Annotated in this window: 185 protein-coding genes, 1 rRNA gene, 3 pseudogenes and 1 riboswitch (1 of these 190 running past the window's edge); of the genes and pseudogenes, 94 read left to right on the plus strand and 95 right to left on the minus strand. The window is 65.1% G+C overall.

What is annotated here, in order from left to right; translation table 11 throughout:
• The 5 genes from AB4Y35_RS26015 to AB4Y35_RS26035 all read right to left on the minus strand — a co-directional run.
• On the minus strand, positions 1 to 1,430 hold the 5' portion of the coding sequence (locus AB4Y35_RS26015; protein ID WP_368706586.1) for an Hsp70 family protein. The gene continues 1,366 nt to the left of window position 1, outside the view; 1,430 of the gene's 2,796 nt are visible here — the first part of the coding sequence; the start codon lies at positions 1,428 to 1,430; its stop codon lies beyond the left edge, outside the window.
• Between the two features lie 5 nt (positions 1,431 to 1,435).
• Positions 1,436 to 3,280: an Hsp70 family protein gene (locus AB4Y35_RS26020; RefSeq protein WP_368706587.1), complete on the minus strand. Its 1,845-nt coding sequence runs from the start codon at positions 3,278 to 3,280 to the stop codon at positions 1,436 to 1,438.
• Positions 3,277 to 3,861: a DUF2760 domain-containing protein gene (locus AB4Y35_RS26025; RefSeq protein WP_368706588.1), complete on the minus strand. Its 585-nt coding sequence runs from the start codon at positions 3,859 to 3,861 to the stop codon at positions 3,277 to 3,279. Before AB4Y35_RS26025 ends, AB4Y35_RS26020 begins: the two co-directional genes overlap by 4 nt.
• Positions 3,862 to 4,252: 391 nt before the next feature.
• On the minus strand, positions 4,253 to 4,762 hold the full coding sequence (locus tag AB4Y35_RS26030; RefSeq protein ID WP_368706589.1) for a DUF1269 domain-containing protein: 510 nt from the start codon (positions 4,760 to 4,762) through the stop codon (positions 4,253 to 4,255).
• A gap of 149 nt (positions 4,763 to 4,911) precedes the next feature.
• Complete coding sequence (locus tag AB4Y35_RS26035) at positions 4,912 to 6,831, minus strand: potassium transporter Kup (protein WP_368706590.1); 1,920 nt, start codon at positions 6,829 to 6,831, stop codon at positions 4,912 to 4,914.
• A 262-nt stretch (positions 6,832 to 7,093) separates the two neighbouring features.
• Here AB4Y35_RS26035 and AB4Y35_RS26040 point away from each other — a divergent pair, with 262 nt between their 5' ends.
• Together AB4Y35_RS26040 and AB4Y35_RS26045 are read left to right on the plus strand one after the other, a co-directional pair.
• Complete coding sequence (locus AB4Y35_RS26040; protein WP_368706591.1) at positions 7,094 to 8,203, plus strand: purine nucleoside permease; 1,110 nt, start codon at positions 7,094 to 7,096, stop codon at positions 8,201 to 8,203.
• A gap of 376 nt (positions 8,204 to 8,579) precedes the next feature.
• On the plus strand, positions 8,580 to 9,884 hold the full coding sequence (locus tag AB4Y35_RS26045; protein ID WP_368706592.1) for an NAD(P)/FAD-dependent oxidoreductase: 1,305 nt from the start codon (positions 8,580 to 8,582) through the stop codon (positions 9,882 to 9,884).
• Positions 9,885 to 10,043: 159 nt separating this feature from the next.
• On the opposite strand, the gene AB4Y35_RS26050 is transcribed toward AB4Y35_RS26045, so the two are convergent.
• On the minus strand, positions 10,044 to 10,664 hold the full coding sequence (locus AB4Y35_RS26050) for a LysR family substrate-binding domain-containing protein (protein WP_368706593.1): 621 nt from the start codon (positions 10,662 to 10,664) through the stop codon (positions 10,044 to 10,046).
• Between AB4Y35_RS26050 and AB4Y35_RS26055 the strand changes: the two genes are divergently transcribed.
• From AB4Y35_RS26055 to AB4Y35_RS26070, 4 genes and pseudogenes are all read left to right on the plus strand, one after another.
• Positions 10,617 to 11,645, plus strand: a complete 1,029-nt coding sequence (locus tag AB4Y35_RS26055) for a UbiD family decarboxylase domain-containing protein (protein ID WP_368706594.1) — start codon at positions 10,617 to 10,619, stop codon at positions 11,643 to 11,645. The two genes, AB4Y35_RS26050 and AB4Y35_RS26055, sit on opposite strands and share 48 nt — an antisense overlap.
• Positions 11,638 to 12,222, plus strand: a pseudogene (locus tag AB4Y35_RS26060) (UbiX family flavin prenyltransferase). The gene AB4Y35_RS26055 and the pseudogene AB4Y35_RS26060 overlap by 8 nt, the downstream one beginning before the upstream one ends.
• 121 nt (positions 12,223 to 12,343) lie before the next feature.
• Complete coding sequence (locus AB4Y35_RS26065) at positions 12,344 to 13,516, plus strand: diguanylate cyclase (RefSeq protein ID WP_368706595.1); 1,173 nt, start codon at positions 12,344 to 12,346, stop codon at positions 13,514 to 13,516.
• A gap of 126 nt (positions 13,517 to 13,642) precedes the next feature.
• Positions 13,643 to 14,674, plus strand: coding sequence for an SGNH/GDSL hydrolase family protein (locus AB4Y35_RS26070; RefSeq protein WP_368706596.1), 1,032 nt, complete (start codon positions 13,643 to 13,645; stop codon positions 14,672 to 14,674).
• Between the two features lie 53 nt (positions 14,675 to 14,727).
• Here the strand turns inward: AB4Y35_RS26070 and AB4Y35_RS26075 are convergent, their stop codons facing one another.
• On the minus strand, positions 14,728 to 15,918 hold the full coding sequence (locus tag AB4Y35_RS26075) for a citrate synthase family protein (protein ID WP_368706597.1): 1,191 nt from the start codon (positions 15,916 to 15,918) through the stop codon (positions 14,728 to 14,730).
• A 173-nt stretch (positions 15,919 to 16,091) separates the two neighbouring features.
• On the opposite strand from AB4Y35_RS26075, the gene AB4Y35_RS26080 reads away from it, so the two are divergent.
• On the plus strand, positions 16,092 to 17,456 hold the full coding sequence (locus AB4Y35_RS26080) for an MFS transporter (RefSeq protein ID WP_368706598.1): 1,365 nt from the start codon (positions 16,092 to 16,094) through the stop codon (positions 17,454 to 17,456).
• Positions 17,457 to 17,503: 47 nt separating this feature from the next.
• The gene (locus tag AB4Y35_RS26085; RefSeq protein ID WP_368706599.1) at positions 17,504 to 18,472 is read left to right on the plus strand and encodes a 2-hydroxyacid dehydrogenase; all 969 of its coding nucleotides are present in this window, start codon (positions 17,504 to 17,506) and stop codon (positions 18,470 to 18,472) included.
• Positions 18,473 to 18,489: 17 nt separating this feature from the next.
• On the opposite strand, the gene AB4Y35_RS26090 is transcribed toward AB4Y35_RS26085, so the two are convergent.
• The 4 genes from AB4Y35_RS26090 to araD form a co-directional block, all read right to left on the minus strand.
• Positions 18,490 to 19,560: a LacI family DNA-binding transcriptional regulator gene (locus AB4Y35_RS26090; RefSeq protein WP_368706600.1), complete on the minus strand. Its 1,071-nt coding sequence runs from the start codon at positions 19,558 to 19,560 to the stop codon at positions 18,490 to 18,492.
• Positions 19,561 to 19,615: 55 nt separating this feature from the next.
• Positions 19,616 to 20,947, minus strand: a complete 1,332-nt coding sequence (locus AB4Y35_RS26095) for an MFS transporter (RefSeq protein WP_368706601.1) — start codon at positions 20,945 to 20,947, stop codon at positions 19,616 to 19,618.
• 66 nt (positions 20,948 to 21,013) lie between these two features.
• A complete protein-coding gene (locus tag AB4Y35_RS26100) occupies positions 21,014 to 21,763 on the minus strand; it encodes a ribonuclease activity regulator RraA (protein ID WP_368706602.1) in 750 nt (249 codons plus the stop codon).
• A gap of 27 nt (positions 21,764 to 21,790) precedes the next feature.
• Positions 21,791 to 23,551, minus strand: coding sequence for an L-arabinonate dehydratase (gene araD, locus AB4Y35_RS26105; protein ID WP_368706603.1), 1,761 nt, complete (start codon positions 23,549 to 23,551; stop codon positions 21,791 to 21,793).
• Between the two features lie 250 nt (positions 23,552 to 23,801).
• Here araD and AB4Y35_RS26110 point away from each other — a divergent pair, with 250 nt between their 5' ends.
• Complete coding sequence (locus AB4Y35_RS26110; RefSeq protein WP_368706604.1) at positions 23,802 to 24,464, plus strand: gamma-glutamylcyclotransferase; 663 nt, start codon at positions 23,802 to 23,804, stop codon at positions 24,462 to 24,464.
• Here AB4Y35_RS26110 and AB4Y35_RS26115 read toward each other — a convergent pair.
• Complete coding sequence (locus AB4Y35_RS26115; protein ID WP_368706605.1) at positions 24,461 to 25,111, minus strand: LysE family translocator; 651 nt, start codon at positions 25,109 to 25,111, stop codon at positions 24,461 to 24,463. The two genes, AB4Y35_RS26110 and AB4Y35_RS26115, sit on opposite strands and share 4 nt — an antisense overlap.
• A 114-nt stretch (positions 25,112 to 25,225) precedes the next feature.
• Here AB4Y35_RS26115 and AB4Y35_RS26120 point away from each other — a divergent pair, with 114 nt between their 5' ends.
• Positions 25,226 to 25,693, plus strand: coding sequence for an Lrp/AsnC family transcriptional regulator (locus tag AB4Y35_RS26120; RefSeq protein ID WP_368694308.1), 468 nt, complete (start codon positions 25,226 to 25,228; stop codon positions 25,691 to 25,693).
• 18 nt (positions 25,694 to 25,711) lie between these two features.
• Here AB4Y35_RS26120 and AB4Y35_RS26125 read toward each other — a convergent pair whose 3' ends face one another.
• Positions 25,712 to 27,013 carry an aspartate aminotransferase family protein gene (locus AB4Y35_RS26125; RefSeq protein WP_368706606.1) on the minus strand — a complete coding sequence of 434 codons (1,302 nt, stop codon included), beginning with the start codon at positions 27,011 to 27,013 and terminating at the stop codon, positions 25,712 to 25,714.
• 77 nt (positions 27,014 to 27,090) lie between these two features.
• On the opposite strand from AB4Y35_RS26125, the gene AB4Y35_RS26130 reads away from it, so the two are divergent.
• Entirely contained in the window at positions 27,091 to 27,999 is a 909-nt protein-coding gene (locus tag AB4Y35_RS26130; RefSeq protein WP_368706607.1) for a LysR family transcriptional regulator, read from the plus strand.
• A gap of 104 nt (positions 28,000 to 28,103) precedes the next feature.
• Here the strand turns inward: AB4Y35_RS26130 and AB4Y35_RS26135 are convergent, their stop codons facing one another.
• From AB4Y35_RS26135 to AB4Y35_RS26170, 8 genes are all read right to left on the minus strand, one after another.
• A complete protein-coding gene (locus AB4Y35_RS26135) occupies positions 28,104 to 29,999 on the minus strand; it encodes an FAD-binding monooxygenase (RefSeq protein ID WP_368706608.1) in 1,896 nt (631 codons plus the stop codon).
• Positions 30,000 to 30,108: 109 nt separating this feature from the next.
• Positions 30,109 to 31,200: a porin gene (locus tag AB4Y35_RS26140; RefSeq protein WP_368706609.1), complete on the minus strand. Its 1,092-nt coding sequence runs from the start codon at positions 31,198 to 31,200 to the stop codon at positions 30,109 to 30,111.
• An 82-nt stretch (positions 31,201 to 31,282) separates the two neighbouring features.
• Positions 31,283 to 32,302 (minus strand): 4-hydroxy-2-oxovalerate aldolase, encoded by a 1,020-nt coding sequence (dmpG, locus tag AB4Y35_RS26145; protein ID WP_368706610.1) that lies wholly within the window; start codon positions 32,300 to 32,302, stop codon positions 31,283 to 31,285.
• A 4-nt stretch (positions 32,303 to 32,306) separates the two neighbouring features.
• Positions 32,307 to 33,254: an acetaldehyde dehydrogenase (acetylating) gene (locus AB4Y35_RS26150; RefSeq protein WP_368706611.1), complete on the minus strand. Its 948-nt coding sequence runs from the start codon at positions 33,252 to 33,254 to the stop codon at positions 32,307 to 32,309.
• 13 nt (positions 33,255 to 33,267) lie between these two features.
• Positions 33,268 to 34,056, minus strand: a complete 789-nt coding sequence (mhpD, locus tag AB4Y35_RS26155) for a 2-keto-4-pentenoate hydratase (RefSeq protein ID WP_368706612.1) — start codon at positions 34,054 to 34,056, stop codon at positions 33,268 to 33,270.
• Between the two features lie 117 nt (positions 34,057 to 34,173).
• Entirely contained in the window at positions 34,174 to 35,712 is a 1,539-nt protein-coding gene (locus AB4Y35_RS26160; protein WP_368706613.1) for a bifunctional 3-(3-hydroxy-phenyl)propionate/3-hydroxycinnamic acid hydroxylase, read from the minus strand.
• Positions 35,713 to 35,858: 146 nt separating this feature from the next.
• On the minus strand, positions 35,859 to 36,713 hold the full coding sequence (bphD, locus tag AB4Y35_RS26165) for a 2-hydroxy-6-oxo-6-phenylhexa-2,4-dienoate hydrolase (RefSeq protein ID WP_342922694.1): 855 nt from the start codon (positions 36,711 to 36,713) through the stop codon (positions 35,859 to 35,861).
• Between the two features lie 54 nt (positions 36,714 to 36,767).
• Positions 36,768 to 37,691, minus strand: coding sequence for a VOC family protein (locus tag AB4Y35_RS26170; protein ID WP_368706614.1), 924 nt, complete (start codon positions 37,689 to 37,691; stop codon positions 36,768 to 36,770).
• A gap of 233 nt (positions 37,692 to 37,924) precedes the next feature.
• On the opposite strand from AB4Y35_RS26170, the gene AB4Y35_RS26175 reads away from it, so the two are divergent.
• Together AB4Y35_RS26175 and AB4Y35_RS26180 are read left to right on the plus strand one after the other, a co-directional pair.
• Entirely contained in the window at positions 37,925 to 38,668 is a 744-nt protein-coding gene (locus tag AB4Y35_RS26175) for a TetR/AcrR family transcriptional regulator (protein ID WP_368706615.1), read from the plus strand.
• Between the two features lie 233 nt (positions 38,669 to 38,901).
• Positions 38,902 to 39,276: a hypothetical protein gene (locus tag AB4Y35_RS26180; RefSeq protein ID WP_368694301.1), complete on the plus strand. Its 375-nt coding sequence runs from the start codon at positions 38,902 to 38,904 to the stop codon at positions 39,274 to 39,276.
• Positions 39,277 to 39,288: 12 nt separating this feature from the next.
• On the opposite strand, the gene AB4Y35_RS26185 is transcribed toward AB4Y35_RS26180, so the two are convergent.
• The 3 genes from AB4Y35_RS26185 to AB4Y35_RS26195 form a co-directional block, all read right to left on the minus strand.
• Positions 39,289 to 39,633, minus strand: coding sequence for a hypothetical protein (locus AB4Y35_RS26185; protein WP_368706616.1), 345 nt, complete (start codon positions 39,631 to 39,633; stop codon positions 39,289 to 39,291).
• 159 nt (positions 39,634 to 39,792) lie between these two features.
• The gene (locus AB4Y35_RS26190) at positions 39,793 to 41,103 is read right to left on the minus strand and encodes an MFS transporter (RefSeq protein WP_368706617.1); all 1,311 of its coding nucleotides are present in this window, start codon (positions 41,101 to 41,103) and stop codon (positions 39,793 to 39,795) included.
• A 37-nt stretch (positions 41,104 to 41,140) separates the two neighbouring features.
• Positions 41,141 to 42,187: an ABC transporter substrate-binding protein gene (locus AB4Y35_RS26195; RefSeq protein ID WP_368706762.1), complete on the minus strand. Its 1,047-nt coding sequence runs from the start codon at positions 42,185 to 42,187 to the stop codon at positions 41,141 to 41,143.
• Between the two features lie 159 nt (positions 42,188 to 42,346).
• Here AB4Y35_RS26195 and AB4Y35_RS26200 point away from each other — a divergent pair, with 159 nt between their 5' ends.
• Both AB4Y35_RS26200 and AB4Y35_RS26205 read left to right on the plus strand, forming a co-directional pair.
• Positions 42,347 to 43,012, plus strand: a complete 666-nt coding sequence (locus AB4Y35_RS26200; RefSeq protein ID WP_368706618.1) for a response regulator transcription factor — start codon at positions 42,347 to 42,349, stop codon at positions 43,010 to 43,012.
• On the plus strand, positions 42,999 to 44,426 hold the full coding sequence (locus AB4Y35_RS26205; RefSeq protein WP_368706619.1) for a sensor histidine kinase: 1,428 nt from the start codon (positions 42,999 to 43,001) through the stop codon (positions 44,424 to 44,426). The genes AB4Y35_RS26200 and AB4Y35_RS26205 overlap by 14 nt, the downstream gene beginning before the upstream one ends.
• Positions 44,427 to 44,532: 106 nt before the next feature.
• Here the strand turns inward: AB4Y35_RS26205 and AB4Y35_RS26210 are convergent, their stop codons facing one another.
• The 5 genes from AB4Y35_RS26210 to AB4Y35_RS26230 all read right to left on the minus strand — a co-directional run bounded on the left by AB4Y35_RS26210 (position 44,533) and on the right by AB4Y35_RS26230 (position 50,232).
• Entirely contained in the window at positions 44,533 to 45,723 is a 1,191-nt protein-coding gene (locus tag AB4Y35_RS26210; protein ID WP_368706620.1) for a sugar transporter, read from the minus strand.
• Positions 45,724 to 45,842: 119 nt separating this feature from the next.
• A complete protein-coding gene (locus tag AB4Y35_RS26215) occupies positions 45,843 to 47,159 on the minus strand; it encodes an MFS transporter (protein ID WP_368694298.1) in 1,317 nt (438 codons plus the stop codon).
• Between the two features lie 110 nt (positions 47,160 to 47,269).
• Entirely contained in the window at positions 47,270 to 47,908 is a 639-nt protein-coding gene (gene leuD / locus AB4Y35_RS26220) for a 3-isopropylmalate dehydratase small subunit (RefSeq protein WP_368706621.1), read from the minus strand.
• A complete protein-coding gene (gene leuC, locus AB4Y35_RS26225; RefSeq protein WP_368706622.1) occupies positions 47,901 to 49,319 on the minus strand; it encodes a 3-isopropylmalate dehydratase large subunit in 1,419 nt (472 codons plus the stop codon). Before leuC ends, leuD begins: the two co-directional genes overlap by 8 nt.
• Positions 49,320 to 49,353: 34 nt before the next feature.
• Positions 49,354 to 50,232, minus strand: coding sequence for an alpha/beta fold hydrolase (locus AB4Y35_RS26230; protein ID WP_368706623.1), 879 nt, complete (start codon positions 50,230 to 50,232; stop codon positions 49,354 to 49,356).
• A gap of 117 nt (positions 50,233 to 50,349) precedes the next feature.
• On the opposite strand from AB4Y35_RS26230, the gene AB4Y35_RS26235 reads away from it, so the two are divergent.
• Entirely contained in the window at positions 50,350 to 51,258 is a 909-nt protein-coding gene (locus AB4Y35_RS26235; RefSeq protein WP_368706624.1) for a LysR family transcriptional regulator, read from the plus strand.
• A 277-nt stretch (positions 51,259 to 51,535) separates the two neighbouring features.
• A complete protein-coding gene (locus AB4Y35_RS26240; RefSeq protein ID WP_368706625.1) occupies positions 51,536 to 52,360 on the plus strand; it encodes an alpha/beta fold hydrolase in 825 nt (274 codons plus the stop codon).
• Between the two features lie 24 nt (positions 52,361 to 52,384).
• On the opposite strand, the gene AB4Y35_RS26245 is transcribed toward AB4Y35_RS26240, so the two are convergent.
• The 3 genes from AB4Y35_RS26245 to AB4Y35_RS26255 form a co-directional block, all read right to left on the minus strand.
• A complete protein-coding gene (locus AB4Y35_RS26245) occupies positions 52,385 to 52,633 on the minus strand; it encodes a hypothetical protein (protein WP_368706626.1) in 249 nt (82 codons plus the stop codon).
• Between the two features lie 61 nt (positions 52,634 to 52,694).
• On the minus strand, positions 52,695 to 53,111 hold the full coding sequence (locus AB4Y35_RS26250) for a MarR family winged helix-turn-helix transcriptional regulator (protein ID WP_368688842.1): 417 nt from the start codon (positions 53,109 to 53,111) through the stop codon (positions 52,695 to 52,697).
• A 135-nt stretch (positions 53,112 to 53,246) separates the two neighbouring features.
• Positions 53,247 to 53,402 carry a hypothetical protein gene (locus AB4Y35_RS26255; protein WP_368706627.1) on the minus strand — a complete coding sequence of 52 codons (156 nt, stop codon included), beginning with the start codon at positions 53,400 to 53,402 and terminating at the stop codon, positions 53,247 to 53,249.
• A 142-nt stretch (positions 53,403 to 53,544) separates the two neighbouring features.
• Between AB4Y35_RS26255 and AB4Y35_RS26260 the strand changes: the two genes are divergently transcribed.
• Positions 53,545 to 55,788 (plus strand): NADP-dependent isocitrate dehydrogenase, encoded by a 2,244-nt coding sequence (locus AB4Y35_RS26260; RefSeq protein WP_368706628.1) that lies wholly within the window; start codon positions 53,545 to 53,547, stop codon positions 55,786 to 55,788.
• A 140-nt stretch (positions 55,789 to 55,928) separates the two neighbouring features.
• On the opposite strand, the gene ilvD is transcribed toward AB4Y35_RS26260, so the two are convergent.
• Positions 55,929 to 57,788 (minus strand): dihydroxy-acid dehydratase, encoded by a 1,860-nt coding sequence (gene ilvD / locus AB4Y35_RS26265; protein WP_368706629.1) that lies wholly within the window; start codon positions 57,786 to 57,788, stop codon positions 55,929 to 55,931.
• A 646-nt stretch (positions 57,789 to 58,434) separates the two neighbouring features.
• Between ilvD and AB4Y35_RS26270 the strand changes: the two genes are divergently transcribed.
• Positions 58,435 to 59,823: an alkaline phosphatase family protein gene (locus tag AB4Y35_RS26270; protein ID WP_368706630.1), complete on the plus strand. Its 1,389-nt coding sequence runs from the start codon at positions 58,435 to 58,437 to the stop codon at positions 59,821 to 59,823.
• A gap of 25 nt (positions 59,824 to 59,848) precedes the next feature.
• On the opposite strand, the gene cynR is transcribed toward AB4Y35_RS26270, so the two are convergent.
• Positions 59,849 to 60,745 (minus strand): transcriptional regulator CynR, encoded by an 897-nt coding sequence (cynR, locus tag AB4Y35_RS26275; RefSeq protein WP_368688838.1) that lies wholly within the window; start codon positions 60,743 to 60,745, stop codon positions 59,849 to 59,851.
• 181 nt (positions 60,746 to 60,926) lie between these two features.
• On the opposite strand from cynR, the gene AB4Y35_RS26280 reads away from it, so the two are divergent.
• Positions 60,927 to 61,226 carry a hypothetical protein gene (locus AB4Y35_RS26280; RefSeq protein ID WP_368706631.1) on the plus strand — a complete coding sequence of 100 codons (300 nt, stop codon included), beginning with the start codon at positions 60,927 to 60,929 and terminating at the stop codon, positions 61,224 to 61,226.
• Here the strand turns inward: AB4Y35_RS26280 and AB4Y35_RS26285 are convergent.
• The 3 genes from AB4Y35_RS26285 to nirB all read right to left on the minus strand — a co-directional run bounded on the left by AB4Y35_RS26285 (position 61,180) and on the right by nirB (position 68,453).
• On the minus strand, positions 61,180 to 65,376 hold the full coding sequence (locus AB4Y35_RS26285) for a molybdopterin-dependent oxidoreductase (RefSeq protein ID WP_368706632.1): 4,197 nt from the start codon (positions 65,374 to 65,376) through the stop codon (positions 61,180 to 61,182). The two genes, AB4Y35_RS26280 and AB4Y35_RS26285, sit on opposite strands and share 47 nt — an antisense overlap.
• A 108-nt stretch (positions 65,377 to 65,484) precedes the next feature.
• Entirely contained in the window at positions 65,485 to 65,832 is a 348-nt protein-coding gene (gene nirD / locus AB4Y35_RS26290) for a nitrite reductase small subunit NirD (RefSeq protein ID WP_368688835.1), read from the minus strand.
• A 29-nt stretch (positions 65,833 to 65,861) separates the two neighbouring features.
• Positions 65,862 to 68,453, minus strand: coding sequence for a nitrite reductase large subunit NirB (gene nirB / locus AB4Y35_RS26295; RefSeq protein WP_368706763.1), 2,592 nt, complete (start codon positions 68,451 to 68,453; stop codon positions 65,862 to 65,864).
• A gap of 726 nt (positions 68,454 to 69,179) precedes the next feature.
• Here nirB and cobA point away from each other — a divergent pair.
• Positions 69,180 to 69,974: a uroporphyrinogen-III C-methyltransferase gene (gene cobA, locus AB4Y35_RS26300; protein ID WP_368706764.1), complete on the plus strand. Its 795-nt coding sequence runs from the start codon at positions 69,180 to 69,182 to the stop codon at positions 69,972 to 69,974.
• Between the two features lie 56 nt (positions 69,975 to 70,030).
• Here cobA and AB4Y35_RS26305 read toward each other — a convergent pair whose 3' ends face one another.
• On the minus strand, positions 70,031 to 71,425 hold the full coding sequence (locus AB4Y35_RS26305; RefSeq protein WP_368706633.1) for an MFS transporter: 1,395 nt from the start codon (positions 71,423 to 71,425) through the stop codon (positions 70,031 to 70,033).
• Positions 71,426 to 71,448: 23 nt separating this feature from the next.
• Positions 71,449 to 72,183, minus strand: coding sequence for a type IV pili methyl-accepting chemotaxis transducer N-terminal domain-containing protein (locus AB4Y35_RS26310; RefSeq protein WP_368706634.1), 735 nt, complete (start codon positions 72,181 to 72,183; stop codon positions 71,449 to 71,451).
• Between the two features lie 496 nt (positions 72,184 to 72,679).
• On the opposite strand from AB4Y35_RS26310, the gene AB4Y35_RS26315 reads away from it, so the two are divergent.
• From AB4Y35_RS26315 to AB4Y35_RS26350, 8 genes are all read left to right on the plus strand, one after another.
• Entirely contained in the window at positions 72,680 to 73,039 is a 360-nt protein-coding gene (locus tag AB4Y35_RS26315) for a hypothetical protein (RefSeq protein WP_368706635.1), read from the plus strand.
• 342 nt (positions 73,040 to 73,381) lie between these two features.
• Positions 73,382 to 74,488: an AI-2E family transporter gene (locus AB4Y35_RS26320; protein WP_368706636.1), complete on the plus strand. Its 1,107-nt coding sequence runs from the start codon at positions 73,382 to 73,384 to the stop codon at positions 74,486 to 74,488.
• 64 nt (positions 74,489 to 74,552) lie between these two features.
• Complete coding sequence (locus tag AB4Y35_RS26325) at positions 74,553 to 76,082, plus strand: TolC family protein (RefSeq protein ID WP_368706765.1); 1,530 nt, start codon at positions 74,553 to 74,555, stop codon at positions 76,080 to 76,082.
• Positions 76,079 to 77,197, plus strand: a complete 1,119-nt coding sequence (locus AB4Y35_RS26330) for an HlyD family secretion protein (RefSeq protein ID WP_368706637.1) — start codon at positions 76,079 to 76,081, stop codon at positions 77,195 to 77,197. The genes AB4Y35_RS26325 and AB4Y35_RS26330 overlap by 4 nt, the downstream gene beginning before the upstream one ends.
• Positions 77,198 to 77,206: 9 nt before the next feature.
• Positions 77,207 to 78,247: a DUF2955 domain-containing protein gene (locus tag AB4Y35_RS26335; protein WP_368688829.1), complete on the plus strand. Its 1,041-nt coding sequence runs from the start codon at positions 77,207 to 77,209 to the stop codon at positions 78,245 to 78,247.
• Positions 78,244 to 78,624 (plus strand): potassium channel family protein, encoded by a 381-nt coding sequence (locus AB4Y35_RS26340; protein WP_368706638.1) that lies wholly within the window; start codon positions 78,244 to 78,246, stop codon positions 78,622 to 78,624. Before AB4Y35_RS26335 ends, AB4Y35_RS26340 begins: the two co-directional genes overlap by 4 nt.
• Before the next feature lie 133 nt (positions 78,625 to 78,757).
• Positions 78,758 to 79,690 (plus strand): hypothetical protein, encoded by a 933-nt coding sequence (locus AB4Y35_RS26345; protein WP_368706766.1) that lies wholly within the window; start codon positions 78,758 to 78,760, stop codon positions 79,688 to 79,690.
• A 36-nt stretch (positions 79,691 to 79,726) separates the two neighbouring features.
• Complete coding sequence (locus AB4Y35_RS26350; protein ID WP_368688827.1) at positions 79,727 to 80,116, plus strand: hypothetical protein; 390 nt, start codon at positions 79,727 to 79,729, stop codon at positions 80,114 to 80,116.
• Positions 80,117 to 80,167: 51 nt separating this feature from the next.
• Here the strand turns inward: AB4Y35_RS26350 and AB4Y35_RS26355 are convergent, their stop codons facing one another.
• Positions 80,168 to 80,944, minus strand: a complete 777-nt coding sequence (locus tag AB4Y35_RS26355; protein ID WP_368706639.1) for an NAD(P)H-dependent oxidoreductase — start codon at positions 80,942 to 80,944, stop codon at positions 80,168 to 80,170.
• 84 nt (positions 80,945 to 81,028) lie between these two features.
• Between AB4Y35_RS26355 and AB4Y35_RS26360 the strand changes: the two genes are divergently transcribed.
• Positions 81,029 to 81,925, plus strand: a complete 897-nt coding sequence (locus AB4Y35_RS26360; RefSeq protein WP_368706640.1) for a LysR family transcriptional regulator — start codon at positions 81,029 to 81,031, stop codon at positions 81,923 to 81,925.
• 631 nt (positions 81,926 to 82,556) lie between these two features.
• Here AB4Y35_RS26360 and AB4Y35_RS26365 read toward each other — a convergent pair.
• Together AB4Y35_RS26365 and AB4Y35_RS26370 are read right to left on the minus strand one after the other, a co-directional pair.
• On the minus strand, positions 82,557 to 84,494 hold the full coding sequence (locus AB4Y35_RS26365) for an MHYT domain-containing protein (RefSeq protein WP_368706641.1): 1,938 nt from the start codon (positions 84,492 to 84,494) through the stop codon (positions 82,557 to 82,559).
• 380 nt (positions 84,495 to 84,874) lie between these two features.
• On the minus strand, positions 84,875 to 85,030 hold the full coding sequence (locus AB4Y35_RS26370; protein WP_368706642.1) for a hypothetical protein: 156 nt from the start codon (positions 85,028 to 85,030) through the stop codon (positions 84,875 to 84,877).
• 320 nt (positions 85,031 to 85,350) lie between these two features.
• Between AB4Y35_RS26370 and AB4Y35_RS26375 the strand changes: the two genes are divergently transcribed.
• The 4 genes from AB4Y35_RS26375 to rpsU all read left to right on the plus strand — a co-directional run bounded on the left by AB4Y35_RS26375 (position 85,351) and on the right by rpsU (position 87,155).
• Entirely contained in the window at positions 85,351 to 85,554 is a 204-nt protein-coding gene (locus AB4Y35_RS26375) for a cold-shock protein (protein ID WP_368688823.1), read from the plus strand.
• 278 nt (positions 85,555 to 85,832) lie between these two features.
• Positions 85,833 to 86,057: a hypothetical protein gene (locus AB4Y35_RS26380; RefSeq protein ID WP_342922739.1), complete on the plus strand. Its 225-nt coding sequence runs from the start codon at positions 85,833 to 85,835 to the stop codon at positions 86,055 to 86,057.
• A gap of 513 nt (positions 86,058 to 86,570) precedes the next feature.
• A complete protein-coding gene (infA, locus tag AB4Y35_RS26385) occupies positions 86,571 to 86,837 on the plus strand; it encodes a translation initiation factor IF-1 (protein WP_342922662.1) in 267 nt (88 codons plus the stop codon).
• Between the two features lie 105 nt (positions 86,838 to 86,942).
• Positions 86,943 to 87,155, plus strand: coding sequence for a 30S ribosomal protein S21 (rpsU, locus tag AB4Y35_RS26390; RefSeq protein WP_158761989.1), 213 nt, complete (start codon positions 86,943 to 86,945; stop codon positions 87,153 to 87,155).
• A 93-nt stretch (positions 87,156 to 87,248) separates the two neighbouring features.
• Here rpsU and AB4Y35_RS26395 read toward each other — a convergent pair whose 3' ends face one another.
• Positions 87,249 to 87,665 carry a response regulator gene (locus AB4Y35_RS26395; RefSeq protein WP_368706643.1) on the minus strand — a complete coding sequence of 139 codons (417 nt, stop codon included), beginning with the start codon at positions 87,663 to 87,665 and terminating at the stop codon, positions 87,249 to 87,251.
• Between the two features lie 236 nt (positions 87,666 to 87,901).
• Entirely contained in the window at positions 87,902 to 88,321 is a 420-nt protein-coding gene (locus tag AB4Y35_RS26400) for a winged helix-turn-helix transcriptional regulator (protein WP_368694284.1), read from the minus strand.
• Positions 88,322 to 88,488: 167 nt separating this feature from the next.
• Here AB4Y35_RS26400 and AB4Y35_RS26405 point away from each other — a divergent pair, with 167 nt between their 5' ends.
• The 3 genes from AB4Y35_RS26405 (at position 88,489) to AB4Y35_RS26415 (ending at position 90,671) form a co-directional block, all read left to right on the plus strand.
• Positions 88,489 to 89,361 carry an NmrA family NAD(P)-binding protein gene (locus AB4Y35_RS26405; RefSeq protein ID WP_368706644.1) on the plus strand — a complete coding sequence of 291 codons (873 nt, stop codon included), beginning with the start codon at positions 88,489 to 88,491 and terminating at the stop codon, positions 89,359 to 89,361.
• A 79-nt stretch (positions 89,362 to 89,440) separates the two neighbouring features.
• Complete coding sequence (locus tag AB4Y35_RS26410; RefSeq protein ID WP_368706645.1) at positions 89,441 to 89,812, plus strand: DoxX family protein; 372 nt, start codon at positions 89,441 to 89,443, stop codon at positions 89,810 to 89,812.
• Positions 89,813 to 90,083: 271 nt separating this feature from the next.
• Positions 90,084 to 90,671, plus strand: a complete 588-nt coding sequence (locus AB4Y35_RS26415; protein WP_368706646.1) for a YSC84-related protein — start codon at positions 90,084 to 90,086, stop codon at positions 90,669 to 90,671.
• A 383-nt stretch (positions 90,672 to 91,054) separates the two neighbouring features.
• Here the strand turns inward: AB4Y35_RS26415 and AB4Y35_RS26420 are convergent, their stop codons facing one another.
• Positions 91,055 to 91,498: a hypothetical protein gene (locus tag AB4Y35_RS26420; RefSeq protein WP_368706647.1), complete on the minus strand. Its 444-nt coding sequence runs from the start codon at positions 91,496 to 91,498 to the stop codon at positions 91,055 to 91,057.
• Positions 91,499 to 91,701: 203 nt separating this feature from the next.
• A complete protein-coding gene (locus AB4Y35_RS26425) occupies positions 91,702 to 92,607 on the minus strand; it encodes a LysR family transcriptional regulator (RefSeq protein WP_368706648.1) in 906 nt (301 codons plus the stop codon).
• 106 nt (positions 92,608 to 92,713) lie between these two features.
• On the opposite strand from AB4Y35_RS26425, the gene AB4Y35_RS26430 reads away from it, so the two are divergent.
• Genes AB4Y35_RS26430 through aroE form a run of 5 tightly spaced genes read left to right on the plus strand, consistent with a single transcriptional unit; the run spans position 92,714 to position 96,568 of the window.
• Entirely contained in the window at positions 92,714 to 93,664 is a 951-nt protein-coding gene (locus AB4Y35_RS26430) for a ketopantoate reductase family protein (protein WP_368706649.1), read from the plus strand.
• Entirely contained in the window at positions 93,661 to 94,053 is a 393-nt protein-coding gene (locus AB4Y35_RS26435; RefSeq protein WP_368706650.1) for a VOC family protein, read from the plus strand. The genes AB4Y35_RS26430 and AB4Y35_RS26435 overlap by 4 nt, the downstream gene beginning before the upstream one ends.
• A gap of 2 nt (positions 94,054 to 94,055) precedes the next feature.
• Positions 94,056 to 94,514 (plus strand): MaoC family dehydratase, encoded by a 459-nt coding sequence (locus tag AB4Y35_RS26440; protein ID WP_368706651.1) that lies wholly within the window; start codon positions 94,056 to 94,058, stop codon positions 94,512 to 94,514.
• Positions 94,514 to 95,725, plus strand: a complete 1,212-nt coding sequence (locus AB4Y35_RS26445) for a CaiB/BaiF CoA transferase family protein (protein ID WP_368706652.1) — start codon at positions 94,514 to 94,516, stop codon at positions 95,723 to 95,725. Before AB4Y35_RS26440 ends, AB4Y35_RS26445 begins: the two co-directional genes overlap by 1 nt.
• A 6-nt stretch (positions 95,726 to 95,731) precedes the next feature.
• Complete coding sequence (gene aroE / locus AB4Y35_RS26450) at positions 95,732 to 96,568, plus strand: shikimate dehydrogenase (RefSeq protein ID WP_368706653.1); 837 nt, start codon at positions 95,732 to 95,734, stop codon at positions 96,566 to 96,568.
• 82 nt (positions 96,569 to 96,650) lie between these two features.
• On the opposite strand, the gene AB4Y35_RS26455 is transcribed toward aroE, so the two are convergent.
• Positions 96,651 to 97,799, minus strand: a complete 1,149-nt coding sequence (locus AB4Y35_RS26455; RefSeq protein WP_368706654.1) for a GlxA family transcriptional regulator — start codon at positions 97,797 to 97,799, stop codon at positions 96,651 to 96,653.
• Here AB4Y35_RS26455 and AB4Y35_RS26460 point away from each other — a divergent pair.
• Together AB4Y35_RS26460 and AB4Y35_RS26465 are read left to right on the plus strand one after the other, a co-directional pair.
• Entirely contained in the window at positions 97,789 to 98,898 is a 1,110-nt protein-coding gene (locus AB4Y35_RS26460; RefSeq protein WP_368706655.1) for a cis-3-hydroxy-L-proline dehydratase, read from the plus strand. The genes AB4Y35_RS26455 and AB4Y35_RS26460 overlap by 11 nt on opposite strands.
• Before the next feature lie 135 nt (positions 98,899 to 99,033).
• Positions 99,034 to 99,969: an ornithine cyclodeaminase family protein gene (locus tag AB4Y35_RS26465; protein WP_368706656.1), complete on the plus strand. Its 936-nt coding sequence runs from the start codon at positions 99,034 to 99,036 to the stop codon at positions 99,967 to 99,969.
• Between the two features lie 262 nt (positions 99,970 to 100,231).
• On the opposite strand, the gene AB4Y35_RS26470 is transcribed toward AB4Y35_RS26465, so the two are convergent.
• The 8 genes from AB4Y35_RS26470 to AB4Y35_RS26505 form a co-directional block, all read right to left on the minus strand.
• The gene (locus tag AB4Y35_RS26470; protein ID WP_368706657.1) at positions 100,232 to 101,197 is read right to left on the minus strand and encodes an HAF repeat-containing protein; all 966 of its coding nucleotides are present in this window, start codon (positions 101,195 to 101,197) and stop codon (positions 100,232 to 100,234) included.
• A gap of 919 nt (positions 101,198 to 102,116) precedes the next feature.
• Positions 102,117 to 103,355 carry an acyl-CoA dehydrogenase family protein gene (locus AB4Y35_RS26475; RefSeq protein ID WP_368706658.1) on the minus strand — a complete coding sequence of 413 codons (1,239 nt, stop codon included), beginning with the start codon at positions 103,353 to 103,355 and terminating at the stop codon, positions 102,117 to 102,119.
• 69 nt (positions 103,356 to 103,424) lie between these two features.
• Positions 103,425 to 104,189, minus strand: coding sequence for an SDR family oxidoreductase (locus AB4Y35_RS26480; RefSeq protein ID WP_368706659.1), 765 nt, complete (start codon positions 104,187 to 104,189; stop codon positions 103,425 to 103,427).
• A 46-nt stretch (positions 104,190 to 104,235) separates the two neighbouring features.
• On the minus strand, positions 104,236 to 105,255 hold the full coding sequence (locus AB4Y35_RS26485; protein ID WP_368706660.1) for a phosphotransferase: 1,020 nt from the start codon (positions 105,253 to 105,255) through the stop codon (positions 104,236 to 104,238).
• Between the two features lie 22 nt (positions 105,256 to 105,277).
• A complete protein-coding gene (locus AB4Y35_RS26490; RefSeq protein ID WP_368706661.1) occupies positions 105,278 to 105,952 on the minus strand; it encodes a histidine phosphatase family protein in 675 nt (224 codons plus the stop codon).
• A gap of 95 nt (positions 105,953 to 106,047) precedes the next feature.
• Complete coding sequence (locus AB4Y35_RS26495) at positions 106,048 to 106,947, minus strand: LysR family transcriptional regulator (protein WP_368706662.1); 900 nt, start codon at positions 106,945 to 106,947, stop codon at positions 106,048 to 106,050.
• Between the two features lie 64 nt (positions 106,948 to 107,011).
• Positions 107,012 to 107,779, minus strand: coding sequence for a class II aldolase/adducin family protein (locus AB4Y35_RS26500; protein WP_368706663.1), 768 nt, complete (start codon positions 107,777 to 107,779; stop codon positions 107,012 to 107,014).
• A gap of 132 nt (positions 107,780 to 107,911) precedes the next feature.
• Positions 107,912 to 108,829 carry a LysR family transcriptional regulator gene (locus AB4Y35_RS26505; protein WP_368706664.1) on the minus strand — a complete coding sequence of 306 codons (918 nt, stop codon included), beginning with the start codon at positions 108,827 to 108,829 and terminating at the stop codon, positions 107,912 to 107,914.
• A gap of 115 nt (positions 108,830 to 108,944) precedes the next feature.
• Between AB4Y35_RS26505 and AB4Y35_RS26510 the strand changes: the two genes are divergently transcribed.
• Entirely contained in the window at positions 108,945 to 109,796 is an 852-nt protein-coding gene (locus AB4Y35_RS26510) for an alpha/beta fold hydrolase (protein ID WP_368706665.1), read from the plus strand.
• Here the strand turns inward: AB4Y35_RS26510 and AB4Y35_RS26515 are convergent.
• From AB4Y35_RS26515 to AB4Y35_RS26525, 3 genes are all read right to left on the minus strand, one after another.
• Complete coding sequence (locus AB4Y35_RS26515; RefSeq protein WP_368688808.1) at positions 109,750 to 110,091, minus strand: carboxymuconolactone decarboxylase family protein; 342 nt, start codon at positions 110,089 to 110,091, stop codon at positions 109,750 to 109,752. The two genes, AB4Y35_RS26510 and AB4Y35_RS26515, sit on opposite strands and share 47 nt — an antisense overlap.
• Entirely contained in the window at positions 110,075 to 110,518 is a 444-nt protein-coding gene (locus AB4Y35_RS26520; protein ID WP_368706666.1) for a MerR family transcriptional regulator, read from the minus strand. Before AB4Y35_RS26520 ends, AB4Y35_RS26515 begins: the two co-directional genes overlap by 17 nt.
• Before the next feature lie 560 nt (positions 110,519 to 111,078).
• Entirely contained in the window at positions 111,079 to 112,089 is a 1,011-nt protein-coding gene (locus AB4Y35_RS26525) for a hypothetical protein (protein WP_368706667.1), read from the minus strand.
• 563 nt (positions 112,090 to 112,652) lie between these two features.
• Between AB4Y35_RS26525 and AB4Y35_RS26530 the strand changes: the two genes are divergently transcribed.
• From AB4Y35_RS26530 to AB4Y35_RS26545, 4 genes and pseudogenes are all read left to right on the plus strand, one after another.
• On the plus strand, positions 112,653 to 114,332 hold the full coding sequence (locus AB4Y35_RS26530) for an ABC-F family ATP-binding cassette domain-containing protein (protein ID WP_368706668.1): 1,680 nt from the start codon (positions 112,653 to 112,655) through the stop codon (positions 114,330 to 114,332).
• A gap of 170 nt (positions 114,333 to 114,502) precedes the next feature.
• Positions 114,503 to 114,682, plus strand: a pseudogene (locus AB4Y35_RS26535) (cysteine hydrolase); the annotation flags it as partial.
• 115 nt (positions 114,683 to 114,797) lie between these two features.
• Positions 114,798 to 115,169, plus strand: coding sequence for a translation initiation factor Sui1 (locus tag AB4Y35_RS26540; protein ID WP_368706669.1), 372 nt, complete (start codon positions 114,798 to 114,800; stop codon positions 115,167 to 115,169).
• A gap of 281 nt (positions 115,170 to 115,450) precedes the next feature.
• On the plus strand, positions 115,451 to 116,095 hold the full coding sequence (locus AB4Y35_RS26545; RefSeq protein ID WP_368706670.1) for a hypothetical protein: 645 nt from the start codon (positions 115,451 to 115,453) through the stop codon (positions 116,093 to 116,095).
• Positions 116,096 to 116,224: 129 nt separating this feature from the next.
• On the opposite strand, the gene AB4Y35_RS26550 is transcribed toward AB4Y35_RS26545, so the two are convergent.
• From AB4Y35_RS26550 to AB4Y35_RS26560, 3 genes are all read right to left on the minus strand, one after another.
• Positions 116,225 to 116,539, minus strand: coding sequence for a helicase (locus tag AB4Y35_RS26550; protein ID WP_368706671.1), 315 nt, complete (start codon positions 116,537 to 116,539; stop codon positions 116,225 to 116,227).
• A 319-nt stretch (positions 116,540 to 116,858) separates the two neighbouring features.
• Positions 116,859 to 118,358 (minus strand): SulP family inorganic anion transporter, encoded by a 1,500-nt coding sequence (locus tag AB4Y35_RS26555; protein ID WP_368706672.1) that lies wholly within the window; start codon positions 118,356 to 118,358, stop codon positions 116,859 to 116,861.
• Positions 118,359 to 118,602: 244 nt separating this feature from the next.
• On the minus strand, positions 118,603 to 119,493 hold the full coding sequence (locus AB4Y35_RS26560; RefSeq protein WP_368706673.1) for a LysR substrate-binding domain-containing protein: 891 nt from the start codon (positions 119,491 to 119,493) through the stop codon (positions 118,603 to 118,605).
• 152 nt (positions 119,494 to 119,645) lie between these two features.
• On the opposite strand from AB4Y35_RS26560, the gene AB4Y35_RS26565 reads away from it, so the two are divergent.
• Positions 119,646 to 121,244 carry an MFS transporter gene (locus AB4Y35_RS26565; RefSeq protein ID WP_368706767.1) on the plus strand — a complete coding sequence of 533 codons (1,599 nt, stop codon included), beginning with the start codon at positions 119,646 to 119,648 and terminating at the stop codon, positions 121,242 to 121,244.
• A gap of 38 nt (positions 121,245 to 121,282) precedes the next feature.
• Positions 121,283 to 122,176, plus strand: a complete 894-nt coding sequence (locus AB4Y35_RS26570; RefSeq protein ID WP_368706674.1) for a LysR family transcriptional regulator — start codon at positions 121,283 to 121,285, stop codon at positions 122,174 to 122,176.
• Positions 122,177 to 122,197: 21 nt separating this feature from the next.
• Here the strand turns inward: AB4Y35_RS26570 and AB4Y35_RS26575 are convergent, their stop codons facing one another.
• Together AB4Y35_RS26575 and AB4Y35_RS26580 are read right to left on the minus strand one after the other, a co-directional pair.
• Positions 122,198 to 123,205, minus strand: coding sequence for an aldo/keto reductase (locus AB4Y35_RS26575; protein WP_368706675.1), 1,008 nt, complete (start codon positions 123,203 to 123,205; stop codon positions 122,198 to 122,200).
• 106 nt (positions 123,206 to 123,311) lie between these two features.
• Positions 123,312 to 124,253, minus strand: coding sequence for a LysR substrate-binding domain-containing protein (locus tag AB4Y35_RS26580; RefSeq protein ID WP_368706676.1), 942 nt, complete (start codon positions 124,251 to 124,253; stop codon positions 123,312 to 123,314).
• 157 nt (positions 124,254 to 124,410) lie between these two features.
• Here AB4Y35_RS26580 and gtdA point away from each other — a divergent pair, with 157 nt between their 5' ends.
• From gtdA to AB4Y35_RS26600, 4 genes are all read left to right on the plus strand, one after another.
• Positions 124,411 to 125,460, plus strand: coding sequence for a gentisate 1,2-dioxygenase (gtdA, locus tag AB4Y35_RS26585; protein ID WP_368706768.1), 1,050 nt, complete (start codon positions 124,411 to 124,413; stop codon positions 125,458 to 125,460).
• A gap of 95 nt (positions 125,461 to 125,555) precedes the next feature.
• On the plus strand, positions 125,556 to 126,254 hold the full coding sequence (locus AB4Y35_RS26590) for a fumarylacetoacetate hydrolase family protein (protein ID WP_254341871.1): 699 nt from the start codon (positions 125,556 to 125,558) through the stop codon (positions 126,252 to 126,254).
• 29 nt (positions 126,255 to 126,283) lie between these two features.
• Entirely contained in the window at positions 126,284 to 126,934 is a 651-nt protein-coding gene (gene maiA, locus AB4Y35_RS26595; RefSeq protein WP_368706677.1) for a maleylacetoacetate isomerase, read from the plus strand.
• Between the two features lie 43 nt (positions 126,935 to 126,977).
• Positions 126,978 to 128,186 (plus strand): 3-hydroxybenzoate 6-monooxygenase, encoded by a 1,209-nt coding sequence (locus AB4Y35_RS26600; protein ID WP_368706678.1) that lies wholly within the window; start codon positions 126,978 to 126,980, stop codon positions 128,184 to 128,186.
• Between the two features lie 230 nt (positions 128,187 to 128,416).
• Here AB4Y35_RS26600 and AB4Y35_RS26605 read toward each other — a convergent pair whose 3' ends face one another.
• From AB4Y35_RS26605 to AB4Y35_RS26650, 10 genes are all read right to left on the minus strand, one after another.
• A complete protein-coding gene (locus tag AB4Y35_RS26605; protein ID WP_368706679.1) occupies positions 128,417 to 129,118 on the minus strand; it encodes an ABC transporter ATP-binding protein in 702 nt (233 codons plus the stop codon).
• A complete protein-coding gene (locus AB4Y35_RS26610; RefSeq protein ID WP_368706680.1) occupies positions 129,111 to 129,851 on the minus strand; it encodes an ABC transporter ATP-binding protein in 741 nt (246 codons plus the stop codon). The genes AB4Y35_RS26605 and AB4Y35_RS26610 overlap by 8 nt, the downstream gene beginning before the upstream one ends.
• Positions 129,838 to 130,827 carry a branched-chain amino acid ABC transporter permease gene (locus AB4Y35_RS26615; protein ID WP_368706681.1) on the minus strand — a complete coding sequence of 330 codons (990 nt, stop codon included), beginning with the start codon at positions 130,825 to 130,827 and terminating at the stop codon, positions 129,838 to 129,840. The genes AB4Y35_RS26610 and AB4Y35_RS26615 overlap by 14 nt, the downstream gene beginning before the upstream one ends.
• Positions 130,828 to 130,832: 5 nt before the next feature.
• Complete coding sequence (locus tag AB4Y35_RS26620) at positions 130,833 to 131,705, minus strand: branched-chain amino acid ABC transporter permease (RefSeq protein ID WP_368706682.1); 873 nt, start codon at positions 131,703 to 131,705, stop codon at positions 130,833 to 130,835.
• Between the two features lie 28 nt (positions 131,706 to 131,733).
• Positions 131,734 to 132,945, minus strand: a complete 1,212-nt coding sequence (locus AB4Y35_RS26625; protein ID WP_368706683.1) for an ABC transporter substrate-binding protein — start codon at positions 132,943 to 132,945, stop codon at positions 131,734 to 131,736.
• A gap of 85 nt (positions 132,946 to 133,030) precedes the next feature.
• Positions 133,031 to 134,260 carry an ABC transporter substrate-binding protein gene (locus tag AB4Y35_RS26630; RefSeq protein ID WP_368706684.1) on the minus strand — a complete coding sequence of 410 codons (1,230 nt, stop codon included), beginning with the start codon at positions 134,258 to 134,260 and terminating at the stop codon, positions 133,031 to 133,033.
• Positions 134,261 to 134,571: 311 nt separating this feature from the next.
• Positions 134,572 to 136,005: a DNA-binding protein gene (locus AB4Y35_RS26635; RefSeq protein ID WP_368706685.1), complete on the minus strand. Its 1,434-nt coding sequence runs from the start codon at positions 136,003 to 136,005 to the stop codon at positions 134,572 to 134,574.
• Between the two features lie 271 nt (positions 136,006 to 136,276).
• Positions 136,277 to 137,113: an IclR family transcriptional regulator gene (locus AB4Y35_RS26640; RefSeq protein WP_368706686.1), complete on the minus strand. Its 837-nt coding sequence runs from the start codon at positions 137,111 to 137,113 to the stop codon at positions 136,277 to 136,279.
• A 96-nt stretch (positions 137,114 to 137,209) separates the two neighbouring features.
• The gene (locus AB4Y35_RS26645) at positions 137,210 to 138,550 is read right to left on the minus strand and encodes a CaiB/BaiF CoA transferase family protein (RefSeq protein WP_368706687.1); all 1,341 of its coding nucleotides are present in this window, start codon (positions 138,548 to 138,550) and stop codon (positions 137,210 to 137,212) included.
• Between the two features lie 61 nt (positions 138,551 to 138,611).
• Positions 138,612 to 139,919 (minus strand): MFS transporter, encoded by a 1,308-nt coding sequence (locus AB4Y35_RS26650; RefSeq protein ID WP_368706688.1) that lies wholly within the window; start codon positions 139,917 to 139,919, stop codon positions 138,612 to 138,614.
• Between the two features lie 310 nt (positions 139,920 to 140,229).
• Here AB4Y35_RS26650 and AB4Y35_RS26655 point away from each other — a divergent pair, with 310 nt between their 5' ends.
• Genes AB4Y35_RS26655 through AB4Y35_RS26665 form a run of 3 tightly spaced genes read left to right on the plus strand, consistent with a single transcriptional unit; the run spans position 140,230 to position 142,969 of the window.
• Positions 140,230 to 140,700, plus strand: a complete 471-nt coding sequence (locus AB4Y35_RS26655) for a MaoC family dehydratase (protein WP_233888092.1) — start codon at positions 140,230 to 140,232, stop codon at positions 140,698 to 140,700.
• A gap of 60 nt (positions 140,701 to 140,760) precedes the next feature.
• Positions 140,761 to 141,927: an acyl-CoA dehydrogenase family protein gene (locus AB4Y35_RS26660; RefSeq protein WP_368706689.1), complete on the plus strand. Its 1,167-nt coding sequence runs from the start codon at positions 140,761 to 140,763 to the stop codon at positions 141,925 to 141,927.
• A gap of 13 nt (positions 141,928 to 141,940) precedes the next feature.
• On the plus strand, positions 141,941 to 142,969 hold the full coding sequence (locus AB4Y35_RS26665; RefSeq protein WP_368706690.1) for an acyl-CoA dehydrogenase family protein: 1,029 nt from the start codon (positions 141,941 to 141,943) through the stop codon (positions 142,967 to 142,969).
• A gap of 18 nt (positions 142,970 to 142,987) precedes the next feature.
• Here the strand turns inward: AB4Y35_RS26665 and AB4Y35_RS26670 are convergent, their stop codons facing one another.
• Genes AB4Y35_RS26670 through AB4Y35_RS26680 form a run of 3 tightly spaced genes read right to left on the minus strand, consistent with a single transcriptional unit; the run spans position 142,988 to position 146,635 of the window.
• Positions 142,988 to 144,229, minus strand: coding sequence for a Zn-dependent hydrolase (locus tag AB4Y35_RS26670; protein ID WP_368706691.1), 1,242 nt, complete (start codon positions 144,227 to 144,229; stop codon positions 142,988 to 142,990).
• Positions 144,226 to 145,401, minus strand: coding sequence for a M20 aminoacylase family protein (locus AB4Y35_RS26675; RefSeq protein ID WP_368706692.1), 1,176 nt, complete (start codon positions 145,399 to 145,401; stop codon positions 144,226 to 144,228). Before AB4Y35_RS26675 ends, AB4Y35_RS26670 begins: the two co-directional genes overlap by 4 nt.
• Before the next feature lie 19 nt (positions 145,402 to 145,420).
• Positions 145,421 to 146,635 carry a diaminopropionate ammonia-lyase gene (locus AB4Y35_RS26680; RefSeq protein WP_368706693.1) on the minus strand — a complete coding sequence of 405 codons (1,215 nt, stop codon included), beginning with the start codon at positions 146,633 to 146,635 and terminating at the stop codon, positions 145,421 to 145,423.
• A 115-nt stretch (positions 146,636 to 146,750) separates the two neighbouring features.
• Here AB4Y35_RS26680 and AB4Y35_RS26685 point away from each other — a divergent pair, with 115 nt between their 5' ends.
• A complete protein-coding gene (locus AB4Y35_RS26685; RefSeq protein ID WP_368706694.1) occupies positions 146,751 to 147,230 on the plus strand; it encodes an Lrp/AsnC family transcriptional regulator in 480 nt (159 codons plus the stop codon).
• 59 nt (positions 147,231 to 147,289) lie between these two features.
• A complete protein-coding gene (locus AB4Y35_RS26690) occupies positions 147,290 to 148,051 on the plus strand; it encodes an aldolase (protein WP_368706695.1) in 762 nt (253 codons plus the stop codon).
• Between the two features lie 13 nt (positions 148,052 to 148,064).
• Here the strand turns inward: AB4Y35_RS26690 and AB4Y35_RS26695 are convergent, their stop codons facing one another.
• Genes AB4Y35_RS26695 through AB4Y35_RS26705 form a run of 3 tightly spaced genes read right to left on the minus strand, consistent with a single transcriptional unit; the run spans position 148,065 to position 150,849 of the window.
• On the minus strand, positions 148,065 to 148,829 hold the full coding sequence (locus AB4Y35_RS26695; RefSeq protein WP_368706696.1) for a crotonase/enoyl-CoA hydratase family protein: 765 nt from the start codon (positions 148,827 to 148,829) through the stop codon (positions 148,065 to 148,067).
• A 12-nt stretch (positions 148,830 to 148,841) separates the two neighbouring features.
• Entirely contained in the window at positions 148,842 to 149,621 is a 780-nt protein-coding gene (locus AB4Y35_RS26700) for an SDR family NAD(P)-dependent oxidoreductase (RefSeq protein WP_368688777.1), read from the minus strand.
• A gap of 34 nt (positions 149,622 to 149,655) precedes the next feature.
• On the minus strand, positions 149,656 to 150,849 hold the full coding sequence (locus AB4Y35_RS26705) for an acetyl-CoA C-acyltransferase (RefSeq protein ID WP_368706697.1): 1,194 nt from the start codon (positions 150,847 to 150,849) through the stop codon (positions 149,656 to 149,658).
• A 342-nt stretch (positions 150,850 to 151,191) separates the two neighbouring features.
• On the opposite strand from AB4Y35_RS26705, the gene AB4Y35_RS26710 reads away from it, so the two are divergent.
• From AB4Y35_RS26710 to AB4Y35_RS26725, 4 genes are read left to right on the plus strand one after another with little or no spacing between them, the layout of a single operon-like run.
• A complete protein-coding gene (locus tag AB4Y35_RS26710; RefSeq protein WP_368688775.1) occupies positions 151,192 to 152,040 on the plus strand; it encodes an IclR family transcriptional regulator in 849 nt (282 codons plus the stop codon).
• Entirely contained in the window at positions 152,019 to 153,581 is a 1,563-nt protein-coding gene (locus tag AB4Y35_RS26715) for an AMP-binding protein (RefSeq protein WP_368706698.1), read from the plus strand. The genes AB4Y35_RS26710 and AB4Y35_RS26715 overlap by 22 nt, the downstream gene beginning before the upstream one ends.
• A 41-nt stretch (positions 153,582 to 153,622) precedes the next feature.
• Entirely contained in the window at positions 153,623 to 154,753 is a 1,131-nt protein-coding gene (locus tag AB4Y35_RS26720) for an acyl-CoA dehydrogenase family protein (RefSeq protein ID WP_368706699.1), read from the plus strand.
• 44 nt (positions 154,754 to 154,797) lie between these two features.
• On the plus strand, positions 154,798 to 155,820 hold the full coding sequence (locus AB4Y35_RS26725; RefSeq protein ID WP_368706700.1) for a CaiB/BaiF CoA transferase family protein: 1,023 nt from the start codon (positions 154,798 to 154,800) through the stop codon (positions 155,818 to 155,820).
• On the opposite strand, the gene AB4Y35_RS26730 is transcribed toward AB4Y35_RS26725, so the two are convergent.
• From AB4Y35_RS26730 to AB4Y35_RS26740, 3 genes and pseudogenes are all read right to left on the minus strand, one after another.
• Positions 155,817 to 157,928 carry a putative bifunctional diguanylate cyclase/phosphodiesterase gene (locus tag AB4Y35_RS26730; RefSeq protein ID WP_368706701.1) on the minus strand — a complete coding sequence of 704 codons (2,112 nt, stop codon included), beginning with the start codon at positions 157,926 to 157,928 and terminating at the stop codon, positions 155,817 to 155,819. The genes AB4Y35_RS26725 and AB4Y35_RS26730 overlap by 4 nt on opposite strands.
• 52 nt (positions 157,929 to 157,980) lie before the next feature.
• Positions 157,981 to 159,447, minus strand: a complete 1,467-nt coding sequence (locus tag AB4Y35_RS26735; RefSeq protein WP_368706702.1) for a methyl-accepting chemotaxis protein — start codon at positions 159,445 to 159,447, stop codon at positions 157,981 to 157,983.
• Positions 159,448 to 159,723: 276 nt separating this feature from the next.
• Positions 159,724 to 160,155: pseudogene (locus AB4Y35_RS26740) on the minus strand (DinB family protein); the annotation flags it as partial.
• A gap of 143 nt (positions 160,156 to 160,298) precedes the next feature.
• On the opposite strand from AB4Y35_RS26740, the gene AB4Y35_RS26745 reads away from it, so the two are divergent.
• Entirely contained in the window at positions 160,299 to 162,155 is a 1,857-nt protein-coding gene (locus AB4Y35_RS26745) for an acyl-CoA dehydrogenase (RefSeq protein WP_368706703.1), read from the plus strand.
• 117 nt (positions 162,156 to 162,272) lie between these two features.
• Here the strand turns inward: AB4Y35_RS26745 and ugpB are convergent, their stop codons facing one another.
• From ugpB to AB4Y35_RS26765, 4 genes are all read right to left on the minus strand, one after another.
• Positions 162,273 to 163,619, minus strand: a complete 1,347-nt coding sequence (ugpB, locus tag AB4Y35_RS26750; RefSeq protein ID WP_368706704.1) for a sn-glycerol-3-phosphate ABC transporter substrate-binding protein UgpB — start codon at positions 163,617 to 163,619, stop codon at positions 162,273 to 162,275.
• A 212-nt stretch (positions 163,620 to 163,831) separates the two neighbouring features.
• Positions 163,832 to 164,230, minus strand: coding sequence for a VOC family protein (locus tag AB4Y35_RS26755; protein ID WP_368706769.1), 399 nt, complete (start codon positions 164,228 to 164,230; stop codon positions 163,832 to 163,834).
• 47 nt (positions 164,231 to 164,277) lie between these two features.
• Positions 164,278 to 164,961 carry a class I SAM-dependent methyltransferase gene (locus AB4Y35_RS26760; RefSeq protein ID WP_368706705.1) on the minus strand — a complete coding sequence of 228 codons (684 nt, stop codon included), beginning with the start codon at positions 164,959 to 164,961 and terminating at the stop codon, positions 164,278 to 164,280.
• A gap of 365 nt (positions 164,962 to 165,326) precedes the next feature.
• Positions 165,327 to 165,557, minus strand: a complete 231-nt coding sequence (locus AB4Y35_RS26765) for a DUF4148 domain-containing protein (protein ID WP_246089388.1) — start codon at positions 165,555 to 165,557, stop codon at positions 165,327 to 165,329.
• A 449-nt stretch (positions 165,558 to 166,006) separates the two neighbouring features.
• Here AB4Y35_RS26765 and AB4Y35_RS26770 point away from each other — a divergent pair, with 449 nt between their 5' ends.
• Positions 166,007 to 167,179 (plus strand): porin, encoded by a 1,173-nt coding sequence (locus AB4Y35_RS26770; protein ID WP_368706706.1) that lies wholly within the window; start codon positions 166,007 to 166,009, stop codon positions 167,177 to 167,179.
• Positions 167,180 to 167,251: 72 nt separating this feature from the next.
• A riboswitch (yybP-ykoY riboswitch) is annotated at positions 167,252 to 167,355 on the plus strand.
• A gap of 177 nt (positions 167,356 to 167,532) precedes the next feature.
• Positions 167,533 to 168,531, plus strand: a complete 999-nt coding sequence (locus AB4Y35_RS26775) for a sodium:calcium antiporter (RefSeq protein WP_368706707.1) — start codon at positions 167,533 to 167,535, stop codon at positions 168,529 to 168,531.
• An 18-nt stretch (positions 168,532 to 168,549) separates the two neighbouring features.
• On the opposite strand, the gene AB4Y35_RS26780 is transcribed toward AB4Y35_RS26775, so the two are convergent.
• On the minus strand, positions 168,550 to 169,638 hold the full coding sequence (locus tag AB4Y35_RS26780; protein WP_368688760.1) for an HPP family protein: 1,089 nt from the start codon (positions 169,636 to 169,638) through the stop codon (positions 168,550 to 168,552).
• A 164-nt stretch (positions 169,639 to 169,802) separates the two neighbouring features.
• Between AB4Y35_RS26780 and AB4Y35_RS26785 the strand changes: the two genes are divergently transcribed.
• The 9 genes from AB4Y35_RS26785 (at position 169,803) to AB4Y35_RS26825 (ending at position 180,898) form a co-directional block, all read left to right on the plus strand.
• Positions 169,803 to 170,405 (plus strand): TetR/AcrR family transcriptional regulator, encoded by a 603-nt coding sequence (locus AB4Y35_RS26785; RefSeq protein ID WP_368694239.1) that lies wholly within the window; start codon positions 169,803 to 169,805, stop codon positions 170,403 to 170,405.
• Between the two features lie 46 nt (positions 170,406 to 170,451).
• Complete coding sequence (locus tag AB4Y35_RS26790) at positions 170,452 to 171,891, plus strand: MFS transporter (RefSeq protein WP_368706708.1); 1,440 nt, start codon at positions 170,452 to 170,454, stop codon at positions 171,889 to 171,891.
• Between the two features lie 208 nt (positions 171,892 to 172,099).
• Positions 172,100 to 172,489, plus strand: a complete 390-nt coding sequence (locus tag AB4Y35_RS26795) for a hypothetical protein (protein ID WP_368706709.1) — start codon at positions 172,100 to 172,102, stop codon at positions 172,487 to 172,489.
• 129 nt (positions 172,490 to 172,618) lie between these two features.
• Positions 172,619 to 173,554 carry a LysR family transcriptional regulator gene (locus AB4Y35_RS26800; RefSeq protein ID WP_368706710.1) on the plus strand — a complete coding sequence of 312 codons (936 nt, stop codon included), beginning with the start codon at positions 172,619 to 172,621 and terminating at the stop codon, positions 173,552 to 173,554.
• A gap of 40 nt (positions 173,555 to 173,594) precedes the next feature.
• Positions 173,595 to 174,269: a response regulator transcription factor gene (locus AB4Y35_RS26805; protein ID WP_368706711.1), complete on the plus strand. Its 675-nt coding sequence runs from the start codon at positions 173,595 to 173,597 to the stop codon at positions 174,267 to 174,269.
• Positions 174,270 to 174,470: 201 nt separating this feature from the next.
• A complete protein-coding gene (locus AB4Y35_RS26810) occupies positions 174,471 to 177,743 on the plus strand; it encodes an efflux RND transporter permease subunit (protein ID WP_368706712.1) in 3,273 nt (1,090 codons plus the stop codon).
• On the plus strand, positions 177,733 to 178,950 hold the full coding sequence (locus AB4Y35_RS26815; protein WP_368706713.1) for an efflux RND transporter periplasmic adaptor subunit: 1,218 nt from the start codon (positions 177,733 to 177,735) through the stop codon (positions 178,948 to 178,950). Before AB4Y35_RS26810 ends, AB4Y35_RS26815 begins: the two co-directional genes overlap by 11 nt.
• Entirely contained in the window at positions 178,943 to 180,397 is a 1,455-nt protein-coding gene (locus tag AB4Y35_RS26820; protein WP_368706714.1) for an efflux transporter outer membrane subunit, read from the plus strand. The genes AB4Y35_RS26815 and AB4Y35_RS26820 overlap by 8 nt, the downstream gene beginning before the upstream one ends.
• A 216-nt stretch (positions 180,398 to 180,613) precedes the next feature.
• Positions 180,614 to 180,898, plus strand: coding sequence for a DUF4148 domain-containing protein (locus AB4Y35_RS26825; RefSeq protein WP_368706715.1), 285 nt, complete (start codon positions 180,614 to 180,616; stop codon positions 180,896 to 180,898).
• 138 nt (positions 180,899 to 181,036) lie between these two features.
• Here AB4Y35_RS26825 and AB4Y35_RS26830 read toward each other — a convergent pair whose 3' ends face one another.
• The 5 genes from AB4Y35_RS26830 to AB4Y35_RS26850 form a co-directional block, all read right to left on the minus strand.
• Positions 181,037 to 181,765 carry a response regulator transcription factor gene (locus tag AB4Y35_RS26830; protein WP_368706716.1) on the minus strand — a complete coding sequence of 243 codons (729 nt, stop codon included), beginning with the start codon at positions 181,763 to 181,765 and terminating at the stop codon, positions 181,037 to 181,039.
• Between the two features lie 33 nt (positions 181,766 to 181,798).
• Positions 181,799 to 183,229 (minus strand): ATP-binding protein, encoded by a 1,431-nt coding sequence (locus AB4Y35_RS26835; protein ID WP_368706717.1) that lies wholly within the window; start codon positions 183,227 to 183,229, stop codon positions 181,799 to 181,801.
• 6 nt (positions 183,230 to 183,235) lie between these two features.
• Positions 183,236 to 183,910, minus strand: a complete 675-nt coding sequence (locus AB4Y35_RS26840; RefSeq protein WP_368706770.1) for a response regulator transcription factor — start codon at positions 183,908 to 183,910, stop codon at positions 183,236 to 183,238.
• 154 nt (positions 183,911 to 184,064) lie between these two features.
• Positions 184,065 to 184,763, minus strand: coding sequence for a winged-helix domain-containing protein (locus AB4Y35_RS26845; RefSeq protein ID WP_368706718.1), 699 nt, complete (start codon positions 184,761 to 184,763; stop codon positions 184,065 to 184,067).
• A gap of 3 nt (positions 184,764 to 184,766) precedes the next feature.
• Positions 184,767 to 186,167 (minus strand): sensor histidine kinase, encoded by a 1,401-nt coding sequence (locus tag AB4Y35_RS26850; protein ID WP_368706771.1) that lies wholly within the window; start codon positions 186,165 to 186,167, stop codon positions 184,767 to 184,769.
• Between the two features lie 499 nt (positions 186,168 to 186,666).
• Between AB4Y35_RS26850 and AB4Y35_RS26855 the strand changes: the two genes are divergently transcribed.
• From AB4Y35_RS26855 to AB4Y35_RS26895, 9 genes are all read left to right on the plus strand, one after another.
• A complete protein-coding gene (locus AB4Y35_RS26855; RefSeq protein ID WP_368706719.1) occupies positions 186,667 to 186,981 on the plus strand; it encodes a DUF4148 domain-containing protein in 315 nt (104 codons plus the stop codon).
• Between the two features lie 1,524 nt (positions 186,982 to 188,505).
• The gene (locus tag AB4Y35_RS26860) at positions 188,506 to 189,879 is read left to right on the plus strand and encodes a replication initiation protein (protein WP_368688749.1); all 1,374 of its coding nucleotides are present in this window, start codon (positions 188,506 to 188,508) and stop codon (positions 189,877 to 189,879) included.
• 986 nt (positions 189,880 to 190,865) lie between these two features.
• Positions 190,866 to 191,555 (plus strand): ParA family partition ATPase, encoded by a 690-nt coding sequence (gene parA / locus AB4Y35_RS26865; RefSeq protein ID WP_342924965.1) that lies wholly within the window; start codon positions 190,866 to 190,868, stop codon positions 191,553 to 191,555.
• Complete coding sequence (locus AB4Y35_RS26870) at positions 191,545 to 192,573, plus strand: ParB/RepB/Spo0J family partition protein (protein WP_368706720.1); 1,029 nt, start codon at positions 191,545 to 191,547, stop codon at positions 192,571 to 192,573. The genes parA and AB4Y35_RS26870 overlap by 11 nt, the downstream gene beginning before the upstream one ends.
• A 516-nt stretch (positions 192,574 to 193,089) precedes the next feature.
• Positions 193,090 to 194,697, plus strand: coding sequence for a threonine ammonia-lyase, biosynthetic (ilvA, locus tag AB4Y35_RS26875; RefSeq protein ID WP_368706721.1), 1,608 nt, complete (start codon positions 193,090 to 193,092; stop codon positions 194,695 to 194,697).
• Positions 194,698 to 194,879: 182 nt separating this feature from the next.
• Positions 194,880 to 195,860, plus strand: a complete 981-nt coding sequence (locus AB4Y35_RS26880; RefSeq protein WP_205965728.1) for an ABC transporter substrate-binding protein — start codon at positions 194,880 to 194,882, stop codon at positions 195,858 to 195,860.
• Between the two features lie 19 nt (positions 195,861 to 195,879).
• Positions 195,880 to 196,854 carry a ribose ABC transporter gene (locus AB4Y35_RS26885; RefSeq protein ID WP_368706722.1) on the plus strand — a complete coding sequence of 325 codons (975 nt, stop codon included), beginning with the start codon at positions 195,880 to 195,882 and terminating at the stop codon, positions 196,852 to 196,854.
• Entirely contained in the window at positions 196,851 to 197,627 is a 777-nt protein-coding gene (locus AB4Y35_RS26890) for an ATP-binding cassette domain-containing protein (RefSeq protein ID WP_368706723.1), read from the plus strand. Before AB4Y35_RS26885 ends, AB4Y35_RS26890 begins: the two co-directional genes overlap by 4 nt.
• An 86-nt stretch (positions 197,628 to 197,713) precedes the next feature.
• Positions 197,714 to 198,067, plus strand: a complete 354-nt coding sequence (locus AB4Y35_RS26895) for a DOPA 4,5-dioxygenase family protein (protein ID WP_368689069.1) — start codon at positions 197,714 to 197,716, stop codon at positions 198,065 to 198,067.
• Positions 198,068 to 198,133: 66 nt separating this feature from the next.
• Here the strand turns inward: AB4Y35_RS26895 and AB4Y35_RS26900 are convergent, their stop codons facing one another.
• Positions 198,134 to 199,492 carry an MFS transporter gene (locus AB4Y35_RS26900; RefSeq protein WP_368706724.1) on the minus strand — a complete coding sequence of 453 codons (1,359 nt, stop codon included), beginning with the start codon at positions 199,490 to 199,492 and terminating at the stop codon, positions 198,134 to 198,136.
• A gap of 254 nt (positions 199,493 to 199,746) precedes the next feature.
• Between AB4Y35_RS26900 and AB4Y35_RS26905 the strand changes: the two genes are divergently transcribed.
• The gene (locus tag AB4Y35_RS26905) at positions 199,747 to 200,031 is read left to right on the plus strand and encodes a hypothetical protein (protein ID WP_256095113.1); all 285 of its coding nucleotides are present in this window, start codon (positions 199,747 to 199,749) and stop codon (positions 200,029 to 200,031) included.
• Between the two features lie 13 nt (positions 200,032 to 200,044).
• On the opposite strand, the gene AB4Y35_RS26910 is transcribed toward AB4Y35_RS26905, so the two are convergent.
• Entirely contained in the window at positions 200,045 to 201,076 is a 1,032-nt protein-coding gene (locus AB4Y35_RS26910; RefSeq protein ID WP_368706725.1) for an aldose 1-epimerase, read from the minus strand.
• 199 nt (positions 201,077 to 201,275) lie between these two features.
• Here AB4Y35_RS26910 and AB4Y35_RS26915 point away from each other — a divergent pair, with 199 nt between their 5' ends.
• From AB4Y35_RS26915 to AB4Y35_RS26935, 5 genes are all read left to right on the plus strand, one after another.
• Complete coding sequence (locus AB4Y35_RS26915; protein ID WP_368706726.1) at positions 201,276 to 202,364, plus strand: LacI family DNA-binding transcriptional regulator; 1,089 nt, start codon at positions 201,276 to 201,278, stop codon at positions 202,362 to 202,364.
• Between the two features lie 191 nt (positions 202,365 to 202,555).
• Positions 202,556 to 203,590: an ABC transporter substrate-binding protein gene (locus AB4Y35_RS26920; protein ID WP_368706727.1), complete on the plus strand. Its 1,035-nt coding sequence runs from the start codon at positions 202,556 to 202,558 to the stop codon at positions 203,588 to 203,590.
• 14 nt (positions 203,591 to 203,604) lie between these two features.
• Positions 203,605 to 205,206 carry a sugar ABC transporter ATP-binding protein gene (locus AB4Y35_RS26925; protein ID WP_368706728.1) on the plus strand — a complete coding sequence of 534 codons (1,602 nt, stop codon included), beginning with the start codon at positions 203,605 to 203,607 and terminating at the stop codon, positions 205,204 to 205,206.
• Between the two features lie 44 nt (positions 205,207 to 205,250).
• The gene (locus AB4Y35_RS26930) at positions 205,251 to 206,279 is read left to right on the plus strand and encodes an ABC transporter permease (protein WP_368688740.1); all 1,029 of its coding nucleotides are present in this window, start codon (positions 205,251 to 205,253) and stop codon (positions 206,277 to 206,279) included.
• A gap of 4 nt (positions 206,280 to 206,283) precedes the next feature.
• On the plus strand, positions 206,284 to 207,330 hold the full coding sequence (locus AB4Y35_RS26935) for an ABC transporter permease (protein WP_368706729.1): 1,047 nt from the start codon (positions 206,284 to 206,286) through the stop codon (positions 207,328 to 207,330).
• Positions 207,331 to 207,376: 46 nt separating this feature from the next.
• Here AB4Y35_RS26935 and AB4Y35_RS26940 read toward each other — a convergent pair whose 3' ends face one another.
• Positions 207,377 to 207,814, minus strand: a complete 438-nt coding sequence (locus AB4Y35_RS26940; RefSeq protein WP_368706730.1) for a hypothetical protein — start codon at positions 207,812 to 207,814, stop codon at positions 207,377 to 207,379.
• 140 nt (positions 207,815 to 207,954) lie between these two features.
• Between AB4Y35_RS26940 and AB4Y35_RS26945 the strand changes: the two genes are divergently transcribed.
• The 3 genes from AB4Y35_RS26945 to AB4Y35_RS26955 all read left to right on the plus strand — a co-directional run.
• On the plus strand, positions 207,955 to 208,185 hold the full coding sequence (locus AB4Y35_RS26945) for a hypothetical protein (RefSeq protein ID WP_368694523.1): 231 nt from the start codon (positions 207,955 to 207,957) through the stop codon (positions 208,183 to 208,185).
• A 115-nt stretch (positions 208,186 to 208,300) separates the two neighbouring features.
• Entirely contained in the window at positions 208,301 to 208,549 is a 249-nt protein-coding gene (locus AB4Y35_RS26950; RefSeq protein WP_368706731.1) for a hypothetical protein, read from the plus strand.
• Positions 208,550 to 208,711: 162 nt separating this feature from the next.
• A 16S ribosomal RNA gene (locus tag AB4Y35_RS26955) occupies positions 208,712 to 208,816 on the plus strand; the annotation flags it as partial.

Genomic DNA, 208,816 nt, shown 5'->3' on the forward strand with positions numbered 1-208,816 from the left:
TCGTCGAGCACGAGAAAGTAGCTGCGCGGCGAGCCGCCGCCAATACGCGGCGCGTTGCCTGCCCGAGCAAGCGCATAGGCGACCGCGCCGCGTGCGACGGCCACGTCGGGCTGATCGTTTTGCAGCACGTTGAGCGGCTCGCCGCGCCAGGTGCCGAGCGTATCGGCCAGACGCTGCGCGAGCGAGCGGGCGCGGAACACGCCGCCGTTGAGCAGCAGCGCGTCGGGCATGGGCAGCGCGGTTGCCGGTTCAACGGCCGCGCCGGAAGAACCCAGCGCGTCGCGCGACTGCGCCGCGAAGCGCTGCAAGAACGCCGCGATATGGCGCGTGATGCCAGGATCGGCGGCATAGGGCAAGCCGAACTCGACGATCGCCGCGCGCGAGCGGCGCGGCAGGTCGCTGGCCGTGCCCATCGGGAAAAAGCCGTCCACCACGATCTGCGCGACTTCCTCGCGGCCGAGCTGCGTGGTGCGCGCGCCGCCCACGAGCCGCGCGCCCGCGCCGAGCAGCGTGATCGGCACGGACTCGGGCGCGCTCGCGTCGAGCAACTGCTCCTTCGCGACGCGACAGCGCTCCACGAGCTGCGAAAGGCTCGCCGCGCTCAGACGCGTTTGCGCGTTCGCGAGCCGGCTTTCGGCCAGATGCGCGAGCGCGAGATCCATGTTGTCGCCGCCGAGCATCAGATGATTGCCCACGCCAATGCGTGTGAGCTGCGGCTCGCCGCCCTCGAACTGCACCTTGATGAGCGTGAGGTCGGTCGTGCCGCCGCCCACGTCGCACACGAGCACGAGGCGCGACGCGCCCAGCTCCGCGTCGAGCGTCGCGCGATGGTGATACAGCCAGTCGTAGAACGCGGCCTGCGGTTCTTCGAGCAGGCGCAGCGCCGGCAATTTCGCCATGCGCGCCGCTTCGAGCGTGAGCGCACGCGCGCCGTCGTCGAACGAGGCGGGCACGGTGAGCACCACGTCCTGATCTTCGAGCGGCGCATGCGGGAAACGATGGTTCCATGCGGCGCGCACGTGCGCGAGATAGCTCGCGCTCGCGGTCACCGGCGAAACCTTGGCGACGTCGTCGGGCGCGCCCCACGGCAGGATCGGCGCGAGGCGGTCCACCGCGGCATGCGAGAGCCAGCTTTTCGCGCTCGCCACGAGCCGGCCGGGCACCTGCGCGCCGAGCGTGCGCGCGAGACGGCCGATGACAGCGTCGTCGCCGGGCGTCGGCGCGCGCCACGGCAAGCGCAGATCGCCTGCCGCAAGCTCGCCCGCCGCCGGGTGATAACGCGCGGAAGGCAGCATCTTTTCCGCGCCCACTTCGCCGAGGCCGGTGAGCTGCTCGACGTCGAACACGCGGATGGCGTCGCTACCTGCCTCCACGTACGCCACGACGGTATTGCTCGTCCCCAGGTCGATGCCGACGACGTATGGCTTCATCGGGCTCAGTCGCCTGCTCCGCCACGCACGTCGAACTCGACCTTCCAGCGCTCGTTCGTGCCGCTCGGCATGGCTTCGAGCTCGAGCGTGCCCGCTTCCGTCACGCGCGCGTGCAGCTTCACGGGCACGACTTCGCCGGGCGTACGGCCTTCGGTCGGCAGCGTGGCCTGGATTTCCTCCAGCTCCTGCAATTCCTCGGGCGACCAGTAGTCGAGCATCGTGCCGACCTGATCCAGACGGCGCACCGACGAGCCGAAGAAACGGAAGTGCACGGGCTCGCCTACGACGAGGCCGAACTCCTGCGGCGGCAGCGCCGCCTCGGTGCCCTCTTCCATCCCGAACGGCGCGACGCAGAGGGCCGACACCGGCGGCTCGAGCCCCGGCACCGCCGGCATGGCCGATTCGACGGCCACGTAATACGCGCGCGCCGTGCCGCCGCGAATGCGCACGCCCTTGCCGCGCTTCACGTAGCCGTAATAGGCCGCGCCGCGCGCCACCGCGAGGTCGAGATCGGCACCGCCGAGCAGGCGCGCGGGGGCCGCGCCCTCGGCCGCGAGCCAGCCGTTGAGGATATCGAGCACGCGTTGCGAGAGCAGCGCCGACTTGAACACGCCGCCGTTGAACAGGACCGCCGTGGGATGCAGGAAGGTCGCGCCTGCGGGCGGCGCGCCAAAGCCTTCGAGTTCCGCGAGCGCCTGCACCTGGCGGCCGAGGAAGGCCGCGAGATGGCGCGTGACGCCCGCGTCCTGCGCGTACGGCAGGCCAAGCTGCGTGAGACCCACGCGCGTACGCACGGCGGGACGCGCGGCGGCGTCCACCTGCGGGAAGAAGCCTTCGAGAATGATCTGCGTGAGTTCGGTGCGCGTGAGTTCCGTGCGGATCGAACCGCCGATCAGCTTCGAGCCGCGGCTCGGCACGACGATCGGCACCGTATCGACAGAGGCGTCGCTGAGCAGCGTTTCCTTGGCCGAGCGGCACGCATAGGTCAGCGCGCGCAGCTGCCACGGATCGGCCTGCGTGCCCTGGGTCGCGAGCTTGCGCGCGACCACGTGCGCGAGCGCGAGGTCCATGTTGTCGCCGCCGAGCAGGATGTGCTCGCCCACGGCCACGCGGTGCAGTTCGAGATTGCCTTCGCGCTCGACCACGGCGATCAGCGAAAGGTCAGTCGTGCCGCCGCCCACGTCCACGACGAGGATGATGTCGCCGACCTTCACGTCCTTGCGCCACGCGCCGCCGCTTTTCTGGATCCAGCTATAGAGGGCCGCCTGCGGCTCTTCCAGCAGCGTCATGTTGGCGTAGCCCGCCGCCTGCGCGGCCTCGGCCGTCAGCTCGCGCGCGGCCGGGTCGAACGAGGCCGGAATCGTGACGGTGATCTCCTGCTCGCGGAACGGCGCCTCGGGGTGCGCGTGGTCCCAGGCCTCGCGCAGGTGCGTGAGATAGCGCACCGAGCTTTCGAGCGGCGACACGCGCGTGACTTCGGGCGGCACGTCGTTGGGCAGAATGGCCGCGCGGCGATCCACGCCGGGGTGGCACAACCAGCTCTTCGCGCTCGACACGAGGCGGATCGGCGTGCCCGCGCCACGGCTGCGCGCAAGCTCGCCGACGGCGTACTCGCGCGTGGTCGTCCACGGCAGCGTGAGGTCGCCCGGCGTCAGCTCGCCTTCATGCGGTAAATAGAGAAACGAAGGCAGCAGGTCGGGCGATTCCAGCGTGCCCGGCGCCGTGAGCTGGGTCACATTCAGCACACCCTGCTGGGTCTTTTCGCCATCGCTGGCGCTGAGGTCGACGTAGGACAGCGCACAATGCGTCGTGCCCAGGTCGACGCCAATCGAATAACGCGGATCGCTCACAGCTCCACCTCCGCCGGCGCGATGATGCGCGCGTCGTGCGTCTTGACGAGTTGCGGCAGCTTGACCTCCTCGACGCGCCAGCCGCGATGCGTAAGGCTGCCGCTGAACGGCGCCTCGCCCACCACGTTGCCGGTGAGACGCACGGCGGCGGCGTCGAAGCCGGCCGGCAGCGTCACGCGCGAGCCTTCGGACTCGCTGCGCACCGGGCGGATCGCGAAGTGGTCGCGCAGCGTGGCGCGGCAGCCTTCGTGGACGATGCGGGCGGCGGCGCCGATATCCGCATCGGCATAGCCGGCAATGTCTTCCTCGACGAAATCGACGAAGCGCGCGTTGCGCTGGAGCAGGCCGAGCAACTGGAGTGCGGCGTCGGGCGTGGCTTCCTTGACGACGGTGGGCGCGGGCGCGGGTGCCGGCTTCGCGACCGGAGCGGCGGCGGGCGCAGGCGCAGCGGCGGCGGGTGCAAACCCGCCTTCACGCAGACGGCGCACGTTGGCGGCGAGCTCGCCGTCGCCGAGGATCGCGAAGAACGATCCCAGCGCGACCGAAAGGCGGCCGAAGAAAGACAGATTCGATTCGGGCATGTAGACGACTCCAATATCGCTTGAGGGCTCGCAGACAAGGCGAGCCGACCTGCCGGGCTCGCAACGAGGCCCGATCAATGCCTGGAAGGAGGCGGCCGGCAGGGGAAACTCGAGCCCGGCACGGGCTCAAAACCCGTATTTTGCCTTGTCGCGGGCGCAAGCCGGTCAAAATGCGGATTTGGCGAGGGAATGGCGGGCCCGGCGGCGGGCGCAGGGCGTTGGCGGCGGGCGGGCGGCGCGGCTGAACCTCGGCGGTCAGTGGCTGAACGCTGCGGCCCTAAAAAGGCGCGACAAGGCGGATGAAATGGGGCGCGAATTGGACGACAGGCGGCGCGGGCAAACGCTCAAGGCCTCCGCCGCCGCCGTGATTCGCTATCAAGCCCCGGCGCTTTCAGGGGAAGATGGGCGTCGTCGCTTCCGCGCCTTCCACGTCGGCGCGCGGCACATGCTGCGCGATGTTCGCCTCGATCTCCGCTTCGCGCGAGCCGGGGACATCGGCCATGACCAGCAGCTGGCCGTCCTCGATCTGCCCGTGAAAGCGCGAGAGCCGCGTGTTCGGTTCGTCCACGCCGATCATGCCGGCCACCCACGCGCCGAATATCGCGCCCGCGAGGGTCAGCGCGACGACTACCCCGCCCGTGATATCGAAGTTCTCAGGCGGAAATATCAGCGCGACGAGACCGACGATCGCGCCAGTCGCCGCGCCGAACATCACGCCGCGCTCCAGTGCATGCACGACGTCGCTGCGCTGCAGCAGCGAGGCCTCGGGCAAGCGTTCGAGCCCCACGCTGTGATTGGCGAGCACATGGATATGACGCCACGTAATGCGCGCGCGCAGCAGATCGTCGACGATCGCCTGCGCCGTGGTGGTGTCGGGAGCGAGGAAATAGAGGCGTCGCATGATGCCCTCCTTCCGTCATGCGGCGAGCCGCTTGCAACCGGCCCGCTGCCGCATGACTACGATGCGATTCCGATCATCCTACGCCGGAGTTCCGGTCAGCGCGACAGCCTGGCACGCGTTTGCGCGACAACCCAGGCGCGTCGAGCCGCCTAGATCTCGACGCGCGCCCCGACCTCGATCACGCGATTGGCCGGCAGCTTGAAGAACGCGGCGATATTGCCGACGTTGTGCAGCATCACCGCGAACAGACGCTCACGCCAGAGCGCCATGCCATGGCCGCGCTTCGGCACCACCACGGCGCGGCTGAGGAACCACGACGTCTCGTCGAGATCGAACGTCAAATCCGCGGACTTGTAGGCGGCGAGCGTGCATGGCAAGTCCACCTCGTCCTTGAATCCGTAGTTGACGACGACGCAGTAGCAGCCCGGGCAGAGCAGTTCGACCATCACGCGCTCGCTCTCGGCCACCCATGGCACGCTCTTCGTCTTCACGCTCAGGAATACTACGCGTTCGTGCAACACCCGGTTGTGCCGCAGGTTGTTGACGAGCGCGTGCGGTACGGCGTCGGCGTTCGGCGTGAGGAAGATCGCCGTGCCGCCCACGCGCACAGGGTTGCTCTCGAGAAGCGTCGCGAGATAGGGCTTGAGGGGCTTCTTGCCGGCGCGCACGCGCGCTTCGGCCGCCATCATTTCCCAGCCCTTGCCCCAGGTCGCCATGACCGTGAACATCAGTGCGCCGATCACGAGCGGGAACCAGCCGCCGTCCACGATCTTGAGCAGGTTGGCCGAGAAGAACATCGCGTCGATCGCGAAGAAGAACGCCGTGGCGAACACGCACAGCAGCCAGTTGTAGTGCCACGCATAGCGCACGACGAAGAACGTGAGGAACGTCGTGATGAGCATCGTGCCGGTCACGGCGATGCCGTAAGCGGAGCCGAGCGCCGTCGACGAACGGAAGCCCACCACCGCCGCGACCACGGCGACGAGCAGGATCCAGTTGATGCCGGGCACGTAGATCTGCCCGATTTCGCGCTCCGAGGTATGCACGATATTCATGCGCGGCAGGAAGGAGAGTTGCATGGCCTGCATCGCCATGGAATAGGTGCCCGAAATCACGGCCTGCGAGGCGATAACGGTGGCGACGGTCGCGAGCACGATCATCGGCACGATGGACCATTGCGGGAAGAGCCGGTAGAACGGGTTCTGCACGGCGCCCGGATTGGCCAGCAGCAGCGCGCCCTGCCCGAGGTAATTGAGCGCGAGCGCGGGAAACACCATGCCGAACCACGTGAGGCGAATAGGCTGCTTGCCGAAGTGGCCCATGTCGGCATAGAGCGCTTCGGCGCCCGTGAGCGAGAGCACGACCGCGCCCAGCGCCACGAAGGCGAGCCAGCGGTGATGCAGGCAAAACGCGATGCCCTCGCGCGGATCGAGCGCGAACAGCACGGCCGGCGCGGAGGCGATGTTGGCCACGCCCGCCACGGCGATCACGATGAACCACAGCACCATCACCGGACCGAACACGGCGCCGATGCCACCCGTGCCGTGCTTTTGCGTGACGAACAGCACGATCAGCGCCGTAAGCGTCACCGGAATCACATAGGTCTTGAGGCCAGGCTCGGCCACTTCGAGGCCTTCGACGGCGCTCAGTACCGAGATGGCTGGCGTAATCACGCTGTCACCGAAGAAGAGCGCCGCGCCCATCACGCCGATCACGAGCAGCGCGGCACGCAGATGCGGCCGCGACGCCACCGAGGAAGCCGCGAGCGCGAGCAGCGCCATGATGCCGCCCTCGCCGTGATTGTTCGCGCGCAGGATGAGCGCGACGTACTTGAGCGAGACGACGATCATGAGCGACCAGAAGATCAGCGAGACGATACCTACGATATTGAAAGCATTGACCGCAAGGCCGTTGCTGGGATCGAACACCGTGGCGAGCGTGTAGAGCGGGCTCGTGCCGATGTCACCGTAGACCACGCCGAGCGCGGCCAGCGCGAGCGCGGGAAGCGCCGGGCGATGCGGGCCGGAGTCGCCAAGGTGCCCGTGCGCCGCGGATGCGGATTGTCCCATGTCTCCCTCCTGGTGCTGCCGCATGCGGGCCGGGGGGGCCGCGCGGCCTTGTCGCTTCGTGTTGGCGAGGCTGCCTCATTGGGCGCATTAGTCGAAGTATAGGAACTTGGCGCGAAAATGCGCCTGGCGTGGCGCACAACGGCAACAGCGCCATGCGAGGCGCCGTGCCTTCGCAAAACTGTCATAGTCGAACGTATTTTGCTGAACATTCGCCCGATCAATCAGGTCGCCCGGTACGCGTACAACCATAAGGACATGCACAATGCGAACCCGCCTCACGCTCCTCTGCGGCGCGCTGGCGCTTTCTGCCTGCGCGGCGCAGCCCCGTTCAGCGCAACAGGACGCCGGAACGCTTTCTGCGCAACCCGCGGCCTTCGCGCAAGCCGGCGCCGCCGCACAAGGACGTCCGGTGAAAGTCATGATCGTGACGATGTTCGCACCCGAAGCGAAGACATGGCTCGATCGCCTCGGTCCCTGGGAGTCCGTGACAATCGCGGGCCTCTCGCCTGACTACCCCAATGTGCAATGCAATGCCGACGACGTCTGCGTGATGACGACCGGCATGGGCCACGCGAACGCCGCCGCCTCGACGATGGCCCTCGCCTTCGCGCCGCAGTTCGACCTGCGCAAGACCTACTTTCTGATCGCGGGCATCGCGGGTGTGAACCCCGGGCATGGCACGATCGGCTCGGCGGCCTGGTCGGACTGGCTCGTCGATTTCGGCCTGCAGTGGGAGATCGACGGCGACGGCCGCCCGCGCGGCTGGCGCACCGGCTATCTCGGCATCAATACGAAAAACCCCGGCGACAAGCCCGCGCTCGACTACCGCACCGAAGTGTTCCGCCTGAATCCGAGGCTCACCTCGGCCGCCTGGGCGATCTCGCGCGACGTGACGCTCGCCGATAGCGCGCAGGCCCAAGCCGCGCGCGCGAAATATGCTTACGCTCCCGCCAACCGGCCGCCCACGGTGATCCGCTGCGATTCGGTCGCCGACGATACCTGGTGGTCGGGCAAGGCACTCGGCGCGAGGGCGAGCGAGTTCACGCGCCAGCTGACCGGCGGGCAAGGCGTGTACTGCATGACGCAGCAGGAGGACAACGCCACGTTCGAAGCACTCAGCCGCGCGGCGCGTGCGCAGCGCGTGGACCTCGATCGCGTGGCCGTGCTGCGCGCCGGCTCGGACTTCGATCGTCCGTATGCGGGCGAATCGAACGCGGCGAATCTGCTGAATTATGCGAGCCAGGGCGGCTTCGCGCCCGCGTTGGAAAACCTCTATCGCGCGGGTCGCCCGCTCGTGCAGACCATCGTCTCGCACTGGAGCGAATGGCAGAACGGCATTCCCGAAAATGCGTCTGCAGCATCGCCTCGCTAGCCGCATCACACCCTGACCCCGCTTTGTCCAGATGCAGCGAAGCATCCTTGTGAGGAATACAGACGATCGGTGCGTGCCGCTACCCGGCATGCATCGCCAATTCGCAAAGCAATTACAGCGCACGATCGTTCATACGCATTGCGCATCGGAATGCGGGATTTCCGCTACTGAAATCCTCCTTTGACCGGATAGCTTTATCGCGGCATCTATGCCAGATTAGGTCTCACTCATTTCGAGCGCAGCGCAGGGGTCGCAAAGCGATGCGCCATGATTCCACGGGGGACAGCATGCACGGTTACTTCCCTCTGCTTCATGCCGTCACGCACATCATGTTCGCGAGCGTGCACGCGTGTGCGCCTTCGCGAGTGCGTGCGTCATGAATGCCGCCAGCATCGTCGTGCTTGGCGCGGGGCCAGCGGGCGCAGCCGTTGCGCGCGCGCTCGCGGGGCTCGATTATCGCGTGCAGGTGGTGAGCGACTGGCGCCGCTTCGACGCTGCCGAAGCCTTGTCGGCACGCGCGATCGAAGCGCTGCGCCGCGCGGGCCTGCATCGCGCTGCCAGTTGCGGCGAAGGACCGTGCGTGCGCACCACGCTCTGGAACGGCGCGCTGCAAACGCTCGACGCAGAATTTCTCGTGGACCGGCGCGTGTTCGATGCGGCCCTGCGCGAGGACCTGTGCAGCGCGGGCGTGGACATGATCGAAGCGAACGTGCGCTCGCTGCATTCCTCGTCCGCAGGTCACGATCTTATGATCGAAACCGCCGACGGACCGCTCACGTTACGCGCGGACTTTCTGGTCGAAGCGCGCGGGCGCCTCGCGCCGCTGTTGCGCGACGCCACGCGCGGCCCGCAAACCGTGAGCCTGCTGAACGTCTGGAAAGGCCGCGGGGGCGCAACAGCCACCGCGGTGGAAAGCCTGCCTGGCGGATGGGCATGGATGGCGCGTCTGGGCGACGGCCGCTGCTACTGGCAATTGACGCTGGACGTCACGAACCCCGAACTGCCGCAGCGCGATGAACTGCTCACGTTTTGCGAGCGCATGCGGCATTCGCCGCTTGCCAGCGACTTCTTCGCGGGCGACGCCGCGACCGACGCGCGCCTCTACGCGCGCAGCAGCACTGCCACGCTATGCGGCCGTACCGGCGGCCATAACTGGTTGCGCGTGGGCGACGCCGCCATGGCCGTCGATCCGCTCGCGGGCAATGGCGTGTTCCAGTCGCTCACCTCCGCGTTGCAGGCACCAGCGGTGATCCATACGCTGCTCGCGCGGCCCGAGCGTGCGCCGCTCGCGCTGCGCTTTCATCAGCAGCGCATCGAGCAGTTGTTCATGCGTTTCGCGCGCACTGGGCGCGATGTCTATGCGCTCGAACAGCGCTGGACGACGCAGCCGTTCTGGCAAACGCGTGGTGCGTGGCCCGACGACCGGCCTGCGCATGTGAGCGCGGATTTCAACGAGTTGAATGTGGGGCGTGCGCCCGTTATTGATGGCGGCATGATCGCCGAAGCGGATGTGGTTGCTAGTCCGGACCAGCCGCTTGGGATATGGCATCTTTGCGATGCTGCGCTGGCGCCTGTGGTTGAAGCGCTCAGGCGCGAGCCCGCTGAGCAGGTGCTCAAGTCGCTCGATGCCGATCAGGCAAGGATGATTCGGCATTGGCTTGCCATGCAGGATTATCCTTAGCCTTTTGGTTTTTTGGCCTTTTTATATTTTGGCCTTTCCTTGTTTTCGTGGCGGCATGCCAGTGTTGCCCCTGTGCGGGGTACCGCCACGAAAACAAGAAAAGGCAAAAGCGCCCTGAGCGAGCACAAAAAAAATCAATCGGACTCCAGATCAAATAAATCACCCGCGCCCCAGCGCCACCATCTCTATCAAAGCCCGCGTCCCCGCCGACCGATCATACGCCCGCGTAGCGATCACCACTTCGCAATACCCGTTCGCCATCACCAGCGGCTTGAACACCGCCCCTTCCAGACCAAAACGCGCAAGCGTGCGAGGCACAATACCAACCCCAAGCCCCGCGGCCGCGAAACTCATCACACCCACGGAATCCGTCGTCCGCAACACGCTGGCAGGCTCGAACCCGGCCTCCAAACAAAGCTCGGTCACACGATGCCCAAGCCCGACCCCGGGCGGATCATCCACCACAATCAACCGCTCCTCAGCCACATCGCGCAACGTAAGCCGGCGCCGCCCCGCACAGCGATGATCACTAGAGACCACGACATCGAGCGGCGTACGCGAAAACGGCGTGATGCGGATCGAGGCCGGCTGCGGCCTGGGCGACGAGCGCAGAAACGCCACGTCGATACGCTCGTCGGCAAGCGCGTTCATCTGCGCCTGCACGGAAATCGCGCGCAGTTCGAGCCGACCAACACCGAAAGCGACGCCGGCCCGTTCCTGTGCCTCGGTCTCGTGCTCGGCAGCGCCCCGGATACCGGCCACGCCGACGTCACGATCCACCGTCTGTGCGTGCAGGGCCGCGACGAGCTCTCGATCTTCTTCGCGCCGGGCCGCCATATCGACGCCTTCCGCCAGAAAGCCGAAGCGCGCGGCGAAGCGCTGCCGGTCTCGGTCAACATGGGCCTCGACCCGGCCATCCATATCGGCGCGTGCTTCGAGGCGCCCACCACGCCGTTCGGCTTCGACGAGCTGTCCATTGCAGGCGGGCTGCGCGGCAAGCCGGTCGAACTCGTGGACTGCGTGAGCGTGAAGCAGAAGTCGATTGCGCGCGCCGAGATCGTGATCGAAGGCGAGATCCTGCCGAACGTGCGCGTGGCCGAAGACCAGCACACGCACATGGGCCACGCCATGCCCGAGTTTCCGGGCTACAACGGCCCGGCCAATCCCGCACTTCCCGTCATCAAGGTCAAGGCCATCACGATGCGGCACGGCGCGATCATGCAAACACTCGTGGGCCCGGGCGAAGAGCACACGAATCTCGCGGGCATTCCCACCGAGGCCAGCATCTACAACGCCGTGCAGGCCGCCATGCCCGGCTTCGTGAGCCAGGTGTATGCGCACACGGCCGGCGGCGGCAAGCTGCTCGCGGTCCTGCAGGTCAACAAGCAGTCGGCCTTCGACGACGGCCGCGCGCGCCAGGCGGCGATCATCGCGCTCGGCGTGTACTCGGAACTCAAGCACGTGATCCTCGTGGACGCCGACGTCGATCCCTTCGACACCGACGACGTCATGTGGGCCATGACCACGCGCTACCAGGGCGACGTCTCGACGGTGTTCGTGCCCAAAGTGAACGGCCACGTGCTCGACCCCTCGCAAACGCCCGAATTCAACCCCGCACTGCCCGCGCGCGGCGTGACCTGCAAGACCATCTTCGATTGCACGGCGCCGTACCATCTGCGCGACGAATTCGTGCGGGCGAAGTTCAAGGCAGTGGACCCGCGCCCGTTCGCCCCCACGCTGTTCGAGGGCGATCATGAGTAAGCGCGCCCTGCATGGCCGCAAGCGGCTGATGGTCGGCGTCACCGGCGCCACGGGTTTCATCTATGCGGAGCGCACATTGCGCCTGTTGCGGGAGATGGAGGTCGAGACGCATCTCGTGATCTCACGCGCGGCCGAACTCACGCGCGAATACGAGTCGAGCCTCTCGCGCGAAGCCGTGCACGCGCTCGCCGACCATGTCCACCCGATCGCCGACGTGGGCGCCTCCATCGCGTCGGGGTCGTTCCGCACCCTCGGCATGCTCGTCGTGCCGTGCTCGATGCGCACCGTCGGCGAGATCGCCTCGGGCGTCACCAGCACGCTGCTCACGCGCGCCGCCGATGTGGTGCTCTAGGAACGCCTGCCCCTCGTGCTGATGGTGGGGGAAACGCCGCTGAACCTCATCCATCTGCGCAACATGACGACGGTGACCGAGGCCGGCGCCGTGGTGTTCCCGCCGGTGCCCGCGTTCTACGCGAAGCCCGCGAGCCTGCAGGACATGGTCGATCACTCGGTGAGCCGCGCGCTCGACCAGTTCGGGCTCGATACGGAACGCATCGAGGCGTGGCGCGACGCGTGACGCCGCTCCGGCACGCCGGGAGCACGCGGCGGACAATCAGGGAACGAACATCGCACTATTAAGTTTCGGCGTAAAATGCGCGTTCGCCGCGATGTACCGGCGTAGAAGCCTCACGCCAGCGATGCACGTCGATCTACTTACCATCTACTTCCTCCTGATCGGGACCCTGCTAGCCAGTTCCCTGATGACGCTCTGGGAGCATCGGACGCATCCCGCGCGCAGCAAGGCATTGCGGATACTGGCCGGGGGCTACGCCACCCTCGCGGCCGGCTGCGCCGCGGTGCTCGTGCGCGCCGATCTGCCCGGCGTATGGGGCGCCGCGCTGAGCAACCTCGTCATGATGGCCGGCTATCTGCTTGTCCTGCACGGCGTCGCGACGCTGAACGGGCGGCACTACCGGGCGGGCTCGTTCGCCCTGCTCGCGTTGATCGCGCTGACATGGGCCACATGGGGCGCACGGCATCCGCAGGCCATGTGGTACTACGCGAGCGCGTTTCCCATTGCACTGGTGAGCGCCATGACCTCGCGCGAGCTGCTGCGTGGCGACGGCATGAAAGGGGGCCAATCGCGCCACGTCGCGACGTTCGTCACGGGAGTCCACGCGCTCTTCTATGTGTTCAGGACCTTTGTCCTGCCGTTGCTGGGCAGCCGCTATGGGGACGGCTTCGTCGCGCTCGCCAGCAAGATCACGATGTATGAAGGCGTGCTGTATTCGATCATTCTGCCTATGGCCCTGATCAAGCTGGTACGCGAGGAAACGCATGGGCAGCTGTTGCGCGAGTCGCAGACGGACTACCTGACCCGCCTTGGCAACCGCCGCTGGTTCTTCGAAGAAGGCGAGCGCGTGATGAGCGAGGTCGGGACGCGTCAGCCGCCCGCGGCGCGCCAGCCGGTTTCGCTGCTCGCCTTCGATCTCGACCACTTCAAGACCATCAACGATCGCTACGGTCACAAGACCGGCGACGAAGTCCTCAAGACGTTCGCGGATATTGCCCGCAGCGCCATGGGACCCGAGGCGATCCTTGCGCGCATAGGCGGTGAAGAGTTCGCCGCCCTGCTGCCGGGCCACGACCGCGTGCGCGCCAAAGCGGTGGGCGAAGCGATCGCGAGACGTTTCGCTCAAACTCCCATGAACAAGGTCGATGGCGTCCCCATACGCGCCACGGTGAGCATCGGCCTCGCGCAGCACGGTCACGAAGCGTCCACGCTCTCCGACCTGCTGGCCGCCGCCGACGCCGCGCTCTACAGCGCGAAAGCGCTGGGCGGCAACCGGCTCGAAATGCTGGTTCTTTAACGCTTCACGCCACGTCCGGCCTTCCAGTCAGCTATTTGTAGGCTACGCGCATTCTTTTTGCTAGCCCTCTTGGGCCCGCCCTATCCGGTCGCGGGTGCAATCGCGTCAAGCGGTAAGGGGGGCACAATGGCAACGATCGATACCCGGATCCGGGCGGCAATTTCCGCCGGACTGATTTTCCTGCTCGCGGCTTGCGGCGGCGGTGGCGGTGGCGGAGGAGGCGGCGGCTCGAGCACCACCACGAGCACGCCGGCGGCCGGCGTCAAGCTGCAGGTCGTCTCGTTCGGCGACAGCCTTTCCGACGTCGGGACCTATGCGCCGCTTGCGGGCGCCGTGGGCGGCGGGCGCTTCACGACCAACCCCGGTCAGGTCTGGTCCCAGGACGTCGCGCAATATTATGGGGACACCCTGAACGCCGCGTACACCGTCGGCCTCGATCACAAGCTGAGCGCGCAAGGCGGCTTCGGCTACGCAGAGGGCGGCTCGACGGTCGCCACGCCGGCCAACCAGTACGACTTCCTCTCGGACGTGATCGGCAACATCGAAATGCCGGTCAATCAGCAGGTGTCGAGCTATCTCTCCGCTCACGGCACCTTCAACTCCGGTCAGCTCGTGCTGGTCTGGGCAGGCGCGAACGACGTGCTGCGCGCCGGCAACCCGCCGACGGCCAACACGGTCGTGCAGACTGCCGCCACGACGCTCGCACAAATCGTCGGGCAGATCGTGCAGGCCGGCGCCACCCATGTCGTGGTGATCAATGTGCCGAACGTCGGTCTCTCGCCCAAGGGCATCACCTCGGCCGATGGCGGCGCGAACCTGACCCAGCTCTCGCAGCTCTTCAACTCGACGTTGAACGGTGCGTTGCAGACGGATGGCCTGCAAGGCAAGGTCATCGAAGTCGATTCCTACACCTGGATCACGCAGCTCGTCGCAAACTTCCAGGCGAGCGGATTTACCGTGTCAAACACGGCCCAGGCGTGCGATCCTTCGAAAACGCCGGACAACACCTCGCTGCTCTGCTCGCCCGCCACCTACGTCTCGGCTCATGCCGACCAGACCTATATGTTCGCCGACGACCTCCACCCGACCACGCACACGCATGCGCTGTTCGCGCAGTTCGTCGAGCAGCAGATCGCGGCGAGCGGTCTCGGTCATTGAGTGCTGTGCTGAAGCGGCCGCGCCGGCTATGAGCACGGCCGCTTGCGAAATCGTCAAGATTCCTGATGATCGCCGGCGCCCGGGGTAGCACCCGCGCCAACCGGTCCGATATAGTTGGCCCGCGGCCGCAGCAGCGTGCCGCTGGTCATCTGCTCGATGGCGTGCGCCATCCAGCCCACGCTGCGCCCCATGGCGAATAGCGCGAACACCGCGTCTTCCGGCAAGCGGCAATAGCCGGCCAGCGCGGTGAGCGCAATGTCGATCGTCGGCGCGAGACCGCGCGATACGCGAACGTACTCGATCAGCGCGCGCACTTCGTCCGGCACGTCGAACGCCGCGAGCAGGTCCGCCGCGCGCGGGTCGCCTTGGGGGTACAACTCGTGACCGAAACCCGGCAGCGGTCCGTTTTCCTTCAGCCAGCGCTCGACCGCCGCAGCCACACCCCGCTCGCGCACCTCACCGAGCAGCGCGTGCACGCGCAACGCGGCGTCGCCGTGCAAGGGTCCGGCGAACGCGGCCAGGCCCGCGAGCATGCACGAGCCGAGCGACGCCCCCGTCGATGCGGCCACGCGTGCCGCAAACGCCGAGGTCGTCAGCTCCTGGTCCGCGAGCAACGCGAGCGCACGCCGCAGCAAGTCCGCCTGCGCTTCGCATCGCCACGCGCGCGCCAGACGCAAGTGCAGCGCGCCGCTATCGCCGCAGCGGCCGATCTCGCCCGGCCCGACGAAGGCGCTCGCGAAACGGCCCACGAGGCAGGCCGCTTCCTCGTTCAACCTTGCAACGTCGAGCGCCCCACTCGCGCGCGGCTGCGCCGCGGCCAGCGCGATCGAGGCATATACCCGCGCGCGCGGCGGCGCGCCCCCGGGTACGCTCACGTCGTCGTGACAGGTGGGGAAGACCGGGGCCGCGTCCATTTCCCATAAGCATCGAGCCACGTCTTCGAGCGTCGCCCGGCTCGCCAGTTCGACCGCATCGTGGCCGCGGTAATAAAGCCGCCCGCGCGCGATCGTGGAAATGCGCGTGTTGATGATGGGCTCGCCCCACGCCATCGTGCTCGCCGCGATGCTCTTGTGGGCGCGGCCAAGGTCGCGCTTCTTCCTGAGCGCCGCGACGTCCGAGCCGCGGTACAGCTTGCGGCTAGCGTGCTCCGGGTCCCAGCGCACTTCGATGCGCCCGCGGCTCACATACGCATACAAGGTCTGCTTGCGCACGCCCAGCGCGTGACAGGCCTCCTCCTGTGTCATCCAGATTTCCACTAGTTTTCCACGAGTTTTCAGGTTGATTGGCTTAATCAAGATTGACGCGTCCTGGCCGGGTGCGTCAAATACAGTCAATCTGCCCCGGGCATGGAGACGATGCCTGCGGGTACGGATCGATCATGATACCCGCGGCATCGAGCGCGGGACTGGAGACATCGATGTCAACGCAGAGGTCTGCCGGCTTTGCTGCCACGGATGCGACGGAAGCCACCCGCGTCACCCGCACGCGCTTTACGATTCTGGCCGCCATCCTGCTGCTCGCGACGGTCGCCTACGCCGACCGCGCGATCCTCTCGATTGCCGGACCCGGCATCGCAAAGGAATTCGGGCTCAACCCTATCCAGCTCGGCTACGTGCTCTCGGCGTTCAGCTGGGCCTATGTGGTCGGCCAGATCCCCGGCGGCCTGCTGCTCGACCGCGTCGGCACCAAGGTCATGTACGCCGCCACGCTGATCCTGTGGTCGCTCGCCACGATTCTCGTCGGCTTCGTCGGCAGGGTCACGACCGATGTGTCGATGGCGTTGGGCCTGCTGTTCGCCCTGCGCTTCGCGCTCGGGCTCATCGAAGCGCCTAGCTTCCCCGCCAACAGCCGCGTGACGGTCATGTGGTTCCCCAAGGAAGAGCGCGGCTTTGCCACGTCGTTGTTTGCGTCCGCATCGTATTTCGCCGTGGCGATCTTCTCGCCGTTCGCGGGCTGGCTCACCGGCAAGTTCGGCTGGCCCGCGCCGTTCTTCGCGCTCGGCCTGATCGGCATTGCCAGCGCCGGAGTCTGGGCGCGCGTGATGTACGAGCCGCGCAAGCACCCGCGCGTCTCGCCCGCCGAACTCGACCGCCTCGTGGCAGGCGGCGCGATGATCGACATCGACTCGAAGCTCGAGCGCCTGTCGCGCCCCGCCGTGTCGGGCAAGGCGCTGCGTATGCTGCTCGGCAACCGCATGCTCTGGTGCTCGTATATCGGCCAGTATTGCGTGATCGCGCTGAGCTATTTCTTCATCACGTGGTTTCCGATCTACCTCGTGCAGGCGCGCGGCATGAACGTCATGCAGGCCGGCCTCGCGACGATGCTGCCCGCGATCGCGGGCTTTGTCGGCGGCATCGCGGGCGGCGCGATTTCGGACGCGCTGATCCGGCACGGCTGGAGCGTGTCGAGGGCGCGCAAGACGCCGTATATCGTCGGCATGGCCGTGGGCTGCTGCATCGTGTTCTCGGCGTTCACCGAGAGCAACACGGTGATCGTCCTGCTGATGACGCTCGCCTTCTTCGGCAAGGGTGCCGCTGCCGGCGCGGGCACCTGGGCCATTGTGTGCGATACCGCGCCGCGCGAAGCCGTGGGCCTCGCCGGCGCGATTTTCAACTGCATCGGCAATATCGGCGGTATCGTCACGCCGATCGTGTTCGGCTATATCGTGCAGGCCACGGGCGGCTACACGGCAGGTCTTTATTTTGTCGCGGCACACTGCGTGGTCGCGGCGCTGGTTTATCTCGTGTTCATGGGCCGCATCGAGCGCGTGAAAGTCAGCTGAGCCCGCGAGCCCACGCATCGAACGAAGCAAGGATTGATCGATTCATCATGGCAAAACCCATCATTCTCAACGCAGCCGAATTGCCGGAACGCACCCAGGCGGAACTCGCGTCGCTCTTCACGATGCTCGACCTGCCGAAGGCGCCGGACGCTGCCGCTGCGTTCCTCGCGCAGCATGGCGCGTCCATTCGCGGCATGGCGCTGCGCAAGACGAAGATCGACGCGGCATTTCTCGACGCCCTGCCCGCGCTGGAGATCATCGCGAGCTACAGTGCCGGACTCGATAATCTCGACGTGAAAAGCGCGCAGGCGCGCGGCATCCGCATCGAGAATGCCTCGCACGTGCTGGCCGAGGATGTCGCGAACACTGCGATCGGCCTCGCGCTCGCGCTCACGCGCGATATCGTGCGGGCCGACGCCTATGTGCGCTCCGGCAAGTGGCCCGAGCACGGCGCGCTGCCGCTCGGCCGCTCGGTCTCGCGCATGAAGGTCGGCATCGTCGGGCTCGGCATGATCGGCGCGGCGATCGCGAAGCGGCTCAAGGCGTTCGGTTCGCAAGTCGCGTATTACGGGCCGAACCGCAAGAGTGTCGATCTGCCGTACTACGACGACGTCACGCGTCTCGCGGCCGATAGCGACATGCTGATCCTCACCTGCCCGCTTTCGCCACAAACGCATCATCTGGTGAATGCGGCCGTGATCGACGCGCTCGGTCCGCAAGGCTTTCTCATCAACATTGCGCGCGGCCCCGTGGTCGACGAAAACGCGCTGATCGCGGCGCTCGATGCGCAACGGCTCGCCGGCGCGGCACTCGACGTGTTCGAGCACGAGCCGTACGTGCCGCAAGCGCTGATCGACAACCCGCGCGTCGTGCTCACGCCGCATATTGGTTCGGCCACCGAAGAAACGCGCACGGGCATGGCGGACAATGTGGTCGACATGCTGGCGGCCCACTTTGGCATTGCGAGTCCGCGCAGTGCGCCTGTGCAAACCCTGGAAAGCGCCGCCGCAGCCTGAGGGCGACACGAGGCGGCTCAAGCCGATTCGCGCGCCACGATCGTGAACCCCACGTCGAGCGCGCGAGGCGCGCTCACGCTGGTTTCGCCGCTCAGGCGATCGAGCAGAAAACGCGCGGCGTTCACGCCGATTCGGGTGCCCTCCACGCGCACCGTCGTTAGCTGCGGCGTGGTTTCGGTCGCGAACTCCAGATCGCCGAAGCCGCAGATCGCCAGTTGCGCGGGCACCTGCACGCCCAACTCGCGCGCGGCGCCGAGCGCGCCGATGGCGAGCAGATCCGAGCCGCAGAACACGGCGTCGATATCCGGCGCGCGGGCAAGCAAGGCCGGCAGCGCGCGCTTGCCGTGCGCGACCGAACTCGGCGGCGCGACCAGTTCTTCGGGCACCTCCTCGATGCCTGCCTGCGCGAGCCGTTCGCGAAAGCCCGCGCGGCGCGCGAGAGCGCGCGCGTCGTTGGCGGAGATCAACGCGGGACGGCGGGCGCCGCGCGCGAGCAAATGCGCGGCCACCGCGGCGCCGATCTGGTAGTGGGAAAAGCCCACCAGCATGTCGATCGGCGTATCGGTCATGTCCCACGTTTCGACCACGGGAATACCGACGTTCTTCAGCCGCTCGCGCAACGAATCGGTATGCGCGACACCCGTGAGCAGCACGCCTTCGGGGCGGCGGCTCAACACCGTATCGAGCAGGCTCTCTTCGTTCGACGCGCTATAGCCGCTCAACGCGAGCAGCACCTCGTAGCCCGCGCGCGACATCGTCTCGCTGAACACCTGGATGGTTTCCGAAAACAGCGAGTGCGAAACAGTCGGCACGATGGCCGCGATGAGCCGCGAGCGCGCCGACGACAACCCGCCCGCCAGCCGGTTCGGCACGTAGCCCAGCTTCTGCACGACCTGACGCACGCGCTCCAACGTTTCCGGCGCCACCGACTCCGGGTTGTTGAACACGCGCGAAACCGTGATGGGCGAGACGCCCGCCTGCGCGGCCACGTCGGTGATGCGCAGGCCCTTGGGCCCGCCGCGCGTGCGCTTCGTGCGCACGGTGGCGTCCGCGTGTTCGATGCTCGGAGCGGGTTTGATGGTCGACATGAACTTGAACGGAGGTGGGCAATGCGCGGCTATTGTAGCGAAACCGCCTCGCCGGCTAACGCGCGTTGTTCGGCAGGGGCGCGCCGTCGACGGTTAGCGGCGTGCGCTTGCCACGCCGCAGGATCATGGCGGTCACGATCGCGAAGATCACCATGCACGCGGCGGGCACGAGCATGGGCATGCGCGTGCTGCCCGTTGCCTGCTTCACGAAGGGCACGAGGTTTTGCGCAATGAAGCCGCCGATATTGCCGAGCGAATTGATCGCCGCGATGCCCGCCGCGGCGCGCGCGCCGTAGAGGAATTTGGGCGGCAGCGTCCAGAAGCACGGAATCAGCAGATACATGCACGGCGCGCCAAGACACAACGCGGCGAAGCGCAGCGCGTGGCCCGGCAGAAAGACCGACGAAACGAAGAACACCATACCGAGCAGCGACGACACCAGCATCGCGATGGTCGCATGATTGCTCGCGCGCAGCCGCGCAGGCAGCGTGGCGAGCACGATCGTCGCCAGCAGCCAGGGAATGATGTTGAGCAGCCCGTTGGTGGTATTGGTCACGCCAAAGCCCTTGACGAGCGTAGGCAGCCAATAGCTCACGCCGTACACGGAGATCGACAGCATCATGTAGTAGAACGCCATGCCGAGCACGCGCGGCTCGGTGAGCACGCTGAGCACCGAACCGTGGCGCGCGTGGCTGCGCGCGGCCGCGCTTTCGGTCGAGAGCGTGTGCGTGAGCCAGCGCTTTTCTCCTTCGGAGAGGAACTTCGCCTGCTGCGGCGCCTGCGGCAACAGGAACAGCACGACGATCGTGAGCAGTACCGATGGAATGCCGGTGACCACGAACACGAGCTGCCAGCCCTGCAGGCCGAACAGTCCGCCCTTGTCGAGCAGCCAGCCGCAAATGGGCGCGCCGATCATGTTGCCGAGGCTGCTGCCCACCGTGAAGTAACCGAGCATGCGCACGCGGTGGCGCTGCGGAAACCACAGCGTGAGGTAGTAGATCACGCCGGGATAGAGCCCGGCCTCGGACGCGCCCAGCAGGAAGCGCAGGATGTAGAACATCGTGGCGTTGCGCGTGAAGGCGAGCAGGATCGTCACCACGCCCCACGTGAACATGATGCGCGCCATCCAGCGCGGCGCGCCGTATTTGTGGAGCAGCACGTTGCTCGGCACCTCGAACAGCAGATAGCCGATGAAAAAGAGCGAGGCGCCAAGCCCGTACGCGACTTCGGACAGCCCGAGGCTGCCGAGCATCTGCAGCTTCGCGAAGGCGATGTTGGAGCGGTCGATATACGCGACCAGGTAGAGCACGCCGAGCAGCGGCATCAGCCGCCAGCCCATGCGGTTGATCAGACGCGGCTCGTCGATCGCTGCGGTGGCATCGTTCACGTTGTCTCCTGAGCCCGCGTCACGCGCGGGCCTTGTTTATCGGTATCGTGCTGCGTGCTGCGTGCGTTATTTCGCCGGCTGTTCGCACCATGCGCGATACGCCGCCAGCGTTTCCTCGTTGGGCGGATACGTGCCGCGCAGGGGCAGTCCCGACTCGATGCGCCCGGTGATGAACGCTTCGAGCCGCTCCTGCTCGGTGGCGTCGCGCGCCACTTCCTCGGCCTTTTCGTGCGGCACGATCACGACGCCGTCGGCATCGCCCACGACGATATCGCCCGGATAGACGGGCACGCCGCCGCATGCGATCGGCACGTTCAGGTCCACGGCGTGATGCTTGGCAAGATTGAGCGGCGCGCTCGCCCCCGCGCACCAGATACGCAGACCGAGCGCCGCGATCGTGCCGCTGTCGCGCACGGGGCCGTCCGAAACCATGCCTGCCACGCCGCGTTTCGCAAGGCGCAACGCGAGAATCGAGCCTACCGAAGCCACGGTGCGGTCGCCGCGGCAATCCTGCACGAGAACGCTGCCCACGGGCGCGGTTTCCACGGCTTTGCGCTGCGGGTGGTCCGGATTCTGGAACACGCCCACGTGGTCGAGATCCTCGCGCGCCGGAATATTGCGCAGCGTGAACGCCGGGCCGACGAGGTTCGGCGTGCCCGGCTCAGGCTTCACGAGCGGCGCCACGCCCTGCAGAAACACATTGCGCAGGCCGCGCTTGAAGAGTTGGGTCGTGAGCGTGGCGGTGCTCACGTGACGCAGTTGTTCGAGCGCGGCTTCGCTGACTGGCGGGTTCGGTGCGGGGTTCGGTGCGGTCATGATCGATGATGTCTTCAATGATGGAGATTAGTGAATTTCCGGTTCGGCGCCGTGGGCTTCGGACGACGTGGCGGCCGGCGTTTCGAGGAAGTCGAAATCGCAGCCCTTGTTCGCCTGCGTCACGTGCAATTGATGCATCACGCCGAAGCCGCGCTCGAACGGCCGCTTCGGCGGCGTCCACGCCGCCTTGCGCGCGGCCAGCTCCGCGTCGCTCACATGCAGATGCAGGCGGCGCGCCTCGACGTCGAGCTCGATGATGTCGCCGTCTTTCACGAACGCGAGCGGGCCGCCCACGAACGATTCGGGCGCCACGTGCAGCACGCACGCGCCGTAGCTCGTGCCGCTCATGCGCGCGTCGGAAATACGCAGCATGTCGCGCACGCCTTGCTTCAGTAACTTCTGCGGAATCGGCAGCTGGCCCCATTCGGGCATGCCCGGCGCGCCGACCGGGCCGGCGTGCTGCAACACGATCACCGAGTCGGCGCTCACGTCGAGATCGTCGCTGTCGATGCGCGCGGCCATGTCGTTGTAGTCCTTGAACACCACCGCGGGGCCGCGATGCCTGAGCAGCTGCGACTCCATCGCCGCGGGCTTGATGACCGCGCCGTCCGGCGCGAGATTGCCCGTGAGCACGGCGAGTCCGTCGCGCGCCACGAGCGGATTGCTGCGCGTCCGGATCACGTCGTCGTTGTAGATCTCCGCGCCCGCGATGTTCTCGCCGAGCGTCTTGCCGTTCACGGTCCTCTGCGTGCCGTCGATCAGGTCGCCCAGTTCCACCAGCAGCGCGCGCAGGCCGCCCGCGTAATAGAAGTCCTCCATCAGATACTGGCCCGCGGGGCGAATATTGCCGAGCACCGGCGTCACGCGCGCGAGTTCGTCGAAGCGCGCCGTGGTCAGATCGATGCCCGCGCGGCGCGCCACGGCCACGAGATGCACGATCGCGTTGGTCGAGCCCGACATCGCGAGCACCGTGGTCACGGCGTTGTCGAAGGCCTTCGCGGTGAGGATGTCCGAGGGCTTCTGGTCGGTCCAGACCATCTCGACGATGCGCTGCCCCGTCAGCGACGCATACTGCGCGTGACGCGAATCCGCCGCGGGTATCGACGAGAAGCCGGGCAGCGTGAGGCCGAGCGCTTCGGTCGCGCTCGTCATCGTGGAGGCCGTGCCCATCGTCATGCAATGGCCGGGCGAGCGCGCAATGCCGCTCTCGATGCCCTTCCACTCGTCTTCGGTGATCTTGCCCGCGCGCAGTTCCGCCCAGTATTTCCACGTGTCCGAGCCGCTGCCGAGCGTGCGGCCGTTCCAGTTGCCGCGCAGCATCGGCCCGGCGGGCAGATAGATGGCGGGCAGGTCCATGCTGATCGCGCCCATCAGCAGACCCGGCGTGGTCTTGTCGCAGCCGCCCATCAGCACGCAGCCGTCGAACGGGTAGGACTTGAGCAGTTCCTCCGTTTCCATTGCGAGGAAGTTGCGGTAGAGCATGGTGGTCGGCTTCTGGAACGGCTCGGCCAGCGTCATGACGGGCATCTCGACCGGAAAGCCGCCCGCCTGCCAGATGCCGCGCTTCACTTCCTCCACCCGCTGCTTGAAGTGGGTGTGGCACGAGTTGATCTCGCTCCACGTGTTCACGACGGCGATCACCGGCTTACCCAAGTAATCGGACGAGTGATAGCCCATCTGCGCGGTGCGCGAGCGGTGGCCGAACGAGCGGAGGTCGTTGACGCCGTACCAGCGGTAGCTGCGCAGGTCTTCGGGCTTCTTGCGGACGTGGGACAAGGTGTTCTCCATGATAACGCTACCATTCCGACGGATAAAAAAAGCCGCCGAAGGCCGGCGGATGGGGATTGCGCCGCCGGTGACGTGATGAGGTGAATGGTAGCGTTATCATCGACGGGGCGATCCTGGGGGAAGTACGGAGGGGACAAGCGCACCGCGATTGTCGCCCCCAGTTGAACGCAGCATCGCGTTCCGGCCACTTTATCCACGCAGGCGCCGACCGCATACTTCGTCACATAGCCTTCAGCCACCCGTCAACGCCATGCTAAACAGAGACGCCATTCGCTCCGGTGCGTTTCTCGAGAGTTTCAGCCATCTCCCGCCGGAAATTCTCTGGACGCAAGCCCAGATCGCCCAGTCGCTCGCCGATACGATGGCGAAGCGCCCCGCCGGCGAGGAGGTCTGGGTGTTCGGCTACGGCTCGCTCATGTGGAATCCGCTCTCGCACTTCGACCAGCGCGCGTACGCCACGCTGCACGGCTGGCGCCGGAGCTTTTGCATTCGCCTGTTCGGCGGGCGCGGCACGCCGCAGCGCCCCGGCCGCATGCTCGCGCTGGAGCGCGGCGGCGATACGCAAGGCGTGGTGCTGCGCCTCGATACGGCCACGCTCGAGGAAGAGCTGCACATTCTCTGGACCCGCGAGATGCTGACGGGCGCCTACACGCCGGCCTGGACCACCGTGACGCTCGCCACCGGCAAAACGCGGCACGCCCTCGCCTTCGTGGCGAACACCTGCCCGCATCAATACGAGGCCGATTCGAGCCCCGCGACTGTCGCACGCGCGATTGCCCAGGCGCATGGACCGCTCGGCAGCAACGCGGAATATGTGTTCCAGCTCAGGCAGGCGCTCGCGGACTGCGCAATGACCGACGCCTACGTCGAGGAAGTGGCGCAAGCCCTCGAAGGTTTCGAAACGACGTCTTAAGCGAGCCTCGCGAGACCCGTGACCATCTGAACGACGCCAAACGCGGCAATCGCAACGGCGGAAAACATGGAGATGCCCCGCGTGAACGCGAGTGGCAGCTTCGTACGCAGTGCCGACGTCACGCCGCTCAGGAACAGCCACCACACGGCCGAACCCGCGAACACGCCCGTCACCATCGTCACCATCAGCGCCGCCGAAAACCCTGCCGTCGCGCCCTGCTCGCCTGGCATGGCCGGCAGGGGGCCGAGCGCGGCAAACGCGGCGATGAACGAAAAAATGGTCAGGGGGTTCGAGAGCGTCAGCGCAAACGTCGTGAGGAAGTCCCGCGTGACCGGGCTGCGCGGGGTCTCCTGTACGGCGGCAGGCGTGCCAGGCGACTCGCGCGCGATGGTCCACGCCATCCACACCAGAAATGCGCCGCCCGCCGCCTTCAACACGACCGTCAGCATCGGCAGCGCCGTCACGATCCCAGCGACGCCGAGCGCGCCGAGCAGGCCATAAAACGCATCCGCGCAGGCCGCGCCAATGCCCGTTGCGAAGCCGGAGTAAAACCCGCGGCTCAGGCTGCGCTGGATGCACAGCATGCCGATGGCCCCGACCGGTGCGGCGATGCAAAAGCCCATCGCCACGGCTTTGACGAACAACATGTCCCCTCTCCCGCAATGCGTGTTCTATGGGGAGCTATCGTAGACGGCGCAGAGTATCCGCAGAAGTCGGGATTTAAGGGAGAATTGGCCTTTCACCTTAAACATTTCGCCATCATGGACGATCTGGACTGGAAAGTACTGGCGCTGCTGCAGGACAACGGCCGCATGACCTACACCGAGCTTGCGCGCCAGGTGCATCTCTCCGTGCCGGCAGTCACGGAGCGCGTGAGACGTCTAGAAGAGGCCGGCGTGATCGAAGGCTACACGGCGCGCGTGAATCCGGCCGCCGCCGGCTATCCGATCTCGGCCCTGATCGGCATTACCGTGCCCCAATCCGCGAAAGCGAAGTTTCTCAAGCTGCTCGGCACGATTGCCGAGGTGCTCGAATGCCATCACGTGACTGGTGCGGACTCCTATGTCATTCGCCTCGTTGCGACGAGCGTGGCCGACCTGGAGCGCCTGATCCAGCGCATCAACCTCTATGGCGAGACGCGCACGTCCATCGTCATGTCCACGCCGCTCGCCGCGCGTGCGCTCGCGAAGCCTCAGGTCAGCGCGACCGGGTCGCGCGGCAAGGTCTAGCCGCGACGACCCGGGTCGTCAGAGCGAACGCTCGATCGCCTGGCCAAGCAGTTCCACGCCGAGATCGATCTCCTGTTCGCTCACGGTCAGCGGCGGCGCGATGCGGAACACGCCGCCCATGCCCGGCAACTGCACGATGTTCATGCTGAGCCCGAGCTTCATGCACTCGCGCGTGATCTTCGCGCCAAGGCCGTCGGCGGGCTCCTTCGTGCGGCGGTCCTTGACGATCTCGAGACCGAGCAGCAGCCCGCGCCCGCGAATGTCGCCGATGCACTCGAAGCGCTCCATCAGGTCGAGCAGCCCGCGCCGCAAGCGCTCGCCCATGATGTTTGCGCGCGCAACGAGTCCGTCGCGCGCCACGACGTCCAGCACCCGCAGGCCGACTGCAGCGGGAAGCGGATCGGATACATGCGTCGTGTAGAACAGGAAGCCCCGTTCGTGCGCGGCTTCCTCGATCTGTGCGGACGTGACCACGGCTGCGAGCGGCAGGCCGGCGCCGAGCGTTTTCGACAGCGTGAGAATGTCGGGCGTCACGCCGTCGTGCTCGCACGCGAACATCATCCCGGTGCGCCCAACGCCCGTTTGCGCCTCGTCCAGAATCAGCAGCATGTCGCGCTCTTCGCATTTGCGCTTGAGCGCCGCCATATAGCCGGGCGGCAGTTCGATGATGCCGCCCGAACTGAGGATCGGCTCCGCGATGAAGGCGGCGAGATTGCCGCTGGACTGGCGGTCGATGAGATCGAACGCGTAGTCGAGTTCCGCGAGGTAATCGTATTGCCCGTTGCGCTCGAAGCGCGGCCGGTACGTGAACGGCGCGGGAATCGCATACGAACCCACCGCGGCGGGACCGACGCCCTTGCGCCCTGCGCTATAGGTGGCCGATGCCGCGCCGCCCGTCATGCCGTGCCACGACTGCGCAAAGCCCACGATTTCGAATTTGCCCGTGACGAGCTTCGCCATGCGGATGGCGGCCTCGTTCGACTCCGCGCCGGTGCTCAACAGCAGCGCCCGGTCGAGCCCGTCGGGCGTGACGTCGGCGAGACGCGTGGCCAGTTCGACCACGGGCCGCGAGAGCATGCCGCTGAACAAGTGGTCCAGTTTGCCCGCGTATTCGTTGATGACCGAGACGATCTCGGGGTGGCTGTGACCGAGCACAGCGCTCATCTGCCCCGAAGTGAAGTCGAGAATCGGGCGGTCGTCGGCGTCATAGACGAAGCTGCCCTGGGCGCGCTCGATGATCATCGGTTCGAACGTGCCGCCATAGCGGATCAGGTGCTGCCTCGCGTTGCGCCAAAACTGTTCGTCGTCGTTCCTGGACACGGGCTTCTCCTCGTCGGGTAGCGGGTTTTCCTTGCAGTCTAGTCGGCGCTCTGGTTTTATAGAATCGAATAGTTCTTATGCAAGCTAGAAGAGAGGCTAATATCGTGAGCCGTCCGCTGGAAATCGATCTGCTGCGTTCGTTCGCCGTTATCGCCGAGATGCGCTCGCTAAGCCGCGCGGCCGAACGCGTGGGCCGCACCCAGTCGGCGCTGAGCCAGCAGATCAAGCGGCTCGAGGAGATCGTCGATCAGCCGCTGTTTCAGCGCACCGGCCGCGGCGTAGCGCTGACGAGCCCCGGCGAGCGCCTGCTGGTGCACGCCCAGCGCATCCTGCGCCTGCACGACGAGGCCATGGCCGACCTGTGCGGCACGGGCTTGTCGGGCACCCTGCGCTTTGGCTGCCCCGACGACTATGCCGCCGTATTCCTGCCCTCCTTGCTGCGCCGGTTTTCGGGCCAGCATCCGAATGCGCTCGTGGAAGTCGTGTGTGTGCCGACGCCGCGCCTTCTCGAACAGCTCGACAAGCGTGCCGTCGATCTCGCCTTGGTATCGCTGCCTTTGACCGCCATCGGGTCGGCGCACGCAAGCGGCCCGCACGACGAGATCATTCGCCGCGAGCAGCTGGTCTGGATCGGCTCGCCCGGACTCGACTCCGCGCACTTCGATCCGTTGCCGCTCGCGCTCTCCGATCCGGACACGCTAGACCACATTGCGGCCTGCGAAGCGTTGGAGCGCATGGGTCGCGCCTACCGCGTCGCGTATGCGAGCAGCAGCCTCGCGGGTCTCACCGCGCTCGTGCGTTCGGGCCAGGCCTTCGCCGTCATGACGCAGACGGCCGTGCCGGCGGATCTGGCGATACTCAATGGCGATCCCGCGCTGCCGCCCTTGCCGGCCGTGGGGATCACGATCAAGTTCGGGCGCAAGCGGCCGTCGCTCCTCACGACGGCGTTTGCCGAGCACATCCGGCTCACGCTGCCGCTGTTGTGAGCGCACGGCGGCGCTTCACAGCGTTTGCGGCGCGCTCTCGCCTTCGCGCGCACCCGCAGCCAAACTTCCGCGTCCGCTCGATCAGTTTGCATTGTCCTGAAGGTTCACTGCATGCGGATTATCGGCCGGAAAAAGGCATGCAGTTCCGCGTAAGCGTCCAGCGGCAGAACCTGCGCGACGTATTGGTCCGGCCGGACGATCACGAGCGCGCCACGCCCGCGGTCAATGCCGCGCGCGTCGAAAATATCGGCCGACGTGTCGCTCGTAAATGCTTTCTCGTAATCGACGAGACCGTAGCGCCCCTTTTTCGGCCGCAGGAGACCGGGCAGCGACTCCGTGCGCACTTCGCGATGTGGCTGCTGCAATACGGCACGCAGATCGAGCACGCTGTCGATATCGGCGCCCTCGGGGGTCACGAGCCGGAGCACCGAATCGGGCGCCGAGAACAGATGCTCGCACAGCGCATCGAGCGCTTTCCCCTGTGCGTCCGCGAACGCGTAGAGTCGCCAGCGGCCGTCGGCGCGCGCGGCATGGCCGAGATGGACAGGCTTCGCGTCCGCGAGGCGAATCACGGGTGCCGAGTGAAAGCGCGTGCCGATCACGAAGCCGCTGGCGAGCGCTTGATGCGTGGCCTCGCCCGTGAGCGTTCCGGGCCGGTAGCGCGTCGCGACGCCCGCCGTATAGCGGCCCGCGCGCACGAAATACGCCTGCAATTCGGCGGGATCGACGCCTCCCGCTTCCGGCCGGTTCGGGTCCTTCGGCGGCGCGGCCATCATCGTCGACCACGCCTTGTCGAAATCGATCAGCTCCTGCGCGATGGGCTGGCGCTCGGTGGAATAGGTGCGCAGCAGATCCGCGTCGCTGCGCCCTTCCAGTACCGCGCCGAGCTTCCAGCCAAGATTGAAGCCGTCCTGCATCGACACATTCATGCCCTGACCGGCCTTCGCGCTATGCGTGTGACAGGCGTCGCCGGCGATGAACACACGTGGCTCGCGTGACGTTGCGTCGGCCGCGACGGCGTCGTCGAAGCGGTCGGTCAAGCGCTGCCCCACTTCATACACCGAAAACCATGCGACCTCCTTCACCTCCAGCGTGTAGGGCTGCAGAATCCGTTGCGCGGTTTCGATGATGCGATCGACCGAGGTCTGCTTGATGCTATCGCGATTCTCCGGCGTCACCTCGCCGAGATCGACATAAAAGCGCACGAGATAGCCACCCTCGCGCGGAATGATGAGCAGATTGCCTTCGCTCGCCGATTGAATGGCCGCTTTGAGCCGGATGTCCGGAAAGTCGGTGACGGCGAGCGCGTCCATCACGCCCCACGCATGATTGGCGGCGTCGCCGCGCAGCGTTTGCCCGATGGCCGCACGCACGCGACTGCGCGCGCCGTCGCAACCCACCACGTAGCGAGCGCGCATGACGACTGTTTCGCCCTCTCGCGCTTCGTCCGTGCGGCGCAGCGTGACGCGCACGGGATATTCGCCGCTGTCATCACGCACGAGATCGACAACTTCGAGCCCATAGTCGGGTTCGAGCCGATGCGAAGAACAACGCATCACATCGAGCAGATAGTCCTGAATGCGCGCCTGATTGACGATGACGTGCGGAAACTCAGACAACCCTGTTTCGGTATCCTGGACACGTCCAGTCCGCTTGATCGCACCCCGTTCAAGCGCGTCGGGCCGCCAGAACACCGTTTCGTTGACCCAGTAGGCCTCGCGCAGCAGGCGATCGCTGAGCCCGAACGCTTCGAACATCTCGACGGTCCGACACGCTACGCCGTCTGCCTGCCCCATCTGCAACGGCCCGTTGCGGCGCTCGACCACGCGCGTTTTGATCGTCGGGAATTGCGAAAGCTGCGCCGCGAGCACGAGTCCCGCGGGGCCGCTACCGACAATCAGCACGTCGACAGCGTCGGGTGCAAGGCTGTGAGGGGCGCCTTCGGCGGCCGGTTCGATCGTCGGGTCGCCAGCGCGGAAACCGTTATGATGGAACTGCATGTTGTCTTCCTCTACTCGGTGCGTATCGTTGTGACGGAAAATATGGTCCGTACGCCAACTGTTTGAAACTGATTCGGGAAGCGGGCACGTATCAAACGGCCCGGCCGAATTAAAAAGTGGTACGGAGGCCGACTCGGGCAATCGCCTGAGAGGCGCTGCTCGAGGAACCAGTCGGGTCCATGATGCCGTTGATGGCTGCCTGGGCGCCCGAGTTCGCACGCTGGTAGACGCCTTCGGCGTACACCATCGTTCGCTTCGACAACGCGTAGTTCAGCGTTGCGCCAAGCTGGTTGGCATGGTTGTTGTCGAGAACATCGTTGCCCTTCATGTACATGTAGCTCGCCCCGAAAGACCAGGCGGGCGTGATCTGCCAGTTCGCGGCGACCTGTCCCGCATAGGCCCCGGCACCCGTGAACGAATTGCGCACGGTCACGAAATCCGCAGCGGTGTAGACCGGGCCGAAAGCGTAGTGAGCGCCGACGCCCCAGTTCCAGACCGGGATTTGCGGCGAACCACTGGCCGACCCCGGATACTTCTTCTGTGTGTACGCCGCTCCGACGCCAAACGGTCCATTCGCGTAGTTGAGGCCAAAGCTCATCGCGGAGTTGGATCCGAACGAACCTGCAACACCACCCGGCGAGTAGAGTGCGCCAACCGACACGCCGGCGAATATGGGCGACTCGTATTTGATGGAGTTCGAAGTGGGAATGCCGCTGGTTCTGCTCCAATCGAACCAGCCCGTGGGGTTTTGGGGAATACCGAGCTTCTGAAACGGGCCAGCGGCAAAGTTATACAGTCCACCGGAGAATACGGGCGGCGCATTCCCTGCCTCTGTCAGCGACGTGTACATGAAATCGTAGACGTTACCGAGAGTCAGCTTGCCGAGGTGCGCATTGTCGAGCCCGACCCAGGCATTCCGGCCGAACAGACCTTGCTGCAGCATCGCACCCGTCCCGAGCTGAAACTGGTTTTCCAGCTTGAAGATCACTTTCGTACCGCCACCCAGATCTTCGGCGCCCGTGATCCCGAAGAGGTTGGGGTTGAAAATCCCGTCATCGAATTTGGTGACGGAGTGACCGCCCTGGTTCGACACGTACGAGATGCCACCATCGATCAAGCCGTACATCGTGACGTTGCTTTGTGCAAAAGCCCCTTCAACAGGCAGGACTGCCAACATGATGGCAATGGAACATTTCCGCATTCAAGTCTCCAATCGTATTCTAATAAGCTCACAATTCCTGCTGACCACCACCCGACTCACGCGCGAGGTTTCACCGACCGAATCAAGGCTGAGCCAATCTACCTTTCAGATCGAGCGCCACGTCGACGATCATGTCCTCCTGGCCGCCCACCATCCGGCGCTTGCCCAGTTCGACGAGAATGTCCACCGTCTTCAGGTCGTACTTCTTCGCGGCCACTTCCGAGTGGCGCAGGAAGCTCGAATACACGCCCGCATAGCCGAGCGCGAGCGTTTCGCGGTCCACGCGTACCGGGCGGTCCTGCAGCGGGCGCACGATGTCGTCGGCGGCGTCCATCAGCGTGTAGAGGTCGGTGCCGTGGTTCCACCCCATGCGTTCCGCCGCGCCGACGAACACTTCGAGCGGTGCGTTGCCGGCACCTGCGCCCATGCCCGCAAGCGACGCGTCGACGCGGTCGCAACCTTCCTCCACGGCCACGATCGAGTTCGCCACACCCAGCGAGAGATTGTGGTGCGCGTGCATGCCCGTCTGCGTTTCGGGATTGAGCACGGCTTTCACCGCACGGAAGCGGTCGCGCACGTCGTTCATCGTGAGCGCGCCGCCCGAATCGACCACGTAAATGCAGGTCGCGCCGTAGCTTTCCATCTTCTTCGCTTCGACGGCGAGGTTGTCCGGCGTGGTCATGTGGCTCATCATCAGGAAGCCAACGGTGTCCATGCCCAGCTCGCGCGCGTATTCGATGTGCTGCTTCGAAATGTCGGCTTCCGTGCAGTGCGTGGCGATGCGCACCACGCGCGCGCCGGCGTGGTACGCGGCCTTCAGGTCGTGAATCGTGCCGATGCCGGGCAGCAGCAGCGTGGCGATCTGCGCGTGCGTGACGACGTCGGCCACGGCTTCGATCCACTCCAGGTCGCTGTGCGCGCCGAAGCCGTAGTTGAAGCTCGAACCCTGCAGACCGTCACCGTGCGCGACCTCGATGCTGTCGACTTTCGCGCGGTCCAGCGCGCGGGCGATGTCCTGCACGTTCTGGATCGAATACTGATGGCGAATGGCGTGGCTGCCGTCGCGCAGCGTCACGTCGGAGATATAGAGTTTCTTGCTCATGGTCTTATCCCTCCACGCTCAGAAGCGTCTGCGCCATGCGTTCGGCGGTGGCGAGCGCGGCGGAAGTCATGATGTCGAGATTGCCTGCGTAAGCGGGCAGATAGTGCGCGGCGCCTTCCACTTCGAGGAACACCGAGGTCTTCAGGCCGCTGAACCTGCCGAGGCCCGGAATATTCAACGGCGCGTCCGCGGGAATCTCGTCGAACTGCACCTTCTGCTTCAGGCGATAGCCCGGCACGTAGGCGTGCACCTTCGCGACCATTTCCTCGATGGACTGCTCGACCTTCTCGCAGTCGGCCATCTCGGAGAGCGTGTAAACCGTGTCGCGCATCATGACGGGCGGTTCGGCCGGGTTCAGCACGATGATGGCCTTGCCCTTTGCGGCGCCGCCCACCACTTCGATCGCCTTCGAGGTCGTCTCGGTGAACTCGTCGATGTTGGCGCGCGTGCCGGGGCCCGCCGACTTGCTGCTGATCGACGCGACAATTTCGGCGTAGTGAACCTTCGCGACGCGCGACACGGCCGCGACCATCGGAATCGTGGCCTGGCCACCGCACGTCACCATGTTGACGTTGGGCGCGTCGATATGCGCGTCGAGGTTCACGACCGGCACGCAGTACGGGCCGATTGCAGCAGGCGTGAGGTCGATCACGCGGATCGACGGCTTGAACGTGCGCAGCAGCGCGTCGTTCTTCACATGGGCACCAGCGGAAGTCGCGTCGAACACGAAGTCGATATCGTTGAACACCGGCAGGCGCGTAAGGCCCTCGACGCCTTCATGCGTGGTCGCCACGCCAAGCCGGGCGGCGCGCGCGAGACCGTCGGAGTTCGGGTCGATGCCGACCATCGCCGCCATCTGCAGATGCTTGCTGTTGCGCAGGATCTTGATCATCAGATCCGTGCCGATGTTGCCGGAGCCGATGATCGCGGCCTTGAGTTTTTCGGAAGCCATATGAATTCCTGTATCAGGCGGAGAAAGTCGCGCGAACGCTGCCGAGGCCTTCGATCTGCGCGGTGTAGGTGCCGGGTTCCTTCACGGCGACCATGGGCCCCAGCGCACCGGTGAGCACCACGTCGCCCGCACGCAGCGGCGTGCCGAGCTGGACCATGCGGTCGGCGAGCCACACGGCGGCGTTGAGCGGGTTGCCCAGGCACGCGGCACCGTTGCCGCGCGAGAGCACTTCGCCGTCACGCGAAAGTTCCATCGCGCAGGCGGTCAGGTCGATTTGCGAAAGCGGCACCGGGCGGCTGCCCACCACGAAGCGCGCGCTCGACGCGTTGTCGGCGACCGTATCGACGAAGCGGATGTCCCAGTTCTGGATGCGGCTGTCCACCACTTCGATGGCCGCGAGTGCATACGCGCTCGCACGCAGGATATCGGCGAAGGTGTGCTTTTCGAACGTGAGATCGTGCTCCAGCACGAGCGCGATTTCCGCTTCCACCTTCGGCTGGATCAGCTGCGAGAGCGGAATCGCTTGCGCATCGCCGTAAGCCATCGACGCGAACAGCGCGCCGAAGTCAGGCTGATCGACGCCGAGCTGCTTTTGCACCGCGAGCGACGTGAGACCGATCTTGCGGCCCACGATGCGCTCGCCGGTCGCCACGCGCAGGTCGACGTTGGCTTGCTGAACGGCGTAAGCGGTGGCGATATCGTCGATAGCGATCTCGCCGCGTACCGGCTCGATCACGTTGCGCGAGGCTTCGGCGTTGCGTAGTCGGCTCGCAAGCGCATCGATCACATTGATATCAGGCATCCTAAGCTCCTGCTCATCTCGTGTTTTCCGGGTAGCTCTGCAGCCACCCGCTCTTTTTGGGTGGCATCGGTTGCCCGCGCATCCATTGCGGCAACCGATGCTCCGTACCGTGGCGGCTCAGGCGGGCACGGCAAGACCGGTCACGTCGGCGGCAGCGACGAACCGGTCAGGCCGCAACGCCACGACGCGCGCACCATACTTGCGCAACCACGGACGCAATACGCCGTCCAGGTCGATCAACTCGTCGTTACCCTGAGTGTGCTGGTCTTGCTGGCGTACGGCGAAGTACCGTGCGCCGAGACTGTCCCAGGCGTCCTTTTCCGCGGCGGTGAGCAGCGTCGCCGGGTCCACGTCGTCGCCGAGCAACACGAAACCGTCACCGAGCAAATCGTCCAGGCGCCCCATCACCCCGCGAATGTCTCCGACCACCGGCTGCGGCACCATCCGGCCCACGATGCTGTCGTCGGCGAGCGGGCCACGCAGCCATCCGGCGGCGAGCACCGGCGGTGCGATCAGCGGCGGCTCCTGAACGGCATCGCGATGCGCTGCATCGAGTGCGGCCTGCTCCTCTTCCGAGAGCTCCTGCTTGATGACACGGCCAAGCTGAACCGCAAGCTGGGTGTAGAAAACAGCGTTCGGCCGACGTTCCGTTTCGTAGGTGTCGAGGAAATGCTCGGGCAAGGTTCCATTGAGAACGCCCGCGAGCTTCCAGCCGAGATCGAATGCATCGCGCATCCCCGTCTGCATGCCTGCGCCAGCCCAGGGCGGCATGAGGTGCGCGGCATCGCCAGCCAGGAAGACACGGCCTTCACGCCACTTGTCAGCCATGCGGGTGTGGTGGCGATAGAACGCATGCTGGTGAATCTCGACGTCGTCCTCCGTCACCCCCAGCGCCTCGAGCAGCGGCCAGATCTGGGCGTTCGTGGCGAAGTCGGCTTCGGTCTCGCCGGGCTTGAGCGGCAGCTCCCAACGGTGATTACCGCCCGAGAGCGCGATGTCCACCACTGGCCGTTCCTTGTCGGACCAGAAGGTCAACAGGTTCCGGTCCGGCCACCAACGTTTCGCACGGCAGTCGATCACGATCCACATCACGTCGAGCGTATCGCCCTCGAGCTTTGCTCCGATCATGCCGCGCGTGGCGCTGCTACCGCCGTCGCAGCCGATCACATAGCGCGCGCGCGTGCTTGTCAATGCGCCGGTATCGATATCCTTCGCAGTGACCGTGACGCCGGTCTCGTCCTGCTCCAGCGCTGCCACTTCGAAGCCGTAGCGGACATCGATCAATTCGCCATGCTGCGCTGCGGACTCGCGCAGCGCAGCTTCCATGGTCGGCTGGTAAATATTGAAGAAGCGCGGCTTGATGCCCAGCGTCGAAGGCGGATGCTCGACGCGCATGATCTCCGTACCGTCGTAGCGCATCCAGCGCAAGGCGCGTTGGGGATCGATGCATTTCAGAACCGGCTCGTCAACGCCGAGATTCTGGAAAATCCGCATCGTCCAGTCATTCACGGTGACGGCACGGGCGCGCGGATAGATGTCGCGATGCCGTTCGATCGCAACGCAGGAAATGCCGTATTTCGCGAGCGTAAGCGCGGCAATGACACCAGAAGGACCGTAGCCGACGATGGCAACGTCCGCGTCGAAGTGTTCTGACATGGGGTGACTCCAATGGGTTTTGTGGAATGCGAAAGCCGGCTGTTCGATTCGTAGTGCGTATTACATTGCTTGTGCGTCTCCGTTCTTGTTTCACGGAGACGGCATTGCGAATTCTCGCTGCGCGCCGTCGCAGCCGTCGTTAGCCGTTAGTGCTTCAGGAAGTCGATGACGAGCCGGTTGAATTCCTCAGCGTGTTCCCACTGTGCCCAGTGGCCGCACTTCGGGAAGATATGGAGCCGTGCATCCTGCAACGTGCTGATCATTCGCAGGCCATGATCGATCGGCACGAACCGGTCGTCTCGTCCCCACGTAATCAGCGTTTTGTGGCCGATTTCCGCAAAACGGGAGGACAGGTCCCACGTCGTAACCGGGCAAAGCTTCGAGCTTTCGACGAAGTTCTTCAGGTGGTTCAGGTTCGACTCGATATTGTTCCAGCGCCCCCGACGCAGCTCTTCGGTGATCGCTGCCGGGTTGTAGACGAACACGTCGAGCATGGCTTCGAAGTTCGCGTAACCCGGCTGCGAGTACAGCTTGAACATGTGCTTGATGCCTTCGCCCGGTTGCGGCTGGAGGATGCTCGGGCCTTGCGCACCCGGTCCCATGAGCACCATGCGATCGAGGCGATCGGCAAACTCGAGCGCGAAACTCAGCGCCGAGGCTCCGCCCATCGAGTTGCCGACCAGATGCGCCTTCTCGATACCCAGCGCATCCAGCACGCCCTTCGTGGCGCGCGCGTTCAGCAGGTTGCGCGGCACGTCGCTGACGATTTCGCCGGATTTGTTGAAACCGGGGCTGTCGATCAGCAGAACGCGAAATCCCGCTGCGACCAGCGCTTCGATATTGCGGTAGTAGTTGCTCCAGCCACTGGCGCCGGGGCCGCCGCCATGCAGCATCGCGACAGCGGGGCCTTCCCCGGCATCGTTGAAATGGATCGTGAAATTCTCGAGGCCCGGTTCGTTGATCGTCACGAACTTGCTCGTACTGGATTCGGTCAGGGTCACTTTTTTGCTCCGGTAATGATAGATCTATGCGTCGTTTGCTCGATCAAACACGATTCACTGTGCGGTCGCGGCATCCGGGCCCGGCGGCGGATTCAGCTTATGCCCCCAATCGCTAAGCTCTGCGTAGCGTTTGACTTCCCACGTTGCATCGTCCACCACGATGCCGCCCGCGCCAAACTCGATGGCGAATCCGGACGGCGAAATCATGTAGAAGGAAAACATCTGGTCGTTGGGGTGATGGCCCAACTCCATCAGGATGGGCACTCCCGCCTGCTTGCAGCGATCGTAGGCCAGGCCAACATCGTTGGGATCGACACACTCGACCATGACGTGATGGATACGTTTGTGGACCGGAAACGGCACATCAGCAATCGCCAGAGAATGATGCCGGCCGGTACGCGCGTGGAAAAAGGCGACATCGAGGTTGACGCCAGGCGCGGCATCGCCATTGATCGAGTCGCTGAGTTTCAGACCCAATACGCGCTCGCAAAACGCCCTCGCCGGTGCGCTCTGCCTGGGCACGGTGACGAAGTGCCCCGCACCGAGGCGTCCGGTGCTAAATGCACCGCGCAGCACGGACGAACGGAACGTGTCGCGGGATGTGGTCCTGTAGGCACCACAGTAGAACTCGTGGCGGATGCCGTCCGGATCGCAACAGACAAACAGACGAGAGACACGGCGCTGTTCGGCAACTTCAGCGTCCGTCTCGGCAACGTCGATCCCCTGAGCGCGCGTCTGAACGACGAACGCCTCGAGTTCCGCATCCGATTCGAATTCCCAGCCAGCGGCGAGGAAATCATCGAGGTCATTCCTCACCAGCAGAATGCGCTGTTCATAGTCGTCCATACGCAGGCCGAGTGACTCGCCGGGCACCCGCCTTCCAGCCTGCAAGCCAAGTACGTTGACGGCAAACACCTCCCATGCCGCCAGGTCGTTGACTCCAAAAACCATGTATCCCAGCGTCGATACGCTATGCATTACCTCTCCTCGTTTCGCGATTTTTCCTGACTGCCTGCCCGGCGCATTGGTGAAGCGCCTTAGCGCGCCATGTGATCCGGACCCGGCTAGCCGGTCCGATATGACAAGCCGCTGCATCGAATCTGGCGGTTGCGACCACGACGGAAGTGTACCGATAGGTCCAAAACGTCGCACCCCAGGGAAAACAAGTAATGTACCGATCGGTCCAAGACAGGATGACGTATACTTCGCGGATGGAAAAGGCACAACAGATTGGCAATCGGCGCGGTCAACGATCGCGTCAGGAAATCCTCGACGCGGCGGCGCGCGTGATGTCGGCTTATGGTTACGCAGGCACGTCAATGTCCGCGCTGGTCGAGGCGACCGGCATCCCCAAGAGCGCGATCTACCATCACTTTGGCTCGAAGGCTGGACTACTCGCAGAAGTGATGGCTAGAGGCGCTCGCGACTTCTTCGCCGCCATGCGCGAAGCACACGAAAATCCACCGCAAGGCGGAACGCCGCGCGAACGGCTCGGCTGGTACCTGAAAAAGACGGGCGAGGTGTTCGAGCACCGGGAAAACTTCCTGCGCCTGTTGTTCGTCATGGTCATGAGCAACGAGGCGGCCGAACCCGAGGCCATGCAGATCGTTGTGGAAGTGCGCACCGAAGGCCGCAACTACATGCACGAGATGATTCGCAACGCATTCAGCGAAGTGGGTGAGGCCTTGGCGTCAGCTGTAGCCGACGAACTCGCGCACTTCGGCATGCTTGGATTTGATGGCGCGTTTATATCCTTGCAGTCTGGCGACAACAAGACAATGAAAGCGCACATGGAGCAACTCACCGACGCCATGATCGCGCTCGGCGAAGCGCGTGCTGCGTCGCTCCGGGAGCGTGCTCCAAAGCGGAAAAGGCCATCGGCGGAAATCCAGAGTGACTTGCGTCCGCAACGAACTAGACGCGCGCCGAGCGCCGGCTTGAAAGTCTCTGGGTAGCGTTTTTCGGGTCCACCGGAATCTGGCAAGAGGCATGGCGAACTGAATCGATATTCCATCCGGACGTTGCGGGAGAGACCTCAGGTTTTGCGCTGTTGTTCGAATGATTGAGGCCAAGGTGGGGGACGGCAATTTTGTTTTAAGGGCTTCGCGTTCTGGCAGGAGCGCTGCCGCTCCAAGCCGCCCCGTCGATATGCGAACATCGCAGCTTCTTTCGCGGACGCCATCCACCCATGCCGAAAATCCGGAAAACCCTCGCCACGTTGCTGGGCCTCGCACTCGCCGCGGGCAGCGCCGCCGCGCAACCGGCGCAGAAGCCGCCGGGGCCGGCCATGATGGTCCATTTCGACTACTACCCGAAAGACCGCCCGCAGATTCATGCGCTCGAACAGCGGCTGGCCGGCGCTATCAAGCGCGCGGATGCCGGCGAACTCGGCGAAACCGAAATTCACATCGACGGCAACGATGGCTACCTCTACATGTACGGGCCCGACCCGGACCGGCTATATCGCGTGACGAGCCCGATTCTGAAGTCGTCCAGATTGACCGCACACTCCGAAGTCACGAAGTGGTACGGGGCTCGCAGGGAAACGTTCGTGATTCGCTGAGGCACGCGCGCCTCAAGTTTTGGGGTGGCACTCGAAGCGAATGACCGAGGCCTGCTGCTGCAGCGCCTCGAGGCCTTCGGTGTGCTCCATGCCGAGACTCGTTTGCATGCCGCGGCTCTCGCAGTAGTCGGTGGCTTCGCTCACCGCGCGCTTGTGGGCCCGCGCCCACGCGAGGCGCCCGCCCGTTGCGGACGCGGAAACGACGTACGTGCCCGAGTTGTCCGCCGTGGTGACGTCGCTGGCCGACGCGCAACCCGCGAGCACCGTGCAGGCGGCGGCTAGCGATACGGCGACCTTCGTCCAGGACCCGCTTGCCGCGCCCGCAAGCCTGACGGTCCCCTTGAATATCTGCTCCATGAATCCCTCTCACGATCGAGCGTCGCAATACGCTCGCATGAGTGTGGATTTTAGGGTCGCCCTATCGAAAGTCTATGCCCATAGACTGAATTCACTGTTACCGCCAGAAATACAATCGCGATCCCTTTCTGGCCCCATGAACGCGACGAGCGGCCCGGGTCAAGCCGGCACGCCCTCGATGGCGCGCCCGGAACGTCCCCACGCCACCACGACGCCGATACCGAGCACCGCGAGGCACACGATCGGCACGATCATCGGCCCGAATGCGGTGCCCGTGAGCCTGCCCGCCAGCGGCATGAGGTTCTGTCCAAAGAAGCCGCCGAGATTGCCGATCGAGTTGATCGCCGCAACGCTCGCCGCCGCCCGCGCGCCGGTGAAGTAACGCGGCGGCATCGACCAGAAGCACGGATACAGCAGCGGAATGCATGCGCCGCCGAACACGAGCGCGATGAAGCGCAGCGGCGTGGAAGGCAGCAGGAGACACAGCAGGAAGCCCAGCGTGCCGAGCGCCGCGACGATCGCCATCGCGCGCAGAATGCTTTTCGCGCGGCGCAGCTTCGACGGCAGCCACAGCAGCAGCAATACCGCCAGCGCCCACGGCAACATGCTCAACAGCCCGTTCACGCTGCTCGACACGCCGAACGACTTCACGAGCGTGGGCAGCCAGTAGGTCACGCCGTAGAGCGACGTCGACATCAGCATATAGGTCGCCGCGAACAGCATCACGCGCGGATCGAGCAGCGCCTTCCAGGGCTGCGCGTGTTCGGCGTGCTCGGGTTTCTCGCGCTCGTGCGCGGCCGCCACGATCTGCTTTTCGCGCTCGTTCAGAAAGCGCGCTTCCTGGTACGACGCCGGCAGCAGCCTGAACACGGCGATGCCGACCAGCACGGCGGGCAGGCCCGTGGCGATGAACACCCACTGCCAGCCGGCGAGGCCCCATACGCCATTGAGGCTCAGCAGCCAGCCGCCCACGAGCGAGCCCAGCATGTTCGCAAGCGCGCTGCCCAGCGTGAAGATGCCGAGCACGCGTGCGCGATAGCTTTGCGGAAACCACAGCGTGAGGTAGTAGATCACGCCGGGATAGAAGCCGGCTTCGGCCACGCCCAGCGCGAGGCGCAGGCCGCAGAACACCTTCATCGAGGTGGTGAAGCCCATCAGCACGGTAATCAAGCCCCAGGTGAGCATGATGCGCGCGAGCCACACGCGCGCGCCGAAGCGGTGCAGCGCGAGCGTGCTAGGCACTTCGAACAGCAGATAACCGATGAAGAATAGCGACGACGCAAGACCGAACGCCGTTTCGGTCATGTTGAGGCTGTGCACCATCTGCAGCTTCGCGAAGCCGACGTTTTGACGGTCGATGAACGAGATCAGAAACATCACGACGAGGATCGGCATGAGGCGGCGCGCGATCTTCGACATGACATCCCGCTCTTCGACGGACTGTTGATCGACGGTTGAGACTGTATTCACTCTGTTCTCCTGCGTTTATTTGTGTCTATGCGTATGTCTAGGACGGACGGAAATCCCCGAGCATCGCCACGAACATGTCGTTCCATGTGCGCGGCTTCGCCTTGATCGTGCCCACCATGTACAGAAAATCCACGTACTCCATCAACTGCTCGGGCCAGACCGAAAAGCGCGACTCCGGCGCGGAGAGCGTTTGCACCACGTGCTCGCGCGACGCGCCGAAGCCCGACGAATCGACATAGATCTGTGCGGCGGCCGCCTTGTCCTGCGCGATCATCCGGTTCGCCTCGTCGAGCGCGTGAAGGAACGCTTTTGCCAGCGCCGGCTCGGTATCGACGAGGCGCTTGGGCGCGAACACCACGTCGAGCGTGAGCGGCCCGAGCACGTCGACCGAATTGACCACGCGATGGATGCCCGGCTGCTGCAATTCGAGCGTCGAAAATGGCGGCGACGCGAAATGCGCGGTGATGCCGCCCTCGCGCCGGATCAGCGACTGCATGGCCTGCGGATGCGGCAGGCCGACGGTGATCGAATCGAGCTGCGCGAAGTGCTGCGGCCCGAGCAGCTTGCTCGCCACCATCTGCAGCACCACGGCCGACAGCGAGGTGCGGATGCCCGGCACCGCAATGCGGTCGGCGCTCGTGAAGTCGCGCAGCGTCGCGATCTGCGGCCGGTTCGTGTTGAGCGAGAGCGCCGTGGCCGACAGGCCGCTGATGCCGATCACCTCGACGTTCGGTATGCCGCGCGCCCGCGCCCACAGTTCGATGAAGCCGGGCGCGCCCACGGCGGCGAAGTCGAGCGTGCCGGCCATCATGGCGTCGTCGACCGAGTTGCCGCCGTCGAGCCTCACCCACTCCACGCTCACGTCCGCGAGCCCCTGGCGAGCCGCATGGCGCTCGAAGAGCCGCGCCTTTTCCATCACGAGCAGCGGCAGATACAGCAGGCCATAGCCCTTCGAAATGCGCACCGTGCGCGGCGTGGCCCGAACCCAGCCAGGCGCGAGCCCCGCGGCAACCGCGGCCGCGCCGAGCCCGGCCGCAACGAACGCGCGCCGACGCGGTGAAGGCCGCGGCGACTTCACGCGCATCTTGCCGTCTCCGTTGGTTCGTGTCGTAATCACGTCGCGCTGTCTTCCATGGTTCGCGAGATTACCGGGCGAGTCTGAGAAAATGCTGAGAAACACACAGAGTAGACCTCGGGGAAAACCCGCAATCGCACCCATGAAGATTTTGGCAGGAACGGCATCATGCGCATTCTGGTGGTAGAGGACGACGCGGAAATCGGCGCGGCGGTCCGCAGCCGTCTCACGCGCCTCGGTCACGCGGTGGACCTCGAAGCGAACGGCGCCACGGCGAACAGCCTGCTCGGTGTGGAGCGCTTCGATCTGGTCGTGCTCGACGTAATGCTTCCCGCCATGGACGGCTTCGAGATTCTGCGCCATCTGCGCGCGTCGGGCTCGACCACGCCGGTGCTGCTGCTCACCGCACGCTCGGCCATCGACGACCGCGTGAGCGGCCTCGGCCTCGGCGCCGACGACTACCTCGTCAAGCCGTTCGACTACCGCGAACTCGAAGCGCGCGTGCAGGCGCTCCTGCGCCGCAACAGCGGGCACGCGAACGATGTGGTGAGGCTCGGCGGTCTTGCCATCGACCGCAGCAGCCGGTTGGCCGAACTCGACGGCAAACCGCTCTCGCTCTCGCGCCAGGAGTTCGCGCTGCTCGAAATCCTCGCCAGCCGTCCGCAACGCATCTTCCCGAAGGAAGAACTGCTGAACCAGTTGTTCAGCTACGGCAACGAGCCGAGCGCGAATGCCGTCGAACAATACGTGACGCGTGTGCGCAAGAAGCTGCAGGGCAGTTCGGTCGAGATCCGCACGGTGCGCGGCATGGGATATCAAATTGCCGCGCTTTGACTGGTTTCCGAAAACGCTGCTCGGGCGCACGCTGCTCTTCATCGCGCTCGTCGTGGCGTCGGGCGCGGCGGCGCTCGCGGGCATCGCGCGCTATTACGCGGGCGTTGCGTCCGAGCGCGCCTACGACCAGCTGCTTGCGGGCGCAACCATCCAGGTCGCCGAAAACCTCTACGTGCAGGGCGGCGTGCTCGCGCTCAATCCGCCGGTGGCCGCGCTCTCCACGCTCTCGCGCTATGACGTCGTCTACTACAAGGTGGTCGACGCGCGCGGCCTCGTCGTCGCGGGGTATGGCGACCTTCCCGGTCCGGCCAGTACGACGAGCGCGATGAGCGCGCGCCAGGGTCCGACGTTCGCGAACGCCCGCTACCAGGGCGAGCGCGTGCGCACGGCGACCATCGGGCGCTACATGCCGGACGCGCGGCCGCCCGGCTGGGCCCTCGTCACGGTCGCGCAGACCACGCATGCGCGCCAGCAGCTCACGAACGACATGAGCCTCAAGGTCTGGACGCTGATCCTGCTGATGAGCGTGCTCGCCATCGGCGCGAGCGGACTGGCGATCCGGCGCGGCCTGCGTCCGCTCGCGCAGATCGAGCAGATCATCGCCGCGCGCGACCCGGCCGACCTGCGGCCCGTGGCGCACGACACACCAAGCGAAATCAACGCGCTGATCGGCGCCATCAACGGGCTGATCGGCCGCCTCGCCGAACGCATGACGGCCATGCAGCGCTTCATTGCCGACGCCGCGCACCAGATGCGCACGCCGATCGCGCGGCTCGACGCGCAGATCGAATTGCTCAGCACCGAGTCCGATCCCGCGCGCCACGCCGCGCGGCTCGAAGCGCTGCGCGCCACCTGCTCGGACGTGGGCCGGCTCACCGGCCAGCTACTCAATCACGCGATGGTGATTCATCGCACCGAAGTGGTCCCGCTGCAGCATGTGGACCTCGCGAAGCTCGCGAGGGAAGGGCTGGGCCGAACGATTCCGCTCGCCGACGAACGCGACGTACAAGTGGCATTCGAAAGCAACGCGCCGCAGGTCTGGATCGCGGGCGACCCCGTGAGCCTGCAGGAAGCGCTGTCGAACGTGCTGCACAACGCGCTGCTGCACGGCAAGGCCGACGATATCGTCGTCACCGTGAACGCCGCGCCGGAGGCCGTCACGCTGACCGTGACCGACAACGGACGAGGCATTGCGCACGAACACTGGGACGCCGCGTTGCGTCCGTTCGAGCGCATCGGCCAGGAAGGCGCGGAGCGCACGACGGGCTCCGGCCTTGGACTTGCCATCGTGCAGGCGGTGATGAAGGCGCACGGCGGGCGCGTGAACTTCGCGTTTCCCGCCGGGGGCGGCTTTGCCGTGGTGCTGACGTTTCCTCCCGCAGAAGGCGAGCCGCCGCCCGCTACGCTACTGTGAACGCCTCGCGAAAGCGCTGGAGCGCGAGTTCGGCGCCGCTGCTCGCCCAGGCTTCGAGGCCGATCGTGCCGTGATAGTCCAGCGCGGCGGCGGCGCGCACAGTACGTCAGTGCTCTGAAGGATGCGCCCGCGCATACATGCGCAACGCCAGCCAGCATACCGCCGCGCCGAGGCCGCCCACCACCCCGCCGAAGCTGCCGACCCACGACACGCCAAAGCCGTTGGCAATATGGTTGCCAAGCAGTGCGCCCGCGCCGATCCCCACGTTATAGAGGCCGGAATAGATCGAGACCGCGAGATCCGCGGCTTCGGGCGCGAGCTTGAGCACCCATGCCTGCATGGCAAGGCCGAAAGAAACGATCGCCCCGCCCCACACCAGCGTGTGAACGGACAACGTGACGATGCTCAGCGCGGCGGGAAACAGCACGAGCAGGCACACGCACACGGCGACCACAGCCGCTTGCAGGAACTGCGCCGGATCGCGCGGATAAAGGCGATTGAAGAAAACGGCCGCGGGAATGCCGGCACTGCCGAACAGGATCAGGATATAGGTGATGCGTTGACTGCTTTCGTGGCCCACGGTGTGAATGAAGGGCTCGATATACGTATACGACGTGAAGTGCGCGGTCACGACGAGTATCGTGAGCAAATAAAGCGAGGCCAGCATCGGCTTTCTGAACAGCACGGGCACGCTGCTGAACGAGCCCGTTTGCTGGCTCGGCAACACGGGCAGCATTATGCGCAGCATGAGCAGCGCCATCGCCGCCGCGCCCGCAATGACGAAGAAGGTCTGCCGCCAGCCCAGCGTCTCGCCGATCACGCGACCAAGCGGAATGCCCGCCACCATGGCGATCGAGGTGCCCATGCCGAGCATGGCGAGCGCCCGGCTCTTGTTGCCGGGCGGCGCGAGCCTCACCACCAGCGAGACGGAAATCGACCAGAAAATGGCGTGCGCAAACGCAATGCCGATCCGGCCCACCATCAGCACCGTGAAGTTCCACGCCACGCCGGTCACGATATGGCTGACGACGAAGAGCGCGAATATCCACGTCAGCAGCTTGCGGCGTTCGACGTTGCGCGTCAGCAGCATCAGGGGCAGCGACGCCACGGCCACCGTCCACGCGTAGATCGTCAGCATGAGGCCGACGTCGGTCGGCTTCATGTGCAGGCTCTCGCCAATGGCGCTCAGCAGCGCAACGGGCACGAATTCGGTCGTGTTGAAAATGAAGGCCGAGAGCGCCAGGACGAGCACGCCCCACCAGGAGTGCCCGGACGAGACCGGTTCAGGCGTCGACATACGAGAGATACGGGAATCGATAAAGCGCGATTATCGCGTATCGCGCGGGATGCGATGCCTGAACCGTGCAGTGTCTCTTCTGGCCCTCGCCGCGAGCGGCGCGGGCCGGGCCGCCTGTTTCACGGCTGCGGCTGGATTCTTCGGCCGCGCGACCCGAACGCATACGCGAGCGCCGCCGAGACGAGCAGCGTGGCGCTGACGAAATACAGCCCCAGCGAATAGTCGCCGCTCAGGTCGCGCAGCCGGCCGATCACCATCGGGCCGATGGTGCCGCCGATGAGGCTGCCCATTGCGTTGATGATCGCGATGCCCGCAGCCGCGGCAGACCCCGAGAGAAACTGCGTGGGCATGCTCCAGAGCGGCGGCTTCGCCGCGTTGATGCCGAAGTTCGCGATCGAGAGCCCAATGATCAGCACAATGGCGTTGGCGGCGTGGCCGGACATCAGCATGCCGATACCGGCCGCGAGACACGCAATCGCAACGTGCAGGCGCCGTTCGTTGGTGCGGTCCGAGTTGCGCGCCCACAGCACCATCGTCACGACCGCGAACAGATTCGGTATCGCGTTCACGAGGCCCAGTTCGAAGTAGCTGAAGCCGAAGTGGTGGATGATCATCGGCGCCCAGATGCCGATGGCATAGAGCCCCGTCGACGTGCCCGCATAGACGAGCGCGAGCAGCAGCACGCGCGGGTCCTTCACGGCGCCCCACACGCTCGATTTGCTCTGCGCCGCCTTGGCTTCGCGTTCGCGCCGCATTTCGCCGCTCAGCCACTCGCGCTCTGCGGGCGCGAGCCACTGCGCGTCCTCGGGCCGGTCGGTCAGATAGAAGTACGAAACGATGCCGAGCAGCACGGTGGGCGCGCCTTCGACGAGGAAGAGCCACTGCCAGCCGTGCAGATGCGCCGCGCCCTCGAGGCTCATGAGCGCGCCCGAGATGGGCGAGCCGATCATGTTCGAGAGCGGCGCGGCGGTCATGAACATCGCCGTGACGAAGGCGCGATGGCGCGCGGGAAACCAGAAGCTCAGGTAGAGAATGATGCCGGGAAAGAAACCCGCTTCGGCGAGACCGAGCACGAAGCGCAGCGTATAGAAGCTGTACGGGCCCGTGACGAACGCCGTGGCCGCGGAGAGCAGACCCCATGCCACCATCAGCAATGCGATCCATCTGCGCGCGCCGACGCGCTGCAGCGCGAGGTTGGACGGCATGCCGGCCGCGATATAGCCGACGAAGAAAATCCCCGCGCCAACGCCGAACATGGCCTGCGTGAGCCCGATGTCGTGATTCATCGTGAGCCCGGCGAAGCCGACGTTCACGCGGTTCAGAAAGCTGAGGAAATACAGGACGATGATGAACGGCGTGATGCGTCGTGAGACCTTGCGCACGACGCTGGGCTCCAGCGCGGCGGCGTCCTGCGGATGGACTGCGGCGATGTTCATGGGTGTCTCCGTGTGGAGCGCACTTGCCGCGCGCGGCGGTGAGCGCACCCCTGTGCCGTTGTGCGCGTCGCGCGAACGGTCTGGTTATCAATGAGGGCTGACTGCGCGTGTTATCCGCGCTGCTGTTGCGCCGGCAGATCGATGCGGCACCACGGCTGCGCGGCCCAGTGTTTCGCCTCGAACGCGTCGATCGCTGCCCGCTGGCGCAGCGTCATGCCGATCATGTCGAGCCCTTCCACGAGCATCTGCTTCTGGCGCGGCGGCAGCGAGAACGCATAGCGCTCGCCCGAAGGCGCGATCACGACTTCGTTTTCGACATCGATCGACACGTGCTTGTCATCGCCGCTCGCGATCTCCGCGACCAGCGCCTCGACCTGTTGCGGCGGCAGCGTGACGAGCAGCAGCCGGTTGTTCGTCGAATTGAAGTAGAAGATCTCGCCATAGCTCGGCGCGATCACGGCTTCGAACCCCGCCTGCTGCAGGCCCCACACGGCGTGTTCGCGGCTCGATCCACAGCCGAAGTTCGAGCCGCCGATCAGCACCTTCGCACCGCGATATTCGGCGCGATTGAGCACGAAGGTCTCACGCGCGCGACCATCGGCATCGAAACGCAGGTCGTACAGCAGCCCGCGCGCGAGTCCCGATTTGTCGATGCCGAGCAGAAACTGCTTCGGCATGATCTGGTCGGTGTCGAGGTTGTTGACCGGCAGCGGCGCGGCCACGCCCGAGATCATGAACGGCTTAGCCATGTGCAAGCTCCTTGCGAATGTCGACGATGCGGCCTGCGATCGCGGCGGCGGCGGCCATCGCGGGGCTCATCAAATGCGTTTTGCTGTCGCGCCCCTGGCGCCCTTCGAAATTGCGATTCGTCGTCGACGCGCAGCGCTCGCCCGGCGCGAGCACGTCATCGTTCATCGCGAGACACATCGAGCAGCCCGGCTGGCGCCACTCGAACCCCGCGTCGATCAGCACTTGCGCAATGCCTTCGCGCTCGGCCTGGTCGCGCACCATGCCCGAGCCCGGCACGACCATCGCGCGCACCGTCGCGGCCACCTTGCGGCCGCGCACGACCTCGGCGACGGCGCGCAGATCCTCGATGCGCGCGTTCGTGCAGGAGCCGATGAAGACGCGGTCGATGGGCGTGCCCTCGATCGGCGCGCCCGCGGCGAGGCCGATGTAGTCGAGCGCCTTGTGCAGCGTCGCGGCGTCGAGACCCGCGCCTTCGGCTGCCTCGGGAATGCGGCCGTCCACCGGCAGCGCCTGGTCCGGGCTCGTCCCCCATGTGACGTAAGGCGCGACGCGCGCGGCGTCGAAGCGATGCTCGACATCGAAATGCGCGTCGTCATCGGAGCGCAGTTGCGACCACGCGTTGCACGCGGCGTCGAGCGTCTTCGCGTCGAGGTCGCGGACCTTGCCGGCCACGTAGTCGAGCGTCGTGCGGTCGGGCGCGATCAGCGCGGCGCGCGCCCCCGCCTCCACGGTCATGTTGCAGAGGGTCATGCGCGCCTCGGCGGAGAGCCCGGCGATCGCTGCGCCCGCATATTCGACGGCGTAGCCGCGCGCGCCCTGCGCGCCGATCTTCGCAATGATGTGCAGCACGAGGTCCTTCGATGTCGTTCCCGGCGGCAGCGTGCCGCCCACCACGATGCGCATGTCCTTCGCGACGCGATACACGAGCGTCTGCGTCGCCAGGACGTGCTCGACTTCCGAGGTGCCGATGCCGAAGCCGAGCGCGCCCAGTGCGCCGTAGGTCGTCGTGTGGCTGTCGCCGCACAGCACGACCATGCCGGGGCGAATCAGGCCGATCTCGGGCGCAACCACGTGCTCGATGCCCTGCATGGGGTCGTGGATATCGAACAGATGAATGCCCTGCTCCACGCAGTTGCGCGTGAAGTTCGCGGCCTGCTTCGCGGCGTCGACGATCTCGATCGTGCGCGCACCCACGGGCACCGGCTTGCTGGGAATCACGTGATCGACCACGCCCATCTGCTGGCGCGGGCGGCGCACGCGCAGGCCCTTCTCACCCAGGCCCGCGAACGCTTGCGGGCTCGTGTACTCGTTCATGATGTGCAGATCGGCGTAGAGCAGAACGTGCTCGGCGTCGACGATCGATACGGTGTGCGAATCAACCAGTTTCCGGTAAAGCGTGTGTGAGGACATGATGAAGCCCAACTAAAAATGACGAACGAACGGATCAGCGCTGGAGAAACGGCAGCACGCGTTCGAGGAGCAACTGGGGCGCTTCTTCGGCGAGGTAGTGGCCGCACGGCAGCGCCTCGCCGCTCACGCCGGCGTTCCAGCCACGCCATTCCGCGAGCGGATCGAAGCACTGACCAACCGTGCCATGCGCGCCCCACAACGCGAGGAACGGGCACGCGATGCGCTTGCCCGCCGCCAGATCCGCGCGGTCGTGTTCGAGGTCGATCGTGATCGACGCCCGATAGTCTTCGCAGATGCCGTGTGCCGTCGCCGGATCGGAGAGGCAGCGCAAATACTCCGCGTAGGCCTCGGGAGCGAATGGCGCGAGCCCGGCGCTGCGCGCGCCCATGGTCTGCTTCAGATACAGATCGGGGTCGGCGCGGATCAGCGTTTCCGGAAACGGCGCCGGACGCACGAGAAAGAACCAGTGCCAGTAAGCGCGTGCAAATTCGAACGACGTCTGCTCGTACATCGCGACGGTCGGCGCGACGTCGAGCGTAATGAGCCGCGTGACCGCGTCGGGATGGTCGATCGCCATGCGCGCGGCGACGCGTCCGCCCCGGTCGTGACCCATGACCGCGAACGACGGGAAGCCGAGGCCGCGCATGAGTGCGACCTGATCGAGCGCCATGCGGAGCTTCGCGTAGTTGGCGTGGTCAGGCGTGCCCTGCGGTTTGCCGCTGTCGCCGTAGCCGCGCAGGTCGGCGGCAATTACCGTGAAGTGTTGCGCGAGCGTCGGCGCCACCTTGTGCCAGATGGCGTGGGTTTGCGGATGGCCGTGCAGGAGCAGCAGCGCGGGGCCGCGTCCGCCCTGGATGGCGTGAATGCGAACGCCTTCGATGTCTGCCGATGCGTCTGTGAAACCGTCGAACATGCTTGTCTCCCGAGGTTGCATGCAGTCTAATTGATGCCTTGGACGATTGGGTTTCCGTAAAAGCAATCCGGTCGTAACTACCAGGAACGAATCAAGCAAGCCAACGGGAGCGGCGCAATGGACGCGTTTTCCGATCTGAATCTGTTTGCGCTCGTGGCGCGCAACCGCAATCTGGCCGCGGCGGCACGCGAGCTGGGGGTCACGCCGCCCGCCGTGAGCAAGCGGCTCGCGCAACTGGAGCAACGCCTTGGCGTGCGGCTCGTAAACCGCACCACGCGGCGTCTGTCTCTCACACCGGAAGGCGAGCTGTATCTCGCGAACGGCTCGCGCATCCTCGACGAACTCTCGGAACTGGAACAACTCGTCACGCGCAGCCGCGGGGAACCGGCCGGGTTGCTGCGCGTGAACGCGTCGTTCGGTTTTGGCCGCGCGCATGTGGCGCCCGCGGTGTCCGCCTACGTCGAGCGGTTTCCCTCGATGAAGATCCAGCTGCAGTTGACGGAGCGCCCGCTCAGCCTTCAGGAAGAAGGCTTCGATCTCGGCATCCGCTTCGGCGAGGTGCCCGACGCGCGCATCAACGCGCGGTTGCTGCTGAAGAACCGGCGCATCGTGTGCGCGTCGCCGACGTATTTGAAGCGGCATGGCAAGCCATCGGCGCCGCACGATCTGACGCGTCACGCCTGCATCGTGCTGCGCGAAAACGACTCGGCATACGGAACCTGGCACTTCTCGCGCGGCAAGCGCACGGAGACCGTGAAGGTCGACGGTGCGCTGTCGAGCAACGACGGCAGCACCGTGCTGCGCTGGGCGCTCGACGGCCGCGGCATCGTCGTGCGCTCGCAGTGGGAAATCGGCGAGGCGATCGAGCGTGGCGAACTCGTGCCGCTGCTCACGGATTGGGCGCTGCCGAACGCCGATATTCACGCGATCTATCTCGAACGCAACAAGCTCTCCGCGAAGCTGCGCAGTTTTGTCGATTTTCTCGGCGACTATCTGCGCGAGGCGGTCGGCACGGCAGTCGCCTAGCCGCGCGCGGCGGGGTTGAAGCTCACGAGCCGTCTGCAAACATCCGCGGCGCCGCGAAGATTTCAAGCCGCACAGCTTCGCGTCATCGCTCAGGCGTTCTCTCTATACTGACCCGCGTGCCGCCTGCCTCTCTCCATGACGCGCAGGCGCCGGCACGTTCCACGCGCATTGCCTATCCCTGGACGCCGCCACGAACCGCCGCGCGAAGCGCGACCGCGCGCCGACGCGCCGGCGTCTGCCTGCTTTGTGATGCTGTAAAAGAAACTGGAGAGTTTCCATGAGCACCTTTACCACCCGCGATGGCACGTCGATCTATTACAAGGATTGGGGCAGCGGCAAGCCCGTCGTGTTCTCCCACGGCTGGCCGCTGACCGCCGACGCCTGGGACGCTCAAATGCTCTTTCTCGTGCAAAACGGCTTTCGCACGATCGCGCACGACCGCCGCGGCCACGGCCGCTCCGATCAGCCCGCCAAGGGCAACGACATGGACACCTGGGCCGACGATCTGGCCGACCTGCTCGACAAGCTCGACCTGCAGGACGCCACGCTGGTCGGCCACTCCACGGGCGGCGGCGAAGTCGCGCACTACATCGGCCGCCACGGCACGAAGCGCGTCTCGGGCGCGGTGCTGATCGGCGCGGTGCCGCCCATCATGATCAAGAGCGAGAAGAATCCCGGCGGCCTGCCCAAGGATGTGTTCGACGGCATCCGCAAGGGCGTGATCGACGACCGTTCGCAGTTCTTCAAGGACCTGGCCGTGCCGTTCTACGGCTACAACCGCAGCGGCGCGAAGGTCTCGCAGGGCGTGATCGACTCGTTCTGGCAGCAGGGCATGTGGGGCGGCATCCTCGCACTGCATGACTGCGTGCACGAGTTCTCCGAAGTCGATTACACGCAAGACCTCAAGAAGTTCGACGTGCCCACGCTGATCCTGCACGGCGACGACGACCAGATCGTGCCGATCGACGACGCGGGCAAGCTCTCCGCGAAGATCGTCAAGGACGCGACGCTCAAGATCTACCCGGGCGGCCCGCACGGCATGTGCACGACGATGGCCGCACAGGTCAACGCCGACCTGCTCGCGTTCCTGAACCGCAAGTAACGCGGCGGCGCACGGCGTGAGCGTTCAACGCGCGCACGCCGTGAGCGCCTCGACGTATTGCGCCTGCCACGCCGGGTCTTGCGCGAACGCCGCGAGATCCGCGTGCAGGTCGTTCGCGTAGGCCGTTATGCACACGCGGTTGTTTGCCTCCACCGCGCGCGGCATGACGAGAATCGCCGCCACCACGCCGCCTACCGTCAGCGCGGCGATCGCCATGCCAATCGCCCAACGCCAGGCTTCCTCCCCCGTCCCTTTTAGCGCCGCTTCGTTCATCGCTCTTCTCCTTATTGATTAGCAAGGCAATCATTTGAGTTTTAAAAAAGGCGCGAACGCCTTACGCGAGTCCCTTGCGGATCTTGCGCATGCCCGTGACCGTCGACTCGAAGAGGTCCGGGCCCACTTGCGCACGCAGACGCCGCGCGACTTCGGCGCTCGCGCCGTTGATCGGGCCGTCGAGCGCCGTGCCGCCCGCCGTGGGAAAGAGTCCCCATTCGCGGCCATCGGCCTCGCCCTGGCGGCGCTCGAGCAAGTCCTTCTCGCACAGGTTGTCGACGAGACGCGTCGCCGTGGGCCGCGCGATGCCGAGCGTTTGCGCGACGTCGCTCGCGAGGCAGCCGGGTTTCGCCAGCACGACGCGCAGCACGAAACCTTGCGCAGGCGTGAGACCGAACGGCGCATAGACGGCGCTCCACTCGCGCTCGACGAGCCGCGCGAGCGCCGACGAATTGAAGTAAAGGCAGTGATCGAACATGGGGGCAATGAGACCACGAATTGATTAGCAAGGCAACCGTTTTCACGGACTCTGGTGAGCCTCGCGGGGCAAAATTCTTATATAAGACTCCCCAATTCACTTCTCTTTTCACAAGGGTCTTTACCAGCTTGACAGTCAATCAAGGGTACGATCCACAAAACCAGAAAGCCATGAGCGAATCGTCGGCATCGCCTCGCAAAGCCTTATGGAACGGGCCTCCGGCGCGGAAACGTTTTCAGCGCCGGGCCGGCCGATCATGGCAAACGCGCCGACTTTCTGGTCAATTAACATTGCGCAAGCGCTTTCCACGATATGAAATATAGGCACGCTTGGTCCCCAGCCCGCTGCAAATTGAGGCAAAATCCAGGTGTTTCGCCGACTGCGCGCAGCCGGTGGTGTTATCACCCCGTTTTTGAACCCCGCCAAGAAGCCGATGAGTACCCAGCAACCCACCATCATCTATACCCTGACCGATGAAGCGCCGCTGCTCGCCACCAGCGCGTTTCTGCCGATCATCCGCACCTTCGCTGCGCCGGCCGGCGTGAACGTCGAGACCAGCGATATCTCCGTTGCGGGCCGTATCCTCGGCGAGTTCCCGGAATTCCTCACGGAAGAACAGCGCGTGCCGGACAACCTGGCCGAACTGGGCCGTCTCACGCAGTTGCCGGAAACGAACATCATCAAGCTGCCGAACATCAGCGCATCGGTGCCGCAGCTCATCGCCGCGATCAAGGAACTCCAGGGCAAGGGCTACAAGGTCCCTGACTTCCCCGAAGATCCGAAGACCGACGAAGAAAAGGCGATCCAGAAGCGCTATTCGAAGTGCCTCGGTTCGGCCGTGAACCCGGTGCTGCGCGAAGGCAACTCGGACCGCCGCGCACCGCTCGCGGTCAAGAACTACGCGAAGAAGCACCCGCACAGCATGGGCGAGTGGAGCATGGCTTCGCGCACCCACGTCGCGCACATGAAGCACGGCGACTTCTACCACGGCGAAAAGTCGATCACGAACGACAAGGACCGCGAAGTCCGCATGGAGCTCGTGACGAAGGCCGGCGAAACCATCGTGCTCAAGCCGAAGGTCAAGCTGCAAGCCGGCGAGATCGTCGACAGCATGTTCATGAGCAAGAAGCACTTGCTGGCCTTCTACGAAGACCAGATGGAAGACGCGCGCAAGACCGGCGTCATGCTCTCGCTGCACGTGAAGGCGACCATGATGAAGGTTTCGCACCCCATCGTGTTCGGCCACGCCGTGCGCGTGTTCTACAAGGATGCGTTCGCCAAGCACGCCAAGCTGTTCGAAGAACTCGGCGTGAACGTGAACAACGGCCTCGTCGATCTCTACACGAAGATCGAAAAGCTGCCGGAATCGCAGCGCGAAGAAGTCATCCGCGACATGCACGCATGCCACGAGCACCGTCCGGCGCTCGCCATGGTCGACTCGGCCAAGGGCATCTCGAACCTGCACGCACCGAACGACGTGATCGTCGACGCTTCGATGCCGGCCATGATCCGCGCAGGCGGCAAGATGTGGGGCGCCGACGGCCGCCCGGCCGACACGAAGTGCCTGATTCCGGAAAGCACGTTCGCGCGCATCTACCAGGAAATCATCAACTTCTGCAAGACCAACGGCGCATTCGACCCGCGCACGATGGGCACGGTGCCGAACGTCGGCCTGATGGCGCAGAAGGCTGAAGAGTACGGTTCGCACGACAAGACGTTCGAGATCACGCAGGACGGCACGGCGCGCATCGTCGACAACGCCACGGGCGAAGTGCTCGAAGCGCTCACGCAGCCGGTCGAGCAAGGCGACATCTGGCGTATGTGCCTCGTGAAGGACGAGCCGATCCGCGACTGGGTCAAGCTCGCCGTCACGCGCGCGAAGAACTCGAACACGCCGGCCGTGTTCTGGCTCGACCCGTACCGTCCGCACGAAAACGAAGTGATCAAGAAGGTCGAAACGTACCTGAAGGATTACGACACGAACGGCCTCGACATCCAGATCATGTCGCAAGTGCGCGCGATGCGTTACACGCTCGAGCGCGTGATCCGCGGCCTGGACACGATCTCGGTCACCGGCAACATCCTGCGCGACTACCTGACCGACCTGTTCCCGATCATGGAACTGGGCACCTCGGCAAAGATGCTTTCGATCGTTCCGCTGATGGCGGGCGGCGGCATGTACGAAACGGGTGCCGGCGGCTCGGCGCCGAAGCACGTGCAGCAGCTGGTTCAGGAAGACCACCTGCGCTGGGACTCGCTCGGCGAATTCCTCGCGCTGGCCGTTTCGCTGGAAGACCTCGGCATCAAGACGAACAACGCGCGCGCCAAGCTGCTCGCGAAGACGCTCGACGCCGCCACGGGCAAGCTGCTCGACAACAACAAGGGCCCGTCGCCGAAGACCGGCGAGCTGGACAACCGCGGCAGCCAGTTCTACCTCTCGATGTACTGGGCGCAGGAACTGGCCGCGCAGAAGGACGACGCGGAACTCGCGGCACACTTCGCGCCGCTGGCGAAGGCATTGGCCGAGAACGAGCAGAAGATCGTGGGCGAGCTGGCCGCGGTTCAGGGCAAGCCGGTCGATATCGGCGGCTACTACAAGCCGGACTTCGCGAAGCTTGCTGAAGTCATGCGCCCGAGCACGACGTTCAACGCCGCGCTTGCTGCTGCTGCGAAGTAAGTGATGGAACGCTCCCCCGTGTAATGCGCGGGGGACGTGCGCCATAAACGAATCGAGCCTCCCACGTCACCGTGGGAGGCTCGATTTTTTTTGCCCTTCCTGTTCGAGGCGAGCCGCGCGGCCCGCCCCTCATTCGAGGCTTAGTCGTCGAGCAGCGAGAGATCGCGCACGGCGCCCTTGTCTGCCGACATCACGAGCTTGGCATAGGCCTTCAGCGCCGCCGACACCTTGCGCGGACGCGCCTTCGCCGGCTTCCAGCCCTTCGCGTTCTGCTCTTCGCGGCGGCGCGCGAGTTCCTCGTCCGGGACCAGCACGTTGATCGTGCGGTTCGGAATGTCGATGCGGATCTTGTCGCCGTCGCGCACCAGGCCGATCGCGCCGCCCGCCGCCGCTTCCGGCGAGCAGTGGCCGATCGAGAGGCCCGAGGTGCCGCCCGAGAAGCGGCCGTCCGTCAGCAGCGCGCACGCCTTGCCGAGGCCCTTCGACTTGATGTAGCTCGTCGGGTAGAGCATTTCCTGCATGCCGGGGCCGCCCTTCGGGCCTTCATAGCGCACGATCACCACGTCGCCGGCCTTGACCTTGTCGGCGAGGATGTTTTCCACCGCTTCGTCCTGCGATTCGGTCACGTGGGCCGTGCCTTCGAACACGAGGATGCTGTCGTCCACGCCCGCGGTCTTCACCACGCAGCCGTCCAGCGCGATGTTGCCGGTCAGCACGGCGAGGCCGCCTTCCTTCGAGAACGCGTGCTCGTACGAACGGATGCAACCTTCGGCGCGGTCCGAGTCGAGGCTCGGCCAGCGCGTGTTCTGGCTGAACGCGACCTGGCTGGGAACGCCGGCCGGGCCAGCCATGTAGAACGTCTTGACCGCTTCGTCTTTGGTGCGCGTGATATCCCATTGCGCGAGCGCGTCGCCGAGCGTCGGCGTGTGCACGGTCGGCACGTCGGTGTGCAGCTTGCCGGCGCGCTCCAGTTCACCGAGGATCGCCATGATGCCGCCGGCGCGGTGCACGTCTTCGATGTGGTACTTATTCGTGTTCGGCGCGACCTTGCACAGCTGCGGCACGACGCGCGAAAGGCGGTCGATGTCGGCCATGCCGAACTCGATGCCCGCTTCCTGCGCAATGGCCAGCAAATGGAGGATGGTGTTGGTCGAGCCGCCCATGGCGATGTCGAGCGTCATGGCGTTTTCGAACGCCTTGAAGCCCACCGAGCGCGGCAGCACGCGCTCGTCTTCCTGCTCGTAGTACTGGCGCGCGAGTTCGACGATACGGCGGCCGGCGCGCTTGAAGAGCTGTTCGCGGTCGGCGTGCGTGGCGACCACGGTGCCGTTGCCCGGCAGCGAGAGGCCCAGCGCCTCGGTCAGGCAGTTCATCGAGTTGGCCGTGAACATGCCCGAGCATGAACCGCAGGTCGGGCAGGCGGAGCGCTCGACTTCGGCCACTTCGGCGTCGGAGTACTTGGTGTCGGCCGCGATCACCATGGCGTCGATCAGGTCGAGCTTCTTGACTTCGATGGCCTTGGTGACCGGGTTCGCGAGGCGCGTCTTGCCCGCTTCCATCGGGCCGCCCGAGACGAAGATCACGGGGATGTTCAGGCGCATGGCGGCCATCAGCATGCCCGGGGTGATCTTGTCGCAGTTCGAGATGCAGACCATGGCGTCGGCGCAGTGCGCGTTGACCATGTATTCGACCGAATCCGCGATGATGTCGCGGCTCGGCAGCGAATACAGCATGCCGTCGTGGCCCATGGCGATGCCGTCATCGACGGCGATCGTGTTGAATTCCTTGGCCACGCCGCCCGCGGCTTCGATTTCGCGCGCAACGAGCTGGCCGAGGTCTTTCAGGTGCACGTGGCCGGGCACGAACTGGGTGAACGAGTTGACGACCGCGATGATCGGCTTGGCGAAGTCTTCGTCTTTCATGCCGGTGGCGCGCCAGAGGGAGCGCGCACCTGCCATGTTGCGGCCGGCGGTGGAGGTTTTGGAACGGTATGCGGGCATTGTGGCTGTAGGAGAAAAATCGCAGAAAGGAAGCGGGCCACGGGATTGAAGGCCCCACTCACGCCCTTGCGAACAACCTCTTGAGCTGCGCTCTGGGCAGAACTCGTAATTATCCCACAGGGATGGGCGCCCCGCTCTGCGCGGCGGTTTGCGCGGCCATTCCCATGCTTTTCCGCCAGTTCCATGCGCGCTTTGCATGCGGCGCCGGTTGCACATCACTGGCCGCGGATGTCGCGTGAAATCTGGCGGCGTATCGTGCCCGTACGGCGTCTCGTCGAGGCGCAAAGGCAAACACAACGGGGGGCGGCATGAAGCATGGGCAACGCTCGTGGCGGCACACGAATCTGGCCATCGTTGGTCTCGTACTCGGGCTCGTCGTGACAGGAGCGGGTGTGCGCCTGTGGCTGCGCGCCACGGGAGGCGGCGCGGGCGCTGCGGATCAGCCGGCGGCGGTCGCGGCGATTTTATGCGGCGTTTTTGTGGCGTGTTGCGCCGCGCATGAGATCTGGCGTGCGAGGGTGCAGTAGGTGCGCTCCAGGCGGTTATGGCCCAGGCGTCGGCAGGTTCTCTCAGGGTTGCCGAACCTTGCCGAATCCACCCGCCTGCACCACTATTCTTCGTCAAACCCGCGTGACGGAGAGAGCCCATGTCCCTGCAGAACATCAAGCACGTCGTTGTCGTGATGTTCGAGAACCGTTCGTTCGATACGATGCTCGGCGGCTTGTACACGAACGGCAGCAGCCCTACGCATTTCCTGCCCGCCGCCAGCGCGGAACGGCCATTCGACGGGCTCAAGGCGGGCCTGAGCAACCCGACCAAGGCAGGCGCCACCATTGCCGCCACCACGCCGGCCGCCACGGCCACGCTGCCCGACCCCGATCCGCAGGAGACGTTCGCGAACGTGCGCGTGCAACTGCTCGGCAACGCGGCAGGCGCGACGCCCATGTCGGGCTTCGTGCAAGACTACGAAACGACCGCGACGACCGACGCCAGCCAGGTCATGCAGTGCCACAGCCCCGATCAGTTGAAGGTGCTCTCGACGCTCGCGCGCGAATACGCCGTCTGCGACGCCTGGTTCGCCCCTGTGCCGAGCCAGACCTGGCCGAACCGCGCCTTCGCCCACGCGGGCACGTCGAATGGCCACGTCGACAACGGCACGCCGCCCGATCCGTTCGAGTGGCAGGTGCGCACCATCTTCAACGTGCTGGGCGACATGGGCGCAAGCTGGGCCCTGTACAGCGCCGCCCTCGTCGCGCCCTCGCTCACGCTCACGATGTTCCCGACGTTATGGGATCCGAAATACAAGGCCAACTTCCAGCGCTTCAGCAACTTCGTCTCCGACTGCCGGAACAACACGCTGCCGCGGTATTCGTTCATCGAGCCGCGTTTTCTGCTCGATCCCAACGACCAGCACCCGCCCCACGATGTCTATGCGGGCGAGAGCTTTCTCTACGACATCTGGCACGCGTTGAGCACCTCGCCCGCATGGCCCGAGACGCTGCTCGTGATCACCTACGACGAGCACGGCGGCACCTACGACCACGTGCTGCCGCCCGCCAACGCCGTGGCGCCCGATGCCGCGAGCAACCCCGGCGACCAGAATTTCGCCTTCGACAGCTTCGGCGTGCGTGTGCCGGCGGTCGTGGTGTCGCCGTATATTGCGCCGGGCACCGTGTTCCGCTCACCCGCCGCCACGCCCTACGACCACACGTCGATTCTCGCCACCCTGCGCGACTGGCTCGGCATCGCGCCCGCCGACATGCTCGCGAGCCAGCGCGTGGCGGCCGCGCCCTCGCTCGCCCCGTTGCTCACGCTGGACACGCCGCGCACCGACCTGCCGGCCATCGCCGCGCCACCGGCTTCCGGATTCATCGCCACCAATCTCGCCCGCCCGCTCAACGACCTGCAAAAGAGTCTCGTGAGCGGCACGGCGCGGCGCTCGGGGCTCGACCCGGCCGCCACGCTCGGGACCATGCCGACCCGCCAGCACGCCGTGGACTTCTTCCACAACCTGCTGTCGTCCGACCAACCCTGAGCCGACGAGAAAACCAAAGGCCGCCTCAGGCTTCGCCCAGCCCTTCCTGCGAAATCAACGCGAGCAGCACATCGGAAAACGCGTTGGCGGCGAGCGTGCTCGATGCGCGCCGCCGCTTGAGCAGCGCGACGGTGCGCTGCGGCAACGCCGGCGTGACGGGCAGCGTGACGAGCCCGCGATGCTCGCGCAGCACCGCCGAAGGCAGCAGCGTGGCGAGCGTGCCGTCCTTCACGAGCTTGAGCACCGTGCCCACCGAATTGGCTTGCAGCATCACGCGCGGAATCAACTGGTGCGCGCGGAAATAGGCATCGGCGAAGCGCCGCACCACGAAGTCGGGGCTCAACAGCGCAAGCGGCATCGTCCCCAGCTGTTCGGCCGTCACCTCCGCGCGGCGGCGCGCCAGTGGATGGCGCGTGGCCACGAGCAGCGCCATGTGCTCGGCAAACAGCGGACGCACTTCGATTTCGTCGGAGCGCACATCCGTGAAGCCGATGCCGAGATCGAGTTCGTCACGCTCGAGTCCGCCTTCGATATCTTCGAGCGGCCGCTCGCTCACGTCGAGCGCGATGGCCGGGTGCGCCTCGCGAAAGCCGCGCAGCGCCGGGCCGATCAGATATTCCGCGAAGGTCGGGGTATAGGCGAGCCGCAGCAGGCCGCGCGTGAGGTCGCGCACCTCGTTGAGCGCGCGCTTGCCGGCGTCGAGATGCGCGAGCGCCTGGCGCGCGTGTTCGATGTACACGCGCCCGAATTCGGTGAGGCTGATGGCGCGGCCGCTGCGGTCGAACAGCGCGCCGCCGAGATCGTTTTCCAGCTGGCGGATCTGCTGTGAGAGCGCCGGCTGCGAGACGTGCAGCACTTCGGCTGCGCGCGTGAAATTCTTCAACTCCGCCACGGTGAGCACGTAGCGTATCGAGCGAAGCATCAAGATGGCTGCCTCCCGAATATCTCCGGTTTTTTTCATAAGGCGCGCTTATCGTGACGATCCGAATATCGTCTTGGACGTGGACGCGCGCCCTGAGCAAAATGGTTTGCGATGGCGGCGATGCGGTGCGCGATACGCACGGCGTCGGCCGCCGGACACCATTCTACCGGGGGACAAACGGATGTTCGAGTCGATCTCGATGAGCGTGGTGGCGGTGTTCGCAGGCTCGTGCCTGACGTTTCTGATCGCCATCCTGCTGCCCGAACCCGTCGTGGCCAAAGGCGCCCGGGGCGGCCTTTATGCCGGGCTCGGCAAAGAAGACGAAAGCTTCGCGCGCACGGACCAGGCGCGCACGCGCCGCTTTCGCGCGCTGCAGACGTGGCGCGCAGGCGGCCGGCCCTCGCCGGGCCGCACCGAAGCCGCGCCGCGCCCCTTCAATAGACGTCGCGCAGGTAGCGCTTGTCCCGTCCGAGCGCACTGACGTAGTCGTGCGCGGCCTCGGCGCTCATGCCGCCATGGCCCGCCACCACCTCCCTGAGCGCCGCATCCACGTCCTTCGCCATGCGGCTCGCATCGCCGCACACATAGAGGTGCGCCCCTTCCTGCAGCCAGGCCCATAGCTGCGCGCCCTGCTCGCGCATGCGGTCCTGCACATAGACCTTCTCGCTCTGGTCGCGCGAAAACGCGAGGTCGAGCCGGTCGAGATGGCCGTCCTTGCGCATTTGCTCCAGTTCGTCCCGGTAGTAGAAGTCGGTGGCCGCGTGCTGCTCGCCGAAGAACAGCCAGTTGCGGCCCGTGTCGCCGCGCGCCTGGCGCTCGTGCAGGAAGGCGCGGAAGGGCGCGACGCCCGTGCCGGGACCGATCATGATCATCGGCGCGTCGCCGCTGCGCGGCGGCCGGAAATGCGTGCTCTTCTGCACGAACACGGGGACGCTGCCCTCCTGCGCGCGGTCGGCGAGGAAGGTCGAGGCCACGCCCTTGCGCTCGCGGCGGCCGTTGTTGTAGCGCACGGCCGAAACGGTCAGATGCACTTCGCCCGCATGCGCCTTCGGGCTCGACGAAATCGAATAGAGCCGCGGCTGCAGGCGCTTGAGCATGCCGAGCAGTTCGGGCGCGCTCATGTCGACGGGATATTCGTGGAGCACGTCGGCGAGCTGCTGGCCCCAGAGCCAGTTGCGCAGATCGCCTTTGCGCGAATCGTCGAGCATCTCGGCGAGGCCCCGCGAGCGCGTGCGCGACGCAATGAACGCGAGCGCATCGGGGTTCGGGCGCGCGATCTCGTAGTGCTTGCCGAGCGCCTCGCCAAGGCGCATCTCGCCGTGGCCGCTCACGGCGACCGGCGTGTCGGCGGCGAGGCGCGTGAGGTCCAGCAACTCGTCGACGAGCGCGGGACAGTTGGTGGGCCACACGCCGAGCGCGTCGCCCGCTTCGTAGTCGAGGCCCGCCTCGCCCGTTGCGAGCGAGAAGTAGCGCGTGTCCTTCGTCGCGCCCTTCATGTTCAGGCGCGCGTTCTTCAGCAGCTTCGAGGTGGCCGGGCGTGCCTTCGTCGCCGCGCAACCGGGCAGCACCTCGGGAATCGAACCGTCGGCGGGCACCGCGTGCAGCGCCGCGTCCTCCTGCTTGATGCGCACCACGATGCGCTCGAGCCAGGCGTCGGCGGCGCTCTGGTATTCGCTGTCGCAATCCACGCGCTCCATGAGACGCGTGGCGCCCAGCGCTTCGAGGCGCGCGTCGAGCTTGCGACCGTGGCCGCAGAACGCGTCGTAGTTGCGGTCGCCGAAGGCGAGCACGGAAAAGCGCAGCGAGGCGAGGCGCGGCGCGTTGTCCGCTGCGAGCGCGCTCCAGAAGGCCGCGCCGTTGTCGGGCGCGTCGCCGTCGCCGAACGTGCTCGTCATCAGGAGGACGTATTGCGCCCTGGCGAGGTTCGCGAGCGGGTAATCGGCCATGCAGGCCGTGCGAATCTCGAAGCCCGATTCCATCAGTTGCGTCGCGTATTGCTCGACGAGCGATTCGACGTTGCCCGTCTGCGAGGCCCACAGCAGCACGACCTTGGGGCGCGTATGGGCGATGCGCACGCCATGCGGCTTTTCTTCGGGAGCGCCCGGCGCGGCGAGCGCAGCCGTGCGCGCGACAGGCTCGCCGCGGCTGAACAGGCCCGCCAGCAGGCCGTCCAGCCAGACGCGCGTGTCGGCGGGAAACGGCGCGTGCACGGGCAGCATCGGCACGCCGACGGGCTCGGCCGCCCGCAACGAGCGCAGGCCGCCGACAAAGCCCGCGAGGTACTGGCGTTGCGCGTCGCCCAGCTGCGGCGCGGCGACGTCGTCGAGACCGAGTAGCGTCGAAAAGGCATCGATACGGGACATGTCGAGTTCCTGAGACGGGTTGACGGCTTGCGGCGCGCCGGCGTCGAACGTGGCCGATGCAACGGCGGCATCGGCGCCATCCGGTACGCGCGTGGTCTCGCGCGGCGTAGATGGCGGGCCGACGCGCGAGAGCGCGACCGCGCAGAATTTCAGTTCGGGCTGCTGGGAAATCGGGTCGATCGCATCGCTCGTGACCGCGTTCACGCAAAGCTCCTCGCCATACACGTCGTTCCAGTGCATGGGCGCGAAGCAGTTGCCGGGACGCACACGCTCGGTCACGACGGCAGGCAGCACCACGCGGCCGCGGCGCGAGCGCACTTCCACACGATCCTTCGCGGCAATGCCGAGCGCAGCGGCATCCTCGGGATGAATCTCGACGAACGGGCCCGGGTTGAGCTTGTTGAGCATCGGCACCTTGCCGGTCTTCGTCATGGTGTGCCACTGGTGCTGCAGGCGCCCCGTGTTGAACACGACCGGGAACGTGCCATCGGGCAGTTCGGCAGGCGCAACATGGGGACGCGCGAAAAACACGCCCTTGCCGTGCGGCGTGGCGAACGCGATGCGGGGACGCGTGCCGTCGGCGTTTTCCTTGAGCGTCTGGCTCACGCCGTCGTTCACATAGCGCAGCGGGTTGCGGTCGCTCGCGGCATCCGGCGCGATGGGCCATTGCAGCGGCGTTTCGCGCAGCTTCGCATGGCTCGCGCCGCGCAGGTCGTAGCCCGTCTTCGGGTTCGCGAAGCGCGTGATCTCGTCGAACACCTCGGCGGCGCTCGCGTAGCTGAACGCCTGCGCAAAACCCATCTCGCAGGCCACGCGCGCGATGATCTGCCAGTCGGGCAGCGCCTCGCCCGGCGGCTCGACGGCCTGCTGCATGAGCGTCATGTTGCGCTCGGAGTTGATCATCACGCCGTCGGCCTCGGCCCAGAGCGCGCCGGGCAGCAGCACGTCGGCGTACTGATTCGTTTCGGTGTCCAGAAAAGCGTCCTGGGCGATCACGAGTTCGGCGGCCCTCAGGCCCGCCACTACCGTTTGCCGGTTCGCGACGCTCGCCACCGGGTTCGTGCAGATGATCCAGCACGCCTTGATCTCGCCCGCGGCCATGCGCGAGAACATGTCGACGGTGCCGCTGCCCACCTTCACGGGCAGCGTGCCGGGCGCCACGCCCCACGCCGCTTCGACGAACGCGCGGTCTTCTTGCGCGAGCACCGTGCGCTGGCCGGGCAAGCCGGGGCCCATGTAGCCCATCTCGCGCCCGCCCATGGCGTTGGGCTGCCCCGTGAGCGAGAACGGCCCGCTGCCGGGACGGCAAATCTTGCCCGTCGCCAGATGCAGGTTGCAGATCGCGTTGGTGCTCCACGTGCCGTGCGTGCTCTGGTTCAGGCCCATGGTCCAGCAGCTCATCCACTCGGGCGCCTCGCCGATCATCTGCGCGGCGCGGCGAATGTCGTCGACGGCGAGACCCGTGATCTCGGCGACCTTTTCCGGCGTGTAGTCGTCGAGGAACGCAGGCATTGCGTCCCATCCTTCGGTGTACTGTGCGATGAAATCCGCATCGGTGTGGCCGTGCTTGTGCAGCAGGTGCAGCAGGCCATTGAGCAGCGCGAGATCGGTGCCCGGCGCGATCTGCAGGAACAGCGACGCCTTCTCGGCGGTCGCCGTGCGGCGCGGGTCCACGACGATCAGCTTCGCGCCCGCCTTCACGCGGTCCATCATGCGCAGGAACAGGATCGGATGGCAATCCGCCATGTTTGCGCCGATCACGAAGAAGAGATCGGCGCGGTCGAGGTCCTGATACGAACCCGGCGGCCCGTCCGCGCCGAGCGAAAGCTTGTAGCCGCTGCCCGCGCTCGCCATGCACAGGCGCGAGTTCGACTCGATGTTGTTGGTGCGCACGAAGCCCTTGGCGAGCTTGTTCACGAGGTACTGCGCCTCGATCGACATCTGCCCGGAAACGTAGAACGAGAGCGCGTCGGGGCCGTGCGCGTCGAGCGTCGAGCGCAGGCGGCGCGCCGTATCGGCGATGGCCTGCGCGAGCGGCAGCGGCACCGGGTCCTCGTCGCGCGCGTGGCGCACGAAGGCGCGCTCGAGACGCCCCGACTTGCGCAGCGCCACGTGCGCCGACGAACCCTTCGTGCAGAGGCGGCCGAAGTTGGTCGGATGCTCGGCGTCGCCGGAGATCTTCGCGACCTGGCCGTCCTCGACGTGCAGGATCATCCCGCAGCCTACGCCGCAGTACGGGCAAACGCTCTTTACGCTCTCGCTGCTCATGCGGTCGATCGATATCAGCTTGAAACAGATTCGGGGCGCACGGCGCATCCTGTGCGCCGCGCGTTCGTCACTTCCTTTGTCACTTCACTCGGCACTTCGGGTGGCCAGTCAGGCCGCGATCCACACCTGACCGTTTTCCACGCGCGCGGGGAACGCATTGACCGAATGCTGCGGCGCTTCGATGCACTCGCCGGTGGACAGATCGAAGTGATGCTTGTAGATGGGCGAGGCCACCACGATGCGCTCGCCGAAGCTGCCCACGAGCCCGCGCGAGAGCACCGCCGCGTGCGAGTTCGGATCGTAGTTGCCGATGGCGTATACACGCGCGTCGCCGTCGTCGACATGGAACACGGCGACCTGTTCGCCCTTCACGAGCGCACACACGCCGGTGTTCGGCACGATGTCGTTGAGCGTGCAGACGGGAACCCAGTTGCCTTGACTCTGTTCGTTGCTCATTGCGTACTCCTCGGTTCGATGAAAGGGAATCAGACGGTTTCGACGACGACGGGAATGCCGGACAGCGCTTCATGTCGCTTGAATTGCGGCGCCGCTTGCGGAACCTGCGTGCGCTCCTCAGGCGTAGCCGGGCGAATCTGGCCGCGCTCTTCGATGAAGGTGACGTGCTGGTCGCCGGCATCGCTGTTGACGAAGTGACGGAAGCGGCGGCGCGTTTCGGGATCGGTCACGGCCTTCTTCCATTCGCATTCGTAGGTGTCCACCACGAGCTGCATTTCCGCTTCGAGTTCGGCCCCGAGGCCCAGCTTGTCGTGCACGACCACGTCGATCAGATAGTCGAGGCCGCCTTCGAGGTTGTCACGCCACACGCTCGTGCGCTGCAGGCGGTCGGCCGTGCGCACGTAGAACATGAGGAAGCGATCGACGTAGCGCACCAGCGTGGCCTGATCGAGATCGGCAGCGAGCAGTTCCGCATGACGCGGCTTCATGCCGCCGTTGCCGCATACGTAGAGGTTCCAGCCCTTCTCGGTGGCGATGATGCCGACGTCCTTGCCTTGTGCCTCCGCGCATTCGCGCGTGCAGCCCGAGACACCGAACTTGATCTTGTGCGGTGCGCGCAGACCCTTGTAGCGGTTCTCGAGTTCGATCGCGAAGCCCACCGAGTCGCCCACGCCGTAGCGGCACCACGTCGAGCCCACGCACGACTTCACCGTGCGCAGGGCCTTGCCGTATGCGTGCCCCGATTCGAAGCCCGCGGCAATCAGCTCTTCCCAGACGAAAGGCAGCTGCTCGACGCGCGCACCAAAGAGGTCCACGCGCTGGCCGCCGGTGATCTTCGTGTACAGGCCGTACTTCTTCGCCACCTGCCCCACGGCGATGAGGCCTTCCGGCGTGACTTCGCCGCCCGGCATGCGCGGCACCACCGAATACGTGCCGTCGCGCTGAATGTTGGCGAGGTAGTAGTCATTCGAATCCTGCAGGCTCGCGTGCTCCTTCTTCAGCACGAATTCGTTCCAGCAGGACGCGAGAATCCCGCCCACGGCCGGCTTGCAGATATCGCAGCCCAGCCCCTTGCCATGCTTCGCGAGCAGGTCGCCGAAGGTCTTGATGCCCTCCACGCGCACGATGTGATACAGCTCCTGGCGCGAATAATGGAAGTGCTCGCAAAGGTGATTGTTGACGGCGAGCCCCTGGCGCTTCATCTCCGACTTCATGATCTGCGTGACGAGCGGCACGCAGCCGCCGCACGACGTGCCGGCGTTGCATGCCCCCTTCACCGCGGCGATGGTCGTCGCGCCATCCTGCACGGCCGCGCAGATTTGCGCCTTCGAAACGTTGTTGCACGAACAGATCTGTGCGGCGTCGGGCAGCGCTTCCACGCCGATCGCAGGCCTGGCCTTGCCGTCGGCCTGCGGCAGGATCATGAATTCGGGCGACTCGGGCAGCTCGATGCCGTTGAGCATCATCTGCAACAGCGTGCCGTATTCGCTCGCGTCGCCCACCATCACCGCGCCGAGCAGCTTCTTGCCGCAATCGGACACCACGATCTTCTTGTAGACCTGGCGGCGCTCGTCGGCATAGCGGTAGGAACGGCTGCCGGGCGTCTTGCCGTGCGCGTCGCCGATGCTCGCGACGTCCACGCCCATCAGCTTGAGCTTGGTGCTCATGTCGGCGCCCGCGAAGCTCGTTGCCTCGCCCGCCAGCGCTTTGGCGGCAATGCGCGCCATGTCGTAACCGGGGGCGACGAGGCCGAAGATCTGCCCTTGCCAGAGCGCGCATTCGCCGATGGCGTAGATGTTCGCGTCGCTCGTGCGGCACTGGTCGTCGATCACGATGCCGCCGCGCGCGCCGATCTCGAGGCCGCAGGCGCGGGCGACTTCGTCGCGCGGGCGAATGCCGGCCGAGAACACGATCATGTCGGCGTCGAGGTGTGTGCCGTCGGCGAACTGCATGCGGTTGGCGGCCGTTGCGCCATCCACCGTCTTGCCGTCCACGATCGCCAGCGTGTGCTTCTGCGTGTGCACGCTCACGCCGAGTTCTTCGATCTTGCCGCGCAGCATGCGGCCGCCGTCGTCGTCGACTTGCACCGCCATCAGGCGCGGCGCGAATTCCACCACGTGCGTCTCGAGGCCCAGGTCGCGCAAGGCTTTCGCGCATTCGAGACCGAGCAGGCCGCCGCCCACCACCACGCCCGTCTTCGCGTGCGCGCCGCGCGCCTGCATCGCTTCGAGATCGTCGATGGTTCGGTAGACGAAGCAATCGGCGCGATCATTGCCCGCAATGGGCGGCACGAACGCCGAGGAGCCGGTGGCCAGCACGAGCTTGTCATACGAAAGCGTCTCGCCGTTCGACACCTCGATGGTGCGCGCTTCGCGATCGATCGACACCGCCTTCGCGTTCAGTACGAGACGCACGTTCTCGCGCTCGAAGAAGCCGGGCGCCACGAGCGAGAGATCGTCCGCCGACTTGCCCGCGAAGAATTCGGAGAGGTGCACGCGGTCGTAGGCGGGACGCGGCTCCTCGCAGAGCACGGTCACGCGCGCGTTGGGCGCGCCGTCCGCAAGGAGGCACTCGAGAAATTTGTGGCCCACCATGCCATGGCCGACGACGACGATCTCCATCGCTGCCGAGCTGTTCACTTCGTTCGCTGCTTGCACCATGCTGAGCCCCTGCCAATAAAAAAGGCGTCCCGCGATTCCAGCTTGCGCGAAGCCAGATTCGGGGGACGCCGTTGCCCTGAATTCGAAACCCTCGTGCGCCGCGCTACTGCTTGCGGCCGAATCCCCATTGATTCGCGTGGCACTTGCTGCGAAGCAATATGCAAGCACTGTGCCAATCTGCGCGCATCCCGCGCAACGGCCCGTCTGGCGGACTTCGGCGGCTGGCGAGCGGGGCGTCCGGCACATCGCTCGCGCGCGCATCGTGATGCAGGCCGGCACAAGATTGGTGCCGTGCAGCACATTCGCTGTGCGCCGTGGGCGTGCAGGTTGCGGCGTTGTCAATTGGGGGCACGGCCAGGTGCGGCCGGCCAGGTGCGGCCGGCTAGGTGCGGCCGGCTAGGTGCGGCCGGCCAGGTGCGGCCGGCCAGGAGCGCCCGGCCCAGGTGCGGCCGGCCAGGAGCGCCCGGCCCAGGGGCGGGCGGCGCTAGCGCGCGCGAGTTGGTCTGGAACTTGCGTGAGTCTGAGTGCCCGGCAGCGTTGCCGGGCATGCAACCTGGGGCCGCGCTTCGCGCCTCTTTTCAAGCACACCGGACAATGGCGTCCCCTCGTCGCAAGCGGCGAGCGGACGCCATTTGTTTTATGGCGCTCCCCATGCGGGTCCGCGCAATACAAAGGAAGACGACGATGATGACGGGCAACGAAGGCAAGGTCACGCTGGTGAGCGCAGGTCCGGGCGATCTCGACCTCCTCACCCTGAAGGCGGCGAAGGTGCTCGCGAGCGCCGACGTCGTGCTGCTCGACGATCTCGTGAATCCGGAAATCGTCACGCTCGCGCCGCAGGCCCGGGTGATCCGCGTGGGCAAGCGAGGCGGCTGCCGCTCCACGCCGCAAGCCTTCATCGAGCGGCTGATGCAGCGCTACGCGCGCCGCGGCTTGCACGTGGTGCGCGTGAAAGGCGGCGACGCGCTGCTGTTCGGCCGCGCCGGGGAAGAACTCGCGGCGTTGCGCCGTGCGGGCGTGACGGTGGAAATCGTGAACGGCGTGTCTTCGGCGTTCGCGGCAGCGGCGGGACTCGGCGTGTCGCTCACGCATCGCGACCATTGCCAGGGCGTGATCTTCGTGACCGCGCACTTGCGCGACCACAGCGAACCGGACTGGCAGGCGCTCGCCGCGACGGGCATGACGCTCGCCATCTATATGGGCATGAGCCGCATCGAGTCGCTGTGCGCAACGCTCGTGGGCGCGCTCCCCACGGCGACGCCCGCCGCTGTCGTGCAGTGGGCGGGCAGCGCGAACGAGCGGCGCGTCACCGGCACGCTCGGCACGATTGCGGCACACGCGCGTGCAGCAGGCCTTGGCAGCCCCGCCATCATCTTCGTGGGCAACGCGATTGGCGAAGCGGCTTCGTTCGCCATTTCGCCTGACTCGTTTGGCGTGCATTCGCGCGAAGCGGGCAGCGAGGACCTGCGTCGCCGCGCGTAGACGCGTTTGCGGCCCGTCGCTCACGCTCGGGCCGCACCTTGCTATCTAAGCAGATCTCAGTTGCTTGCGCTCGCTTGGGCGCCCTGCACGACGGCTTGGGCCATCGCCGGCTCCTGGGGCAGCGCCCATTCGAGCCAGCGTGCGCGATGCAGCACCACGAGTCCGAATGCAGCCGCCGCGATCACGCCGAACGTCGCGAAGCCCATCTGGTAGCTGCCGGTGCTCTCCTTGGCGATGCCCATGATGACCGGCAGATAGAAGCCGCCGATCCCGCCCGCCGCGCCGATGATGCCCGACATCAGCCCGGTGCGGCCCTGCCAGCGGCGCGGCACGAGCTGGAACGTCGCGCCGTTGCCGAGACCGAAGCACACGTAGGTGAACGCGAGCAGCGCAATGCCGGCAGCGAACGGCGGCATCCACAGCGCGAACGCGAAGTCGCACACTGAGATCGCGGCAAGCAGCACCACGAGTGCGCGCACGCCCGAGATGCGATCCGCGATCAGGCCGCCGAGCGGGCGCACCATCGCGCCGGTCAGCGCGAGCAGCGACATCACCACGCCGGCTTCGAGCTTCGGCACCTGGTAGAGCGAAATCAGCAGCGTCGAGACATAGGACGACATGCCGACGAAGCCGCCGAACGTGATGCTGTACACGAGCATCACGACCCACGTGTCGCCTTCGGTCAGCACCGCACGGTAGTGGCGCGGCAACACGCCTATGGCGAGCAGCGCGCCCAGCACCGGCAGCAGCAGCACGCCGGTCTTGCCCGCGCCGAACAAGCCGGCATGCACGGCCAGCACGAGCGCGATCAAGCCGGCGAGCGTGATGCCGAACGAGCGCAATGCCTGCGGCGCGCTGCCGGACTTCTGGCCGAGATCACGGGCCCAGAAGGTCACGGCCGTCGCGGCGAGCGCGAGCAGCGGCAGCGCCGCGCCCGTGGCGCGCGCCCATCCATAGTGGCTGGCGAGGCCCGGAAAGAGGAAGCCGTCGAGCACGGCGCCGATATTGCCGGCCGCGGCGAGGCCGAGCACGAGGCCCTGCACCTTCGGCGGATAGTTGCTGCCCGCCATCGGCAGCGCCACGGCGAAGCTCGCGCCGCCCACGCCGAGCAGCACGCCGAGCACGAGCAGCAAGGTATAGGACGGCGTACCCGGCAGCATCAGCAGCACGGCGGCGGGGATGGCGGAAAGCGCGATGCCCATCAGCGCGACACGGCGGCCGTCGTAGGCCTGATAGAGATTGCCGAGCGTGACGCGCAGAATCGCCGCGCCGAGCACGGGCACGGCTACGAGCAGGCCCAGTTCGGCCGGCGTCATCGCAATGTCCTTCTGGATGAACGGCGCGAGCGGCCCGAACATCACCCACACCGTGAAGCCAGTGTCGAAATATAGGAAACACGCGATCAGCGCGCGCCAGTTACCGCTCTTGAGCGAACTTACCAGGTCTTTCACGAGGTTCTCTCCAGTAGTGGATCTCAACCCGCCAGGCGGGCATGCATCCGTTGATTTCGGAATCCAGAATGTCTTTCGGGCGCGCTGCTGCGCGGTTCGGGCTTGCCGACCACGCCCTGCACGAGCCGGTCCATTTCACCTATCACGTGCGCCAGCTCCGCCGTGATCACCGCGAATTCGCGGCCGAACTGGCCGGCGCGGGCGGCCGCCACCCGTGCATTGAGCGCGACGATGTTCGCGCGCAGCGAAATGGCGGCGAGTTCATCGACGATGACGGCCTGGCGCTTCGCCGCCGCGGCTTCCACGCTGCGCAATTCGTCCTGGTACGCCTGGGTCAGCGCCTGCAGCAGGTCGAGCAGCGGCGTGGCGGCAGCGGTGAGTTCCGTCACGGCGGCCTCGCACCCGCTATCGGCCGCCCCGGCATGGACTGAGCGCTCGAGGCACGCGCATGCGTGCGCGGCGAGCTGCGTGAACGCCCGAATGCGCTCGTCGGCCTTGCGTGCGCCGAAATAGAGTTCGCGCAACGCCGTCGAGAACACGCCGGGAAAATGATCGTCGCCCTCCACCAGCCGTGCGTGCGAGGCCGCAAACGTGTCGAGGCATTCGCGCGCGACGACGAGCGCTGCGGCGTCGCCGCGCAAGCCGAGCAGCGCATGCAGGACCACGCGCTGCGAGAGCATGCGCTGACGCCCGGCCAGATTGATGAGCTCGCCGACGATTTCCGCAGAGATGTCAGGTATCGTTTCCCGCATGGTCATCTTTAGTTGTGCAAATCGCGCCGCCAAGGGTTCGTCAGACCACGGCGATTGCGCGACGCGCATAAAAAAAGCGTCCCGAAGCGCACCCGCCACGCACGCTGTGCCGTGGAGTGCTGCTTCGGGACGCCGTTGCCCCGCACGATCGACTGTTCCCGCGCATCGCGGGACGATGATGCAATTCGTTGGAGCCGTCATTGGCCCCGGTAGCGATAAAGCAATAGGTGTGCCACCCGATCCGCAGGCGGCTCGCGCGCCCCGCGCAACGCCCGGCTGGCGCGGGTTTCACGGTTCACGCAGCGCGCGTAGCCGGCGCAACGGTGACCGGCTGCGCGCCACCAATCGTGTGCTTCAGGTGACTGCTGCTGGTGCACTGCAGCGAAGCCCCGCACCATCGCCGGGCACCGTCTTGCCCTTCGGCGCGACCGCACTACTCTGTAAACATGGATGGGTGGGCCGCACCAGCGCGCATGCGCAACGCCGGCCTGGGAGGTGCATCATGAAGCCAGCCGCAATCGCCCTCGCGCTCGCGTGGAGCGCCGTCGGCCTCGCCATCACGTCGGCGGCGGGCGCCGCGAATGAAGCGACGATCGCCATCGTCTCCGGCACCTACGGCAGCAACTGCGGCGCGCCACACGGCAATGTCACGCGCGATCTCGCCGCGCACTGCGACGGTTTGCGAACCTGCAGCTATCCGGTATCGATGGTCGCCGCGCAATCGGGCGGCTGTCGCAATGACTATCTCGCCGAGTGGCGCTGCGGCGGTCATGAATTCCACAACGCTGCACTGGCTCCCGGTGCGGGCAGCGGCGATCGGCTCATTCTCAGTTGCGTGCCTTCGAGTGGTCCGGGACATTGAAGCCTGCAAACAAGAATCAGAATCAGAATCGCAGCCCGCGCACGACGCCATTTTCAGCGCACTGCTAACCGCATTTCTCTCTGGTCCAAGGCGGCCCGCGCGTTCATTGTCCCTTTTCAGTGCGTGTAATAGACTCAATTCGACGACGCGCGCCGCACCACTCACAGGCGACTGCAAACATCATGGAGTGGTGCTCCCTGTCACGGGGTCACGCCGGGAAGAAGCGCAACGTCGGCGCACAGTTTCTCGTACTACCTGGAGTTCCGGCGGTCCTCGCCGGAACGCGATAGGAGCCTGGGCGTGGCTGGGTTGCGCGCCGAGGCCTGCGAGGAGACACAGACGATGCTGCTGCCCACTACGTCAACGCCGAAGGCGCAGTCCCGGGATTTGCTCGATGTCCTGATCCGCGCCGCGCTCATTGCCGTCCTGGCAATGTTTTGCTTTCGCATCTTTGCCCCGTTCCTCGACCTCATGGTCTGGTCCGTGATTCTCGCGGTCACGCTATATCCGCTGCAAATGAAGCTGCAGCGCAGCTTCCCTCATAAGGATGGACTCATCGCCACGCTCATCATTCTCGTGGCGTTCGCCGTGATCCTCGCGCCCACGTGGCTGCTCGGAGTCGCCGTGGCCGATTCTATCGAGCATGCCATGAGCGTCGCGAAGGGCGGCACGTTTCATATCCCGCCTCCCGCCGACTCGATCGCTCACTGGCCAATCGTCGGTCAGCGCGTATACGACTTCTGGATGCAGGCATCGACCGACATCACCGGGCTCGTGCAGCGGTTCGCGCCGCAACTGAAGGCGGCCGGCCTCGCGCTGCTCGGCACGATCACCGGACTCGGCGCTGCGCTGCTGATTTTCTTCGTATCCCTGATCATTGCAGGCATTCTCATGGCCCACGGCGAGACGGGCTATCGCAGCACGGTGCAGATCGCGTCGCGCGTTTCCGGCCCGGAAAACGGCCCGCAGATCGCCGACCTTTGCACCGCCACGATTCGCGCCGTCGCCCAGGGTGTGGTGGGCATTGCGTTCATCCAGATGGTGTTGATCGGCGTCGGCTTCATCGTGATGGGCATTCCCGGCGCTGGCCTGCTCGCGCTGGCCGTGCTGCTGATCGGCATCATGCAGCTGCCCGCCACGCTCATCACCGTGCCCGTCATCATCTTCGTGATCATGACGCAGGGCGTGAGCACGGCGACCATCGTGTTCTCCGTGTACGAGTTCGTTGCCGGTCTCGCCGACAACGTGCTCAAGCCGCTGCTGCTTGGCCGCGGCGTGGCGGTGCCGATGCCCGTGGTGCTGATCGGCGCGATTGGCGGCATGGTCACGGGCGGCGTGATCGGCCTGTTCATCGGTCCGGTGATGCTCGCCGTCGGCTACCAACTGTTCTGGCGCTGGGTGAAAGACCAGCCGCAATCCGAACGCGCACGAGAAGAACAGCAGGCTTGAGCCGCGAGGCCGCCCGGTGATCCTCTGCGAGCGCCCTTACTGGCTCCCGCTCGGCGCCTGCTGCCTGAGCACGCTGCTGGGCGCCTGCATGCGCGTGGGCCCCGACTTTCAGCCGCAACGCGAAAGCTGGAGCGAGCACTGGAGCAGCGCGTCGATCGAGCAGGTCACGTCGATCGCGGCACAAGTCAACGCGCAACCCGACGCGCGGCAATGGTGGCGCGTATTCGGAGACGACAATCTCGAGCAGCTGATTGCCGCGGCCGACGCGAACAACGGCGACCTGAAGATCGCCGCCTTGCGCGTGATCGAGGCGCGCGCCCAGCTCGGCATCGCGCTCGCGGGGCGTTACCCGCAGGTCCAGCAGGCCAACGCCGACGTGCTGGCTTCGGCGCGCAAGCGCCACGACGGTTTCGACCCGCGTTCGGGTGCGTACTTCCAATACGGGCTTGGCTTCAGCATCGGCTGGGAACTGGACTTCTGGGGACGCTTCAGCCGCGCGATCGAATCGGCCGACGCCTCGTTCTTCGCCGCCCAGGACAACCGCGAAGACGCGCTCGTGCTCATTCACGCGCAGGTCGCGGACACCTATTTCACGCTGCGCACGACCGAAGCGCGCCTGCGCATTGCGCGTGAAAACGCGCAGCTGCAAAAGCGCAGCTACGAGATCACGCAGAAGCTCTTCAAGAGCGGCGAAACCGACGAGCTCGATCTCCAGCAAGCGAAAACCCAGTATCTCGGCACGCTGAGCAGCATTCCCGTGTTCGAAAGCCAGATCGCAGTGGCGCGTCACGCGCTTAGCGTGCTGCTCGGGCGCCCGCCCGGCCCGCTGCCGGAACTCGACGTGCAGCCGGCCAAGGCAGGCTTCGTCCCGCTCATCGACCGCGCCGTGCTGCAGGATGTGCCCGCGAAGCTGTTGCTGCGCCGGCCGGACGTGCGCGCCGCGGAGCAGCAGATGGCCGCGCAGTCGGCGTTGATCGGCGTGGCGAAGGCCGACCTGTATCCGTCCATTTCGCTGGTCGGCTCGCTCGCCTGGAGCGCCAGTTCGCTTGCGGGCGCGCCGAGCACGCTTGGCGTGGCGGGCGGGCCGAGCATCACATGGAACCTGTTCGATCACGGCCTCATCACGAACAACGTGCGCGTGCAGGATGCCCGCCTGCAGCAATTGATCGTCGCGTATCAGGACACCGTGCGCGACGCGGCGCGCGAGGCCGACGACGCCGCAACGGCGCTGAACGCGGCGTTGCAGCGCGATACGATCCTGCACGACGCGCAAGGCGCGGCGCAGCGCTCGCTCACGCTCGCCAATACGATCTACCGCGAAGGGTACTCGGACTTCCAGCGCGTGCTCGACGCGCAGCGCGCACTCTCCGCGCAGCAGGACGCGTTCGTCGTCAATCGCGGCAACGCCGTGAGCAGCCTGATTGCGCTGTACAAGGCCCTGGACGGCGGCTGGGAGCTCGATCAGCCGCTCATCGATCCCGCGACCCGCGCCCAGATGCAGCGACGCACGGACTGGGGCGACCTGCTCGACGAACCGGCGTCGCCCGCTGCCGCGCAGAACCCTGGCAATCAACCGGAGGGGCCGACACGATGAGCAGCGCGTCCGAACCTTCGAGCCCGCGCGAGGCGCCGCCCGCTTCCGACTCCTCGGGCAAGGCGCTCAAGTGGATCGTCGTCCTGATCGTCATCAGCCTGATCTGGTACCTGCTCGCCGATCGCTTCACGCCTTATACGCAGCAGGCGCGCATCGCGGCCTACGTCGTGCCCGTAGCCGCGGAAGTGTCGGGCCGCGTGACGCGCGTGCTCGTACACAACAACCAGGAGGTCGGCGCGGGTGACGTGCTGTTCGAAATCGACAGCGAGCAATACCGCATTGCCGCCGACCGCGCGCGCGCCGACCTCGAATCCACACGCCGGCAGATCGGTGCGAGCACCGCCGGCATCGATTCGGCGCAAGCGTCATTGCGCGCGGCGCTCGCCAACGAGGTCAAGGCGCGCCAGGACAGCGACCGGCTCGAACGGCTGTACCGCGAAGACGAGGGCACGGTCTCGCTGCGGCGGCTCGAAGTGGCGCGCGCCACGCACGAGCAGGCGCAAAGCCAGGTCGAAGCGGCCCGGGCCGAGGTCGAACGGGCGCGCGAACAGCAAGGCGGCAACGAAGCGGAGAACGCCCAGTTGCGCAGCGCCGCGGGCGCGCTCGAAAAGGCCGAACTCGATCTCGCCAACACGCGCATTCGCGCGCGCTCGGCCGGCGTCATCACCGACCTGCGCACCGAAGTCGGCCAGTTCGCGGCCGCCGGCAATCCGGTCATGACGCTCATCGCCATTCACGATGTCTGGGTCAGCGCTGACATGACGGAGAACAATCTGGGCCGCCTCCATGCGGGCACGCCCGTCGCCATCGCGCTGGACGCGCTGCCGGGCGAAGTGTTCGCGGGACGGATCCGCAGCATCGGCTATGGCGTGAGCGTCGGGCAGAGCACGCCGCCCGGCACCCTGCCCACCGTGCAGAACAGCCGCGACTGGCTGCGTCCCGCGCAACGCTTTCCCGTGATCGTCGAGTTCGACAGCGACGAGCGCGCACGGCTGCGCAACGTCCGCGTGGGCGGGCAGGCCGAAGTGATGGCGTTTCCGAGCGCAGGCAACCCGCTCAATCCGCTCGGTCGCGTGTTCCTGCGGGTGATGAGCTGGCTCTCCTTCCTCTACTGAGCAGCGCCCATGCAAACGAGCCCATCGATTCCCGGCCGCCGCGCGCTACGCGTTGCCACGGGCACGGCGCTCACGCTTGCCATCAGCTTCGCACTCGATTTTCCGATTCCGGTGATCGCGCCGGTGCTCGCCGTCTTTCTGCTGGCGACGCAAAACCGGCCGCTGTCGCTCAAGGCGGCGTTCGCGCTCGCCCTGGTCGTCGCGCTCACGACGGGCAGCGGCCTGCTGCTCGTCCCCGTGTTGCGCTATTACGCGTTCGCGGGCGTGCTGCTCGTCGGCCTCTGTCTCTTCCTGGCGTTTCGCGCCGGCCTGCGCGGCGGCAACAATCTCGTGGCGACGTTCCTCGCGGCCGGCCTCACGATGATCAGCGCAGCAGGCGTGGCCGACCAGCAACTTGCCGCCACGGTGGTCGGCGCGCTCGTCAAGGGACTGCTGCTCGCCGTGCTCGTCTCGGTCTTGAGTCACGCGCTCTTTCCCGAGCCGGGCGCCGCGGGTGCGGGCGCCAAACCCGCCGCGCGCGTCCTGCCGCCGGACGCAGCGTCGCGCATCGCCTTGCAGGCCGCGCTCGTGGTCATGCCCGCCTGGCTGCTGGCGATGAACGACCCCGCGAGCTACATGCCGATCATCATGAAGTCCGTGAGCCTCGGCAGGCAAACCTGCACCACGTCGGCACGCGGCGCGGCGCGCGAGCTGCTCGGCTCCACGGCGCTCGGCGGACTGCTCGCCGTCGCGTTCTGGTTTGCGCTCAGGCTCTTCGTGAATATCTGGATGTTCTATCTCTGGATGCTGCTGTTCGGCCTGCTCGTGGCGCGCAAGCTTTATCGCATCCGCCCCACGCGTTACTCGCCCGGCTTCTGGCTGAACAGCCTCGTCACCATGATCATTCTGCTGGGTCAGTCGGTCCAGGACAGCGTGGCGGGCAAGGACGTGTACCGCGCATTCGCCGTGCGCATGGCGCTCTTTCTTGCCGTCACCGCTTACGCGTGCCTGATGCTGCAGATAGTCGAGCGTTTCGCACAGCGTGCCGCGCTCAAGAGGAATACGCCATGAACAATGCACCAACAAGCGCGGACCGTGTGCCGAAAGCACGCGAAATCCTGCTGGAATCGGGCCGGACCATCTGGTACATGCGCCTGCTTCTGGGCGGCCTGCTACTGATATTCGTCATCCTGACGATTGGCATGTTCTATTTCGGCGGCGCCGTGGAGACGCTGAACCGCACCCCTTCGCCGATGGGCGAGACCGTGTACTTCTGCGCGATCACGGCACTGACGATCGGTTACGGCGATGTCGTGCCGACCACCACGTTCGGCCGTATCGACGCGGTGCTGCTCGGACTGATCGGCCTCGTGTTTACCGGACTGATCGTCGCCGCCGCCGTGCGCGGCGTACAGGAGGCCTCACGTCATGCGCGCGATCGGGCGTGAGACGGCTTCAAGCCTATTCGAGCAGGTGTAATCAGACCCCATCGGGCATCGGGACCCGGCAGGATCGAACATGACGAACACCATCGTCCGTTGGCGGCAACTGCGTATCGCGCTGGTGAAAACTGGCGCGGCGATGCTCGCCGCCGTGCTGCCGTGGCAAGCGCACGCGCAGAACGTACCGGGCCAGCTGTCGAACCAGACCGTGATCGGCGGCAACATCAAGCAGCATGCGGACGCCGTGCTGTCCATCATGACCTACACCACCGTGCCGGACGTCACCACCAGCTCGCTTTCGATCAACAACGGCACCACCGGCAATCCGGGCTTCGGGCAAACACAGCTCGGCGGCGGCTTCACGCTGAGCCGGACGTTTCCGTTGTACATGGAAGGCACGCTCGCTTATAGCCGCTACGACCCGACGTTCATCGCGAGCGACGGCGCAGAGACACGGGCGGTGCCCACGAGGTGGAATACCTTCAGCGGCACGGTGGGGCTTGGCTGGGACTTCCGCATCACCAACGAACTCGTGTTTCGCCCGATCATCAACGGCACGATCGGGCGTGTTTCCAGCGATCTGCGCGTCGGACAAACGTTGTTCAACCATGTCACGGACAGCAATCTCCAGTTCCTCAATAACGGCTATCTGGACGCGTATGGCTACGGCGGCTCGCTCATGCTCGACTATGAGCACTACCGCGAAAACTACGAGATCGATGCGGAATTGCGCGCGACCGATATCTACCTGCGCAGTTTCGGCGGGAGTTCGGAAGCCGTTCAAGGTTCCGCCATGGCGCAGCAAGTGAGCCTCTGGACGCGCTGGCGCGCGCCAACGGGCTGGCATGCGCTGGACAAGCCGGTGCGCTACGTGCTGGAGTTCGCCTACTCGCATTACTTCGGCGACAGTGCCGGGGTGCTCGGCTTCAACGAACTCACCTCGCTGGGCGTGGGCCTGGAACTCGACAGCAGCGCGTATCCCGTCATCATCACCCGTACGCGCGCGATGGTGCGCTATGTGTTTGGCCACAACGTGCGCGGCGTGTCGTTCGGCCTGGCGGTCAGCTTTTAGGAATTCGAACGATGGATGCGCGTGAGGAGAATTACGATGAGTCCGATAGGTGAGCGTCAATTGCGTTCAACGGCAGGTTCCGCATCGAGGCGGCTCGTGCTCGCCGGCGTTTGTGCCTGCCTGCTGTCATTGGCGGGATGTCCCTACTACGCCGCGCCACCCGGCACCGTGGTCATGACGCCCGCCAGCTACGACCGCTCATTCGCCGCCGCGGCGGGCGCCATGCGCGACGAGGGACTCGCGATCACTGTGCAGGACCCCGGCACGGGCACGATTGCGGGGACGCTCGACGGCGGCACCGTGACGGCGAACGTGCGCCAGCAACCCGACGGCAGCGTGGTCGTGAAGTTCGATACCGCCGACGCGCGCGACCCCACGTTGATACACCGGGTCGTGAGCAGCTACGACCGGCGCATGGGGCGCTAGGGCGATCGTTTTCCGATTGCACGCGGCGCCCGCAAGCGCCACCCCAGCCGCTTACGCAACGTGCGCGGCAAACCCCGTGCGTTGCGGCGCAACGTCTTCACGCAGCGTGAGCGCCGGGATTTCATACGCACCGCCATTCTGCTTGCGAAACGCGATCGGCTCCGTCTGCGCCAGCGCATCGAGCCGAGCGCCGAGCGCGTCGCGAGTTTGCGCATAACGCTCCTCGTCCATGCGCCCCGTGCGATACACGAGAAACGGCGGCAGCACGTCGTAGCCCGGGTAATAGAGCACGCCATGATGGATCGGGAACAGAATGTCGTCGATCGGGCCGTTCACGCCACGAGGCCCGTAATGCGACGCCCAGCCGCCCATCGTCACGACGAGCATCGCGCGCTTGCCGGCCAGCGTACCTTCGCCGTAGCGGTCTCCCCAGCGCACGTCGGAGTGCTCGCCCACGCCATAGGCGAAGCCGTACGCGAAAACACGCTCCACCCAGCCCTTGAGGATGGCCGGCATGGAGAACCACCAGAGCGGAAACTGCAGGATGAGCGTATCGGCCCACAAGAGCTTCGCCTGCTCCTGCGCGATGTCCACGGCCTGGAGGCCGTTCTCGAAAGCGTGCTTCGAATCGAGTGACGGGTCAAACGGCGCGTCGCTCCGGCGCTCGACGCTGTCCTGCGCGTCGAGCGCCGCTTTCCAGTTCATGGCATAGAGGTCCGACACCTGAACGGCGTGACCCGCCGCCTCGAGACGCCGCACGGTGAAATCCCTGAGCGCGCCGTTGAGCGACTTCGGTTCGGGATGCGCATAGACGAGCAGGATATTCATGGGGTGGGCTCCGTGATCGGGTACGAACCCAGCTTAGTTGTCCGGCTGCTATATTGGAAATGAATAACGGAGATACCAGCCATTATGTCCGCTAATTTGCGCAGCCTCGATCTCAACCTGCTCGTCACGCTCGACGTGCTGCTTGCCGAGCACAACGTCACACGCGCGGCGCGCCGCCTGAACTTCTCGCAGCCCTCGGTTAGTGTGCATCTCGCGAAGTTGCGCGAGATATTGGGCGATCCACTGCTGCTGCCTGGCCCACGCGGCATGCAGCCCACGGCGCGCGCGCTGGCGTTGCGCGAGCCCCTGCGCGAGGCGCTCGAATCGCTCGAGCGCGCCATTGCGCCCGAGAGCCCGTTCGATCCGGCCAGCGCCCGCGATACCTGGTGCGTGGCCGCGAGCGACTATGGCGAGTCCACCATCGCGCTGCCGGCGCTGCGTGGCTTGCGCGAGGCCGCGCCGCATACGCGCCTGGCCGTGGTGGAACTCGCGCCAGCGCGTGTCGCGAAGCAGGCGGCGCAGGGCGAAATCGATCTGGCCTTCCATACCACCAGCGACGCCCCCGAGAATCTGCGCCGCCGCGCGCTCTTCACCGAGCGCTACGTACTCGCGGGCCGCGCGGACCATCCGCGCCTAAAGCGCCGGCCGAGCATCAAGCAGTTCTGCGCTCTCGAACACGTGATCGTCTCGCCCGATGGCGGCGGATTTCGCGGCATCACCGACGAAACGCTTTCACAAGCCGGGCTCACGCGGCGCGTCGTGCTCTCCGTTCCGCACTTTCTTTTTGTCATTTCGGTCCTCGAGCGCAGCGACCTGGTGGCGATGCTGCCGTGGCGGCTCGTGCGCGAATGCGCGGCGCTGCGCGTGGTCGAAGCGCCTGTCGAGGTTCCCGGCTACGAAATGTGCATGCTCTGGCACGAACGCTCGCATCGCGACCCCGCGCATCGCTGGCTGCGCGAGCAGATTGCCCTCGCTGTGTAGCGATGCCGCGCAGTCGTGCGACGCGGCGCTTGAAAACCGGGCCGCGCGAAACCGCTAGCAAACCTGTTGCTTAGGCGCTCGCGCCAGCCAGTACGTCGTTGGCATCCGCGAGTCATCCGCTGGATTGTGCGAAAGACCCGCCGTCGTGCCAAAAACGGCTGCCAGGGGCGTTGTCGTGACCGCACGATAAGGAAACCTTAAGAATCATTCCCTAAGCTCGCCACAGGGACTTCACAAGTCAAAGCGCATCCTGGCCGTCTCATAGGGGTTAAAAGCTCCCCCGGTCGGGCAAGGGCAAACTCACAGGTACGGATGGATGAGGCATGTGGATGCCAGCGGACCCGCAACGCCGACGCGCATTCGGCGCGCGTCAGCACCTGCTGTGCTTGAAAGGGAATGGAAAGGCAGGATGCACGTATGTCGATTCAGGTCGTATGGGCACGGACTGGACGGCGAACCGCACTTTCGATGCGTGGAATGCGGCGTGTTCATGGTGCGTGGTGTCATGTATGGCCCGGATTGACGCCCCGTCGATGTTCCGCAGCGACATCAACGCCGCGTGCTTTGACTGGAGACAGCCTTCATCCGCCGAGGGGCTGATGATGCAGGTGCCCGACCGCTCGGGTAATGGCTAGAAATAGTCCGCGGTCCGCTCGTCTAGCGCGACGGAAGACCGCCCAGAGACCGGCAGCACGATACGTATGGTCGTTCCCTGCCCCGACCCTTCGCTGAAAGCCTCGATGCAACCGTCGTGAGCCTCGACGAGCCGTCGGGTGATAGCAAGGCCCAGGCCAACGCCTTCCCGTGCCCGAGCGTGGTCATCGTGCCCTTGAGCAAATCGGTCGAATACGGAAGGCAGCACGGCCGGATCGATGCCGATTCCAGTATCGGTCACCTCGATAATCGCATTTGGGTCCTCGCACCGAACGCTGACTGAGACCGCGTCACCGGAATCCGAAAACTTGATGGCGTTCTGCAGGACGTTCGCCATGATTTGCCTCAACCGCTGGCGATCGGCAACGGCCTTGCAATCCGCACATTCCTCCAGACGCACGACGATATCCTTCTTTCGCGCAAGCACTTCGGCATCCTGTACGCTTTGGCGCAGAACATCGGCGAGGTCGACGGGCTGCATCGCGAGCCTCACCTTACCTCTCGCGACTGTGGTCACATCGAGCAGATCGTTCACCAGCGCTGCCTGTGCCGTTGCGTTGTCCTCGATTCGCTGCAAGGCATTGGCAACGAACGACGGGGAGGACTCGGCGGCACGCTTCAGTACCTGAACCCAGGACAAGACGGCATTGAGCGGATTTCTCAGTTCGTGACTCACCGCGGCGATGAAGGTGTCCTTGGCCGCGCTGTCTTTCTCCGCCTGCTCTCGCGCCACCGTTTGCTCCTCGAGCATCATCGTCGCCACGCGTTCCAGCGCCTTCCTCTCCGAAATGTCGGCGAAGGTAATGGCAACGCCGTCGAGCAGCTTCACGCAGTTGATGCGAAACCAGCCGCTGATTCCCTCGCCAGTGTACTCATGCTCTACCGTCGCCGGTTCTCCGGTCGTCAACACGCGCGCATAGACGGCAAACAGCCCGGTTGCGAGTGCGGTCGGAAACCGCTCGACAAAGCTGCTGCCAGGGATGTCCGCCTCGGCGAGCTTCCAGAAACGAAGCGCAGCGGGATTGGCGTAATCGAAAATGAAGTCCGTTACGGCGCCGCCATCGCGTTGCGCGCTCAGGATGAAGAACGGATCGATGGCGACCTCCTGTGCCGCCCTGAACCGCAACTCACTGGTCTGGAGCAGATCAGCCGTAACGGAGAGCCGACGTTCGTGTTCCAGTTCCCGGGATCGCGCGGCAACGCGTGCCTGACGAAACGCAGCCCCCAGCGCGATGCCCAGAACGGCCGCTATCGCCAGCGAAAGCTCGAACGCGAAGCGCTGCCTGTCGAAGTCCTCAGCGGCCCGGCTGATGGCGCCAGGAGCGAAAATGGCCGCTGCCATGGCTGTGTAGTGCAGACCGGAAACGGCAACGCCCATCAGCGACGCCGCGCCGACGATTTTCCACAACCGGTGTTCGGCTTGCGTCCGAAGATCCAGCACGATGCGCAGGGCGACATACGATGCGGCGACGCCAATCAGCACCGAGGCCGCCGCAAGCAGAGGCCGATACGCTATCGGCGGCGACATCTGCATGGCCGACATGCCGGAATAGTGCATGACAGCAATTCCGGCGCCCATGAAAACAGCGCCGATCAGGGTCGCGCTACGCGGAGGATCGCGCGTCATGACAAACGTCAGACCAAGCCAGCAGACGAGCACTGCGGCGGCCCACGAGGCGACCGTGGTCAGAACGTCGAATCCCACTGTGGCCGGCATCTGATAGGCCAGCATGCCCACGAAGTGCATGGACCAGATACCGGTACCCATTACAAGGGCCGTTGCCGCGCTCCACAGTGGACTACTTCCACCGGCAACCGCTGCACCGTTGGCGACCATGCGCAGGGCGACGAACGACATGGCCACAGAAAGGGCAATCGACAGGAAAACCAGGGGAGCGCTGTAAGACATGGTCATCGGTGGAACCTGGCAAGGTGGCCGCACGCGCGCATGCGCGAACCATGGGCTTGCCCACGCCGCGATGCGCGGCGATTGTAAATTCTCTGACACAACAATGTCGATACCCGCAGCGCAAGCAGCGTTCCAGCTCTTTCGCCCCCAAAACAATGGCCAATCCAATACGAGGTCAGCGGCAGACAACGGCCCTATCATCGACCGGCGCGAGGCAAACGTTTGGCAATCCCGGACATCAACCGATCTGCGGTATGCGGTATGCGGTATGTGGCGCCCCATCTTCGAGCCACAACTCATGGAGGCCATAACCAGGTTCGCGCAGATTTTGACGTTCACACCGCTCACATTCATGCTCCCTTTCAGGGCAGCCGTTTGACTTCCCGCTAGCGAGCCGCTCCATCGCGGTAGAACGCGTCAATGGCGTGCACCATCTGCGAGAGTCCGGGCTGTTCGAGTGGATAGTGCCCGGCGCTCTCGAGCATGACAACGAATGCCGTATGCGTGGCGCCCGGTGCGTATGACCCGGGTGCGTATGACATAAGTGATCGCCTCATGGAACACGGCCGGTGCCTGCCCCCACCCCGTCTGACCTGTGCGCAAGGCCATGCCAGGCAAGGGGCGCAGCAAGGTGGGGCCGCATCGCTTCGCCTGCAAAACAGGCAGTCTGGTGAAACAGTTACAAGATAAGTATTGACGCTGGACCATCCGGCGAGGTACCGTTCGGCTCGAAGTTCAAGAAGTTCGATTGCTGTTCATCAATTGATCGCTCCTCCGCGGTATTCGTTGTCCTCTCCCTCCTTGAAGCTTCACGCGCTCTTCAATAGAGCAAATTCCCGCATTTCTTTCTCAAGGATTCTTTATGGATACCGGCACCGTTAAGTGGTTCAACGACAGCAAAGGCTTTGGCTTCATCACCCCGGACAAGGGCGGTGACGACCTGTTCGCTCACTTCTCCGAAATCAGGAGCGAAGGCTTCAAGACGCTGGCTGAAAACCAGAAGGTGAGCTACGAAACGAAGCAAGGCCCGAAGGGGCTGCAAGCGGCTAACATCAAGCCGCTGTAAAGTTGAAGGGCCCGGCCTCCTCAGACGGACGCCGGGCTGCAGCGACACCCTCGCTGAGCTTTGTCTCCCTCAGTTGGCGCAATTTCTCCTGATTGGTATCTGTTTATTCAGCAGCGTGCCAGCGCCATACGCCTCGTTGCGCCTCATTCTCCCCTCAGGCTTTAACGCCCTTTTTTCGCTTTTCGACTGCTGAAGCATTCGGCTCGAATCGCCTTGAATCGGCGCGCCCGTGCGCTATTCGCACGGCATATGCGCGCGCAAATATCATTAAAATTAAAATGCAGAACAAACAAATTCAACATTACAACGGCTATGCCGTCCAATCCTCGGCGCATCGTTTGCCCGATGGCAGCTTTTCATCCAACCTGTTGCTCGAACTCATCGACGGCGAGCGAGCCGAAGGCCGCTACTGGTTCTATTCGCTCGATTACTTCAAGAGTGAAGAGCAAGCGTTGCAGCACTCGACCCAGTGGGCACGCAACTGGGTCGACACGCGCGGCTAAAGACGACGCCTCAGTTCGAAACACTCAACGCACCCGAAGCGCCAGGACGGGTGCAGCAAACGCGCCCAAACATCACGCGGGAAGCCGAACTGCGCATCTTCGGCACGCGTCGCTGACGACATCATTTCCCGTGGCCTCGCCGATCGCGGCGGGATAGATAGCGACCTTCGGTTACAATACAGGACTAGTTCGCTTCGCACAGCGCCGACAAGACGCGTGTTGGTGAGTCGCGAGTCCTGCTTTGATTGATAGTCCAGCGATAACCGTGCTCGCTGGACTGCACGCCCCGACGCGCATCGGTCTGGTATTGCGAGCCGCCGCGTCTGACCCATCCCCTCGCGTACCTGACTCGCCGCCCGGACAGGGTGGTGCCCATGACTTCCGGGACGCAAGGGCAGCCCAGTAATTTTCATGCTCCCCATTGCCGCGCGAGCGCTTGTCGATCAACGCTCGCGACGTCTTCGGCAATGCGGCGTCCGAATCCATGTCTCGCCAAATGATCAGGAATCTTGAATGGCCAAAGAAGAACTGCTGGAACTCGACGGTATCGTTGACGAAGTGCTGCCAGACAGCCGTTACCGCGTCACGCTTGACAATGGCGTGGTTGTAGGGGCGTACGCATCCGGGCGCATTCGCAAGAATCACATTCGCATCCTTGCGGGCGACCGGGTGACGCTGGAACTCTCGGTGTACGACCTGACGAAAGGACGAATCAATTTCCGGCACAAGGATGAGCGAAGCGGTCCCGCAACGCAAAGAACCGCATTTCGCCGTCGTTGATGGCGCGATACGCGACCGTCGGCTGTGATCCATACCTGTGACGCCGTTGCGTGCACTTCCACATCACGATTCGCCATTGCTGGCGGATCTCAACCAGGGAAAATAGTGACTACCGTAATTCTGAAACCCGACGAGCCCGTGGACGTTGCGTTACGCCGTTTCCGTCGCGCGATCGAGCGCACCGGCCTGATTCCGGAGCTTCGTGCCCGGACAGCCTATGAAAAACCTACCGCAGTACGCAAGCGCAAAAAGGCCGCTGCTGTGGCACGCCTGCGCAAGCAGATCAAACGCTCGTTGCCGCCGAAAAAGCGGTACTGACCGGGAACTGCCGGGCTTCCCGCGTAACCTCCGCTCGATCTCCGCATGGGAGGCTGCCGAGCCCAGGCAGGAAATGGCACGCCGGTCCTGGTGCTAGTCGTGTGGCCCGGCGACACTCTTGTTGATCAGGTCGAGGAGCCGGGACGCGGCGAAAGGCTTGCGCAGAAAGGCCCGAAATGCAGCCGGGTCAGGCGGCTCCGCGATGGCCGAGATGAGCACGACCGGGACCATCGAAAGCCGGGGGTCGTCAGCGAGTGCTCTGGCCAGTTCGAGACCATTCATGAGAGGCATCATGTAATCGGTGACGACTAGTTCTGGCGGTTGCGAACGCGCGAGCGCCAGCGCTTCTGCGCCATTGCGTGCCTGAGCCACCCGATGACCTTCAGACTCGATTAGCCAGACCAGGGCATCGAGCATGCGCGAATCGTCCTCTACCAGCAATATCGTGGCCACGTACCGCCCCTGCTTTTGCGTTTCAGGACGATCCTGAACCACCGGTGCAAAAGCCAACTCGCGTGTCCTTAAGTGCATACCATCGGCTTCCTATGCACGCAGTAGCGTCTGGCTGTCGATTCGAAGGTCTGGTTCGCTTGTCTGTCAAAAGCACGCGTTTTTTCAGCGTGCATCTGCGAAGGTTGGCTGTGGAGCATTTTTCATTCCCGCCCGACCTTCCGCGCCATCTGCACAGCAGGACATCAACTGGCCGCTTCAGCCTTTCGCCGCCAACCCCACATCGGGCTGGGCATCTAGCGCGGGCCATCACCGGATGCGCCGTCAAAGCGCACGCGCGCGGCATGGATGTCGGGATAACGACGATCGGCCCAATCGATGAGGGCCGCCATTGGGTCCAACAGGGATTGGCCTAGCGGAGCCAGACGATATTCGACGCTTGGTGGGCTGGTGGGAAAAACATGACGGGTGATGAGTCCGTCGCGCTCCAGATCGCGCAGTGTCTGGGTAAGCATGCGCTTGGAAATGTCCGGGATGGCCCGGTGAAGCTCACTGAAGCGCTGCGATCGCGTCGCGAGCTCCATGATCATAAGCATGCTCCATTTGTCGCCGATGCGGTCGAGCACGTCACGAATCGCGCAGTGTGCGGCCTGGGCGTCGGCCAGTTCACGTTGATATCGGCTGAATCTCTCGATCGCATTCTGGGCGGTGCTCATTCGGGTTCCCCTTAACTCTTCTGGTAACAAAAAACTGCCTCCTTCCGGCGCGAGGCATCGGTCTCTATGATAGACCTGCCCTCAAACAAAGACCGCTCCTCAGTTAGCCGCAACCGCAGCCGCAGAAGTGTTGGCGTTAGGGGCAATTCCAATTTCAGGAGAAGTACATGCTTTTGGTAATGGGAATTACGGGACGCGCAGGCGGCGCAACGGCCAAACATCTGTTGGCGCAAGGCCGGAAAGTACGAGCGCTGGTCCGCAATCGCGAGAAGGCGACGAATTGGGCGGATCAAGGTGTGGAACTCATCGACGGCGACTGGAATGATGCAGCCGCCGTAGACAGGGCGCTCGAAGGGGTCGACGGCGCATTTGTCATGCTGCCGGCTGTCTGGGCACCCTCGCCTGATTTCAGGGAAGCAAAGAGCGTGATCGCGACCTATGTCGAGGCGCTGACGAGGGCAGCGCCGCCGCGGGTGGTTGTGCTGTCGTCGATGGGTGCAAACAGAACCAGCGGGCTGGGAATGATCACGGCCCTGTCGCTTCTGGAGCAAGGACTGCGCCACCTGACACTGCCGATCGCCTATGTGCGAGCCGGCGGGTTTTTCGAAAACTTCCTTTACGGCCTGCACGTCGCCCAGGGCGGCACGCTACCCGTCTACTACAACCCGACGAGCCGGAAGTCGACCATGGTCGCGACCGACGATATCGGCGCCGGGGTGGCGACGCTGCTGACCGGGCCGGCGTGGTCCGGGCATCGCGTCGTCGAGCTTGGCTCGATGGTCAGCGCCGATGAAGTCGCGGCCCAACTGGGCGAAGTCTTGCAGCGCGACGTCAAGGCCTTTCCCATCCCTCGGGCCGGGTGGCCTGCAGCGTTCGAACAGTTCGGCGTCCCGAAGGGACAGACTGGACCCGCGGAAGCGATGTTCGATGCCGTCAACGCGGGCTGGATGGATCTCGGCGTCGCGGGTACGGAGCACATCGCGGGCACGACGTCTCTTCGTGATGTCTTTGCGGCGGCCCACAAGGCCACTACGGCATGAACAACGAAGATCGGCCGTCTCGTCGAACAGACGGCCGCACTGGTCCTCCGCTGCGCACTCAACAGAGAAGGTAGAACGCATGTCCAAGATTTCCTGGCGCCAGATATTACCTTTGGTTCTTGCCGCGTTTTTCGTCGTCGGATCGCTCAGCAACATCGTCGCCCCGCGATCCATCTTTGAGGAATACCTGAAGTGGGGATATCCGCACTGGTTCCATTTCGTGACTGGTTCGCTGGAACTCATGACGGCCCTTCTGCTCGCCCGAGCACGCACGAGGCTGTGGGGCGCGGCGCTCGGCTGCACCGTGATGTTGGCTGCGCTGGCAACCGTCGCAGTGCACGGCGAATACGAACACGCGGTGGCGCCACTTGTCGCGGCGACACTTTCGATTGTTGTCGGCTGGATTGCCTGGCGCGAGCGGCTCGCTACCGGTTCTTTGGCTCAGGCCTAAACCTTACGCGTCCTTCAAGAGCTACACAGCATGCCGGAAGTGCGTGTACCAGCCTCTGCAAAAGGCTGCCATCACCCTATTGGACCTAAGTCCTATTGCGCAACCCGCGAGTCTGCCAAATATTGTTGGCACGACCACGCACTGGGCGCCCGGTCCGGTCAAATCGATCTGGATTGCTGTATCGCCAGACGAAAAGGCTTCGCCTGCGGCGCCACAATCCTCGCCTCACTTTCCTGTGTGAATTCGACCTTAACCCTTGATGGAGGTGATCATGCACAGACGTTCTGTTTTGAAGACAGGTGCCGCAACGCTAACGATCACGGGACTGTCGTTGACCAGTTTCTGGGCGCCGGTGACTGCGGCCGTTGCCGCAGAGTCCAATGCAGCAAAGCGCCACGAAATCGACGCAAAGGTCAATGAAACACTGTCGCGGCTGTTCGAGACAGTCAGTGGCTCAAAGGAACTCGTCGGCAAGGCGAATGGCGTACTCGTATTCCCGTCTGTCATCAAGGCTGGTTTCGTCGCCGGGGGAGAATACGGCCAGGGCGCTTTGCGGATAGGCGGGAAAAGTGTCGGCTACTACAGCACGGCGGCGGCCTCATTCGGCTTGCAGGCAGGTGCGCAATCCAAGGCTGTCATCTTTCTGTTCATGACGCACGATGCGCTTAACAGCTTCCGCAACTCGAAAGGCTGGTCGGTCGGTGGCGAAGGATCGGTTGCGCTGGTGAAGGTCGGAGCGAATGGCCAGATTGATACGACTACGGCTACCGCGCCGGTTCAAGCCATTGTGATGACCAACGCCGGATTGATGGGCGACGTGTCACTGTCCGGCGCCAAGGTTTCGCGACTGAAAATCTGAAGTGGGTCTCGCCCCGGCGCGGGCAATCCGTGCTGCACGTACTTGAAATAGACGCACGGATAGCCCGTCTCCCTCGCATGCTCTTGAATCCCAATGTCGGCTCGACTCCAGGCGTTCGGCAAACGCTGGAACAAGCGACGCCCGTGTCATGCTCATGCTCGCCACGACGGTGCTCGCACAAATCGGCACCTTCATCCCCACCGAGCGCGTGTTCAGCCCGGACTGCAAGCGGCACGCCGCAGAAGGGACTCCTTATTCGTGATCTGAAGCCGACATCCGCTGTGGCTGGAGGCGTTTGTAGACTCGCGGCAAAGCCCCTGCATGATCAACCGTACCGGCGTGACGGCGCGTCACCGTGGTGGCTTCGACAGCTTCCTGGAAGCTCAGGTCGGCCAGGTCCTGCCCGGACGATAACCATCGGCAATTTCCACCTCTTTCAGGCCGAGCGCCCTGGCGACCTCCTTCTTCGTGGCGAACCGGGCGGTAACGTGAAATTTCGTGGTGCTCTGGCGCATTCGCCCGATACCATAGGCACCCTTCTCGTTTTCCTTGACGATGATGTCCGCGGGATGAGCGGCTTCCCCGCGGAAGTCTTCCGACTCAAAATCGACATGCTGACGATTTTTGATGTTGGTTTCGGCAGTTCGGTCGAGATCGTAGGCCACTAACCAGGCGTTACCGGAAATTGCCTGCCCAGGCCGATAGGACTGTTCAAGGTCAAACACCCACAGCGCTGCCCCGTTATGCGACATGAGCTTTTCCTTCACCGCGGTGAGTGCGTGCTGCCTCGGAATCCAGCGAAACAAGCTCCACGTTTTTGTCGCCATGAACGTCTCCACGGGTGTTGTCGGACTCAAAGCATCTGTCGCGACCGGGTATCAGGTGCTTATTAGAACAGTTCGCTAGCCGGTTTATTCCGTGCGTCTGCAGGTTGGCTTGCTGCCATTCGCAAACCAGTATCGGCAGCTGGTTGCAGAGGTACAACGGTCGTATTGTCCGTGAAATGGCGCACGGCGCCTTAGTGTCATTCTCACGGCGAGACTCCGAACAGCTGGAGGACCACGCCACGCAACCAGCGATTCCCGGCCTCGTGATGATACCGGGCATGCCAATGTTGTCGGACTGCGAAACCATCCACGGGGACCGGGCACGAATGTACTGCCAGATCGTTGGCCTGCGCGAGGATTTCGCCAATATGACGAGGCAGCGTAGCGATCAGATCGGTCGTCTTGACGATCGTGCCGAGTCCCAGGAAACCGGGCAGCTGCAGCACGACGTCACGCTCGATCCGCTCGCGCGCCAGCGCCTGTTCGAGCAGTTGCGCACCCGTGCCCGATTCGATGGCGACATGCCCCGCCGCGCGGTACTGCTTCAAACCGAGCCGCGCGCGAACGCGCGGATGGTGCCGGTTCGTCAGACATACCCAATCCTGTTGATAAAGCTGCTGCTGGTAGATGCCGCCACTTAGCCAGGGCACATAGCCAATAGCCAGATCGGCCTCGCCCGACTCCAGCGCCCGTTCCGTATTGCCGTCGATTCCCGCTGCCTCGAGCCGGATGCCGGGCGCCTGGGCGCGTACATGCGCGAGCAGTCTCGGCAGCAGCGTGATGTGGCTTGCGTCCGTCATGCAGATGCGAAAGCGCCGCTGCGCGGTCGCAGGATCGAACGTGATCTCCCACGCGACGAAGCGCCTGAGCGATTCGAGAATCTCGCGGCAAGGCCCGATCAGCGCATCGGCCTGCGGCGTTGGCGCCATGCCGCCGGGGGTGCGGATAAAAAGCGGGTCCTGCAGATACTCACGCAGCCGCCCGAGCCAGATGCTGATGGTGGGCTGGCTTTGCCCCAGTTGCTCGGCAACGCGCGTGACGCTGCGCGTGTCATACAGAAGGTCGAAGAGCTGCAGCAGCTTCAGGTCGGGTAAATCGGGCAGCATCATGGCTTAGCAGGCATTATTGTAAGTCGCAATGACGTCATTGTAGTCATTGCATTGCCGATATGAGCGGCCACTCCTATCGTGTGCCTACACGTCAAGGAGAAGACCTGTGAAGATTGCAATTCTCGGCGCCGGCGCACTAGGCTGCGCGATCGGCGCCGCGCTCACGGAAGGCGGCCACGAAACCTGGCTGCTGGACCGTTCGCCCGTCCATGTCGAAACGATGCGCCGCGACGGTCTGCTGGTCGACGACGCCAACGGCACGCGACGTATCGCCGTGCGCGCTGCGACCCAGGCGAGCGAAGTCGGCACAGCCGACGTGGTGATCGTGCTGGTCAAGTCCTTCCACACCGATGCGGCGATGCGCGGAGCACTCGCGCTGATCGGGCCCGAAACGCTCGTGCTGTCTCTTCAAAACGGACTCGGGCACGAAGACGTGCTCGCCGATATCGTGGGCCGCGAGCGCGTGCTGGCAGGCAAGACGTATGTCGGCGGCGTATTGCGCGGTCCGGGGCGTATTCAGTCTGGCGTCACCGGCAAGGCGACCTACATCGGCGAACTCGATGGCCAGATCACGCCTCGTGTGCAGGCGATCGCCGAGGCCTTCAACGCAGCGGGGCTGCAGACCATAGTCAGCGACAACATCATGGGCACGATGTGGGACAAGCTGCTCGTCAACGTCGCTACGGGCGCGATTACCGGCATTACGCGCCTCACTTACGGCCAGCTCTATGACGAGCCGCTACTGAAAGCGACGGCTCTCGCGGCCGTATCCGAGGCAATCGCGGCAGCCCAGGCGGCCGGCATCAGGCTCTCGATGACGGACCCCGAGCAGGCCTGGACACTCGCGGCCGAAGGTCTCTTTCCGGCGTTCAAGACGTCGATGCTGCAAAGCCTCGAAAAAGGCTCGGTCACCGAGATCGATTTCATCAACGGTTCGGTGGTGGGCTGGGGACAACGGCTCGGCGTGCCGACGCCCGTCAACGCGACGCTGGTGGCCTGCATCAAGGGTATCGAGCGCGCGATGGCGGATGAAGCGCGCAAGGAGACAACCGCATGAACGGCTCGAAGGCTTACCTGGAGCATGTCGCGATCTGGGTGAAGGACATCCGGTGGCATATCCGCTTCTTCGAAGACGTGCTCGGCATGACCATGCGCGAAGTCGACGGCACCGTCGATGCTCCGCGCCAGTATTGGACGCTCGGCGGTCTTCAGTTCATTCATGCGCCGCAACACGATGGCCCCGAAGGGCGCCTCGCGCATCTGGGCGTCATGTGCGAAGACCTCGAAGCCGCTTTGGCAGCGGCCCATGCCTATGACGTCAGCGAAATGCCGCAAGGGCGCAACTGGCTGCGTCTGCCCGACGGCCTCGCCGTCGAACTGATTCAAGCCAAACCCGCGTCCTGTGTCGCGCGGGCGCTGACCATCAACCCGCGCGCGGAGGCGTGAGCATGACGATCATCGAGAAGTTCTGGGACGACGCCCGCGAAGGCGACGAGTGCGTGAGCCCGAGCTACACCGTGACGAAGGAACGAATCCGCGCTTACGCCGAACTCACGGGCGACCATACGCCCGTGCATGTGGACGAGGCGTACGCCAAAGCGAGCCACTTCGGCTGCCTCGTCGCGCATGGGCTTTTCGGGCTGTCGATTGCCGACGGCCTCAAGACACAGAGCGACTATCGCTTTCTGCCCGGTATGTCGCTCGGGTGGACGTGGGATTTCCTGCTGGCTGTCAAGGTCGACGATGTGTTGCACGTGAAGTTTCGCGTCGGCGCCATGCGGCCGAGCAACAGCCGCCCCGGCTGGGGCATCGTCGTGCTGCCCTCCGAACTGATCAATCAGGATAACCAGGTGGTTCAGCGCGGCGAACATCGTCTGATGGTGCCGCGTCGGCCGGGAGCGTACTGATGCAGGGCCGTCCTCTCGAAGGCATTCGCGTTGTCGACTATAGCCACTTCCTCGCCGGTCCCTACGTGGGCCGCTGTCTCGCGGCGCTCGGCGCCGAAGTCATCAAGGTCGAGCGTCCGGGCGGCGGTGACGCAGGACGCCAGCACGCGACCGTGCTGGACGACCAGCAAAGCGGCTATTTCCTGCAGCTGAACATGGGCAAGCGCGGCGTGAGCGTCAACATGAAAGATGCGCGCGGCAAGGAGTTCATGCGCCGCTTGTGCGATTCGGCGGATGTGTTCGTCGAGAACTACCGTCCCGGCGCGCTGGACAAGCTCGGACTGGGCTATGTCGAGTTATCCGCGCGCAATCCGGGCCTCGTCTATTGTTCGATTTCCGCATACGGCCATACGGGCCCCGACGCGCATCGCGCCGGATTCGGCCTGATCGCGGAGGCGAAGAGCGGCATCATGCAGATGGTGGGCACGCCGGGCGAGCCGCCGCCGCTGCTACGCATTTCGCTCGGCGACATGTACACGGGCATTCACGCGGTGGCGGCGATCAACGCGGCGCTGCTCGGACGCGTGAAGAGCGGCCGCGGCCAGCACATCGACATGGCGCTCTACGACACGCTCGTTTCGATGCACGAATACGCGGTGCAGTGCTACACGCTTCGCGGCGTACTGCCGGAGCAGACGGGGCACGACATGCCGACCTCGACGCTCTATGGCGTGTTTCGCGCCGCGGACGGCGACCTCGTGATCGCGGCACAGGTCGACGACGCGTGGAAGCGCCTCGCCGCGCTGATCGAAACGCACGGCGGGCCCGCCGGATTCGGCAGCGATATGCGCTTTTACGACAGCGTCGGCCGCAACGTGCACCGGCAGGCGATTCTGTCTGTCGTGCAGCCGTGGGTCGCCGCGCGGCCCGTCGCGCAGGTGCTCGAACTGCTCGATGGCATCGATGTGCCTTGCGCAAAGGTGCAGCGCATCGACGAGGTGCTCGACGATCCGCAGATCCAGGCGCGCGGCATGGTGGTCGAGCAGCATCACCCGCGCTATGGAACGCTGCGTTTGCCCAACCTGCCTTTCCGCTTTTCCGATTGCGACACGACCATTCGCGACCTCGCGCCGGATCTTGGGCAGCACAACACGGAGGTCGCGCAATCGCTCGGTTTTTCCGCTGCCGAGATCGACACGATGCAATGCGAAGGCGTTCTCTACTCGAAGTGAGCCACCATGACTGACCCGTATGCAGTGATCGGCCACCCGATCGGACACACGAAATCTCCGTTGATTCACGGCCTGTTTGCCGAAGCGACGCAACAGGCGATGTCCTACGTCGCAATCGAAGGTCCGCTCGACCCTGAAGATGGCTTCGCAAAGGCCGTGCGCCAGTTCGCTGCGGATGGCGGCAAGGGCATGAACGTCACCGCGCCCTTCAAGCTCAAGGCCTTCGCGCTCGCCGACGAGCGCAGCGAGCGCGCGACTCTGGCAGGTGCCGCCAATGCGCTCAAGTTCGAGAACGGCCGGATCATTGCCGAGAATTTCGACGGCATTGGCTTGTTGCGCGATATCGAAGTCAATCTCGGCGTCCCGCTTGCCGGCAAACGCGTGCTGATGCTCGGCGCGGGCGGCGCAGCGCGCGGCGCGCTGCTGCCGTTTCTCGCCGCGGGTCCTGCCGAACTGGTCGTCGCCAATCGCGATGTGTCCAAAGGCGAGGCACTGGTCGTCCAGGTCGGCTCGCGCGGTTCGGGCTTACGCGCCTGCGGCTATGGTGATCTCGCGACGCAAGGCCGCTTCGACCTTGTGGTCAACGCGACGTCCGCAAGCTTGACGGGCGACCTGCCACCCGTCCCTCCGGGCGTGTTCAGCCCGGATGGCATTGCCTACGAGCTTGTGTACGGAAAGCGGCTCACGCCGTTCCTGCGGCTCGCGCGCAACGCGGGCGTACACGGTGTCGCCGACGGCGTGGGCATGCTGGTCGAACAGGCCGCCGAAGCGTTTGCATGGTGGCGCGGCGTGCGACCGTTGACGGCCGCGGTCATCGACCGTCTCATCGTGCCGCTCGACTGAGTGTGCAAAGGAGAAAAGCGCAACCCGGCGCACTATGGAACAGTGACGCTCGCCGACTTCGATGCCAGGCTATCGACCCGCCTTAGTGGACTCCCAGGTCTGACTGAAGCCTTCGCAACTTCGATGGGGTGACATTGAATTCGCGCTTGAACCAATGTATGAGATGTGAGCTGTCTGTAAAACCGCACTCGTATGCGATCTGCGTAATCGACCGGTCGCTGTTGACCACCATCCATTTTGCGGCATTCAGGCGCATGCCCCTCCAATACTGAAGGGGCGCGACACGCAGATGCTTCCTGAAAAGTCGGGTAAGTTCTCGCTCGGTTGTCCCGATTGCCTGTGCAATGCCCGCAATCGAACCTGGCTCAAATGTTCGTTGCCTCATCAAGCCGACTGCGTTCACGACCCGCCGGTCCGGGCAATGCAGGCCGATCTCCGAGTCGTCCTTCATAGCCTGTATTTCCTCGAATCCCCGATCGGCCATCAAATAGTGAAGTGCCTTGTGCGATCGCGTATTTCCACAGTGGGTCGTAACCAGGTGCATTGCAAGGTTGATCGCCGCAAGACCGCCCGGACATGTAATGAATCCGCCGTCCGCTACGACAGGGGCATCCGTCACAGCGATGACGTCCGGAAAGTTGTTCTGCATCGCTTGCGTGAGCGAGAAGTGAACAGCGCATCGCTTTCCGGCCAGATATCCCAGTTCGGCAAGAACGAATTGACCTGTGCATAGCCCGACGACGGGAACGCGTGCTGCAACGCAGGATTGTATAAATCGGTAAAGCTCGTCGGGGATCGGCTCCGCACTATGAAGCAGACCGCCGTGCACCACAACGTAGTCATATTCGGACGGATCGCCGAAGAGTCTGGTCGGCATCATCGCAAAACCGCAACTCGATCGAATGGGCGACATCTCGTGAGACAGAAGGTCCCACGCGCAGTAGATTTGCCTGCTGAAGTCCGACTCGTCCGCCGACAATCGCAGAAACTCGACAAAGCACGAAAGCGACATCAGGGTGAAGTCCGGAGTCGGTGCGATGCCGATTCTGAGCGGCGCACCGACCTCTGGCGCGGACTTGCCCGGTCGCAGAAAAGAGTAATCGCCCCGCATGGGTTGCCTCCATTGCCGTGCCATCGATTGTCCGAAACGTACAATTTTTTTTGACTGCGGGCAATTATAGTTTTCCGCATCAACACGCAAACGGCATGGAGGCGCCACCTTGAAGATCACGAAAATCTCTCTCTACCAGGTCGACCTACCTCTGAAGGAGGGTTCCTATAGCTGGTCGACGTTTTCGTTCGCGTCGTTCGACTCAACCGTGGTCATCGTCGAAACGGACTCCGGGCTCACCGGTGTTGGCGAGATTTGCCCGCTTGGACCGGCCTATCTGCCCGCCTATGCGGAAGGCGCTCGCGCAGGCCTCATCAAGATTGCGGAGGGCCTGGTCGGGGAAGACCCGTGCCAGATTGGTCGGATCAATGTTCGCATGGACGAACTTCTCAAAGGTCATCCGTATGTGAAGTCGGCGCTGGATATGGCGTGCTGGGACATCCTCGGGAAGGCGACCAGCCAGCCGGTCTACAACCTGCTTGGCGGGCGTCTTCAAGACGCGGTCAAGCTCTTCAAGGTGGTGAGTCGGCAGGACCCCGATGCGATGGCACAAAAAATCCGGGAGTATCAGGACCAGGGCTTCAAACAGTTCCAGATGAAGGTCGGTGCGGGTCCAGATTCGGATATCGAGCGAATCCGCAAGGTGTCGGCTGAACTGCGCCCCGGCAACGTCCTGGCGGCAGATGCGAACACCGGGTGGCGGCAGCACGAAGCGCTGCGCGTTGTCAAAGCCATTCGGGACGTCGATATCTACCTCGAACAGCCGTGCCCCAGCTATGAGGAATGCCTCACGGTCAGGCAGCATACGGATCATCCAATGATCCTCGACGAATGCATGGAAGACATTCGCTTGCTGATGCGTGGCTGCCAGGACCGCGCGATGGACGTGGTCAATCTCAAGGTGAGTCGCGTAGGCGGTCTGACGAAGGCCAGGCAATTTCGCGATCTCGCCGTCACCATGGGAATTTCGCTGACAATCGAAGACTCGTGGGGCGGAGAAATTGCGACTGCCGCGCTTTGCCACCTCGCGCACTCGACGCCATCCGGTTTTCACTTCCAGTCGTCGGCGTTCCACGAGTACCACAGCATCACTGTCGCTTCGGGGGGACCCGAACTGAACGACGGCTACATGGCCGTCTCGGCTCAGCCGGGTCTCGGCGTCTCACCAGGAATGGATGTTCTTGGTGATCCTGTTGCCGTCATCGGTCAATCGGCTTGATCAGGACCGCGCACGCGGTGAAGCGCTCGATCGTCTTCGCAATCGAGTGCTCACTCTCACCACCGCTGGATAGAAAGAGGTTTTCGACCGTGAGTTCAAGAACCGGACTTTCGCAAAGACAGAGGATGTGACCAGATGAGCGCAGTGATGTTGTCCGCGCGCGATATTCGTTCAGTCATGACGTGGGAGCGCGCAATCGAGGCACTTCGTGACGGTCACCGCGGAGCGCGGCCTCGCACTGAGGATCTGCTCCTTCAAAGCGGCCCGTTCAGCGTGTTTTCTCGAGGCGTCGTGCTACCCGGCCATGGGGCGGGCGTCAAGGTCTGTTCCATCTTTCCTCCAAATGCCCATAGAGAACCACCGCTGCCGACCGAGGACGCCATCTTCGTGGTGATCGACGAAGACAAGAAGTCCATCTCGTGCATACTCGATGGCCCGGAAGTCACGCGCTGGAAGACCGCAGCAGACTCGGCGCTGGCATCGTCAATATTGTCCGCCAACGACAGTAAGACCCTGCTCGTAATCGGAGCAGGACCTATCTCGCTCGCGCTGGCGCAGGCGCATGTCCATGTCAGGCCATCCATCGAGCGGATCGTGCTGTGGAACCGTACTCCGCAGAAGCTTGGTAGCGTCGCTCAATCATTGATGCCACTTGGCCGGACGATCGACGTGGTCACGGATGTCGACGACGCAGTATCACAGGCCGATATCGTCTCCGCGGCCACTTGCACCGTCAGTCCGATCATCAAGGGTCGGTTCCTGAAGCCCGGCGCACATGTCGATCTGGTCGGCGGATACCGGCCCGACATGCGCGAGGCCGATGACGACGTGATTGAGCAATCTGACGTTTTCGTCGACTTCAGAGCGACGGCAGTCGAGGCTGGAGACATCATGCAAGCCATTGCCAACGGCTCGCTGACGCCAGGCGATATCAAGGGCGATCTTTTCGAAATGGTTCGGGCCGCGCCAAAACGAAGCGGAATGGCGACCATGTTCAAGAACGCGGGGGGAGCGCACCTGGACCTCCTCATCGCGTTGGCGGCCGCCAAAGAACTGGGCGCCAGTGTATAAGTGCAGATCCGAAGGCTCCGTTTGCCATGCCATGTATCGGCAGGTTTGATACTGTTCCACCCGGACTTTGATTTCCAGGAATCGTACGGTATCCTCGGCGTCGCCTGGCACACCGCAAGGAAGCGGTCAAAAGCTTCGATATCTCAAGCCTTCTCGTAATGTCGATCGACGGTCACAGTGTTATGCGAGAGCGGAGAAATACGTCAACCAGGACCTCGATACCGAGACCTGGACGATGGTTAGAACGAGTAATTCTTGAGACTCATTTTCCTCGTGTCCAGAGAATGGCGTGAGACGACGAATTACCTGCGATCTGGCCGCTTCCGTTGACCCCGACACCTTCGCTGAAGTTGTCTCCCGGAAGGGTTCCCAGGTCAGTCATCGTTCCGTGTTCAGACAGAAACGCGTGCGGCAAGTACGGACAGCATCCGGTATCCGACTCGCCAACTATCTGACCGGAATTGTTGATCCCGAAAGCATTGCTATTGTTGCGACCAGGGAGCGTGCCCAGATCGGTCATCACCCCGTTTTCAAACAGAAATCCGTGCACGTCCCCGTTTGCGACGGACGAAATGCCGATCACCTGGCCGCGCTCATTGATCCCCTGAGCATGGCTGAGCCCTCCACCGGAAAGCGTGCCCAGGTCCGTCATGACACCATGTTCGAACAGGAACGCGTGAGCATATCCGCTTGCGTTCGATGAGTAGCCGACCACCTGGCCGAGGTTGTTGATCCCTAAAGCGCCGCTATCGCTGCCACCGGCAAACGTGCCGAGGTCGATCACGACTCCGTTTTCAAACAGGGCGGCGTGCACATACCCGCGTAGATTGGTCGCGTAACCCACCACCTGGCCGCGTTCGTTGATCCCGGCAGCTGCGCTGAAGTTGCCACCGGGGAGCGTACCCAGGTCAGTCATCACCCCGTGATCGAACAGGAAGGCGTGCTGGTCCCCTCGCGCCGTATTCGAGGTACCGGCCACCTGGCCGCGATTGTTGACCGCGGTGGCCGTGCTGGAGCTGCCACCCGGGAGTGTGCCCAGGTCGTGAACCTCGCCGTTCTCAAACAGAACGGCGTGCGTGGCCCCGGCTGCGGTTATCGAGTAACCGACTACCTGGCCGCGTTCGTTGATTCCGAGGGCGTTGCTGTAGTCGCCACCGGGGAGCGCGCCGAGATCCTTGATGGCGAAGCCCTGTCCCGCGGCAGGCTGGAATGCGGCGATCGCCAGCATGGCTAGCGCGATCAAGGCACAACGAACATGGTTCGCAATGCAACCTACCTTCCATGTGGAGTACATGGCGATCCCCTTGCCGCATATCGTGTCGTGACGAGATACCCGGTCGTAGCCGCCTCAAAATTCATTTTGAAGCAGAAACGAGTAAAAATAGTATGGCACTACTGATCGTTTTGTCTGTAGCGCAGAGCAAGCCGCGAATCCATCGGTAAGCGTGCGCGCCCGTGATCGGCTTATGCACCAATGCCGGCATGAACGTCGACACGCATTCGACGAATGCGCGTCACAGCGAAATCTCGACGACTGCGAAGATCGATAGAAAATCGAGTCCCCTGGAACGGGCTCGCGATGTATGCCATTAGCGCATCTGTCATGGATCACTGTGATCGACGACGAGAACGCCCGTTGTCCACTATGCGTGTTGTGGATCAGAAAAATGTCTGAAGATAGAGGCTACGGACCACTCTAGTCTATGGAATGCTTTTGTTCAACTTGTTAAATGGTGGCGCAGATCGCTCGCAAGTGAGCGCGTGACCCCGCCGAACATGAGGCCCTGAACGGAGAAAATTTCCAGGCACGACACTTCATGCACCGAATCCGGCATTGCAGATTCCCATGTCGGAAAAGCACGGCAGCCGAACCTTTCAAGCCCGGCATTGCGGCAAGGGACTCCGTCATCGCTGACGTGTGAGGCGGTCAGGCGACGACGCCCCGGCACCGTGGCATAACAGGACAAACAGCATGGTTGCCCAGTGAACGTGCGTCGGCTTGCCTACGTACGCTCGAGAGTGCGCACGAGACGATTTCCCACCCCATGACGGCCAGGTACAGGCCTGCCAATAACGGGTAATCCGTCGGGAGCTGCTGCGCATGCTGGTGCGTGTGCGAACTGGTCGACAGAAGCCGGAACGGCTCGCTAACGCGTCAGGTAAGGACTCTCATGGCCCGGCTCATAGGGCCGCGCCTTGATCTCCATGCGCGCAATGCTCTGGAGATGCACCTCGTCCGGGCCATCGGCGAACTTCAATGCACGCCCCCAGGTCCAGCTGTCCGCCAGCGGCGTGTCGGGGCTCAGCCCCATCGCGCCGAAGGTCTGGATCGCGCGCTCGCATACGGCGGTATGCACGCCCGGCACGAGCGCCTTGATCATGGCGATTTCCTTGCGCGCCTCCTTCGCACCCACGTTGTCGATCATCCAGGCCGCCTTCAGCACGAAGAGCCTTGCCTGATCGATTTCGATACGCGACTTCGCAATCCACTCGCCAACGGAGCCGTGCTGATAGAGCTTCTTGCCGAACGCCGTGCGCGCCTGTGCGCGCTCGATCATCAGTTCGAGCGCCAGTTCGGCGGCGCCAATCGAACGCATGCAATGGTGAATGCGGCCCGGTCCGAGACGCGCCTGGGCGAGCGCGAAACCGCTGCCTTCTTCGCCGAGCAGGTTCGAGCGCGGCACGCGCACACCCTTGAATTCGATCTCGCAGTGGCCTTCGGGGGCCGTGTGATTGACCACGGTGATATTGCGGATGATCGTCACGCCTGGCGTATCGCGCGGCACGAGAATCATGCTTTGCTGACTGTGCGCGGGCGCGTCCGGGTCCGTCTTGCCCATGACGATGAACAACTGGCAGTTCGGGTGCGCCGCGTTCGTGATGAACCATTTGCGGCCGTCGATCACATAGTCGTCGCCGTCGAGTCGAATCGACGTGGTGATATTGGTCGCGTCCGACGACGCCACTGCGGGCTCCGTCATCGCAAACGCCGAACGGATCTTGCCGTCGAGCAGCGGCTCGAGCCACTTCTTGCGCTGCGCGGGCGTCGCGAACATATGGAGTAGTTCCATGTTGCCCGTGTCCGGCGCATTGCAGTTGAACACCTCGGAGGCCCACGACACGCGCCCCATGATCTCGGCCAGCGGTGCGTACTCGAGATTGGTCAGCCGCGTGCCCGGTTCGTCGTCGCGCAGATGCGGCAGAAACAGGTTCCAGAGGCCTTCCGCACGCGCCTTCTCCTTCAGGTCTTCCATGAAGGAAACGGGATACTGCCCCGCGCTCACTTCTTCGTGCCATTGGTGGATGCGCGGCACGATATGCGTGTCCATGAACACGCGCAACTGCGTGCACAGCGCTTCGACTTTCGGGCTATAGGCAAAGTCCATCTCGCTCTTCCTTGAATCGGGGTGAATGTCGTGCGGCGCGCGGGTCCATGACGCGCGCCGCTCCCATCGTCAAACCGTCAGGCCGCCGTCCACGACGATGCACTCGCCGTTGGTGTAGCTCGCCGCGCCGGAGACGAGATAGAGCACGGTGCCGGCCATCTCGCGAGGCTCCGCATGGCGGCGCAGCGGTATCTTCGTCATCCAGCTTTCATACAGGGCCTGGTCTTCGAACAGGGCCCCGGCGAATTTCGTCTTGGTGAGGCCCGGCAGCAGCGCGTTCACGCGGATGCCGAACGGTCCGCACTCCTTGGCAAATGCCCGCGTCATGTTGACCACGGCGGCCTTGGTGATCGAATAGATGCCCTGCTTGTCGCCGGGCTGCAGCGCATTGACGGAAGCCGTGTTGACGATCGCACCGCCGCCGTGCTCGCGCATCAGCTTGCCCGCCTCGACCGACATGAAGAAGTAGCCACGCAGATTGACCTCCACCGTCTTTTCGAACGACGACAGATCGGTGTCGAGAATGTGGCCGAAATACGGATTCGCCGCCGCGTTATTCACGAGGATGTCCAGCCGGCCATGTTTCGAGCGGACGTGCTGGAAAACGCCTTGAATGTCGTCGAGACGCCCCACGTGGCACGGATACGCCTCGGCGCTGCCGCCCGCTTCCCGGATGCCGCGCGCCACGGTCTCGCAGTCGTCGAGCTTGCGGCTCGACACGATCACATGGGCGCCCTGTTCCGCGAGCAGCTTCGCGATCTCTTCGCCGATGCCACGGCTCGCGCCGGTGACCAATGCAATCTTTCCGCCCAGATCGAACAAATCAGTAGTCACAACTGTCTCCTCAATGTAGTCGCGTGTCCGCGTCAAATGCCTGGCGTCAGATGACGTCCACACCCATCTTCGCGAGCGCACCGGCCATTTCACCGACCTGGCGCGCCTTCTCATGCGATGCGTTGCCCCCCAGCGCACGTTTCTTCACACCCTGCGCGATGGCGGCCAGCCGGAAGAAGCTGAACGCCAGGTAAAAATTCCAGTGCTCGATCGGCCCGATTCCCCGCAAGCGGCAATACCGCTCGACGATCGCGGCCTCGTCCGGCGCGCCAAGCGCCGCCCTGTCCAGCCCCGCGAGACCACCGATATGGCCTTTGGGCGGCAGCCGCAGGCACATGCAGAAGTACGCGAGGTCGGCGAGCGGATTGCCGAGCGTGGAGAGTTCCCAGTCGAGCACGGCGCGAACCTTCGGCGTGCCGCGGTGGAAGATCAGGTTATCGATGCGAAAGTCGCCGTGCACGAGCGAAGGCTTGCCCGCTTCGGCCGGACAGTGCGCCGGCAGCCAGGCGATCAGCGCTTCCATGGCGTCGAGTTCGTCGGTCTGCGCCGCGCGATATTGCTTCGTCCAGACTTCGATCTGCCGTGAGAAGTAGTTGCCCGCGCGGCCGTAGTCGGCGAGGCCAACGGCCTCGACATCCACATCGTGCAGGGCCGCCATCGTGCCGATCAGCGCGTCGTACACAGCGCCGCGCTCTTCAACGGGCAACGCGGGCAACGAAGGGGCCCAATAGATTTCGCCTTCTTCGAAGCTCATCACGTAGAACAGGCTGCCGATCACGTCGCGGTCCTCGCAAAGATGCAAGGCCCGCGCAACAGGAACCGGTGTATCGCCGAGCGCGCTCAGCACGCGGAATTCGCGGTCCACCGCATGCGCGGACTTGAGCAGTTCGCCGGGCGGCTGACGCCGCAGCACATAGCGGCCGCTTTTCGCTTCGAGCAGAAACGTGGGGTTCGACTGTCCGCCAGCGAACTTCTCGACGACCATCGGCCCCTGAAAGCCGGGCACGTGCGCGGCCAGATAGCGCGCGAGTGCATCGACATCGAACTGAAGACTTGCATTCATCATGGAGCGGGAATCCGGATTCGAATCAGCCATAGGTGACGTGATCGCGCCTCCCGGCCGGTTCGAGATGCGGCAGGGTGTTGAAGGTGACCAGCGACATGGCGCTGTCGTTGAAGACGTACTGGCTCACGCTGCTGTTGCGGATCTGCATGTTGAGCGCGATGGCGGCCGCAGCCGGCGCCTGCAGAACCTGCTGGGTGAACACCGCGATCGGTCCGCCCGAACTCACCACCAGAATGCGCTTGCCGCCGCTGCGCTGAATGGCGAGACGCGCACGCTCGCAGCGCGCCTGGAACTGCCCCCAGGTCTCGGGAACGCGGCCCGGCAGCTTATCTTCGGACCAGAGCTGCAAGACCTGCTTGAGCCCCTTGAAGAAGTGCTTCATCGAGCCTTCGGCGAGCAGGCCGGGCGCCAGACCGCTCTCGCCGAGCGCGGAAAAGAGGCCGTGAAAATCGTACTCGTTCAGATCCGCGTCCTGCACGATTTCCGCCGGCGTGCCGCCCATCGCGGTGAGCAAAGCGTCGGCGGTCTGCGCGTGCCGCCGCATCGTGCCGGTCACGACACGATCGAACGTCAGCCCTGCCTGCGCGCAATATTCGCCCAGCCAGCGCGACTGGGTGACGCCGCAAGCTGAAAGCTCGTCATAGTTTTCGGCGCCGAACGACGCCTGCCCGTGCCGTACCAGGAAGAGTTCCGCCATGCCAACCTCATCTGAACATGACGGCAACGATACTGGCACACGGGCTATTCAGGAAATTTATTCTGGTGATACTGCGCCATAACGATTCGTGACACCTACGGTCGCTGCTTGCGCATGAGACGGCCAATCTGCTCGCGCAGCCAGCGATGCGCCGGATCGGCCGTGACGCTGCGGTGCCAGTAGCCATGCGTCTCGAGATCGGGGAGATCGAACGGCAGCGCCAGGATGCGTGCGTCATAGCGCTTGAGCAACATGAGCGGCGCAGTCAGGGCGAGATCGGTGCGCATCGCGATCAAGGGCGCGACGAGATAGTGCTGAACGCGGGTCTGGATGGTGCGGCGGAGTCCCAGCTTGTTGAGTTCGGCATCGACGAGACCGGGTCCCTGCCGGCGGCTGGACACATGAATATGGCCGAAGCGCAGGTAGTCGTCGATCGTGAGCTTCTTCTTCGCGAACGGATGGCCCTGGCGCAGCATGCACGCATAACGGTCGCGGCCCATCGGCTCCTGCTCCAGGTACGGATCGTCGATGAGCGGCGCGTCGATCGCCAGATGGACCGCGCCGCTCGCCAGCGCTTCGGGAACGTCGCGGCGCGTCGTGAAGTAGCTCTCGATGCGGATGCCCGGCGCAAGACGCTGCAACACCTCTTCCAGCGCAGGCAGCAGCATGGTCTCGGTCAGGTCGTTCATGCTGAGCCGGAAGGTTCGCTGCGACGAGGCCGGATCGAAGCGTTCACCGGCGTGGGTGCTCGAATCGAGCAACTGCAGCGCCTCGCGCACGCGCCCAATGATGTTTTCGGAAACCGGCGTGGGCATCATGCCGGCCGGCGTGCTCACGAACAACGGATCGTCGAATGCCTTGCGCATGCGCGCGAGCGCGTTGCTCACGGCGGGCTGCGTGATGAACAGCAACTCCGCCGCGCGCGTGAGGTTGCGCGTTCGATAGACGGCCTCGAACACGACGAAGAGATTCAGATCGACTTTGGATGGGCGCATGGCCCGAGCCTAACCGGCCCATCGCAATGCCGTCAATCGAGCGCGGATCGCGTCGTCTCGAACGTCAGTCCGCATACCCCGGACAGGCTCGATCGAGCCGGCGCAGCAGTCCGGGCCAGACGAGCGCCCCTGGCATGACGCCGCGCGTCACCGCCACGATCTGCTGCTTGAAGCCGTCGAGAATCGGCTGCGCGATTGGCGTCAGCTTTGTGCCGCCCGACTGCGCGCGCACCTGGATCATGCAGGCCGCCTCGAAGAAGTACATCGCGACAAAGGCGTCCGCCGGCGTGCTGCCGACAGTCAGCAGTCCGTGGTTACGCAACATCAGATACGTCTTGTCACCGAGGTCTCGAACCAGACGCGGCTTTTCGGCTTCGTTCAGGGCAAGGCCCTCGTAGTCGTGGTAACCGAGCGACGCCAACACCCCGAGCGACTGCTGCGAGAGCGGCAGCAGTCCCGCCTCCTGGGCCGACACGGCAACGCCGTTGATCGAATGGGTGTGCATCACGCAGTGCGCGTCGTCACGTGCTGCATGCACGGCGCTGTGAATCGTGAAGCCGGCCGGATTGATGTCGTACGGCGACTCGCTGACCTTGCGGCCGTCGAGGTCGATCTTCACCAGCGAGGACGCCGTGATTTCCTCGAACATCATGCCGTACGGGTTGATCAGGAAATGATGCTCCGGGCCGGGCACGCGCGCCGAGATATGGGTAAACACCAGATCGTCCCAGCCGAACAGCGCGGTGAGGCGATAAGCAGCTGCCAGATTGACGCGCGCCTCCCATTCGGCGGGTGACACGTCGTTCTTGACATTGACACAGGGTGAAGCCATGTCGACGCTCCTTGGTTGGGTTTGGTGAACTCCAGAGAGTCCTCATGATGCGTGCGGACTCACCGAAAGATTGTCGGCCAGGCGACAACTCCATTCAACCGCGGCTGGCACATGCCATTCGATAGCGCTCGTTTAAGGCATCGCCTTGCGATCCCAGGGCGGTTCGTCGCCAAACGTCTCCGCGAGGTAATCGACGAACCGGTGCACCTTGAGCGGTATGCGCCGCACGCCCGGATACACCGCCTGAATCGCCAGCTCGGTCGCGCGATAGTCCGGCAGCAGCGCCACCAGTTCGCCGCGCCCGAGGTGCTCGCCGAACACGAAGGTCGGACCATAGGCGATGCCGGCTCCGGCCAGCGCGGCACCGAGCAGCATCTGCGTATTGCTGGCCGCCAGCCGGCACGGTCCGTCGATGACGTGTGCGCGGCTGCTCGCGTCGAGCAGGGTCCAGTCGCCGGCCGAGACGGCCTCGCTGAAGGCGAGGCGCTGCGCGCGCCGCAGGTCGTCGGGAGTGCGCGGGGTGCCATGGCGCTCGAGATACGCGGGCGACGCACACACGACCATCCGGCACGGTGCCAGCCGGCGCGTCACGAGCCCCGGGTGCTGCAGCCGTCCGATCCGGATCGCGACATCGACGCCCGCATCGATGAGGTCCACATAGCGGTCCCCGAGCAGCACTTCCACGTTCACGTGCGGATGGTCCTCCAGATAGCGCGCGACGACCCCGCCCAGATGCATCGCGCCGAACGTCACCGGCGCGGCGACGCGCAGCACGCCGCGCGCCGTGAGCTGGGAATCGCTTGCCTCCCGGTTCGCTTCGTCGAACGCTTCGAGAATCCGCTTGCAGCGCTCGTAATAGGTGTGGCCGACATCGGTCAGGCTCAGGCGCCGCGTCGTTCGCTGGAGCAGCCGCGCATTCAGTTCGGCCTCGATTGCGCTCACGTGCTTGCCGGCCATCGCGGCCGACAGCCCGAAGCGCCGCGCCGCCGCGGCGAGGCTGCCCTCCTCTACGGCGGCGACAAAGACGCCGAGACTCGTCAGTCGGTCCATTGCATCCTCCGATTCGATAATTGAATTATCGACTGACCACACTGGAACGGCAATTATCAAACCCACGGCTTGAATCTACCATGCATCCATCACCCAACCGGGAAGGAGCCTGGCAATGGAAATCGAGTCGAACGGCACACGGATTCACGTCAAGGAGCAAGGCAGCGGCGAGCTGACGCTGGTGTGCCTGCACTACTACGGCGGCTCGTCGCGCACGTGGGACGGCGTAGCGAGCGAACTGTCGGACCGCTATCGGATCGTGGCCACCGATCACCGCGGCTGGGGCGATTCCGAGGCGCCTGCCGAGGGCTACCGCATCGCCGATCTCGCCGCCGACGCCGAGGGTGTCATCGAGGCGCTGGGTCTGCCGCGCTACGTCCTCGTCGGGCATTCGATGGGCGGCAAGGTCGCGCAACTGATCGCATCGCGTCGGCCAGACGGGCTCGAAGGCCTCGTGCTCGTGGCGCCTTCGCCGCCGTCGCCGATGGTCCTGTCGGACGAGCAGCGCGCGACGTTGACCGGTGCGTATCAATCGCGCGCATCGGTCGAATACGTCATCGATCACGTGCTGACCGCAAAACCGCTCGACGCCGCCCGGCGCGAGCAAGTCATCGAGGACAGCCTGAAGGCTGCGCCCCAGGCCAGGGCGGCCTGGCCGAACGTGGCCATGCGCGAAGACATCACCGAGGCGGTGGCAGCGATCGACGTGCCGACCATCGTCATTTCAGGCGAGCTTGACCAGGTGGATCGCGTGGCGACGCTGCAGGCGGAACTGCTGCCGCGCATCCCGCACGCGGCGATGCACATCCTGCCTGGAACGGGACACTTGTCGCCGCTGGAGGCGCCGGCGGACGTGGCGCGGGTCATTGCGCGGTTCGTCGGCGCGATCGAGGATCGCGCCGACGCATGCCGCGCACACCTCAACCCCCTTGGGCAAACACTTCACGCGCCGCGAACAGGCCGTTGAGCGCCGCCGGAAAGCCCGCATAAACGGCCATCTGCATGATCGTCTCGACGATCTCCTCGCGCGTGAGGCCCACATTCAGGCCCGCCGCGATATGGACCTTGAGCTGCGGCTGCGCGTGGCCGATCGCCGTAAGCGCCGCGATGGTGGCGATCTCGCGCGAGCGCAGGTCGAGACCCGGCCGCGCGTAGATGTCGCCGAAGGGAAATTCGAGCAGATACTGCGCGAAATCCGGCGCGATGTCGGCAAGCGAGTCGATCACGTGCTCGCCGCCGCTGCCGTCAATCGCCGAGAGCATGCGCTTGCCTCTTGCGAGGCGGCTTTCCTGCTGGGCGTCGCTGTGCTGATTCATCGTGGTGTGCATTCTCGTTCCTTTGCATGGCGTGGGAATAACCTTCGATCTTGTTGTCGAGGACGAGAAGACACGCCTGGAGTTCCGCCACCTGCGCACGCACCGCTTCGCGGTGCGCCGCCAGCAATTCACCGCGCTCGCGCTCGGTTGCCTTGCCCGCCGCACGCAGCTGCGCGTAGCGCAACATGCCCTGAATCGGCATGCCCGTGGTCTTCAGACGGCCCAGAAACTCGATCCATTCGAGCACCGAGCGGTCGTAAGCACGCTGGCCCGTTGCGTTGCGCACCGCATAGGGAATCAGCCCGATGCGTTCGTAGTAGCGAATCGTGTGGGCCGAAAGGCCCGTGAGCGCGGCCAGTTCGCCAATCTTCATGCGCTTCTCCTCATCGACGTTCTGAATGGTGAGACTTCGAGTGCACTCCAGGTCAAGCTTTTTTTGCGCGGGCGTGTCCCTGCACAATAGACCCGAGAAAACGAGCAATAGACTTGAGAACTCTTGCCCCTGCCCTGCCAATAGAACTCGAAAATTAAAATGACAATGGAAGTTTTCTAGTCGACCTGGTCCCGGCGGCCCTCATGCACGTGCAATCGCTGCGCCAACAGTAGGTTTCGGACACGGGATGACCGAAGGCCCATCGTCCACGCGAAGTATATGTCTGGCGTCGCGAATCGCACGGCGGAAGCTCCCCACTTCCGGTGTTGGATAGATAGTGGGGGAGTTGGCCTCGCTCCCGTCGCGAAAGTTGCGCGTAGGGCTCTCTGTCCCGGTCAGGCGAGCCCGCTGGAGGCGTCGCACGGAGCACCCAGCGCAGCGAGTTTCGCCATACACGCTCGTCTCACTGATGCCGAGGACGCCACGGCAAGCGCCACATGATTGAGGCGTGGGGCGCGGGTGCGTCGATTCTCACGCGGATTGAGGGGGTGACGCCGCGGTCACTCGTGCACTGAGATTGACTGTACGAACGGGGCCCCGAGCAGCCCGGGATTGATCTGCACGTCGTACCTGTTCTCGAAAGAATCGTTGTGCCGATAGGCCAGCGAGCACGGCATCGGCAAAGTGCGGATCCGTTTGTCGTCCAGGACGACTGGTGTCGACGCGTCAAGGACGAGTGCGCAGGACGTGTGTTTTCCGTGCGCGATGTGGACAGTGCCGTCGACGGCGAGCGATAGCACCGGCACTACGCGCGCGCCGGCATAGTCATTCAAAAGAATGCAAATTGCGCTACTGAAAAACACCGAACTGAAGACACCCCACATCACGACGTCGAGCGCGACCGCTCCCGCAAGCGCGTGTTCTTTCAGCGTTGAACGCTGTATCAGGAACGCCACCGCGGAAAGGAGCGCAGCACCGCTGACAATGGCAGGTAGAAGAGAAAGCGGTAACACCGGGGAGTACGAGGCCAGATGACTGAAAAAGTACACAACCGCTGCCAGGGTCGACGCCACGAGCCAAGGCCTGCGGATACGACCGAGACTGGCCTCCGAATTCGCCGCGCCGCCGGTCAGGGCTTCAAGGCGGCTCGCCGCGACCGACAGGCTATCCGAGAGGGTGTCCCGCTGGTCTTTCGGGACCTTGCCGGCCATCGTCAGTTCGAGGCGGCCCTCTCCAAGAGATAGCCGATATCCTTTGGCCAACAATATCCCGGCCGCGGAGCGAAATTCAGCGTCACCCTGCAGGATGCGAAGCAGGGGTGCCCCAACGCCGTACGCGACAATGTCCTTCGCGTCGAAGGTAGCCGCAAACCTCACAGGCTCCGTCAGCTGGAACAACCGCACGAGCATCGACTCTCCGCCACCCGAACGCACGCGTCTAAGGCAAAGTGCGCCCTCTACGTCGCACTGGGTGTGCATTCGCGAGGAGCGGCTCGCGGACTGGATGTTGACTGAACGACGACCGGGTTCGACGGCCAGTTTTTGCTGGCTCTCGCTGAGCAACTCGTTCAAGACGTGTCCCCTGAAATTGGCTTCTACATCTGCCACGTCGCCTTTTTTGCGCGCTCGCGGGCTACGAATACGTCGTGAGCCCCCCTCATGGTCTCGCGCGTGCATCTCAGTGCCGCACCCCGCGAGCGCGCTGCCCGATCATGGCCGCAGCTGCCGTCCCCGTCAGCAGCTTTTTCCTTCTCATCTTGACCGCCCCCGCGGCCAATGTGGAATGCAGTCTAGGAGTTGTAACAAGACGTAACAAGCCTAACCAGACGAATAGCGTGGGCAAGCTCACACAGCCTGTCGCGCCTCCCATCAATCACTGCTGGCCTATGAAGTCGACGGCGACCGTTATACCTTGGAAGCTGTCATTGGCATGGCGCTGAATCCTGTGACCGTTTGGGCTCGACTAGAGCCGCCATTCACCACGATATTCGCTGGCCCCGCAGCCGGTCCGCGTGGTGCGTCAGGGCGTCCCTTGCCTTGTGACCCATGGGCGCCGCAAAGCGCAAGCGGCTCAAAAAAGACGGCCCTGTGCTTCCAGTCGGCTATCATGCCATTCCTCTCCGAAGTCGCTCCTTATGATTTCCGTCCGTAATGTCACCCTGCGCCGCGGCGTTAAAGTCGTGCTCGACCGCGCGTCCGTCACTTTCACCCCCGGCGAAAAGATTGGTCTTGTCGGCCGCAATGGCGCCGGCAAGTCGTCCTTCTTCGGCCTTCTCAACGGTACGCTGCACGAAGACAGCGGCGAGTTCTCGATTCCAGCTGCATGGAGGATGGGCCAGGTCGCACAGGAAATGCCGGAGACCGAGCAGGGCGCGACTGACTTCGTGGTCGACGGTGACACTGCCCTTCTGGCTGCCCACGCCGAAGTCGCCGCCGCCGAGGCCAGCGACGACGGCATGCGCATGGCGCACGCCTACATGGCCCTGCACGACGCCGGCGCACACGATGCCCCCGCGCGTGCCCAGGCGCTGATCCTGGGACTGGGCTTTACGGCCGCGCAGCTTGACCAGCCGGTCAACAGTTTCTCCGGCGGCTGGCGCATGCGACTTCAACTGGCGCGCGCGCTGATGTGCCCGTCCGACCTGTTGCTGCTCGACGAGCCCACCAATCACCTTGACCTGGACGCGCTGGTTTGGCTGGAAGCCTGGCTCAAGCGCTATCAAGGCACCCTGGTCGTGATCAGCCATGACCGCGAATTCCTCGACGCGGTGACGCAGGTGACGGTGCACGTCGACAACGCCAAGCTGGTGCGCTATGGCGGCAACTACAGCAAGTTCGAAGACATGCGCGCCGAGCAGCTCGAGTTGCAGCAGGCCGCGATGGCCAGGCAGGCGGACAAGATCGCCCACCTGCAGAAGTTCATCGACCGTTTCAAGGCCAAGGCCTCGAAGGCAAAACAGGCGCAGAGCCGGGTCAAAGCGCTCGAACGCATGGAGAAGATCGCACCGGTGCTTGCGGACGCGGAGTTCAACTTCGAATTCAAGGAACCCCTCAACGTCCCGAACCCGCTGTTGTCGATGCTGGACGCGAGCTTCGGCTACCCCGCGCCGGCTGACGCACTGCCGGGCACGCCGCCTACGGTCATCGTGCGGGGCATCAATCGTTCCGTGCTGGCCGGGCAGCGCATCGGCATTCTCGGTGCCAACGGCCAGGGCAAGTCCACGCTGGTGAAGACGGTAGCGCACGCGCTGAAGCCGATTGCCGGCGAAATCAGCGAAGGCAAAGGCCTGAACATCGGCTATTTCGCCCAGCAGGAGCTGGACGTGCTGCGCCCGCTCGACACGCCAATGGAACACATGATCCGCCTCGCCAGGGACACACCGGCGCACTTGCGCGCCCCAGGCCAGAGCGGCACCGAGCAATCGCTTCGCACCTTCCTCGGCACCTTCAACTTCAGTGGCGACACGGTCCACCAGGCAGTGAGCACGATGAGCGGCGGCGAAAAGGCGCGGCTCGTGTTGCGCATGATCGTGTGGCAGCGCCCCAACCTGCTGCTGCTCGACGAGCCTACCAACCACCTCGACCTTGCCACACGCGAAGCGCTGGCCATGGCGCTCAACGAATTCGAAGGCACGGTGATGCTGGTCAGTCACGACCGGGCCCTGCTGCGCGCCGTCTGTGACGAATTCTGGCTGGTCACCAAGGGCGGCGTCGAACCCTTCGACGGTGATCTGGACGATTACCAGCAGTTCCTGCGCGACGAAGCCCGTCGCATGCGAGAGCAGGCCGACGCAGAGCAGAAGGTTATCGCCTGAGATCCAGCGCAGGATTTCGTTAGGGGTTGTCGAGCAGCGGCAATTGCGCCTCGATCGTCGCGAAGAGTCCGCGAGTGCTGCGATGCGATCGCATGCGAATTGTTCCGTACAGACTTTACTGTGCGCGATTCACATCGACCTCATTGAAGACGTGCTCGCCACGGCCTCCTGGGAAGAACTGGGACGCGGTTGGAGCCAGCGTGACGGAGAACCGGACCGTAGAAAACATGCTGCGGATATTCAGGGCCGCGAAAGCAGCGAAGTTCAGTGTTTTCATCTCGCCACATTATTTTTATCCGACCGATCGCGCATGGAAATTCAAAGGCCCGCTCGAGACGGACGAGTTCGCGAGCGCACAGGTGTGATGCACCGGGAGCCATGACCAGAGGTTCATTCCGCGTAGCTCAGGAGCAAGCAAACGCAACCTGCTAAACTCGCCGCTTGCTGGTCTTTATGTCTTTGTGTATGCCTATCGTCAAGAGCAGTTCGAAGGGTGGCCTCGTTTACTCCACAGACGGCGGGCGGATGTGCCCCGAGTGCCGGCGCTCGGTCGCAGAATGTCTATGCAAGACGATTGCCAGTACACAACCCGCCGGGGACAGCGTCGCGCGGGTAGTTCGCGAGACCAAAGGCCGAGGCGGGAAGAGCGTGACGGTCGTGAGAGGGTTGGCGCTCGACCCCGTCGCCCTGGCCTCGCTGGGCAAACAATTGCGCGCCGCCTGCGGCTCGGGTGGAACGGTCAAGGATGGCACGATTGAAGTGCAAGGCGACCATTGTGACCGTATTATCGAAGAGCTCAAAAAGTCCGGTCATCGGGTGAAGCGCGCCGGGGGCTAATTCCTTCGGTTGGCGCAGGCAAAAAGCGCAATCGACCACGCTCGGGCGGTAACACGCCAATATCGTCTATCGGGAACGTCATCTCGCAAGCGAGCGCTGCCCGTCACTGTCATCCAATCCACCACGGATCGATCCCACCACTCTCTGGGCGCGCGGATGACGACACAAGCCGCGCGAGACGGATAGCGCCAGACAAGATCATGCGCCCGTTCAAACACGTGTGACTTCGGCAGTCGGGGCCAGGGTATTCGCGAGACATCAATCATGCTGCAGAGGGACAAATGAAGAAAGGAAAGACGAAACTCACGCGTCTTGATGCTGAACGACTCTTCGAGGGGCTTCCCGCCTCGAACGCAACTACGTCGAGTCGGCCCGAGAACCCATTCGACGCAGGGACGTTCACCGAGATCAGGCGCGTCGACGACGAAGCCAAACTCTGGAAAGACAACCTCATTACGCTCCCGCTAGCGATCGCATTGCCTGCTGGATACGCGTCGATATCCGCCTTGCGCGAGGCGATGGTGCGCGCATGGCGCGTGAGGTGGGTACGGGAGGAGGCAAGCCAGGTTGTCGCCGAATTTCCTGAGGGATGGACTGCCGTTCGTCCGCAAAGTGGCCCCATAGAGTTGCGCGATTCCACTGGCGTGGTCCGCGCCCTTTTTGGGTGGGCCGAGGACGCTGAACTCCGGATTCTTCCCAGGTATCTGGTTGAGTCGCAGGCGAACAGTTCAAGCGGGCTCGGCAGCCTGGTTGTCCGTGATCGAGGAAACGGCCAGATTCTCGAGAGATCGTCAATCTGGTCCGCGAAAACGGGCACCCATCATCCGGATTGGGGCCGGCTGTCACTGTGGCTCAGTTCACGTTACCCACAACATGGCGATCCGCTGCGCTACTGGAAGGATTGCGAGGAGAATATCAATAATTAGGCGAGTTCTGCGGGCCCCGTTCCTCGGGCGCAAACTACCGTATCCGAAGTTGAGGGCGCTCCAGCAGGGATCGGCGCTTCATTGAGCTTTTGCGTTCGGCACCAGGGCCAGTTTCGCTCGTCTCGCTCTCTATGCGCCTTTCAGCCAGGGCATTTCCACAGGTGACACCACCAATTGTCGGAACTCACGCTCCAGTTCGAAGATGAACCCGACCAGGATCATGGAGTCGGCATAGGGAATCGGGAATACGTGAGGATTTTCTGCAGCACGTAGCCGGCGCGTGGACGTGTCCGCCGTCGTTGCGGCGTTTTCGCGGACGCTTTCCAGTTCGTCAGCCATTGCCTGCCCACTTACTTTCATGACGCGGCTACGCAGGTCGCTGTAGGGTTCAATGCGCGCCCCGTCTTCATTGTATTCGGGCACCTCATAGATAAACCAGGACATTTGTCTCTCCCAGAAAAAGGCCGCTATTCTAACAGCGGGGGTAAGCGGTTACCCTGAGCAACCCAATGCTGCTGCCTCGATCGTTCACCGTCGAGAGATGACAATGCAACGGGTTACACTGTGATGCAGATGTGGTTCTAGAGAGCTCGTCTCGGATTGCTAATCAATTCTGGCATCACCGGTTCAGAACGACTATCGGACCACAATACGCGTCGTCTCTTTTTTTCGAGACTTTTGTGCACCGACAGCAAAATGCGGGTCTTTCACCCGAGCGTATCAGCGCAAACAAAAAAGGCGGGGAATCCCCGCCTTCGGCACATCACGCGGAAACCCGCACCTCCACCTCCGCCCGCGCCAGCAATCCACTGCAACGCGGCGAAAGATGCGCGAACCCGACCCGCTTGCCCGCGCGCTCGTAGCGCCCCTGCACCGCTTCGAGCGCGGCAATGGCCGAATGGTCCGCCACGTGCAGATGCGCGCAGTCGATCGTGACGTGAGCGGGATCGTTCTGCATATCGAATAGCATCTGGAAGTGGGTGGCCGAGGCGAAAAACAGCGTGCCGCGCGGCGCATACACGCGCTCGCCCGACGCTGTATCGCGAATATCGCAGCGGAATTCGCGCGCATGCTGCCACGCAAAATTGAGCGAGGCGATCACGATGCCGCAGAGCACCGCCGTCGCGAGATCCGTGCACACGGTGATGATCGTGACCGCGACGATCACGACGGCGTCGTTGCGCGGCACCTTGTGCAGCACGCGCAGCGAGCCCCACGCGAAGGTCTGCGCGGCCACTACGAACATCACCCCCACGAGCGCCGCGAGCGGAATGCGCTCGATCAGCGGCGAAAGGAACAGGATGTAGAGCAGGATCATCACGCCGCTCGTCACGCCCGAGATACGCGCGCGGCCGCCCGAGCCGAGATTGATGACGGTCTGGCCGATCATCGCGCAGCCGCCCATCGCGCCGAACAGGCCCGAAGCGACATTCGCGGCGCCGAGCGCCACGCACTCGCGATTGGGGCGGCCGCGCGTGGCCGTCACGTCGTCGGTGAGGTTGAGCGTGAGGAGCGTCTCGAGCAGCCCGACCATCGCCATCAACACGGCGTAGGGCAGCACGATCTTCAGCGTCGCAAGGTCGAACGGCACCGCGGGCAGCGCGAACGTGGGCAGGCCGCCCGCGATGTGCGCCATGTCGCCGAGCGTGCGCACCGGCAAGTGCAGCAGTTGCGCGGCGAGCCCCACGCCGACGATGGCCACGAGCGCGGGCGGCGCGGCCTTCGTCACGCGCGGCAGCACGAACACGATCGCCACGGTGAGCGCGACGAGCCCCGCCATGAGCGCGAGCGCCGGGCCGTGCATCCATTGCGGCCCCTGCGGACCGGGCACCTTGAAGTGCTCGAACTGCGCGCGCGCAATGATGATCGCGAGGCCGTTGACGAAGCCGAGCATCACCGGATGCGGCACCATGCGGATCAGCTTGCCGAGGCGCAGCGCGCCGAACAGCGTCATGACGAGGCCGCTCAGCACGACCGTGGCGAACAGATACTGCGGCCCATGCTGAACCACGAGCGCGACGATCACCACGGCCATCGACCCGGCCGCGCCCGAAATCATCCCGGGCCGGCCGCCGAACAGCGCCGTGATCGTGCAGATGAAGAACGCGCCGTACAGGCCCGCGAGCGGGTTGACGCGCGCGACGAGTGCGAAGGCGATGCACTCGGGCACGAGCGCAAACGACGACGTGATGCCGGCGAGCAGTTCGCTACGCAGCAACGAAGAACGGGAAGAACGGCACGAGCCGGAACGGTCGGATTCCATGTAGCGGTATGGATTTACAGCGGATTGGCTGGATGTCGTTGCCACGCCCCACGCGTCGCGTTGGCTCGAAGGGGGGCGGGGACAAGGCGGGGTGCGAGGCGGCGGCATGGCGCCGCCTCGAGGGCCCGCGAGGTCCGTGCGGCGCTCGCGGGTGAGCGTGCGCCATGATCCGGACGGACGAAAGGGCGCATCCTAGCATGATTGCCGTCAGGTTGCCGGCGAGGCTGCGGGTTGGGCGGACGGCTCAGGGCGCCTTGAAGAGCCGCTCGCAGGCGAAGTCGACGAACGCGCGCAGGCGCGGCGTAAGGTGCCGGCTGGAGGGCCAGAGGATCGAGAACTGGCCCGGCGCTTCGCAGGCCGCGTCGAGCACCGTTGCGAGCGTGCCCGCCGCCAGCGCGTCGCGAGCGAGGAAGTCCGGCATGTAGCCGATGCCGAAGCCCGCCTCCACCGCCCCGCGCAACGCCTCCATGTTGTTGCAGACCAGCGCGGCGCGTAATGCCGGCGGCACGTCCTTTCCCGTGGCGAGGTCCCACGGCTGGAGCTTGCCCGTCGTGGGAAACCGGTAACGCACGCACGCGTGCGCTGCGAGATCGCCCAGCGTGCGCGGCACGCCCGCGCGCGCGAGATAAGCGGGCGCCGCGGCAAGCACGAAGCGAAACGGCCCGAGACGCCGCGCCATCAGGCTGGAATCTTTGAGCGCCCCGCTGCGGATGGCGGCGTCGAAGCCGCCTTCCACGAGATCGACGAGCCGGTCGTTGAAGTCCAGATCGAGTTCGATTTCCGGGTAGCGCTGCGCGAATTCGGGCAGCACCGGCAGCAGAAAGCGATAGCCGATGGCGGGCAGGCTCACCCGCAGGCGCCCGCGCGGCGTCTGGGCTGCCGCCGAAAGCAGTTCCCGCGTATCGCGCAGTTCTTCGAGCATGCGATGGCAGCGCTCGTAGAACAGTTGCCCTTCCTCGGTGAGTGTGATGCGGCGTGTCGTGCGGTGAAAGAGCCGCACGCCGAGCGACTGCTCGAGCCGCGCAATGCTCTTGCCGACCGCCGAGGCCGAGATGCCGAGTGCGTGCCCCGCCTCGACGAAGCTGAGCGCCTGCGCGACGCGCACGAAAGCGACGATGCCGTTGAGATTGTCCATAGCGTATTCGAGTCGTCCCGCGCGCAACGATTCGCGAATCGCATTCCGCAATCTGCGGAACGCCAGCCTGTTTTTCTGCGCACGCTTGCGCATTATCGTGGTTCGCTCCGGCCGGCGCGCGCCCGGCGACCTCTGGAGCCTTTTTCGTGACGATTTTCCGCAACGACAACGAGGCGTCGCGCCGCGTCGCCATCCTGGCGGCCGTCTGCCTCGCCGGCCTCGCCTTGCCGCTCGCTTTCTCGGGTGGGGCCGTGGCCACCCCCGCCATCGGCCGCGCGTTCGCGCGCGACGCCGCCAGCGCCCCCGCCGCCCTCACCTGGGTCACCAATGCGTTCATGCTCGCCTTCGGCAGTCTGCTGATGGCGGCAGGCACGCTTGCGGACCAGTACGGGCGCAAGCGCGTGTTCGCATTCGGCGTGACGGGTTTTACGCTGGCTTCGCTTGCGCTCGCGTGTGCGCCTACGCTCCTCTCGCTCGACCTGCTGCGCGCGGCGCAAGGCGTGTCCGCCGCGGCGGCGCTGGCAGGCGGCACCGCGGCGCTTGCGCAGGAGTTCGACGGCCACGCCCGCACCCGCGCATTCAGCTTGCTCGGCACGACCTTCGGCCTCGGGCTCGCGTTCGGGCCCGTGATCGCCGGGCTCCTGATCGAGCGCCTCGGCTGGCGCGCGGTGTTCGCGACCGGCGCCGTGGCAGGCGCGTTCGCGCTCGTATTCGGTGTACCACGCATGCGCGAGTCGCGCGACCCGAACTCGCGCGGACTCGACTGGCCCGGCACGCTCACCTTCACGGCAACGCTTTCGTGCTTCACGTACGGCGTGATCGAAGCACCCAGCCGCGGTTGGACCGAGCCCCTCGTGGCGGGTTTGCTGGCCGCTTCCGTGGTGCTGGCGTGCGCTTTCGTGGCAATCGAAAGACGCATCGCGCGCCCCATGCTCGATCTCTCGCTCTTTCGCTATCCGCGCTTCGTGGGCGTTCAGCTGCTGCCTATCGCGACCTGCTTCTGCTACGTCGTGCTGCTCGTCGTGCTGCCGCTACGCCTCATCGGCGTGGAGGGCTACCGCGAGATCGACGCGGGCTGGCTCATGCTCGCGCTCTCGGCGCCCATGCTGGTCGTGCCGCTCGCGGCGGCGGTGCTCACGCGGTGGCTCTCGCCGGGCGTGGTCTCGGGCATCGGCCTGGCGATCGCCGCCGCGGGGCTGTACGCGCTGGCGCTGGCGTTGCGCGGCGGTGCGAATGCATCGGCGATCGCCCCGATGCTCGCGATCGGCACCGGCGCGGCCATGCCCTGGGGCTTGATGGACGGCCTCTCCGTGAGCGTCGTGCCGAAGGAGCGCGCGGGCATGGCCACCGGCATCTTCAGCACGACGCGCGTGGCGGGCGAAGGGATCGCGCTGGCCTGCGTGAGCGCGCTGCTGGCCGCGCTCACGCAAACCCGGCTGCTCGCAGCGGTCCACGTTCATGCCGACGCGGGCGCGCTTGCGCAGACGTCGGCAAGACTCGCGGCGGGCGACCTCGCGCAGGCTGCGGCGTGGCTGCCGGGAGTGCCAGTGTCCGCGTTGCGTGCGGCCTATGCCGATGCCTTTTCGGTGCTGCTGATGGGGCTGGCTGCGCTGACGCTTGGCTGCGCTATCGCGGTGCTCGTGTTCCTGGGGCGGACGCGCGCAGCAAGCGCCGTGCAAGCGGATTTGCCGGAGCACACCGCAACGATCGTGCATGAAGGAGGCGAGGCACACTCCCGTTCGCGTGTTTGATACGATTCGCTCCACCCGCCCCCACAGCGAACCCCATCATGGCGCGTGAAAACTTCAGCGATCTTCTTGCGTTTCTCGCCGTCGCGCGCGAGCGCAGCTTCACGCGCGCGGCCGCGCAGCTCGGCGTCTCGCAGTCGGCGCTGAGCCACACCATCCGCAGCCTCGAAACGCGCCTCGGCCTGCGTCTGCTCACGCGCACCACGCGCAGCGTCGCCACCACGGAAGCCGGCGAGCGGCTCTTTCAGGCGCTCTCGCCGCGCTTCGAGCAGATCGACGCCGAGCTTGCCGCTCTCACCGAACTGCGCGACAAGCCCGCGGGCACCATCCGCATCACCGCGATCGATCATCCCATCGACACGGTGATCTGGCCGAAGCTGCGCCCGCTCCTCGCCGACTATCCCGACATCAAGGTCGAGATCACCGTGGACTACGGCCTGCGCGACATCGTCGCCGATCGCTACGATATTGGCGTGCGCCTGGGCGATCAGGTCGAGAAAGACATGATCGCGGTGCGCATCGGGCCGGACGTCAAGATGGCAATCGTCGGTTCTCCCGATTATTTCGCCGCGCACAAGGCGCCGCGCGCGCCGCAGGATCTGCTCAAGCACAACTGCATTACGCTGCGGCTCACGTCGTCGGGCGGCCTGTACGCATGGGAACTCAAGAAAAACGAGCATGCGCTGCAAGTGCGCGTGGACGGCCAGCTCACGTTCAACGCCATGCCGCAAATGCTCAACGCCGCGCTGGACGGTCACGGCCTCGCGTTCGTTCCCGAGAACGCCGCGTTGCCGTTCATCCGCGCAGGCCGCCTGAAAAGCGTGCTCAAGGACTGGTGCCCGGTATTTCCGGGCTATCACGCGTTTTACCCGAGCCGGCGACAGTCGTCGCGCGCGCTCGCGCTCGTGATCGACGCGCTGCGCTATCGCGCGTAGCGCAGCGCCTGCCGGTGCGGATCACGCGCCGGACTTGCGCCCTTCGACCGGATAGCCCGGATCCGTATATCCCGGCGTAGAGGCATGCCCCGGCGCCACGAGGCTGTCGACGAATGTTTCGTCATCGGGGCCGAGCTGGAGGTTCAGCGCCTCGATATAGCTGTCCCAATGCGCTTCGGTGCGCGGACCGGCGATCGTCGAACTGACGTGGTGATTCTTGAGCACCCAGGCGAGCGCGAACGCGACAGGCGTCGTGCCGCGCTGCGCGGCGTAGTTCGCGATCTCGCTCGCAATCCGCAACGATTCGGCGCGCCACTCCGTCTGGTGGATACGCCGGTCGCCGCGGCCCGCGCGACTGTCGCCGGGCGGCGGTGCATCGACGGCGTACTTGCCGGTCAGCACGCCGCGCGCGAGCGGACTGTAGGGCACCACGCCCAGCCCGTAATGCGCGGCCGCGGGCAACTGCTCGACCTCGGCCGTACGATCGACGATGTTATACAGCGGCTCGCTCGCCACGGGCCGGTCCATGCCCATCTGGTCCGCGAGGCGCACGATCTCGGCAATGCGCCAGCCACGGAAATTCGACACGCCGAAGTAGCGCACCTTGCCCTGGCGGATCAGATCGCCCACGGCGCGCACGGCTTCGTCGAGCGGCACGTCGGGCAGCGCGCGGTGAAAGTAGAGGATGTCGATATAGTCGGTCCCGAGGCGCTTCAGGCTCGCCTCCACCGACTGGTAGATCCACTTGCGCGACTGCCCCTGCTCATTCGGCCCCTGTGCGAACGGGAAACCGAATTTCGTCGCCACGACCCAGCTGTCGCGCTGTGCCGCGATGGCGCGGCCGACGATTTCTTCCGAGCGGCCCGCGTGATACACGTCGGCCGTATCGATGAAATTGATCCCCTGTTCGAAGGCCTTGTCGATGATGCGCTTCGACGCGGCCTCGTCGGTCTCGCCGCCGAACATCATCGCGCCGAGGCACAGCGGGGAAACCTTGAGCGCACCGCGGCCCAGATTGCGATAGTCCATATCCTCTCACTTCGAGCTCGTTGCCAAAGTAGGGATTTAAATACGTAGTCGCTTTTCGATAAAGGCCCGGATCGCGCATGCTTTCATGAATGGGATTCATGAAACGCTACTGAAGGACCGCGCCCTCCGCCGGCAGGTTCGCGCTCTCGCGCAGACAATCCAGCGCCAGCGCCACCGCCGCGCGGCTCACGCTGTCGCGCCGCCAGTACATCGCCACCCCGCCCGAACTGGCGAGGGGCATCGGCATGGCGAGCACGCGCAGCACGTTCAGCCGCGAGAAGCGCACGGCCGCGCGATGCGAGGCCACGCCGATCAGGTGCGTCTGGTTCAGGAGCGTCACGTTGAGCATCGACGAATTCGACTCCACGGTGTGGCGCGGCATGCTGCGCCCCGCCGCGGCGAGCGCCGTTTCGAGCGCCGTCCGAATGGGCGTGCCCGCCGGCCAGACGATCCACGCATACTCGAACAGATCGGGCCAGTCCAGCTTGCGGCGTTTTGCGAGCGGATGCCTGAGCCCCACGACGAAGTTCACCGGGTCGCGATAGAGCGTTTCCATTTCGAGCGTCGGGTCGACCTGCGCACTGGCCGCGCGTCCCACCACGATATCGAGGTCGCCATGGACGAGCGCCGGCATCATGAGGTTCATCGTGCTTTCGACGAGGCGCACCTGCGCGCGCGGCATGGCCTCGACGAGCCGCGCGACCGCGAGCGGCACCGTGTCCGCCGCCGACACGCCCGACGTGCCGATCGAAATCAGCCCGCTGCCGCCCTCGCGCAGCGCATCCATGTCGTCGCGCGCGCTGTCGAGATGGCCCTCGATGCGCCGCGCATGCTCGATCAGCGCCTCGCCATAGGGCGTAGGCCGCAGGCCGCGCGCGTGGCGCTCGAAGAGCGGCAAGCCGATGTCGGCTTCGAGGTCCTTGAGCCACTTGGACAGCGCCGGCTGGGTGGTGTTGAGCGCCTCGGCCGACTGGCTCAGATTGCCGGTCTGCGCCACGGAAAGCAGCATCTGCAGGTGCCGCAGACGCAGACGATGTGTCCAGTCCATGTGTCCCCCACTTAGCTATACCCAAAAACATATGGATAAGAAGAAATCATGATTTTACTGGATATGGCTCGCTGGCTTATAAATTCGTTCAACGGCAATGCAGGCCAAACGCCGTGCCGACGAATACACAGGAATAAAGGAGACTCGCATGTCCAGCATGTCAGCCAGCACAACCACGCCCGAACGCGAAGCCTACTATGCGCAAATCGCGCGCAGCGGCATGTCGCCGCTCTGGGAGTCGCTGCACGCCCTCGTGCCGAAGTCGCCGCGCCCGCAGGCCCTGCCCGCCATCTGGAAGTACGCGCAGCTGCGCGAGCTCGTCATGCAGGCGGGCTCGGTCATCAGCGCCGAAGAGGCGATCCGGCGCGTGCTCGTGCTCGAAAATCCCGGTCTGCCCGGCAAGTCGAGTCTCACGCCCAATCTGTATGCCGGCCTGCAGCTGATCCTGCCCGGCGAGATCGCGCCGAGCCATCGCCATACGCAGTCGGCGCTGCGCTTCATCGTCGAAGGCAAGGGCGCGTGGACGGCCGTGAACGGCGAGCGCACCACCATGCACCCCGGCGACTTCATCATCACGCCCTCGTGGACCTGGCACGATCACGGCAACCCGTCCGTCGAGGAAGGCGGAGAGCCCGTGGTGTGGCTCGACGGTCTGGACATTCCGCTCATCGCGCATCTCGACGCGGGCTTCGCCGAGAACTACCCCGAGGCCACGCAGCCCATTGCGCGCCCCGAGGGCGATAGTTTCGCGCGCTTCGGCCACAACATGCTGCCGGTGCGCCATACGGTGAGCGATCCGACCTCGCCGATCTTCAGCTACCCGTATGCGCGCAGCCGCGAAGCGCTCGACACGCTCTACCGCGGTGGCGAACTCGACGACTGGGACGGCGTCAAGCTGCGCTACGTGAATCCGGCCACGGGCGGCTGGCCCATGCCCACCATGGCGACCTTCATGCAGTTCCTGCCGAAGGGCTTCAAGGGCAAGACCTACCGCAGCACCGATTCGACCGTCTACTGCGTGGTGGAAGGCAGCGGCACGGTACGCATCGGCGAGGAGCGCTTCACGTTCGACCCGCACGACGTGTTCGTCGCGCCCTCGTGGGTGCCGGTCCAACTCGAAGCGCAAAGTGACGCGGTGCTCTTCAGCTACTCCGATCGCCCCGTGCTCGCCGCGCTCAATCTGCTGCGCGAAGAACGCATCGGCTAACGCTTGGACGGCGAGCGCGCGTCCGCTTCGATACGCGCTCGCAGCTTGCTTCGGCATCCCTATCAATCTGTTCACTCTCTCAAAGAGCAACCATCATGGCATTCGTTTTCCAGCCCGAGGCGCCCGTCGCCCTTGCCGTCGCCGGCTCGACCGATCAGTTCGCCGTGCGCCGCGTGTACTGCGTGGGCCGCAATTACGCCGCGCATGCGCGCGAAATGGGCTTCGACCCAGACCGCGAGCCGCCCTTCTTCTTCTGCAAGCCCGATAACGCCATCGTGCCGGTCGCCTACGGCGAAACGCTCGAACTGCCGTATCCGGCGCAAACGCAGAACTACCACTACGAAGCCGAACTCGTGGCGGTGATCGGCAAGGCGGGCTCGGATATCGCCGAGGAAGACGCGCTCTCGCACGTGTGGGGCTACGCCGTGGGTCTCGACATGACGCGCCGCGACCTGCAGATGAAGATGCGTGAAATGGGCCGCCCCTGGGAAATCGGCAAGGCGTTCGATCTTTCCGCGCCGGTGGGCCCCGTGCATCCGGCGAGCGAAGCCGGCCACTTCGAGAACGCAGGCCTGTGGCTCACCGTCAACGGCGAAACGAAACAGAAGAGCGACGTCTCGCACCTCATCTGGTCGGTGGCCGAAACGGTTTCGTATCTCTCGAAGTTCTTCCGCCTCGAACCGGGCGACGTGATCTTCACCGGCACGCCCGAAGGCGTGGGCCCCGTGAAGGCCGGCGACACCATGAAGGTGGGCGTCGAGCGCCTGGGCGAGCTGACCGTGAAGGTGGTTTGAGCCGCATCCGTACTACAGGGAAGTCCATCGTGCAGCTCTACAGCTTCTTCAATAGCTCGACTTCGTACCGTGTGCGCATCGCGTTGCGGCTCAAGGGCGTCGAGCATGAGTATCTCGGCGTCAACATCCGCACCGGCGAGCATCGAGCGCCGCAGTACGTCGAGCACGTCAACGCTTCGGCAGCGGTGCCCGCGATCGTCGAAGGCGACTTCCATCTGGGCCAGTCGCTCGCCATCATCGACTGGCTCGATGCGCGCTATTCCGAGCCGCGCCTGATCCCGGCGGAGCCGCAAGCGCGTGCGCGCGTGCTCGAACTCGCGTACCTGATCGGCTGCGACATGCATCCCGTCAACAACCTGCGCGTGCTCAAGTATCTGCAGGATGTGCTGGGCGTGACGCCGGAGCAGAAGAGCGCGTGGTATCGGCACTGGGTCGCGCAAGGCATGGCAGGCGTGGAGCGTCTGCTCGCGCAGGCCGCCGGGTCGCACGATGGACCGTGGTGCTTCGGCGCGGCGCCCACGCTGGCCGACTGCTGCCTCGTGCCGCAGATCGCGAATGCGTTGCGCATGGGCTGCGATTTGTCCGCTTACCCGCGCAGCATGGCTGTCTATCGCCACGCCTGCGAGCATCCCGCATTCGCCGCGGCCGAGCCGCAGCGTCAGCCCGATTACGCCGCCTAGCCGCGCAGCGCGGGCCTCAAACAAGTCATTCAGGAGACAAGACATGCAATCATCCAACGCCAGACGCAGCGCGATCGTGGTGGGCGGCGGCATCGGCGGCCTTGCAGCGGCGCTTGCGCTCGCACGGGCCGACGTCCGCGTGCTGCTGCTCGAGCAGGCCCCGCAGATCGGCGAGATCGGCGCGGGCATCCAACTCGGCCCCAATGCGTTCACGGCGCTCGACGCGCTCGGCGCTGGCGAGGCGGCGCGCAATCGCGCCGTGTTCACGGACTCGCTCACGCTCATGGACGCGACCAACGCGAAGCCCGTCGCGCGCATCGAAACGAGCGAGCGCTTTCGCGAGCGCTTTGGCAATCCGTATGGCGTGATTCATCGCGCGGACATTCATCTGTCGATTCTCGAAGCGGTGAAGGACAATCCGCTCATCCAGTTCCGCACCGACACGCAGATCAAGTCGCTCGAACAGAACGAGCACGGCGTAACCGTGATCGACCAGCATGGCGAGCGCTACAGCGCCGACGCCGTGATCGGCTGCGACGGCGTGAAGTCCGCGGTGCGCGCGGCGCTGATCGGCGACGAACCGCGTGTGACGGGCCACGTGGTCTACCGCGCCGTGGTCGACGTGGAGAACATGCCGAAGGATCTGCAGATCAACGCGCCCGTGGTGTGGGCGGGGCCGCACTGCCACCTCGTGCACTATCCGCTGCGCGGCGGCCGGCAGTACAACCTCGTCGTGACCTTTCATAGCCGGGAGCAGGAAGTCTGGGGCGTGCGCGACGGCAGCAAGGAAGAAGTCCTTTCGTACTTCGAAGGAGTCGACGCGTTGCCGCGGCAGATGCTCGACCGCCCGACGTCGTGGAAGCGCTGGGCCACGGCCGACCGCGATCCGGTCGAGCAATGGAGCTTCGGTCGTGCGACGATACTCGGCGATGCTGCGCACCCGATGACGCAGTATGTGGCGCAGGGCGCTTGCCAGGCGCTAGAGGATGCGGTCACGCTGGGCGTTGCCGTCAAGGCTGCCGATGGCGATTTCGTCGAGGCGTTCAAGCGGTATGAGGCGGCGCGTATTCCGCGGACGGCGCGCGTGCTTTACTCCGCGCGTGAGATGGGGCGCATTTATCACGCCAAGGGCGTGGATCGGCTCGTGCGCAATGCGTTGTGGGTGGGGCGCAGCCAGGAGCAGTTTTATGACTCGCTGCAGTGGCTTTATGGGTGGAGTGCTGAGAACTGTCTCGATTCTGGCGCGGTTTGAGCCGCTAGTGCGTTTGAGGTTTGCCTGGGCTTTGGCCGTGGTTTCTGGCCGTTTTGGCCTTTCCTTGTTTTCGCGTCGGTGTGCAGGCGTTGCCCCTGTGCGGGGCTGCACCTACTTTCTTTGCGGCGGCAAAGAAAGTAGGCAAAGAAAGCCGCTCAAACCGCCAGCGCCTGCACACCGACGCGAAAACAAGAAACCGCGAAAACAGCCAAGACCGAAAACAAAAAAACCTAACGCGCAAAATACATATCGTGAAGCTCATCCACATTCACATCCTTAGCTCGCGCAGCAAACGTAACCTTCCCACCCTGCATAAGATAAACCTGATCAGCAAGCCGCAACGCCATATTAGTATTCTGCTCCACGAGCACAATAGTGCGCCCAGCCCCCTTGAGCCGATCAAGAATCGCAAACACTTCCTGCACCATCACAGGCGCAAGCCCAAGCGAAGGCTCATCGATCAGCATGAGCTGCGGCGAAGACATGAGCCCGCGCCCAAGCGCCAGCATCTGCGCCTGCCCGCCTGATAGCGTGCCCGCAGGCAGCCCGCGCCGCTCCTTGAGCAGCGGAAACAGTGCATAGACCTCCTCGAGCTGCGCTTTCGCCCCAGCGCGACGCGTTTTCGCAAACGCGCCCAGCATCAGGTTCTCCTCGATCGACATGTCGCGGAAGATCATGCGCCCTTCGGGCACCATCGCAATGCCGCGCTGTGCCATGTCCCACGTGGGCACGCCCGCGAGCGGCGCACCATCGAAGGTGATCTGGCCGCGCTCCAGCGGCACGAGCCCCATGATCGCGCGCAGCAGCGTGGTCTTTCCCGCGCCATTCGGGCCCACGATGGTCGTGACCTCGCCGCTCGCAATATTGAGCGTAACGTCCCATAACACATTGATCGCGCCATAGCCGGCGCGGGCGCTGCTAACCTCAAGCATGGGCGGCCTCCCCCGTATAACTGCGCACGACTTCGGGATCACGGAACACTTCGGCGGGCGGCCCATCGGCAATGAGCTTGCCGAAGTTGAGCACGCATACGCGCCTGCACAGGCTCATCACGGTTTCGATATCGTGCTCAATGATCAGGATGCCTACGTTGTAACGCTCGTGCACCGCCAGCAGCGTTTGCATGAAGCGGCGCTTGGTGGCCGTCTCGAGGCCACCCAGCACTTCGTCGAGCAACAGCAGCTTCGGCCCGGTGGCGAGCGCCTTCGCCACCTCCAGCGCCTTCAGTTCAGTGAGCGCGAGTTCCGTCGCCGCGTCGCGCTGCGCCTTGCCTTCGAGTCCCAGGAACGCGAGGATTTCGTCGATGCGCGCCTCGTCAACACGCCCCGTACCGAAGCGTTGCGCGACGATCAGGTTCTCGCGCACCGTGAGTTCGTGCATGGGCTGTGGCACCTGGAACGTGCGCCCGATGCCAAGGCGCGCGCGCCGGTAAAGCGGCGCTTTCAGCAGATCCACGTCGCCGAAACGGATCGAACCGCTCGTGGGCCGCACGAGCCCCGATATCGCGTTGAAAAGCGTCGTCTTACCCGCGCCGTTCGGGCCGACCAGCCCCACCACGTCGCGCGTGCCGAGCGATAGCGATACACCGTTGACCGCCGTGATGCCGCCGAAGCGGATCGAGACATCCTGCAGGCGCAACTCCGCCGCCTGTTCAGCTTGCTGCATAGACACCTCGCCGGGTACGTTTGAAGCGCAGCGCGGTCAGACCCGCGGGGCTCACGATGATCATCGCCACGAGCAGGATGCCCAGCACGATCTGGTGCCCCGTCGGCAGCAGGCTCTTGAGCACGAGCTGATCCACTAGATAGACCGTCACCGCGCCCACCAGCGGCCCGAGTATCGTGCGATAGCCGCCGCAGATTGCCGCGATGATCGGCACGACGGCCCAGCTCGCGTTGAACGCGTAATCGGGTTCGAGAAAATTGATGTAGTGCGCGTTGAAGGCGCCCACCAGCCCCGTCATCAGCGCCGAGAGCATCAGCATGGCGAGCTTGAGCATCACGCTGTTGACGCCCACCACGCGCGTCGCGTCCTCGGATTCGTGCATCGCCCGCAGCGCGAGTCCCACATGGCTGCCGCGCAGCCGCGCATAGATCGCGGCGAACACGAGCACGAGCGTGAGCACCACGAGATAGCCGCCGCTCTTGCTGCCGAAATCGAAGCCCGCGACCTTCGGCAGCCCCGGAATGCTGGAAAGGCCGCTCGCGCCGCCCGTGAGGCCGGACCATTCGGTCGCGATGATGCGGAAGATCTGCGCATAGGCGAGGATGGCGAGCGCGAAGTACGGCCCCTTCAGGCGCAGCGCGGGCGCCATGGCGAGCGAGGCGACTGCCGCCCCCACGCCGCCCGCGAGCATCGCGGGAAACACGGGCCAGCCCGCCTTGAGCGTGAGGAGCGCCGAGATATACGAGCCCACGCCGAAAAACGCCGCGTGTCCAAAGCTCACCATGCCGCCGAGGTTACCGAGCAGCGCCCACGCGAGCGCCACGCCCGCGATCGTGAGCGAGGCCACCGCCAGGCTCATCAGATACAGGTTCTGCCCGAACACGAGCGGCACGCCCGCATACAGCACGGCCAGCGCCACGGCGAGCCCAGCCAGACGCGGGCCCGACCAGGCCGTTGTGGTTTTCAATGTCGACATCGATCTCATCCCCTTCGTTTCGCCACACCGAACAAGCCGTTCGGCAGCACGTAGAGCACGAGCAGAAACAGCAGCATGCCCGCGAGTTCCTGCAACGCCGAACTGGCGAGCGTGACGGTGAGCGCCTCGGTAATGCCAAGCAGCATCGCGCCCGCCAGCACGCCCGGAATCGAGCCCACGCCCGCGAGCACCGTGATGATGAACGCCTTGACGGTAAGCGCTTCGCCAATGGATGGCTGGATCGCGCTCGACGCGTAGATCGACACGCCCGCGCACGAAGCGAGCAGCCCCGCCACGATGAACGAGATCAGTTCGGTCTTGCGCGGGTCGATACCCATCAGGCGCGCCGCATCGCGGTTGCTGGAAATCGCACGCACGGCGCGGCCATACCACGAACGCGAGAGCCACCACCAGAGTGCGAGCATCAGCGCGACGCTGATGCCGAACGAGAGCACTTCGCTGCGCATGGAAAGCAGGTTGCCGAGCATCACGCTGTCCTGCAGCCATGCGCTGCCGGTCGAGTGCACGTCGGCGCCCCAGCCCAGCAGCACGGCGTTGGTCAGCACGATGCCGATGCCGTAGGTCAGGATCAGCGAGTTCAGCTCGCGGTCGCGCTTGATGCGGCTCACCAGGTACCACGCGGCGGCGGCGGCCGCGCAGACCACCGGAATCGCCACCGGAATCGCAAACACGGGGTTGAGGCCGAGCTTCGTCTCGAACGTGTAGGCGATATAGGCGGCCAGCAGCACCAGTTCGCCGTGGGCGAGATTGATGATGCGCATCGAGCCGAACACCAGCGCGAGCCCCAGCGCGACGAGCGCGTATGCGCCGCCCACGAGCACGCCCGAATACAGCGATTGCAGCAACAGGTCCGTCATCGCGGCTCCTCCTTCGTTGCGCGCGCAATTACCACGGCAGCGCGGGGTAGTTCAGCTTGCCCGTGGCGCGCTCCTTCGGCCACACGAGCGCGATGCGGTTGCCCTGGATCTGCGCCATGTTGTTCAGAAACGCGGGGTTGTCGCCGTTCGGCGCGAAGCTCACCTTGCCGATCAGCGTGTCGTGCGGCTTCGCGCGCAGTTCGGCGGCAATACCGTCCTGCTTGAGCGTGCCCGCGTCGGCCGCGCGCGCCATGGCGTCGAACAGCAGCCGCGACTGCACGTAGGCGAATTCGGCCAGGTAATCGGGTTCCTTGTGATAGGCGGCCTGGTACGCCTGCACGAAGGCTTTGCCGTCGGCCGTGCCGAAGTCCGCGGGGTACGGCAGCATCGCGCAGCCGATCACGTTGTTCACGAGATCGGGATAGTCGGTGGTCATCTTCGGCGTGACGATGGACCACGCGCCCATCACGGCTTTTAGTTGCGGGCGCAGCACCTTGGCCGCGCGCAGAATGCCGATATAGTCGTTCTCGTACGCGATCATCAGCAGGACTTCGGGTTTGTCCTGCAAGCGCACCTTGTTCACGAGCGGCTTGAAGTCCGTCATCGCCGGGTCGAACGCGTGCACCGTCACTGTCACGCCCTGCGCGCGCAGTTGCGTCGAGACTTCGTTGCTGAGGTCGGTGGTGGCCTGCTTCGTCGAGGCGAGAATCGAAACCGACTTCACGCCCATGGCGTTCAACTGCCCCACCACGGCCTTCGAATAGCCCGATGCGGGCCCGATGCGGAAAAAGTGCTTGAGGCCGCGCGTGGTCATCGCGCTGTCCACGGCCCCCGAGGTGATATAGACGATGCCCGCCTTGTCCGCCGCTTCCGAAGCCGGGCTGACCGAATTGGAGCCGTAGCCGCCCGTAATGGCGAGCACGCCTTGCGAAGCGAGCTTCTCCACCGCCGATACGGCCTTGGCGGGTTGCGCCTCGTCGTCGACCACGGTGAGCGCGACCTTGTGTTTGCCGCTACCGTTGTTGAAGAGATCGGCGGCGAGCCGGATGCCTTCGAGCTGCGCGTTGCCTGCGCGCGCCATCGAGCCGGTGAGCGGCAACTCCACCCCCACGGGCAGCGTGTCGGCAAATGCGGCGGGCGTGTGGGCGAGCAGCGCGCAGGCGCTTGCGGCGCCCGCGCCGATGCGAAAGAGTGCGCGCACGAGGGCGCGCGGCTTGCTGCGAGTCGCGAAGCGGTCCATCGAACCTCCAAACCTGAGTCTCGGGAATAGAAAGCGGCGCCGTTCAGATGCGGCGCTCGCCCTGTTTCGTTGTTCTATGTTTTTGTTACCACGGCACGCCCGGATACACCGGCTTCGCCGTCGCGTAGGTCGCGGGCCAGACGAGCGCGAGCTTGCCGTCGTGCGCGAACTGGCCCATGTGCGCCACGTAGTTCGCGTTGTCGCCGCGAGCGTCGAACGCCACCTTGCCAATGAACGTGTCGTCGCGCCGGGTGGCGCGCAGCGTGTCGGCCAGACCGCCCTTGTCGAGCGTGCCCGCTTTCTGCGCACTCGCGATCGCGTCGAACAGCAGTTGCGCGTAGACGAACGACGTCTGCGACTGATAGTTCGAACCGGTCTTGAAGAGCCGCTGGTACGTATCGGAGAAGTCGCGCTGGTCCGCCGAGCGGTAATCAGCCGGCGAAGAGAGCACGGTCGCGCCATACACGTTCGGCACGAGGTCGGGGAACGACTGCGCCATCTTCGGGCTCGCGAACGCCCATGGCGCCGCTATCGCCTTCAGCTCGGGCTTGAGCACGCGCGAGGCGCGCAGAATGCCCACGTAGTCGTTCTCGTAGCCGATCATCGCCATCGCATCGGGCTTGTCCTGCAGCTTGACCTTGTTGATGAGCGGCTTGAAGTCGCTGATAGACGGATCGTACGCATGCAGGAAGGTCTTCACGCCTTGCGCCTTGAGCGCCGTGTCGAGCTGCTTCGCGAGGTCGCTCGTCGCATCCTTCGTCGAGTAGACGATCGCCACCGACTTCACGCCCAGCGTGTTGAAGAGGCCCACCATGCCCTTCGTGTAGCCGGGCGTGTTGCTCACGCGAAAGAAGTTCTTCAGGCCGCGCGTGACCATGTCGTCGCTGGTGCCGCCCGAGGTCACGTAGACGAGCCCGGCCTTGTTCGCGGCCTCCGACGCCGGGCCGGCACAGTTCGAATTGGCCGCACCCGCGATCGCGACCACGTGCTGCGAGGCGAGCTGCTCGACGGCGGCGACGGCCTTGGCCGGGTTCGATTCGTCGTCGACGGCCACCAGCGTGATCTTGTCCTGCGGATGGCGCCGGTTGTAGATGTCGGCCGCCACCTGAATGCCGCGGTACATTTCGGTGCCCGCCTGCGCGAGCGCGCCGGTGAGCGGCAGTTCCACGCCCACGCGCCACTCCGTGGCGTGCGCGAACGACGGCGCGAGTGCGATGGCCAGCGCCGCCGCCAGCGCGCCGCGCAGGTTCGTCGGCGCGGGCCGTCCGCGTCCCGGTCTGCCGATGCTCCCGTGCTGCGTCTTGATTCGCGTCATGTCTCCTCCTTTGCCCTTGGGGGCTTTGTATGCTTTGGAGTGTGCTGCGCGGCGGCGCCTGATTCGCATAGGCGCGCCACTGGACAGGTGCCAGTGTGGTTCAGGCGCACGAGGCCAACAATTCGTTTTCTGGAAAGCGGGCGTTCGGCTGGCTGGAAGTCGGCATTTGTCCCGATGCCTGCACACGCGCAATCGACGGGTCCGGCGAGCAGGGGCAAAAAAAAGCCGCTGCACTGAGGCAGCGGGCATGGAGAAACGGCTCGGCGCACCGCATTCGCGATGCGCCATCAAACAGACGGTCTTTGGTGCGCTCAGGCCGGCGCGTTTTCGGTGCTCAGCTTCGTCACCATGCCGGTCTTGGCGTCGTAGGCGTAGCCCTGCTGCTCGAGATGAGCGCTGACCGCTTCGACGACCACTTGCTGCTGGGACTCCTTGCGCAGCAGTTCATGCTCCGGCACGACCTGGCCCAGCTCGGCGGCGAGGCGGCGGCTCAGCGAGGCTTCGCCGGCGCTGCGGGCCAGACCCACAATCGCCTTTTCGTTGGCCTGGGCCAGTTGCTGCTTCAGTCCGTTCGCGTACTCGGACCAGCGCTTGATGTTCTCGCGCGCATCGGTAATCGCGGCGGCGTGCTTGGCCGTCTCGCTGGCAAGCTGGGCCTTCAGCGTCTCGACTTCTTCCGGATCGGCGGCCGCAGGCTGTGCCTCGGCTGCGCCCTCGGCGGCTTCGCTCGACGCCGCGGCCTTGGCGAATTCGCCCAGTTCGGCGAGTTCGGTCGCCTGCTGCTGCGCGGCGTCGGCGCGCTCCTGCGCCTCGGTCAGGCTCGCCGTGAGACGGGCGATCTCGGAGGCGTCGGCCGTGCGCTCGTCGCTCAGGCTGGCGAGCTGCTGCTGGGCATTCTGCAGTTCGGTGGCGGCGGCATCGCGCTCGGCCTGGGCACCGGCGACCTGTTCGCGCTGGGCCGCGTGCGCTTCCTGCTCGGCTTGCAGCGCCGCGCGAATCGCTTCCAGTTCGCCCTCGAGCTTCGCAACCGCTTCCGCGTGAGCCGTTTCCAGCGCTGCGCGCTCCGCTTCGTCATTCTCCGTCGAGGCTGCCGGCTCGGCCTGCTCGCTTTCCTGCGCGGCTGCCGCAGCGGCTTCGGCTTCCGCGGCCTGGGCAGCGTGCGCTTCGCGCTCGGCGGCCAGTTCGGCGACCGCGCGCGCCAGTTCCGCCTCGAGGGCCGAAACACGCTCGGCCAGTTCCTCGGCGCGCTTTTCCGCTGCGTCGGCGCGCTCGATCGCGCTCGCGATGTCTTCCTCGAGAGCCGGCCCGTCATTGGGCCTGGTCTCGTAGGCGCGCGTCATGTTATCCAGCTGAACCTGCAGGGCGTCGAGTTCCTGGACCGTGCTCTGCAGCTCTTCGAGCGCGTTGTCGCGTTCGTTGCATGCGTCCTCGACGCGCTCGCGCATCGACAGCAGGCGGCGCGCCACGGCGCGCTCGGCCTCGTCCTGCGCCGACGTCCACAGACGGTCGAGCGCGTCGCGCATCGTGTCCGTCACGGTTTCCGGCAACGCGGGGCGCTCGACGACCTGCTGCACGCGCGGCGCCCGCTCTTCGCGCCACTTGCGCAGCGAGGCAGCCACAGCGACCACCGAGCCGGTATGAACTTCGGACCAGATGGCCATGGGAGAAACCTTCTGGCCCTCGTCGGCCATCCGCTCCGCGATTTCAGCAACCAGTTCGTCCGTGATCGTAATGCTGCTTGACATATCTGCCTCGAGAAAGTGCGAGCCCACCCCGCGTTTCTAGAGATTGTCAGGCAACCACCTCCCGGTTAATCGCTCGAAAAGCCGGGTTTAAGGGGAGGTGTTCACAGGATTGCGCCGCCACTTCCGAAGCGCTTGCGGCAAGCCACTCGCCCTGGACGGCGTTTTCGGTGTTCTGGCGCAGCGCGGAAGTCAGTTCCTTGCTGGCCGCCGGGTTTCTGTGGCTCGGGTCAGGCAGCCAGCGCCAAGCCAGTGTGCGGTCAAGCGAGGCGGGTTATCTCTGCGGCTTCGAAAACGCCAGCGTAGTGGGCCCCGCATAGCCAAGCAGCGCCGACACCTCCGCGGCGCCACGCGCGATCAGCGTCTTGAAGCGCTCCATGCCCGGCACGCCGCGGCTGACCGGCGTGCCCATCACGAGCGCCGCGATCACCGCGCCCGACTCGTCGCGGATCGGCGCGGCAAAGCCCACCACGTCGGCGGAACTCTGCTCGACCGTGGCGGCCACGCCGGTCTCGGCCACTTCCTTGAGAAGCGCCTTCAACTCGCGTTTTTGCGTGCGCGTGGCGGGCGTGTGGGCGCGCAGTTCGGCCGTGTGGAAATACTCGGTTTGCTGTGCCTCGCTCATCGCGGCCAGCAGCACGCGTCCGCCCGAGGAGGAAAAGAGTTCGCGCCGCTCGCCAATGCCCGCGATGAAGCGGATCGCGCTGCGGCTCTCCGCCGACATCACATAGACCATGGAAGGCCGGTCGCTCGCGAGTTGACCGATCAGGATCGTTTCCCCCGCTTCGAGCGCGAGGCGCTCCATCACGGGGCGCGCGATCTCGGGAAAGCGCCGCTGCGCGACGATGGCCGCGCCTAGCTTGAATGCCTCCACGCCGAGCGAGTACTTGCCGCCGTCATGCGCGAGATAGTGCGCGTGCGTGAGCGCGCGCAGCAGCGCGAGGAGGCTCGTTTTGGGCGTGGCGCTGAGGTCCGCGAGTTCGGTGAGCGTGGCGCCTTGCGGATGGTCGGCAAGAATGCGCAGCACCTGCACGATGCGCGTGGTCGCGCGCGGCCCGGGCGATGCGGTGGATTCGGTGCCCGCTTCGCGGTCTTCGGGGAGGTGCGCCATGGATCGATCGACGGTTGAACGGTGCGAAAAATTATACATGCCGCCCTGCTCTCGAAAGGGATGCGTACGGGCCGTGATGGTGTGGCCCGCGCCTGCTCAAACGGCTTCCTCGTGCTCGCCGCGCGTTCGCACTCTCGCATTCGCGCCGATCGCCCCGCTCGCGCACAGCGCATCGATGCGCGCGGCGTCGAGCCCGAGCAGATCGTCGAGCAGCTCACGCGTATGCTCGCCGAGCAGGGGCGGCGGCACCTCGTATTGCACGGGCGTCGCCGACAGGCGCAGCGGACTCGCCACGCTCGGCGACGTGCCCGCCAGCGGATGCGCAATGCGGCGCACGCTTTCACGCGCGCGCGCATGCTCGGAGCCGAACGCCTGCGACACGTCGTTGATCGGCCCGCATGGCACGCCGCACGCTTCGAGCGCATCGATCCACGCGTCGCGCGTGCGCGTGCGAAAGGCCTTTTCGAGCACCGGCAGCAGCAGCGCCCGATTCACGCTGCGTGCGCTGTTGGTCGCGAAGCGTGGGTCCGCTGCGAGTGCGTTCAACTCCATTGCGCCACACAGCGACCGGAACTGGCTGTCGTTGCCGCACGCGAGAATCAGATGGCCGTCGCTGGCCGCGAAGGTCTGGTACGGCACGACATTGGGATGCGCGTTGCCCAGGCGCCGCGGCACCTCGCCCGTGCAGAGATAATTCATCGACTGGTTCGCGAGCATCGCCAGCTGGCAGTCGAGCAGCGCGATGTCGATGTGCTGGCCGAGGCCGCTGCGCTGCCGCTCGATCACGGCGGCGAGCACGCCCGTCGTCGCGTACATGCCGGCCATGAGGTCCGTGACCGCCACGCCGACTTTCTGCGGGCCACCGCCGGGCGTCTCGTCGGGCTCGCCCGTCACGCTCATGAGGCCGCCCATGCCCTGAATGAGGAAGTCGTATCCAGCTCGATGCGCGAGCGGCCCGCTCTGCCCGAAGCCCGTGACCGAGCAGTAGATGAGCGCGGGATTGAGCGCCGCGAGGCTTTCATAGTCGAGCCCGTACTTCTTCAGGCCGCCCACCTTGAAGTTCTCCACCAGCACGTCGCATTGACGCGCCAGTTCGCGGATCAGCGCGGCGCCTTCGGGCGCGGCAATGTCCACGGCCATCGACAGCTTGCCGCGGTTCGCGCACTGGTAATACGCGCTCTCGACGGTGTCGCGGCCCGCTTCGTCGCGCAGGTAGGGCGGCCCCCACGAACGCGTTTCGTCACCCGGACCGGGCCGTTCGATCTTGATCACCTGCGCGCCGAGATCGGCGAGATTCTGCGTGCACCACGGCCCTGCCAGCACGCGGGAAAGATCGAGCACCCTTATGCCTTCGAGCGGCCGGCCGCGCTGGCCGCCGTGTTGTTGTCCTTGCGTCGTTGACTGCGATGCCGATGCTGCTCTCGTCTGCTGCTGCATGTGAAATGACCTCTGCCTGGATTGCGAAACTGCACGTTCGGGCGCTGCGCGTACGCCATGCTCAGTCGAGCGGCTTGCCCGCCGTCTCGGGCATGCGCCAGTAAGCGATAAGGCTCACGGCCGCGCCCGCGCACACGTAGGCGAGAAACCAGCCCTCACGCTGCTGCGATTGCAGCCATGTCATGAGATACGGTGTCGTGCCGCCGAGCAAGGCGACCACGAGGTTGTACGCCGCGCCGATGCCGATGCCCCGCACCGCGGTCGAGAACAACTCGGCCATGATCGCGGGCGCAATGGCCGAATAGAGTCCATAAGTGAGCAACCCGAAGCATTCGACGAGCAGCATCGACGTCACGCTGGGCCCGATCGAGCGCACCACCGGATAGAGGAACACGAGATACGCCGCCGCGAACACCATCAACTGCGGACGCCGCCCGAAGCGGTCCGACAACGCGCCGAAGAACGGCTGCGCAATCATGAAGATGGCAATGCTCAGCGTGCTGGCCAGAAAGGCGTCGGCCGGCGTCGCGCCCGCGTGGCGGATCGCGTAGATCGGCATGAAGCTGATGAAGAGATAGAAGCTGAACGCACCCAGCACGCTGATGCCCACGAGGCGCAGCACGGCGGTGCGATGTTGCGTCCACGTCCACCACAGCGAGCGGCGCTCGATACGGCCCGAACGGCGCAGTTGTTCGAACGCGTGCGTTTCGCCCACGTTGCGGCGCATCCAGAAGCCTGCGAGCGAACCGCAACCGCCGATGAAGAACGGAATGCGCCAGCCCCACGCCATGAGCGCTTCCTTCGACATCACGTTCGTCATCACGCTGGCGAGCGCGGAAGCGAGCAGCAGGCCGGCCGCGATGCTGAAGAACAGGAAGCTGCCATACAGCCCGCGACGCTTCGCCGGCGCGGATTCCGCGAGGAAGGTGGTGGCCGCGCCGTATTCGCCGCCGACCGAGAGGCCCTGCACCATGCGCAGCACCGTCATGAGCACGGGCGCAAGCACGCCGATCGTCGCGTAGGTGGGCAGCACGGAAATCAGCAGCGAGGAACCCGCCATCATCATGATGGTGAGCGTGAGCGCGGCGCGCCGCCCGAAGCGGTCGGAGAAGCCGCCGATCACCCAGCCGCCCAGCGGCCGCATGAAAAAGCCCACGGCGAACACGGCGAAGGTCGCGAGCAGCGAGGCGGTGTCGTTCTCGGCGGGAAAGAACTGCTTGCTGAAGTAGATCGCAAAGGTCGTGTACACCGACCAGTCGAACCACTCCACCACGTTGCCGACGCTGCCGGCGAATATGACGCTGGCCGTGCGTCGCGGCGCCGCTTCGGCCGCCGCGCCTGCCTGCGCGATCTCGGGGTTGGCGTTCATCCAGCTTGTCTCCTTGAATCCTGTTTTCAGGTTTATTCGAATCGTTCTGGCTGCCGGGCCGGCGGTGCCGGTCTCGGGTTCCGAATGTAGCATCGGATTCTGAATATCGAACGAGGCGCGTGCCTGGCGTATACCCTCCAAGCGTCCAAAATTCGACTAATTATTCTTTATAAACATAAGGTTATCCGCGCGCTATCGGTCGAACACACTGTTCCGATATTCGAACTGTGTTGCCGATATCGAAACTCGATTCTAGAATCGGAACACGATATCGGCGCAGCGCGCCATCCCACACTGGAGGAAGACAGGCATGACGACACACGAAGACGCCCAACTGCTCGGACGCGGTTTCTACTGGCAGGAGCTGCAAGCGGGTCAGCGCTTTCGCACGTTCCGGCGCACGGTCACGGAAACCGACCTGGTCAATTTCATTTCGGCGACCGGCATGCTGGAGGCGATCTTCATCGACGCGCATTTCGAGCACGGCGCCATGAGCGGGCGCCCCGTGCCGGGCGCGCTCACGAGCGGCCTGATCGAAGGCCTGCTGTTCCAGACCATGGTGCAAGGCACCGGGCTCGCCATGCTCGAGTTCTCGATGAAGGCGCACGCGCCGGTGCTCGTCAACGACACGATCTACGGCGTGGTGGAAGTCGAGGAAGTGAAGCCCACCTCGAAGCACAATCGCGCCGTGGTCACGAGCCGCGTGGAAGTGCTCAACCAGCGCGACGAACTCGTGCTCTCGTACACGGTCAAGCGCATGCTCGCCGGCCGCCCCGAATGAGCGCGCAAGCGCCTGATGACTTCGCACTGCCAGGAACTGCACTGTAAAGCGCAGCACGCTATGACCGACCCTTTCACACTCCGAACCATTCCGCCCGAAGACGAGGCGTTGCGCGCACCGGTGCGCGCGTTTCTCGCCGAAACGCTCGAAGGCGTGCCGCCCGCCGTGCGCGCGCGTTCGTGGCTCGGCTTCGACGCCGACTTCAGCCGCCGGCTCGCGGCGCAAGGCTGGCTGGGCCTCACGCTGCCGCGCGAATATGGCGGCGGCGGGCGCAGCCCGTTCGCACGCTTCGTGCTCGTGGAAGAACTGCTTGCGGCCGGCGCACCGGTTTCAGCCCACTGGATCGCCGACCGCCAGAGCGGCCCGCTCATCGCTCGCTACGGCACCGAGGCGCAGAAGGCCTTCTATTTGCCGCGCATCTGCCGGGCCGAGGCGTTTTTCTGCATCGGCATGAGCGAACCCAACGCGGGCTCCGACCTCGCAAGCGTACGCACGCGCGCCGAGCGCACGGCCAGCGGCTGGCGCCTCTCGGGCCGCAAGATCTGGACGACCAACGCGCCGCACTCGCACTTCATGATCGCGCTCGTGCGCACTTCGGGCGCGCCCGAGGACCGGCATCGCGGGCTCTCGCAAGTGATCGTCGACCTGTCGCTGCCGGGCGTGCATGTCGCGCCGATTCGCGACCTCGCCGGCGACGCGCATTTCTCCGAAGTCACTTTCGACGATGTCGAATTGCCCGAGGACGCGCTGATCGGTACTGAAGGCGCGGGCTGGGAACAGGTCACCGCGGAACTGGCGTTCGAGCGCAGCGGTCCCGAGCGCATTTATTCGAGCATCGTGCTGCTCGAGGAATGGGCGCATACGCTGCGCGAAGCCGCGCGCGCGGCACACGCGCCGGTCGGCGAAAGCGAGCGCCGCACACTCGGGGCGTTCGTGACCGAACTGGCGACGTTGCGCGCCATGTCCGTGGCCGTCACGGGAGCGCTCGCCGACGGGGCGAGCCCTGCCACCCAGGCCGCGCTCGTGAAGGACCTCGGCACCAGCTTCGAGCAGAGCGTGCCCACGCTGATCGGCGACGCGCTCGGCGCGCATCCGCAGCAGGCCGTGACACGCGAGCTAGCCGATACGCTCGACTACGTGACGAAGATCGCGCCGTCGTACTCGCTGCGCGGCGGCACGCGCGAGATCCTGCGCGGCATGATCGCGCGCGGCCTCGGGCTGCGCTAAACGAACGACGAACATGGAGAAGAACACCATGGATGACATGCTGACCGAATCGGCGCAACACGTGCTCACGCGTCACTGTACGCCGCAATTCGTACGCACCGTGGAAGCGGCGCGCGACCGTCACGCGGGACGCGCCCTGTGGGACCAGCTCGACGCGCTCGGCTTTCTCGACGCGCTCGTGCCTGAAGAGAAAGGCGGCTCGGGCATGCGTCTCGCCGCCACGGCGGGCGCGCTGTTCGAATTCGGCGCGCACGCGCTGCCGCTGCCCGCCGCGCACACCATGATCGCGCGCGATCTGCTCGCACGCGCGGGCGTGGAAGCGCCGCGCGGTCCCATCGCCATCGCGCTTGGCAACGCCTCGCGGCACGGCGCGGCCTTCGTGCCCTACGGTCTCGTCGCCGACACGCTCATCGTCGAAACCGCCGATGGCACGAGCCTCATCGAGCTCGCCAGCGCCGATCTGCGCGCGCACGGCGACAGCCTCGACGCCATGCTCACCTATCCCGCGCACGCGGCACGCGCGCTGCCCGCCACGGTGCGTGGCGTGGGCGAGCTGGGCGCGCTCGCCACGGCCGCCACGATGGCGGGCGGCATGCAGCGCGTGTTCGACATCACGCTCGGCTACGTGAACGACCGCCAGCAGTTCGGCCGCTCACTCGGCAAGTTCCAGGCCGTGCAGCAGCAGTTGAGCGTCATGGCCGAGCACGTGGCCGCCACGCGCGTCGCGGCGCAGTTGGGCTGCGCGGGACACCACACGTCGGAACAGCGCATCGCGGCGGCCATTGCGAAGGCGCGTGCGAGCCGCGCCGCGCCGCTGGTGGCGAACGGCGCACACGCGCTGGTGGGCGCGATGGGCATCACCGCCGAGTTCGACCTGCAGCTCTATACGAGACGGTTGCACGCGCAGCGTCTTCAATATGGATCGGAGTCGTTCTGGGACGACGTGGTCGGCACGCACGCCATCGATCATTGGAACACTGTCGCCGCCGGCGTGATCGGCATTTACGATGCGCTCGACGAGGCCGCGGCGGTCGGAACGTAATCGCGCAACGCGCGGGCCTCACGCCGTGCCGACGCGCTCCAGCACCACATCGAGCAGCACGTTCGCGCCGTCGATGAGCTGATCGTCGTCCGTGTGCTCGCGCGGATTGTGGCTAATGCCGCCGCGGCTCGGCACGAAGATCATCGCGGACGGCGCGATCCGCGCCATCATCTGCGCGTCATGGCCCGCGCCCGAGGTCATGCGCCGGTTCGAGAAACCCCGGCGTTCGGCAGCGGCTTCGATGGCGCGTGCGAGCGCCGCGTCGAATACCACCGGTTCGAAACGCACGAGGCGCTCGGTCTCGATCTTCACGCCTTCCTTGCGTGCCACCTCGACTAAAAATTCGGCGAGGCGGCGCTCGGCGTCCTGCAAACGCGTTTCGTCGGGGTCGCGCAGATCGACCGTGAAAACGGCCTTGCGGGGAATCACGTTGATCACGTTCGGCTCGATGCTCAGCATGCCGATGGTGGCGAGCGTCGTGCCGCTTCGAACCGCGAGCTCGCGCAGGAACGTGGCGACCGCCGCGGCCACCCATCCCGCGTCGTGACGCAGATGCGTCGGCGTCGTGCCCGCGTGATTGGCGTTGCCTTGCACGCTCACGCGCTGCCACGAAATGCCTTGCAGATTTTCAACCACGCCGATGCGCACGTTTTCCGCTTCGAGAATCGGTCCCTGTTCGATATGCAGTTCGAAATATTCGTGCGGTGTGATCGCGCCAGGCTCCATCTCACCCGCGTAGCCGATGCGGGCCAGTTCGTCGCCAAGACGCGTTCCGTCGATGCCGCGCGCATCGAGAGCCACTTCCACGGCCAGCCCGCCGGCGTGGACCAGCGAGCCCATCATGTCCGGCTGATAGCGCACGCCTTCCTCGTTCGTGAACGCGCCCACGGTGATGGACCGGCCCGGCTTCACGCCCGCTTCGCGAAACGCGCGCACCACGGCGAGCCCGGCAAGCACGCCATAACAGCCATCGAGCGCCCCCGCGTTGCGCACGGTGTCGATGTGTGAACCCATCATCAGCGGGCGTTCCGAGGCGGCATCGGAGCCTGCGTGCAGGGTGCCGAACACGTTGCCGATACGGTCGATGCGCACGTCGAGATCGAGTTCGCGCATCCACGCGACCACGCGGTCCCGACCAGCCTTCTCGTCGTCCGTGAGCGCGATGCGCGTGCGCCCGCCCGCTTGCGGATCGGCGCCGATTTCACCCAGTTCGCGCAGTTGGCGAAGCAGCACTTCGCCATTCAGTTTCAGCGTATTCATGATTGGTTGGTTCCGACCGGCAAGGCGAGGCGCGCGATTTCCGCGAAGTAGCGGGCGCCGGTCATCAGGATGTCGTCGTTGAAATCGTAGCTGGCGTTGTGCAGCGGAATGCCGCCGCGTTCGGGCACGTCGCCGTTGCCGATGAAGATGAAATTGCCGGGCACGACCTGCAGGAACGCGCCGAAATCCTCGGAGATCATCATCGGTTGCACGTTGGCGTCCACGGCGGCGTCTCCCGCCACGATGCGCGCGGCGTTCACCGCCAGTTCGACGAACTGTTCCGAGTTCACGGTCGGTGCGAACTCGTGCGTGTACTCGAAGCTGCATTCGGCGCCGTGCGTCCGGCAAATGCCGACGCTGACTTCGCGCATGCGGGTTTCGAGCAGCGCCTGCACGTCCTTCGAATAGCTGCGCGTATCGCCCTTGATGATCACGTTCGAGGGAATGACATTGCGAATGCCGTCGGTGATGAATTCCGTGCAGGAGATCACGGCTTGCAGGCTCGGGTCGAGATTGCGCGACACGATGGTTTGCAGCGCGAGCACGATTTGCGCGGCGATGACGATGGGATCGGCCCCCATGTGCGGGCGCGCCGCGTGCGTGCCACGGCCCTTGATATGGATGACGAAGTTATCCTCGCTCGCCATGATGCCGCCCGCGCGCGTGGCGAACGTGCCGGCAGGCATGCCCGGCATGTTGTGCGCGCCGAAGATCGCATCGACGGGAAAGCGCTCGAACAGGCCGTCCGCCATCATCGCCTTGGCGCCGCGGCCGTGCTCCTCCGCAGGCTGGAAGATGAACCGCACCGTGCCGTCGAAATCGCGCCGCTCGGCGAGCAACCGCGCCGCGCCGAGGACCATCGACATATGGCCGTCGTGCCCGCAGGCGTGCATTTTTCCCGCGTTCAACGAGGCATGCGCGCGGCCCGGCGCCTGCTCCGCGATATTGAGCGCGTCCATGTCGGCACGCAGGCCGATCACGCGCTTGCCGTTGCCGACCGTGAGGTTCGCCACGAGCCCCGTGCCGCCAATGCCGCGGTGCACCTCGAGCCCAAGTGTCTCGAGGATGTTCGCCACGTAGTGGGCAGTATGGATCTCCTCGAAGCCGGTCTCGGGACGCTGGTGCAGATACTGTCGCCAGCTTTTGAGTTGGCCTTGCAGTGTGCTTTCCATGTGGGTGTCCTCTTTTCAGTTACTGCGTGACCTGACTCAGCCAGGCGTCGCGACGCGCCGCCACGGTTTGCGCAGACGCGCCGACCAGTTCCGCATACACGCCCGGCGCCGTGGCGCCCTCGGTGCTGATCAGCAGCACGCGTGAGTTCGCGTCGAGCCCTGCTGCGCGCGCAAGTTCGGGTTCGCGCATGAGCTTCGCAAGGCCCGCGAGCCCTGCCGCGCCCGACTCACCCGATACAACGGGTACGTCGCCTGCCGCGCCGGTGGCGAGGCTGCGCATCGCGTCCACGGCGTCCTCGTCTTCGATCAGCATGAAGTTGTCGACGCACGGCTCGAGTATCTGCCACGCGAGCGGCGACGTCTCCCCGCACGCAAGACCGGCCATCACGGAATCGACCGACCCCGTGGCTTTCGCGGCGCAGCCAGCGATGGCGCTTTGATACAGGCAGTCGGCCTGGCGCGGTTCGACCACGATGAAACGCGGACGCGCGGCGCCCTGATGCTCCCACAGGTAGCTGGCCACGCCGGCCGCGAGACCGCCCACGCCGCCCTGCAGAAACACGTGCGTCCAGGCATCGCTCGACTGTTCGATGACTTCCGCCGCGATGGTGCCGTAGCCTTGCATGACGTCGCGCGGGATCGCCTCGTAGCCGTCATAGGAGGTATCGGAAACGACGTGCCAGCCGTTCGTCTTCGCCAGTTGCGCCGCGTGCTCGACCGATTCGTCATAGTTGCCCGCGATGCGAACGATACGCGCGCCGTACGCGGCGATCGCCGCTTCGCGCTCGGCGCTGACGTTGGCATGCAGCACGATCACGCAGTGGCAGCCAATCGACTGCGCCGCTGCGGCGAGCGCCTTGCCGTGGTTGCCATCGGTCGCGCTGATGACCGTGAGGTTCGTGACCATCTCGCCGTAGCGGCCCTCGATCAGCTTGCGCGGATCGATCTCCTGCTGGGGCCACAGGCGCATGATGAGGCGCATCAGCGCGATCGGTGCGCCCAGCGCCTTGAAGCTGCCAAGAGGAGAACGAAACGATTCGTCCTTGAGGCCAACGCGGGCCACGCCCAGGCGCGCGGCCGCACCGCCCAGGTCCCAGAGCGGCGTGGGCTCCGGGCTGATCAACGCCCAACTGGCGAGCCATGCCCGGCTTTCGTCGCCCGACTTCACGTTCAGGATGGCCCCGAGCGTTTCGGGGTAGGCATGGCGCGTGGCGCGCGGGTTGGCGAACAGCATGGGTGGGCTCCGGTGGACTTGCGATGTCGAAATGATATTGCGCAGGGCCTGCGAAAAAGTCTCATAATGCGGTCACGTCACGCAAAAAAATATCGACTTTCAGGCTCCCGCGTAAATGGCGACACATCTCGACTCCTTCGACCGCAAACTCCTGATGGAAGTCCAGCGCGACGCCCAGACTCCGCAAAACGAACTCGGCGCGCGTGTGAACCTCTCCACGGCGGCGGTGAACCGGCGTTTGCGCCGTCTCGTCGACGAAGGCGTGATCGACCATTACGCGGCGATCGTCTCGCCCGAGAAGGTCGATCATCCGATCACGATCGTCGCGACCGTCGAGGTGGAGAGCGAGCAGATCGACTTGTTGGACGCCATGAAGCGCACCTTCGAGCGTTGCCCGCAGATACAGCAGTGCTACTACGTCGCGGGCGAGTGGGATTTCGTGCTGATTTTCGCGGTGCGCAACATGGACCAGTACACGGAACTCACGCGCGAGCTATTCTTCTCGAACAACAATGTGAAGCGGTTCAAGACGCTGGTGAGCATGAGCCGCGTGAAGGTCGGGCTCGAAGTGCCGCTCGCGCTGGACGGCGAATGAGGAACGCGGGTTGCGACGCAGACGCAACGCGGTCATCTGAACAACCGGAGCCACGACCCATGAGCAACGCCGTGCATCACGCTGGAGCCATTGAAAGCGAAGAGTTGTTCCACCACCCGGACGTCGCGACGCTGCGTGCGGACCTCGCGCTCGCACTGCGGGCCGCCGCGCATTTCGGGCTCGGTGAAGGCGTCTGCAATCACTTCAGCGTCGCGCTTCCCGGCGAAGACGGCCTCTTTCTGCTGAACCCGCGCGGCCTGATGTGGAGCGAGGTGATGGCCGACGATATCGTCATCGTCGACGCACAGGGGGACGTGATGGCGGGCCGCCACGCCGTGGAGCCGACAGCGATGTTCATTCATGCCGCCATCCACGGGATCGCGAAGAAGGCCTGTGTGCTGCATACCCACATGCCGTACGCAACCGCTCTCACGCTCACGGAGGACTGCGGGCTCGATACGACCTTGTCGCAGAACGCGATGCGCTATCACGGCCGCGTCGCCCTCGACCGCGAGTACAACGGACTCGCGCTCGGCCCCGAGGAAGGCGAGCGCATTGCGCATGCGCTCGACGGTAGGGATATCGGCTTCCTCGGCAACCACGGCGTAGTGGTGTGCGGCGAGCGCATCGACTACGCGTTCGACGACCTCTATTACCTGGAGCGCGCCTGCGCCGCGCAGGTGCTCGCGGGCTCCACCGGGCGCGCGTTGCGACCGGTGGCGGCCGATCTCGCACAACGCGTGGCCGACCAGATTCAGGGCGAGCGTTTGCAGTCGGAGCTGTTCTTCGCGGCGCTGCGAAGAACGCTCACGCACGCTTGAAGCAAGGGCCGCCCTACTTCCCCTGCCACACCGCCTTGCGCTTCTCCGCAAACGCCGCCGCGCCCTCTCGCGCGTCGGCGGAAGCGAACACCGGGTCCGTGATCTCGCGCTGACGCGCGAACATCTGGGCACTGGACCAGTCGCGCGACTCGCGCATCACGCGCTTGCTCGCCGCCACCGCGAGCGGCCCGTTCGCCACGATCTTCTGCGCGAGTTCGAGCGCACCCGCCAGCGCTTCGCCCGGCGCGGTGAGACGGTTGACGAGGCCGAACTCGAACGCGCGTTGCGCGCCGAACATGTCGCCCGTGAGCACGAGTTCCATGGCGATGCGCTCCGGCAACTGCCGTTGCAGGCGCAACAATCCTCCCGCCGCGGCGCATAGCCCGCGCTTCACTTCGGGCAGACCGAACTGCGCGTTGTTCGCGGCCACGACGAGATCGCTCGCCAGCACGACTTCGAAGCCGCCCGCGAGCGCATAGCCTTCGACCGCCGCAATCAGCGGCTTGCGCGGCGGCGCTTCAGCGAGCCCGGCAAAGCCGCGGCCCGGCAGGCTCGGCCGCTCGCCTTTGAGAAAGCCCTTCAGGTCCATGCCCGCGCAAAACGTGCCGCCCGCGCCGGTGATGATGGCGAGCCGCAGGTCGTCGCGCTGCTCCAGTTCGTCGAGTGCCGCGGCTAGCCCTTCGGCCACCGCCTTCGTGCAGGCGTTGCGCGCCTCGGGACGGTTGATCGTGAGGATCTGGATGCCGTCGCGGGACTCGATCAGCAGTTCGTCGCTCATGGTCGGCCTCGCTCAACGCGGCTGCATGCGAATCGCGCCGTCAAGGCGGATGGTCTCGCCGTTGAGCATCGGATTCTCGAGAATGTGCAGCGCGAGCGCGGCGAATTCGTCGGCTTCACCGAGTCGCGGCGGAAACGGCACCATGCGGCCGAGCGATTCGCGAATCTCCTCGGGCAGACGCGCGAGCAGCGGCGTGTCGAAGAGGCCTGGCGCGATCGTGCACACACGGATGCCCTTGCTCGCCAGGTCGCGCGCGGCCACGAGCGTCATGCCCACCACGCCCGCCTTCGACGACGCATATGGCACCTGCCCGATCTGCCCTTCGTACGCCGCCACCGAAGCCGTGAGCACGCAGGCGCCGCGCTCGCCGCCCGCATCGGGCTCGTTGCGCGCCATCGCCGCCGCCGCGAGGCGCAGCGCGTTGAAGGTGCCGAAGAGATTCACGCGCACCACGTTCTCATAGGCTTCGAGCGAGCCCGGCGAGCCGTCCTTCTCGATCAGGCGCACCGCGCCGCCCCGGCCTGCGCAATGCACGAGCGAGCGCAGCGTGCCGCGCTTCGTGGCCGCCTCGAATACGGCGTTCATGTCGTCGGCGCTCGTCACGTCGGCGGGCACGAAGCTCGCGTGCGCGCCGAGTTCATCGGCCACCGCCGCGCCGCGCGAGCCGGCGAGGTCGGCGATCACGACCTGTGCGCCTTTTGACAGCAGCCGCTTTGCGCTCGCGAGGCCCAACCCCGAAGCGCCGCCCGTCACCACCGCCACCGTGCCGGCGAATTTGTTCTGTTCGTCCATGTGTCGTCTCTCCTTTGTTGTTCGTGGTCGCGCTTTAGAGGCGTTCGATGAGCGTCGCGTTGGCCATGCCGCCCGCCTCGCACATCGTCTGCAGGCCGTAGCGGCCGCCGCTCACTTCGAGCGCATTGAGCATCGTGGTCATGAGGCGCGCGCCCGAAGCGCCGAGCGGATGCCCAAGCGCGATCGCGCCACCCGCCGGGTTCAGCCGCGCCGCGTCCGCGCCCAGCGCCTTCTGCCAGGCGAGCGGCACGGCCGCAAATGCCTCGTTCACTTCGAAATGCGAAATATCGTCGATGGCGAGGCCGCGTTTCTTCAGCAGACGTTGCGTGGCGGGAATGGGCGCGGTCAGCATCATCAGCGGATCGTCGCCGCAAACGTCGAACGCCACGATGCGCGCACGCGGCTTCAATCCCAGTTGCGCCGCCTTCTGCTCGCTCATGATGAGCAGCGCCGAGGCGCCATCGGAGATTTGCGAGGCGTTGCCCGCCGTCACGTTCCAGCGGATGCCAGGAAAGCGCGCCGCGAGTTCGGCGCTCTCGAACGAGGGCGCGAGGCCCGCGAGCCGCTCGACGGTCGTGCCGGCGCGGATGGTTTCGTCGAGGACCACGCGACGCACGCCTTCGGGACCCGGCACATCGATCGGCACAATCTCGCGCGCGAACTGGCCCGCGGCGCGCGCGGCGTCGGCGCGACGGTGCGACTCGGCCGAATAGGCGTCGAGCGCCTCGCGCGTGAGCGCCCACTTCTGCGCCACGAGATCGGCGCTCACGCCCTGCCCGACCATGCCTTCGGGATAGCGCGCGTGGTACAGCGCGCCATACGGATCGCGGCCGATGCGCGAAGAGCCCATGGGCACGCGGCTCATCGACTCGACGCCGCCGGCCACGACGATCTCGTTGACGCCCGCCATGATCGCCTGCGCCGCGAAATGGATGGCTTGCTGGCTCGACCCGCATTTGCGCTCGATGGTGGTGGACGGCACGTGCTGCGGAAAGCCCGCCGCGAGCCACGCGAGGCGGCCCGGCGTGGAGGCCTGCTCGCCCACCTGGCTCACGCAGCCGATCATTACGTCGTCCACGCTGCCGGGGTCGAGGTCGTTGCGCACGATCAGCTGCTGCAGGACCTGCGAGAGCAGATCCACGGGATGCAGGTCGACGAACGCGCCGCCCGCCTTGGTCCGGCCCATCGGGCTGCGCACTGCGTCGACGATTACCGCGCTGTTGGTCATGGTTCTCTCAACGGTTGGAAGTGTCATGAAAAATGAATCTCTTGACTCAAAATACACCTCACCGACTCACTATTTCAATAGTGGTAAACATATTTCGGTACTATAGGATCATTTTTATTGATTTCTGGATCACGATCCGCAACACTGTTTGGGCGACTTGATCCCCAGAGGTCGAAAAAGGAGACATCAACACGTGGCTGCGAGCCGCGCGGCATCACGAATGCGGAAAAATGAGCCAGGCGTCTTAAAAAATTGTTCCGGCGTGCGGCAGAAAGCTAGAATCCGGGGTTTGCCGCGCGCCGCACCGGCGCGGCGCGCCCTTACTCCGACGAAGGACCCGACATGAACGATCAGGCCAACTCCCGCACCGACGACGCCGCCGACTCGCAGCTCGTGAGCGCGCTTGCGCGCGGCATCCGGATCCTGCAGTGCTTTTCGATGGGAGACGCGGAGCTGTCGGCACGCGATCTGGTCGAGCGCACGGGGCTGCCCAAGCCCACGGCGCTGCGGCTCATCAACACGCTCGCGGAGTTCGGCTTGCTCCGCTATTCGGAGCGCATTTCGAAGTATGTGCTCGGCACGGAGATGCTGAGCCTCGCGGCCCCGGCGCTCGGCCGCATGACGATCCGGCAGATCGCGCGGCCGATGATGCAGGAGCTGGCCGACTACTGCCACGGCCAGGTGACGCTCGCGGTGGGCTACCGCCTGAACATGGCGTACGCCGAAGTGATTCAGGGCGAGGGCAGCGCGGTGTATCGCTCGGAAACGGGCACGCGGCTCTCGCTTTCGCGCACGGCGTCGGGCCGCGCGTATCTGTGGACCGTGCCGGGCGCCGAGCGCGAGCAGTACCTGCAGGACACGCTCGCGCGCGACCCCGCCAAAGGCGAGTTGCTCGCGCAGCGCCTCGCGCTGGCACAGCAGGAGTTGCGCGCGCACGGCTGCACGCTCTCGCACGGCGACATGCAGCGCGAGATCCATTCGGTGGCGATTCCGTTGTCCGCCCCGATCGACGACGAGTATTGGGTTTTTAGCTGTTCGATTGCAGTTTTCAACATCAGCGGCAACCAGCTGACCGACGACATCGCCCCCCGGCTGATGTCGCTCGTCAGGCGCGTGGAGGCAGCGCTCGGCAGCATGACTGGGGCCGCGCATGACATGGAGACGAGACCGTGGAGCGTGTCCGCGAACTAGCTGTAGCAGCACCCACGCGGGAGGCCCTGTGCTTCCCCGCACTCAAGCAGATCATCACTTACAAAGAGCTGGACGAACGCGCGGAGCGCATCGCGCACTGGCTCCTCGGCCTCGGCCTGCAACCCGGCGACGGCATCGCGCTGCTGTTCGAGAATCACCCCGCGCTCGCCGTCATCGCCATCGGCGCCGAGCGCGCCGGCCTCTACTACACCCCCATCAGCATCCAGTTGAAAACACGCGAGGCCGCGCACGTCCTCGCGGACTGCGGCGCGCGCGTGCTGATCGTTTCGCGGGCCATGCACGAACTCGCCGCCACGCTCGTGGCCGAAGGCGCCGCGCAGGACGTCGCCTGCTTCGTTGCGAGCGCGGGTGCGGGTGAAACGCTGCCCGGCTTCGCTTCGTTCGAAGCGGCACTCGCCGGGATCGATGCGAGCGCGCCGCTGCCACCGTTACCGCCGCTGCCGCGCGGACGCGACTTCCTTTATTCATCGGGCACGACCGGCCTGCCCAAAGGCATCCGCAAGCCGCTCGTGCCGTTCGAGCAGCGCGACGACGACGACACCGAAACTGCGGCATGGCGCAAAACGTTCGGCTTCGACGCCGATTCGGTCTACCTGAGCACCGCGCCGCTCTACCACGCCGCGCCGCTGCGCTACCTCATGCGCATGCTGCACACGGGCGGCCGCGCCATCGTGCTGCAGAAGTTCGACGCCGAGGCCGCGCTCGACGCCATCGCGCGCTACCGCGTCACGCACAGCCAGTGGGTGCCGACGATGTTCATCCGCCTCCTGAATCTGCCCGGGACCACGCGCGCGCTGTACGACGTGAGCAGCCTGCGCGTGGCGATCCACGCAGCGGCGCCGTGCCCGCCGCACATCAAGGAGCAGATGATCGCGTGGTTCGGCCCGGTGATCTACGAGTACTACGCGGGCTCGGAAAGCGTGGGCCTCACGGCGATCGACTCCGGCGAATGGCTCGCGCATCGCGGCTCGGTCGGGCGTTCGAAATACGGACAGATCCACATCGTCGACGATGAGGATCGCGAATTGCCTGTGGGCGAGGTTGGGCGCGTGTTCTTTGAAGGCGGTCCCGCTTTCGAGTACCACAACGATCCGGTGAAGACGCGCAGCGTCTATAACCGCCACGGCTGGGCGACCTACGGCGATATCGGCCACGTCGATGCGGAAGGCTATCTGTACCTGAGCGACCGGCGTGTGGACCTCATCATCAGCGGCGGCGTGAACGTGTATCCGCAGGAGATCGAGAACGTGCTCGCCGAGCATCCCGCCGTGGCCGATGCCGCCGTGATCGGCGTGCCGCACCCCGAGTTCGGCGAGGCCGTGAAAGCAGTCGTGCAGCCGCGCGAGCGCGACGCCGCGAGCCCGCTGCTCGCCGAGGAGCTGATCGCGTTCTGCCGCGAGCGCCTTTCGCATATCAAGGTGCCGCGCTCGGTCGAATTCGAGGAGGCGCTGCCGCGCCACGATAACGGCAAGCTGCTGCGGCGCCTTCTCAAGGAACGCTACCGCCAGCCCGCGGCTTGATACGGATAACGAAAGAGCACGAGACACTGGAGACATTCCCTATGCGCACTGTATTCCGTGACGATCACGAGATTTTCCGCGAACAGGCCCGGCGCTTCATCGAGCGCGAAATCGTGCCGTTCCATCATCAATGGGAACAAGAAGGCATCGTGCCGAAGTCGGTCTGGCGGCGAGCGGGCGAGGAAGGCCTGCTGTGCTGCACGATTCCCGAAGAGTACGGCGGTGGCGGCGGCGACTTCGGCCACGCGGCCATCATGATCGAGGAGCTGGCGCGCGTGAACGCGAGCGGCATCGGCTTTCCGCTGCATTCGGACATCGTCGCGCCTTATATCTTCGCGTATGGCACCGAGGCGCAAAAGCGCGAGTGGCTGCCGAAGCTCGCGCGCGGCGAGCATATCGGCGCGATCGCCATGACCGAGCCGGGCACCGGCAGCGATCTCAAGTCCGTGCGCACCACCGCGCGCAAAGAGGGAGACCACTATGTCATCAACGGCCAGAAGACTTTCATCACGAACGGACAAAATGCGAGCCTCGTGGTGGTGGTGTGCAAGACCGCGCCCGAACTGGGCGGCAAGGGCGTTTCGCTGATCGTGGTCGAAGAAGGCACGCCCGGCTTCAGCAAGGGCCGCAAGCTCGACAAGATCGGCCTGCGCGCGCAGGACACGTCCGAGCTGTTCTTCGAGGACGTGCGCGTGCCGGTCGCGCAGCGGCTTGGCGAGGAGAATCAGGGCTTCTCGTACCTCATGCGCGAACTGGCGCAGGAGCGGCTCGTGATCGCGGTGCGCGCTGCGGCGTCGATCGAGGGCATGCTCGAACGCACGATCCGCTATACGCGCGATCGCAAGGTGTTCGGCCAGGCCATCTTCGACTTCCAGAACGCGCGTTTCAAGCTCGCGCATGCGCGCGCGAAGGCGGAGATGGTGCGCACCTATGTCGATGACTGCATCGCGCGGCACCTGCGCCGCGAGCTTTCGCCCGTGGACGCCGCCATGGCGAAGCTCAACGCGACCGAACTGCAGAACCAGCTGCTCGACGAATTCCTGCAGCTGCACGGCGGTTACGGCTACATGTCCGAATATGTGGTGGGCACCGCGTGGGTCGATGCGCGCGTGATGCGCATCTACGGCGGCACCGACGAGATCATGAAGGAAATCATCGCGCGCACGTTGTGAAGGCGCGTCAATCGGCACACCAGCAAGCAGGCAGGAAGGCACACATGATCAAACCTCTGGAAGGCGTTACCGTCGTGGAATTCGCGGGGCTGGGCCCCGCACCGTTCTGCGGCATGCTGCTCGCACAAATGGGCGCACGCGTGATCTGCATCGGCCGCGAAGGCGCCCCCGCGCCATCCGGACCGCTCGCGCGCGGCCGCGAATACGTCGCGCTCGACCTCAAGAGCCGCGACGACATGGCACGCGCACTCGATCTGATCGCGAGCGCCGATGCGTTGATCGAAGGCTTTCGCCCCGGCGTGATGGAGCGGCTCGGGCTCGGCCCGCAAGTGTGCCGCGCGCGGCGCGCCTCGCTCGTCTATGGACGCATGACGGGTTGGGGGCAGACGGGGCCGCTCGCGCACACGGCGGGCCACGACATCAACTACATCGCGATTTCCGGGGCGCTGCATGCGGTGGGTCTCGCGGGCGGCGAGCCCGTGGTGCCGCTCAATCTGGTCGGCGACTTCGGCGGTGGCGGCATGCTGCTCGCATTCGGCGTGGTGGCGGCAATCCTGCGCGCGCGTTCGACGGGCGAAGGCTGCGTGGTCGACGCCGCCATGACCGACGGCGCGGCCATGCTCATGAGCATGATGTACGGCTTCTACGCGGCGGGGCACTGGCAGGACGCGCGCGGCACGAATCTGCTCGACGGCGGCGCGCCCTTCTATCGCACCTATCGTTGCGCGGATAACCGCTATATTGCCGTCGGCTGCATCGAGCCGCAGTTCTACGCGGCGTTCATGAAAGGGATCGGCGCCGAAGACCTGCTCGAACTGCCGCAGCGCGACCGGACGCACTGGCCGCGCGTACACGAACGCATCGCCCAGACGGTCGCCACGCGCACGCGCGACGAATGGACCGCCGTGTTCGAAGGCAGCGATGCGTGCGTCACGCCCGTGCTGAGTCTTGCGGAAGCACCGCTCGATGCGCACAACACGGCGCGCGGCGCGTTCGCCCGGAGCGGCGGCGCGTGGCAGCCGCAATGCGCGCCGCGCTTCGTGAACTACGACAACGAGAGCGCTTAACCTCGCGCCGTGCCCACGGCTTCTTCGTCGTCGGCGAGCAGCGACAGCTGCCCGCTCGCCACGATTTGGCTCAGCGGCGCCGGGCGGCCGAGCAGATAGCCCTGCACTTCGTCGCAGCCTTCGTCGGCGAGCAGCGTGAGCTGCGCCTCGGTTTCGATGCCTTCGGCCAGCACCGGAATGCCGAGGCTCTTGCCGAGCGCGAGCACCGCGCGAATGATCGCGGTGGCCTGGCGGCTCGACTCGGCCTCGCTGATGAAAGACTGGTCGAGCTTGATCTTGTCGAACGGGAACGAGCGCAGCGTGTCGAGCGACGAGTAGCCGGTGCCGAAATCGTCCAGCGCGATATTCACGCCGATGGCCTTGATTCGCTGCAACACGTCGAGCGAGCGCTCGCGATCCGCGAAAATGGTCGTCTCGGTGAGTTCCAGTTCCAGCCGCTCGGGAGCGAGGCCGGTCTCGACCAGCACGGTCTCGACGAGCTTCGGCAGGTCCGCATGCGAGAACTGCACCGGTGAAAGATTCACAGCCACCTTGTAAGGCGGCACCCACGAAACGGCACGCGTGCACGCCTCGCGCAGCACCCAGGCGCCAATGCCGAGAATGAGGCCATTCTCTTCGGCGAGCGGGATGAATTCGGCGGGCGAGATGAAGCCAAGCCGCGGATGCTCCCAGCGCAGCAGCGCTTCATAGCCGCAAATTTCGCCGCTCGCGATCGAGGTCTGCACCTGGTAGTGCACGCTCAGTTGCCCGCGCGCGAGCGCCTCGCGCAAGTCGTGCGTGAGCGAGCGGCGCGCCCGCGCGATCTCGTCCATCGCCGGCTCGTAGAAGCACACCGACTGCGCCAGGTCCGCCTTCGCGCGATACATGGCGAGGTCGGCGTTGTTGATGAGCACGGTCTTGGTGGTGGCATCGTCGGGGTAGATGGCGACGCCAAGGCTCGCGCCCGAGAGCACTTCGGCGTCGTCGTAGCGCACCGGCCGGTACAGCGCGGTTTCGAGGCGCGAGAGCAGATCGCCGAGTTCCTCGCGCGAGGCGAAGCGCGTGAGCGCCACGAACTCGTCGCCGCCCACGCGCGCCACGAACTCGCCTTCGCGCATCAGGCTCGAAAGGCGCCGCGCGAGAATGCGCAGCACTTCGTCGCCGGCATGATGGCCGTGCAGGTCGTTGATTTCCTTGAAGCGGTTCAGGTCGATGCCGATGAGCGCGAGCTTGCGCGTATCCTGCGTGCGCGCCAGTTCGGCGTCGATGCGTGCGTTGAAGCTCGCGCGGTTGGGCAGGCCGGTAAGCATGTCGCTCATCGCCATCGTGCGCAGATGCTCGACCGATTCAGCGCGCACGCTGTCGTCGAGCAGGAAGCTCACGCAGCCCGCGCCCGCGATCACGAGCGCCATGCACGCCACGGCGAGCGCGAGCGCATGCAGCGCGGCGGGATTCGAAAAGTGTCCGTCGATCGGCATCGGCACGACCTGGAACGCGGACATGCCGGTGAAGTGCAGCGCGGCGATGGCGAGGGCGAGCACGCCCGCCACGAGGCGCGCGGACGCGGCGGCGCTAGCCTGCGCGCTGGCCGCGTTCTCCTGCGGGCGCCGCGCGGACGCGCCGGCAAGATGCAGCGCGAGCGCGCTGATCGCGACCGCAAACACGAACGACAAGGCGATCCCGACGCGATTCCAGATCACGATGCCTTCCACGCGATACGCGAGCATGCCCGCGTAATGCATGAGCGCGACCGCCAGCCCGACGATCGCGCCGCCCAGCGCGGGCGCCGCGCGTGTAAGGCGGTTCGCGGCCTGGCTCGTGGCGAGCAGGAACCCGGCGAAACTGCCCACGAGCGCGATGAGCAGCGACGTGATGGTCAGCACGGGATCGAAGGCGATCGGCACACCCGGTTCGAAGCCGAGCATGGCGACGAAGTGCGTGCACCAGATATCGGCGGCGGCCACGACGGCCGCGATGAACGACCAGCCCATGCGCTGCAGCGAATGCGTGGCGAACGCGCGCAGGACGAGCCGCGCGGTGACCCACGAGCCCGCGGCGCAGATCAGCAGCGCGACGAGGACGAGCCAGAGGTTGTGCTTGTAGACGATGCAGCCCGCCACGCTCATCATGGGAAGATCTCCTTGTTCACCACTTGTTCACCCCGGACGTCGCACGACATTATCACGACAATGCGACGAGGCCGAGCACCTCTCGCAGCTTCGCGCTCGTCGCGTGCAGCGACGACGACGCGGCGGCCGCTTCGTTCACCAAAGCGGCGTTGCGGCGCGTGGTGTCGTCCATCTGCGCGACCATGGCGTTGACCTGCTCGATGCCCTGCGCCTGCTCGTGGCTCGACGCCGTGATCTCGCCCATGATGGCGGCCGCGCGGCCAATGCTGCGCACCACGCCTTCCATCGCGGCGCGCGCCTCGCCGGCGAGCTGCGTGCCCGCGCCGACTTCGTTCGCCGAGTTCTCCACGAGTTGCTGGATCTCGCGCGCGGCGGTCGAGGCGCGCTGCGCGAGGCTGCGCACTTCGCCGGCGACCACGGCGAAGCCGCGACCCTGCTCGCCTGCACGCGCGGCTTCCACGGCCGCGTTGAGCGCGAGAATGTTGGTCTGGAACGCAATGCCCTCGATCACATCGACGATCTCGAAGATGCGCCTCGCCGAGCTTTCGATGGCGCCCATCGTCGTAGTCATGCGCGCGACGACGTCGTCGCCTGCCTGCGCGACCGTCGACGCTTCGCGGGCGAAGGCGCTCGCCTCGCGCGCGTGCTCCGCGCTCGCCTTGACCGTGCGCGTGAACACGTCCATCGAGGCGACCGTCTCTTCCAGGCTGCCCGCCTGGTGTTCGGTGCGCGCGCTCAGGTTCGCGTTGCCTTCCGCGATTTCGAGCGCGGCCTGCTCGACGTGCGCCGTGCTCGTGCTGACCTCCTGCATGGCGCGCGCCATCTGGGCAATTGCCCCCTTGAGCGCAACCGCAGTGGGCGCGCTCGCCGGAATGCCGTCCACCGCGAGGCACACCTCGCGCTCGCGCACCACGCTGCGCACGATGTCCGACAGCTCTGCCGCCTCAATGGCCGCCACGCGCAGACGATGCGCGAGCACGATCTCGACGGCCGTTTGCGCGACCACGTAGGCGGCATGCAGCAGCACGCGCGGCAGGTTCGCCTCGCGCGTGCAGTACACGGCGAAGTTGAGCGCCTGCAGCCGGTCGAACGCGAGGTGATGCAGCGCGAAGAATCCCGCGGCGAGCACGATCGGGCGCCAGTCGCGATAGACGAGCAACAGGCCCAGCAGCACGAACACGCCGAAATGGAATTCGGTGACGCCGTGCGCCGCCTGGATATGCAGCGCGACGAGCGCGGCGTTGGCGAGCGTGAGCACGACGCGCGAAAGCGCCGTGCCGCGCGCGCAAAAGAACACGAAGCTGCCGGCGCCGAGGATCAGCGCAGCGCCCACGAGCGCGAGCTGCAGTTCGTAATAGACGAAGCCGATCATTACCGCCGCGATGGCGGAGAGGACGAGCGTGGAATACATCACCGCGTCGGCGGCGCGCGCGACGTCGTCGAGCGCGCGAATGGCCACACGCGGTTGCGAGCCGGACGGTCGAAACGACTGCGCGCGACCCGGCGAATCTGCCAGCATGAACGACACTTGGATCAGGAAAAAAAGTTGCAGGTAGGCGTTAATGCGGCGGCGGCTGGTGGACCTTGATGCGCCTGATGGGTTTCGGCTGCAAAAAGAGCCGCCGTAATGGCGTCGGCGCGACTCGTTGGCGGGCTCGACAGGAAAATCGGGACCCGCGCACGAGTTTACGGCAGCAAATCAATAAACTTCAGGAAACCCTTTACGGGACAAGTATTTGCAAACGTTTGCAGCGATTTACTCCTGTTTTCTTCCTGTTTTTAACTCGATCCCCATTTATTCGGACGCGTGATCGCGGAGATAAACCGTGATATCGGTGGCCGGCACATCGACCGCCATTCGGCGCAACGTCTCGACGATAAAGCCGCGGTGAAACGTGTAGTGATCGACGACATGCAAAAAGATCTGAGCGCGCGACATGCCGCCCTCTGGGCCGCCGATGTACTGAAAATGCACCACCTCTTCGGCTTGCGCTTCGCTCAAGCCGCCCATCCACGCCAGGTACCAGGCGTCCAGATCGCGCTGCATGGTTCGCAGCTCAGGGAGGGTCGTGGTATCCGGCAGGAGGCGCTCGGTGAAGCCGTGATCGCGCTGCTCGAGGTGCGCCCTGAAAATCGCGCCCACGGCATAGCCATGCCCCAACGCGCGCAGGTAACTTCCGAAGGTCATGGCGCGCGTGGCCACGACCGCTTCCTCCGGCAGGCGCGCAACGACGTCATAACGCTACCTCGACGGCGAGCCGTAAGGCCGCGCGGGATCTCTGCGTCGCTGGCGAAACTACCAATAGCACGATCGTTCTATTTTAGGTACGCTAGACGCCTTCTCCTCCCAAGATGCGAGACCGTTCCGCCATGTCGCTGATCCTTTCCCGCCGCGATCTGAACTTCCTGCTTTATGAATGGCTCGATGTCGAAAGCCTCACGCGCATTCCGCGCTACGCCGACCACACGCGCGAGACCTTCGACGCCGCGCTCGAAACCTGCGAGAAGATCGCCACCGACCTCTTCGCGCCGCACAACAAGAAGAACGATCAGCACGAGCCGCACTTCGACGGCGAAACGGTCACGATCATCCCCGAGGTGAAGACGGCGTTGCAGGCGTTCAGCGACGCAGGCCTGATGGCCGCGGGCCAGGACTACGAATACGGCGGCATGCAGTTGCCGCTCGTCGTCGAGAAGGCGGGCTTCGCGTGGTTCAAGGGGGCGAACGTCGGCACGAGCGCCTATCCGTTCCTCACCATCGGCAACGCGAACCTGCTGCTCGCGCATGGCAGCGCAAAGCAGATCGACACCTTCGTGCGCCCCGAACTGGAAGGCCGCTACTTCGGCACGATGTGCCTCTCCGAGCCGCAAGCGGGTTCGTCGCTTTCGGATGTCGCCACGCGCGCCGACTTCGAATGCGATTCCCCGCTCGGCGCGCAGTATCGTCTGCGTGGCAACAAGATGTGGATCTCGGGCGGCGAGCACGAGCTGGCCGAGAACATCGTGCACCTCGTGCTCGCCAAGATCCCCGGTCCCGACGGCAAGCTCATCGCGGGGGTCAAAGGCATCTCGCTGTTCGTCGTGCCGAAGTACCTCGTGAACGAGGACGGCTCGCGCGGCGAACGCAACGACGTCGTGCTAGCGGGCCTCAATCACAAGATGGGCTATCGCGGCACGACGAACTGCCTGCTGAATTTCGGCGAAGGCACGCAGCACACGCCGGGCGGCCGCGCAGGCGCGATCGGCTATCTCGTGGGCGAGCCGCATCACGGGCTCGCGTACATGTTCCACATGATGAACGAGGCGCGCATTGGCGTGGGGCTCGGCGCGACGATGCTCGGCTATACCGGCTATCTGCATGCGCTCGATTACGCGCGCAACCGTCCGCAAGGGCGTCCCGTGGGCGCGGCGGGCAAAGATCCAGCTTCGCCGCAGGTGAGGCTCGTGGAGCACGCCGACGTGCGCCGCATGCTGCTCGCGCAAAAGAGCTATGTGGAAGGCGCGCTCGCGCTCAACCTCTGGTGCGCCAAACTCGTGGACGAAGCGGGTGCCGCCAGCGGCGCGGAACGCGAGCCGCTCTCGCTGCTGCTGGACCTGCTCACGCCCATCGCGAAGAGCTGGCCTTCGCAATGGTGTCTCGCGGCCAACGATCTCGCCATCCAGGTGCACGGCGGCTATGGCTACACGCGCGAGTACAACGTCGAACAGTTCTATCGCGACAACCGTCTCAATCCGATCCACGAAGGCACGCACGGCATTCAGGGGCTCGACCTGCTCGGCCGCAAGGTGGTCATCAAGGACGGCGCGGCGCTCAAGATCTTCGTGGCGCGCGTGCAGGCCACGCTCGAACGCGCACACGCTTCGGGCGCGGCAGACGAGGCCACCCACGCGAACGCGCTCGCAGCCGCACTCGAGCGGCTCACGCGAGTCACGCGGCAGTTGTGGGCAGCAGGCGACCCGGCGGTGACACTCGCCAATGCTTCGGTGTACCTGGAAGCGTTCGGCCACGTGGTGCTGGCCTGGGTGTGGCTTGAACAGGCGCTCGTGGCACGCGCGGCACTCGCCGCGTCCAATGGAACGCACGGCGAGGAAGCGGACTTCTATCGCGGCAAGCTCGCGGCCGCCGCCTACTTCTTCGCATGGGAGTTGCCGAAAACCGGCGCGCAGTTCGATCTGCTCGCCTCGCTCGATCGCACCACGCTCGACATGCAGGACGCGTGGTTCTAAAACCGCGCCCACGGCGCGAAAGCAAAGCGCCCCAAAAGACCGGACTGGCGTCGGCCTTTTGGGGCGCTGCCCGATACCTCGCCCGAGGCATCGGATCACATCACATGCGTTGGACCGTCAGTTCGCGGCCTGCTGCTCGAAGCGCCTGAGCAGATCGTTGCCGCGCGAGTTGGCCGAATCGAGCGCCTGCTGCGGCGTCTTCGCGCCCGTCCAGACCTGTTCGAGTTCCTCGTCCACGATCGTGCGGATCTGCGGCATGTTGCCAAGGCGCAGGCCCTTGGTCCACGGCAGCGGCGGCTTGTTGAGCATCTGTTTCGTGGCCGTGTCGGCGCCCGGATGCGACGCGTAGAAACCCTGTTGCTGCGTGAGTTCGTACGCGGCCTTCGTCACCGGCAGATAGCCCGTGTCCTGATGCCACTTCGCGGCCACGGCCGGCGAGCTCAGGTACGCGAGGAACTTCGCGACGCCCTTGTAGACCTCGGGGTTCTTGCCGCCCAGCACCCACAGGCTCGCCCCGCCGATGATGGCGTTCTGCGGCGCGCCCTTCACGCTCGGGTCGTACGGCATCATGCCGGTGCCGAACTTGAACTTCGCATACTGCTGTACGTTCGCCAGCGCGCCCGACGAGCCCATCATGATGCCGCAGTCGCCGCTATAGAACTTCGCGGTGGCTTCGTCCTTGCGGCCCACATAGGTGAAGGTGCCCTGCTTCGCCATGTTCTGCAGGAAGGCGATATGCGCGACCTGCAACGGCTTGTTGATTTCGAGTTGCGCATCGAGGCCGTCAAAGCCGTTGTTGCGCGTCGCGATCGGTGCGCCTTGCCACGCGCTGTAGTTCTCGATCTGGATCCAGCCCTGCCAGCCGGTGGTAAAGCCGCAGCTCATGCCCGAGGCCTTCAGCTTCGCGGCGGCTTCGGCGACTTCGGGCCAGGTCTTCGGTGGCGCGTCGGGCAGGCCGGCCTTCTTGAAAGCGTCGCGATTGAAGTAGAGCACCGGGGTCGAGCTGTTGAAAGGCATCGACACCAGATGGCCCGTCTTCGCGTCGCTGTAGTAGCTCGCGATGGTCGGCACGAAGGCCTTTTCGTCGAGCGGCACGCCGGCGGTCTTCATCACGTCGTACACGGGCAGCACGGCCTTCTTCGCGTTCATCATCGTGGCGGTGCCGACTTCGTACACCTGCAGGATGGCGGGCGCATCGCCACTGCGATAAGCCGCGATGCCGGCAGCGAGCGTCTGGTCATAGGTGCCCTTGAAGACGGGCACGATCTTGTATTCGCTTTGCGACGCGTTGAATTGCTCGGCGATCGCGTTCACGCGCTCGCCGAGCTGGGACTCCATGGCGTGCCAGAACTGGATTTCCGTGGCGGCATGCGCGGCTTGCGCGCCGCCCGCCAACACCACGGCGGCGATCAGCGCGCGCAGGCGGCCGCGCGAACCCGCGCGTTGTATCTCGTGCTTTTTCATCTGGGTCTTCTTCCTGTTATTGGTCGTTGTCCCGGCGCAGGCGCGCGATGAGGCGCGGCGCGGGACTTTGGTTCAGGACTTCGATTTTCGACTTCGATACATCGGGCCGTCCGCCGGCGGTCGCTCGCACGCGCGCACGGCACCCTCGGCCCAAGGCAGGGCAAGGGTAGCACAGCGAATGGGACGTCCGTGTGATGGCTTGCTGCGGCGTATCAATGGTCCACGGTATCGTGACAACAGACGCAGAGCTTGTTGCCTTCGGGGTCGCGAAAGTACGCGCCGTAGTAGTTCGGGTGATAGTGCGGGCGCAGGCCGGGCGCGCCCTCGTCGGTGCTGCCGTGCGCGAGCGCGGCGGCGTAGGCGGCGTCGACTGCCGCGCGCGAAGGCGCGAGCAGCGCGACCATCTGGCCGTTGCCGGGTTGCGCGGCGTTGCCGTCCCACGGCCGGCCGACGAGGAAGAGCGGCCGCGGCACGCCCGGCTCCATCCAGCCCGCCCAGGGGTAGTCGGGCTCGCGGAATTTCAGCACGAAGCCCAGCGCCTGCATGAGCGGGGAATAGAACGTAAATGCCTGCTCGAAATCGTTCACGCCGATATACACGTGAGAAATCATCGCCATCGTCTTTGCCTCCTCGTTTGCAGCGGCGCGCGGGGGCGGTGTCAGCCGCGCCGTTGCGCCATGAACAGCACGGAAGCGGGCTTGCCGCTGCGCGGGTCGAGCGGCTCGCGCAGCGCGCGCAAGTCGAGGCCGCTCATGTCGAGCAACGCGATCCAGCTTTCGAGCGTACGAAAGTACCACGGCGGCGCATCGCGAAACGTACTGCTAAATCCGGCCCACGATCCGGCGCGCCAGCCGTCGACATAGGGTTCGTCGCCGCATGCCATGAGTGGATGCAGCGTCTGCACGATGAGCGTGCCTTGCGGCGCCAGCAACGTGGGCACCGCGCGCAGCAGAGCATCGACACTGGTCGAGCCGATGAGCGAGAAGTTGCACACCACAGCATCGGCGCGGCAGGGTAGTGCGCCCTGCGCGACCTGCTCGTAGGTTAGCAGGCGGCAGTCCGTGAGCCCCGCCGCGCGCGCAGACTCCACGAGTTCGGGCACCGCGTCGACGCCCGTGACGGCGACGCCGCGGCGCGCGAGCGCCAGTGCGAGCCAGCCTTCGCCGCAGCCGAGATCGATCACACTGCGCGGCGCGCACGCCAGCACGGCGTCGAGCACCGCGGCGTCCGTCACGAGCCGGCGGCTCGCGATCTCGCCGCCGCGCACGGCCGCGATCCAGGGCGTCGCGTTGCGCTGCCATGATGCGAGGACTTCGGCATCGGTGCGGATCTCGCGGCTCATGGGTCTCCTCGTAGACGTGGATCGTGGCTGCGCCACCCGAACGCGTATTATGCGCGCCGCCGGACACCCGGAGCGGCGCGCGAACACGGCTGCAGGAAGACCGGTCTCGCGACTTACGAACCGAAGAACGGCACGCAGAAGCCGGCCGGCCCGACGCAATCACCTGGACCGTTGGGCTGCGGATGCAGGTTCGCGCATCCGGAAAAGGCGGCGGCGACTGTAACGCACAGCGCGGCGCGCAACACATAAGAAAGAATGCGTGATTTCATGAATGGGATGGAGTGAGCCGAAGTTGACTGGCCGCGATGCGAGGTTCCGTCACGGCGCGCGGCCCGCTTCGCCGCGACGGAAACGCTGCACCGGCTTCAGTGATGCGCGTACAGCGTTCGATCGAGCGTCTGCATCTGCCCGTCGCGTTCGGCGTGCACCAGTTCGTGGCGCACCTGTGCGCGTGTGACCGGCGCGTCGGCCTGCGGCACTTGCGCGCTTGCCAGCTGCTGCACGCTCGCCTGCGGTGCGCTAGCCGCCTGTGCATGCGCGAGCGCCGATATCGACAGCATGATTGCGGCGCATGCGCCGCCCTTGAATATCCTCACCTCGTTTCTCCTGTGCGGCCTTGCGGGCCGGGGCTATCGGTCATGGCCGGAAGCGTTGCGCGTTCCGGCATCGAGTCGGCTTGCGACTCGTGAGGCAAGGATAGAGGCGCGACTTTCGCCAAACATCCGCACGCAAATGAAGAAATGTTTAATCAGTCACGTGCAAATATCGGCTGCGACATTTATTTAGGTTTTCTTATCAACCGCGAGAATGCGCCGCAAAAAAACAACGCCAGCGCATGTCACAGCCTTGTGAAGCCGCACTGGCGGCGCATTCGCGCTCATGCAATTTCAGAAACTCAGTCTTTCCGTTTTTCAAATTCGTCCACGGAGGGCGTTACGCATAATCGCCGCTGAATTTCGGGCCGTCGGCAAAGCCGTGCCTCAGCGTGCCTTCGCGCGCCGCGATTTCACTCTCACCCATGCCACTCATCAACGAAGACCATTCAATGAAAAGAACCGCTCTCGCCGCCGCCCTCACACTGGCATCGTTTTCCTCCATCGCCCAAGCGCAAAGCAGCGTGACGCTCTACGGCTCGCTCGACACCTCCGTCGCCTGGTTCGGCAACCAGCAAGGCAAGAACGGCTCGGGCGGGACGTTCCAGATGATGTCCGGCAACATGTCGCCGAACCTCTGGGGCCTGCGCGGCACCGAGGACCTCGGCAACGGCCTCTCGGCGATCTTCAAGCTCGAAAGCGGTTTCAACGTCGACAACGGCAAGCAGGGCCAGGGCGGCCGCCTGTTCGGCCGCACGGCCATGGTCGGCCTCAATTCGAGCACCGCGGGCAGCGTCACGCTCGGCCGCCAGTACGACCCGCTCATCGACCTGCTGCAGCCGCTCACCAACGACGGCGCATTCGGCTCCGCGTTCGCCACGCCCGGCGACATGGACAACTACGACAACAGCTACCGCACCAGCAACTCGATCAAGTATGCGAGCCCCAACTTCGGTGGCCTGCAGATGAGCGCGATGTACGCGTTCGGCGGCCAGCCGGGCAGCACCGGTGCGGGCCAGACGTGGGCCGTGGCGGCCGCATACAACCATGGTCCGTTCGGCTTCGGCGCGGGCTATTTCAAGGCCAACAGCAACGGCGGCACGGCCGCGACGTTCGACGGCCTGAATCCGAACAACGACGTCAACGTGGATTCCGCCGCCATTACGGGCGGCTTCGTCTCCGCGAATTCGCTGCAGATCATTCGCGCGGCCGGCGACTACACGTATGGGCCGGTGACGGCGGGCCTCGCGTACAGCAATGTCGAGTACGCGAACTACCAGAGCGCGTACGGCGCGAACAGCAACACGAAGTTCAACACGGGCCAGGCGTTCATCAACTATCAGGTCACGCCGGTCGCGCTCGTGGGCTTCGGCTACAACTACACCAAGGGGCACGGCAACGGCGTGGACGCGAGCTACAACCAGTTCAGCCTGGGCGGCGACTACTTCCTCTCGAAGCGCACCGATATCTACGCGCTCGCGGGCTACCAGAAGGCGTCGGGCAAGACGATCGACGCGGATACGGGCGAACTCGTCAACGCGGTCGCCTCGTTCGGCGACTTCGGCAACGATGCGAGCAACGACAAGCAGGCGATGGTCATGGTCGGGCTGCGTCACAAGTTCTGATTCGCTTCGCGCGAGGCGGGCGCGGCGGGCACGCTGGAAATCGCTCGCCGCCATGAACTTCGGCTATAATCGCCCCCTGTCTTAGGGGAGTAGTCTGCAACGCCGGCTTTGGCGTTGCGCCGCCGTCAACATAATTGGTGCCCTTGCACCATGGCGCCGGCAGCCGTATTGCGGATCATTGCAGCGAATCGCTGCAATAGCGCGGCCTGACGAGACCTATGACGTTTTCCCTTTCACCCGGGCCGGGCGAAGGGATACGTCATGGTTTCGGTGCCCGGCTCGCACATCACGGCAATAACAATGACTCGTCTCGCCCCGCATCACCCCCTCATTTGCGCCACGGAGCGTTCGTCATGATCTTGACGTTCGCCTTGCTCGTTGCCGCGGCCGGCATCATCTACCTGTCCTGCGAGACCTTCGTCAATAGCGTCGAGTGGCTCGGCCACAAGCTCAAGGTCACGCAAACCGCCACCGGCACGATCCTCGCCGCATTCGGCACCGCGCTGCCCGAGAGCGTGGTCACGCTCGTTGCCGTCGCTTTCGGCGGCGATCCCGCGCACAAGGAAATTGGCGTAGGCGCCGCGATTGGCGGGCCGCTCGCGCTCAGCACGATCGCCTATGCCGTGGTGGGCTTCGCGTTGCTTGCGACGGCGAAGCGCGTGGGCCGCGAGCGCGCGGCTACCGTCGACGTCAATACGCGCCGTCTGCGCCGCGACCAGCTCTGGTTCCTCGCGATCTTCGTCGCGAAGATCGCGCTCGGGCTCGTGGTGTTCAGCTTCAAGCCGATACTGGGGATCGCGTTTCTCGCGGCCTACGCGTTCTACTGCTGGAAGGAGCTTTCCGCTGAAGATAGCGGCGAGGTGGAAGCCGATCTCGAGCCGCTGAAGCTGCGCCCGCACGACGACAATCCGGCCATGGTGTGGATTCTGCTGCAGACGCTGGGCGCGCTCGCGGTGATCTTCGCGGCCTCGCATCTGTTCGTGCAGCAGATCGGCGCCGTGGGACCATGGCTTGGCCTGAGCCCGCAGTTGACCGCCGTGTTGTTCAGCCCGATCGCCACCGAGCTGCCCGAGATCATGAACGCGATCATCTGGGTGCGCCAGGGCAAGGAGCGGCTGGCACTGGCGAACATCAGCGGCGCGATGATGATTCAGGCCACTATTCCCACGGCGTTCGGCCTCTTCTTCACGCCATGGCATCTCGGCACGCCTTCGATTCTCGCGGCCGTGACGACGATGGTCGCCATCCTGTTCCTGCAGTGGGCGTTTCGTGCGCCGAAGGTACGCAGCCGTCAGCTCACACATGTCGGCTGGCTCTATGCGGTGTTCGCGGCGTTGCTGTTCGTGGTGTGACGCGGCCGGGCGCCAGGCTCAGGCTGCCGCGGCGGCCTGGGCGGTGCCCGCGTGGTGATGGAGCCAGCGGATCATGTCCGAATGCCTGACCACGCCGACCAGCCGCCGCGCATCGTCCATCACCGGAATGTCGTGGTAGGCGTGCTCGATGAAGATCGGTACCAGATGCGCGAGCGGCGTGGCCCGATGGACCGCGTGCACGCCGGCCGCCATCACGGCTTCCACCGTTTCTTCCACGCGCGCCGACTCGCGCAGCACCGCGCGGCGCAGCGAGTTCCAGATACGCTTGAGGCCAGCCGCCGGTGCGAGGTCGCCGAGCGCGTGATGCGTGACGACGCCGACCACGCGATCCATCGCATCGACCACGGGCAGCGTCGAAGCACCGTGGCGGCGGAACATCTCGTGCGCCGCCCGCGCGCCCATGGTCGCTGGCACGGCGGGACAGCCAATCGACATGATTTCCTCACAAGTTAGTTGTTCGAACGACTTTTGCGGAAAATCCAGCGGCTCGAGCAGATGTTGCGAGAGCGCGGCGAGCGGCGCGGCAGCGGCTTCCGGCGTGGGACGAAACGCTGCGCGCGGATAGCGGTGCCCGGTCAGCGCGTGGAAGGCGAGCGCCGCACTGAGCAACGCAAAGGACTGGAACACGATCGGCGCGAGCACGAAGTGAAAGCCGAGCGCATGAACAGCGGGGCCGCCGAGCACGGCGGTCAGCGCGACCGCGCCTGAAGGCGGATGCACGCAGCGGCACAGGAACATCGCGCAGATGGCGAGCGCCACCGCCACGGAAGCCGCGGCGACCGGCGACGCGATCCATTGCGCGCACGCCACGCCCACCAGCGCGGAGACGAAGTTGCCGCCGAGAATCGACCACGGTTGCGCAAGCGGGCTGTCCGACGCGCCGAACAGCAGCACCGCGGACGCGCCCATGGGCGCCACGAGCAGCGGGATGTCGCCCGCCGCGCCGAACATCACGTGGGTTGCGAGTCCCGTGAACGCGATGCCGATCAACGCTCCGGCACAGCGCCGCCCCCGCTCGCGCCATTGCGGCGCGGCCGGGTTGGGCACGAAACTCGTCAACCACTCGATGAGCGCGATGCGGGACATAGCTGGGGCTGGCTGGTCGGTATGTCGGCCAGATTACCGACGCACGCCGAATATCAACAATTGATATTTCTGTGCATACATATAATTCATCCTGTATGCATGTTTGGATTCGCCGCGCGTGTTTTTTCTCGGCAATTCGGAATCGTTTGGTCTAGAATAACGACATGAAACCCGATACCCGTTCTGGCCCCGGCCGTCCACGCGAATTCGACGAGCAGGAAGCCGTGCAGAACGCGCTAGAGGTATTTCGCGCGCGCGGCTATGCGGCAACGTCGCTGCCCGACCTGATCGAAGGGACGCAACTCTCGCGCGGCAGCCTCTACAAGGCGTTCGGCGACAAGCACCAGCTCTTTCTCGCGGCGCTCGACTTCTACACCGAGCGCGGTATCGCTCGGCTCACGCGCAACCTGCGGCACGCCTCGGCGCGCACCGCGCTGCGCGAGGCGCTGCGTCATTACGTGCGCCTTTCCGCCGGCCTCGAAGGGCTGGCTGGCTGCCCGGTGACAGCCGCCGCCACCGAGTGTCTGCCCTTCGACGCCGAGGTGAAAGCCCGCGTCACGGACATGTTCACGCGCATGCAGGCGCTGCTCGCCGGCGCGATCCGGCGTGGCCAGGCCGCGGGCGAACTGGCCGCCGGCCAGAATGCCGACGATCTCGCGCGCTTCCTGCTCTGCACGATCGAAGGCATGCGCGTGCTGGGCAAGACCGACGCCGGCGAGAATGCGATGGATGCAATCGCTGAAATCGCGCTCGGCGCCATCCGCTAGTTTTTTTTGCTTAATTGGGAACTGAATGGTTCCATATGGAGGCCGCATGACGAACCTTTCGACTGTGGAAATGCCGCCCACGCGAGCGGGCGCGCGCACCTGGTGGGCGTTGACGGTGCTGCTGATGGGCACGCTGTTGCCGCCGCTCGACTTCTTCATCGTCAACGTCGCACTGCCGTCGATGCAGGCCGACCTGCATGCCAGCGCCGACATCGCGCAGCTGGTGATTTCGGCCTATGCGGCGACCTACGCAATCTTTCTCATTACGGGCGGCCGGCTCGGCGACCTGTACGGACGGCGACGCATCTTCCTCGTGGGGATCCTCGCGTTCGCAGCGGCTTCGGCCGTGTGCGGGTTCGCCAGCTCGCCCGCTGCGCTGGTGACGGGACGCATCCTTCAGGGCGCCGCCGCGGCCGTCATGGCGCCTCAGGCGCTGGCGTCGATCCATGCGCTCTTTCCGGCGCATCAGAAGGGGCTTGCGCTCAGTCTCTTTGGTGCCGCCTATGGGATCGCGGCGGTCGCCGGCCAGGCGCTCGGCGGCGTGCTCGTTTCGGCCAACGTGTTCGGGCTCGGCTGGCGCAGCATCTTTCTCATCAACCTGCCTGTCGTGATGGCGGCCGCGCCCGCGGCGTACTGGCTCGTGCGTGAAAGCCGCTCGGACCACCCCGCGAAGCTCGATCCCGGCGGCATGGTCCTGCTCGCCATGGCGCTGGCTGCGCTCGTCGTGCCGCTGATCGAAGGCCGCGAGCGCGGCTGGCCGGTCTGGACGTGGGCGTTGCTCATTGCCGCCGCGCCCCTGTTCGCGATCTTCTGGCGCTACGAGGCGCGCGTCGCGAACGCCGGGCGCGATGCGCTCGTGCCACCCGTCATCTTCGCCGCGCCCGGCCTCGTGCGCGGGCTCGTTGCCACGCTCTTCTTCTATTCGCTCGCACCGTTCTTCATGATGTTCGCGATTTACGTGCAGCGTGCGCTCGGGCTCGCGCCGCTCGAAGTCGGCTTGCGTATTCTGCCCCTGGGCGTCGGCTTTCTGGTCGGGCCGCTGCTCAATCCGCTGATCGCGCGACTTTTCGGGCATCGTTCGGCGGCTGCCGGCATGGCGATCGAGGGCTGCGGATTATTTTGGACTGCCATGCTTGTTCACGACGAACATCTGCACGCGCTGAGCGCGTCACTCTTTCTGATCGGTTTCGGCCAGGGCGTGGCGCTGCCCGCGCTCGTCAGGCGCAATGTCGAATGTGTCGATCGACGCTGGTCCGGTCTTGCCGCCGGGCTCGTCAGCTCGTTCTTGCAGGTGAGTGCCGCGCTCGCCGTGGCGCTGCTCGGCGGCCTGTTTTTTGGGCTTGCCGGGCCGGATGCGAGCAGCGCGCAGGTGGCTCACGCGTTCGCGACGACCGTTGCGATCATCGGCATGCTGCTTTTCGTTGCAGCGTTTCTCGCCGGCGGGCGCAATAATCCCGTGCCGCAATTGCGCAAACAACACGTATGAAATACGTGCTTCGATTGCACCTGCATGAAGCGATGGCCATGCATCGGGACGCGTGACTAACACGGCCTGCGCGCCATGCCGCCATGAAGGGAAAGCGAATCGTCGCTTTCTAAATTAGTTTTCATCTGGAGTGCGCCGCAACTTAAAGCATGCGTTCCGATTGGGCACCGATAATGCCTTCCAGTTTCAGCACTGCGAGGAACGCAACATGCAAAAGCCGATGTCGATCGAACTCGTCAACGAATACGGCCAGCACGCGGTGTGCGTGAAGGTCAGCGGTCAAGCCGCCCTGCTCGACGCGCCCGATGTGGACGGCCTGATCGAGGAACTCAGCAAGCTGCGCGCGCTCATGCAGCCAGCGGTTCCCGAGCAACCTTTGCGCTCGCATCAGTATGTGCTCGAGATCGATCCGAGCTGGTACACGGAACGCAATCCGCTCTTCGACGGCACCGTGGTGTTTCTACGCCATACCGGCCTTGGCTGGGCGGGTTTCGCCATTCCCACCGAAAGCCTGCATCGGCTCAAGGCCGCACTCTCGGCCCACGAAGCCGCCGCGCAGCACGAAGCGCATGCCTATGCGCAAGCGCTGCCCAATTAGGCGCGCTGCCGGCCCACTCATTCTTCCCGTCTGACCACGCACGTAGCGTGGATGAAACGTCGCCGCCACGCGCGGCGTCAATGCCCGCGCTCGCCCTCGTGGCGGCGCGTCTGCCCAGGACTATCGCCCATGAACCAGCTCCAAGCCATGCGCGTCTTTACGCGCGTCGTCGATCTGAGCAGTTTCAACCTTGCCGGCAAGCAGCTCGGCATGTCGGCCGCGGCCGTCACGCGCAGCGTCGGCATGCTCGAAGCGCATCTGAACATGCGCCTCCTGAACCGCTCCACGCGCAGCCTTTCGCTCACCGAAGCGGGACGCCTCTATCTGGATGGCTGTCGCGCCGTGATCGAGAAGCTCGATGAAGTCGAATCGGAACTCGTGCGCGCCACGCGCGACCCTAGCGGCGTACTGCGCATCGCTGCGCCCGCGGTATTTGCAAGCTCGGGACTGCCCGCCGTGCTCGGCGCGTATCGCGCGGTCAACCCGCGCGTCGAATTCGACGTGACGGCGTACGACACGCATATCGACCTCATCGAAGGCGGCTTCGACGTGTGCTTCGCGACCGACCGCCAAAGCGTGAATGCCTCGCTCGTGAGCCGCAAGCTTACGTCGATCAAAGAGATGCTCGTCGCCACGCCCGCCTGGCTCGCGCGTCACGGCATGCCGCGCAATCCCGCCGAACTGGCCGAGCACGGCCTGCTCGCGGTTTCCGATGCGCCGCGCTACTGGGAGTTTTCGAACACCGAGGGCGTGCAACGCATCAACGTGAACGGCCCGATGACGGCCAACGGCTACGCCACCGTGCGCGCCGCCGCGCTCGCCGACATGGGCATCGCGCTGCTGCCGCTGCCTCTCGTCGCCGACGACCTCGCGCGCGGTGCGCTCTTGCCCGTGCTCAACGCGTTCGACGTGAACGGCGGCGTGCAGCACATCTCGATCGTCTATTCCGGCCGCAATTACCTCACGATGAAGATCCGCAGTTTCATCGACTTCGCCGTGGAGCAGTTCCGCACGCACGTGGCGCAGACGCGATCTGCGCCGGCGCCGCTGCGCGCCGTTGCCTGATGTTGCCTCCCGTTCTTTTCATCACAACGCGTGCAAAGCCATGCCCAGAATACTAACCATTGAAGACGACGCCATTACCGAGCGCAGCGTCGTGCCCACGCTCGCCTCGACCGGCTTCACCGTCGACGTTGCCCGCTCGGGCCGCGAAGGCATAGCGATGGTGATGGCGGGCGACTATGACGTCGTCGCACTCGAGCGGCGCCTGCCCGACCTCGACGGTCTCACGATCGTCACCACCATGCGCGGCGTGGGGATCGAAACACCGGTGATCGTGATGAGTTCGACCACCGGTGTGGAGGAGCGCATCCAGGGCCTGCGGGCCGGCTGCGACGACTACCTCACACGGCCGTTTTCGATCGACGAGATGTCCGCCCGTGTCGAAGCGCTGGTGCGCCGGCGCACGCGCCCCACGACGACGGAAACCGTACTGCGTGTGGGCCCGCTCGAACTCGATCTCGTCAAGCGCCGGCTCAGTTGCCGCGACAAGGTGCTGCGCCTGCGCCCCACCGAGCTGCGCGTGCTCGAATTCATGATGCGCCATGCGGGCCAGGTGCTCACGCGCACCATGATCTTCGAAGGCGTGTGGGGCGGCCGCTTCGACCCCGGCACCAATCTCGTCGACGTGCACGTGGGACGCCTGCGCAACCGCGTGGATACACCGGGCCAACCCTCGCTCATCCGCACGATACGCGGCTCGGGTTATCTGCTCGGCTGACGCGATCCTCAACATTGCCGCCGTTCTTTCTGCTTCCATTCATTTCGTAGTCCTTTGGCTTCAAGAGATCGGCGCGCGGCTAAATCTTTTTTCATTTGCCTGGCTCCCGCGTGTTAGGACGCGCCCGACACAATAACGGCGTCGGCTGCCCCCACGCGTGGCGTGCAGCTGGCGCCGATGTCCTGAACGGAGCCCCCTCTGATGCTGAAAATCGTCCGGCTAGCCTTGAACCGTCCGTATACGTTCATCGTGCTGGCCCTCCTGATCCTGATCGCGGGTCCGCTTGCGGCGTTACGCACGCCTACCGATATCTTTCCCGACATCCGCATTCCCGTGATCAGCGTCGTGTGGAACTACGCGGGCCTGCAGCCCGACGACATGGCGGGCCGCATCGTCAGCTATTACGAGCGCACGCTCGGCACCACCGTCAACGATGTGGCGCATATCGAGTCGCAGTCGTTTCGCGGCTACGGCGTAGTGAAGATCTTCTTCCAGCCGGCGGTCGATATCCGCACGGCCACCGCGCAGGTCACCTCAGTTTCGCAGACGGTGCTCAAGCAGATGCCGCCCGGCACGACGCCGCCGCAGATCCTCAACTACAACGCATCCACGGTGCCGGTGCTGCAACTCGCGCTCACGAGCAATACGCTCGACGAGCAGAAGCTCGCGGATTACGCGACCAACTTCATCCGCCCGCAACTGCTTTCAGTGGCCGGTGTCGCCATTCCCACGCCTTACGGCGGTAAAGTGCGCGAGGTGCAGATCGACCTCGACCCGCAAGCGCTGCAGGCGAAGAAGCTGTCCGCGCAGGATGTGGCGACCGCGCTCGCGCAGCAGAACCAGATCATTCCCGCCGGCACACAGAAGATTGGCCGCTACGAATACAACGTACGCCTGAACAACAGCCCACTGACGATCGATCAGCTCAACGCGCTGCCCATCAAGACCGTGGATGGCACGGTGATCTACATGCGCGACGTGGCCCACGTGCGCGACGGCTATCCGCCGCAAAGCAATATCGTGCGCGTGGACGGCCATCGCGCCGTGCTCATGAGCATCATGAAGAACGGCTCCGCTTCGACGCTCGACATCATCGCCGGCGTGAAGGCGAAGCTGCCGCTAATCGAGCAGTCGTTGCCGCCGGGGCTCAAGCTCGTTGCGCTCTCCGACCAGTCGGTGTTCGTCAAGGGCGCCGTCAGCGGCGTGGCGCGCGAAGGCCTGATCGCGGCCGCGCTGACCTCGGCGATGATCCTGCTCTTTCTCGGCAGCTGGCGCTCGACGCTCATCATCGCCGCGTCGATTCCGCTCGCCGTGCTCGCCGCGATCGCAGGGCTCGCCGCGTGCGGCGAGACGCTCAACGTGATGACGCTCGGTGGCCTCGCGCTCGCGGTCGGCATACTCGTGGACGATGCGACGGTCACGATCGAAAACATCAACTGGCACCTCGAGCAGGGCAAGGACGTGCGCAGCGCGATCCTCGACGGCGCAGCGCAAATCGTCATGCCGGCGCTCGTTTCGCTGCTGTGCATCTGCATCGTCTTCGTGCCGATGCTGCTGCTCGACGGCATTGCGCGCTTCCTGTTCGTGCCGATGGCCGAGGCCGTGATCTTCGCGATGATCGCCTCGTTCGCGCTCTCGCGCACTTTCGTGCCGATGATGGCGCGCTACCTGCTCAAGCCGCACGCTTCGCAGGGTCACGCCTCAGGCGAACTAGCCGCCGTTATGGCGCCGCATGGTGCGCACGACCAAGCGCCGCACACGTGCAATCCGCTCGTGCTGTTTCAACGCGCGTTCGAGCGTCGCTTCGAACGCGTGCGCGCGGGCTATCGCGTCGTGCTCGGTCTCGCGCTCACGAACCGGCGGCGCTTCGTCGTGGGCTTTCTCGCGATCGTCGCGCTTTCGTTCGCGCTCACGCCATTCCTTGGCCGCAACTTCTTCCCCGATATCGATTCCGGCGAAATCGCACTGCACGTGCGCGCGCCCATCGGCACGCGCGTGGAGGAAACCGCCGACCTGTTCGACCATATCGAGGACACCGTTCGTGAAGCGATTCCGCCTGACCAGCTCACGAGCGTGATCGACAATATCGGGCTGCCGAACAGTGGCATCAACCTGACCTACAACAACAGCGGCACGATCGGGCCGCAGGATGGCGACATTCTCATCTCGCTCGCCAAGTCGCACGCACCCACCGCGCAGTACGTGCGCGAACTGCGTACGGAATTGCCGCGCCGCTTTCCGGGCACGACCTTCTCCTTCCTGCCCGCCGATATCGTGAGCCAGATCCTCAATTTTGGCTCGCCCGCGCCGATCGACGTGCAGGTGAGCGGACCGAACCAGGCCGCGAACAAGGTCTACGCGAACGAACTGCTGCACAGAATCGCGCGGATTCCCGGCATTGCCGACCCACGCATCCAGCAGGCATCGACTTATCCGCAACTCACGGTTGCCGTCGACCGCTCGCGCGCCGACGAACTCGGCATCACCGAGCAGGACGTGACCAATTCCGTGGTAGCGAGCCTGTCGGGCACGAGCCAGGTGTCGCCCACCTACTGGCTCAATCCGAAGAATGGCGTGTCCTACCCGATCGTCGCGCAAACGCCGCAGTACCGCATGACCACGCTCTCCGACTTGCAGAACCTGCCGGTGACGGGCAAGAGCGGCGGTGCGCAGATTCTCGGCGGCATTGCCACGATCACGCGCGGCGTGAGCGACGCGGTGGTCTCGCACTACAACATCGAACCGCTCTACGACATCTATGCGACCACCCAGGGCCTCGATCTCGGCGCCGTCTCCTCGCAGATCAACAAGGTGATTCACGCAACCGCGAAGGACTTGCCGAAGGGTTCGACGGTCACCATGCGCGGCCAGGTGCAGACCATGAACAGCGCGTTTGCGGGTCTTCTGCTGGGTCTCGCCGGTGCGGTGGGGCTCATCTATTTGCTGATCGTCGTGAACTTCCACTCGTGGAGCGATGCGTTCGTGATCGTGAGCGCCCTGCCCGCCGCGCTTGCGGGCATCGTCTGGATGCTCTTCACCACGCACACGCCGCTCTCCGTGCCGGCGCTCACCGGCGCGATTCTCTGCATGGGCGTGGCGACCGCGAACAGCATTCTCGTGGTGTCGTTCGCCCGCGAGCGTCTCGCCGTCACGGGCAACGCCATGCGCGCCGCACTCGAAGCGGGCTTCACACGCTTTCGTCCCGTGCTCATGACCGCACTCGCCATGATCATCGGCATGGCGCCGATGGCGTTCGGCATGGGCGACGGCGGCGAGCAGAACGCGCCGCTCGGTCGCGCCGTGATCGGCGGCCTGCTCTGCGCGACCTGCGCGACGCTGCTGTTCGTGCCGGTGGTGTTCAGCCTCGTGCACAAGGGTCAAAGTAGCGAAAGCGGCCGCGACGACGATAGCAAGCATGACGAATCATCCACGGATCAACCTACCCTCGAATCGGGAGAAGCCCATGTCTACTGAAATCGACATCGCCTCGCCGCAGCCGCTGCGTCACCTGAAATCCACTGCCGCCATCGCATTGATGGTCGCGGCCGGCATCGTGTCCGGCGGCATCTTCAGCCGTGTACACGCGCATCAGGAACTCGCCACGTGGACCGACGCGCAGGCCATTCCCACCGTCGCCACCGTGCAGCCGCAAGCAAGCCCGGCATCGGAGCCGCTCGTGCTGCCGGGGCGCCTCGCCGCCTACATCAACGCGCCGATCTATGCGCGTGTATCGGGCTATCTGCACGCGTGGTACGCCGATATCGGCACGCACGTAAAGGCGGGCCAGCTGCTCGGCGTGATCGACACGCCCGACCTCGACCAGCAGCTACAGCAGGCGCGCGCCGATCTGCAGAACTCCGTCGCCAACGAAAGGCTCGCCGCCACCACGGCGAAGCGCTGGACCGAGATGCTCAAGCAGGACTCGGTCTCGCAGCAGGAGGCCGACGAGAAAACCTCCGACCTGAACGCCAAGCAAGCCACCGTGGAGGCGAACGAGGCCAATGTGCGGCGGCTCGAGGCGCTCGAATCGTTCAAGCGCATCACGGCCCCGTTCGACGGCATCGTCACCGCACGCAAGACCGACGTGGGCGCGCTGATCGACGCCGGCAGCGGCAGCGGCCCCGACCTCTTCACCGTCTCCGATGCGAGCCAGTTGCGCGTGTACGTGAGCGTGCCGCAAAGCGATGCCGCTTCGATCAAGCCCGGCATGCACGCCACGCTCACCGTGCCCGAGCGCCCCGGCGTGAAGTTCGACGCGAAGCTCGTGGACACCGATCAGTCGATCTCGCCTGCTTCGGGCACGATGCTCGTGCAGCTCGCCGTGGACAACCAGCAAGGCCTGCTCTTCCCCGGCGAGTACACCGAAGTCCATCTCGCCATGCCGGGCGACACACACGCGCTCTTCGTGCCCGCAAGCGCGCTGATCTTCCGCGCGCACGGTATGCAGGTCGCCGTCGCGGACGCGCATCAGCACGTGCAGTTGCGCGACGTGACCATCGGCACCGATCTCGGTACGCGTGTGGAGATCACTTCCGGCCTGCATGCGGGCGAGCACGTGATCGACAACCCGCCGGATTCGCTTGCGAGCGGCGACCTCGTGCGCCTCGCGGCCACCAACGCTCAAGGTGCACAATCGACGCAAACCGCGGCCATGCACGACCCGGAGCGTGCGCATGGCTAAGCAGTCTGTGCCTGTACACACGTTACGCGCCGTTGCGCTTGCCGCGGCCCTGCTGCTCTCCGCGTGCTCGTTCGCGCCGACGTATCACGCGCCCGCCACGGCCATCCCCACGCACTTCAAGGAAGCGGGCGCCTGGCAGACGGCACGCCCCGCCGACCAGCTCCCGCGCAACGGGTGGTGGCGTGCGTTCGACGATCCCGTGCTGAATCAGCTCGAGCCGCAGGTGGCGAAAGCGAATCCGGATGTCGCGGCAGCGCTCGCGCGTCACGACGAAGCCGATGCGCTCGTCGCGCAGGCGCGCTCCGCACTGCTACCCACCGTCGGCGCCGAGGCGAACGTCTCGCGCGAGCGCCAGTCGGCGCTGCGCCCGCTGCGCGGCTCGGAACAGCCGAACGTGTACAACTCGAACACGCTCGACGTGGGTATCGGCTACGACCTCGACCTGTGGGGCAAGGTCCGCAACGAGGTGAAGGCAGGCGAGGCGTCGAGTGCCGCCAGCGAGGCCGATATCGCTTCGCTGCAATTGAGCCTGCAGGCGAAGCTCGCCAGGACGTGGTTCGACCTGCTCGGACTCGACCAGCAGTCGAAGCTGCTCGGCGACACCATCGCCGCTTATCGTCACGCGCTGGCGCTGACCGAGAGCCGCCATCGCGGCGGCATCGCTTCTTCGCTCGACGTCTCGCGCGCGCAAACGCAACTCGCCTCGGCGCAGGCCGCAGCCGATGATGTGAGCGCGCGCCGTGCGCTTTACGAACACGCCATTGCCACGCTCATCGGCGTGCCGGCCTCGCAGTTCAATGTCGCGCCGGACACGATCCGCCCGCACTTGCCGAATCTGCCCGCGGGACTGCCATCGGCGCTGCTGCAGCGGCGGCCCGATATTGCTGCGGCGGAGCGGCGCGTCGCCGCCTCCAACGCGCAGATCGGCGTGGCGAAGGCCGCGTTCTTCCCCGATCTCTCGCTCGGCCTCGACGGCGGCTTCCAGAGCGACACCTTCTCGCCGTGGATCGTCGCGCCCAACGAGATGTGGTCGATCGGCCCCACGCTCATGATGACGATCTTCGACGGCGGGCGCCGCGCGGCGGGCGTGCGCGGCGCGCAGGCGAAGCTCGCCGAAAACGGCGCGCAGTACAAGGCCACGGTACTAGGTGCGTTTCAGCAGGTCGAGGACAACCTCGCGCTGCTGCACCATCTCGGCGACGAGGCGCAGCGCGAAGACGAGGCGCTCGCCGCCGCACAAAGCACCCTCACGCTCTCGATGTCGCGCTACCGCGACGGCGTGGTGAGCTACCTCGACGTCGTGACGGCGCAAACCACCGAACTCTCCACGCAGATTGCCTCGCTGGAACTGGACACGCGGCGCCTCGACGCCACCGTGGGCCTCATACGGGCGATAGGTGGCGGCTGGAGCACGCAGGATCTCCACGAGGGGAAGGCGGCTTCCTGAACGCATCTGAAGCGGCGCGAGCCGCATTGATCTCCGCTCGAACCCCGCCTCTGCGCGGGGTTTTTCTTTTCACCGAATCCTCTCATGCCGATAAACATTTCTTCATGATGCTGCATCGGCTTCGATAGGGTGACCTAACTATTCTACTCACACCGGGATGCGATTTATCGCATTCGCTAACCGGCTAACCGATCTCACTCCTGGAGGAATAGTCACATGAAGGCTCTCATGATCGTCGCTGCGCTTGCCGGTGTCGTCACCGCCACGTCCGCTTTTGCACAGACTTCGGCGCCTGCCGCCGGCACACAGGCCAACCAGCCCGCGGCAGCCACCCAGGTCGCGGCGAACGACACGGCCCCCACCGTTGCGCCCGGCGGATGGGTACCCCCTTATGGGCAACCGGTCCATGAAAAGACGCGTGCCGAGGTGTACCACGAGCTCGTTCAGGCGGAGCAGGACGGTCAGCTTGCGTACCTGAACTCCACGCTCTACGCGCACTGAGCACGACAGGCGGGGCTTTTCAGGCACAGGTGAACGGCACGCGCTCAGCGTGCCGTTTGCTTTTCGATGTTAACAAACTCACGCGTCCGGGCGCGGATAGGTAACCGGTTCCCACAAACGGTTACCTCAGCGCGCGCATCAGTCGAACGTCGGCAAGGTCAGTTGATAGCCGTAGCGGCTGATGGTGTCGATGCGCATTTCGATGCCCTCGCGCGCGAGCTTGCGCCGCAGCCGCGAAACGACGAGGTTGACGGTCGAAGCGTCGATGTCGTCCTTCTCGGGCCACGCGTAGCGGATCATCTGATCGCGCGGCACGGGCACGTTGGTTTGACGCAGCAGGCATTCGACGAGCAGGTACTCGCGGCGCGTGAGCTCCGCGCGGCGCGCACCCTCCACGATCTCGCGCGTACCGGCATCGAGCTGCGGCGCGTTCTGGACGGGCTGTGCGCCGCTTGCGGTCGGCGCGGACTGTACGCCCTGCACGACGACGCCGCACGCCGCTGTGGTGCGCAATAGCGCGTGCATGCGCTCGTGCATTTCGATGAACGAGAACGGGTAGCGAAAGCACGCGTCGGCGCCCGCGCGCAGCACCTTCGAGCGCTCGCTCGCGTTCGCTTCGATGCCGAGGACGGCGATGATCGTCGCGCCAGCCGCGACCCTGGCGAGCCCGGGCAGAATGCCGTGCAGCGCAGGCAGCAGCGCGCTGTCGAGCGCCATCACGATCACCGTATCGAATGGCTCCTCTCCGGCGACGAAAAGCCCGTCGCGCAGGTCTTCCGCACGCTGCAAGCTATGCGCGCTTTCGTGCAGGGCCTTCTGGAGCCAGGCGCCTTCGGCGTGATTCGGGGAGATAAGGAGGATGCGCATGACGGCGAGTGTCCGACGGCTGGACGGGAGGTGTCAGGCGAGCGAGCGCGGCCAGCATTCCACACTCATGCGCGTACCCGGGCCGCCAGGCTTTTCGCCCGCCAGTTCGCGTGCGTCGTCGATACGCAGCGTGAAATCGTGGACGCGCATCACGGCGGCCACGACGCAAAGCCCCAGGCCCGAGCCGGCGATATGACGCACCGCCTCGCCGCGATAGAAGCGCTGCAGGACCGCCGCGCGCTCGCCAGGCGCAATGCCCGGACCGTTGTCCGCCACTTCGAGCAAGGGGCCGAGCGGCGTCGAGCGCAACGTCACGCTCACCACGCCGCCTTGCGGCGCGAACTTGATGGCGTTGTCGATGAGATTGTTGAACGCCTCGAACAGCAGCGCGCGGTCGCCGTGAATCTCGGCGACGGGCTCGGCCGCGATGCGCCATTCGAGTTCGCGGCTCTCGGCGAGCGGCTCGTAGAGGTCGGCGAGTTCCTGCACCAGTTCGTGCAGGTCGACAGTCGCAAAGCCCCCGCGCCTTTGCAGCGTGCCGATCTCGGAGATGCGCAGCATGGCCCGAAAGCGTTCGAGCAGTTGGCCCGTTTCGGTGCGCGCCTGATCGAGCAGCACCGCACCGGCGGCGTCGCCGCGCATGCTGTCGCGCTCGGCCACGCGCGCGAGCAGCGTGTGCAGATGCACGAGCGGCGTGCGCAGGTCGTGTGCGATGCCGTCGCAAGCGCCCTTCACTTCGCCCATCAGCCGCTCCACTTCGTCGAGCATGTGGTTCACGAGATGGGCGAGCATATCGAGCTCGTCGTCTCCGCCCACGGGCAGGCGCCGATCGAGGTCGCCTCGCGCGATGCATTCGGTCACCCGGCGGATTTCGCGTACGCGCCGAATCTGGCGCATGCCGAGCACGAGGCCGCCTGCCGCGGCCGCAAGCAACGCGAGCACGGCGCCCGCAGCAAGCGTGCGCACCATGATCTTGCGAATGCGCAGCACGCTCGTCATGTCGCGCGCGACGACGAGGCGCAAGCCGCTCGGCCGCACCTCGCCCATTGCGCGGACCACGGGCGAAACGTCGCGGTCGAGCAGCTTCACCGTATGGGCGTGCGTGCTGCCTTCGCGCGTATAGGTCAGGTGCGGCGGAGGCGCGAGAAGGTCGCCCGCGATGTAGCGACCGTCACTCGTAAAGAGTCCGCAATAATTGACGTGCATGCGCTCGTGTTCGAGCCGCTGATGAATCGCCTCGGGCAACTGCGCATCGGGAATCGAATCGAAATAGATGAGCTGCCAGCCCATGATCGAATCGGCGTCGCGTTCGATCGTCGTGCTTGCGGTCCACGCGATGAAGCCGACCAGCAGCGTGAGAAAGACGCCGAACAGCGCGGTGTAGGCGCACAGCCAGCGGAACGTCGTGGTGGGCCAGCGCCGGCGCAACGGCGCGGACGCGGCGGAAGAAGAACGACTCGACAAAGCGGTTTATCCGAGAATGTAGCCGGAGCCGCGCACGGTCTGAATGAGCGGCGGCACGCCCGGCGGATCGATTTTTTTGCGCAGGCGGCCCATATGCACGTCGATCAGGTTGGTGCCCGGATCGAAGTGGTAGCCCCATACGGCTTCGAACAGCATGGTGCGGGTGATGGTCTTGCCTGCATGGCGCATCATGAATTCGAGCACGCGATACTCGGTCGGCAGCAGCACGACTTCTTCGCCGTCGCGGCGCACCTTGCGCGAAATGAGGTCGAGTTCGAGCGGCCCCACGCGCAGCGCGGTCTCGCGAGCGACGCTCGCGGCCTGGCGGCGGCGCAGCAGCACCTCGAGGCGTGCGGTGAGTTCTTCGGGGTCGAAAGGCTTGGTGAGATAGTCGTCGCCGCCCGCCCGCAGGCCACGCACGCGTTCGTCTACGTCGCCGAGTGCGCTCAGCATCAGCACCGGCGTTTGAATGCCGACCGTGCGCATGGCCGTGAGGATCGAGAGACCGTCCACGCCAGGCAGCATCCGGTCGAGCGTAATGGCGTCGTATTCGTCGCTCATCGCGCGCGCCATGCCGTCGCGGCCGTTATCGACCCATTCGACCGCAAAGCCGTGCTGCGTCAGCTCGCTGACGATCTCGTTGGCTGTGACGGCATCGTCCTCCACCGTCAAAACGCGCACCTGACTCATCTTTCTCGCACTCCGTCGTGCCGGCGGCACGACTATTCAAGAGCCTCGAGTTTACCGTTGCGTCCGCGCCGCGCCGCGATTCCTTTCATGAAATTAAATTTAAGGTTGCAACAGCAATACGGTCGCGCGCGCGGTGCCGGGGTGCTTACGTATCGATTACGCCGATGATTGCCTCTCGCGCGTGCAGATCGAGTTGATAGCCGTAGCGGTTCACCGTCTCCACGTTCGCATGCGCGCCGTGCGACGCGAGTTTGCGCCGCAGACGCGACACGACGAGGTTCACGCTCGACGGCTCGACGTCGGCTTTGTCGGGCCACGCATAGCGAATCAGTTGCTCGCGCGCGACGGGCGCGCCCGCATGGCGCAGCAGACACTCGACGAGCAGATACTCGCGCGTGGTGAGCGGCACGCGCCGCATGCCCTCCACGAGATCGCGCGTGGACGGGTCGAGGCGCACGAGCGGCGCGCTCGCGTGAACGAGCGCGCCGCGGCGCAGCGCGAGCATGCGCTCCTGAATCTCGATGATGGACCAGGGCTGCACGAAGCACGCATCGGCACCCGCGCGCAGCAGGCGCGCGCAGTCCGCGGGGGTCGCGCGCGCGAGCGCAACGACGATCGCCGGCGCGTCGGGCAAACGCGTGAAGGCCGCGAGCGCGCTGGCGATGCCGACGTGCGCCTCGGGCGCGGCAGCGCAGAGGAACGCCGTATCGAACGGCTCCTGCGACGCGAGATAGACGGCGTACTCGACGTTATCGGCAACCTCGACGCTGTTCAGGCTCTCGCTCAACGCCTTGTAGAGGTAACTTCGCTCGGCGGCCGAGGACGAGCACAGCAGGAGTCTCATCGTTTACGGGCCCGCGTGGCCGTGGCGCGCTTGATGCGTCCAGCAGTCGATCGTGACGAGCGTCCCTGGGTTCGCCGCGCCGATGGCAAGGCGAAAGTCGTGCAGCCGCACGATCGCCGAGACGATGCCGAGCCCGAGACCGGTGCCCGGGAGGTGGCGGGTGCGCTCGCTGCGATAGAAGCGCCCCAGCACCGCGGCGCGTTCGCCGGGCGCGATGCCGGGTCCGTTGTCGGCGATGGCGAGCTGCGGTCCGCGCGAGCCCGCGCGCAACTCGACCTGCACCGCGCCGCCGCGCGGCGCGAACTTGATGGCGTTGTCGAGCAGATTGCTCAGCGCTTCGAAGAGCAGCGCGCGGTCGGCGTGAATGGGTTCGACCGGCGCGACGGCGGCGTGCATGTCGATGGCTTTTTCCTCGGCAAGCGGGGCATAGAGTTCGCATAGCTCGCGCACGAGATCGGCCAGGGCCACGCTCGCAAAACCGCGGCGGCGATCGATGGCGCCGATCTCCGAAATGCGCAGGAGTGCAGAGAAACGGCCGAGCACGGCATCGGCCTCCCCTCGCGCACCAACCAGCACGCCGGCGAGCACCGCCTCGCCGCGCTGCTCCATCGCTTCGGCGGCGTGTGAGAGGCGCAGGCGCAAGCGCGTGAGCGGTGTGCGCAGATCGTGGGCAATGCCGTCGCAGGCGCTCTTCACCTCGCCCATCAGGCGCTCGACTTCGTCGAGCATGCGGTTCACGAGATGCGCGAGCATGTCGAGTTCGTCGCGCCCGGCGACCGGCAGCCGCATCGCGAGGTCGCCGTTCGCGATGCGTCGCGTGGCGCGCTTGATCTGGGCGACGCGCCGGATCTGCCGCATGCTCAGCACGAGTCCGGCGCACAGGCTGCCGGTGAGACACAGGAGACCGCCGCCGATCAACGCCTTCATCAGTTCGTCATGAACGTGGCGCACGTCGGAAAGCGTGCGCGCGACGACGAGGCGTGCGCCATCGGCGCGAATCTCGCCCATGGCGCGCAGGGACGATCTCGCGGAGCCGGGATCGAGCGCGAAGGTCTGGCCGCGCGTGTGCTCGTGCGACTGGCCGTAGTGTCCGAGCGCCAGACCCGTGGGTATCACGCGGATATCGCCGGCGAGCCAGCGCCCGTCCGGCGCGAACAGGCCGTAGAAGTTGTCGCGCCGGTCGGGGCGTGCGAGGCGCGCGTCGATGGCGCCGGCGAGGCTCGCGTCGCTGCGCGAATCGAAGTAGCGCAGTTGCCAGCGCAGGCCGCTGTCGGTCTCGCGCATCATCGCGCACGTCACCGAGTATTCGATCACGCCGAGCAGCGCCATGAATGCGAGCGAGAAGATCGCTGCGTAAGCGGTGAACCAGCGGAACGTGGTCGTCTGCCAGTGGTCGCTGCCCATGTCCCGCACGTCCGGCGCCGCCCGCGACGACGCCGGAACGAACAGGCCACGCCCGAGCGCCACCCAGGCGGGCAGGTTCATCGCGCGCCTCGCATGCGGGGCCCCGAGTCGGGCAAGGCCGGCACGCGTGCGCGCGGTGCTTTCTCGCAGACTGACATGGCTACCCCCGATGGCAATGAATGGCCGGCTCGACGACTCACTGGCGAACCCACGAACGCGGATGCGCTCGTGCCTGGCCATCATAGTGGCGGGCCCCCGACACAACGGCATCACGGCAATGAAGAGCGCGTCATCTTCTTACTGGCATGTGACGCGGACCTGTCGATTTGTCAATTCGTGCGTACGCGAGTTCTCGCGTCACGCGCGCGTGGGGCAGATGAACCTTCTGTCATCCGGCTGAGCCGGATCCAGCGTCGGCAGCTCCTTATCCTCGAATCCGCTTTTTCGCGCGTTCGCGCTTTGTTATTTCGTTGCGGGTTCATCAAAAGGAGGATGCATCATGAAGTCATGGCTGAAGTTCGTATGGGTGCCGTTTGTGGGAGCGTTGAGCGTGAGCGCGGTCGCCGCGCCGCATCTCACGCAACAGGAATGCCACAGCTACCCGTTCGTCAAACCGGCCCACGAGGTCACGCATGCGGATCTGATACGGGAACTCGGTGAACTCGAGGCGGTAGGTTACGAACCGAACTCGGACGACAACACCTATCCCGCCGATATCGAAGCCGCCCAGCAGCGTCTCGCCGATCAGTACCGCAGCGATTGCCTGCCGCAGCACACCGCGGCCGCGGTGACCTTTCCCGCGAATTCGGACTGAGATCGGGAAGCGCTCGGCGGGCCGTAGGTCACCGATGGATTTTGTGCAGTGCACCTTGTCAGGCTGGCGCGCGGCTTTTCGTGCCCGCGGCGGGTCGCGCCCAGGTGGACCTTCGCCGGCTCCCATATCTGGTGACCTGAGTTGGGTAACCGGAAATGGGAGGAACGGTTCGTCCACATTGGTCAACGAGTGCCCTTTTCCAGGTCGCTCGCCCCCGTGACCTGGATCGAGCGGGAGTCCGGGGCCGGCAGAGCGCCTTATGGTGGAGATCCACTGGCTTCGTAGTCATTCAGTTGCTCCCATAGGCAGTTACCTTTGATCCAGGAACGGCACCATAGGCGGAGACCATTCAAAGGTTTTTCTTGATGATTCAATGGCTTGATCCAATATCTAAAAGTCGATTCTCATGAAGAGGGGGCTTAGGTAGTGGTCTATGGTGCCCGCAAAGCGTTGGTAGACGGGCTAGGTAACCAGGAATGGGGTTACGGAGGTTGGTGACCACTCACATGCGTTAAGGTCCCCGGTTTTGGGAGACGTCTTTCTCATCGAACGCGTGTTTCAGTGTTTACCTTTTACGCTTTAACAACTTTAGTAAACCTTTAGGCGCCGCAAACCGTTACCAGGCAAGGCTTTGCGGCCGATTTGGTGGCGCGTTATGGGATTTGCGGTCCCGGGTATGGGAGTTTCGGGTTGTGGATATGGGACTTCGGTAGCCGGGCATGGGGTTTACGGGTTGTGGATATGGGGGGAAGGTCGCCCGCTATGGGAAAAGGAGCGATTTTGCCTTCAGGTCACGGTCTATGGGAGTCGGTGAAGGTCGCCGCTTATGGGATGAGGTGCCCTTCCCGACTGCGTTCAAGAGGTCTCCTTGGCTCGGTTCAGGTAACCGTTTTTGGGAATTCCCTTGGGTAACCGGATATGGTGGCTTGTCGGGAGAGGAATCCCGGTGCAATCGAGCACCGAATTGGCTCCCCCGCATGAATCCTTGCACGCGGAGAAGCTCGCTGGAGCCAGGTAACAGCCTATGGGATCCGGTATAGGTCACCGGTTATGGGAGCAAGCGCTGATTCCCAGACCTCCGGCGCCGACTTTTGCCTCCGCATGGGTAGCCATTTGTGGGAGCCGGTTCAGGTCACCATTTATGGGCGTCATGAGCGTGTTGAGGCTTGGCTGACCCGCTTGGGGCGACAACCTGGATAGCAACGCGAAAAATCCCATGGACGGCTACCTGTGGAGCCTACATTCACAGAGTGAGTACTCACATTAGACCCAAAGGTCACTGCCTATGGGATGGGTTTCAGCGCCCGGCGATGCAAAGGTCACCAGTTATGGGTTCATGAGCGGGGTCTGTTCTGAGTGCCCAGGACGGGTTCCCGGTAGCCATCGGGGCACAGAATCGCCGGCTGTCAATGCTCTTCGCCTGTGGGTGTCGTGCCGCGTCACGATTGCGTTTGCGGCCTTGAGTCACCTGGTCGCTTGGTATACAGTTACCAACCGACCAGGTTCCCTTTTATCGTGGTTCATATGGCAAGAAAAAAGGCCGAAGCCGGCGACGCCGACAAACAAGGTGCACTCGTATTCCAGCAAGGCCAGCCGCCTGATCTGTTCCGCAAGGCCGTTCCGGCGATTCATATCGCACCGAAGTCCGGATCGATCAGCCTGCAACAGCGCAAGATGTTCAGCTCGCTGATCAAGAACGCCATTCGCCAGGATTCCCTCGACCGCGGCCGCTCGTCGTTCGAGATCACAATCTCCGCCCTCTCCCAGGACGTCGATCTGAACAGTAACAACACTGAGTACGTCAAGGAAACGATCAACTCGCTCATCAGCACGGTCGTCAACTGGGACTACCTCACGCAGGACAAACGCAGCATCTGGAAGGCCTCCGGTTTGCTCGCCGGCGCCGAACTCGAGCGATCGGTATTGCGCTACACCTTCTCCGAGCAGATTCGCGGCGAACTGCTCAATCCTGAAATCTACGCGATGATCGATATGCGCATCACGCGTCAGTTCAGGAAGGCGCATTCGCTCGCGCTGTGGGAGAACGTCGTTCGCTACGAGGCCGTGGGTGTGACGGCGCGCTTTCCGCTCGCGACGCTGCGCGACCTGATCCTTGGGCAGGATACTTCGGCGCAATCGTACAAGCTCTACAAGCAGTTCAAGAGCCGAGTGCTGGTGCCCTGCATCAAGGAAGTCAACGAGATATCGGATCACAATTTCGAGCTCATCGAGCACAAGGTGGGACGCTCGGTCGTCGCCCTGCAGTTCCGTGTGACCCGCAAGCCGGAGACCGATCCGTCCCAGGAACTGCGGGCAAACGAAACGCTGCTGATCGGCGAGATGTCGAAGTTCAGCATCCCGGTTTCCGAGGCACGGCGCCTGCTCAAGCAATACGGCGAGGACAAGATTCGCACAGCGGTGGCTTATACCGCGGCGCGGGTGGCGCAGAAAAACGCAGCGCCGCTCGCCAACGTGGCGGCGTATTTCCGCAAGGCGCTGACCGAGGGCTACGAGTTGCCCGGTGCGAATGCCGCCTCGCCCGCCGCCGACGCTGGCCGCGCGCGAGAAAGTCAGGATCAGGTGAAGGACCGCTATATCGCCGCGAAGATCAACGAGGCGCGCGCCTACTTCAATGAGCTCGAGTACGACGACCAGACTGCGCTGATCAAGCGCTACAACGAGACGGTCGGCATGGACAAGCTCAAGGTGTCGACGGCGAAGGTGCCGAGCAAGATGGCGTCGACGAACTTCTTCCGTTGGGTGGTGCTGGACACCTGGGGCCAACCGACTGCTGCCGATCTGCTCGAATTCCTGTTGAGCGGACAACAGGCGCCCGCTGGGGGCGAAGGCCTGCAGGCTGCGGAAATCGATCTGGCGTTGAAAGCGCGGGACGAGTGAAAGCGATCGAAGAAACGGGACGGCGGCTTCGGCCGCCGTTTTTTTTGTGCGATTCGCTGTGAGGACACACGGGCCGCGGGCAAGGAAATTTGGCTAAATATAACGACGTAGAAATCGTAGATAAATATATATTCCGATTCTTCTGCTTGTTAGACAGGCTGGATTTCTTCGTGGTGGGCCCGGCTTCGACTGCTTGAGTGCCGCGGAGTGATATTCGTGATTCGTCTCGGCTCGCAGCGGCTGCTGATGCCGCTTGGTTACTTGGTGCTGTTCGCGTTGATCTCCACGTGGAGAGTCGCTGCTTTAAACAATCCAGAATGTACAGGTTCGCAGACGCATTCGTAGTGGACAGTATTCGCTTGCTGTCACAACCCAGCCGTCCATCCTTGATACCAGTTACTCACGCGCTAGCATTTTTCTCGAATGGCGATTGATGAATCTCCACGTGGAGATTCGCTGGATACCCGTACAGGCTGGATCGTTTCTGGCTCATCCACAGCGCACTCACAGCGAGGGGAAAATCGAGGTCAAGCCGATGACTCTCCACGTGGAGATTTGCTCAATGCCCCTTCAACGCCCCTCCGCGGGAAAATACTGCTCCGGCGCTTCCTCCCAATTCAAACCTTCTCCATCCCCACCGTCACAAGCGCATTACACGGCTATGCAAAGATGCCGTGTCTAATTGATCTACGAGCACGCGGTCTCCGTATCCTCGATGGCAGCAGTCTGCGATCTCCACGTGGAGATCGGCTTCCACCGTCGTTGAAATATCGCAATCCAGTCAATCCGCCCGCTCGCCAACCTTCTCCGGTGCGTCCAATCCTTATCCGTTCGGCCAATTGGTTGTGAACTGACAACGTCTGAGGCGGAAATCCTAGAATTTACTTTAAGTTGCCATTAGACTCTCGAATGACTTGCTGGAGTCTCCACGTGGAGAGTGCGCCTCGGAGGCTCGTCCGCTATTGAACAATTGCATGGAGAAACGAATGGGTCTCGTGATAGCCGTAGCGAACCAAAAAGGTGGGGTTGGCAAAACCACCACCAGCATGAATCTGGCTGGGGCATTTCAGGCTGAAGGCTATAAGGTCTATGTCGCCGATGCCGATGGTCAGCAATCTTGCATGAGTTGGTGTGCAGCGGCAGGTCCCGAAACGCCTCTGCCGTTCCGCGTCGGCAGCATTCACAAGCTGGAGAAGATGATTGGGCCGGAGATCGCCGCGTTGGCGAACGACTACGACGTCGTCATCGTCGACTGCCCGCCCAATATCAACGATCTGACTACCGCGCGCGTGCTTGCCGTCGCCGACGCCACTGTCATTCCGACGGATGCATCGCCAATCGACATCTGGAGTAGCGAAGGGATGATGGAGTTGGTCGAGCGAACCCGCGTGGCCAACCCGGCCGGAAAATTCGCAATTTTGCTGAATAAATCTAATTCGAAGACGCTCCTGCACACGCAGATGAGCGCCATCCTTGCCGAGAGCAACGTCCGCGTATTTTCGGCAACCATCAAACAGCGAGAGCTCTATCGCCAGACGGCAGCGCTCGGCCGCACCGTCTTCGATGTGCGCGGCGTGCGCGGGACGAAAGTCGCGAAGGACGAGATCAGCGCCGTCTACAACGAGATCATCGCGCTGGTTCAGGATGAAGAAGAGGAGATGGTCGATGGCCGCTAAGCTGAATTTCACCAGCAAGGTCCGCGCAGGCATGGCTGCCGAGCGCGTTTCGGCTGGCGAGCGTCTCGCCGAAGCCGATGTCGTCAATATCGCGCAGCGCGACGCGGGCGCGCCCAACGTCGCGGACACACCGGCCGACCAGCCTGCCGAAGTCATCGAGGCACCGCTTTCGCTGCATGCGGTCCGAAAGATTTCGGTCGAAGATGTCGTCTCCAATCCCTACAATCCGCGCGCGTTCTATAGCGCGGAGACGATCGACGAACTGGCCGAAAGCTTTGCCACGCAAGGGCAGATCACGCCGATCCTGGTCACGAGACTCGCGGCGTTTCCCGGCCAATATGTGATCGTCGACGGCGAGCGGCGTATTCGCGCTGCGCGTTCGCGCGGTGACAAGTTCATCGACGCCGATGTCCGCGAGGGTCTCGACAACCAGAACCTGTACCTGCGCGCCTATCACGCCAACAAGGAGCGCGAGGAGCAGACGGTATTCGACGATGCGCTCGCGTGGAAGAAACTGCTCGACGATCGTGTCTACGTCGACCAGATCGAGTTGGGAGTGGCCGTAGGCGAAGATCCGAAGCACATCAGCAAGGTGATCGCGCTCACGTCGCTGCCGCCTTATCTGCTGCAGAGGATGGCGCAGAATCGCAAGGATGTCGGACTCGGACACGCCTACAACATCAAGCTGATCTTCGACCGGGCGGGCGCAACGGTCGCCGAGCATTGGCTTCAACAGGTAGTCGAAGGGAAGGCGAGCGTGCGCAAGCTCGAGGCGGCGGCCTCGGCGGAAGCGGGTGCGCGCAGCGTCGGGCCGCGCCGTACGCACTACCAGTCCCGCGTCCAGTTCAACCGACCGGACGGCGTCGCGCTCGGCGAACTGAAGCTGTTCGGCGACGGGCGCGCGGAGTTGAGCCTGAAGGGCATCGCGCCTTCCGATCAGCAACGTCTGGCCGAGCGCGTGAAGGCGGTCATCGAGCAGTGGGCTTCGGAAATGGATACGACCGGGACGGCGGCCTGAGCATCGCGAGCGTCGGCTAACGGCAGCAGGGGAGGGCGTCGTCAGACGCCCTTTTTTGTTGTAGCGGCGACGCCGGCCGTACGCAAGCCACCACCGGGGTCGAATCCGTGAAACAGAAGAGAAAAAATACGGGATCAGGCATACTGATTTAAAATCAAAGGGTTAGATAGAGTTTTCTAGAATGTTTCACGAAACATGTTAGCTGAGACAGGCTTAAATTGCGCTTTTTGGATTTTCCGTCGTGGCGATATCCGCGCCAGGCGAAAAACGTAGCAAACAAGACGTAATTTGTAGTGCATTACAATCCACAAGATTGTGAGCGATTGACAACGCCAGCCTCCCAGGTCATCCTTAATAAGATGAACTGCCGCCTTTTCACGATTGCGCTGATTATTAGCACCATTCAACGAATGGTGGGTTAGCGTACGTCTGGCAGCAGTGACAACAACCCGCCCCAAGAGGCGGGTTTTTTGTTTCCGCCTCCTGGCCAAAACGAAAGTGAGTACAGGAGCCGTCATGCAGGTGCATCAAAGCCACCCCACCGCCGAAGCAAACGAAGCCACCGAAGTCGCCGCAGCCACCGATTCCGCTCAGCCTCGTCGCGACGAAAACGACTATCTCCGCAAGATTCTCACAGCGCGTGTGTACGACGCCGCCCGCGAGACCGAACTCGAGCGCGCCCCGAACCTCTCGGCGCGCCTGCGCAACGCCGTGTTCCTCAAGCGCGAGGACAACCAGCCGGTGTTCTCCTTCAAGCTGCGCGGCGCCTACAACAAGATGGCGCACCTCACGCCCGCGCAGCTCGAACGCGGCGTGATCACCGCCTCGGCGGGCAATCACGCGCAGGGCGTGGCGCTTTCGGCGGCAAAGCTCGGTGTGAAGGCCGTGATCTGCGTGCCGGTGACCACGCCGCAGGTGAAGGTCGATGCGGTGCGCGCCCACGGCGGCGCGACCGTCGAGGTCGTGCAGGCCGGCGAGTCGTACAGCGACGCCTACGCCCACGCCGTGCGCCTGCAGGAAGAACGCGGCCTGACCTTCGTGCATCCGTTCGACGATCCCCACGTGATCGCCGGCCAGGGCACCGTGGCGATGGAAGTGCTGAGCCAGCATCAGGCCCCGATTCATGCGATCTTCGTGCCGATTGGCGGCGGCGGACTGGCCGCGGGCGTGGCGGCGTACGTGAAAGCCGTGCGCCCGGAGATCAAGGTGATCGGTGTGCAGACCGACGATTCCTGCGCGATGGCGCAGTCGATCGAGGCGGGCAAGCGCGTGGAACTCACCGAAGTCGGCCTGTTCTCCGACGGCACGGCCGTCAAGCTCGTGGGCGAGGAAACCTTCCGCCTGTGCCAGCAGTATCTCGACGAAGTGCTCACGGTCGATACCGACGCGCTTTGCGCCGCGATCAAGGACGTCTTCCAGGACACGCGCAGCGTGCTCGAACCCGCAGGCGCACTGGCCGTGGCGGGCGCAAAGCAGTACGCGGAACGCGAGGGCATCGAGGGGCAGACGCTGGTGGCGATCACCTCGGGCGCGAACATGAACTTCGACCGCATGCGCTTCGTGGCCGAGCGCGCCGAGGTGGGCGAGGCGCGCGAAGCGGTGTTCGCCGTGACGATCCCCGAGGAGCGCGGCAGCTTCAAGCGCTTCTGCGAGCTGGTCGGCACGCGCAGCGTGACCGAGTTCAACTACCGCATCGACGACGCCGAGCGCGCGCACATCTTCGTGGGCGTGCAGATCCGCAACCGCGGCGAGTCGCAGCAGATCGCGAAGACCTTCGTCGATCACGGCTTTCCGAGCGTCGATCTCACGGGCGACGAGCTGTCGAAGCAGCACATCCGCTACATGGTGGGCGGTCGCTCGCCGCTCGCGCACGACGAACGCCTGTTCCGCTTCGAGTTTCCGGAGCGGCCGGGCGCGCTCATGCGCTTTCTTTCGTCGATGGCGCCGAACTGGAACATCAGCCTGTTCCACTACCGCAACCAGGGCGCCGACTACAGCTCGATTCTGGTGGGCATCCAGGTGCCCGCCGCCGAAGACGCCGAGTTCCGCCGCTTCCTCGCCACGCTCGGTTATCCGCACTGGGAAGAGACGAGTAACCCGGCGTATCGGTTGTTCCTGCAATGAAATAGTCAGTCGTCCCACCAATCGGGACGCCTGCATCTGTAGCGCATAAAGAGCAGAAAGAGTGCAGGAAAACACCAGGCCCCGCAGCAGTGCGCGTCAGTATACTGAGCCACTGCTGCCGGGCGTGGTCGCCTCGGGAAGAATGGGCGCCGTGCGTCGGACTCACCTGGAGGAAGACAAACATGTTGCGCATCGCTCTTGGCTGTCTGATGGCTCTTTCCACGATCGTCGCCGGCGCGCTGCCCGGCGTGGCGCACGCGGATGCGGCGCATCCCGTCGTCGCGCTGCTGCCCGGCGTCACTGATCCCTTCTACTTCACGATGCATCGCGGCGCCGAGCGCGCGGCGAAGGAAGAAAACATCCAGTTGCTGTTCCAGGTTCCGAAGGCCTGGAACACCACGGAACAGGTGCCGATCCTCAAGGCGTTCATCGCCAAGCATCCCGACGTGCTGCTCGTCTCGCCCGTCGACAAGCAGCAGCTCATCGGCCCGCTCAAGGAAGCCGCCGACGCCGGCATCAAGGTCATCACCGTCGACACCTATATCGGCGACGGCCATTATCAAACCGGCAAGGGCGACGCCGACTTCCCGCTCTCCTATGTCGCTTCGGACAACCTGGAAGGCGGCCACGTGGCGGCGCGCGCGCTCGCCAAGGCGATCGGCGACAAGGGCACCGTCTATTGCGAGAACAACAAGCCCGGCATCTCCAGTACCGACGCGCGCGCGCAAGGTTTCATGGAAGAGATGAAGAAGCACCCCAACATCAAGGTGCTGGAGACCCAGTACAACGAGGACGACGCCAATCGCGCCGCCTCGCACGTGGCGGCAGTGCTCGCGCGCAATCCCGACCTCGCGGGCGTCTTCGGCGCCAACACGTTTTCGGGCGCAGGTGCGGCGCAAGGCGTGAAGAACGCGGGCAAGCAGGGCGTGGTGAAGGTCGTCGTGTTCGACGCCGTGCCGGGCATCGACGAGCAGATCAGAAGCGGCCTCGTCGACATCGCCATTGCGCAGCTTCCCGACGAGATGGGCTATGACGCCGTGAAGTTCGCCGCCGACGCCATCCACGGCAAGAAGATTCCCACCTACAAGGGCACGGGCTTCGTGGTGCTGGACAAGTCGAACATCGACAAGCCGGAGATGAAGCAGTACATCTACTCGAACTAAGCCACGCGAACAGAGCCACATGAACGACAAACGACTCGACAGGCTCGCGCTCGTCAGCAAGGTCTGGCCGTGGCTCTTTCTCGGCACGCTGCTCGTCTTCTTCGAGGCGTGGGCGCGCATCTCGGCGCATCGGTCGTTCGTCTTCAACGCGTACAACCTGCAGTCGATCGGGCTCGCGGCGAGTGCGCCGCTCCTGCTCGCCATCGGTCAGACTTTCGTGATCATCACCGCGGGCATCGACCTTTCGGTGGGCTTCGTGATGGGGCTCGCTGCGGTGTGCGTCGCACAGTTCACGATTCCCGGCGGCGCATCGCCGTGGATTCTGCTGCTGTCGATTCCGCTCACGGTGCTCGTATGCCTGATTCCAGGCTTCGTGAACGGCGTGTTGATCGCGCGCCTCGGTGTGCCCGCTTTCATCGGCACGCTCGGCATGTACGGCGTCGCGCGCGGCGTGGGCTTTCTCGCTGCGGGCAGCGGCATGACCGTCTCCGTCAACAATCCCGGGCTCGCGTGGCTCGGCAGCGGCTGGACGCCCGTGATCCTCACGGGCGTGCTGCTCGTCATCATGCACTTCGTGCTCTCGCAAACACGCTTCGGCCAGTATACCTATGCGATAGGCGGCAATCCGCAATCGGCGGTGCGCGCGGGCATCAACGTGCGCCGTCATCTGTTCGCGATCTATCTGATCGCGGCGGCTTTCGCGGCGGTGGGCGGCATCGTTTACACGGCGCGCTTTGCCGCGGGCGCGGCCAATGCGGGCGAGCCCATGCTGCTCGATTCGATCGCGGCGGTCGTGATCGGCGGCGCGAGTCTCTTTGGCGGCACCGGCAATGTCATCGGCACGCTGATCGGCGCGCTCATCATCGCTGTGATCGAATTCGGGCTCGTGTTCATCGACGTCAACGCGTTCTGGCAATTCATCGTGGTCGGCATCGTCATCATTCTTTCGGTGCTGATCGACCAGTACAAGGATCGGCTCGGAGGCGCGCAATGAGCGGTGATAGCGCCACGCCGATTCTGGAGGCGCGTGAGGTCTCGATCCGCTTTGGCGGCGTCGAGGCGCTCAAGCGCGTGTCGTTGCGGCTCATGCCGGGCGAGGTGCTTGCGCTCGCGGGCGACAACGGCGCGGGCAAGTCCACGCTCATCAAGATTCTCTCTGGCGTGTATCGCGCCGATGCGGGCGATCTGCATTTCGAAGGGCGTCCGCTCCAGCTGCGCGATCCGCAGGATGCGCGCTCGCAGGGCATCGAAACCATTTATCAGGATCTCGCGCTCGCCGACAATCTCGATGTGGGCAGCAACATCTTCCTCGGCCGCGAACCCGTGCGACGGCTACTCGGCTTCCAGGTGATCGACCGGCCGCACATGGCGCGGGTGGCGCGCGAAGTGCTCGAGCGGCTCGATATCGTGATTCCGCCGCGCAAGCTCACGGGCCCCGTGAAAATGCTCTCGGGCGGCCAGCGCCAGGCCATTGCGATAGGCCGCGCGATTTACTGGAACGCGCGCGTGCTCATCATGGACGAGCCCACCGCGGCGCTCGGTGTGCCCGAGCAACGCAAGGTGATGGAGTTGATCCGCGGGCTCAAGGCGCAGGGCGTGGCCGTGATTCTCATCTCGCACAACCTGCACGATATTTTTGCCGTGGCGGAGCGCATCGTCGTGCTGCGGCGCGGCGAAGTGGCGGGCGAGCGGCGCGTGGTCGACACCGACGGCGACGAGATCGTGCGGCTGATGGTAGGCGACACGTATTCGAACGGCGCGCACTGAAACCTGGCGTGGTGCGTTCGCCTGCGCGGTGCGGGCATTCGATGGACAATGTCGGCTCGAACCCTCACCGCATGCCTGTTTCCACCATGAACTACCTCGATCCCGCCGACATCACGAGCTGGCACGCCCACGTCTATTTCGACGCGGCGACGCGCGACGCCGCATGGACCTTGCGCGAGGCGATCGATGCCCGCTTCGGCGAGATCGTGCAGATCGGGCGCTTTCACGAGCGCCCGGTCGGGCCGCATCCGATGTGGTCGTATCAGCTCGCCATTGCGCGCGAGCATTTCACGACGGTCGTCGAATGGCTCACGCTCAATCACGGCGCGCTCGACGTGTTCGTGCATCCGAACACCACCGATGCCCTGCGCGATCATCGCGACGCCGCCGTGTGGATCGGCCATTCGCACACGCTCAATCTCGGCGCGCTCGGCGGCTGATCGCTCCGTGGATTGCGCCGGCCCGTAGCCTGCGGCACGGCGCAATCCTCGACATGCCCGCGGGCCTCAGTGCCCGAACGACTCTGTCTTTGCCGCCGACGATCCGCTCGTCTGCGGCCGCGCGGCCTGCTTGATGAGCAGTGCCGCGCCGGCAATCAGACCGGCGACGGCAACCGTCGCGAAGATGCCTGCAAACGTGAAGTGCCGGCGCGCGAGTTCGGCGACGAGGAACGAGCCCGCAATGCCGCCGAAGCGCCCGATGCCGAGCATCCAGGCCACGCCGGTGCCGCGCCCCTGGGTGGGATAGAACGCGGCGGCGAGCGCGGGCATCGACGATTGCGCCGTGTTCATCAGCACGCCGGCGACGAACACCACGAGCACGAGCAGGGCCACGTTGCCGGCCGCCTGGCCGATGAGCCACACCGAAAGCGCGGTGAGCACGTAGCACGCGGCGATGATGCGGTTCGCGTTGAAGCGGTCCATCAGCATGCCGCTCAGCACGGCGCCCACGCCGCCGAGCGGGAAGAGCGCCGAAATCAGCGTGGCGCTCGAGGCCGTGAGGCCGGAGTCCTTGAGCAGGAGCGGCATCCAGTTGATCGACGCGTAGAAAATCACGAGCCCCATGAAATACGCGATCCACAGCATCACCGAGCCGACGAGGTACATCGGCGAAAGCACGACGCCGAGCCCCTTGCCTTGCGTCTGCGGGGCGTGCTCCGTCATCGTGAACGCCTGCGCCTTGGCGGCGTCGGGCGAGATGCGGGCAAGCGCGGCGCGAATCCGCTCGACGGGCCGCTGGTTCGCCACCATGTAGCGCACCGATTCCGGCATGCGCAGGAAGAGCGGCACGGCAAGCACGAGCGGCGTCACGCCGCCGAGCATGAGCACGCTGCGCCAGCCGAAGTGCGGAATCATCCACGCCGCGAGAAAGCCGCCGCAGGCCGCGCCGAGCGGAAAGCCGCAGAACATCAGATTGATCACGGTGGCGCGGTTCCGGTCGGGGCAGAACTCGCCCATCATCGTGACCGCGTTCGGCATGGCGGCGCCGAGACCCACGCCCGTAATGAAGCGCAGCCACGTGAGCTCGCCGATGCTGGTGGAGAACGCCGAAACGAGGCAGGTCACGCCGAACAGCAGCACCGAGCCGACCAGCATGGAGCGGCGCCCGACGCGGTCGGAGAGCGGCCCTGACACGAGCGCGCCGCAAGCGAGGCCGAAGAGCGCCGCACTCAGCACGGGCGCGAGCGCGGGCTTGGGGATGCCCCATTCGCCGAGCAGCGAAGGCGCGATGAAGCCGATCGCGGCGGTGTCGAAACCGTCGAGCAGGACGATCACGAAGCACATCGCGAAGATGAACCACTGGAACGGCGAAAACGGATGTTCGTTGATGAAGGTTTGGACGTCGACGGCACGCGGCTGGTCCATGGTTTTGTCTCCTGTCGACCGAGGTTGTCGTTGTATCGGCCCGCCGTGGCGAGCTGCTTTTTCTGGTTTGCCTTACAACCCGGAATAGTAACCGCAGCGCGGCGTTTGCTGGAGATCATCAGCGGGCGTGGCAGGCGGCCGTCTGCTAGCCTGAATGCAGCACGGCGAGCACGCGCGTGCTGCAGCGTGTCGCGTTGCGCGACAAGGAGTGCCAGATGAAGCCTTTCTTCGCCCACGCGGCTATGCCGTGCCTCATGGCAAGCGCGATGCTGGCAGGTGCGCCCAGCCAGGTTTTTGCGCAGCTCGCGCCGAATGACGACCTGCGTACGCCGCAAAATAGCCTCGCGCTCATGCCGGGCGCCCAGCCCGGTAGCGAATACCCGACCCATGGCAATCGCCAGGCCGGCGAGATGCCGGTCGGCCCCACCGATCCGCGCGGGCAACTCGCGAACGGCCACCCGAACAACGCCGAGGCGGGCGGCTACGGCGCGCCGTTGGCGGGCGTGCGCTCGGGTGGGCAAAGCGGCGCGGGCATGTAGGGGACGGCCCGCTTCAGGTCCGCTCGGGTTGCCAGGCAAGCTGGGCTTCGAGCGTTTCGCCGGGAGCGAGCACGGTGCCGCCCACGTCGATGCGCTGCACGGTGCCTTCGTGACGCAGATTGAGCCAGTCCGTCGTGTTGCTGACGGGTTCCGCGCAGAAGTACGGCAGGCCGGGCGGGCAGAAGACCACGAAGAAGTCGAGTGGTGTGCTCGCGCGCAGCGCGAGGCGACGGCCTTCGTGCGGCCACTCGATGACCGCCTCGCGGCGCCAGCCGGAGAAGTTGTTGTCGAGATCGAAGTCGTCGACGAGCAGGCCGGCCTGCAGGGCGTCGACGGCCGGGTGGGTGCTGAGCGAGACCGGCAGGACCTCCGTGTCGATTTCCCACATGGCGCGCACGCGCGCGGCGATGCGCGTGCCGGGCGGGCGCGGATAGTACGGGTGATGGCCCAGGCCGAACGGCATGGGCCGCGCGGCCAGGTTGCGAGCCCACAGGCGCACGGTGAGGCCGCTGGCGTCGAGCGTGAGGTGCTGGCGCGCTTCGTAGCGAAACGGCCAGCCTGTACCGACATGTGAATTGGCCTTGCGCGATCCGTGGGATCCGTGCGCCCCATGTGGGTCGTTCGGCTCGTGCAGGAAGTGCAGCGTGAGCGTATCGGCCGTTTGCGCCTCGACCGTCCAGGGCCGCCGCCATGCGTGGCCATGCAGCGCGTGGCGCAGCGCGCCGGTGCCGCTCGGTAAGTCGATCATCTCGCCTTCGAAGCGGAATCGCCCGTCGCGGATGCGGTTGCAGTACGGCATCAGCGGAAAGCTCGCCATGCCGAGCGGATCGCGCGCGTCGATGGCGGCGCGCGTGGCGGGGCGCAGCCAGTGTGACGCCGGGTTCTGGCCGGCGGCGTCGTAGAACGCGGCGATCGAGCCGCCGACGTGCGGCGCGACGAGCGCGCGCGCGTCGCCATGAGCGAGCGTGACGAGCTGGCCGTCGTCGAGCGCGGCGGCGTCGAAGGCGATCTCCGGGGGCGGCGAGGGTGTCGGTCGGGCAGTCAAATGAGCGTTCTCCAGTGCATCGTTTTATTACTAATAAACGATAATATAGGCGTTGAAATCGCTGATGATGACGTCAAAAAATGGTGACATACGCCAATTGATGGCCAAAATTATTAGTGCTACGCTTCGGGCCAACAGCGCGGCCCCGAGCGCGCGCCGCCGCGCCGCGCAGCCCTCCCGCAGTCCCCCCTCAGATCCGATGAAAAAATCGACGCAACGCCGCCCGACCATGACCGACATCGCGAAGGCCGCAGGCGTGTCGCAATCGACGGTTTCCCTCGTGCTCAACGGCGCGGTCGGCGCCAAGCTTTCCGAAGCGACGCGCCTGAAAGTGCACGAAGTCGCGCAGTCGCTTGGCTACCAGTTGCCGATCCGCGCGGTGCAGACGCCCGCCCCCGCAGGCGAGCGCAATCTCATCGTCTATCTCGCCGACGAAGTCTCGACGAGTCCGCATCCGGTCGTGAGCATCGACGGCGCGCGCGACGCCGCCTGGAACAATGGCTGTCTGCTCGCGGTGTTCTCGACACATGGCAACGCCCAGATGGAGCAGCAGGTGCTGCAAACGCTCGCCATGCCGAACGTGCTCGGCGTGATCTATGCGACCGTGTACACGCGCAAGGTCACGGTGCCGCCCGCGCTACTGAAGGTGCCGGCCGTGCTGCTCAACTGCTACGCGTCCGATCACGCACTCTCTTCGGTCGTGCCGGCCGAAGTGGCGGGCGGCCATACGGCCACCGAATATCTGATCGAAGCGGGGCACCGGCGCATCGGGTTCATCAACGGCGAAACCTGGCAGGACGCCGCGAAAGACCGCCTGAAGGGCTATCGCCAGGCGCTCGCGACCGCGGACCTGCTGTTCGACGAACGCCTCGTGCGCGACGGCGACTGGAGTTCGGGCAAGGGTTTCGAACTCACGCTCTCGCTCATGCGCGAGCCGAATCCGCCCACCGCGATCTTCTGCGCCAACGACCTGACGGCGATCGGCGCGATCGAAGCGCTCAAGCAACTCGGGCTGCGCGTGCCCGAAGACGTTTCGGTGATGGGCTACGACGACCAGGAAATCGCGCGCCACACCCACCCGCCGCTCACCACCGTCGTGCTGCCCAACTACGAGCTTGGGCGCTGGGCCGTCGAGACGCTGCTGCAGGAAGAGCAGAACCGCAGCGCCGGCGCGCCGGTGCGCCACCGCACCGTCAAGCTCGACGGGCCGCTCATCGAACGGAACTCGGTGTGCGCGCCGGACCCCGACTCCCCCGTGAATACCCTCATTAATATCTCTGAAAATTGACTGGTAATATTAGTTGAAGCAGTGGCCGTAATAATTTGGTGCGGCGCATCGTGCGTCGTGCTGGATGAATCAAGAAAGACAACAAGAACCGCGGTGGGGCCGAAGGCCAGCACCGCCGATGTCATTCATCGCTTTGCGTGGGACCGGAGTCCGTGCTGCCGCATGCGCTCTGGCCGACACAGGAGACAGCCATGCGTCATCAACGAATCCAGTCCGCCCTCATCGCCGCCGGTTTTTGCTTCGCGAGCGCGTTCGCCGCGAGCGCTCACGCGCAGTCCACTGCCGGCGCGCAGAAAGTCCAGTCGAATTCCAGCGAGAGCTGCACGAATCCCAAGCCGGGCGGCAAGAAGCTGAGCGACATGGTGGTGGGGTTCTCGCAGTCGGAGAATGAACAGAACCCGTTCCGGGCGACCGAAACCGCCTCGGTTCGCGCAGCGGCGAAGGAAGCGGGCGTAAAGCGTCTCCTGTATACGAACGCGAACGCCAACCAGGCGAAGCAGGTCGCCGACATCGAAAGCATGATCAACCAGGGCGCCGAGGCGCTCATCATTGCGCCCAACGACTCCACGGGCCTGCAGCCCGCGCTCGCCCAGGCGCGCGCGAAGGGCATCCCCGTCGTGACGATCGACCGGCAGACGGCGGGCACGGTGTGCGACGACTTCATCACGTTCCTCGGCTCCGACTTCTACAAGCAGGGCGAGCGCGCGGCGAAGGCGCTGGCCGACGCCACGGGCGGCAACGCGATCATCGCCGAGATCCAGGGCGGCTACGGCAACACGGTGGAAAGCCAGCGCACGGACGGCTTTGCGAACGGCCTCAAGCCCTATCCCGGCATGAAGATCATCGCGGCGCAAACCGCGAACTGGTCGACGACCGAAGCGCAGAAGGTGATGGAGCAGATCCTGCTCGCGCACCCGGACGTCAACGCCGTCTACACCCACGCCGACACGATGACGGTCGGCGCGATCAAGGCGCTGCGCCAGGCCGGCAAGCTCAACGGCGTGAAGATCGTTTCGATCGACGGCACGAAGGAGATCGTCACGGATATCTCGAACGGCATCGTCGCCGCCGACGTCGAAACCAACCCGCGCTTCGGTCCGCTCGCCTTCAAGTCGCTGGAAGACTATCTCGCGGGCAAGCCGGTGCCGCAAAAGCAGATCATGGACGACGCGCTGTTCGACCGGAACAACGCGCAGCCGTCGCTCGCGCAGGGCAAGGTCTACTGAGCCGCGTCCGCACGATGACGACGAGCGCTCCCGCCGATCGCACCGGTCGCCCCGGTTCCGCCACGGCCGCGCCGCGCGCCGTGCTCGAAACGCACGGCGTGTCGAAGACCTTCGGCGTGGTGCGCGCGCTGCGCGACGTCTCGCTCACGCTGCGCGCGGGCGAGGTGCACGGCCTCGTGGGCGAGAACGGCGCGGGCAAGTCCACGCTGATCAAGGTCCTCACCGGCTTTCATCAGCCCGACTCGGGTGCGCTCACGCTCGACGGCGCGGACGTCGCGTTCGACAGTCCGCGCGCGGCGCAGGGCGCGGGCGTGTGCGCCGTGTATCAGGAGATCAACCTGATCCCGGAGCGCAGCGTCGCCGACAACATCTTTCTGTGTCACGAACCGAAACGCTTCGGCATCCTGATCGACAGGAAGCGCATGCTCGAGCGCGCCGCCGACATCGTGCAGCGCTACCGGCTCGCGGTCGATCCGGCCGCGCGTCTGGGTTCGCTCGGGCTCGGCGCGCAGCAGATGGTGGCGATTGCGCGCGGCGTTTCGCTGGGCGCGCGCGTGCTGATTCTCGACGAGCCGACTTCGGCCCTGAGCGGCGCGGAGGTGGACGTGCTGTTCGAAGTCGTCGATCGCCTGCGTGCCGAGGGCATTGCGCTGCTGTTCGTGAGCCACCGGCTTTCCGAATGCTACCGGCTGTGCGATCGCTTCACGGTGATGCGCGACGGCGCCGTGGTCCGCACGGGTACGCCTGCAGAACTGCCGCGCGCGGCATTGATCGCGGCCATGCTGGGCCGCGAGAGCGCGGGCCAGCACGCGTGGGCTGAACGCTCGGGCAGCGCCGATGCGGACGCCGATGCCACGCCTGCGCTCGCCGTCGACCATTTGCAGTGGGGCAACCGCGTGCGCGACGTGTCGCTGCGCGTGGCCCGCAGTGAGATCGTCGGCCTGGCCGGCCTGCTCGGCTCGGGCCGCACGGAAACGTTCAAGACGATCTTCGGCGCGCAGAAGGCCGATGGCGGCGCGGTCGATATCGCGGGCCGCGCGCTCGCGCATGCAAACCCGGCGCGCTCGATCGGACGCGGCCTCGCCTTCCTGTCCGAAGACCGCCGCGCGGAAGGCATCTTTCCGCGTCTGTCGGTGCGCGAGAACATTGTCGCGAGCCTGCTGCCGCGCATTTCGCGCTTCGGCTTCATCTCGCGTGCGAAGGAAGCGCAAGTGGTGCGGGAGGCGATCGAGCGGCTCGGCATCAAGACGGCGGGCCCCGGCGCACTCATCACGACGCTTTCGGGCGGCAATCAGCAAAAGGCGCTGATCGCGCGCTGCCTTTCGACACGCCCGACGGTGCTGCTGCTCGACGATCCCACGCGCGGCATCGACGTCGGCGCGAAGGAGGAGGTGCATCGCGTCGTGCAGGAACTTGCGCAGGAGGGGCTCGCGGTAGTGGTCACATCGTCGGAGATGGAGGAGCTGCTTGCACTGACCGACCGCCTCGTCGTGCTCAACGAAGGCGCGACCGAGGGCGGCATGCCGACCGCCGGCGCGCACCCCGACGACGTGCTCGCCGTACTGGCCGGTGCCGGATCCGGCGACAGCGCCGACCACGGCGGCGGCACCGCGTGAGCACCCCTGCGCCAAACCCGCCACAATCCACGACAACCGTTCCGATGGCGACCAACCTTGAATCGAACGAGGCAAGCTTGAGCCCCTCGAATCCTTCGAATTCCTCGAACCGTTCCGTCTCGCCCGCGTCCGGCGCGGCGGCGCGTGCGCAGACCTGGCGCACCGTGCTGCGCGAACACAGCGTGTACTTTGCGCTCGCCGCGCTCGTCGCGTTCAATCTCGCCGTCACGCCTGGCTTCTCGAATCCCTTCGCGGCGCGCAGCCTGCTGTTCGAGGCGGCGCCGATCGTGTTGATCGCGCTGGGCCAGAATCTCGCGATCGCGACGCGCGGCATCGATCTCTCAGTGGGATCGGTGATGGCGCTCGCCAGCGCGTCGATTGCCGTGTTCCTGCCGTATGGCGTGGGCCCGGCGCTCGTGGGCGCAGTCGCGGTGGGCGCCGTCGCCGGCTTGTGCAACGGGTTCCTCGTGGCGCTGCTCGCCATCGATCCGCTGATCTCGAGCCTCGCCTTGCTGGTCGCCGCGCGCGGGCTCGCGCAGGCGCTGCTGGGCGGCTCGCGCGTGAATCTGCCCGACACGCCCGCGTTCGATCTGCTCGGCGCCGGCGCGCTCGGCCCGCTGCCCATCGTCATGCTGATCGCGCTCGGGCTCGCGGTGCTGGTGGCGTTCGTGGTGCGGCGCACGACCTTCGGGCGCTATGCGATTCTCGTGGGCGCGAGCCGCGGCGCCGCGTTTCTCGCGGGCATTCCGGTGCGGCGCACGCTCTTTCTCGTCTATGCAGTGAGCGGCACGCTTGCCGGACTCGCCGGCGTGTTCGCGTCGTCGCGGCTTGGCGCGGCGGATCCCAACTATGTCGGTGTGAACTTCGAACTCGATGCGATTGCCGCCTCGGTCATCGGGGGCACGCCGCTTTCGGGCGGGCGCATCTCGATCGTCGGTGCGGTGTTCGGCGTGCTGCTGCTGCAGGTGCTCGACGCGAGCTTCATCATGAACAACATCAGCTTCACTTACGCGCAGATCCTCAAGGCGGTGTTCATCGTCGTCGCGCTGTATCTGCAACGCTCGGGAGGCTGACGCGATGCAAGAGGCCCAACCAGTGGACGCTCAAACCGCCGCCGCGCCCGGTGCCAATCGGCGCGCGCAAGTGATCGCGCTCGTGCAGTCGCGCGGGGCGATCGCGATGCTCGTGGTCGTCGCGCTCGTGGCCGGCATGGTGTTTCCCGACTTCCTGCGCCCCGCGAACCTCGCGGACATCGCCTCGAACGGCGCGTTTCTCGGGCTCGTCGCTGTGGGGCAGAGCATCGTCATCATCCTGGGCGGCTTCGATCTCTCGGTCGGGTCGATGGTCGGACTCGGCACGGTGCTGGCCGCCTATGCCGCGCCCTACGGATGGGGCGCCGCGATGCTCGCGCCCGTGGCGGCGGGTTTCGTCGTCGGTCTGGTGAACGGCGTGCTGATCGCCCGTGCGCGCATGGCGCCGTTCATCGTCACGCTTGCAGCGCTGCTTGGGCTCAAGGGGCTCGCGCTCGTGCTCGCGAGCCAGGATCTGCTGATCGCCAATCCGGGTTTCTTCGCGCGCATCGCCAATGGCTCGGTGTTCGGCGTCAACAATCTCATCTGGGTGCTGGTGGTCGTCTATGCGCTCGGCGGCGCGCTGCTCAATCACACGCGCTTTGGCGCGGCGATCTTCGCGATCGGCGGCAACGAAGAGGCGGCGCGCATGCTGGGCGTGCGCGTGGAGCGCGTGAAGATACTCGCCTATGGATTGTCGGGCGCGCTCGCCGGGCTCTCGGGGGCGCTGCTGGCGTCGCACCTGGACTCGGGGTTGTCGGGGGCGGGGACCGGCTACGAACTGCAATCGATCGCCGCGGCCGTGATCGGCGGCGTGCTGCTCACGGGCGGCGTGGGAACGATGGCCGGACCGTTGGCCGGCGTGCTGCTGCTCGGTGTCATCGACAATGTGATCAATCAGGTCGGCACGCTGAGCCCGTACTATCAGAACCTGGCGAGCGGCGCATTCCTGCTCGCTGCGGTGATCGTGCAGACTGTCCTCACCGGCCGCCGGCATGGCGCCACGCGGGCTGCGGCGGGCGCGACGCGGCGGCGTGCGGCCGCGGGCTCTTAGCGGTCTCGAGCTGCGCGGTTGCGAACGCGCTAGGCTGATGGCGTGCCTATTGACGCGAAACGATCAGCTTCACGCGCGTCGAGCCATCGGTCTGCGCGGTGATCTCGGTGCGGCTGCCGCGCTGCCCCAGATAGAAGTGCTGGCGGCCGGGCGCGTTCACGTCGTGCGTTGCGTCGGGCAGGCACGAGGCAATGTCGGCGCCTACCCCTTCGAGCGCGTTCGTCCCCGATCCTGCGTCGCGCGCGCTCCAGACGCACTGAAAACTCCCGCCGCTCGTTTCGCACTGCGCGTCGTCGCCATAGGGTTGCGCGACGGCGCGTCCGTCGTCAGGACTCAGTGACGCGAAACCCTGCGGCGCCGCCGCGACAATGCGCTTTAACGCTGCACAGGGACTTGCGCTGTCGTCCGCATGCGCGGCCAGGGGGATGCCTGGTATGACAATCGCCGAGCAAAGCGCGAGGATCCGGGTGATCGGTGGGTTCATGGCGTTCCGCTGCGTGAGAGCAGCGCCTCATCGTGGCAGGTGAGGGCAGCGCTGCAAGCGGCGTGCCGGGAATAGCCCTTGCAGGGTCGCGTCGGACTACGCATCACGAGGAGAACGCCATGAGGGAGCCGTTCGATCGCATGATGAAAGCGGGCGCATTGCTGGCTGGTCTGAGCTTCGCGATGGCGAGCAGCGGCGAATCGCGCAACGAGCAGGAACATGCCTGCCGCGGCGATGCGTTCCGCTTCTGCGCGAGAGCGATTCCGAACAAGAAAAAGATCGAGGCGTGCATGAAGCAGCACTACGATGAGCTATCGCCGCCGTGCAAGGCGCTGTTCGACCCGCCGACGACAGACGATCCGAAGTCATGAGCGCGAATGCCGCTCAGTGAAAAGAGGCGCGTTGCGCCTCTTTTCACTTGAGACGATGGAAAAGGGCTTGCGGACTCGCGATCGGGGCGCTAAGATTCGCCCCCTTCGCAGTTCGATGTCTCTGACGTCCGGCAGCGAGGGCCGCCGCGGAAACCGGTGGGCGCAGGAGTCAGCAGCTTTTTTAAGCGGTGAGCGAAAAAAAGGGGTTGACGAAGCGAAAAGGATTCTTCATAATCTCGTTTCTCTGCTGCTGACGCAGCAACGCAGAAAGAAGCCGGTAGTTGAGCAGTTGTTTGAACGAAACTGCGCGGCAACTTCGCGATCGATCTTTAAAAATTTACAGCCGATAAGTGTGGGCGCTTGATGCGGTGGCGACCTGATGTGGTTCTTCGGAGCGAAATCAGGAGCAGCAAAAGTATCAAGAGTCTCACACTAAAGTAAGTCAGGTTTTTGAAGCAATTCAAATTCCTGTCAGCTTTGAGTGAGCGACCGGTTCTTAACCGAACCGAAAACAGTAACAGGTATTGAACTGAAGAGTTTGATCCTGGCTCAGATTGAACGCTGGCGGCATGCCTTACACATGCAAGTCGAACGGCAGCACGGGTGCTTGCACCTGGTGGCGAGTGGCGAA

Source organism: Paraburkholderia sp. EG286A (genome assembly GCF_040965375.1).
Lineage (GTDB): Bacteria > Pseudomonadota > Gammaproteobacteria > Burkholderiales > Burkholderiaceae > Paraburkholderia.

What these genes read in the sequence shown, in the direction of transcription:
- AB4Y35_RS26025 (WP_368706588.1), bottom strand. Translation starts at nt 3,861, where the DNA reads ATGCCCGAATCGAATCTGTCTTTCTTCGGCCGCCTTTCGGTCGCGCTG.
- AB4Y35_RS26030 (WP_368706589.1), bottom strand. Translation starts at nt 4,762, where the DNA reads ATGCGACGCCTCTATTTCCTCGCTCCCGACACCACCACGGCGCAGGCG.
- AB4Y35_RS26035 (WP_368706590.1), bottom strand. Translation starts at nt 6,831, where the DNA reads ATGGGACAATCCGCATCCGCGGCGCACGGGCACCTTGGCGACTCCGGC.
- AB4Y35_RS26040 (WP_368706591.1), top strand. Translation starts at nt 7,094, where the DNA reads ATGCGAACCCGCCTCACGCTCCTCTGCGGCGCGCTGGCGCTTTCTGCC.
- AB4Y35_RS26045 (WP_368706592.1), top strand. Translation starts at nt 8,580, where the DNA reads ATGAATGCCGCCAGCATCGTCGTGCTTGGCGCGGGGCCAGCGGGCGCA.
- AB4Y35_RS26065 (WP_368706595.1), top strand. Translation starts at nt 12,344, where the DNA reads ATGCACGTCGATCTACTTACCATCTACTTCCTCCTGATCGGGACCCTG.
- AB4Y35_RS26070 (WP_368706596.1), top strand. Translation starts at nt 13,643, where the DNA reads ATGGCAACGATCGATACCCGGATCCGGGCGGCAATTTCCGCCGGACTG.
- AB4Y35_RS26075 (WP_368706597.1), bottom strand. Translation starts at nt 15,918, where the DNA reads ATGACACAGGAGGAGGCCTGTCACGCGCTGGGCGTGCGCAAGCAGACC.
- AB4Y35_RS26080 (WP_368706598.1), top strand. Translation starts at nt 16,092, where the DNA reads ATGTCAACGCAGAGGTCTGCCGGCTTTGCTGCCACGGATGCGACGGAA.
- AB4Y35_RS26085 (WP_368706599.1), top strand. Translation starts at nt 17,504, where the DNA reads ATGGCAAAACCCATCATTCTCAACGCAGCCGAATTGCCGGAACGCACC.
- AB4Y35_RS26090 (WP_368706600.1), bottom strand. Translation starts at nt 19,560, where the DNA reads ATGTCGACCATCAAACCCGCTCCGAGCATCGAACACGCGGACGCCACC.
- AB4Y35_RS26100 (WP_368706602.1), bottom strand. Translation starts at nt 21,763, where the DNA reads ATGACCGCACCGAACCCCGCACCGAACCCGCCAGTCAGCGAAGCCGCG.
- araD (WP_368706603.1), bottom strand. Translation starts at nt 23,551, where the DNA reads ATGGAGAACACCTTGTCCCACGTCCGCAAGAAGCCCGAAGACCTGCGC.
- AB4Y35_RS26110 (WP_368706604.1), top strand. Translation starts at nt 23,802, where the DNA reads ATGCTAAACAGAGACGCCATTCGCTCCGGTGCGTTTCTCGAGAGTTTC.
- AB4Y35_RS26115 (WP_368706605.1), bottom strand. Translation starts at nt 25,111, where the DNA reads ATGTTGTTCGTCAAAGCCGTGGCGATGGGCTTTTGCATCGCCGCACCG.
- AB4Y35_RS26120 (WP_368694308.1), top strand. Translation starts at nt 25,226, where the DNA reads ATGGACGATCTGGACTGGAAAGTACTGGCGCTGCTGCAGGACAACGGC.
- AB4Y35_RS26130 (WP_368706607.1), top strand. Translation starts at nt 27,091, where the DNA reads ATGCAAGCTAGAAGAGAGGCTAATATCGTGAGCCGTCCGCTGGAAATC.
- AB4Y35_RS26135 (WP_368706608.1), bottom strand. Translation starts at nt 29,999, where the DNA reads ATGCAGTTCCATCATAACGGTTTCCGCGCTGGCGACCCGACGATCGAA.
- AB4Y35_RS26140 (WP_368706609.1), bottom strand. Translation starts at nt 31,200, where the DNA reads ATGCGGAAATGTTCCATTGCCATCATGTTGGCAGTCCTGCCTGTTGAA.
- dmpG (WP_368706610.1), bottom strand. Translation starts at nt 32,302, where the DNA reads ATGAGCAAGAAACTCTATATCTCCGACGTGACGCTGCGCGACGGCAGC.
- AB4Y35_RS26150 (WP_368706611.1), bottom strand. Translation starts at nt 33,254, where the DNA reads ATGGCTTCCGAAAAACTCAAGGCCGCGATCATCGGCTCCGGCAACATC.
- mhpD (WP_368706612.1), bottom strand. Translation starts at nt 34,056, where the DNA reads ATGCCTGATATCAATGTGATCGATGCGCTTGCGAGCCGACTACGCAAC.
- AB4Y35_RS26160 (WP_368706613.1), bottom strand. Translation starts at nt 35,712, where the DNA reads ATGTCAGAACACTTCGACGCGGACGTTGCCATCGTCGGCTACGGTCCT.
- AB4Y35_RS26170 (WP_368706614.1), bottom strand. Translation starts at nt 37,691, where the DNA reads ATGCATAGCGTATCGACGCTGGGATACATGGTTTTTGGAGTCAACGAC.
- AB4Y35_RS26175 (WP_368706615.1), top strand. Translation starts at nt 37,925, where the DNA reads ATGGAAAAGGCACAACAGATTGGCAATCGGCGCGGTCAACGATCGCGT.
- AB4Y35_RS26180 (WP_368694301.1), top strand. Translation starts at nt 38,902, where the DNA reads ATGCCGAAAATCCGGAAAACCCTCGCCACGTTGCTGGGCCTCGCACTC.
- AB4Y35_RS26185 (WP_368706616.1), bottom strand. Translation starts at nt 39,633, where the DNA reads ATGGAGCAGATATTCAAGGGGACCGTCAGGCTTGCGGGCGCGGCAAGC.
- AB4Y35_RS26195 (WP_368706762.1), bottom strand. Translation starts at nt 42,187, where the DNA reads ATGCGCGTGAAGTCGCCGCGGCCTTCACCGCGTCGGCGCGCGTTCGTT.
- AB4Y35_RS26200 (WP_368706618.1), top strand. Translation starts at nt 42,347, where the DNA reads ATGCGCATTCTGGTGGTAGAGGACGACGCGGAAATCGGCGCGGCGGTC.
- AB4Y35_RS26210 (WP_368706620.1), bottom strand. Translation starts at nt 45,723, where the DNA reads ATGTCGACGCCTGAACCGGTCTCGTCCGGGCACTCCTGGTGGGGCGTG.
- AB4Y35_RS26215 (WP_368694298.1), bottom strand. Translation starts at nt 47,159, where the DNA reads ATGAACATCGCCGCAGTCCATCCGCAGGACGCCGCCGCGCTGGAGCCC.
- leuD (WP_368706621.1), bottom strand. Translation starts at nt 47,908, where the DNA reads ATGGCTAAGCCGTTCATGATCTCGGGCGTGGCCGCGCCGCTGCCGGTC.
- leuC (WP_368706622.1), bottom strand. Translation starts at nt 49,319, where the DNA reads ATGTCCTCACACACGCTTTACCGGAAACTGGTTGATTCGCACACCGTA.
- AB4Y35_RS26230 (WP_368706623.1), bottom strand. Translation starts at nt 50,232, where the DNA reads ATGTTCGACGGTTTCACAGACGCATCGGCAGACATCGAAGGCGTTCGC.
- AB4Y35_RS26235 (WP_368706624.1), top strand. Translation starts at nt 50,350, where the DNA reads ATGGACGCGTTTTCCGATCTGAATCTGTTTGCGCTCGTGGCGCGCAAC.
- AB4Y35_RS26240 (WP_368706625.1), top strand. Translation starts at nt 51,536, where the DNA reads ATGAGCACCTTTACCACCCGCGATGGCACGTCGATCTATTACAAGGAT.
- AB4Y35_RS26245 (WP_368706626.1), bottom strand. Translation starts at nt 52,633, where the DNA reads ATGAACGAAGCGGCGCTAAAAGGGACGGGGGAGGAAGCCTGGCGTTGG.
- AB4Y35_RS26250 (WP_368688842.1), bottom strand. Translation starts at nt 53,111, where the DNA reads ATGTTCGATCACTGCCTTTACTTCAATTCGTCGGCGCTCGCGCGGCTC.
- AB4Y35_RS26255 (WP_368706627.1), bottom strand. Translation starts at nt 53,402, where the DNA reads ATGTTAATTGACCAGAAAGTCGGCGCGTTTGCCATGATCGGCCGGCCC.
- AB4Y35_RS26260 (WP_368706628.1), top strand. Translation starts at nt 53,545, where the DNA reads ATGAGTACCCAGCAACCCACCATCATCTATACCCTGACCGATGAAGCG.
- ilvD (WP_368706629.1), bottom strand. Translation starts at nt 57,788, where the DNA reads ATGCCCGCATACCGTTCCAAAACCTCCACCGCCGGCCGCAACATGGCA.
- AB4Y35_RS26270 (WP_368706630.1), top strand. Translation starts at nt 58,435, where the DNA reads ATGTCCCTGCAGAACATCAAGCACGTCGTTGTCGTGATGTTCGAGAAC.
- cynR (WP_368688838.1), bottom strand. Translation starts at nt 60,745, where the DNA reads ATGCTTCGCTCGATACGCTACGTGCTCACCGTGGCGGAGTTGAAGAAT.
- AB4Y35_RS26280 (WP_368706631.1), top strand. Translation starts at nt 60,927, where the DNA reads ATGTTCGAGTCGATCTCGATGAGCGTGGTGGCGGTGTTCGCAGGCTCG.
- AB4Y35_RS26285 (WP_368706632.1), bottom strand. Translation starts at nt 65,376, where the DNA reads ATGAGCAGCGAGAGCGTAAAGAGCGTTTGCCCGTACTGCGGCGTAGGC.
- nirD (WP_368688835.1), bottom strand. Translation starts at nt 65,832, where the DNA reads ATGAGCAACGAACAGAGTCAAGGCAACTGGGTTCCCGTCTGCACGCTC.
- nirB (WP_368706763.1), bottom strand. Translation starts at nt 68,453, where the DNA reads ATGGAGATCGTCGTCGTCGGCCATGGCATGGTGGGCCACAAATTTCTC.
- cobA (WP_368706764.1), top strand. Translation starts at nt 69,180, where the DNA reads ATGACGGGCAACGAAGGCAAGGTCACGCTGGTGAGCGCAGGTCCGGGC.
- AB4Y35_RS26310 (WP_368706634.1), bottom strand. Translation starts at nt 72,183, where the DNA reads ATGACCATGCGGGAAACGATACCTGACATCTCTGCGGAAATCGTCGGC.
- AB4Y35_RS26315 (WP_368706635.1), top strand. Translation starts at nt 72,680, where the DNA reads ATGAAGCCAGCCGCAATCGCCCTCGCGCTCGCGTGGAGCGCCGTCGGC.
- AB4Y35_RS26320 (WP_368706636.1), top strand. Translation starts at nt 73,382, where the DNA reads ATGCTGCTGCCCACTACGTCAACGCCGAAGGCGCAGTCCCGGGATTTG.
- AB4Y35_RS26330 (WP_368706637.1), top strand. Translation starts at nt 76,079, where the DNA reads ATGAGCAGCGCGTCCGAACCTTCGAGCCCGCGCGAGGCGCCGCCCGCT.
- AB4Y35_RS26335 (WP_368688829.1), top strand. Translation starts at nt 77,207, where the DNA reads ATGCAAACGAGCCCATCGATTCCCGGCCGCCGCGCGCTACGCGTTGCC.
- AB4Y35_RS26340 (WP_368706638.1), top strand. Translation starts at nt 78,244, where the DNA reads ATGAACAATGCACCAACAAGCGCGGACCGTGTGCCGAAAGCACGCGAA.
- AB4Y35_RS26345 (WP_368706766.1), top strand. Translation starts at nt 78,758, where the DNA reads ATGCTCGCCGCCGTGCTGCCGTGGCAAGCGCACGCGCAGAACGTACCG.
- AB4Y35_RS26350 (WP_368688827.1), top strand. Translation starts at nt 79,727, where the DNA reads ATGAGTCCGATAGGTGAGCGTCAATTGCGTTCAACGGCAGGTTCCGCA.
- AB4Y35_RS26355 (WP_368706639.1), bottom strand. Translation starts at nt 80,944, where the DNA reads ATGAATATCCTGCTCGTCTATGCGCATCCCGAACCGAAGTCGCTCAAC.
- AB4Y35_RS26360 (WP_368706640.1), top strand. Translation starts at nt 81,029, where the DNA reads ATGTCCGCTAATTTGCGCAGCCTCGATCTCAACCTGCTCGTCACGCTC.
- AB4Y35_RS26365 (WP_368706641.1), bottom strand. Translation starts at nt 84,494, where the DNA reads ATGACCATGTCTTACAGCGCTCCCCTGGTTTTCCTGTCGATTGCCCTT.
- AB4Y35_RS26370 (WP_368706642.1), bottom strand. Translation starts at nt 85,030, where the DNA reads ATGTCATACGCACCCGGGTCATACGCACCGGGCGCCACGCATACGGCA.
- AB4Y35_RS26375 (WP_368688823.1), top strand. Translation starts at nt 85,351, where the DNA reads ATGGATACCGGCACCGTTAAGTGGTTCAACGACAGCAAAGGCTTTGGC.
- AB4Y35_RS26380 (WP_342922739.1), top strand. Translation starts at nt 85,833, where the DNA reads ATGCAGAACAAACAAATTCAACATTACAACGGCTATGCCGTCCAATCC.
- infA (WP_342922662.1), top strand. Translation starts at nt 86,571, where the DNA reads ATGGCCAAAGAAGAACTGCTGGAACTCGACGGTATCGTTGACGAAGTG.
- AB4Y35_RS26400 (WP_368694284.1), bottom strand. Translation starts at nt 88,321, where the DNA reads ATGAGCACCGCCCAGAATGCGATCGAGAGATTCAGCCGATATCAACGT.
- AB4Y35_RS26405 (WP_368706644.1), top strand. Translation starts at nt 88,489, where the DNA reads ATGCTTTTGGTAATGGGAATTACGGGACGCGCAGGCGGCGCAACGGCC.
- AB4Y35_RS26410 (WP_368706645.1), top strand. Translation starts at nt 89,441, where the DNA reads ATGTCCAAGATTTCCTGGCGCCAGATATTACCTTTGGTTCTTGCCGCG.
- AB4Y35_RS26415 (WP_368706646.1), top strand. Translation starts at nt 90,084, where the DNA reads ATGCACAGACGTTCTGTTTTGAAGACAGGTGCCGCAACGCTAACGATC.
- AB4Y35_RS26420 (WP_368706647.1), bottom strand. Translation starts at nt 91,498, where the DNA reads ATGGCGACAAAAACGTGGAGCTTGTTTCGCTGGATTCCGAGGCAGCAC.
- AB4Y35_RS26425 (WP_368706648.1), bottom strand. Translation starts at nt 92,607, where the DNA reads ATGATGCTGCCCGATTTACCCGACCTGAAGCTGCTGCAGCTCTTCGAC.
- AB4Y35_RS26435 (WP_368706650.1), top strand. Translation starts at nt 93,661, where the DNA reads ATGAACGGCTCGAAGGCTTACCTGGAGCATGTCGCGATCTGGGTGAAG.
- AB4Y35_RS26440 (WP_368706651.1), top strand. Translation starts at nt 94,056, where the DNA reads ATGACGATCATCGAGAAGTTCTGGGACGACGCCCGCGAAGGCGACGAG.
- AB4Y35_RS26445 (WP_368706652.1), top strand. Translation starts at nt 94,514, where the DNA reads ATGCAGGGCCGTCCTCTCGAAGGCATTCGCGTTGTCGACTATAGCCAC.
- aroE (WP_368706653.1), top strand. Translation starts at nt 95,732, where the DNA reads ATGACTGACCCGTATGCAGTGATCGGCCACCCGATCGGACACACGAAA.
- AB4Y35_RS26465 (WP_368706656.1), top strand. Translation starts at nt 99,034, where the DNA reads ATGAGCGCAGTGATGTTGTCCGCGCGCGATATTCGTTCAGTCATGACG.
- AB4Y35_RS26470 (WP_368706657.1), bottom strand. Translation starts at nt 101,197, where the DNA reads ATGCTGGCGATCGCCGCATTCCAGCCTGCCGCGGGACAGGGCTTCGCC.
- AB4Y35_RS26475 (WP_368706658.1), bottom strand. Translation starts at nt 103,355, where the DNA reads ATGGACTTTGCCTATAGCCCGAAAGTCGAAGCGCTGTGCACGCAGTTG.
- AB4Y35_RS26485 (WP_368706660.1), bottom strand. Translation starts at nt 105,255, where the DNA reads ATGATGAATGCAAGTCTTCAGTTCGATGTCGATGCACTCGCGCGCTAT.
- AB4Y35_RS26490 (WP_368706661.1), bottom strand. Translation starts at nt 105,952, where the DNA reads ATGGCGGAACTCTTCCTGGTACGGCACGGGCAGGCGTCGTTCGGCGCC.
- AB4Y35_RS26495 (WP_368706662.1), bottom strand. Translation starts at nt 106,947, where the DNA reads ATGCGCCCATCCAAAGTCGATCTGAATCTCTTCGTCGTGTTCGAGGCC.
- AB4Y35_RS26500 (WP_368706663.1), bottom strand. Translation starts at nt 107,779, where the DNA reads ATGGCTTCACCCTGTGTCAATGTCAAGAACGACGTGTCACCCGCCGAA.
- AB4Y35_RS26505 (WP_368706664.1), bottom strand. Translation starts at nt 108,829, where the DNA reads ATGGACCGACTGACGAGTCTCGGCGTCTTTGTCGCCGCCGTAGAGGAG.
- AB4Y35_RS26510 (WP_368706665.1), top strand. Translation starts at nt 108,945, where the DNA reads ATGGAAATCGAGTCGAACGGCACACGGATTCACGTCAAGGAGCAAGGC.
- AB4Y35_RS26515 (WP_368688808.1), bottom strand. Translation starts at nt 110,091, where the DNA reads ATGCTCTCGGCGATTGACGGCAGCGGCGGCGAGCACGTGATCGACTCG.
- AB4Y35_RS26520 (WP_368706666.1), bottom strand. Translation starts at nt 110,518, where the DNA reads ATGAAGATTGGCGAACTGGCCGCGCTCACGGGCCTTTCGGCCCACACG.
- AB4Y35_RS26530 (WP_368706668.1), top strand. Translation starts at nt 112,653, where the DNA reads ATGATTTCCGTCCGTAATGTCACCCTGCGCCGCGGCGTTAAAGTCGTG.
- AB4Y35_RS26540 (WP_368706669.1), top strand. Translation starts at nt 114,798, where the DNA reads ATGCCTATCGTCAAGAGCAGTTCGAAGGGTGGCCTCGTTTACTCCACA.
- AB4Y35_RS26545 (WP_368706670.1), top strand. Translation starts at nt 115,451, where the DNA reads ATGAAGAAAGGAAAGACGAAACTCACGCGTCTTGATGCTGAACGACTC.
- AB4Y35_RS26550 (WP_368706671.1), bottom strand. Translation starts at nt 116,539, where the DNA reads ATGTCCTGGTTTATCTATGAGGTGCCCGAATACAATGAAGACGGGGCG.
- AB4Y35_RS26555 (WP_368706672.1), bottom strand. Translation starts at nt 118,358, where the DNA reads ATGGAATCCGACCGTTCCGGCTCGTGCCGTTCTTCCCGTTCTTCGTTG.
- AB4Y35_RS26560 (WP_368706673.1), bottom strand. Translation starts at nt 119,493, where the DNA reads ATGGACAATCTCAACGGCATCGTCGCTTTCGTGCGCGTCGCGCAGGCG.
- AB4Y35_RS26570 (WP_368706674.1), top strand. Translation starts at nt 121,283, where the DNA reads ATGGCGCGTGAAAACTTCAGCGATCTTCTTGCGTTTCTCGCCGTCGCG.
- AB4Y35_RS26575 (WP_368706675.1), bottom strand. Translation starts at nt 123,205, where the DNA reads ATGGACTATCGCAATCTGGGCCGCGGTGCGCTCAAGGTTTCCCCGCTG.
- AB4Y35_RS26580 (WP_368706676.1), bottom strand. Translation starts at nt 124,253, where the DNA reads ATGGACTGGACACATCGTCTGCGTCTGCGGCACCTGCAGATGCTGCTT.
- gtdA (WP_368706768.1), top strand. Translation starts at nt 124,411, where the DNA reads ATGTCAGCCAGCACAACCACGCCCGAACGCGAAGCCTACTATGCGCAA.
- AB4Y35_RS26590 (WP_254341871.1), top strand. Translation starts at nt 125,556, where the DNA reads ATGGCATTCGTTTTCCAGCCCGAGGCGCCCGTCGCCCTTGCCGTCGCC.
- AB4Y35_RS26600 (WP_368706678.1), top strand. Translation starts at nt 126,978, where the DNA reads ATGCAATCATCCAACGCCAGACGCAGCGCGATCGTGGTGGGCGGCGGC.
- AB4Y35_RS26605 (WP_368706679.1), bottom strand. Translation starts at nt 129,118, where the DNA reads ATGCTTGAGGTTAGCAGCGCCCGCGCCGGCTATGGCGCGATCAATGTG.
- AB4Y35_RS26610 (WP_368706680.1), bottom strand. Translation starts at nt 129,851, where the DNA reads ATGCAGCAAGCTGAACAGGCGGCGGAGTTGCGCCTGCAGGATGTCTCG.
- AB4Y35_RS26615 (WP_368706681.1), bottom strand. Translation starts at nt 130,827, where the DNA reads ATGTCGACATTGAAAACCACAACGGCCTGGTCGGGCCCGCGTCTGGCT.
- AB4Y35_RS26620 (WP_368706682.1), bottom strand. Translation starts at nt 131,705, where the DNA reads ATGACGGACCTGTTGCTGCAATCGCTGTATTCGGGCGTGCTCGTGGGC.
- AB4Y35_RS26625 (WP_368706683.1), bottom strand. Translation starts at nt 132,945, where the DNA reads ATGGACCGCTTCGCGACTCGCAGCAAGCCGCGCGCCCTCGTGCGCGCA.
- AB4Y35_RS26630 (WP_368706684.1), bottom strand. Translation starts at nt 134,260, where the DNA reads ATGACGCGAATCAAGACGCAGCACGGGAGCATCGGCAGACCGGGACGC.
- AB4Y35_RS26635 (WP_368706685.1), bottom strand. Translation starts at nt 136,005, where the DNA reads ATGTCAAGCAGCATTACGATCACGGACGAACTGGTTGCTGAAATCGCG.
- AB4Y35_RS26640 (WP_368706686.1), bottom strand. Translation starts at nt 137,113, where the DNA reads ATGGCGCACCTCCCCGAAGACCGCGAAGCGGGCACCGAATCCACCGCA.
- AB4Y35_RS26645 (WP_368706687.1), bottom strand. Translation starts at nt 138,550, where the DNA reads ATGCAGCAGCAGACGAGAGCAGCATCGGCATCGCAGTCAACGACGCAA.
- AB4Y35_RS26650 (WP_368706688.1), bottom strand. Translation starts at nt 139,919, where the DNA reads ATGAACGCCAACCCCGAGATCGCGCAGGCAGGCGCGGCGGCCGAAGCG.
- AB4Y35_RS26655 (WP_233888092.1), top strand. Translation starts at nt 140,230, where the DNA reads ATGACGACACACGAAGACGCCCAACTGCTCGGACGCGGTTTCTACTGG.
- AB4Y35_RS26660 (WP_368706689.1), top strand. Translation starts at nt 140,761, where the DNA reads ATGACCGACCCTTTCACACTCCGAACCATTCCGCCCGAAGACGAGGCG.
- AB4Y35_RS26665 (WP_368706690.1), top strand. Translation starts at nt 141,941, where the DNA reads ATGGAGAAGAACACCATGGATGACATGCTGACCGAATCGGCGCAACAC.
- AB4Y35_RS26670 (WP_368706691.1), bottom strand. Translation starts at nt 144,229, where the DNA reads ATGAATACGCTGAAACTGAATGGCGAAGTGCTGCTTCGCCAACTGCGC.
- AB4Y35_RS26675 (WP_368706692.1), bottom strand. Translation starts at nt 145,401, where the DNA reads ATGGAAAGCACACTGCAAGGCCAACTCAAAAGCTGGCGACAGTATCTG.
- AB4Y35_RS26680 (WP_368706693.1), bottom strand. Translation starts at nt 146,635, where the DNA reads ATGCTGTTCGCCAACCCGCGCGCCACGCGCCATGCCTACCCCGAAACG.
- AB4Y35_RS26685 (WP_368706694.1), top strand. Translation starts at nt 146,751, where the DNA reads ATGGCGACACATCTCGACTCCTTCGACCGCAAACTCCTGATGGAAGTC.
- AB4Y35_RS26690 (WP_368706695.1), top strand. Translation starts at nt 147,290, where the DNA reads ATGAGCAACGCCGTGCATCACGCTGGAGCCATTGAAAGCGAAGAGTTG.
- AB4Y35_RS26695 (WP_368706696.1), bottom strand. Translation starts at nt 148,829, where the DNA reads ATGAGCGACGAACTGCTGATCGAGTCCCGCGACGGCATCCAGATCCTC.
- AB4Y35_RS26700 (WP_368688777.1), bottom strand. Translation starts at nt 149,621, where the DNA reads ATGGACGAACAGAACAAATTCGCCGGCACGGTGGCGGTGGTGACGGGC.
- AB4Y35_RS26705 (WP_368706697.1), bottom strand. Translation starts at nt 150,849, where the DNA reads ATGACCAACAGCGCGGTAATCGTCGACGCAGTGCGCAGCCCGATGGGC.
- AB4Y35_RS26710 (WP_368688775.1), top strand. Translation starts at nt 151,192, where the DNA reads ATGAACGATCAGGCCAACTCCCGCACCGACGACGCCGCCGACTCGCAG.
- AB4Y35_RS26720 (WP_368706699.1), top strand. Translation starts at nt 153,623, where the DNA reads ATGCGCACTGTATTCCGTGACGATCACGAGATTTTCCGCGAACAGGCC.
- AB4Y35_RS26725 (WP_368706700.1), top strand. Translation starts at nt 154,798, where the DNA reads ATGATCAAACCTCTGGAAGGCGTTACCGTCGTGGAATTCGCGGGGCTG.
- AB4Y35_RS26730 (WP_368706701.1), bottom strand. Translation starts at nt 157,928, where the DNA reads ATGATGAGCGTGGCGGGCTGCATCGTCTACAAGCACAACCTCTGGCTC.
- AB4Y35_RS26735 (WP_368706702.1), bottom strand. Translation starts at nt 159,447, where the DNA reads ATGCTGGCAGATTCGCCGGGTCGCGCGCAGTCGTTTCGACCGTCCGGC.
- AB4Y35_RS26745 (WP_368706703.1), top strand. Translation starts at nt 160,299, where the DNA reads ATGTCGCTGATCCTTTCCCGCCGCGATCTGAACTTCCTGCTTTATGAA.
- ugpB (WP_368706704.1), bottom strand. Translation starts at nt 163,619, where the DNA reads ATGAAAAAGCACGAGATACAACGCGCGGGTTCGCGCGGCCGCCTGCGC.
- AB4Y35_RS26755 (WP_368706769.1), bottom strand. Translation starts at nt 164,230, where the DNA reads ATGATTTCTCACGTGTATATCGGCGTGAACGATTTCGAGCAGGCATTT.
- AB4Y35_RS26760 (WP_368706705.1), bottom strand. Translation starts at nt 164,961, where the DNA reads ATGAGCCGCGAGATCCGCACCGATGCCGAAGTCCTCGCATCATGGCAG.
- AB4Y35_RS26770 (WP_368706706.1), top strand. Translation starts at nt 166,007, where the DNA reads ATGAAAAGAACCGCTCTCGCCGCCGCCCTCACACTGGCATCGTTTTCC.
- AB4Y35_RS26775 (WP_368706707.1), top strand. Translation starts at nt 167,533, where the DNA reads ATGATCTTGACGTTCGCCTTGCTCGTTGCCGCGGCCGGCATCATCTAC.
- AB4Y35_RS26780 (WP_368688760.1), bottom strand. Translation starts at nt 169,638, where the DNA reads ATGTCCCGCATCGCGCTCATCGAGTGGTTGACGAGTTTCGTGCCCAAC.
- AB4Y35_RS26785 (WP_368694239.1), top strand. Translation starts at nt 169,803, where the DNA reads ATGAAACCCGATACCCGTTCTGGCCCCGGCCGTCCACGCGAATTCGAC.
- AB4Y35_RS26790 (WP_368706708.1), top strand. Translation starts at nt 170,452, where the DNA reads ATGACGAACCTTTCGACTGTGGAAATGCCGCCCACGCGAGCGGGCGCG.
- AB4Y35_RS26795 (WP_368706709.1), top strand. Translation starts at nt 172,100, where the DNA reads ATGCAAAAGCCGATGTCGATCGAACTCGTCAACGAATACGGCCAGCAC.
- AB4Y35_RS26800 (WP_368706710.1), top strand. Translation starts at nt 172,619, where the DNA reads ATGAACCAGCTCCAAGCCATGCGCGTCTTTACGCGCGTCGTCGATCTG.
- AB4Y35_RS26805 (WP_368706711.1), top strand. Translation starts at nt 173,595, where the DNA reads ATGCCCAGAATACTAACCATTGAAGACGACGCCATTACCGAGCGCAGC.
- AB4Y35_RS26810 (WP_368706712.1), top strand. Translation starts at nt 174,471, where the DNA reads ATGCTGAAAATCGTCCGGCTAGCCTTGAACCGTCCGTATACGTTCATC.
- AB4Y35_RS26815 (WP_368706713.1), top strand. Translation starts at nt 177,733, where the DNA reads ATGTCTACTGAAATCGACATCGCCTCGCCGCAGCCGCTGCGTCACCTG.
- AB4Y35_RS26820 (WP_368706714.1), top strand. Translation starts at nt 178,943, where the DNA reads ATGGCTAAGCAGTCTGTGCCTGTACACACGTTACGCGCCGTTGCGCTT.
- AB4Y35_RS26825 (WP_368706715.1), top strand. Translation starts at nt 180,614, where the DNA reads ATGAAGGCTCTCATGATCGTCGCTGCGCTTGCCGGTGTCGTCACCGCC.
- AB4Y35_RS26830 (WP_368706716.1), bottom strand. Translation starts at nt 181,765, where the DNA reads ATGCGCATCCTCCTTATCTCCCCGAATCACGCCGAAGGCGCCTGGCTC.
- AB4Y35_RS26845 (WP_368706718.1), bottom strand. Translation starts at nt 184,763, where the DNA reads ATGAGACTCCTGCTGTGCTCGTCCTCGGCCGCCGAGCGAAGTTACCTC.
- AB4Y35_RS26850 (WP_368706771.1), bottom strand. Translation starts at nt 186,167, where the DNA reads ATGGGCAGCGACCACTGGCAGACGACCACGTTCCGCTGGTTCACCGCT.
- AB4Y35_RS26855 (WP_368706719.1), top strand. Translation starts at nt 186,667, where the DNA reads ATGAAGTCATGGCTGAAGTTCGTATGGGTGCCGTTTGTGGGAGCGTTG.
- AB4Y35_RS26860 (WP_368688749.1), top strand. Translation starts at nt 188,506, where the DNA reads ATGGCAAGAAAAAAGGCCGAAGCCGGCGACGCCGACAAACAAGGTGCA.
- parA (WP_342924965.1), top strand. Translation starts at nt 190,866, where the DNA reads ATGGGTCTCGTGATAGCCGTAGCGAACCAAAAAGGTGGGGTTGGCAAA.
- AB4Y35_RS26870 (WP_368706720.1), top strand. Translation starts at nt 191,545, where the DNA reads ATGGCCGCTAAGCTGAATTTCACCAGCAAGGTCCGCGCAGGCATGGCT.
- ilvA (WP_368706721.1), top strand. Translation starts at nt 193,090, where the DNA reads ATGCAGGTGCATCAAAGCCACCCCACCGCCGAAGCAAACGAAGCCACC.
- AB4Y35_RS26880 (WP_205965728.1), top strand. Translation starts at nt 194,880, where the DNA reads ATGTTGCGCATCGCTCTTGGCTGTCTGATGGCTCTTTCCACGATCGTC.
- AB4Y35_RS26885 (WP_368706722.1), top strand. Translation starts at nt 195,880, where the DNA reads ATGAACGACAAACGACTCGACAGGCTCGCGCTCGTCAGCAAGGTCTGG.
- AB4Y35_RS26890 (WP_368706723.1), top strand. Translation starts at nt 196,851, where the DNA reads ATGAGCGGTGATAGCGCCACGCCGATTCTGGAGGCGCGTGAGGTCTCG.
- AB4Y35_RS26895 (WP_368689069.1), top strand. Translation starts at nt 197,714, where the DNA reads ATGAACTACCTCGATCCCGCCGACATCACGAGCTGGCACGCCCACGTC.
- AB4Y35_RS26900 (WP_368706724.1), bottom strand. Translation starts at nt 199,492, where the DNA reads ATGGACCAGCCGCGTGCCGTCGACGTCCAAACCTTCATCAACGAACAT.
- AB4Y35_RS26905 (WP_256095113.1), top strand. Translation starts at nt 199,747, where the DNA reads ATGGCAAGCGCGATGCTGGCAGGTGCGCCCAGCCAGGTTTTTGCGCAG.
- AB4Y35_RS26915 (WP_368706726.1), top strand. Translation starts at nt 201,276, where the DNA reads ATGAAAAAATCGACGCAACGCCGCCCGACCATGACCGACATCGCGAAG.
- AB4Y35_RS26920 (WP_368706727.1), top strand. Translation starts at nt 202,556, where the DNA reads ATGCGTCATCAACGAATCCAGTCCGCCCTCATCGCCGCCGGTTTTTGC.
- AB4Y35_RS26925 (WP_368706728.1), top strand. Translation starts at nt 203,605, where the DNA reads ATGACGACGAGCGCTCCCGCCGATCGCACCGGTCGCCCCGGTTCCGCC.
- AB4Y35_RS26930 (WP_368688740.1), top strand. Translation starts at nt 205,251, where the DNA reads ATGGCGACCAACCTTGAATCGAACGAGGCAAGCTTGAGCCCCTCGAAT.
- AB4Y35_RS26935 (WP_368706729.1), top strand. Translation starts at nt 206,284, where the DNA reads ATGCAAGAGGCCCAACCAGTGGACGCTCAAACCGCCGCCGCGCCCGGT.
- AB4Y35_RS26940 (WP_368706730.1), bottom strand. Translation starts at nt 207,814, where the DNA reads ATGAACCCACCGATCACCCGGATCCTCGCGCTTTGCTCGGCGATTGTC.
- AB4Y35_RS26945 (WP_368694523.1), top strand. Translation starts at nt 207,955, where the DNA reads ATGATGAAAGCGGGCGCATTGCTGGCTGGTCTGAGCTTCGCGATGGCG.
- AB4Y35_RS26950 (WP_368706731.1), top strand. Translation starts at nt 208,301, where the DNA reads ATGTCTCTGACGTCCGGCAGCGAGGGCCGCCGCGGAAACCGGTGGGCG.